The organism is Brevibacillus reuszeri, assembly GCF_002897295.1.
GTDB classification, from domain to species: Bacteria; Bacillota; Bacilli; order Brevibacillales; family Brevibacillaceae; genus Brevibacillus; species Brevibacillus reuszeri_A.
This window is the reverse complement of the sequence record NZ_BEXF01000008.1, coordinates 57,672-288,234: the sequence shown is the minus strand read 5'-3', so window position 1 is coordinate 288,234 and position 230,563 is coordinate 57,672. Positions and strand designations below refer to the sequence as shown.

Genomic DNA, 230,563 nt, shown 5'->3' with positions numbered 1-230,563 from the left:
TCTCCTTGTTCGTAGGTGCCACTATCTGTTGGGGCTGTTCCGCTCGTTTCTCCGTTGCCGTTATACGTTACGGTGTAAGTCGGCACTTGAACTGGCGTCCACTGTGCGTACAGGATGACATTCGCTGTACCCATAGTCAGCGTGGAGCCTGCTGCATAGGCTGTTCCACTTCCGTTTGCTGCGGTATTCCAGCCTGCGAAGGTGTAGCCGTTTTTTACGAGAGAGCCGCTTCCCAGTACCGTTACGGTATCTCCTTGTTCGTAGGTTACGTTATCTGTTGGTGCCGTTCCGCTCGTTGCTCCGTTGCCGTTATACGTTACGGTGTAGGATGGTGGCGGTGTCGTATCACTAACCGTAATTGCCAACGTCTTAGTCGCACCTGCACTAAACATAAAGACCAGGCTCGTTGTTCCAACTGCTTGCGTAGCCAAGTACTCTTTTTTAATCGTTACAACGTTCCCTGATTCACTATAATCTGTTCCTAGCAAAAGAGGCGTACTTCCGTTTTTGATAGAGCTCAAAGTATTCCCGTTCAATGTCATTGTGGTTGGAATATCTTTATAACCTGCTGCTGACGGATATTTATCGAAGGAGGCTGTCGTTGGGGTAATCGTGCTGTTCTGTGGCGTTGTATCATTTATCGTAATTGCCAGCGTCTGCGTCGCACCTGCACTAAACATAAAGACCAGGCTGGTCGTTCCAACTGCTTGCGTAGCCAAGTACTCTTTTTTAATCGTTACAACGTTCCCTGATTCACTATAATCTGTTCCTTGCACAAGAGGCGTACTTCCGTTTTTGATAGAGCTCAAAGTATTCCCGTTCAATGTCATTATTGTTTGAACATCTTTATAATTCACTGATGACTGGTACTTATCGAAAGAAGCTGTCGTTGGGGTAATCGTGCTGTCCTTAGGGGAAGTATCGCTGACTGTAATGGTCAGGGTTTTTTCCGTTCCGCCATCAAAGGCAAACGTCAAAGTTGTTGTTCCAACTGCCAGAGCTGCGAGGTACTCTTTTTTAATCGTTGCCGTGCTTCCTGAGACAGTATAATCGCTCCCCGGAACAAGGGCTGTGTTACCGTTTTTAATCCCACTCAGCACGTTTCCTTTCAAATCCATCGTCGTAGTAATATCTTTATAATTCGCGGCCGACATGTATTTATCAAAGGAAGCAGTAGTCGGAGAAATCGTGCTTACTCCTTTTACATTTGCGATGTTGATATTGTTAATGTTTAAATTGGAAGGTTCTCTATCGTTGGTAAACTTCCATGAAAGCTCCAACGATGCAACAGCATTCACGCTGAAAGAGTTGTTGTTATTCAATAGCGTTCCCACTTGAATTACAGTCGTATTTATTTGAAAGATGGCTCCTGGCTCACTAGAAAAAGTTTTGATTACTTTACTATCAACATCATATAGTTTTACTGATAGATATTCTAAACTTAGACCATCATCATCAAAACCACTTATCCCCAAATCTCTGAAAGTAAACGTCCTACACTTGTCTACCCCCTCTGCCTTAATGGTGAGATGACCAATCATATCAGGCAAATGTGGATCCTCGGACCATATCGCGGTTCTGTCCTGAATAAACCCATTCGATACAAGAAATTTATCATTTAGCTTTTTAAATCCCAATCCCCCGCTGTCATCAGCCCCTAACGCTCCCCCAAAATCATACGTCCCATCAGTTGTTCCGCTCGATACCGCATAGATTCTAGGTGGTACCATGTTTACACATATGACTAACGCTAAAAAAAGCAGGAATGATATCCGGGAGAAAGAATAAACTTTATTCCCTCTCAAACCAGCCGCCCGCTTCCGTTCTAACCTACTCCGATTCCCCCACATGATTCATCTCCCATTCTTTCTTTTGTCTTGGTCTATCACAAAATGGCCAGTATGTATGGTTCTGACCAGTGTCTTTTATTCACTTCGTTCCTTTACACACATAGAAGCTGCGAAATTGGAGAGTACGCAGCTTTTATACATGTAAACGTAAAGCGACTAGCCTCTAGGAGGGAATTCTCCTTGTAAACAAATGATAAAATTCATCGCAAGATAGGGTTGCATGTTGTTATGAGGCTGAGTACCGCCAGCTAAAGACAAAGCAACAGGGGACATATTTACATCTGGGGTGGGGGCATAAAGTGCATTTTGTTTGGGAGGTCTTCCGCTAGTAGGCGTCTCAGCCCAAAAATGGTTATCAGGCTCGTTTAGCCCCCCTGGAGCTTGATAGGCGTTTGGAATGTGGGTATGCGCTGGTATTTGTGAAGTCAATAATGTAACCGTTGCTGAACCAACCTGCTGACCGACAGTTCTCGGTGTCAATCCTGGTCCTGCCCCTTGTCCCATTGGCGCAGACCCCATCAAGTTTGGCAAAGCAAAAGTCGTTTTCCCGTCGCCACCATATTGCAATCCCAAAACGGAGTAGAGCGCCGTATGTTGCGTAATCGACAACAATTGTCCATCGCATAGTGCCCAGCCCTTTGGAGCAAAATTTCCAGCAAATACTCGAATCTCACCTAAATATGCGTCTGCCATTATTTAAACCCCCTTAGTTACGTGTTGGAAAAATGCCTTGCATTGCAATACAAAAGTGCATGGCCAGATAGGGTTGCATATTATTATGGGGTTGACTGCTTCCAGTGGTTCCTATTGCTGCTGAATTCAGCTGAGTCAATGAATTTGCTTGAGCATAGGGTTCAGCGACTTGAGCCCATGTATTACCCGTTGGATTGGTGGCAGAAGCAATTGCTGAGGAAGCATTAACCTGATGGGTGTGCTGAGGAATTTCATTTACAGTAAGCGTGTGATTCGCCTCTCCTGCCGATGTTCCATAAGGGATTGACTTACTTACATGAATCGGTACTTTGCCTCGTAAATCAGGAAGAGCGAATGTCGTCCTTCCGTCTCCTCCGTATGTATTTCCTAGTAATGAATACAATGCCTGGTTTTGATTTATTTGGAGAATTTGTCCATCGCAAAATGCCCAGCCTCTCGGAGCATAATTGCTGATTGGAAACAGACGAAGTTCACCCAAGTATGGTTCTGACATTTGAATCCTCCTCTAGCAAAATTAATAAACATGATTCGCAACTAACTCTATGGTTGCTGCGGGTATACTCCGTACAGCGAAATAATAAAAGAGATTGTCAATGACGGCATCATATTATCGTGCGGCTGATTCCCGCCTACTGAAGTTACACTCTGGGCATTCATGGGGACGAGGGAACCGCTTGTCCCATCCGAATAATTCTTCAAGGTCGATGTAGACCAAACGGCATTCTCCGGGGAAGTTAGCGTTCCTCCTTCCTTGGACGCATTGGCTATGTGAGTATGTGCTGGCAGATTCGTACTCATTAATGTCACGCTTTCTACACCAGCCATACTGCCATAAGGAATTGTCGAGCTGCGGTGAACCGGGATTCTCCCTCTCAAATCCGGCAGACCAAATGTTGTCTGACCGTCTCCACCATATGTCGTTCCTAGTAGCATAAACAGCACTTCATTTTCCGAAATACTCAAGAGCTGACCATTACATAAAGCCCAGCCCACTGGAGCATAATTGCCTCCAAACATCCGAATTTCTCCTACATAAGCTTCACTCATTATTATCACCTCAGCTAGATTACGTTCTTGTACATATAAGAGACCCGGCAACTTTTACATCGTAGCATGCAGACCTTTCCACGGAGTCTCAACTTTGTCTCAATTTTCATTCTAAGAGACTGAGTCTCTCACTCTTCCATTCCATTTCCATATGAAGACCATTTTCTCCAATCGCTTGAAATCCGAGTCTCTCATATAGATACCTTGCCTCGTTTGTGATCAACACATGAAGCCTGATGGTCTTGGCAAGCTGTTCCGCCTGGCTCTGCAATTGACGAATAATCCTGGAGCCAATTCCATGTCCACGGGAAGAAGGAAGCAATGCCAGATCAACCAGGATGATCTTGTCATCTCTATGAGCCAATAGCATGTGACCGATAGGTTCTTCATCGACAATGATAAGCTGATAGTTCGCATCTGGATATTGGAGCTGATACGATTTTTGCTGCATCTCAAACTGCATCCGCAAAAAAGCTTCCTGCTGAGTCACCTCCCACCCCCATGCCGCTACCTCTTCTTGACGAGTACTGGCGTATACCTGGAAACGAAAATTCTCCTGTTCTGTGGTGGCCACTACCGTTCGCAACGATTGTTCAATCGACATTTAGCTTAAATGCACCGCCTTTAGTTCTACAGATTGCTCTGCAAGTTTGGTACTGGATTTGACAAAAAATAAAAATTCTACGACGTTTTTCGATTTCCTATGCAGATTTTTATTAATTTTTTGAAAACTAACTTTACTCTTTTTTCATAAACAAATCCTAAAAAGGCCACCTTTTCAAGTGACCTTCAAACATCCAGACTGATTATTCCTTATTGTCCCCTACAATCAGTAATATCTTTTTCGAATCACAGCGTATAGAAAGGGATATTTCACCTTGGAAAAATGGTTTGCTACGATCGAGTTGGTAACTTAAAAGGAGGTAGAGCAGCTGAACCATCGAAGACTAGGGGCAAGCGGCTTGGCTGTAAGTGAGATCGCTTTTGGAAACTGGATTACCCATGGTGCACAAGTGGATAATAACACAGCCTACTCTTGCGTTCATGCTGCACTAGATGCGGGGATTACCACTTTTGACACCGCAGATGTATACTCGGAGACCAGAGCGGAATCCGTACTTGGTCAGGCATTGAAAGACCAGGTTGACAATCGTATACATTTGGATAGCTTCCTGTTCAACATTTGGATACACACCATGCTTTGCATTAAAAACCGATGATGAGATCATGAAAAGAAGCTCTGAGATGACGCGGAAACATGATGAACCGCTCGGCACCCAAAGCCCCGACAGAAATAGCAGGCTGTGTCATTTTTAATTTCTCTGCAGCGCGGTTAAAATGCAGTTCTTCTGCCACTGCAATAAAGTATTGCAATTTTCGAATATCCATTCGCATTTTGCTTTTCTTTACTCGTTCTTTTTATCTACGATGGGGTCTCTCCTGCCTCCAGCTGTGCAATTTTCCACTGTATCCCTTCGTACATCAAGTTTTTCGTGTGGATTAAAAATCTCATATCCGGATTCACAATCGAACGCAGCTCCCAAAATCGCCTGACACGATTCGTTCCAGATATGCGAGCCACCCCAATAAACAGACGAAGCAGCTCTGGAGTGACAGAGGTCTGCAGCATATTTGCAAACTCGGCTACGTAAATCATCAATAACCTCTTGTACTGCTGGGCTATCTGGAGACTCCCGGTTTTGAATGGCCACACTCAGTTGTTCAAAGGATTCCATCATTTTTTTGGTCCATTTTTCCGGATCAATCAAATACTGATTGACCACTTTTATAAAAAGGCCCATACTCTCACGAAATTCCTGGTGAAACTCAGTGCTATTTAACAGCTCCTCCAGTTCAGTCCACGCAGCCGATTGGCCCGAGGTCAGCTTCCCTTCTTTCGGCAAAACACCGATCACGCTTTGTACCAAGGATTCATGCCAATCAGGAGGAAATTGATCGATGAACATGGACTCTTGAATTTTATCTAAAATGAACTTTTTCCGTTCCTCCGTATTGATATGGACAGACTCGACAAGCTCGCGGATATGACGCAGAGATTCTTCTCCATGGTCACCTTCTTTGGCTCGTTGCAAAATGGAGATCATATTGGAAATCATGCGCTGCTGCGTGCTCAAAGCCTCAATCTGCCAATCAAGCGCAGTTGAAACAGGGATTTCTCCCGAGATGATCTTGCGAATATCCTCGATGCCAAAGCTCAAATAGCGGAGAGTCAGGATCAGTTCTAGTCGCCATATTTCTTCTGTTGTATAAAGGCGATGACCCCCTTCAGTGTGGGTTACGGGCTTGACCAGACCAATTTGATCATAGTATCGTACCGTCTTTACCGTAGTCCCGGTGATTTTCGCAACTTCACCGATTGAATATGTGCCACTTTGAACAGGTACATCTGCCATACCCCACAGCCCCTCTCCCAGATTCGTACATCAGCTAGTCCACACTTCTTATTCATAAGAAAACCTCTATCGAGGCCTCCTCAAAGAGGAGCGACCGCGTTTAGCGGAAAGTTTTACCGTAGTTATGCCGGATGCGTACGCTGAGGTACCTTGTCATGCGCTCCGGAATTCATAAGCGTCATACGCTTATAAATTCCTATACGTTAAAAAGAAAAGAGAATCCTTATATGAGAAGAATTCCCTTTTCAGACATTATACTATCGGCAGGATTGAAAGATATGCTGATTATTTTGTTTACTTGTCGATCCCTCGTCCTCCAATGCAATATTCTTTTTGGGGTTCTGCTCCGGGCAAATACAGCATGCCTCGATCTGCCTCGGAACAAAACGCTGTGTGCATATTGCTTCCCCCCTTATCTCTCGAATCTTCTTCATGTTGACGGCGTCGTCTCTTTGCCTCTCGTCCCACTTGCAAACACGGAGACACCTTCAAGGAATACCTCATGAACGCTTTGCAGTGCAGTGATATTGTCCAGTGGATTTCCTTTGACCACCAGCAAATCCGCGAGATAACCTGCTTGTAACGTACCCATCCTGTGGCCTAGACCCAGCACTTCAGCCGCATTTTGGGTTCCGGCTTGAATCGCTTTGATTGGTTCCATTCCCAGCTCCACCATGAGCGCAATTTCGTCTGCTACTGGTGTGATCGGCAAGCCATCCAATACGATATCTGTACCTGTAGCGATTTTTACTCCGGTCTCCATCAATTTGGCGAAGTTTTCTCTGTACGCCTTTTCCGACTCCATGAAGAACGCGCCTTGCTCCTTGAGGTGCTCGTGAACGGCACTTTCCGTTTTGGGAGCATGCTCCAATGCTTTTCTGCAGTAGTCAGCTATTTGGAAAAACGTAATCATCGTCGGTACCCAAACGAGTCCCTTTTCCGCCATTTGTTTTGCCTGTTTCACGGTCATGAATGTCGCGTGCTCAATCGTATCGAACCCGGCATCAATCGCCATTTGAATTGCTGGCTGCAAGGAAGCGTGAACACAGCATGGTTTTCCCAAGCGATGCGTTTCATCCACAGCAGTATCCAGCTCTTCCTGCGTAAACTCGGGGGTAGCTGTCCGATCACTGGTCATCAGCTTGATCCAGTCTGCTCCAGCCTTTATCTGCTCACGTATCGCTGTTCTCACTTCCCAAGGTCCATTCGCTTCACGCATTCCCCCTTTTAACGGCCATCCATGCCCGCCCGTCATAATAATTCCTTGGTTTACATCAAAAAGGCGAGGAGACACGATATATTTCTTTTTTCGAGCTGTTTTTAACGTTCGACAAAGTCCATCTGGCCCTGCGACATCTCGAATAGTGGTTACGCCAAGTGACAGCGCTTCTTTCAAATTATTCGCTGCCAGTAGCGCGATCATCCCATCGTTATACTGTGCCACATCAGGCTTGTTCCACCAATATCCGATATGCACGTGCAAATCGATCAAGCCAGGCAAAATGGTACAACCGTCGTAGCGAATCACGTCTGCTTGTGGAAATTTGCTTCGCGTTTCCTCCTGTGTACCGACGAATACAAGCTCACCCTCGTCGTCCACAGCGACTGCTGCTCGGTCAATGACTTGTTCTCCATCTCCGATAATCACACGATCCGCAAGGTATAATTTCATATGTTCTAAGCTCCTTTGTCGATTGATTCGTACAGGCTTCTATCCTATCCCTCCTACCTCAACCAGCTTGCGCACAGCCTCTTGTTCACCGATTATAGGACCTCCTCTTAGGGGAGATTCAACTGAATTTTCAAACAAATAGAGTGGTTTAAAATCGTTGTAACCATCCTGTCATCCATCCGTAAAACTAGATTGAATCAGCATCCTTACCAAATCCTTCAAGGGAAGTGAATTTGTGAAAATCACACTTATGGATGTGATGACAGAAGATCATATTCATCGCTGGGTTAGTCCCCCTGCGCACCAGCTGACAGTTGGGCTGGTTAGCAAATCAGAAAAATTGATTTGGACACGGGATCAGATGACGGAAGAAGTTCATTCCCATTCACTCTATGAAATCGGTTCTATTACCAAAACGATGACCGGTCTTTTGCTTGCGATCGGGGAGCAGAAGGGGCTTTGGAACCGTGCTGATCCACTTTCTAGCCACATTCCCGAGTGGACTTCAAGCCCGTTCGCGCAGCAAACAACGCTTCTGCAGCTCGTAACCCATACAGCGGGACTACCGGCCATCCCTAATAATCTGCGAGAAACGATTGTCGATAAGCGAAATCCGTACGCCAATTATACGGAGAAGCTTTTAATAGATGCTGTATTGTCAGAGAGCCCTAAAACGAAAAAAAGCCATCGCTACTCCAATTATGGCTTTGGAATACTAGGCTGGCTTCTTTCCAGACACTTGGGAAAAAGCTTGCATGACGCACTGTATGATGAGATTTTCCTGCCTCTCGGGATGACCTCTTCTGGTGTTGGCGCAAACCTCCGTGAGCCCAGTGCCACTCTCCCGGTATACAGCGCCGCAGGTAAACCGATGCCTCTTTGGGATTTCCACGACACTTTCGCAGGTGCAGGGGCTGTACGCTCCTCCCTCTCCGACATGCTAACCTATGTTGAAGCGCATTTGTCCACGACCGATCATCCACTATCGTCAGCGCTCGAAGAAACCCGCAAGGAGCAGCATGCCATTTTTCCTGGCAGGGGCATTGGAATCGGCTATAGCTGGATGTTTTATCAGGAAAAGGACGGCTCCACCACCCACTGGCACAATGGCGGAACATACGGCTCGAGCAGCTTTATGACCTTTAATCGAGAAAAGGGAATCGGCATTGTGATTCTTTCCAATTATGGTATCGATGTCTGGAGTCAGCTGCCACTCATCGGAATGCGAAAGATGAATGTGGATAAATTGGCCCGTATTTTGACCACCAAGTTTTTTGAAGAGCGCTCATAAGGATGCGAGGTCATATCAGCCAAAAAAAGGAAGGAAGAGTCGTTATCCGCTCTCCCTTCCTTCTTTACTCTATAGCGACATTGGCTTATCTGGTAACTGCTTTGGCTTCGGGCTTCCTGACCAGGAAAAATTCGTCCACATGCGCAGCAGACGTTCAACTGGTCCATAACGAAACTGCTTGAGATACAACGGGCTGACAAAGAGCTGAATCACGTAAATGACTAGTGCCAAACCACAGCCAGCTAAAACACCAAGCTTTCCGAACAGGCCCAATCCATAGCCATAAAAGATCGTCGTACAAATGACGGTTTGTAGCAGATAATTCGTCAATGACAGCTTCCCGACGGCCTGGAATCTCAGAAGCCACGCCGATGATTCACTTTTTGAGAACAGCCATACAAACGCGAATAGATAACCGATCGCAAGTATGACTCCACCTGATATATCACCAACACCACTCCACCAATAGCCTGGGGCGAGAACCTTTACCGATTTGAGTAAAAGGCCAATCGGCAGAAAGATCAGCATTTTTCTAAAGTACGATGCACGCTCTTCGTCTGGCTTTTCAAACCAGCGGGATTTTGCTGCATACATGCCAAATAAGAACATCGGTACAGTCATGATAGGAGCCAGCAGCAATATGACTGCCATCACATAGTCAGGTAATCCCAGCGGATCTTCCGTTTTTCGATGAAGGCTAATTTCGTCATACGTTCCAGTACCGTACACCGTCATTGTTTTTTGAACATAAGCCTCCATACGCGCTTGATCTGCTACCGCTTCCGGATTGTTCTTCTCCTCCGGAACCAGACCCAGTAAGCTGATCACAAAGAGTACGACTACTCCCCACACCAGTAATGTCTTCGGTTTACGGTTCATGAACAACAATAGAAAGAAGCCCATCATTCCGTAAAAAGCAAGGATGTCGCCTTCCCATAAAAATTCCGAATGGATGATACCAAGTACAATCAACAAAAGAAACCGACGGGCAAAAAAGCGTTTGGTTCCAAGTCCCTTTGCTTCTAAGCTTTCTTTCATCTTTATCATGCTAAAGCCAAACATGAACGTGAAAATCGGCATAAAGCTGCCCTCGATCACGATTTTTACTAACTGGTATGTGATCGAATCAAATGGAGGAATCGCATATAACTGTATTTGCTCTTTCCCCCATATCCCGTATTGAAAGATCAGCATATTCGCCATCAAAATTCCTAGCAGACTGAAGCCCCGCAAGCCATCAATAATGTGAATGCGGCTTTGTTTTATGTCCATCATGATCACCTCGGCTTGATTGTAGCAAGGCAAGCTAAAGTGACTCTAAAAGTCTCCTTACCGTTTTCTAAACGCTTCCTCCACTTGTTTAGCTAGAATTAAGGAAGATTATGTACAATACAACTAAGAAGAATGCCAGGTATACGGAGTGATAAACATGCAAGACGCCAAAATCTTACTGATCGACGATGAAAAGTCAATTTTACAAATGCTTGAAATGACGCTGCGAAAAGAAGGATTTCAGCGTATCTATACGGCAACAACGGCTCAAGAGGGACTTCATTTGCTCGAAGTGCATGGCGCGGACATTATTTTGCTGGACGTGATGCTGCCAGATAAAACCGGATACGAAGTGTGCCCGAAAATTCGTGAGCTGTCAGATGCACACATCATCTTTGTGACAGCCAGAACCTCTGATTTTGATGTTCTTACTGGCTTTGCTACAGGTGGAGACGATTATGTCTCCAAACCGTTTAACCCATTGGAGGTAGTAGCGAGAATCAAAGCAAGACTGCGCAGAGGGACAGCGCTTCCTATCTATAAAGGAAATGACGATCCTACGCTGTACGACTTTGGGCATTTTCTCGTAAATGAAAGTGCAGGCGAGCTGATCGTGAATGGAGAGTCCGTTTCTTGTCCTGCCCAAGTGTTTCAATTGCTGCTCTATTTGTGCAAGCATCCCAATATCGTTTTTTCCAAATCACAGCTTTATGATGCTGTTTGGGGCATGGACGGGTTCGGAGACGATAGTACCGTCATGGTGCATGTTCGCAAAATTCGCGAGCGCATCGAAACCGATCCGAGTGACCCCAAAAGCTTGGTGACGATCCGTGGTCTCGGATATAAGCTCGTGAAGGAGAAAGGATTATGAGCCGTCTCCGCAGCAGGATAGCCTTTCATTTTAGCTTTCAGTTTTTGTCTTTATGGGTGTTTGTGGTCATCGCTTTTCTTGTAGGTACCCTCGTTCTCATACGATTCTTGGTCAATCAGGATCTACAAAGAACGTTTCCCATCGGAGCCATTGAAAACATTGCAACGGAAACCAGCTTTACCGAAAATGTCGCGAAGCTTCCCGAGCGCTGGACCAATCAGCTGAGGGAAGCCGGATGCTGGGTGCAAATCGTGGATGAGGATGGGAAGGTCATCTATTCCTTCAATGTACCTCCTAACCGCTTGAAGGACTCGTACGGCTCAACTGAGCTTTTGCAAATTCAGGATACGGGCCGCTACGAAGCATTCCGGGTCTTTACATACCTGGATTCGACCGAGGCACAGCCTCATTTTTTTATGCTTGGTGTAGAAGATCCAGGGGCTGACCAGCTGCGTGAATGGATTGGAGCCTTCGGAGAAAACGGGCTTGTTCGTCCGGCTTCCCTGTCACAGCTGGAAGCCATGCTCAAGGATTCAAGACAATACATTGAAATCGTAAATCCTGCAGACCACGTTGTTCAGACGATTGGAGCAGCTCAGCCCCGCGAGCAATATCGTCCGCTAGAGCTTGTATCTATACGGTTGGAGCCGGCAAGGCATGATTCGAAAATGGCTGCTTACACAGAAAGTACAACCGGCAACGTATGGATTTTACATGATGTCAATGAAAGACCCGCTGTCCCCAATCAGCCGATCCTGCAAGAGGTTATTCTCTTTTTAACGTACCTCGCTGCTGGCATGCTGCTTATAACACTTGTATTCGCTACCTGGCACGGCTATCGTTACGGGCAGCCTTTGCTGCTTTTGACCGATTGGTTCGAGCGGATGGGAAAAGGACATTATCACGAGCCGTTGCCAGAAAAGGACAGGAAAAAGGTATTTCGGAAAAATGGCAAGCTCCGAATGAGGTATCGTTTATACAAAGAGGTTATTAACGGCTTTTATGATATGGCTGCGAAGCTGGAGGAATCGGATAGAGAACGGGTTCGTTTGGAAAAGACGCGGGAAGAGTGGATGACAGGCATTTCCCATGATCTCCGAACCCCTCTCGCTACCATTCAAGGGTACGGGCATTTGCTGGAGAGTGGTCATTTCAGCTTTACAAAAAGTGAGCTTTCGGAAATGGGAGCAATGATTCGGAGCAAGGGCGATTATATGCTGGAGCTGCTGCATGACTTCTCTTTAAGCTTTCAATTGAAGAATAACAGCATCCCGTTTGAAGAGACCATCGAGCTAAATGAGTTCGTCCGTCGAACCGTGCTTCGCTATGTAAACGATGCCACCATCCAGCATGTCGATTTTGCTTTCGAAGAGCATAATAGCAAGCTGCCTGTAAAAGCGAATTCAAAATGGTTCGGGCGAATGCTCGACAATCTGATTATGAATGCAGTCAAGCATAATCCTCCTGGCACGCATATTATTTTGCGCACAGGTATGGCGGGAGATTCCGCCTGGATCACTGTTGCAGACAACGGAATCGGCATGGATGAGGAAACGAAGCGAAAATTGTTCGAGCGCTACTATCGTGGTACGAATACGGACGAAAAAACGGATGGGGCAGGACTTGGCATGAGTATTGCCAAAGCGATTGTCGATGCTCATCAAGGCACAATCCAGGTCGAATCAGATACGGGCAAAGGCACAAAAATTTTACTTTCATTTCCAACCGAACGAGTTAAAATATGAGAAAAACATCCATTGGAAGAGGGGGACAGTCATGAGCTATACGAGTCCAAATTGGAACACTTCCGTACTGATCACGATTGATACGCAAAACGATTTTTCTTTGCCTAATGCCCCAGCTGAAATTGTGGGTACTTCTCAGGTATTGCCCAACATGGTTCGCGTACTGGAAGCCTATCGCCAAAAAGGTTTGCCCATTATCCACGTCATCCGCTTGTATAAAGAAGATGGTTCGAACGTGGATATATGCCGCCGGGAAGCGATTGAAAATGGAGCGAAAATCGCTGCTCCCCACACAGACGGCGCAGAGCTGGTGAGTGAGATCCGCTCGCTCGGCTATACTTCATTAGATGCGGTCAAGCTGCTGAATGGAGAGTTTCAAACAGTTGGTGAGAACGAATGGGTGATGTACAAGCCGCGTTGGGGTGCATTCTATCAAACGGATTTGGAAGCTTTCCTGCGCAAACGAGAAATTGACACCATCGTGTTTACAGGCTGCAACTTTCCGAATTGTCCGCGCACTTCCATGTATGAAGCAAGTGAGCGTGATTTTCGAGTCGTCATGGTGGCAGATTCGATGTCACAGGTTTACGAAAAAGGGATCCAGGAAATGAACAATATCGGGGTGCATGTTTGTAGTCTGGAAGAAGTGCTGAATACCATTAAATAGAGAGTAAAAAAACCAAGCGTGCTTTCGGGAATCCGTCCCGTCCCTGGTTCGCTTGGTTTTTTATACTTTTTAACTACGCTACTCCTCACGCTTCAACTGAAAATAGCGCTCTTACCAGCAAATCAATTCACGGCTTTTGGCGTCGACCATACGTACCTCTAGCCCCGTTTCCTTGTGAACCACTTTATAGCATAAGCGATATCGCCGCTTTTTTGTCTTGGCGGCATAGTCGATTTCCCATTCCAATCTCAGCTTAATCCCTGCTAAATACAGCTGACGCGCCTCTGCTACCCCTATACTCGGAGTCACATCCAGGTCTTTGAGTTGGTCCTCCGTGACGGTAAGTCCACTCACTTGATCAGGCTGACCTGTGGTTTTATTGATGACGATCACGATTCTCTCCATATAAAGGAGAACCCCGTCTTTATGAACATGAAAGGCGAACACCTCCGAGTCCAGGTCCCGTTCCTCGTCTTGTTTCAGTAGTAAAAATGGCTCCATGCCCGGGCAAGCACGCTTTAAAAACTGCAAGGCGAGCTCGAGGCATTCTTCGCGAGATAAGCGCAAATCACCTTTGGTCTCCTCGAACCTGATGAACGAAATCAATCTTCCCGTATCGGGATCGATAAAGGCTTTGATTGATTCCTCAGAGCGATTCAGAAAAAACGACTCCAGCGACAGGTCCCTTTCCACCTGTGGCTTCCAGTCCTTTCTCCGCCAGACAATGCCTTGCCTGCCATCCATAACTATCTCCCGAATGATTTCATATTTCTTTGAATCGATAACTATCAGATCGTGAATAGGGTCCAGTGCTGTCTGCTCATCAAGCTCGCCTGCAGACTGCATCGGCACAGGAATCCATTCGTCACTTTCTTCTTCCAACCTATTAAAATCTTCACTAGTAGACTCCAGTCTTTCTTCGTCCGCATCAAAGCAGGAAAGAAACCGTGATGGCTGATAGACTAGCCGCAGCTTGTCCTTTGGTACATTTTGTCCCTCTGCCCGAACGAGGCTCATATACAAGCGAAAGTCAATCAAGTCTGCAATTCGTTTGAACAGCTTTTCTTTTGAGACGATTCTTTGCGGTATTTCCGGACTTTTTTGCCTGCCACTGTATTGGAATTCGATGACGGTACCGCTCCAGCTAACATGGACTCGAAACCCGGTAGCTGGTAGAGGCAGCCCCAAAACCTGTTGTCCATACACGAACGATATGCCTTGCTTCGTTTGCTTGCTCCTGATCGGAACGAATTGCTCCATTGCCATGGGGTAATGATCCAAAACGAACTTCTCAGCCTGCGCTCGCAGCTCGTCTTCAGAGCAGCTCACTTTTTCCTCCGTTCTGTCGGCTGTTTCAATTGTAAACTCCAGCAAGTCTCCTTTTTTACTCAATTCGACGGAGATTCCATGATCTGTTCCTGGCTCAGTCCAAACGAACAGTGCTCTCCCTCCTTCTCGCGAGTGCTCCTGGTAATCATCAATCAACAGCTCGTATTGCTTGGGAATCATAACGAGTGACTCTGCACGCAGCTTCAAATCGGTCTGCAGACGTTGCAGCGCGGCTTCCATATCGGCTTCGGATTTTCCCGCCCTTTGTACCACATCTGTCTCAAAATGCTTGCGCAATGCTTTCAACCCCTTGTGCAAAATGCTTTTTACTGTACCAACGGGCAGGTTCAGCAGAACAGCGATGTCTTCAATCGTCATATCTTGAAAATATTTGTACTGGATGATCTGTCTCTGCTTTAGCTCCAATTCTCGTATCGCATCCAACAAATCTATGCGCTCATCTGCCGCAAACGCAGTGGCAGGAAGCTGTGCTACAGCTTGATTACCATCCAAAACGGTGCGTTTTCGCCGTTGCAGCACGACAAGTGCACAATTGATCACAATGCGTGTCAGCCACGTCACGAAATAGGACGGCTGCTTTAGACGAGGCAAACTGACCAGTGCCTTGTATATCGCTTCATGGACGACATCCTCCGCGTCAGCATCATTTCGGACATAATATTGCGCCATTCTGTACAACCGCTCCCGATGTTGTTCAATCAACTCTTGAAATGCTTCTGTACTGCCGGCTTGTGCCGCTTTTACCAGCTGAACTACATTCATATCGTTCCCTGCCTTTCAACAGTTAGATCGTCCAACCAGCGATTTGGTTTTCATCATTTGAAAAATATAAAGAAAAAGAACCTAGCCACCAAAAAATGCGGACAGGTTCTTCAATGTAAGCAGACATCTCATTTAACTCGAATACAAAGAGCAGTAAGTACGGTCAAATCGCCCAGCCAGCAAATCTTCTTTGCGAATAAAAAACTGCAGCACCCCTGCATCCCACCAGCAAAATCCAACCTCGTCATCCGACTCAATTTCCAGAAGCATGAGTGTATCCTGAATCTCTTGCTTGGCTTTGTTCTCATCTCCTGCAAAATGCTCGGTGATTTGTTGAAGTGCCTTTTCCATTTTGTAGTCATATGACTTGCCAGTCAAAAGCATCAATGCAGCAGCGTACTCGCTGTCATCGTGCTGACCCGTTGGATAGCCGAACAACGTGGCAACATCATCATGATCGCCCATGCCTGTGAGCACAAAGCGAAAATCTTCATACTCCTCAAAGCTATACGAATCAGTCTCAATCTGGTCATAGTCGACATACGCATAATTCGGCGGTTCAAGCGATGCCCTGGCCTCAAGCTGATAGCCGCAAAATTGCTCTTCCAAGGCAGTCTCTTCCGGAGACAGGCGACGATGCGCAGACGCAAGCTGATCCTTTGGCACATACAATACCCGATGCTCGATATCTTTTGCTGGTTCATCGATTCCTACAAAGAAATACAGCATACCGTCAGCAGGAAGCAGCGTGGATTCATCGTACTTCACCACTTCTTGCAAATGGAGTTGAAGTAAAAAAGTCATGGGTGTGCCATCTTCGGTCAATGGCCATTCGATCTCGGGTGGCAGGTCAGGATCTCCGCCAATTCGGGAAACACAAGGAGATTCATAGTTTTCAAGCGTAGCTTTTACACACCTGATTCCTTGACGAGTATGCTCGATCAAGTATTCCGCTGCATGAGTCACCTGATGCTCACGTATCCATTGCTCCAGTTTTCTACGATTCCGTTCATTCAAGCTCACTTTTATCCTCCTGGCTACATTCTGATAGAACTATTTTAAACGATCCTACCAGATGCTTCCATCATCCCTTTTACCTACCCGCCTCCTCTTAGGCAAGCTCATTCGCGAAACGACAGCCTATCTATATACTTTTCTCATACGGTCGGCGATCGCCTCTACCAAATCGGTCGTCATCTGTGGAACATGGGTTTTTAATATCGAGTTAATCATCGGCGCTTTTAAGCCCTTCGCTGTAATATCGAGGAAGCCCGTCATTCTCGTTCGCTGTTCTCCTAGAGCTGTGGCCTTAAAGTAACCCTCTCCAGTAAAATTATCATTGATTCCAGTGAGGGTAAATCTTACTTCCGTCGGCTCGTTCCATTTCGTAATATCCACTTGAAGACTTATCTTTTTTTTCATGATCCCGATGTCCCCGAGAAAGGTCCAGGTCACTCGGCGATCATTGATAATCTCATGACTTATGTAACCAGGCACTAGCGGAATCCAGTTCTCCAGCACACTGACAAAATCCCAAACAGCTCCGATAGGCAGCTCCAGATCAATCTCATGTATTCCTTGAGGCATTTGTGCTCATTCCTTTCCTGCTGTTCTTTGGCTATCCTGTTATATGTATTGTGGCTTGCTGCGATATATTTCGGGAAAATCGAGCTGGCAAAAACAGAAAGCCAGTGGGCACCGATCTAGCTGCGGCGCCACTGGCTTTTTCACATGCCTCTGTATATGTGTGCAGATTTATTTAGGCTCAAGAGTAAGCACATGTCCGTTCTCAGTCGATTCTGTCAAAGAGGTCCTATGATACGTCCCCTCCACCCAAGCCGGAAACTGATCGTCGTACCAAGGGCTTTTGACATGTCCTGACTGACCTGGTCCGACAATGTGATACGCCTTTGTCAAATCACTGGTATCAACGACGAATCGCCACGAAGCTCCATGATTGATGACACCGGACTTCACATTGTATCCTGCTGCTTGTACCGTTACCGAGCTTCCTCCTGCGGGAATCGGTGCCGCCCAGTTAAAGAGATAGTTCAGTCCCGTGACGCTGGACAACGGGTGAACAAATGAGGCCTGATGGGCATCTCCCCACTTCCACCCCTGACTATTCGTTCCCGACGCCGTCTCGATTTCCGTGATCGTATTCTTCAACGAAGCATGGAGTACCTTGGAGAGTCCGCCTTTTTCCTCCATCCATGGCCCCGGCTTGCCTGCATGTGCTCTGCGGATCAGATCGTCGATGACTTGCCCTCTTCCTCTAAACAGGCTTCGCATGGTTTCCGGTATTTGCTCTTGAAACAATACGGTTCCCACCTGCTGCATCCATCGGTTAAAAACGAGAGGCGCAGCCAATTCTTTGTCATCGACGAAATTCCAGCCCGCAAGTAGCATGAGGACTTCCTTTTCCTTGTCCGTAAGCGTTTCTTTTTTCACCTGCTCCAAAAAGATTGGCACAAACTCTTGGGCTTGCAGATTCACTTGATCCATTTGCAGCTTTTTCATGTCCTCGACGGTCAGCTTTTCTTTTTCCGAGAGCACTTGCTGTATTCTCATCTGACGATACGGCTGTGCCCAAATATTGCTGATGTGATAAGGATAGCTATCATCCGTAACTTTGTAATTCGCGCTGGAGATAAAGCCCTGCTTCGGGTTCACGGTCTTCGGCAGCTGATCGTACGGAATATATCCTGTCCATTCGTATTCGTCAGTCCACCCGGGAACTGGAACGAGTGCGTCGCCATTTTTGCGAATCGGAATTTTTCCGTTTGCCTTGTAGGCAATCGTTCCATCCTGTGCGGCGAAGACAAAGTTTTGCGTAGGCGTGTGGAAGTCTTCCAGCGCTTTTTCAAATTCGGTCCAATTATTTGCTCGATTCATATTCAGAACGGCTTCCAGCTCCTTGGACGGCTCAAGCGCTGTCCATTTAAGCGAGAAAACGGTGTCCTTGCCGCTCTCCTCCGCGAACTCCGAAATGATCGGTCCGTGCCTCGTAATGGTGACCTTGTACGGTATTGTTTCCTTGCCCTTTACCCGTATCGGCTCGTCGATAATCTGTGCATCTTCCCATTTGTCCATATACAAAAACTGATTCGGCTCGTTCGGATTCCTCTTTTCGATATACAAATCCTGCACATCCGGTCCTGTATTCGTCACACCCCAGGCGATCGACTCGTTATGCCCCAAAATAACGCCCGGGATTCCCGCAAAGATAACACCACTTACGTTTACAGAGGGGCCACGCAAATGCGTCTGGTACCAAATAGCTGGAGTAGCCAGAGACAGATGCGGATCATCTGCCAGAAGCGGCTTGCCTGACGTGCTTTTTTCTCCGCTCACGACCCAGTTATTGCTTCCGTTGAATTCTGGGGGGATGACCGCTTTTGCAAAGCTTTTTTCGATGTCTACCTTTCCTTCTCCTAGCGATGCAATGATGGGAGGACCTGCATTTTCATCTGAGGGGAACAGATCGTATGCTTTCTCTTTTGAGAATTGATTCAGGAGATAGTAGCGAAATGCTTGCCCTTCCCAATGTCCACCCAAATCGTACGCCATGTATTTGCCGATCGTGAGGGAATCGAGCGGTGTCCATTCTTTTGGCTCATAACCGAGCAGCGTAAACTCGACAGGCAAAGCTCCCTTTTCTTTGGCTTCTGATATGTAGGAATTCACACCCTCTGCGTACCATTGCAAGGTATCCTTGGCTTCCTGTGAGTAAACCTCATGCGAGAGCTTGGCTGCCCTGCGCAAACCGAGCGTCCGGAAATATTTGTCGCGATCTACCGCCTTCTCGCCAATAACCTCACTAAGCTCCCCCGATGCTTGTCTTCTACTCAAATCCATTTGAAAAAGACGATCCTGTGCCGTGACGTACCCTTGTGCCAAAAATAGATCATGATCGTTGTTCGCGCTGATATGGGGGACTCCACGCTCGTCTCTCGTCACGGTTACTTTCTCCTGAAGTCCTGGCACCTGGATAGCTCCGTCGATTTGCGGCAATGATTTGGCGATGTATGCGTTTGCGATTCCAAATAAGATTGCACCAACCGCGAGCAGCGCAATTACGACGACTGCAATAACTTTGACTGCCTTTTTTCCTCTGCTCACTCTTTGCCTTTTCAGAGCAGCTTCCATCTTTTGAATCCCCCCGTATCGTTTCGGTTTTTGATATATCATAATATTTCCAAGTGAGTTAATGAATGACTGTTCAGTAGATTTTCATCATACCATAAAGGTAGCTTGAATCGTCAAAGTGCTCTCGACTTCAGTCTGAAATAACACCAGCTTGATTGATTATGCAACCAAATAACCTTTTTGGCTCTTTCACTCAATATAGAAGAAAGTAATGAAACTAGAAACCGATCCTGTCTCTCAAACGTATCTCTAATAATATACAAAAACTGACAATGAAATCGAGGTGCAAGCAAACATGGAATCACTCTTAATCGTCCCCTATCGTCCCGAGCTCGCAGCCGCAGTCGCTGACATGTGGAATGCCAGCCGTGATGGGTGGGGAGGCGGAAACTCGATTACGACAGCCGAACAAATCCGTCAGGAAGAAGCAAGCTCAGATGCCCTCGCAGTATACCTGGCGATGGATGGAGATATTGTAACAGGCTACTGCAGCCTGGGAGAATATAGGGAGGACACAGGCGCTCTCTACATTCCACTGCTCAATGTCCGCCCTGACTATCAAGGGAAAAAAGTAGGACGCATGCTGCTTGCACGTGCACTCGAACAGACGATTCAGCTCGGCTGGCCGCGTCTTGATCTCTATACATGGGCTGGGAACACGAAAGCCGTTCCTCTCTATAAAAAGTTTGGATTTTTCTGGGAGGATCGGGATGATTCCACGCATCTGATGAACATGATTCCTACTGTTCTGTCTACAGAGGCAATCGCCCACTATTTTGAAGAGCTTGACTGGTATCATGACTCTACGAGAGAGATTGTCGTAGAGCCTGACGGACGAAAAGAAAACGGCTTTGATTACTTTACCTACTCCTGGGCAAAAGGAGAAACGAACCTGCGCGTTGAGTTTGAACGCCGCGGACGGGGCCTTCGCCTCATAGAGACCGATGATTACCTGCTGTCTGCTGAGATCGAAAAGCTAGAACTGGTGTTTGGCCGGGAATACCAGATTCAGTACCGGATTATCAACAAATCAGGCAAGCCACTGCATGTATCGCTGCAGGGCGAGTCGAACGAAACAATCCGCTTTGACTATGAACATGAGCTGGAGGTTACGGGGGAAACGACGCTATCTGCCAGATTCTTTGTGGATGAGATCACAGAGGAGCAAAGTGTTTGGCGCACTCATCCTCGCGTGAGCACCCACATCCTGATCAATGGCAAGAAAGCCTTGTTCCAAGTAGGTATTCTTCCTAAATTTCCTGCAAACCTCACATTGCACGTACCTGGCAGCTCTTACCCTGGACAGAGAGCAACGTTTTATTTAGATGTAGAAAACAGCTTTGCAGAAGACGCAGAATTTGCATTTGAGCTGCCCACCCGTTCGTTCCTAGAGCTCCATGAGCAGCACTTCACGCTGAAGCTGAAGGGAAAGGAACGTACCTCCCTGCTATTAACCGCTGATTTGCACGAGCACGGCTTCTATGAAGCAAACGTACAAGTGAAGGCGACTCTGTCCGATGGCAGCTCTGTCTCTTTTACCAAGCAAATTGGCGCCGCCTTTACCGGACTGGGCGCATTGCTTTCAGGAGAAACCGAACAAGACTGGCAGGTTCATCACGGTCGCCACACGCTCTACCTGAACAAGGATGATAACGAAATAACGATTGTCAATGGATCAGGTGGGGAGCCAACCTATCTGACGTATCCAAAGCTCGGCAAACCGTACTCCAGTGAATTTTCCAAAAAGCGCGCCGAGCAGGTTGAATTTATTATGGAAAAGGGAGCAATCGGTATTTGCGTCACTTATCGATCTGGTGCATACCCTCAAATAGCCCTGATCGGAAAAACACTCCTGTTCGCAGATGGAACGATAGAGCACGACATAACCGTGGAAAATATTTCGGCTGATCCATTGGCTTCTGAGCTCTGGCTTAGCCAAGGCATTGCTCATCCCTTTTCCCGCCCAATCCTGCCGTACCAAGGCCGTTATGTCGAAATACCGTCCTCCTATGGTAGCGATATGGAATACTGGGATGGTGAGCTCCTTAGCGAAAACTGGTTATTTTCAAGAGATCAAGAGGCATCCTGGGGGATGTGCTGGCCAGAAGAGTACCGTATTGATTTTCAAGGCTGGACGATGGCTCTGGAATCCAATATCGGCATGCTGGAGCCGCATGGCAAAAAAGTATTTGGCCCCATCTATGCCATACATGGCAGCTATAGCGACTGGCGCGAGTTCCGTGCCTTTGCCCGAAAAGAAGCACTGCCACAAGACCTGACTCTCACTCCTCATCTGGAACTAGCTGCAAATGACCACAATCCGTTCGTCAGCAGCGAAAATATTGACGTGCAAGTAAAAGATTACAAACAGCTGTATTTAGATGGAGAATTGACCGCCTCCTTGGAAAGCGTATCTGCTTCTGAACAAACTCGCAGCTTTACGGAGGAAGAGGAAGCAACTGAATCTAGCTTCACTTTCGAAGCTTCTCGGAAAGCTCATGAGCTCGTGCAGGTAAAAGGGCGTTTTGCTACGCACGAGACCCATTTGCACAGCTCTCTTTTTCCGACCGGACACGGCAAGATTGTGCTGGAGCAGGCTCTGGAACAAGGACAGCGGGTCTTTATCGCTGATAACGGTCCACTGCGGATCAAAGCAGCTCCGGATTTTTACCCGACGCTTTACTCGCTTACAAGCAATGGTCAGGAATGGCTAGCCAGCTCCTTCCCCGAACGGCAGCCTAAATCGTGGTGGAATCCATGGACAGGCGGAATTAGCAATTCTGTTTCTGAGCTGAGTGCATTTTCGTTAGTGAAGGAAGAGCACACCGCATCATTCGCCCAGCTGGTAGACAGCAAGCAAAACGTATGGCAGGGCATCAAGCTTAGCTACCATGTGAAAAAACAGGAAAAGTACCGTGGTCTGACATGCCACCAGTATTACTTGCTGCTGCCGGGGGTACCTGTACTTTGTCACACTACCGAGATCAAGCAAAATACCGGAACCTACTTTGCTGACAAGAGTTTGTCGACTACTATCTTTTTACAAGCAGAGGATACAGCTGACACCGTTTGGTTGAAAACGGTGGGTGCAAACGGTGAGGAACTAAGCTACAAGCTGGCACAGGGCGAGCTATCCGTGAACGAAGCTTCGGATTATCTGATCGGCTCTGCTTCTCGCATGGATCAGATGAAAATCGTGACTGACTTAGATACAGCTGAGCTGGAAACTTACTGCAACAAGGAAGTGGCTCTCGTATCGGTCAATCGCGAGCTCAATCTACCAAATAATAGAACTACTTTTACTCCGCCCCTCTTTTTCGTGTTTGCGGACAAGCAGATTCCATCTGACTCCTTGTCCGACTTACGTTCGATCCGCTTTGCCAACCAAGGGAGGATTTAGGATGAAAATCATTGATGCCCATATGCATTTGTCCCACATCGAAGAGTTCAAGCGGACAGCGGCAGAAGATTCTTTTGTCGATTACTCATTAGAGGGTATTTTGCAGGAATATGCGGATAATGGTGTGGTGCTCGGTATCGGTATGGGCCTGACAGAGACGCAAAAGTATGGCTTTCCTGACGCCGAGGCTGTCACTCCAATGGGGCTCGACCTGACCGATGACCTGCCGCCGCAGCTCGTCTATTGCCTGGGAATCAATCCGTTCAAGCTGGACCAGGCTGCGCTGCAGCGACTGGAGAACGACCTGCAAAAGCCAAACGTTGTGGGCCTGAAAATCTATCTTGGCTACTATCCGTTTTATGCGTATGACAGCGTCTATGATCCGGTTTATGCGCTTGCTGCCACCTATCAGGTGCCTGTAGTCTTCCACACCGGAGATACGTATTCCGAACGAGGGTTGTTAAAGTACTCCCATCCTCTCGCGCTGGACGAGGTGGCGGTGAAGCATCGTGATGTGAATTTCATGATGGCTCATTTTGGCGATCCGTGGGTACTGGATGGGGCCGAGGTCGTTTACAAAAACCGCAACATGTTTGCTGATCTCTCCGGCTTGATGGTAGGTGATGCTGCCAATTGCCAACGACTGAAGGAATCACCGCTCTTTTTCTCTCACCTGCGGCACGCGATCGCCTATTGTGATCACTATGATAAATTTTTGTTTGGCACCGACTGGCCGCTAGCTCCGGTCAAGTCGTATATTGAGTTCGTACAAGAGCTGATTCCAGTAGCGTTTCATGAAGACGTCTTTTACCAAACGGCGTTAAAGGTTTTTCCAAAAATTAAACCGCTGGTCGAGTAGACTCAAGGCTTGCAAAAACAACAAAACCCATACATCTCCCTTTCATCACACGGGGGTGTATGGGTTTTCACTTGCAGGAAAGCTTCTAAGCTGTTTCTTATCTCGCTTTCCTAAATGGGTATACGAAATCTGATCAACAAACACAATCTCTTTAGGCATTTGATAGCGGGCAACCTGAGGGCGCAGCCAGTCTCGCAACTCCGCTTCTGTTAACGCAGCATGATGAATAAGCTGGACGACTGCTTTCAGCCTTTGTCCAAACATTTCATCAGGAACCCCGAAAACGGCTACGTCTTCTACAAACGGGTGCTGGATCAAGACTTGCTCCAGCTCAATCGGATACACATTTTCACCCGCAGAAACAACCATGTCATCGACTCTACCACATAAAAAATAATAGCCTTGCTTGTCTCGGTACCCTAAGTCTCCAGTCTCGATCCACGACCGACTTTGATTGCGCATGGACCATTTATTTTTCACGCAAAACTCGCCAATCTCACCGACACTGCACCTGTTCTTTTGATCATTGAGCACATGTAAATGGGTGCCCTTTATTTTTCTTCCCAGCGTTTTTGCAGTGTAGTGTAAATCCTCTGGGGTAGCTATAATATTCAGACCAGCTTCCGAAGTACCATACAGATTGTATAATACAGCTCCTAATTTGCTACGCACATGCGCTACCAGCTTTGGATTGAGCTCGGCACCCCCTGATGCGATACAAGCCAGTGATTGCAAGCTATCGGCATCGTGATTCAGCATCTTATGTATCATCAGTGGTACGACTGTTATGACCTCAACCCTATGCTTTTTGATGAGGTCACATGCCTTTTTCGCGTCAAACCCGGATGTGATCACAATTTTCTTCCCTAATGCAATGAACAAAAGCAAAAAGGCGATCCCATATCCGTGATAAATGGGCGTTGCAAGATAGGCAGTCTGATATCGCTGCAGCTGGAGCCTGTTAAGCAAAGCTAAAAACGGAGGCAAATAATTGAATAAGGACGGCTTATGTGCGACTTTCTTTGCTCTTCCTGTTGTTCCGCCTGTCAGGAGGTTAATCTGGCTTGCATACGTTCTTGTACGCGGTTCTGGAATGAACGTAGCATCCATTCGATTGACGGCGGGCAGCTGATCATGATAGCTCAGAAGCGTAGCTTTCTCATACGATGCTTGCCGGGTCAGTACAGTCAGCTCCACATCATGCACAAGCAGGTCGAAATCATGAGCTTCCGCAATCTGCTTGAGCTGCTTCCCGCTCATTTCGGTATTCAGTAAAAAAATGTCTGCACCCGTGTATGAGGCTGCAAAAATGGTTTTTATCAAAGAAGCATGGTTTTTGCACAAAATACCTACTCTCTTGCCGCTTGCAAGTCCATAGGCTTGTTTCAGCATAGCAGAGAGCTGCTCCGATTGGGATAACAGCTCGTGATAGGTAATGGTCTCCAGATCATCTGCCAAAGCTATTTTATGGCCATGCATCCTTTCGGCGACCTTTAGGAGCATCATCACGTTTATTCCATACTGATAGATGGCAGTGAGGAGCCTAAACAATCCAATGGGAGAAAGCAGCTTCAGCTTGTATAGAACATGAAATAAACAAAAAATTTGCAACGTTCACTTCCTCCTGTTTCGTAGCCTTCCTGCCATGACCCATTCCCATACTCCCCTGCCTAATACAGAGGCTAGCTGTCCAAAAATCAGCCACCACGGCCTCATCTTTTTCTGTTTGGTGTACATCGATTTGGCGATCATCACAGCTACGTGCTCTGCGCTCATGGCAGGCATGTTTTTGTAAGCTTCTGTAGGCAAAATCATTGGCGTTTTCACGAGGGGAAGATAGATGGACGTCGTCGTAATCTCCATCGCATTTAATTCAGGTGCAGCTGATCGGAACCATGTATCAAAAGCGGACTTGGATGCCTGATACGCAACCCAAAACGGGATCGGAACCAAAGAAGTGTTGACCGTAGAGACGTTGATGATATGTCCTTTCTTTTGCTTCAGCTGCGGAATGATCGCCAATAGCAATTTGACAGGGGCAAAATAATTGATAGCCATGGTTCGTGTAAAATCGTGATATCGATCCAGGGAATCCATAATAGAACGCCTGATTGAAATGCCAGCGTTACTGACCACGATATCAATCCCGTCAGGCTGTTGCAGCAGAAATGCTAGAAACCCATCCATCTCAGACGAATCTCTTAAGTCTGCCCGAAAGATACTGACTTTGGCAGCCCTCGTCTCAAGCTCCCTTTTCATCTCTTGCAGCTTTTCCTCTCTTCTCGCCACAAGGACCAGGTGTACATGGAAATCAGCCAGAAGCTTGGCTACCTGCTCGCCTATTCCTGAGCTTGCGCCAGTGATCACAATCGTTTTGCCATACACGGACTTTGCCAGCTTTTCTTTGTCCAAGCGCGTAGGAACAAACAGCAGGCTTTCCAACAGCGTATAGTTATACATTCATCTAATCCTTTATCGTTGTTTGTCATCAAACAAGAGCCTTATTTCTCGATAGCGCGATCGCGAAGGCTTACGCTTGTGCGCACTTTGCTACCTTGCGCAAAACGTTAAAAAAGAGATAGTTCATACCTTTTGAACGATAGGTAGTCTGATTGAAGCTGCCTATCACATGGACATCCAAATTCGGCAAGTAAAGCATGAAGCTGCCGCTCGCACCGAGATGCCCCCACCCAATATACTTTTTGGTATAAGGGAGAAAACGAATCCGCATCAATCCGTACCCATAGTCCATCCCCATCCACATTTTGTTCCATTGGTGCATCGTATCGAGAGTCTCTTTTTGAAGGATCTGATTGCCAGTCAGTGCTTTCATGAAGCGCAGCTGATCTTCTAATGTGCTTACCGTTTGCCCGCCAGAGTAAAAGCTGCTGAAGCTGCGATAGTCCTCCACGTTAATTTTCAGCTTATCTATATATAGATAAGCTACCGGATACTCACTTTTCATGGCTGGCTTCGAGTACTGGGATAAGTAAGAGTGATTCATTTTCAATGGGGTAAAAATATAGTCGTGGAGCACTTGATGATAGGGCTTGGATGTTATTCGTTCAATAATGAGCCCCAGAAGATTATACCCTGTATCTGAATAGTGAACCTTTTTTCCGGGTGCAAATCGAGGCTTCAGGTGCTTCTTGGACCAGTCTATCGTTTCCTGCGGCGTCCAAAAACGGTCGTGATTTTCCAGTATCTCATCCAGCATGGCTTTCCCCTGCTCTGGCTTATCTTCGAAATAATCGGCTATGCCGGATGTATTGCTGACCAAATGCCTGAGCTGTATATCGGGTGCGTAGTCTCTTCCTTTGAAAAGGTGGAGATCTTTTAGCAGCTCGGCGGGCAAATATTTGGCGATAGGATCTTCAAAGCTTGCCTGCCCCTCTTCGACCAGTCGTGACAGGATGACAGCAGTAAAGGTCTTGCCTACACTGGCCGTATGATAGGGCTGCATCGGATTGGCTGGAACCCCATCTGTACTTCCCGCAGCCATTCGCCAATGGATATCCAGCTTCTCCGAATGGATTAACAAATAAGCGTTATGCAGGCTTCCATCACAAGCCACTTTTTCTTTCAGCTTTGCTTCAATTTCCAATCTTACATTTTCTTTGCTCAATCTCATCTCCCCCCACAATAGGGTACTTCTTAATCCCACCATAAATACCACGTGTCATGCTTCATTAAATAATCCGCATAGTGCCCCAACGAAGAATATCCTTCCAATACGTACTGACAAAAAATGAAGTGCTCCTTCGCCAGCTGTAATGCCTCTTCTTCTGTCGCAGGCCGTCTTCCTGCTTGGACAATCCACGTATCATCTGTTACAGCGAGAATCGTGATCTCATACTTCTCCTGAAAGTGCTTGATCATTACCGACTGGTATACTGGTAATGGACATTCATTGAAGCCCCCCATCGGAACCCACAGTGGTGCTTCGTATCCAGCTTGTAGAGGTAAACTCAGGACAAGCAGATCGTCAGCATCTTCCAGATGTTCTTGCACCCAGCTCGCATTTAATAGAAAGGGCTCATGCTCACCTTCACAAAGCTGCTCATTGAGAAGCTCACTTTCTTCCCACAGAAGTGAATATGCCTGGTAAATACCTTCAAAGTCCTTCCCTTCCAAATTTCTGTGTTCGGATGGGATTTCTGTATACTCTAGCTGTGACGCTACGATTTGCCGCATTACTTCCTCTACACTCAGCTCATGAACCTCTGCCAGCTGTTGATGAACATAGGCAGATAGAGATCCCGCTTCGTCCGAGGCCTCCTCCAGCATTTCTGCCAAATTATCGCTAGGCAGGACTAAAATGCTGTGCATCCCTTCCTTTTTGACAGGTAGCGATACGTTTTCCACAGATACGACTTCCATTTCACATTCCGTATAATACTGGGACAGCTCTTCTATCATCGTTCTCCCTCTTTCCATTCGACTGCAAAAAATAAGAAGCCTCCCTTATTTATTCGCGGGAAGCTTCTCGTTGCCTTTGTATGCTAGGACATTTTCACCAAGCTGTAATTTTTCTTGCCTTTGCGGATGATGATAAAGCGGCCGCCAATCGCGAGGTCAGCTGATACTTCCAGCTCAAGGTCGCTAACGCGCTCACCATTCATGGAAATCGCGCCTTTGGTAATATCCTCACGCGCCTGACGCTTGGATGGCTCAATTCCTAATTCCACGAGCCAGTCAACGATGTTTTTCGATTCCTTCGTCGCTTCGTAGGTCGGCATTTCTTTGAAGCCTTGCTCGATCTCATCAGCAGTCAGCGATTTAATATCTCCGCTGAACAATGCCGCGGTAATGCGCTTCGCTTGATCGAGCAATTCTTGCCCGTGAACGAATCTCGTCATTTCCTCAGCCAGCATTTTTTGTGCTTCACGCTTATGCGGCTCTGTCTGTACCTTTTCAGCCAGCTCATCAATTTGCTCTTTGGAGAGGAACGTAAAGTATTTCAAGTATTTCACAACATCGCGGTCATCTGTGTTCGCCCAGAATTGGTAGAATTCGAATGGCGTTGTTTTATTCGGATCGAGCCAGATTGCGCCACCCGCGGTTTTCCCGAATTTCGTGCCGTCGGATTTGAGCATGAGCGGGATCGTGAGACCGAATGCTTTTGATTCTGGCCCTTCTTTTTTACGAATCAGGTCAAGACCGCTCGTAATATTCCCCCATTGGTCCGAACCGCCGATTTGCAATTGTACGTCTTCATTTTTGTACAGATGCAGGTAGTCAAGCGACTGCAGGATTTGGTACGAGAACTCTGTAAAGGAAATACCCGTTTCGAGACGGCTCGATACGATATCCTTTGCCAGCATGGTATTGATGCTAAAGTTTTTCCCGTAATCGCGTAAAAATTCGATAACGTTGATTTTATGTGTCCAATCGTAATTGTTGACCAAACGAATTTGGTTATCCCCATCCGTTACGAACAGCTTTTTCATTTGTGCTGTCAAGGCATCCACGTTTTCCTGTACTTGCTCCAATGTTTGCAGCGAACGCTCTGTTTGACGACCGCTTGGGTCCCCAATCGTACCTGTTGCCCCGCCAATCAAGATAACCGGACGATGTCCAGCAAGCTGGAAGCGTTTCAGTACCATGAACGGGATCAAGTGACCAATATGCATACTGTCACCGGTCGGGTCTACACCACAGTAGAGCGAGATCGATTTTTGTTCGGTTAGCTCCCGGAGGCCTTCCGCATCGGTTTGTTGATTGATGGCGTCACGCCATTGCAGCTCATCGATAATGTTCACAGTCATGCCACTCCCTTAGATTCATCCAATTCTTTTCGCTTGTATTAGCCGTTAAAAACAAAAAATCGCCCCTTGTCTAATTGTAGACATAGGGACGATTGAATAACCGTGTTACCACCCAGATTGCACCAATGGACGTGCATGCCACATGCCATTGTTGCCACTCACGGCGAGTTATCGTTCGCCAAGCCGCTCGGCATTACCCGAGATACTCCAGAGTGTAATTCGCTCGCTTAGTGTGTACCAAGGTTCCATCAACCCCCGGCTTTCTAGAACAGGGACCAAGCTGCTACTGGGCTCTTTCAACGTATATGCATATAAGATTACAGACAGTATAGTGAATTACTTGTTCAGTGTCAACTGCACCAGCAAAAGGATGCTCATACGCCCATGCCCATTTAATTCTCCGTGCAAAGGTTTGATAAATTTACCATAATGAAGATAGTTTTGACTTGGACGTTGTTTTTTATTCCCCTTGCTATAAAAAATCTGTAACCCTCTGTAACGAAATCACGTTTTCCCGTACTTATGTTGTGGGAGGTGTAAAAATGGAGAATATTGAGCATTTGTATGAAGAGTATGCTCAAACTGTTTATAAATATTTATTCAGCATATCGCAAAATGCAGACTTATCTGAAGAGCTTACACAGGAAACATTCTACCAGGCCATGAAAACTATTCATCATTTCCGGGGCGACTGTAAGATTTCTGTGTGGCTATGCCAGATCGCCAAACACGCATGGTACAGAGAAATCAACAAGAAAAACAAAACGCAATCCGTCTCCATAGATGAGCTCAATATTTCGATACGCTCCGGAAGAAATCTGGAGTCCGATGTTTTGCAAAATGAAGAAAAGCTTGCTCTATTTCGAATGCTGCATCGATTAGACGAGAAGACAAAAGAAGTGATGTATCTACGTCTCTCTGGTGATTTGAGCTTTAACGAAATCGGCGACATATTGGGTCAAAGTGAGACCTGGGCACGCGTTACCTTTTATCGCGGCAAACAAAAAATGATGAAAGGAAGATCAGAATGGAGCAGCGATTAAATTGCAAAATCGTACAAGATTTACTCCCCAACTATATCGAAGGCCTGACAAGCGACATAACGAACCAGGCGATAAAAGAGCATCTTTCTACTTGTGATGATTGCAGGATAATACTGGACACGATGACAAAGGCGACGAAAGAAATCAAAGCAGTCCCCCACAAGCAAATTAACTTTCTGAAAAAGATAAAACGCCGCCAATGGATGATTGCCATATACAGCGTGTTTCTTTCTGTCATCATTTTACTCGGTGCTTATTTCCTTTTTGGCAGTAGAGACTTTCCGGTTCCAAGCAGTAATGTGACGATCAGTGATGTATATCAAATGAGCGACGGCACCATTCATTACAGCATTTCTGCTAAGGTGCAAAACTATGTAAGCACCGTAACCTCGTACAATAATGGAGACACCGAAATAAACCGGATTTATGAGAACCGCAGACTCACTTCAGATGAAAATGGAAGCTTAGTCTCGTTGCCAGAAAGATGGTCACCTGTGAAGCATGCAAACACGAGTAACGTTACAACCGGTATTTATTACGAAGGAACCGGTAAAAGCGACAGGATTATTATTTGGGAAAAAGGTATGAGTATTCCGAAGGCAACGGACGATCAAGAAGCTAAGTATAAAGAGTATTTGGAGAAGAAAAACAAGTAAAGTTTTTAATCGAAGTGGATTCGATTATGGGATTGGCTGTCGAGTTACGTTACTCGACAGCTTGGACATCCTACTGGAATATGAACGCAGCTTTTATCACAGCAGACAAGTTCACTATTGTTGAAGCGAGCGTAAACTGTTTTCCATGACCTCTTTAAATAACGGTGAAACAATTGACTTCCACCATAATGCAAACCAAAGATCCGTTTTTGGCTCATCAATGGATACATAGATCAGCAGCTTAGGATTATCACTGGGAGCAAACCCGATAAAGGTAGCGATATATTTACCTTCAATGACATTTCCTTGCGCATCGTATTTCGGTGCTACACCTGACTTTCCTGCAACGGAGTATTCGTCCATTTTAAACGTTTTATTTGATCCGACCGCCATGGTCACACTTGATTCCAAAATCTCCTGAACCTTTCTGGCTGTTTCTTCCGATATGACTTGACGGACAATATAATGATTTCTGGTATCTGTATCCGCCTGCTTATACAAATGCGGCTTCATCAACTCACCGCCATTGGCAATTGCCCCCATCGCCGCTACCTGCTGCATAGCAGTTGCAGAAGCACCCTGTCCTAATGCAGCTGCGGCCACATCATACGGATTCTCCATAGGTGGAATCGTTCCCGCATCTTCATCCTCAAGCTCGATCCCTGTCTTGTTCCCAAAACCAAACCGATTCAAATATTCCTGGAGCAAATCCTTTTTTAATTGTTCATTGCCAAGCTTGGCGTATGCTACGTTAGAGGATCGAAGCATTCCCTCCAAGTATGTAATTTTCCCCCAGCCAATGCCATTATTGTGGTCTTTTATCAAACTACCTGGTGAAACCTCATACGTGCCTGAATCAAAGATTTCCCTTGAATCAAACTTCCCCTCCTGTATCGCCGCCGCCAGAGTCACGATTGGAAACGTAGTTACTGGATCAGGTAACGCTTGAATAGCATAAGCTTGTTCTTTGGCTAACTCTTTTGACGTACGATTCGCCATAGCCAAAATTTCACCGGTATGTGGATCTGTTACAATTACCGCCATCCTTTCAGGGCTAAAGGCTTCATTGGTCTTGTTTAAAGCTACTTCCACATACGCTTGAATTTGCGGATCGATCGTTGTAACCTTATCATTTTTTTCATTCGTTCCCGCGGCAGTTGTGTTCGGACTCTCTGGCGCATTACTCGTTTGAGCGCTCTGTACGGATGGTGTTTGTGGTGAGATGACCACCTGGTAGGCGATCAACAAAATGGCCATAGAAGCAGCCATTCCTCCAATCACGTTGCGAAACCATTTACGCCTATTTATCCGTGTGAGCAGCTCCTTTTCCTGACGAATATGCCCCGCTATTTCCCGCTGCTTGTCCTCCTCCATCCGCAGCGACGGGAAAGATTGAATGAGCGTAGTTATTTCTTTTTCCTCAGAAGATGACATCATGCAGTTTGACCTCCCTGCCGCTTTTGGACATTTGTTTTTGCATTTCCTTTATCGCTCGATGGAGTGTCGTGCTTACCTTTGCTTCGCTCCATCCCAATATTTCCGCCGTTTCTTCAGTAGATATTCCTTCTATCAAACGCAGGATGAGAACCTCACGATACGTTCTTTTGAGCTGATTCATGGCTTGGTAAACCTCTTGCAATTGTTCTTTTAGCACCAAAGCCCTCTCCGGCGTACGCTCCTTGGAAATGAGAAATCCCAGCACCTTCTCAGGAAACCAGTCCATCATTTTTTGCTTGCGCATAGAATCAATCGCAGCATGACGCGCTATGGTCAGAAGCCATGTCTTGGGCTGTGCTCGGCCTTCGTATCCTGATAAAGCGTATAGTGCCTTCGTAAATACTTCCTGGACTAAATCCTCCACATCTCTTCGTCCGGTAAAATAGGCGAGGTAATTGTAAACATCATTGCCGTATTGCTGAAACCATCGCTCTATTCGATCATCTGAATCCATTGGTACGCTCCTTTTTTTGAGTTTGTATCTTATTAGACGCAAAAATAAAAATTGCTTACAGTTTTGTTCCAAAAAAAGAAATAACTGTCCCTCGTTGAGCATTTAGCTCTGGGGACAGCTACCTGTAGCGACGAATCTCTCTTTTCGTTTTCCTATCCAGCTTATCCTGCAAATTCGGATGATGAATAAATTAGTGATTAATCAATCACAAAATCTTAGAGTAATTTGTTCCTTGCAATGTCCGAATCGTATTCGTTATCCCCTCTTCAAAGGAGGTCGCACGCACCTTCCCAACTCTCTTCTCATATTTGGCTCTGCTCAAAATCAGTGGCTCTTCTGTTAGATAAAGCATCTCCACTACCTCCTTCATCACTGGGACAGCCAAACCGAGCAACGACAGTCCCGCCCTCCCTAGCGGAATAACCGGCTTAGCGCTTCCGCTTGCCTTTTGAGCGATTCGCACGATCTCCCTGCCTGAAATCTGTCCAGCACCTGGAATGTTCCAGTTCTCTCCCCAGGTATCCGTTTTGGACGCCAGCTCCGCAATCATAAAGGCTGCATCTGGCAAGTACACATACTCCCGCGGGACTCGCATCGTACCGATGAAAAATGCCATCTTGCCTGCCGCAATGGCTTCAAGAGTGGAGCCCAGATAGGAAGCCTCGTTTGCAGTGGGACCGTAATAATCAGGCAAGCGGACGATCATTACCTTTGCCCGGCTCCATCTGCTGTCAAACAGCATCTGCTCAAAAGCAAGCCTTACCTTTCCTTTTTTCGTATGCGGCTGCTTCGGATGCTCCTCGGTTACCCGATCCATTTGTCTTTTTCCATATGGATATATGCCATCGACCGCAACGACCTTTACCCCCAGCTGATCAGCTGCCTCCATCACTGATTCACCTAGTGGGATCAGCTTAGTTGCCATCTCATGGTACGGCACATTTGCGCAGTGGAACAGGACATCCGCTCCCTGTGCAGCCATGACGATATCGTTTGGTCGAAAAGCGTCCCCTGTAGCAACCGTCAGATTTTGCGGATTTCCGAGACTTGCTTTGAGCTGCTCCAGCTTCTGAATGGATCTTCCGAAAGCCACCGTGTGAATCCCTCTTTTGACCAATTCTTCCGTAATTGCAGCACCCGTACCACCAGTTGCTCCTACAACAATAGCCTTTTCCAATGAAATCACCTCATCAATTTTTGTGATTGATCAATCACTAATCAAGATTTTCGATTGTTAGTAATTGATCAATCACTAACTTAAGGATAATGTATCACTGTGTTAGTGATCAGTCAATCACAACTTTTCAAAAAACAATGCCCTTATCTCTCCTTCAATTCGGGCATGTTTAGCGCTATTGAAATGTTGCACAGCATCCCTCTAGCCAAAAACAGCATCGTCCGTTCCTCTGGATTCGGAATACTCGCTGCACGAAAAGCGTCGATAACCATTCGGCGAACTTCACCAAAGCCGTTGCGCATCGCTTCCCGGATCGAATCTTCCTGAATGGTCTGCGCCTGCATCTGGAGCAGTATCTCATTTTGATAGGCGTTCAAAATATCATCGTAGGCCTGAATCAAGTCAGTCTCCAGTTGTTCTGGTGCCGCAGACTCCACGACTTTACGGAAGGAATCGATCACTCGCGTCCAGGATACCTCCAGTGCTGCCAGCAGTAATGCTTCCTTGGTCGAGAAAAAACGAAAGATATACGGCTGCGATATTTTGGCCCGTGTCGCAACCTGTGCCGTCGTTGCGCGGTAGTAGCCAATCTCTGCAAACACCTCAATCGCCGCTGAAATAATTTCCGACTTGCGATTTACTGATGTCGCCTCGGACTTAGTCATCGGGTTGCCGCCTCCCTTTTTGTTAGTGATTCATCAATTAATTTTCATATTATATACCAGAACAGGATGCAAGACAATACGGCACCGAGCCTAGCGATATATGTATACCAAAAAACGCAGCTCTGCTTCGCTGCGTTTTACAGCCATCCTATAAAGACCGGGCAAGGCGAAAGCCAAGGTCATCAATCCGAAACGTCGGGTGACTGCGGCGACGGCACGTAGCTCCACAGCCCCGAGCCTCTTCTGCCCAGCTTCCGCCACGGAAAACGCGGTAGGTGCCATATACTTTTTCATCGTATAGATCCCAGCACCACTCCCAAACGTTTCCTAGCATATCGTATAGTCCCCACGCATTCGGAAGCTTGTTACCTGGTTCATGTACGATGCCCTCAGAGTTCCCCTGATGCCAGGCTATTTCATCTAGCTCACCGTATCGATATCCCGTTGTCCCTGCCTTGCATGCATACTGCCATTCGGCTTCAGTAGGAAGACGATAACCATCCGCACGCCAGTCACAGACGATACTCTCACCGTTATCACATGTCGTGTAACATTCCTGTAGGCCAGCCTTCTGAGAGAGCAAATTACAAAAAAAGATCGCATCATCCCAGGAGACTTCCACAACCGGAGCCTGAGGGCAAACAGCAAGTCCTACCGACTTTTGCAAAACAGAGGAATAGAGCTCATTGGTGACAGGAATGGGCGCAAGCAAAAATGACTTCACTTCAGCCCCCCACGTCGTCTTTATTCGATCGTCCCGCATGATCACTTCACCTGCAGGAATGTGCACCATCGGATACTCAACAAAACCATGTCGTGCACTTGCCACCTCTGTTCCCCCATTCCCACTTCTACGGCAACATGCCTAGCATATCTATCGCTTGCTCTTTAGTCGGCAAGAATAAGATATCTTTTCCGTTATTCGATTCGTAGATGAAGTCTTTTAAGCTTTTACTCGTGTACACGGAAAAATCTCCAATGATCGCTATCTTTACATGATAGTTGATGAACTTTTGCAGGATTTCCCCGGCGAGGCGTGTTTTCAAATCGAAAAAGCTTTCGGTAATCAAGGATTTGTCTAAAATAATTCGATTGCAGCCTGTTTCATACTGCACAGTTGCTATAAGATCCAGTGCAGATTGAACATCACTAATAACGATTTCGGTACTGCTCACGATTGCAACGCTTTCTCCAGCTGTGTCTACCTTTTTGAACTCCATCTTCTCACTCCTATTCTTCTCGCTTAAACTCAGGTTTTGATGAACCTGTTGACATACTCCTCACAAATCACTCGATTATCCTCGCCATTTATGGGTGCAATGTTTGCCACTCGAAAAAAGCTCAGACCGATTACCATCGCGAGCAGTCCATATGCAGCGTTTGACGAATCCTCTACTGACATTTGACCTGTTCTGCTGCCGTAATCAAATATTTTAGCGATGCCCTGAAGATCCGCCGTATAGCTTTTGGATGCTACCTCCTGCAAATTGCGATCCAGCGCGGCTTTCGAAAAGAACTGTACAAAAAGCCTTCCTTGATCTTCATAGGGGATAAACATATTCTCAATACCATCCAGCTGTGAAACGTTGATCTTCCTATCGCTATCATCGCTTTTGGCCGGCAGTATGTGCTTCAAAACAACGTCCATCATTTCTCTGGCCGTCATCGTGTTTGCAATCTCTGCTCCTATCTTTTGACCATAGTAGGCGAGGAACGATTTGAAAGCTTCGATCGTCAAGTTATCCTTGTTTTTAAAGTAATAAGTGACCACTCCTTTGGAGCAGCCCGCATACTCGGCGACTTTATCCAGCGTCATGCCATCCATTCCATGAGCACTGATACACGTCAACGTGGCGTTGATAACCTCTGCTCGGCGCACTGGTTCCATTCCCAGTTTGGGCATACTTTCACCTTGTTCTCATTTTATTTATACTGTACAGTCGGAATAAATAAAGTGTACCTAAGCACAGCTCGTTTTGTCAAATCAGATCGAACCAAAAAAACGGCTTCTCTGCCGCTTCTTTGGTTTGTTATTGGTCTTGCTTTAGTTCGTATACAAGCTCTTCATCAGCTCGCGATTTTTTTGTTTGAACAAGTCGTTGTGTGAGGAGACCATCCCGTACGCATTGGCATCGGGCGCTACGTATTGCTTCGCTTTGTTCACAGCATTCGCTGCATCCTGGAACGCCCCCGCAATCAGATGGAGCTTGCCTTCGTGATGCAGGATATCGCCAGCTGCATACATTCCTGGTACCGATGTTTCACTCATCGGAGAGCCTGCAATCCAGTAGTCATCCTTTAATTCAATCTGTATATCGCTGTTTGCCAGCAATTCTTTATCGCGCTCATACCCGTAGCTGATGATCACCTCATCTACAGCCAGCTCAAACATGCTATCGTCTTCAACTCGTTTCAGCACGACCGTTTCAATGCTCTCATGATTTGCCGCTGCAACGAGCTTTTCAATCGATGTGTTCAGCAAGCACTCGACAGAGCTATTCCCCAGACGAGAAATTTCGGCTTCATGGCCTTTCAGGGTATCCTTCCGATAGGTCAAATACACTTGCTTCGCGATCGGTGCCAGCTCATTCGCCCAGTCAATCGCAGCATTGCCGCCACCTGAGATCAATACCGTTTTGTCTTTAAAGCGTGCGAGCGATTTTACGGTGTAATGCAAATTCGTCACCTCGAATCGTTCCGCACCCTCAATATCCAGCTTAATCGGTTTCAGGATTCCTCCCCCAACCGCCAGAATCACGGTCTTGGAGTAATGCTTCTGATTCGAGGCTGTGTGTATCACGAAGTGGCCTTCTTCATTTTTTGAAATGGACGTGACCTTTTCCCCCAGTACAACCTCTGGCTGAAATGTCAAAGCTTGAGCAGTCATTTGCTCGATCAGCTGCGACGCCGGAACAGGTGTTAAGCCCCCTACATCCCAGATCATCTTCTCTGGATATACATGCACCTTACCACCAAGATATGGCTGAAACTCAATAATTTTTGTTTTCATTTCTCGCAAACCGCTATAAAAAGCAGAAAATAATCCTGCTGGACCTCCGCCGATAATCGTTACTTCAAACAGTTCTTTTTCTTGCATCTTACAATCGCCTCACTTGTTTTTTGGATGTTGATTACTCATTTTGCCTACTGGTTCAGGTGCTTCTGCACACTTTCTAAAAACTTGATTCGACTATATGCTGGACCGCCTTCCATGAGCGGATCAACGACGTTGACATAGACGTGATTCTGTTTGAAAGCATTCAGATTTTGGATAACCGGATTCTTTTTGAGTTCATCGTAGGCTGTTTGCGCCTCCTGAGTTTCACTCGTTGAGAATTGCACAAATAAATAGTCCGGATTCATATCTGCCAGCTTTTCGATCGAGATCGCTTCTTGTGTTTTCGCGATGCTGACCGGCCCTGGAACCTCCAAACCGATCTCGTCGTACAAGACCGGGTTAAAGTATACATCCCGCGGGTAGACGTATACTTGTGACCCGCGAATCCGAACAGCAGCCACTGTTTTACCTTGGAGCTTTTCTTTTAACGAAGCTTTCACTGCTTTTGTATCTGTTTGATATTGAGAGAGAATCTTTTCTGCCTCTGCTTGCTTTCCTGTTAGTTCAGCCATGAGCTTCAGGTTCGATTCCCAGTTTGTCGCAATGTGTGAAACCAAGATTGTCGGAGCAATTTTTTCCATTTTCTCTACTGCTTCTTTTGGGAACTTGGTTGAACCCAAAATAACGTCTGGATTCAGCTCCAATATTTTCTCAAAGTTCGGTTGCGACTTTTCGCCAATCGATTCCGACTTCCCTGTTACCGGAGCGAACATCTCTGGAAACTTCCCGCCGATCGTGATCGCTCCAGTTGGATTTACATTCAGTACAAGCGCATCCTCCATCGCTTCCATCGCACCTGTGATCACAATTTTTTCTACCTTTTGTGGAACGGTATACGGTTTTCCGAGATATTCAATCGTTCTTGTTTCGCCCATCCCTGTATTGTCCGCTTTTGGTTGTGCCGATTGCTGGTTATTGCTTGCGGTGGAATCAGCTTCATTCTGTTTGCCGCCACCTCCACACGCAGCCAAAGCAAGCGTGAATAATGCGATTAAGCAAGCTAGCATAATTTTTTTTGGCATGTTCTTTCTGAACTCCTTTTCCCTGATCCATCTCGATTTTATGACAAGCATGTGGCTCACTTTTGTCTCTCCTGTTGCAACTACTAGCCTAAATAGCCCCTAAATGCTCACGTAAGGTGGCACCCGTATATTCGCTTCTAAACAAGCCTTTTTTCACTAACTGTGGAAGCAGCTTATCATAAAAAATATCCATAGATTTCTCTGAGCCGCCAGGAAGCGCGATAAAGCCGTCGATCGCTCCAGCCTCATATCGCTCGATGATATCGCCTAACACGTCTTGAACCGTCCCCACCGAAACCCAGTGAGCAGATCCGACAACCTCTGGTCTGGCCAGCACCTCTTCCAAGGTCGGCTGATACTTGCTGATATGTCGGCGCAGCAATTCGGCATGGGTGCGGCTACGGACTGGTAAATTCGGATCGGGAAGCATTTCCGCTGTAATTGGCTGATCCAGAGCCAAGCTGCTGGCATCAAGACCAAGTACGGATTTTAGCGATGCAAGCCTGCGCTCCAGCCCTAAATGTGCATGTGCTCTCTTATGTAATTCAAGCGCTTCCTCACGAGTCTCTCCCAGGAAAAAATACAATCCAGGCAGAACCTTGATGCTGTCAGGATTACGCCCATGTTCCTCGGCCCTTCTTCGCAGAGCACTTCGCAGCTCCACACCTGATTCCAAATCTGGCATCGCCGCAAAAATAGCATCCGCTACGGAAGCGGCAAAATTCCGTCCCGTATCCGACGCGCCTGCTTGAAAGAAAGGAATGTCCCCTGATGGATGGGAAGGCAGAGTAAGCGGTCCTTTGACATGGAAAAACTCTCCCAAGTGATTGATGGCGGAAACCTTATCCCGATCCGTAAACATCCCAGACTGGCGGTCAATGACAATCGCTTCATTCGGAAAGCTGTTCCAGAGGCTCTGTACGACCTGGGTAAATTCCGCCGCTTTCGCATATCTTTCTTGTGGTGAAGGCATAGGTCCATCACCGAAATTTTCTGCCCCTTCGATAGACGTTACGATATTCCAGCCAGCACGTCCGTTACTAATCCAATGCAAGGTTTGGAGTTGTCTGGCAACGACATAGGGAGGATTAAACGTTGTTGAAATGGTCGTAACCAGCCCGATCCGCTCCGTCTCGCGAGCAATCGCTGTGAACATCAATGTCGGGTCAGGGCTGCCGAAGCTGGCCCCATCCCCTATCATCTGTGGGCTTACATATAGGTAATCCGCTCTGAAAAGAAAATCGAGCTTTGCCTTCTCCGCCCTTTTGGCCAATGCGATGTAGTAGTCTATCGCTCCCATTTTTTCTACATCGCTATCCGGACGCCGCCAATCTTCCCCCTTCATCCAGGTGGCTGACAGCGAAAATCCAATGCACAGTTGTCTATTTCCAGTCATACATACCCTACCTTTCCTAGACACTGCTCCCAGATCGGCAAAAGCGTTATCACGCTGAGGCTTACCCAACATCTCACTTTCGGTCTTGCCGGCAATGATCGGTCGAATTGCCCTCCAATTTTGCTTTCCTATCCAAGAGCATACTAGAAATGATTATCATTATCAATAAAAAATGTAGCAAAGGATGCCACAAATGGAAATACACAAATCTCGAATGCCATATGTATCATTATCTAAGAATGATCGGCCTGGTTTGCATAAGCGGAGGGGGATATACCAAACTTCCTTTTGAATACTCTGCTGAAATAAAGGGCGTTGGGATATCCTACGCTGACTGCTACATCGCCGACCGGATAATTACCTGCCCTCAGTAATTCCTGCGCTCTTTCCATGCGATAATGGATGACATAATCAATCGGGCGAAATCCCGTGTATTTGTGAAAGAAGTAAGAGAAGCTCTTGGTCGTCATACCGTGCTGCTCGGCTAAATCGTCGAGTGTAAACGGGTGCATATAATGACCGTGAATGTAGGCTACAGCTTCCTCAATTACCCTTTTACTTGGCGAATGATCATTTTCCCGATGGCTGCACCCGATGATAACCTGATGCAGGATGCGGAAAAACAATTCCTTCACGCGCAGCTTCCCGATCCAGTCCCGAGGTTGAGCATTCTGCTGAAGCATGGTCAAAAGTGACAGTAATCGCGGATTCGCACCCGGCTCCAGCTTGAAATGAGCGTCGCATTCCCGTCCACTATTTTCATGAGCAGGCTTGTCCCATTTATAAAAGAGGGCAAAGTATTCATACGCTGATGCACTAATCACCTGCGCGTCCAGCAGCATATCTGGAGCCGCATGAAAAACGGAGCCTGGCTGCAAAACGTAGACCGTTCCGTTCACATGCATTCTCGCTTCCCCGCGAATGATAAAAAGAAATCCATACCTTTCCGTCTTAAATTCACGCAGCGTACTTTTGGGCTGAATGACTAAACGATAAACGTCTTCTATTTCAAAGGAACCGTTCGCATAATTCTCTGCTAGTTTATCCAAATCGATCATGGTACTGCACCTGCTCTCTACCAACTATGAGATGGCTTTTTTACAGTAGTATTTTATCATGAGGCCTAGATGATGACTTACATCCAGGTGCAACGCCAAAAAAGCCCAAGCAATTTCACCTGGACTCAACTTTTCTATGGCTATCAATATATTTCATAGAGGAGCTCGCTGTCCATTTCAAGCGTTTCGGCAAAAACGACGTAAATGAACAGGTGACCAGCCGGGGTATCGCCTGCATCGTACCCCAAGCAAAATGAACCGTCTTTTTCAAATACAAGCTCGGATAAAACCAGCTCGGTCACATCTTCGTCAGGATGTGCACTAGCAATCTGTTCCAGCGCTCGTTCGCTCAGCTCATCAAAACGCTGCCATGCGTTTTTAATTACGGGTGACAGCCTTTTCATCTCATCTTCGGTAGAGGCAGCTGTTCTCACAAAAAGCTCTCTCCCTTTAAAAACTAGCGTGGAGGCATAGGTAGAAAGCGCGACATCATATGTAAAAGTCCCGGTCTCCTCAAGCGTATGAGGTGGCCAAGTAATGAGGTTATTGGAGTGATCCAGTGTTTCCAGCTTTGGATTCTGACTTGTATCCAGCTTAGCGATTTTATTTTCTGAGCAATACAGCTCGGCTAAATGCGCATTGTGGCTGAGATCCAATTCTCTGATGTGATTATGGAAGCATCTCAAGCTTTCCAAGGCGGGATTTGCTGTGACATCCAAATGGGTAAGATGATTGTGATTGCAGCGGATTTCCGTCAATAGCGAGCAGTTCTTTATGTTCAAACTGATTAAATAATTGTTTGCACATTCCAAATAAGTCAGCTGTTTATTTTGATCCAAATGTAAGTCAAACAAGGAATTGTAGCCGCAGTTCAGCTCTCTTAGATGCGGATTCTGATCTACCGGCAGTTCCGAAATGATATTCCAATAGCAGTCGAGCTTGGCGAGCATGGTGTTCTGACTGACGTCCAGCTTACGAATCCGGTTAAAGCCGCAATCAACGATTTCCAGCTTCCCATTGTTTGACAAATCCAAGGAATGAATTTCGTTTTTGTTGCAGTTAAGCTCCTTCAGCAGCGGGTTGCGACTGACCTCTAGCTGGGTCAGCTCATTGTATCGGCAAGACAGCTTTTCCAACTTTGGATGATTACTCGTGTGCAGAAACGTCAATTTGTTTCCGGCGCAGTCCAGCACCTTCAAATGTATATTTTGACTCATATCGAGCTCGGTCAAGCTGTTGAACGAGCAATCCAGCTCTTCAAGCGAAACGAAATGCTCAATCCCTTTCAAACTGGAAAATCGCTGGTTGGCAAGCTGCAGTGATGTGATGCGATCCACGTCACTTGTCTGAATCTGATCACGATTTTCGCAATAAGTCTCCAATATGTAAGCTTGGAAGCGTTCATCGATGAAATCTTGTGTGATATTCACGGAGCTCCTCCTTTTGGGTACTAAAACGTATTTATACAGGCATTTAACTGCTGACGCTCCCGAATCCTTGCGACGCTTCCAAGCCTGGTAACGCTCCATGATAACTGGCTCAATAATCTGATAATTTTCGATCGAATCTTTTACATGATAAATTGTCGGCAAGCCTGCCTTTAATGACGTTAACGATGCATACCTCTTTTGTCACCGTAATGACCAAATGCCGATAATCCTTAAAAGTCTTTCTCTGCTTGGTCAATACCGTCTCTATCTTGTCCACTCTGTCACCTCGCCGCCCTTTTTGGGAATACTGTCCATAGTAGGAAGCTACTTGCATATTTCTTCAAGCTTAATTATAGGTCTCACTGCTGAAAAGGACAGGGGTCTTTTTACCTGCTTTCATAGGCGATTTGGAAACATCTTACTCTCGTAAATAAATAGTAGAATGCGTATTTATTAAGTACCTGTTTCCGAGTATGATAATAGAAAAAAAGAAAGAGGCTTGCATATGGATTCGACATTCTCATCGAGAAAAACATCGAGAACAAAAACCATCGTCATCAATGCACTTTTTATCGCTTTTACCCTCGCAGCCACCATGTTCATCAACATCAGGCTGCCGATCATGGGGAACGGGGGTCTCATCCATCTGGGTAACGTGCCTCTGTTTATCGCAGCTTTTGTTTATGGCAGAAAAACGGGAGCCATCGCAGGCGCTTTTGGAATGGCCCTCTTCGACCTTCTCTCAGGGTGGACAGCATGGGCACCGTTTACGTTTGTCATCGTAGGCGCAATGGGTTATGTAGCTGGGCTCATCGCGGAAAAGATGCCTGGAAAAAGCGTACTCGCTTACTCACTGGCAATTGTAGTTGCACTTATTATTAAAATCGTTGGCTATTATTTTGTCGAAGTTATTCTCTACAGCAACTGGATTCAGCCATTCGGCTCCATTCCAGGAAACTTTCTTCAGGTCGTCGTAGCGGGGATTATTGTATTGCCGCTTGCAGGGCGGTTGAAGAAGATCGTTGGGCAGTTGTAGGGGCACTGTTCCTTAGATAAAAATGAAAAAATCGCTCAGGGGACGATTCGTTCTCCTGGGCGATTTTTTTCTGTTGGGGTTATTAGAAGCCATGAAGGATACATGAGTGATGAAGAATGTGGTATACCCCCAAAATTACAGCAAGTGATTCCACTCCCGTTTACCATATAAAATCCTAACAATCGTAACTAACATGTTGTTTTCAGAAACCATGTAAAAAACAATATATTTTTCCACAACAAGCTTCCTAATTTTTTGATTGGCTAGTCGCTCATCACTGACAATTGCATATCGAAATGGTAATTGCTCCAGCTCTCCAATAGCTTCCGCCAGCTTTGCCATCAGATTTTTAGCCACTGTCGGCTCTTTTAATTCATGTGCAATATAGTCAGCAATTCCAAGTAAATCTGCCTCTGCTGGTTCAGTAATCACGATGCTGTACTTCTTCACTCTGAGAGTCTCTTCTGAATTCCATTTATGACTTCATGAAAGGACTTTACTTTATTTTCTTTAGCTGCATCAATACCCTCATCAAGAAGCTTGTAAAGCTCAAATTTACCTATGAGTCTTTCATATGTTTCAATACTCATTACCGCCAAATCACCTTTGCCATTTTTTGTGATGTAAACAGGCTCTGAATATTTGTGGCAAAAATCAGAAATTTCATTGTAGTTATTTCTCAAGTCCGAACTAGGTCTAATCGTAGGCATAAAAATCGCCTCCCCGAATGATATATCGTTATTATATCATAATAACGATATATCATTCAAGTTCTAGCGAAGAACTGCGCAGCTTTCGCTTAGCGACTATACGCCCCATCCCAGACAACTCGGCGATAGCCCTGCGGGTCTGTATCACCCTCAGTGTTGATGAGAAGAACCTGAGAGGTATGGTCCAGTCCCAGCGCTTCCCTGATTCCAGACAGCTGCTCGTCTTCCATAATCGCCCGCAGCATCCCGGCCGTCACTGCTCCAGACTCTCCAGACACGACTCGCGCATCATCCCCTAGCGGATTGCCGAGAAGTCGCATCCCGTCTGCCGCTACATAATCCGGGCAGGAGATAAACATGTCGCTGTACTTCCAAAGAAGCTCCCACGCCATCGGGTTGGGCTCACCGCACGCCAGTCCAGCCATAATCGTGTCCATTGCACCTGTAACGACACGCGGCTTGCCGTCCCCTGCCAGTGCGGAACGATAAAGGCAATCGGCTTTTCGATTCCTTGAGATCCTGCTTCGCTTGGATATAAGGTGTCATTGTTTTTAATGAAAAAGTACATTTATAATGGATAGGATTCTTGATTATGTAGTACCGAGGAGCTATAGCATGCCAGATGTAATCTTTTACCGAGACGATGCTTTGCCTTTCCTTGAAGCAAAATATTGCACAAGAAGTGATCTCACATACCAGAAGCATTTTCATGAGGAATATTCAATCGGCTTGATTGATGAAGGAGAAACGAGTGCCTGGTGTGACGGAACGATGTATCAGGTAGAAGCGGGTAAAGTAATCAGTTTCCCACCGCATATGCTGCACGCTTGTCATCCGATGTCTCTCACCAGTTGGAGATACAAGATGTTGTTCATTAAGCAGGATTGGCTGAAGCAGCTTGGGCCGAGAGAGCTCGAACAGCTTCGCATCCCGTTTTTGCTAGAAGGAGAGAAGAATCAATATTGTCAGCGACTCATCAATCAGGTAATGGACTCTCTCTCCTTAGGAGAAGAACCATTGGTATTGGAATCCGCGGTCGTTGAATTGATTCATGCTCTCGTCAACTCGGATTCAGACGATTTGGAGCATTCAGCCCGCAATAGTCATGAGCAAAAGTACATCGGACGAATTTTAGAGTATTTACATGCTCACTATACCGAAAGAGTCATGCTTGAGGAGTTGGAAAAGGCGGTGGGAATTAGCAGATTCCATCTCATCCGTCTGTTCAAGAAAGGTACTCATGTGCCTCCTCATGCTTACCAGAACCTGCTACGGATCAATCACGCCAAGGCCGAGCTTGCAAAAAGCCGTCCGATTGCGGATATTGCCGCGGAAACGGGTTTCTATGACCAGAGCCATTTTTCAAGAGCATTCACCAAAATTGTTGGGGTTACGCCTCAGCGATATGCTTCATCATCGCGATAGAATAGAGCAATAAATTACAATACACTCCCCCCGTTCACTTGTATACTCATGGACAATGAAGGAGGGGGAGATTTCTTATGAACCATGAACAAGATTGGGAGCAAAGATTGACTGATACCCTAAAATCGGTGGCTAGACGCCCAGACATCAAGTCATATGTGGAGAAAACTCCTTGGCTGAATAGCCTGTTGCAGCGCGCTGCCGGACAGTACGTGGCAGGTAAAGACCGTCAAGACGGGCATAAGGTAGCACGCAGGCTTGCCGAAGAGGGATACAGAACTTCGCTAGAATTTATAGGTGAAAACACATCAGATGTGAAGATGTGTCAGGCTGCTGCAGAAGAAATGAAATCACTTATTCGCGAGTTGGGTGAATTCGGTAACCGTGTTTCATTCGACCTGTCACATATCGGTTTGTCAGTAGAGACAGATCTTGCTTACCGTAACTTCATGAAGCTGGCCGAAGAAGCACAGTCAGCTAACGTAGAGTTGTTTATTAGCATGGAGGAGTCCGCCAAAACAGATCGAATTTTGGACGTGTATCGTCAGGCCGTTTCCCACTATCCGAATATCGGCATAACCCTGCAGGCGCATTTAAACCGCACACCGCTGGATTTGGCTGCCTTAGGTGATTCGCCTCGCCGCATTCGGATCGTCAAAGGGGCTTATCAAGAACCAGCGGAGTATGCCATGTCCCGATCGGCAGCACTGGACGAGCGTTATCTGTCGCTGGTCCAAGACGCAATCCATCGAGGTCATCGCGTATCAATCGCGACACATGATGAGCGTATTATCAACGAGGCAATCCATCTCGGGTTGCTCGATTCCGGGAACGCCGAGTTCGAAATGCTTTACGGCATCCGTCCGGAGCTTAGCGCAAAGCTGCAATCCGCTGGCTATCCGGTTCGTATCTACGTAACCTATGGGCATGAATGGTTTTTATACCTGTGCCATCGGATCGCCGAATATCCTCCGAATCTGTATGGGGCCGTTGTGGCCATGGCAAGTGATGAGGCTGTCGAACCTTATCAAGCGTATGTGAGAACAACCTAGGATAAAACAGGAAATCGCTCCGTCCACACCTTTGCGACTGAGCGATTTTTTATAATTGATGGCTTGCAATGGCTACATTCTGGCCAGTTCAATAAAAAAAGTAAAATGACCATTTTGATGGTTTAACCCGATACGCCCCCCATGCAGCTCGACGATGTTTCTGGCAATGGACAGTCCCATGCCCGCACCGGGAGGCCCCTGCTTTTCGTTTCTGGAGGGATCAGCCTTATAAAACCGCTCGAATAGTAGCATTTCCTGCTCTTCTGATATCGGATTACTCCAATTTTCAACCGCAAAATGAATATGCTGCTCATCGGCTGTCAGTCGTACTTTGATTTCACCAGGCTTTATTGAAAACTTAAGCGCGTTTATGAGCAGATTATCGATAGCACGTACCATTTTTTCCGCATCGACATAACCATAAATCGGCGTCTGATCCCGAATGGTACGAACCGTAAGCGCATTTTCCTGGGCAATCGGCTCGAATTCATTGATGATCTGCTCCAACAAAGCGTTCCAATCCAATTTCGTAAAAGAAAGATTCGCCGCCCCGCTTGTTAATCGCGTGTATTCAAACAAGTCGTCGATCAGCTTCTTCAGCTGTTGCGATTTGTTGTAGGCATTATGAATATAGCGCTTATGTTCTTCGAGATTCTGGTAATTATCATTCTTCAACAAGTTCAAATAGCCAATGATGCTCGTTAAAGGCGTACGTAGATCATGAGAAACATTCGTTATCAGTTCCATTTTCGAATTTTCGATTTTGCGTTCCCGATTTATTTTTTCCTGTAATTGCTCAGCCATATAATTGATGCTTTTGGCGACTTCTCCAAGCTCATCCTCGTTGGACACTGGCAGCCGATAATCCAGATTCCCGCCCGCTATGGTTAATAGCCCCTCGGCAAGCGTGCGTAAATAACGAACGATATGTCGTGTCAGTAGGAAAAAGAAGAATAAAAACGTGACGATCATAAAAATCAAGTCTCCAACCGTTCCCAAAAATCTGGGATCGAGGGAGAAATAAGCAAGAATCCAGGATAAAGCCGCCATATAGAAAAAGCTTAGAAGAGCGGCCCAAAACATTCGGACACGGATATTCTTTCTCCCTGTTAGCATAGAGAGGAACCTTTTGTACGACTGCTTATTCAACTTTATACCCCACTCCCCATACCGTTTTGATATACCTGGGCTCTCGCGGGTTGTCTTCAATTTTTTCCCGTATGTTGCGGATATGAACCATGATGGTGTTATCGGATAAATATTTGTCCTCTTTCCACACGCTTTGGTAGATCCTTTCCACATTGAACACCTGCCCGCGATGGCTAGCCAGCAGCTCCAGAATCGAAAACTCTAGTGGAGTGAGCGATACTTCTTTCCTGCTCACTGTCACAACATGGCGTCGTTTATCTATGATCAGATCGTTGATTTCAATGATCCCACTGTCGGACGTGGACTTTCCGTAGCTCTCTTCGGCCAGCTTCTGCCTGCGTAGCTGCGCCTTCACCCTGGCGATCAGCTCCAGCGGATTAAACGGCTTGGAAACATAATCGTCAGCTCCCGTCGTCAGCCCGGTTATTTTATCGATATCCTCGCCTTTTGCGGAAAGCATAATGATCGGAATGTTAGACGTTTCACGGATTTTAAAACACGCTTTAATCCCGTCGAGATTCGGCATCATCACATCCAGAATGATCAGATCGATTCCTTCGCGGTTCAAAATTTGCAAGGCTTGCAAGCCGTCCTCCGCCTCAAATATAGTAAACCCTTCATTCCGCAAAAAAATATGAACCACATCGCGAATTTCCGGATCATCATCAACGACAAGCACTTTGTGAGTCAAGCTCTATCACTCCCTTGCAAGTTTTGCTTCGGCCAGCCATCGAAGACATGGTAGGACGAGCATCTGGAAAATAATGACTTACCCCTAATGCAAAGCTACCACAAATTATGAATAGTGTCTCTGCCTGCTTCGCCGTTACCGTTTGCGACAGACGTATACAAATGCCGGCGGAATATTCAATGGTACGTAATGAATCTCCTCGATCTCGAACAGGCCGCTTAGCTGTTTTTTCATCTGCTGTGAGTATTGGAAGGCGATGAATAATCCGCCCGGTCTCAGTGAGATTACGATTTGCTCCATGAGCCGATCACGTAGCTGCTGTGGGAAATTGAAAAACGGCAGTCCGCTCAAAATGCAGTCTAGATGATCCATTCCTTCGTTTTGAAGTGCATCCTGTAGGTAACACGCATCAGGGTAACAGGTATAGTCATGGAATCGTTCTGCTAATTTGTTGCGCAGCAGAGTATCCTTTTCAAAAAGCAGCACCTTTGCATTTTCAGTGTTGGTAGCTTTGATATATTTAGTAATGGCACCCGTGCCTGCCCCCAGCTCTGCAATATGCCGGGCCTGATTCCACTTCACAGGCTCGAGCATTTTCTTGGCCAAAAAGATTGAGCTCGGTGTAAGGCTGCCGATTTGTTTAGGTGCACATGAAAATTTGTATAGAAACAATAGCTTTTCTAGGATATTTTCTAGCATAAGTTTCCCTCCCCCAGATGGTATCCTTATGCTAAGAAATATTTCTTCGGAACGAGCAAAGGAATTTCTGAAGTATTTCTGAAGATGAGCTGGCGGCGGGGGCAATCATTAAAAACAGGCAATTAAGCGAAGCTCAACTGGGTGTTATTCGATCTTCATCCAACAAAAAACGGCATCTCTGCCGTTTTTGTCGTTGCTTCATAAGAATGAAATTTTAAGTACGGCGCATATATGCACGTACTGTGAGTGGCGCGAAGACAGCCACAATAACTGCAGCACTTACAAGAGAAATAATAAACTCGAAGCCTATCATGCCGCTATTCGTCAGTTCACGGACGGCGCTGACCAAATGGGAGATCGGGTTGATATTTACAAACCACTGGAGCCAATTCGGCATTGTTTCCACTGGTACGAATGCATTGGAGAGAAAGGTGAGCGGAAACAGTACGATCATGGAAATTCCTTGTACGCTTGAGGCGGTACGAGCAATGACACCGAAAAAGGCAAAAATCCAGCTAACTGCCCACGAGCAGGTAATGACAAGCAGCGCGGCGATCGCGACGAATCCCAGGCCGCCAGCAGGATGATAGCCCATGATATATCCCATCACAAAGGTGAGCACGGTAGCAATGGTATATCGCACTGTGTCTGCGAGGAGGGCTCCGGCCAATGGCGCGATGCGGGCGATCGGTAGCGATTTGAACCGGTCGAACACGCCTTTATCCATGTCCTCACGGAGCTGGACGCCCGTGACGATAGAAGTGCCGATGACAGTCTGCACGAGGATACCAGGAATGATGATCGGCAAGTAGCTTTCTACATTTCCTGAAATAGCGCCGCCAAATATATACGTAAACATCAACGTAAACAGAATAGGCTGAAGCGTGACATCAAACAATTGCTCGGGAGTGCGCCGGATCTTCAGCAATCCCCGGTAGGCCATCGTCAGCGAGTTGCGAAGCGTTTGACCGAAACCCGCATGATTTTTTAATGGACGGTCAAATTCTCGTCCCAAGGATGTGCTTTTCATACTCTGGCTTCCTCCATTCTGTTCGCTTGTTCGGAAGATTGCGGCACATTCTCGGTTGCATCGTTCCCCGTGATCGTTAAGAATACTTCATCCAAGGTCGGCTTCTGCACACTGATCTCGGCGAGCTTAATTCCCCGGGTGCGCAAAGCGATTAGCAAATCCGTTACCTGATCGGCGTTTGCCATTGGTGCCGTGATCTTGCCGGCTTCTGCAGTTATACTGGAACGAACATCGAGCACCTTCTCCACGATTTCCCTAGCATCCGCGATATCCTGAGTATGATGGACGCGCAAATGTAGCGCTGAAGTCCCGACGGATGCTTTCAATTCATCCACCGTACCCTCTGCAACGACACGGCCCCGATCGATCACCGCGATCCGGTCTGCCAATTGGTCTGCTTCATCGAGGTATTGTGTGGTGAGCAGCACGGTCGACCCTGTCACCACCAAGCGACGAATCGTATCCCACATCTGCGAACGCGTTCGCGGGTCCAGCCCAGTCGTCGGTTCGTCGAGGAAAATGAGCGGTGGCTGCGCGATGAGACTAGCTGCCAAATCCAGCCGGCGGCGCATACCTCCAGAGAACTGCTTCAGCGGACGCTTCGCGGCTTCAGTCAAACCGAATTCCTCCAGCAAATCCGTTGCCTTGCGCCGTGCCTCAGAGCGACTCAGTCCGAGCAGTCGGGAGAAAATAATCAGGTTCTCCGTAGCGCTAAGCGACTCATCCACCGAGGCATATTGCCCCGTCACTCCAATCAACTGCCGTACGATATGCGACTCCTTCACCACATCATGCCCGAAAATGCGTGCCTCCCCGGCATCTGGTCGGAGCAGTGTCGCTAACATGCTAATTGTCGTTGTTTTCCCCGCTCCATTGGGTCCGAGAACGCCGTAAATCGAACCGGCGCGTACGTTCAAATCCACACCGTCTACAGCACGATTGCTCCCGAATGTTTTTACAAGCCCACGGGCTTCTACTGCCCATTCATTGCTATGCCCATTGTTCATTCTGGCCTCTCCTTACTCACTGTTTATTTGATATGGATACAATAACTTGCGGATTTAAACTGAATGTAAACTGGCTGATATTTTTCCATTTTAGGGCTTTTTGGTTGGTACTAACACCTACATGAGAAGGGGGAGGGAATCAGTCTGGAGGCGGATGAACGTCGGTCGGCATTTCGAATGCTGCAACCAAATGAGTTAACTTTCGTTAGCAGACAGTATCAAAGGCGTGACGTATGTTAGAGGTGCCCGTTGTAAAAACTTTCTTATCCGTTGATGGAACGCCGTGTGCGATGAAAGTCGCCCGCACGGTGTAGGCTCGAACGAAACCCTTGTTAAAAGAAAAGGGATAAGTCGAGAATAGCGAACCACCAGCAACTGCTAGCATTATAAGTGGAGGTGACTTGAATATCATTACTATTCGTTTTGATAAAGCTTTATCCGCCGAAACACTTGCTAAGCAAAAAGTGGTAAAATCGTTTGGATATGCGGATGAAGAATGGAGCGGTGTTTCTGTGCAATTCATAATGTGGGATAATTCTAATCCCAGCAACCCACTGCTCTTCATTAAAACCGATTTTTCAGGTGAGTTTCCTGAAGGAAGGTTTGTTACCTTTATTGATGGAGCAATAAAGGATATTCACGGAAATGTGATTACTCGAACTACACCGTAAAAAGCTATATCCATCGACGGCCCTCGGGATTCCCGGGGGTTATTTTTAGCGTAGGGAGTACGGCGTTGAAGACTCTCTCCTTGTTTGACATATCGCGAGGGAATTGGAAATAATTGCACAAAAGGTGAAATGTTAACTTTTTGTAACTGTTTTTAAGTTTCTGATGAATTAACATTTTCTTATTGAAGATGAAATTCTCTTATAAGACTAGGGGTACAACTTATGAGAAAACGAACTGGGTATATCAGTGTGGCAATACTACTTGTTGTTCTCATGATTTTTTACTCTATTTATCAGTCTCCCATTCAAGTAGTAAAAACAGCAATCCAAAGCGTTAAAAACGGTTCTAATATAAATCTAAATCTTAGGCCTGAGGATGTTGCGAAGATCAACTCATTTTTCTCATCTGTAAATGACAATCGACTTGGTAAACTTGAGGTAACATATAATGAAGTAGGAATTTCAAATAACCAGACTCAAGTAATCGCAGACTTTCAAGTAGTTGTATACAAGGAGGATAATTCAGTAAATAAAATTTTCGGTGGAAATCTTCTGTTTTCCCTACATAAAAGCTCGCTCCTCCACTGGAAAATCGAACATGTTGATATCGGTCAGAACATAGAGGAAGTGAAGTCATAGCTAAAGCCATCGTTATCATTAGCTTACTGGGAATCGTTATTTCAATAATAACAGAAGTCAATCTAAGACTTTATTTTCAAACATCTATGTTCATGAAAAAAAGACCGTTTCAAAAGAAAAATACTTTCGAAAAGGTCTTTTTGTTAGTTTGAGCATAATAGGATTGTATCGAGTCGCTTACTGCCAATTATTTCAAGTAATCACAAGGTTTTCTCCCGTCTTTTTGTCTTCTATAGAATACTCTCGTTTCTCGCCAGTTCAATCGCTTCTTCCCGGTTGCTGACACCGAGCTTCGAGTAAAGAGTGGAACAGTAATTCCGTATCGTTCCCTCCGATAAATATAGTTTGGTGGCAATCGATTTGTAACGAAGCCCATCCGATAAAAGCTGTAAAATTTCCCTTTCTCGTTTCGTCAATCCATACGGATCATTCGGGCTGTACTTCTCTAACTGCTCACGTTGGCGCTTCATCGATTCGAATAAGCGTGTGGCGATCGACTGATCAAGCCACGTTCCCCCGCTATAGATGAGCTTCATCGCTTCCATCATCTCTTTTGGACGAGTAGACTTCAGCATATATCCTTCCGCCCCATGCTCCAGTGCTGTTGCTGCCTGTACCGAATCCTCAAACGTTGTCATGATCACAATCTTCATGTTCGGCCAGCGTTCTTTCATTTGAAGGAAGGTCGCAAGTCCGTTCATCCCTTGCATGTGCACGTCCATTAACACGATATCCGGCTGGTGTCGCTCACATTGTTCTAATGCCTCTTGCCCATCACTAGCTGTACCAACAACAATAAAATTGTCCTGCTGGTTTAAGATTTGCTGTAAGCTGTCGGCAATCATCACCTGATCGTCAACAATAAGTAGGCGAATACTTCCCTGTCCAGCTTCTACCTGTATGGGAACATTACAAATGACAACGGTTCCTTGCCCTGATTGTGAATGAACGGACAGCGTACCTAGCAGTTGCTCAAGCCGTTCCTTCATTCCCTTTAGTCCTAAACCGAATTCGATGGATTCTATTCCGTTGCCATTATCTTCGATTTGTAAACGGAGTTGCTGACTTTCGAAATACAGATCAACAGATATCACACTTGCTTGGCCGTGACGAACCGCATTTGTGAGCGATTCTTGCAAGCAACGATATAGACAAAAGCTCATTTTTTGCATAACGAGCGTCTCACTGCCGATCACACGGAAGTTGACCGTTACACCTGTTGACTTCATAAATTCTTCTGTCAGTTCCAATAGTACCTCACTTAACGATTGGTTCAACCGCGCATCAGAGAGCTGATGAAAATGCTTTCTGATATCATCCAAGCTGTCTTGTGCTATTGAGACAAGTTTGTCGACTCGTTCGATTTGTGAATCAGGAACCGAGGATCGGAGTGATTCAACGCCCACAATCAGCGAGGTTAGCGAATGCCCAATTGTGTCATGCAACTCATGTGACAGCCGATTACGTTCCTCGATCAGTGTAAGCTCCTCGATTTGCTTAATATGCTGCTCCAATAATTGCTTCTGTTCTTGAATGATGCGGCCTTGCTTATGCGACTCAATCAATATGCTAAAAGCCATACCGATCGCAAAACCAAAGCTGCAACTAAACATGAATTCGTACGGAAGACGATTGGTAATCAACCCGTTCAAAGCCGGAAAAATAATCCCACTAGAGATTCCCGTCCACATATATGTTCTGCGACTGCTGGCCACACCAATAATGATCACCAATAAAACGAAAGACCAAGTCAATGCAGGCGCTACATAGGCCACAAATAGATAAAAACAGCCTGTCATTAAGACTTCGACTGCCAGATACCAATTTTCTTTTCGATATTGAACAATCAATGGAATGGCATAAACCAAAAAGGCAATAAGGATGATGACTCCGAACGGAACGTCTATCATTGCTGGATACATAACATCCGCTATGACGATGATCCCTAGCCAAATCGTTCGTAAGGCAAAAATCACCCAATTGTACCAAAACCATTTTTTTATCATGAATAACATTTGTCTTGTACTCCTGCTCATTTGAATGGTAAGGAAATTCCCGAATGTTTCTGACTCATCATGCCTCACCAATTCCCGATTCGTCAAGCAGAAATGCGTCATGTCATACAGCCTCTATGACATTCTATCATGTCGCAAATATGATGGGTTGGCATGATGTCATCTAAAGATAAAACGGTTTTGTCACTATGTGATTTTACAGCCCTGAAAATAAGGTGGATGTGTGAGACAACACATTTCAACTTACAGGAGCGATGAGAAATGAAACCATTCCACATGCAAAAAGGAGCGTCCCTTACGTTATCTGCCTTATTGATAGGAACGCTGATACTTCCTACTTACGGTTGTGCGGAGGCAGGTGTGGACCAGACAATCACGCAACAAAAGGAAACGGATCATGCCAAAATAAAAGAAGCGATTGATAAAGCTGCGGCCAGCGAAAACATTCCAGGTGTCCTCTTTGCAGTAAAGAAGGGAAATGATTTCTGGTCGTATGCTTCCGGCGAAGCGAATATAGAAAGTAAGAAACCGATGGAAGCCGACTATTCATTTCGAATCGGGAGTATAACGAAATCGTTCGTCGGTGTAGTGACCCTGCAGCTAGCTGAGGAAAAGAAGCTAAGCCTCGATGACTCGTTGGAAAAATGGCTCCCAGGTGTCGTCCAAGGAAACGGATATGATGGTAACAAAATTACGATTCGTCAGTTATTAAATCATTCGAGTGGAGTGGCAGACTACTTAGATAGTGAACTCAAGGAAAGTATAATTCAGAACTCCACTCAAACGTTTACAGCAGAACAACTCATTTCTCGCGCAATAAAGCACACACCGACCACGGGTGGCTATTCGAATACGAATACAGTGCTGATGAAACTCGTTATCCAAAAGGTCACAGGAGAAACGGTTGCCGAACAAATCAGAAAACGAGTGATTGAGCCGCTTCAACTAACAGAAACGTTTTTCCCGGAAAACTCTCAATCCATTCCGAAAAACAGTCCGAATGGATACTTTAACAATGCCGGTACATTAATGGATATAACTGACCTTAACCCTTCGTTTGCAGACGCAGCAGGGGCTATGATCTCGACTACGAAAGATTTAACAACGTTCTTTAGCTCTTTATTGGGCGGAAAATTGTTAACACCTGAGATGCAGAAAGAAATGTTAACCACTGTTTCTAATCCACACGGGAAATTCGGACTCGGTATTCAGGAAGTAACATTGCCGGATGGCACTACCATATGGGGTCATCAAGGCGGCATTCCTGGATTCACCAACTTCGCAGGTGGAACAAAAGACGGCGAGCACGTGATCGCGATGAGTATCAATGCATTAGGAGATACTGTTTCTCATATGGAGAACATCCAGATGACTGAATTCTCGGGACAAGCCAAGCAACCATCCACCCCGGATCAAGCAGCTCAAAAACAGGGGGAAGAAATGAAGGACTTCATTGATCAGAAAGCAAAAGTCGAAGGAGTCCCTGGAATAATTGCTGCTGGGTTAAGAGACGGAGAATACTGGTCTTATGCAGCGGGTGTAGCCAACCTCGATCATAAAAATCCGATGGAGCCAGACTTTACTTTCCGTATTGGCAGTGTCACAAAGGCGTTTGTTGCTACCCTTGTCTTACAGTTGGCTCAGGAGAAAAAGCTGAATCTGGATGACTCTGTAGAAAAATGGCTCCCAGGTGTGGTAAAGGGCAATGGGTATGACGGCAACAAAATCACGATTCGTCAGTTATTGAACCAAACGAGCGGGATTGCAAGCTATACGAGTACAGACATGCGGTACGCTACCTCATTCCCTCAATATACCGTTAATGACCTTGTACGTATGGGACTGGCTAAGCCGCCAGTATTTCAACCAGGGGCAGGCTTTGACTATTCGAATACAAATACCGTACTGGCTGGTCTTGTTATTCAAAAGGTGACAGGAGAAACGTACGATGTGCAGATGAAGAAACGAATCCTCGACCCGCTTCAGATGACAAATACATCCTTTAGTGGTAGTAATCCAAAAATCCCTGGCCAGCATGCCACAGGCTATAGCATGAACCGGGCAGGGAAACTGTTTGATTTCACAGAGTATAATCCTTCATTCGCGAATGCTGCGGGGGAAATGATTTCGACAGGGAAAGATTTGACCACCTTTTTTAGTGCGCTTTTGAGTGGGAAATTATTAAATGACGAGATGATGAAGCAAATGACAACAGGTGTGGAATCGCCTTTTGGCAAATATGGACTGGGAATCTATGAGGTGACACTGCCGAACGGAAAGACCTATTGGGCTCATGGAGGCGGCATTCATGGGTTTGAAACGTTAGCGGGTGGTACCTTAGGCGGGAAGGATATTTTGGTGACGAACATCAATGCGGTCGGTCCAGAACCTGTCATCGCTAATCAAGCCATGTTCGAAAAGGAATTTAGCCGTTGAGTTAAACAGGAAAATGATAGAAGGCTCATACCTTAATTTGGAGGTTATCCTCAATCAAAATTAAGGAGTGACATTAATGGGCGCTGGCTTTTTTGATGACTTTTCTTTAATTTTGGTTCTCTTCGTCCTGTTAGTAATTGTTACTTGCAGTTGTGATTAATTTGTCTATGTTTATGGGCGGCTTTATAAGCTGCCCTTTTTACATAATTGCCCTTTAAACTTGTCGCTAATTTGGATAAGCCTTATTTAATTGAATTTGCGCACCAATTAACACATTTGCGTTTACCATAGGCTCGTATCAGTTGCCAAGCTTCCCCCATTTGCATTCTCTATACCATGCAGTGATAAGCGAGGTGATTCATATTCGAGAGCTGACGTAGTAGTGATTCAATTTTGACGTATCAGAGTCGCTGACGTACGGAGGCGAATTATATGCACCGTTCGCATCATTGGAAGTTCCGAACCCAACAACCAATTTTTAATGGTCGATTGACATGTAGGTCGTCACAAAAACATCAAATATAGTAGTTCTGAGCGTATAAAAGGAGGTGCCGGAAATGGCGGCACAAAAAGGTATTACAACTACGGCGAGAAGAGTGTCCTTAGCAATGCAAAGAAAGAATCGTAGAAAAGCAGTTCAATTAATCAACAGAATTGTTGTAGTCAAAACGATATTTGATACATTTATCGGCTGTCTACTCAGTGTCGGACCAAATGGTTTTCGCGTTCGGGTCTACACTGGTAGCAATGAGACGTTCACCATCATTACCATTCCGATAAATTTCGTTATAAACCTCTTTCCTTTCCCTTGCAATTGCCGCTGCTAGGTTCAAAGCCCCAGCCCAACGGGGCTTATACATATTCCCTTTCTTTTTTCGATCCCCTATATTCAACTTGAGCATTGTATTAATCACATCTCCCTTCTCTACATGGTATTATTTGGATGAGGTGATTTTCTTGAAGCATGTTATCGGTATAATAGCTGTTTACTTGAATCCACTGCTATCCATTTGGTTTTTTGTGAATTTAATCTCGATTATTAAGAAAGTGGTCAAAGAGGAAAAGTATACATTCAACCTTTTAGTAGGCTCTATGATTCTCGCATGGTTAGTTTTTTCATTCACTTTCCTTATCATGACATCTTAGGCTCTTTACATCATTTAGCTTGTGTTATGGCAACCATCCTCTAAAAATCGCGAAAGCCCTTGATTTCTCAAGGGTTTCAAAGTCTTTCATATAACGGATCATAATAGGATTGTATTGACTCAAAAAAGGATTCATCTCCTATATGATGAAGTCCACATTCATCCCATCCATTGTTTTTCTGCTGCCAGCATAAGCTCATATATTTTACGTGTCGTATTTACATTCCTGATCGTCATCTGCTTATACAATTTCGTACCAACCAACTTTGTCATGCTGCCTTTCGTCACGTTTATTTTGTCAATCGCCCATAGAATCGCACCTGGAGCATACTTCACCGTTTCGATCTCCGGTTTGAAGGTCAGCTGATCGAGAATGGATTCGTCATTGATATCTTCCCATAAAAAAAGGACGTCGCTCCTCATTTTATCATCGTTTGTCCATGATTCGGGAAGTGAGGACATTACTTTCTTCATGTCTTCTAAACTAAGCACCAGGACCTTGATATGCAATCCGAAGGTATTCAGAATAGCTTTTTCAAGAATTTGCGCTATATCATTTTTGGAGTGTTCGGTGGTTGTAAAAATAATATTTCCCGAATTGATATAAGTTACAACGTTTTTCATTCCAGCTTGCTCGAATGATTTTTTAAGTATTTTCATATCTACTTTGTTTTTTCCGCCGACATTGATCCCGCGGAGCAGAGCAGTATAGACCATAATTACCTCCTGGATTGGTATAATTTCAGAAGGAAGTTATTTATCCTTGAGTATCAATGTTAACAGAAAATACCTGCAAAACATATCAATCTAGAAAAAATGTCAGTACTGTCCCAGTATAGTCAGGTGCACAATGAGGCGATGGTAGAACAATGCGAAGTGCTATCTGGAATTTTTGCCAAACTTGGAAGCGTTAGCAATGTACCAAAAGAAATAGACCGCCCTAGCAAAGGTCTGCGGTCTACTGTGCCGGGAGTCGTGTTACAGTACGGCTCCGTCTTTACAACTACCAATATAGGACATGACAAAACGCAGCCTGTATTTCGGCTGCGTTGTACGTTTATCTATGGTGAAGCATAGCGGGATCGAACCGCTGACCTCTACACTGCCAGTGAAAATAATTCAGAAATTGAATCCGAGTCAATCTTTAAAACCCTTGATTTTCAATAGTTTTTCTCGTTCGTATCCGAGTGAGTTTTTGGGATAGAAAAACCCCCAAATTACTTTGGAGGCGTGCAGTGATATGAGGTTCTTGGTGTGTGTTTATTATGTGCTAATGCTGATATTTGTATCCATCGTATTCTATGGTTTTTCTCATCAACAATTAGCCAATTCCTTGCTAAGACGTGGTAATTTTGATGAACTGCAGGATGGGGGGGACCCCCTGCACATACGAACATGCAAATACTTATTTTGTAAAAAATAGGAATATGATACTATGTGAAAAAGGATGGAGTTAGCTATGAAATTCGGAATGAAGAAGCCAAGTTAAAGAGAAGGATTTCTGCTAGGACTAGCCTTAAACAGCAGATTTTTCATCGTACTAGGATGAAAATGCCTCGTGGGGGGATGGTTTAGGAACCCAAAAAAGTACGCATACAACAAGGTGTACCAGCGAACAACGTTTGATATTTTCTCGCTAATTAAGAAGTTGTTCAAATAAACAGCTCCTTTCGTAATGAAATAAATATGTAAGAGTGTATAATATGAAAACGTAGTAGGTGAATATAAGTGAGTAAAGTAATTGATAAACTTGAAGAAATAGATATTGGCGAAGTAGGAATAAAAATATATTCCACCAAAGAACAAAGTCAAAAAACTTCCTTAAATAGTGAACTAATAGTCCCTCTTGCATCAGTATCAAAAGTAGTTATAGCATTTTGTGTAGCAAAATGGGTAGATGAAGAATTCATTAAATGGGATGACTTAGTTGAAGAAGTCTCATTTGATCCAAAAGAAGATAGCAACGAACTATATCCTCATCTTCAAAAAAGAAATTCGCTTCCTTTAAGGGAGGCGGTTGAAGTAATGATTGCTTGTCACGATAGCTGTGTTGCTAAATGTGTTGTAAACTTTTGTGGTGGATGGGAAAAGTTAAACAAGTCCATCCAATCTTATTATCCGACAATAAATGTTACAGAAAACCCAAGAGATATTGAAAACAAGGCCCAGCTAAACCAAATGCTTGAACTAATGATACATATCTTCCAAGGGTATAAAACACAACCTCTTCTTTGGACACCAATCATAAATGGACTGGTTAGACAAAAGGGAGATATAAAACAAATTCCAACACACCATCTAAACCATATGACAGGTGGCTTAAAAAATATTGTTGTTGATATCGGAATAATCGGTGATTTCAATGAAAATCCTTATATTTTTGCATTAGGCGCTATTAATTTACCTGATAGATTTAACAATCAGGATGCTGACAACAAGATTATTGAAGCTATGAATTTGCTTTATGCTGAATATTTAAGACAGTAAGCATCTATAGGAGCGTTAACGGAATAAAGGACCACAGCTGTTCCCTCAATGGAATGGCTGTTCCTTTATACGACACTCAGAAATTTTTGAGCAGTCCTCAATATGTTGTTTCGCGCCCTGAACGTAGTCCATGTTGTATATCATCCTAACTTCAACCGTAACGCATGTTCGTTTTTTGTGCAAAAAAATGAACGTGCCGGGTATATCTGACACGTCATGAATTACTGTATCTGTAGTTTTTCGGTTGCTCGGTCAAGTAACGTAAAGACTTACCAGGGATCGACATGAACGAACACCTACGGTAAGAGAAAATCCACAAAAACGTGACCCTTCACGAGCTGCGTCACAGTTATGCACCATACCTGCTTTTCAAAGATTACTCTCTGAAAGAGATCCAGGAGCTACTTGGCAACTCGAATATCCGGATCACAGGAGAACTGTATACACACTTCCTTTCGGAAATGAACAAAAGAGCTGCAGTCGCGGTCAGTGGGTTGAAGAAAGGTGTAAAATAATCCGTCCCCAATTCGTCCCCAACTGACCTAAAAGGTCATATCCTCTGGTTGGCTGCCATCCCCTAAAATGACGAAAACCCCTGATTTCTCAAGGGTTTTAATGTCTATCATATGGTGGAGCATAGCGGAATCGAACCGCTGACCTCTACACTGCCAGTGTAGCGCTCTCCAACCGTGGGTGCAGTACTTCGTTAGGTCTTGTGTTATTACTGTATGTGTTTAATTTTTGAATACTTATAACAAATTAGAGATAACATTTACTATTTGTTCAGCTCGGTAGGTCGCTAATGCTGGATTCGAAGCATATGCAGCAAAGTTGTGGATTAAAAAGTCACTAATTCGCCCTACTAGAGCAGCAGCTGCAATTGTTCCAGCTTGACCGATACTTGCCATAACTGTGCCTTCCAAATAACCACCAACGGCCTGAGCGGTTGTGAGTGGCATTCTTCTCATAATAGCTACAGCAGCTCTCAACGAAATCCATGCAATACGTGCTCTTTGTTGTATTTGTACACCTGAAACATCACTATAGAAAGCCGGTCGTTGTCTAGTTTCATTCTCCATTTGGACAAAAATCTGGTACAAAGCGTTGTGCGCCTCTTCTTCTGTCGGTCTTTTTCCAGGTCCTTTACCAGGTCCTTTGCCACGTTGTGATGGATGATATTGATATGGAAAGGGATCATACCCATAAGGTTGATAATACGGGGTTTGAGGGGAATACCAACTATAATAAGATGAAGAAGGGTAAGGGTATCCTATATATCTTGACCTATAATCTTGCACTTGATCGTCAATTCTGTAAAACTCGTCGCTGAACGACTCTTCGTGGTTCATCCAGAAGTCCTCCTCCAATGTTATCTGCTTTCCATAAAGTACAGTGTTAAACTATGCACATAACTAGGAGGCGGCGCTTGCCCGCAAAAGAAATGGGTGTTTGTCTAATTTCGCGTTCCCCTGAGTATAAGAGCCACAACGATAATTAGAGGATACAAAGCTGCTCAACCACGAAAAGGGTACAATCTACACCCATATTTCTCCGTTTTTCAAAAAATGAGTTAATCACTCCCATACAAAAGCATTTGGGTGCCATCCATAATCTATTGTAATCTCTTGACCTGCCTGAATATTTTCTAATGCCTGAAACACGATGCACATGTCATCTATCCTTGTATAATAAGTAGCATTTGGATGATAGGAATGGTTATATAAGGAGCCGCACCCCAATGCAATCGCTGTCTCATTACTTCCCCAGCTAAAGCTGTAATTGATTAAGACGGTATTGAAAATGTACGGTATTTCATTCTGTGGAATCACGATAACCGGAGATCGCTCAATGATTGTGCCTTGTTTTATATTCTTTGCGGCAATTACTCCCCTGCCCTTTCCTTCAATGTATTCTATCCTGAGCATGCAGCACTCTCCTCGATATTTTAAATGCTACATATCATATTCATTTGATGTTGGGATTGTTTTTTCATGTAACCAGGAAAAGGAAGTTGATATCGTATCCATTTATCAAAATAAAAAAACACAGCCTGCTAATAGGCTGCGTTGATTGTTATTATATGGTGGAGCATAGCGGGATCGAACCGCTGACCTCTACACTGCCAGTGTAGCGCTCTCCCAGCTGAGCTAATGCCCCATATTGTCCTTCCAGCGTTTACCGCCTCAGTGAATTAAGTATAGCATAACGCCCTATTACACTGCAAGAAAAAATACCTAAAAACCCCCCCGTTCCCAGCAAAAAAGCCAACCGACACAATCACCGGTTGGCTCCTTCTTTTAACCCATGCAAGCTTGTCTAGCTTCCCTACTTCACAGTCACCACGATCGGTGTTTTCTTGCCGCCGTAGGACACGTAAATCGTCGCCTTACCCGCTCCTGTCGCCTTGATCACTCCGTCCTTCACATCCGCAACGAGCAGACGTGAGGTGGTCCAGAGAGCCGGCTTGGTGACATTCGCTTCGGAGCCGTCCATGTAGGTAGCAATCGCGCTCACCTGCTTGACTTCCCCTTTGCTCATCACGAGCTGGACAACATCGGTTTTCAAGTATTTCAATGTATCGACATCTACAGGGATGGATACGGTCTTGTCATTGTATTTCGCAGTGACAGTGGATTTCCCGTAGGCACGTCCGGTAATTTGTCCTTTGGATACGTCTGCTACCTTGTAGTTGCTCGTTTTCCAATCAGCCATACCTGTTACATTCATCGTACGTCCGTCGGAGAAGGTCGCGGTCAGCACTACATTCACAGTACTTCCTGTCTTGGTAGAAACAAAGCGTCGGTCTGCCTCCAGCTTGGTTACAATGCCGACTTCAACCGGAATGCTGATGGATTTTCCGCCGTATTTGGCTGTAATTGTCGCACGTCCGGCGGTGAGTGCCTTCACTGTACCATTCGTCACATCAGCAACCTTGAGGTTAGTTGAGGTCCACTCCGCATCCTTGGTTACATTGCTTGTAGCGTTAGCGGCGTCTGTTGCCGTGAGCTTGATATCTGCTGTCTCACCTACGTTTAAGATCAGCATTTTTGGATCTACAGACAGGGTTGATGCTTGGTCGACCTCTACTGCGATCGTGACGGTTTTGCCGTCGAAGCTAGCGGTAATGGTCGTTTTCCCTGATCCAACCGCTGTAATATTTCCTTGGTTCACTTCAGCGACAGCAGCAGAAGCTGTAGTCCAGGTCGCATCCGCACTTACTTCTTTGGTCGTATTATTTGCATAGGTAGCAGTCAGTTTTACTTTTTCGGTCTCATCCTTGGTCATGACGAGCTTTTTCTTGTCTACCGTCAAGGACTGCATCACGCCAACCGATACCGGGATGGAGATCGTGCGTGTGCCGTAGGTAGCTGTTACGGTTGCTGCACCAGTGGAAACCCCTGTGATCAGTCCTTGACGAACAGTCGCGACTGCAGGAGCGCTAGAAGTCCAAACGACTTTTTGCGTCACATTTTCACTTGGCGTATTTGCATCTGGATACGTAGCTGTTACCGTTACTTGCTTCACATCGCCGATTTGCAGTGCGACCTTGGTTACGTCTGCTGTCAGGCTTTGAGGAACGTCTACGTCCACGATGAGTGTCGCGGTTTTTCCACCGTATTTAGCTGACAGCGTAGCAGTACCAGCCTTGTAGGCCGAGATTTTGTTACCACCAGCAAACACGATGTCTGCATTGTCCGAGGACCACTCCAGCTTGTCCGTGATGATCTCGGTTGTTCCATTTGCATATGTTGCTTTTACCGTCACACCGTTTGCATCGCCAATCGTTTTGGTCTCTCCGCTTTTCATCGTCAGGTAAGCAGGTACGATATCCAGCGCACGTGGCACTTCTACGTCAACATGCACTTGAACCGATTTGTTTCCGTACTTGGCTGTGATGACAGCCTCACCAGAAGCTACGGCGAAAATCTTGCCGTTGCTGTAATACGCGACACTTTCACGATCCGAGGACCATTCTGCCTTGTCGTTTACTATGGTTGGCGTTCCACCGTTCGCATACGTAGCTTTCAGTTCAACTTCTTGATCCTTGCCCACTTTCAGGAACATGTTTTGTGGGGTTACTTCGAGCTTTTGTGTTGTATCTACATCTACTTTGATCGTAGCCGTTTTTGTTCCGTATTTTGCTGTAATCGTAGCTGTACCCGCTCCGTACGCGGTGATCTTCCCTTTGAGTGCATCTGCGACCGCCGGGTTGTCTGAGGACCATTCTGCTTTTGCTGCTACATCTTTATCCTCGGTGCCATCCGGGAAAATGGCACGCAGCGTGATGATTTCACTTTTCAGCTGCTCATTGCCTAGAAGCAAAGACACCTGAGTTTTGCTAGGCTCGAGTCTGTGGGCAATCTCGACGCTGACCGGAATGCTCGTTGTCTTGCTGCCGAACTTTGCCGTTACCGTAGCCGTACCGGAGCTGAGTCCCGTAACTTTACCGTTAATGACTGCTGCGACAGCCGTATTGTCAACCGTCCAGTCTGCTTTGGTAGTAACCTCTTCCGGGTCTCCTTCACTGTAAATCGCAGTCAGCTTAACGTCCTTTGAATCGCCGATACGAACATTCAAATTCTGTTGATCCAAAGTCAGTGCTTTCACTTTTTTCGTAACAGTGACACTTACAACGACGGACTTACTCATATATTCTGCCGTCACGACAGTTGTCCCTACTTTTTTCGCCGTAATTTGTCCTGCATACACCGAAGCAATCTCCGGGTTTTGACTGGACCAATTTGTCTTGACTCCAACGTCTTCCGTTTTCCCGCTCACATAAATAGCTGTTGCGGTCAATAGAGCGGAATCTCCATTCTCCAAGGTCACTTCATTCTTGGAAAGAACTAGGCGGCTGATTTCCTCGGCAGCCAATCCTTTCCCTGCGTTTCCGGTTCCTACGAATAGTAGGACGGCCAGAAACAAGAGCATCGTTTTTTTCCAGAACATTGCTAGCCTCCCTCGCAAGTATGTAATTTGCTGTTTTTCGAAACCATTCCACCCTTACTATATCGGCTACTCAGGGAATTAATTTACTAGTTTTTTATGTCAGGTGTGTGTCAAGCCCTGTAACTACGCGGATTTTCAATCGTCTATATAGGTAGCATGACGTAAACGATTCTGGAAAAATGCTTTGAACAAGGGAGAAGACAAAATTGAGTCAAACACATAAACTATCGAAAAAAAGCATACTACGAAGATTACTTGTTTGCCTTGCTCTCGTCATCGCAATCGGGCTCTCGTGGTCAGGCTACTGCTGGTATCAGATCGAGCAAACCTTGCAAAAGGCCGTTCCAGCGCATGCTGACGTCGGCATTGTGCTGGGGGCAGCTGTCTGGGGAGAAAAGCCAAGTCCAAGTCTAAAAGAGCGTTTGAATCAGGCACTCATACTCTATCAAGAAGGGTATGTACCCTATCTATTGGTATCGGGCGGTTTAGGCGAAGGCAAAAAAATAACAGAAGCAGCTGTCATGCGAGACTACTTAATCGAGCATGGCGTCCCAGCAGACAAAATCCTGCTAGAGTCGCAGTCTACCAGTACATACGAAAACCTGCTGTATAGCCAGCAGGTCATGGAAGCTCACCATATGCGTGATGCACTCGTCATCAGCCACGACTACCATCTCGCTCGCGCAGTAGTCATGGCCGATTCTTTAGGAATATCTGTTTCGCCAGTTGGAGTTCGGTCCAAGGTCTTGTTTGGACCCTACCATCGATCACGCGAGGTACTGGCACTCACTCACTGGGAATTCTCTCGCTTTTTATCAACTACTCTCCACACGGTGATTCTTGCGTAGAATCTCATATACCTCAACGAAATGGCGGATGCGCTCCATAATGCGTGCCGCCTTTGTTCGTTCGATACGGTTGCCATTAGAGATGGACAGATGCTCCTCCAGCTCTTCCAGCGAGTAGTTGGAGGTGAACAGCGTCGGTAGATGATTGTTCGCACGCTGGTTTAAAATCACGCCCAAAATCTCGTCGCGTACCCATGGCGTCAGGTTTTCCGCACCGATATCATCGAGGATGAGGACAGGAACCTCCTTGAGCAGCTCCAGCTTTCCTACATACGATTGATCGGAAATCGAGTCCTTCATCTCGCGAATAAAATCAGGAACATAAACCAACAGCGAGGCAATATGGCTCAAGGAAAGCTGATGCGCAATCGCTCCCATCAGATAGCTTTTGCCGACACCAAATGGACCGTGGAGATACAAGCCCTTGACCCGCTCGCCTGCCTCCACCTGATTGCAAAACTGAATTGCTGCCGCAACAGCTGCCCGATTGCCCATATCGTGCTCCAGCTTGTCAAAGCTCGCAGTCATCGTTTCTTCCGATGCATAATAGCTGCGCATCAAGCGTCTGCGCTTCAGATCCTCTTCATGCGACAATTGCTTTTTACAGGGAGCAATGGCGCTCACAATCGTACTATTGACGCGATCGAGCTGTGTCCGGTGTCCTTTTACCAGATTGGGGCAATTCTCAAGCCCTGGGCAGCGCTCGCACCAGTATTGCTCCTTTACCGCCGTATATACATTGGAGAGAGAGCGCAAATAGTCATCTCGGCTCATCTCCGGATGCTCCTGTGCAAATGCCTGCAAGTAAGCACTGGAACGAAACATCTTATCCAGCTGCTCATCAGGCGACAAAATTTGGCGTGGTGTCCGTTTGCTTAGCTCTTTCATAAAATCACCGATGGATTCCATCTAGCACTCACCCTCCCTTCTGTTTTTTGCGTAACATTTCTAGCATCTTGCTCAGCTCAGGATCATCCGATATGAGTTTACCTTTTGAAGATTCATTCGTGCTATTCGCGCTGCTCTCTTGCGCCAATTGCCACTCAACTGACGCCGGCAGCTTGTCTTGCAGAACAGCCCGTCCATTCCTGCGCGCAGGAGCAGATTCCCTCTTGCTGCCTTTTGCTTTTTCCTGCGTCTGTGCGCGCTGATCAGCCCGATCCAGGATTTGCTTCACAGCCTCATCCACCGTAGCGATTCGTTTTGCTTTCCAGCTATCGCGAATCGTCTCCATATACGCTTTCGGCAATTCCATCTGCATGCTGGCAAGCGTGTGCAGGATCAGAGCATTCACGACCTCAGGCTGCAGCCCGTCCGCAAATACGAGCGTTTCTGCGCGATCCAGAAACACCTTGCTGACTCTACCACCCACTATCCGTTCCAACAAGCCAAGCGGAGACAGCAGTCGGCATGCTCGGACAAAGGCTTCACTGCCTGGCTCAGGCAATTTGCCTGGCCCCCACTCATCCTCACTAGCTGCTGTGGCGGCAGGGGTATTGCGATAGAGCTTGTCCTCTGTGTAGCGCTGCATCAACCGCTTGCGCAGCACTTCCCCATCCAGACTTCGATCTGCCTTGTACAACGTCCAGTCGCGCAGCTCCTGTCCCATCCCCCAGCTGTCAAGCTGATAGAAATGGCACAGCTGATACAATAGCTCCATGCTGCTGCCATCCAGTACCTTGGCAGAATCGGCATTGTCCGGCAAATAAAGGCGCAGGGAGGATACGCTCAACGGATGGTTCACCTGTGCCTCGTAGTTCGATTGGAGAGCTGCTTGTGGGAAGCTCGTCTCCATTTCTGTCAAAAACCGTTCACGCTCAGAGCCCTTCTTCACTTCTAATTCAGACGGCTTCAAGGATTGGAAAACTTCATGAAAATCTTTCGTGACATTTTCGACAATGGAATATTCCTGCTCCAGCTGATTCCCGACCACGTCAGCGTATAGCTGCCGCAACTGCTGGAAGCGAATATTCTCGATCTTATTTAGCAGCATCAACGATAGCACATAATCAGCAAAAAACTCACTCGGAGTAAGCGGCGGCTTCACCAAATATTCGTAGTAGTAATCGCGCTGCTGATTTTCGCGGCGGCGTACCTCTAAAAGTCCCATCGCCTCCAATCGTTCACGCGCATCCAAAAGACGATCCAACGACAGGGAGGTGGTGAGCATCAGGCTGCGATGAGTTCCTTCCGTTGACGCGGCACTGATTTCCTGTACACCATGGACGAGCAGCTGATAGAGCGAATACGACTCGACGCCGATGATCGGCAAATACAGCTGTGTAACAAAGCCCGTTTCGGCAAAGCTGATCGGCCTCACTATTCGCACCACATAACGATCCTTTGGCAACAATTCGTTCCATACTAAACGACGCATCGGCTCTTTCCTTCCTGACAAATCTCGATTCTCTTATTATAGCATGAGCACTCTACAATCGCTTTCGAATTCAATTGAAAAGCCAAAGAAGCTCCTGCGAATGGTTCGCGAGAGCAAGGCAGGCACAAATATGGATATGGACAACCAGTGAGCCACTCCTTACTCCTTAGGCGGAAAGAGCGAATGGCTGTTGCGAGCTTGAGCCAAAAGCTCCTCTAGCTCCTTCATGAATACATTAATATCCTTGAACTGACGATAAACAGAGGCAAATCGAACATAAGCTACTTCATCTACATGGTACAAACGCTCCATGACCTTTTCCCCGACATCGTTGCTCGGGATCTCCGCTTGTCCGCAGCTGCGCAGCTCTTTTTCGATATCGTTCACGACATGCTCCAACACTTCCAGCGGAACAGGCCGCTTTTCACATGCGCGAACCAAGCCCCGCAAAATCTTGTCCCGATTGAACTCTTCGCGGGTGCCATCTTTTTTCACGATTAATAGAGGCGTCTCCTCTACCATTTCAAATGTAGTGAAACGACGTTCACATTCTTCACACTCGCGCCGACGACGAATGGATTTATTATTATTGAAGGGACGCGAATCTAGTACTCTAGTCCCATTATACTCGCAGAATGGACAACGCATATTTAAATCAACTCCAATGCCTACGATACTTGTCTACAGTGTCCCTCATCTTCCCTTCATAAGTCAAGTCAATCCTTGTACCTATTTAAAGCATAAGTCGAATGGAGTACAATATGGGTACTGTTGGAGGGATTGGAATGCGTTTAGTATCTTTAAGACATGTCCAGCCAGGTATGAAGCTGGGCCGCACCGTCTTCACAGAAGACGGCAAAGTATTGCTAGGAGTCGGGATGCTCCTCACTGAGCGCCTGATTGGGGGACTGGAGCGTTCTGGCATTGATTCCGTCTACATCGATGATCCCCGTACGGCAGATATCGTGGTCGAAGAGGTCATCCGTCCGCAAACCAGACAAGTCGCTGTGGAAGCAATCGAAAAGACAATCAAGCAGATCACCAACTCAAACAAATTGGCTCGGAAAATTTCGTTAAAAGAAATGGGCCTTCACTTTCAACGTGCCTTCAGCTCCATTCTAGACGACCTGATGCTAAACAAGCAAATGGTTGGGCATCTGACAACGATCTCTACGCACTCGCCATCGTTGTATCATCACTCTGTCAACGTAGCTGTACTGGCAACTGCAGTAGGTATGTCAATGGGCTACAATCGGACACAGCTGATGCAGCTCGGTATTGGCGCCATGCTGCATGACATCGGGAAAGTCAGTTTACCAGAAGAACTGGTTCAAAAGAAAGAGCGTTGGACAGAAGAAGAGCGGGAAATCGCAAAACAGCATACCACGCTCGGCTTTAATTTGCTACGAAAGCAGCATGACATCTCGCTCCTGTCTGCTCATGTCTGTTTGCAGCACCACGAGCGGCTAAATGGCAGTGGCTATCCCCAAGGTCTCTCGGGTAAACAAATTCATGAGTACGCGCAGATCGTAGGTATTTGCGACATATATGATTCCCTGACGTCCCCACGCCCGTGGAGAAAGCGCTACATGCCACAGGACGCGCTCGAATATTTACTCGGTTCAGGCGGTCATTTGTTCGAGCACACGCTGGTCAATGCATTTATTAAGCATATCGCCATTTTCCCAATCGGAAGCAGCGTCGTCCTGAACACAGGAGAAATCGGAGTCGTTTACAAAGTTGATCCCGACTATTCCCATCGACCAACCGTACGGATTTTGAAGGATGGTAGAGGCAACGACGTTCACACTCCGTTCGACTTGAATTTAAAAGAAAATATTAAGCTGTTTATTGTCGGCTTTGAAGATGACGAATTATTTAGTCTAGGCGGTATGGATGAGTTTACTCCGTCCTGATCGCAAAAAAAATCCCCCATTGCGCTTTTGCAAGGGGGATTTTTCGTGCTGCTACGATTATATTAGTTTACACCAGCAGCTGCAGCTTCTTTTTGAGTGGATTGATTGTGCATCTCGGATACGTGACGCACCAGATCAACTACGCGGCAGGAATAGCCCCACTCGTTATCGTACCAAGCAATTACTTTCACTTGGTTCGTACCCATCACCATTGTAGACAGTGCATCAATGATGGAGGAATTGTCATTGCCGATAAAGTCGCTCGATACGAGTGGCTCTTCGCAGAATTCAATGTAGCCCTTCATGCTGCCTTCACTTGCTTCACGCAGTACACGATTCACTTCTTCTACAGTTACTGGCTTCTTGGTGTTTACAACCAGGTCCACAACAGAAACGTTAGGAGTAGGTACACGCAGCGAGAAGCCATTGAGCTTGCCGTTCAGCTCAGGCAATACTTTCCCTACCGCACGAGCTGCACCAGTCGTAGTCGGGATGATGGATTCGCCAGCTGCACGAGCACGACGCAGGTCTTTATGTGGATTGTCGATGTTTACTTGGTCATTTGTGAGCGAGTGAATCGTTGTCATCAAGCCTTGCTCGATTCCGAATGCATCGTTCAACACTTTTGCCACTGGAGCGAGGCAGTTGGTTGTGCAGGAAGCATTGGATACGATGTGATGATTAGCATGCTCATAGATGCCTTCGTTTACACCCATAACGATCGTTGCATCTTCTTCTTTCGCAGGTGCAGTGATGACCACTTTTTTCGCACCGCTTTGCAAATGCTTGCCAGCACCTTCGCGATCTTTGAATTTACCTGTTGCTTCCACAACGATTTCTACGCCAAGCTCTCCCCAAGGAAGCTTGAGCGGATCACGATCAGATAATACTAGAGTAGGTTTGCCATCTACGATGATCTTGTTGTCTTGTACTTCCACTTTATTCTGCAGGCGTCCATGAATCGTGTCGTACTTCAACAAATGGGCAAGCGTTTCCGCTGGATAGCTGGCGTTGATTGCAACGATTTCAATGTTGGGGTCTTGAACAGCGCGGCGGAATACCATGCGTCCAATACGGCCGAAACCATTAATAGCTATTTTGATTGTCATATAGAAACCCCTTTCGCAATTAAGTTACGCTTATCTGTTATCTTCATTATAATAAGTATGACACAATTATCAATGTGTTTTACTGAAAAATAAATATTTGGACGATTTACCCCTGCTATTTTACTCATTGTGTTTTCCTTTAGGTTGTCCATCATCGGACAAAAGCCGCTCTCTTGGAAGTAGAGAAGCGGCTTTTAGTGTAATTGAAAGTCATAAATATTTTTGTAACGATCATGATAATAAAGGACGCGTTGTACGTACAAGCGTGTCTCTCCGAACGGAATATCCTCAATCGTATCCCTTCTGCCATTCCATTGCTCTGCCTGAAGCCAGCCGCTTACTTTTCCGGGGCCAGCGTTGTACGCAGCAATGACCTTGGTAATATCGCCCTCGTAGCGTGCAAGCAAAAAATTCAAGTACCACGTGCCAATCTCGATATTCATGACCGGATCATACAAGTATTGATTATCCTTTGGGCGCAGGTTAGCCTGCCCCACGATCCATTCAGCCGTATCTGGCATGATTTGCATCAAGCCTACTGCTCCCTTTTTCGAGACACGATCTGTTTTAAACCCACTCTCTGAACGGATCACTGCCAAAATCAGGTGAGGATCTACCTGAAATTTTTGAGATGCCCGTACAATTTCATTTTGAAATTTGATCGGATACATCCACTTCCAGATTAAGGGCGTATTGAGCAGCAAAAAAACACTCATTAAAACAAGCAAAATAACCGCTGCTCTGTGGCGTGATTTCATGATCTATGCTCCGAACGAATTACTGTCAACAATTCCTCTACCTGGCGCTGCGTTTCTTCACGAGACTGGGAATTATCAATCAAAAAGTCAGCTTCGAGCTTTTTTTGATCAATCGGAAATTGCGCCCGCAGCCGTTTCTTTGCCTGCTCCTCATCCAGTTCATCCCGTTCCATCATTCGCGCTAGCTGCATGTCACTTGGCGCATAGACAACAACAATTTTCTCCACTAAATACTGCAGCTTGCTCTCGTATAAAAGTGGAATGTCCATGAACACGATCTGTGCTCCATTCGCTTCCGCCGCTTCCGCTTCTTGCCTCATGACACGCCGCACCTCGGGATGGACAATGGCATTCAGTTTTTGACGCTCGGCCTCGTCTGAAAATACGACTTCGCCCAGTTTTTTACGATCAAGCTGTCCGTCTTCCAGCAAAATATCTCGGCCAAAGTGGCGAACAATCGCTTCGTATGCAGGCTTTCCCGGCTCTACAACCTCGCGAGCAATCTGGTCTGCATCGATTACTGGGATGCCACGTTCTCTGAGCATCGCTGTCACTGTGCTTTTTCCTGTAGCAATTCCGCCCGTTAATCCTAATATCATGTTCATCCTCCTCTCCCGATAGCACTTGATTACTTTTTCTGGCAAAGGGGGCAAATATGTGTCCCTCTACCGCCTACGACAAAGCGGATTATCTCTGTCCCACAATTGACACAAGGCTCATCTTTTCTGCCGTACACCAAAAGTGATTGCTGAAACATGCCCATCTCGCCTTGTCCGTTCACATAAGACTTGATGGAGCTTCCCCCCTGCTCAACTGCTTCAGAGAGCGTCGCCACAATACTTTCGTGCAGGCGAATGACTTGTTTGCCGTTCAGCTTGCCAGCAGGACGCTCAGGATGAATCCCCGCTTTAAAGAGAGACTCGTCCACATAAATATTCCCCAGCCCGACAATACATTCCTGGTTCAAAAGAAGTGGTTTAATTTTTGTTGGACGCCCTTTTAACAGCTGCTTTAAAACATCAGCTGTAAAGCTATCCTCAAGGGGCTCCACGCCAAGCTTTGCGAGCGGTCCCGTGCTCGTCTCCATCCCCCGCGGGTACAAATCCATCGTGCCAAACTGGCGAACATCGCGATAGCGCAGCTCGGTCTTGTCGGTAAAATGAAAAATAACGTGGGTATGCTTTTCGATCGGCTCATCGTGCTGATACAAGCCATAGCGCCCTTCCATTCGCAAATGGGAGATGAGTACATCCTGATCGAGATAAAATTGAATGAACTTCGCACGACGTGTAATATCCTGGATGGTTTGTCCAGCAAGCTGTGCCTTGAATGCCTCCACATCATCCGGCGTGCGAATGATGCGGGGCAAAAGGACACTGACTCGCTCGATTGTTTTCCCCAGTACCAGCCCTCTTAGTGTCCGAACGACGGTTTCCACCTCAGGCAATTCTGGCATGCGGCCTCCTCCTCTCGCTGTCTGAATCTATCTATTTTCGTGCAGGCTTATTTCGCCTCATACCAGCTACGTCCATAATTGACGTCCACCTTGAGTGGCACATTCAGCGCAAGAGCGCTCTCCATAACTTCCGGCACCAGCTTTTGCATGATCTCCAGCTCATTTTCCGGAACCTCGAAGACCAATTCATCGTGTACCTGCAACAGCATGCGGCTTGCCAGTCCTTTTTCAACCAGCGCCTCCTGCATGCGAATCATCGCCAGCTTGATAACATCTGCTGCGGTACCTTGAATCGGCGTGTTCATGGCTGTACGCTCGGCAAAGGAACGGAGGTTGAAATTGCTGCTGCGAATATCTGGCAGGTAGCGTCTGCGATTCAGCAACGTCGTCACATAGCCGTCCTGCTTGGCCTCTTTCACGATTTCTTCCATCCACTGCTTCACGCCAGCAAATACGTCAAAGTAACGCTCGATGAAGTCTCCCGCTTCCTTTCGCGTAATGTTCAGGTTCTGCGACAATCCGTAGTCACTGATTCCGTACACGATTCCAAAGTTAACCGCCTTTGCCTGGCGACGCATCAAGGAAGTCACATCACCCTCGCTGACGCCAAACACATCCATCGCTGTGCGCGTGTGAATATCCATGCCCTTGCGGAAGGCATCAATCAAATTCTCGTCACCAGAAATGTGCGCCAAAATACGCAGCTCGATCTGGGAGTAGTCAGCTGCAAGCATGTACCAGCCATCCTCTGACGGGATAAACGCCTCGCGAATCTTTCTGCCTTCCTCCATTCGAATCGGGATGTTTTGCAGGTTAGGATCTGTACTGGACAACCGTCCCGTAGCTGTTGTCGCTTGATTGTAGAGCGTATGCACCTTGCTTGTCTTCGTGTGAATCTCTTTGGTCAAGCCTTCAATATAAGTCGAACGCAGCTTGCCGAGCTGACGGAATGTAAGAATGGCATCGATGATCGGATGATACGGCGCCAGCTTTTCCAAAACGTCCGCACTTGTGGATGGACCCGTCTTTGTTTTTTTCAATACAGGCAGTGCGAGCCGGTCAAATAAGATCTCGCCCAATTGCTTCGGTGAATTGATGTTAAAAGGCTCTCCGCCTGCCAGCTCATAAATTTGCGTGGTCAACCCCGCCAGCTTCTTATCCAGCTCCTCGCCCATCTGCTCCAGACGCTCTCGATTGACCTTGACGCCCTGTTTCTCCATGAGAGCGAGTACCATACTAAGTGGTGCCTCCAAATCGTTTAGAAGCGCACCCATCTCATTTTCTGCGAGCTGCTCGCGAAGGACAGGCACACTTTGCCAAACAGCAGCAGCTTTATGCGCCACATGCTCACTCAGTACGTCTGTTTCTGGCACGAGTCGTTTTGCACCCTTGCCGTATACGTCTTCATCTGGTCGCACTCTGACACTCGTGTACTGGCTTGCGATGCTGTCCAGCGTATGATTGCTTTCTGTTGCATTCAAAAGGTATGACGCAAGATAAACATCGAAGCTGATACCGCCAACAGGCAGCTCATGCCAAGCCAGCCCAACCGTGTCACGCTTGCCGTCAAATACCCATTTTTCCTTGGATGCATCGGCAAGCCATGTACCGAGTGCCTTCCACTCCTTGGCCACATCCCACGGCACGTACAGAGTCGTCCCTTCCGCTGCGATGCCAAAGCCAAGAATTGGCGCATGGTGATAATTTTCTCCATCCATCTCGACGTAAACAGCCATCGGGGAGGTCAGCTTTTCCGTATATTTTTCTGCTGTTTCTTCGGTGACGATTTCAAAAGCAAACGGCTTTGCCTCACCTGCCTGTCCATTCTCATCCATGGCTTGCTCCACTTTGATTTTGGAGAGCAGTGATTTGAATTCCATTTTCTTGAAAAAATCACTGAGCAATAAGCCATCGTAGCCTGCGTAACCAGTCTCTTGTACATCGAGCTCGACAGGAGCCTCTCGCAAAATAGTCGCCAATGCTTTGCTCATGTTTGCCTTGTCGACATTTTCACGCAGGTTCTCTTGCAGCTTTTTCCCAGAGACACGATCTACGTTCGCCAAGACCTCTTCAACTGAACCGTATTCATGCAAAAGCTTCAGGGCTGTTTTCTCCCCGACTCCCGGCACACCTGGAATATTGTCAGAGGAATCGCCCATCAAACCTTTTAAATCGATAATTTGCAGCGGCTTCAAGCCGTATTTTTCATGAATTTCTTCGGGGGTGTACAGCTCAATTTCGCTTACTCCCTTGCGCGTCAACGCAACAGAAACATGGTCCGAAACGAGCTGGAGCATGTCCTTGTCACCTGTGATGACAGTCGTCTTCCATTGCTTTTGGTCTGCTTCCTTCGTCAGCGTGCCAATAATATCGTCCGCCTCGTAGCCTTCCAGCTCAAAGCGTTTAATCGAAAAGGCGTCCAAAAGCTCCCGAATCAGCGGAAACTGTTCAGAAAGCTCAGGTGGGGTTTTGCTGCGCCCTCCTTTGTACTCGGCATACTCGGTATGGCGAAATACGACTTTCCCTGCATCAAACGCAACCATGATATGCGTAGGCTTCATTTCCTCCAGCACTTTTAAAAGCATGGTAGTAAAACCCAGCACGGCGTTGGTATGCAATCCCGCTGAAGTGGACAGCAAAGGAAGCGCATAAAACGCCCGGTTGGCAACGCTGTTTCCATCAATTAATACAAAATGACTCAAGGAATCCGACCCCTCTCGTTACAAAACTACTATATTTAATCGTAACATAGGGGAATCATGTAAGCCAAGTCCGTGAATAGGTGGGTAAAGAATGGATCGCTTGAACAGACTAAGAAAAAATTGGACAAGGAGGGCGATCATATGTATTGGAGGAAATTACTTGCGTTAGCAGCCGTTCTTCTATTTGTGTCTACCAGTCACACCAGTGCAGCTACAATCTCTTCTCAGCAGGAAACCCCACCGAAAAAAGTGGTTGCTTTTGTCATCGACGATTTCGGCAACAATATGTCTGGCACTGCAGAAATTTTGGCGCTGCCTGTACCGCTCACCGTCGCTGTCATGCCGTTTTTGCCAAGCACCAAGCAGGATGCCGAGCTCGCCCATCAAAAGGGGCATGACGTTTTCGTACACATGCCCATGGAGCCAGTAAAGGGGAAGCGCTCATGGCTTGGTCCAGGTGCGATTACGACCGACCTCTCTGATGAGGAAATACGCAGTCGGGTCCAAAAGGCAATCGATGATGTCCCACACGCCATCGGGATGAACAATCATATGGGCTCAAAGGTAACCGCTGACGAGCGGATCATGCGCATCATCATGAGTGTGGTCAAAGAGCGCGGGTTGATATACTTGGACAGCCGCACCACTGATAAGAGCGTTGCTTCCAAAATTGCCACAGAGATGGGCGTACCCCACACCGAAAACCAAATCTTTCTCGACGATGTATATTCGGTCCCACACATTACCCAGCAAATGGAAAAAATATGCAAACGAATTGGTACACATCCGATCTGTGTGGCGATAGGACATGTCGGTCCTCCGGGCAAGAAAACAGCCTCCGTTCTGCGGCAGTATATCCCGCGCATTCAGAAGGAGGCCGAATTCGTCACGATCTCAAAATTAGTTAACCAATCCGTTCGCTAGATTTTGCCACCAGCTTTCTTCAGCAACTGCCTCCATTTTCAGATTCCCCGTCAAGATAACGTATTCGCTCACGGCTTCCGTAATGGCCTGGGCGATTTTTTCTTGTCCTTTCGGGTCCGTCAAAAGCTGCCGGTCTGCCGCATTGCTTATAAAGCCCATCTCCACAATGACTGAGGGACAGTAGTTATGCCGCAGCACGTAATACGTCTTGCCCTTTACTGGCTTGTCTTTGCTTCCCGCCAGACGGTTCAACGAGCTCTGCAAAAGATCAGCAAGCATGTAGCCCTGCTCATTGCTTTGATACAGGATGACTGGACCACGTCGCCCTGAATCGGAGGACCAGTTTACATGCAGGCTGAGCATCACCTGCGGAACCATTTCCTTGGCGAGATTTTTGCGTTGGGCGAGATCACGAAGATGCCTGGAGCGGCTGTGCAGCCACCGATTATCGTCACTAAGGGCAATGTCTTCTTCCCGATTCAGGGCTACACTGTAGCCAACATCTGTCAATTGCTGATACAAGCGCTTGGCAACCTGCAGATTAATGTCCTTTTCGTAGAGGTTGCCAAAAGATGTGCCGGAATCTACACCTCCATGGCCAACGTCAATTAAAATGTGAATCGGAGTAAGCGGTATTGCCTGACTCTTACTAGGAAAACAAACGAAAACGAGTATAAGCATGGCAATGAGGTAAGTTGTGTATAGGTATCTCATGCCTGTAGGATTTCCTGTTTGAAAAAAAACCTTTCAATCAGCTGGTTACGCATAACATTGTGAATTTTTCACCTGAACGGTACAATAGAGTCCATCGTGAATTATCAGCACAAGAAGGTGTACACATGGAAAAGTCATTGGAAAAACCGTTGTTTCCTCCGTATCTGGCATTGCTCATCGGTGTGATTGCGATATCGACATCCGCTATTTTTGTAAAGCTATCGAATGCACCAGCGCCGATTATCGCAACGTATCGTCTTGTTTTCTCGGTAGTGCTGACATTGCCGTTCCTATTTTGGAATCGCGGGGCACTCGGTGAAATCGTAAAAATGCCAAAAAAAGTGTGGCTACTCTGTCTATTGTCAGGTGCCTTTTTAGCCAGTCACTTCCTGCTGTGGTTTGAGTCACTCAACTACACATCAGTAGCCAGCTCAACCGTTCTGGTTACCCTGCAGCCATTATTTGCGTTTATTGGAGGCTATTTCTTTTTTGGGGAAAAGGTTCGCTTGTTGGCTCTGACAGGGGGTCTACTTGCCATCGTAGGGAGCTTTGTCATTGGGTGGGGTGATTTTCAGGTAGGTGGGATGGCCTTGCTGGGTGATGCTCTGGCCCTGATGGGTGCTGCCACGGTGACCGGTTATTGGCTGGTCGGGCAATACGTCCGTCAGCATATGTCATCGTTTGCGTACACACTCGTTGTCTATTCTGCCACAAGCTTGATCCTCGTTGCATACGATCTTGTTTTGGGCTACCCGTTAATTGGGTATCCTGCTTCTGACTGGGGTTGGTTCTTCTGTCTCGCTCTTTTTCCAACCTTGCTCGGTCACTCGATATTCAACTGGATTATCAAGTGGCTAAACACCACTACGATTTCTATGGGAATTCTGGGAGAACCGATTGGAACAGCGATTCTGGCGTACTTTATCCTCGGGGAAGTCGTCACAATACCGCAATGGATTGGTGGTCTCATCATTATCGCAGGGATTTATTTGTTCATTCGATACAATCAAACCCCCAAAGGAGTGAACACTGTTGAATCAGAATCAGCAGCCGCCTCGCCGGAAAAGCTTGCGTGAGTTCATAAAGGGATTGAACGTCTGGGCTAAAATTGGCTGGACGATTTTGCTAGGCTATATTGCAGGAAGAATTATTTACTTCTTTATTAAGCTAATCTCCTCGTAGCACTTCGGATCGGACAACCTATATACAGAAAAAACAGCAGCCAGATTTAGGCTGCTGTTTTTTGCGTTTGTGGTGCATCCGGTTTTTTCGGCTTTTTATGCAGGAAATAAAGCAGTGGAATCGAGATGACGATCGGTATTGCAGAAATCAGGAACGTGTCCCCGATTCCTTGAACCATCGCTTCTTTCGCCATCATTCCAAACAAGATTGCACTCGCTCCACCAGATGCGCTGGCAGCATCGACACCTACCTGTGTATACATGCCAGAGATGCCACTAATAAATTGTGTGGCCATGTCAGTGTTCAAATTGTCGGAGATTGACGCCAGATGAAAGGTTTGGCGCGCTTGCATGATAACGGTCAAAATCGCAATCGCAAACGAGCTCAACACTTGCCGCAATACGTTGGAGAGCGGAGAGGCATCCCCTACACTCGTACGTGGAACTGCGTTCATCCCAACTGTAGACAGTGTCATCATGCAGAGACCGATTCCGATTCCACGGATCGTCAAAATCATGTTCATCCAAGAATGCATGCTGTCGGCTGCCAGATTGTGCAGCTCGAATGTGGTAATGCTCATGATCGATAAACCGACGAGCCCAATTGGACCTATTCCATATTTATCCATCAACTTACCACTGATCGGCATCATGATCGCCATCGCAATCGACTGTGGCATCAATAAGATACCGGACTCCATCGCTGTCATGCCCTGAATGTTCTGCAAGAAGATCGGCATCAGGAAGATCCCGCCCATCATCCCCATCATGACAAACCCAGATGTCAAAATACTAATCGAAAATACTGGGATCCTCAGCAGACGCAGATCTAAAAGCGGCGATTCCTTGCCGAGCTCTACCCAAACGAAAAGCGCTAAACTCATAATCGCAACGAAAAACAAACTCACGATGAAAAAGGATGTCCATCCCTCTGCTTGCCCTTTACTAAACGCAAGGAGGAGAGTACCAAACCCGACGATCGCCAAAATGGCTCCGAGGAAGTCAAACTTCAGCTCCGGCTTTTTCGGCGTTTCCTTGAGCAGCACCATACTCATGATGACGGCAAAAATTCCAAATGGCACCCCTACCAGAAACAAAAATTGCCAGCTTAAAAATTCAATGAGGTACCCACCCAAGGTTGGGCCAAGAGCGGGAGCCGTCATCGAGGCAATCCCGAAAATCCCGAGTGCCATCCCGATCTTTTCACGTGGTACGATCATGTAGATCATGGACATTCCGATCGGCATGATCATTCCTCCGCTTACCCCCTGGATGACACGAAACGCGATGAGCGAGGTGTCGCTCCAGGCAAGTGCGCAAAGGACAGATGACGCTGTAAAAAACGCTAGTGATAAGACAAATATCTTTTTGGCTCCAAACTTGGCTGACAAGGAACCGCTCATCGGGATCATGACCGCGTTTGCCAGCATATATCCGGTCAGCACCCATTGCATCGTCTCGGTAGAAGAACCGAAGATACTGACCATCGTTGGTAAGGCGACGTTAATTAGACTGTTGTTCAGAATCGCAACGAAGGTTCCCGAGAGGATAGCGAGAAGAGACAACCACATTCCGCCGTTTCCGCCTTTTTCCTCTCGCTGTGCCACCGCTTCCGCCATGTCATCACCCCCGTTAGTTTGCGATCACCTTGCTGCCCTCAGACAATTTGTCCGTTGGGTTTAGCACTATTTGATCGTTGTCTTTCACACCAGCTGTGACTGTAGTCCAATCACCACTAGCACCATCGACAGTTACTTCCACTTCATGTACAACATCTTGATCAATCATATAGATGAAATGCTTGCCGTCTTTTTCAAGAACAGCCGTTGTCGGTACTTTGGTTCCTTGTTCTGCCTGACCTTGCAGTACGACCTCTGCAATCATACCCGCACGCAGCAGTCCATCCGGATTTGCTACTTTTACTTTGATCGGGAACGAAGTGCTGTTCGTGTCAGAAATCGGGGAAACGAATTCAACGGTTCCTGTCATTACTTTACCGCCAAGGCTGCCTACCTTCACATCGACAGTAGAGCCAACCTTTACATTGTTGATCTGATCTTGGGAAACACTTGCTTCCACTTTGACTTCATTCATATCAACGACAACAAGAAGTGGCGCACCTGCTCCAGCCATCTCCCCTGGATTTATGTTTTTCTTCGCTACGATACCAGTGATTGGCGAATGAACGACAGTGTTGTCATAGCCGTTTTTGGCCATCTCCAGGCTGGAGTTCAGACGGCTTACCTCAGCTTGCAGGGCTGCAACCGTATCAGAGGTTGGACCGGCTTTTGCCAGATCGTACTGAGCCTTGGATTGCTCTACCGCAGAACGGGCTTTTTCCAAATCAAGCGAGGATTTTTCCAATTCTGCTGCCGATAATGCCCCAGAGTCAAACAAAGCCTTCATCCGATTGTAGTTGTTCTCGGATACCTTCAGGGTAGCTTCTGCCTGTTGCAGGCCACTGGAAAGCTGCTGGAGCTGTTCTGTACGTGCTCCTGCCTTGGTATCACGAAGCTTTGCCTGTGCCCCTGCAATTGCAGCCTGTGCCTGATTAATTTGCTGTTGGTAGTCGGTAGCCTCCAGCGTAACAAGAACGTCACCCTTCTTTACTACAGAGCCTTCTTTTACGCTGACGTTTGCTACTTTGCCGGAAACTTTGGAAACGACTGAAACCTCTTCAGACGGAACAATTTTACCGCCTGCAATCATGCCTGAGGCATTCGAAGTCACCTTCCATGCTTTCACAACCGGGAGCGATTCTGATGTGGAAGATGCCGAAGACGAATCACTACAGCCAGCGGCAATAACCGAAACCGCCGCCAATACTACAGCGATTGTTTTCCATTGTGCTGCTTTTTTCATGCCTCATTACAACTCCTTCACGTGCACTTTGATCTCGGCGTTCAAACCGGCCGCCAAATGAAGACCTGCTGTGTCATCAATGGCGATTTTAATCGGGATACGCTGGGTTACTTTGGTAAAGTTACCGCTTGTGTTGGTGGCTGGCATCAAAGAGAAGGTAGAGTTTGTTGCTTTACCAATCTCCATTAAATGTCCGCTCAGTTTTTTGCCTGGGTATGCGTCCAGCGTGAAATCCACTTTTTGGCCTAGTTTCAAGCGCTCGATCTCTGTCTCTTCCAGATTGGCGGAGATGTACAGTTTGCTTTCATCAATGACGAGAGCAACCGATTGTCCCATCGAGACAACCTCTCCCTCTTTTGCCTGGGTCTTTATGACGGTACCTGTGATCGGAGAACGCAACACGCTGTTTTCCAACAGGTTGCCTGCAACATTTGCTGTGTCCTGCTGCCCAACAATTTGATCAGCTACTACGGCATCGCCTTCTTTTACCGCGAGTCCGGTCAGTTTGCCTGTCATTTTGGGCATGACCCGATAAATGTCTCCAGCAATCCGGGCGTCCTGCGTGGTCACATAGTGTGCACCTTGATACCAGTAGTAGTAACCGATGCCTCCGCCCCCTACCACGAGCAGGAGCAAAATGACATACAATACCAGTTTTCGCTTCATGGTTTCTCCTCAACTTTCTGTCTCTTCTAATTTCGCAATCAACGTTTCCAATGAGTGAATAATGCCATCCAGATCCTTCTCAGAAAATCCGTGGAAGCTGCGTTTATAAAACTCCCCTGAAAAAAGATCCACCTTTTCAAACAGTTCTACTATTTTTTCAGTCTTTCGAATCCAGACTACTCGACGATCCTTTTCGTCACGCACCCGCTCGACCAGTTGCTCTCTCTCCAGGCGATCAATAATACCAGAAACTGTACTATACGAAAGATCAACGGCTTTGCTTATCTGCCCGATCGTACGGGGCTCGCATTGAATCTGCCGAATGACCACCAGCTGCGGGACCGTCAGGCCGTATTTGCACAGTTCCTTAGTAGCCATTGTGCCAAACGTCTTATTCAAACGCTTTAGCAAGTCCCGGATATGCAATGGTTTGTTCATGATACACTCCTTTCCTACCTAATATTTCGTACGCGAAATTTTATCACACGAAACACTATACGACTTTTTTGGGTCTGTGGCAACTATTTCTTTACATTAAATTTTAACTAGGTAACAAAATCATTCGCAAAAAAACCAACAACGCCCATACTCAAGGCATTGTTGGCTCTGTCAGGATTGGCGGGCTTGCCGGCCCCTCTTCCGGAGTACTTTGGTGGACGCTCGGTACATGTCTTGGCTCATACTCAATCTCTGGAAAGGAATGAACCGAAACATACATGCTTCCATTAGAAGAACCGGCTCGGATCATAATCGGATAGGCATACTTGTTCTGAAAAACAAAGTCAGGACCATACCAGCTCACAGTTGCGTCCCTTCCCGGGCGTACATATGCGACATCTCTGCTATGGGAGTAACGCTGCACGATATGCAGTCCAGCCTTGTCCACCGCATTGAACAACGTCGAAGAAACCTGGCATATGCCTCCCCCAATTCCTTCTGACAGCTCTCCTCTGACGATGACAGGTGCTTGCAGGTAGCCCTTTTCCTTCGTTCGCTTTCCGACTACCTTATTAAAAGAAAAAATCTCGCCAGGCAGCACAACGTAATTGTTTATTGCTTTAGAAGCCAGCATGATGTTATGAGAGCGGTTTTTGTTTCGCGAATTGTAATAGGTGGTATACTGCCCGATTGTTTTCTTTCGCACCTGACTAATAAGTGCTTGGTCTACCTTTGGATAAATCTCCTGGAACGGAATTTGTACCATACTCGCCCCGTTACCGTAATAGTACTCATAAAATTGCTGAATAAATTTCCCCTCATGGAGCTTGCGTCCCTTTTTTTTCAGGCACGATCCCTCCGCTGTTATTTATCGTAGCATTAACTGGCTCCTGGTATGCCAGCTTCGCCAAGGCTTCCATCATCGTTTGCAATCGATTTACATCCACGAGGGAAACACCGCCTATGGGCAGTGTGTAGTCAGCCCGATCTACCATGGCAACCGTCCTGTCTTCCATTTGCACCTGTAAAAAACTCATAGGATCTAGGGGATTGGTAATTAGCAGCAAGGCCAGTGAAAAAGCAAAACCCATCCGACTGCTCACCTCCTTCTTGTAGTATGAACAGACGAACGGGTTTCATGCGATAGGCAAAGGATTACGCCATACGATCAAGTCTACTCATGATTGCCTGTGCAACCGCTTTGAGCCGAGGCTGATCCGTTACCTCTGCATAGACATTATTCAATTGCTCCCGCAGCTCCTTTGCCGCAGCCAGTAAAGCCGTTGCCTCTTGCATTTTTTGCCGGTATCTGGCCTTGATATCCGTTAATTCTGCTTCGTACGCCTCATCGGTGCCTTGCTCAATTGCGCGCTCATACATATCAATAACCTCGTCTGTCTCCTTGCTTGGGAAGTACTCATGAGGCGCTGTACTGTCGAAAATAGCAAGACCTTTCTCCGGAATGATGACCATATCCAAGCTGTGGGGATCGAGCCCGCAATGATATACCTCAGCGTCAAAGCCACGCTTTTCTGCTTCCGTGACGAGCTTTTTCAGCATGGTTGATTTTCCTGAGCCAGGACGTCCTTTGATAAAATACCGCTTCTGCATTTGGTCGGTCAGCTTCATGATGTGATCCACCGGGCCATCAGGAGTAGCCGCACCTAAATACATACGACGCACCTTGGACTTTTTCTCCAGATTCTCCTCTCCGAAAAATAGCGTGAGGACTTCTTCGGTTACTCTATTCGCTTTTTCTCGATCGAGGTGGGCGATATAAGGCGCCTCCCACTCATCATGAATACGCAATGCTTCACCATACGCTGCGTAAGCTTCCTCGCTTTTGCGGAAAATCTCTTCATACCAGGCTGCAATTTGCTCTTTGTACCGTGCCAAATGATCGACACCTACAGAGGTCTGCAAATTTACATTGATCTCGGTGACTCCAGGTGCGGATGGCCGCCAGATTCGCGGATAGCTGCCATCTACGATCGCTGCCTTCCATTCGGGAAAAATGACGCCATCATACTGACCTTTCATAAAGGGCGAATGTATCCACTCTATTTCATTTGTTTTTCTACTCATTTCCTTGCCGATTGTTTCAATCAGGTCCGATGTGATTCCTTCGACGACTCCTGACAAAATATAGACACGATCCAGTCCTTCCAGTACGGAATCGTAAAACGTCTTGTATCCTCTCGCGGTGTTTCCTGCCGCAAATATATGGCGCTCTTTTTTAGCCATGTCATTCCCTCCAGTACTTCGTCTGCCATATTGAACGGTTTATTGTATGCAGGGAAGTGGAAAATGGGCATTTGATGAGCATACCATTCGCACAGCGCCAAAAAGTCGTTGCAAGCATGGGCTCACAACGACTTTATTCATTTCTTACTTATTTAAATCAGTCATTTTGCCAGTCGACATGTAGATGATCCACTCGCAAATATTGGTGACATGGTCGGCAATGCGCTCCAGGTACTGCGCAACCAACAAGAGATGCGTACCTTGGGAGATCGCCGTTCCGTTTTTAGTCATGACCTCGATTAGATCACGGAAGATCGTCGAGAACAGTTTGTCAACAATATCGTCGCGTGCAGCAATTTCTTCTGCCGCTTCTTTGTTGCGAGCGATATACGCATTCAAGCAATCTCTGACCATCGCTTTCACGTGATCAGCCATTAACGGAATGTCGATCAATGGCTTTACGTAAGGCTCAGCCATCAAACGGCGGGTCGTCTTGGCGATCGAAACAGCGTGATCTCCCATTCTCTCCAAGTCCGTAACCAGCTTCAGCATCGTACCAAGCAGGCGCAAATCGCTTCCAACCGGCTGCTGAAGGGCTATCAAGCGAAAGCATTCGCTTTGAATTTCCTGCTCCAAATCGTTGATAACAGGATCACTTGTAATTACCTGTTCTGCCAGCATCATATCTCGTTCTACCAAGCTTTTAATGGACTTGTGAATGGCTTCTTCAACCAACGTCCCCATCGTCAAGAGCTTCCGGTGTAGAACATCCAGTTGCTCTTCAAAAGCATGCCGCGTCATTTCCCTTGTCCCCCTTCAATTGTCTGTCACGACAAATAGTACAAGGGGATTATATTGTACAGGTAAAGGTACTATGATCTTTGTGTAAATATTTTAGGTATACGGGATGGTAACCGTAAATGTGGTTCCTTTTCCTTCGATACTGTCGACACGAATATGCCCGTGTAGGTTATCGACAAGGTGCTTGACGATAGCCAGACCAAGTCCTGTACCGCCCGAGTCTCTGCTCCGCGCTTTATCTACCCGGTAGAACCGCTCGAAAATACGCGTCAGGTCTTTTTCCGGAATGCCAATTCCCGTATCGATCACCTGAATTTTCACGATCTGGTCTTCTTTTTCTGTGCGGATCGTAATCGCTCCGCCTTCTGGTGTATAGGCAATCGCATTGGTCAACAGATTCAAAATAATTTGCTGCAAGCAATCACGATCGGTCATCAGATAAATCTCGGGCTGTGGGAGGGGCAATGTAATCGTCAGTTCCTTGCGCTGCGCCTGATCATTCATGATCGCGACCGCGGAGGAAATCATGTCCTGCAAATGAATTCTGCTTACCTGCAGAGGAATCCGTTTTTGCTCAATCTTGGACAAATCCAAAATGTCGCGGATCATCCGGTAAAGCCGCTCGCTCTCATCCGAGATGATCTGCAGGAAGTTACGGCATGTCTCCTCATCCTGCATAGCCCCTTCGAGCAGTGTCTCAGTAAAGCCCTTGATCGAGGTAATTGGGGTGCGCAGCTCATGTGAAACGTTGGCAACAAAATCACTGCGCATCTTTTCCAAACGCCGAATTTCGGTAATATCGTGCAGGACCACGACTACCCCTCTCGCCTCACCCTTGAAATTGATATACGGAGCGAAATTGACGTCCAGAACGCGTTCCTGCGGGTAGTAGATGTGCACTTCTTGACGGAACTTTTCACTTTTATCCAGACAGCGGTCAATATACTGACTGAGGCCAAAGCTTTTTCCTGCCTCGATGTGCAGCTTGCCTACAATTTCGTGTCCCGGTGTACCGAGGAGCTTCTCTACAGCTGGGTTGACGAGCATAATTCGGCGCTGCTCTGAGATGAAAATCACACCGCTGGTCATATTGGTCAAAACTCCAGATAGTCGCTGCTGGTTCTCTGAAATCTCGTACATCTGCTGCTCCAGGCTCGAAGCCATAAAGTTGATGGCGCCAGCCAGCTGCCCAATCTCATCCTTTGCTTTAATCCGCACCCGACTCTCATACTGTCTCTGTGTGATATTGCGAGCTACGCGCGTAATTTCCTCGATTGGCCGAATGATGGAAAAAGAAATGCGGGATACGACAATCGAACCAACCACCAGCGTAACCAACAGCCCTGTTAAAAGGCTGTACCACATGTTGTGAATCGTGTCTGTGATGTCTTTCATGGACATGGCCGATCGCACTGCACCGACGATTTTTGATCCCTGCTCAACCGGCACGGCGACATACATCATGTCATATCGGAGTGTCTCGCTATAGCGACGTGAGATGCCCGTTTGGCCCTTCAATGCTGCCATAAACTCCGGCCTGTTAAAATGATTCTCCATCTCGTCTGCATGAGAGCTATTATCGAAGAGCACCTGGCCTTTTTCATCGATGACCGTGAGCCGAACATCCTCGGTTGGCGCTACCTGCTTGACACGATCCGCCAAGGTAGCCTGATTGGAAAAGACGCTTGGAAAACGGACGGCCTGCGCAACGAGCTTGGACTCACGGGATAACAGCTCATGCAGGGACTGGAGATAGGAATTTTCCAGTACCTTGGCAAAATACATGCCCATTAGCAAAAGGACCAACGATATTAATCCAAGTATGGTCAGCGTGAGTTTTATTCGAAAGCGAGTCAAGGTAGTGCCTCCAGTTATCCTTCCAGTTTGTATCCTAATCCGCGTACGGTTTTAATATAGCGAGGATTTTTCGTGTCGTCCTCGAGCTTTTCGCGCAGATGACTGACATGGACGTCGACGATACGAGAATCACCAATAAAGTCGTAATTCCATACAGCATTGAGGAGCTGGTCGCGCGTCAATACACGTCCGTGATGACTTGCCAAATAATGCAGGAGTTCAAATTCCTTCGGGGTCAGCTCGACCTTTGCATCCTTGCAGAACACTTCATATTTTTCTGGATAGATTCGAATCTCGCCAAACTGCAAAACAACGTCCTCAGGAGCTGTAGCTGCCTCTGGCGTCGCTTGAAAACGGCGCAGGATGGCTTTGACGCGGGCAATAACTTCTCGCGGACTAAAAGGTTTTGTCAAATAGTCATCAGCCCCGAGCTCGAGGCCCAGAATCTTGTCCAGCTCGTCGTCCTTCGCTGTCAGCATCAGGATCGGTGTGTTGATTCTCTCTTGTCGAAGCGTCTTGCAAACGTCCATCCCGTCCATTTTTGGAAGCATGAGGTCCAAAATAATGAAATCGGGCTGCTCGCTTTTCACCATATCTAATGCCTGTCTGCCGTCAAAAGCGGTGACTACCTGAAAGCCTGACTTCTCCAGATTAAATTGCAACAGTTTTACAATGGAGACTTCGTCATCCACTACCAAAACCTTAATCATCGGTTCGTTTCCCCCTAGCAATGCTATGCTGCAAATTGTTTTTTACACAGACCTGTCCTCTTTTGTTTCTTCTCTCTACAATCTCAGTCTGCCAATGCTGAAACCGGAAGACAAGTAATTTTTTTGTAAAGGTGATTGGGGCTAGTCCGTAAAGGGCAGGATTGTGCTTCGATGTGAGGTAGTATTCCTCGGATTGGGCTGGGGAATTAAACAAAGCGTTGTCGTTGCTTTTGGTTGAGGCGAGGAAAGAGGAGAAAACGCTAGCTTCTTGGGATACTAGCTGGTAGTATCCGTGCCCGGCTCCAAGGAAAAAACGAAACCGCGTCCAAAGTGGTTGTTTCAAGAGGTCTCTCAGAGGTGGACGCTTAAAAACGTGTTTCGTTTTTTCCTCTACGCCTCGGTAGGTATCCCAAAGAGCTTTCGCTTATTTCTCCTCTTTCCTCATCAGCAGCTATGTTTTTTGGTCCGAAATCGGCTTGTAAAGATTCCCTTTAAAAAGCTTTTGATTGCCACCCCAAAGGACGCTTCTATGTTTTGAAAGCGAACTACTCGATTCCCTAATCCCAGAAAAGCTTCTCAGTCCTACAAGTCAAAACCTTCACCTGTGTTCAACAAGCTTTGTCATTCAAGGCTCGCATGTCTCTACAGCTCGCTGAGGAAACAGGAGAAAAAAGCGAAGGTCTTTGGGACTCCTACAAAGCTGGAGGGGAAAAAGGGAAACACGCCCTTAAGCGTCCACCCTGAACCCTCTTCCTGCGGAGGCGACTTTGGACGCGGTTTCCCTTTTTCCCCGTAAGCGGACAGTACCCACTCCCCGCTAGAGGCCCAAGTACCTGGAGCGTTTTCTCCTGTTTCCTCCCCTCCACTGAAGCCACGACCACCCACCAGCAACAAAAAAAGACGCCTTTCGAGAAGAAAGACGTCTTCGTTCATTCAGAAAGCTATTTCAAAACCGCCATGACATTGCGTACAGAATCAGCAGACTTATCCAGAGCTGCTTTTTCGTCTGCAGTCAGCTCAAGCTCGATTACTCGCTCGATACCATTTGCACCGAGCAAAGTTGGTACACCAAGGTAGATGTCGTTGTAGCCATACTCGCCCTGCAAGAGAGCAATGGAAGGCAGGATACGCTTCTTGTCCTTGATGATCGCTTCTGCCATTTGGACCAGCGAAGCCGCTGGCGCATAGTAAGCAGAACCGTTACCCAGCAGGTTGACGATTTCTCCCCCGCCCTTGCGCGTGCGCTCTACGATTTGCTCAAGCCGATCTTTTGGGATCAATGTTTCCAGTGGAATACCGCCAGCATACGAGTAGCGAACCAATGGAACCATGTCATCACCGTGACCACCGAGTACAAAGCCCGTTACGTCTTCTACAGACACGTTCAGCTCCATCGCAACGAAGGTACGGAAGCGCGCTGTATCGAGTACACCGGATTGGCCGATTACGCGCTCTTTCGGGAAGCCGGACGTTTTGAAAAAGGTGTAAGTCATCGCATCGACTGGATTAGACAGTACGAGCACGATGGAGTTTGGCGCATAAGTCTTCACTTGCTCAGCAACAGACTTCATGATGCTAGCGTTTGTATTCACCAGGTCATCGCGGGACATGCCAGGCTTACGAGCGATACCAGCCGTGATGATGACGAGATCAGCACCATGGATATCTTCATAGCTAGCAGTACCCGTGATATTGGAATCAAATCCCAATACCGGCGAGGATTCCATCATGTCCAATGCTTTCCCTTTAGTTGGATTCTCAAGTTGAGGAATGTCAACCAGCACGACATCACCCAGTTCTTTTTGACCAAGAATGAATGCAGTCGTTGCTCCAGTAAAACCACTACCAATAACAGCGATTTTTTTGCGTTGGAATGCCATGATTATTCCCCTCCGAATGGTAAATTGTGAAAACTGATGCTTGAAACTATCTTACATGTTTTTGATCAAAGCGTCAGCAAACTCGGAGCATTTCAGTTCGGAAGCACCATCCATCAAACGAGCGAAATCGTAAGTTACTGTTTTCGCGGAGATAGTTTTTTCCATGGAATTGATGATCAAATCAGCTGCTTCGTTCCAGCCCAGGTGACGCAGCATCATTTCTCCGGACAGGATCACGGAGGATGGGTTTACTTTGTCGAGTCCAGCGTATTTAGGAGCTGTACCATGAGTTGCTTCAAAGATCGCATGGCCAGTCAGGTAGTTGATGTTTGCACCTGGAGCGATACCGATACCGCCTACTTGTGCAGCCAGAGCGTCAGATACGTAGTCACCGTTCAGGTTGAGGGTTGCTACTACATCGTACTCAGCTGGACGAGTCAGGATTTGTTGCAGGAACGCGTCAGCAATCACGTCTTTTACGATGATTTTGCCAGCTGCTTCTGCTTCTTTTTGTGCTTTGTCAGCGTCTCCGCCTTCAGCTTTGATGCGATCGTATTGTGCCCAAGTGAACACTTTGTCGCCGTATTCTGCTTCAGCCAGTGCATAACCCCAGCTTTTGAAAGCACCCTCAGTGAACTTCATGATGTTACCTTTGTGTACGAGGGTAACGGATTTGCGCTTGTTGTCGATCGCGTAGTTGATCGCTGCGCGAACCAGACGCTCTGTACCGTCTTTGGAAACAGGCTTGATACCGATACCAGAAGTTTCTGGGAAGCGGATTTTCTTCACGCCCATTTCTTTTTGCAGGAACTCGATTACTTTTTTCACTTCTGGAGTACCTTCAGCCCACTCTACGCCAGCGTAGATGTCTTCAGTGTTCTCGCGGAAGATTACCATATCAGTCAATTCAGGATGTTTAACTGGGGATGGTACGCCGTCGAAGTATTGAACAGGACGTACGCAAGCATACAGATCCAGCTCTTGACGCAGTGCTACGTTGATAGAGCGAATTCCGCCACCTACTGGAGTAGTCAGAGGACCTTTGATTGCGATCAGGTACTCACGAACTGCAGTCAGGGTATCTTCTGGCAGCCACTCGTTGTATTGGTTGAACGCTTTTTCACCAGCGAATACTTCAAACCAAGCGATTTTCTTTTCGCCGTTGTATGCTTTTTCTACAGCTGCATCCAAAACGCGAACAGATGCGTTCCAGATATCAGGGCCAGTACCGTCACCCTCAATAAAAGGAATGATCGGGTTGTTTGGAACTACGAGTTTGCCGTTATCCACTTGGATTTTTTCGCCGGCAGTTGGGTTTGTCAGGTTTTTAAACACAAGAATCCCTCCAGTGTTGAAGTTAATAGTTGATTTGGAATATTTCCAGACGTAGGAGAACTACCACTGCTCGTGGTAGTTCTCAAGCTTGCGCTTAAGCGGTGAACAGCATGGCTGAACACCTGCCCTCCACGCTCGAAAATAGCAAGTTTTAGCGGCGGTCGATTGGCACGTAGTGCTGACCTACCGGACCAGTGTAATCCGCACGAGGACGGATCAGGCGGTTATTTTCATACTGTTCCATGATGTGAGCCGTCCAACCGGACATACGGCTGATAGCAAAGATCGGTGTGAACAGATCCGTTTCCAGTCCCAGAGAAATGTAAACAGATGCGGAGTAGAAATCTACGTTTGGTTTCAGACCTTTTTCGCCAGTTACCATGTCGTCGATTTTTACAGACATCTCGTACAGCTCAGGACGACCTACTTGTGCGGTCAACGCTTTGGACATTTGTTTCAACCATTTCGCACGTGGATCGCCATCTTTGTAGACGCGGTGTCCGAAGCCCATGATTTTGTCCTTGTTGTCCAGCTTGCCTCTTACATAAGATTCTACATTGGCCAAGCTGCCGATTTCAGTCAGCATTTTCGCTACTGCTTCATTCGCACCACCATGCAGAGGTCCTTTGAGCGTGCCGATTGCAGAAACAACACCGGAATAAATATCGGTCAGAGTCGCAACGGTTACACGAGCAGCAAACGTAGATGCATTGAACTCATGGTCAGCATGCAGGATCAAAGCAACATCAAAAGCTTTAACAGCTGTTTCAGTTGGCTCTTCGCCTGTCAGCATGTAAAGGAAGTTTTGTGCGATAGTGAAATCAGCACGCGGAGCAACTGGGTCCAAGCCTTTGCGCATACGAGCATATGCCGCGATCAGGGTAGGAGTTTGTGCCATCAAGCGGATGGATTTCCGATAGTTGGCTTCAGGTGTCATTTCTTGCGCTTCTGTGTCGTAGAGCGCTAGCGAAGAGACAGCTGTGCGCAACGCTGCCATTGGATGTACGCCTTGTGGGTAGTTGCGGAGGCCATCCAGCACCTCTTTTGCCACTACAGCCTGTTCACCCAATTGTTTTTTCAAAGCGTCCAGCTGATCACGCTTCGGTAACGCTCCATGCCAGAGTAAGTATACAACCTCTTCAAAGGTCGCATGTTCTGCGAGTTCATCGACGTTGATCCCGCCATAGCAAAGAACACCATCGACGATAGAACAGATAGATGATTGAGCTGCAACCACGCCTTCTAGTCCACGAGTAGCTGTCATAGAACTCCCTCTCCTTTTCCACTCAAGTAGTATTGCTTATCCAGTCTGTGCTTGTCATGATGACGGATAAGCTCCCTAATCTAAAGCTATATGAAATTAATAAGCAGCGGTTTCTTTCATCCACCACTCTTGTCAGGGAATGTATCCACGCAAATCCACGCATAATCACTCAACCGATCATGCAAAGGGGAGAGGCGAGAGAAAAGAATCCACTTCAAGTCGACCCAATTATAAAAGATTATTGCCATTTTGTGAATAAGATTGGCGAAAAAATGTTTCAAAGGGTGAAACCCGGTTTTGTTTTTTCGCTAGCTTGCTCTGCCTATCCAGCATATTGCATAATAGTACCAACAGCTTTTGTCCGCTCGCTTGCGGCAGAAAGGAGACACTTTTGAATCAGGAAAACTGGGTAGAGCGCCTGTTTCAAATCATCCGTTTATTATGGGTTTGCTTGGTGATTTATGTAGGAATATGGATTTTCCAGTTCGCAACACCATTACTGTACCCATTTCTAATTGCTTTAGTCATTGCGCTCATCATCAACAGACCGGTTACATTCATTACCAAAAAGTTTAAAATTCCGAGGTGGTTGTCCGTTACCATCGCCCTCCTGCTCCTGATGCTTCTCGCAGTCGGGGTGGTCACACTCGTCGTTACGGAAACGGTTGTAGAGATTGGCGAGCTGGCAAAAAGGCTTCCCGGCTTTGCGTCAGAGCTGTCCGAATACTTGCAGCGCACCATTTCCCAAGAATTTCTTATGGGTGTCTACAATCAAATTCAATGGATGTACTCGCAGCTCGATCCCGACTTCCAGCTAAAGGTCAATAATACAATCGGAAGCGGCATTACATCGATCACCCATGCTGGTCAGGATTTGGTTGTCAAGTTTCTTAATGGATTGAAAAATCTGCTAGTCTCCTTGCCGAACATGGCGACGGTATCTGTGATTTCTTTGATGGGAGCCTTCTTTATTTCCAAAGACTTCTACCTGTGGGAATCACGCTTTCGCAGATTGCTGCCAAACGGCGTGAACAATCGTCTGGATCAAATCTTCCGCGATCTGCGCGGCGCTCTGGTCGGGTTCATCAAAGCCCAGCTGACACTGATCTCCCTGACCGCTGCCATCGTGATCATTGGCCTGTTGATCATGCGTGTCGAGTACGCCATTACCATCGGGCTGCTCACTGGTCTGGTTGATTTGCTCCCTTATCTAGGTACCGGTACTGTGTTTATTCCGTGGATTGTGTATCTCTTTTTCAAAGGAAACTACAGCATGGTCATCGGCTTGTCTATTCTGTATGCGGTCGTATTAATTTTCCGCCAGATCATCGAGCCAAAGGTTGTCGCTGAAAGCGTTGGCCTCGATCCGCTCTTGACGCTGGTCGCACTGTTCGTCGGCCTGCAATTGTTCGGTTTCCTCGGCCTGATTATCGGTCCGGTTTCACTCGTCTTGATCAACGCTTTAGTAAAAGCTAATGTATTTACCGATGTGTGGAAATACGTTAGAGGGAAGCCGCTATAGTAAAAAGAAAAAAGAACCGCTCTGCGGACCACATTTTTCGAGGTCTAGCAAAGCGGTTCTATTCTTTAACGTATAGGAATTTATAAGCGTGACGCTTATAAATTCCGGAGCGCATGAACACTTTCCGCTAAACGCGGTCGCTCCTCCTTGAGGAGGCCTCGATAGAGGTTTTCTTACCTGCGGAAAAAAAGCTGTATTCGTCCTGATGAAATGAGAGACCACAGCCAACGTTTTAATAAATGGCGCAAAATCATGCGCGTATACGGGATCAAAAAAATCAAGCCGATCACATCAGAGAAGAAGCCTGGGAGCAGCAGCAAAATACCACCAATCAAAACCAAAGCCCCATCAATCAAAGTTTCGGTAGGCATCTGACCGCGAGCCAGCTGGAACTGGACCATCCGAAAAACCTGGACTCCTTGCTGCTTCGCCATCCATGCCCCGAACAGACCCGTCAAAATGACCAGGAAGACCGTATTCCAGCCGCCAATCCATGACCCTACTGTAATTAACCCCCACAGCTCCAGCCCAAAAACGACAACAAAAAGGACAACGAGGATACGCAGCATCCTATTCCTCCCCTTTATGCATGGTAGCCAGCCATTCATACACGTCAGGCTCGGATCGAGGCAGCCTGATCGGCTTTAAATCGCTGTTGGTGAACGCATGCATCGTCTCCCCTGACACCAGCAGCTCCTGATCTGCCACCCGGATAATCTCGTAGCAAAACGTCAGACGAACAGGACTGATGAGACCTACCCATGTCCGAATATCTACCTCATCGTCGTAGCGAGCCGGTTTTTTGTAGGTAATTCTCGCATCCATGACAGGAAGCAATATCCCTTTTTCCTCCAGCTCCCGATACGTAAGACCCGCATGGCGAATGAATTCAGTCCGTCCGACTTCAAACCAGTTCAAGTAATTCGCGTGGTAGACTACACCCATCTGATCGGTCTCCTGATAGCGAGCCCGCACGCGATGAGAATATATGGTTGGACGCAAGTGCTTGTCTCCCCTTTCTCTATATGACTATTGTACCACAGACAAACAATGATTTTTAAAGAGCAAAAAACGGAGAGGAACTGTCAGCAGTCCCCTCCGCTTTTCGATCAATTCTGTGTGTACGCTGCCACCCACTTAACGAATTGGGCAAGCTCCGCCTTCGCAAGATTCGGCTGTGGACAGGTCAGCTTCTCCACCTGTTTCGTATTGCTGCAAAATAGCCGGATCAAATGGCTTCATGGTTTGTTTCAAAGCCTCATATTGTTCCTTGGTGCATTCCTCATATGGTGCCAGCTGGTAGTTTCCTCCATCCAGCTGCAAGAAAGACACCCCTACAAAATTATCCCAGTTGTCATAAACGATGTCTTCTACTTCTTTCCATTCCTCTTTGCGAACGGTAATCGTGTTGGAGGAGTTATGCTCCGTATATTCTTTTTGGAAACGGAAATACGTATCGAATTGGCGTTTTGCGCTTACTTCATTTTTCGTTTCCTCTGCACCTGAAGCTACTGGGAAGTCAATAACCAGCGTCCGTGCATTCGCCATGCGCTCATCGTAGGTGTCACCCGGTGTACCTACCTCTGGGTTCACTGTCCAGCCAAGAGCTTGTACCGCTTTCGCAAGTGGATCTTCAGCGTTGATACGGATACGACGAATATAGTATGGGGAATGAGACCAGTGCAATCCGCTAGACACACCGCCAGCTACCTGTGACAGCGTACCTTCTGGCTTCACAGTGGTAACGAGAAGCGGTGAATTGACACGCAGCTCGTATGCATAACGGTTTGCCTCATCGCGCGCTGCATTGCCCAATTGACGAAGCAGCTCCAGCTCTTGCTCTTCCGTATAGCCAAGGGATGCAAGTGCGTCTTTTACCCCTGTCAGTGAGGTTCCAAGCAATCTGTCACGCTGTTGAACCGTATCCCAGTGTGGCAGCTCCAATGTAACCAACGTCATCCGCAGACCCGCACGAGCCGATTTGCGTTGCGCTTCCAACAGTCCCTCGAGATCCATATATTTCGAGCCATCTGCATTCGTTTTGACGAACTCTACCAGGTTTACAGTAGTGAGGTTGCAGACTCCATACGAATCAAGCAAAATCTCCGCACAAGGATTCAGGCCTTCTGCATTCGGACGGCGACGATTCGCTTCCTCCAGATTAATAAAGCCAGGCTCACCCTCAAGCTGCATCAATGTAAAGACGAGATTGAGGAACTCTTTGGATGGCTGTTTTGTAAAGGCGATCGAGTTGTTGGACATACGGCGATGGTCGAGTCCGAAGCGACCGTCCCCAACGTTTTGAATGCTGTCAAACCATACTGGCTTATGCTCGCCCAAAAGCTCTCCTACGCGGCGGTGATGAGCCAGCTGATCCTCTGTCCAGAACCCGTTGATTCCGTATTTGGCCATCATGCACTCGTAATCGTCATGGTCAAACAGGAAGATTTCAGCAGTACGGCGTACGCCACCAACCACTACGTTTGCGCCGATCAGGTTGCCGATGTCGAGGATATGTACCGGACGAATTTTGCCGTATCCTTTCTCATCGCTTTCGATTGGAGCCAAATGCTGATCAATTTCGTTTTTCAATACTTTATCAATACCTTCAAACATTTCACGAAGCGGCTCATGACCACTCGCGGTTCCACCAAAGCGCTTCAGACGCTCGCCTTTTGGTCTAACACTGTTATAGGAAATTTTTACGGTATGAATATGCTCGTAAGCTGTATCAGTCAAGATTTGCAGATAGAGGCGAAGCGACTCTACCCAGCCTTCCTTGCTGTCACCTACGTAGATTTTGGCAAAGCCATTCTCCAGCACGTTCAGCTCAGAACGCTCCAGACGCTGATGCTTTGGCAGTGGCTTGTACTCGGAGGACAAGAGAGACACGTTCGTGCGGATTGGACCCAGTCCTGCCGCCATTTCTTTCGTGCACTTGAAGCCAACCCCTGTACCTACGAGCAACAGGTAAAACAAATCTCCCAAATCATCCCACGATTTGATGTTCAAAAAGGAGCAATTGAAATTCGCCAGCGGATACAGATCTGCTACGCCATTTTCTGCGCCACCAACCCAAAGTGTGCGTCCAGACAAGAATTGGCGGAGATTAAACATGTTGTCAAACAATCCCTCTGCCTCTTTTTCCATCAGGCGCAAGTCTGCATACAGACCAATCTTGTTCAAATGCTGATAAGCCAGCTTAATATTGTAATCCACCGAGCGGCGGCATGTTTCTTTCCACGTTTCCCGTCTTCCTTTTTCCGGAATAAAGCGAGAATAAGTACGGTAATAAACGAACTGTCCCAAAGGACTCATATGCGCTGGAAAATCAGCGTATTGATCTAGAAATTCATCCCGCAGAAATTGGGTGCGGATAACGGTATCAGTGGCCAGCATATCGGTTCCTCCTTCAAATCTTTCCTCTCTAGTTAACTATCTTTATCTAAAAAACTCAATAGTTTTACCTATATGTTGTGCGAAATAATTTTCGACAACACTATATATAGTGTTATTCACAAAAAAACACTTGACACATAATCCCGAACATTATGTACCTACTCCTACACCCAAAGTCTTACTCTATTCGCGGGTATGAGCTATTGCCTCTGGCACGATTCGCCTTTTCTACCGATACTTTCCTCGCAGGAAATGTCGAACGTTCAGGTACTAATCTGTCCAGAAACCGCTTATGAAATTTCGCTCATACACGAATGAAGACGATATTCGTTTGAGAACGTACCGACCGATTTTAACAGATTCCCGCGCGCATTGCATCACCTAAAAGCCACCGTTTCCTGGGAATGATTGGGATAGGCAGCCGAGTGAAATCCCCTTCAAACCCACGCCAAAAAAGGGTGACACTTGGTCACCCTACCCTTAGGCTTTTTAGCTAAATTGAATCTTTGTACCTAGAGAATTCTGGCATGTCCAGAATAAATATGTCCACGTTCGGAATCGACCGTCACGATTTGACCGTCTTTTAACAGCTCGGTCGCAAACGGTACTCCCACAATGACAGGAACACCCACATTCAGTCCGACAATCGCTGCATGAGAGGTAAGTCCCCCCTCTTCGCAAATGACCGCCCCAGCCTTCTTGAAAGCCTCAATCATATCAGAGTCGGTTCCAATCGTGACCAGGATGCAGCCTTCTTCCACTTTTGCTAAAGCTTCTTCAGCTGAACGAGCCGAAACAACCTTGCCTGTTACGACTTTTCTACCGATTCCTTGACCTTTGGCTACGACATCGCCAATGACATGGATCTTCATCAAATTAGTCGTACCTACTTCACGCACTGGTACTCCTGCAGTGATGACAACCAAATCTCCGTGACGAACAAACCCTGCGTCCAGCGCTTCCTGAACAGACATCTCCAGCATTTCATCCGTTGTATTTGCCAAGACGCCAAGAACCGGATACACACCGTTGACTAAGGCCAGCCTGCGAATAACATCCGCATGAGGGGTAACTGCGACGATCGGCGCCTTTGGACGGAATTTGGAAACCATGCGTGCAGTATGTCCACTTTCCGTAGCAGTAATAATCGCGGCCGCATCCAGATCGAGAGCCGCATTGGAAACAGCCTGACTGATTGCATCCGTAATCGTAATTTGCTTGAGCTGTGCCTGAGCGTACAAAATTTCGCGATAGTTCAGCTCTTGCTCTGCACGTACGGCAATACGGTGCATCGTTTCAACTGATTCTACTGGATACTTGCCCGCAGCCGTTTCACCAGAGAGCATGATAGCATCAGTGCCGTCAAAGATCGCGTTTGCCACGTCGCTTGCTTCTGCACGAGTCGGTCTTGGGTTACGCTGCATGGAATCGAGCATTTGTGTCGCTGTAATCACAGGCTTTGCCAGCTCATTACATTTTTTAATCAGCTTCTTCTGGACGAGCGGTACTTCCTCCGCAGGAATTTCCACTCCCAAGTCTCCACGCGCTACCATGATTCCATCTGTCACAACCAGGATTTCGTCTACGTTTTCGACGCCTTCCTGGTTTTCGATTTTCGCGATAATATCAATTCGAACATTGTGGCGTTCGAGGATTTGGCGAATCTCCAAAATGTCACTCGCTTTTCTCACAAAAGAAGCCGCGATGAAATCGACGTTTTGCGCAATACCGAACTCGATATCCTGCGCGTCCTTCTCAGTAATCCCTGGCAAATTAATTTTTACACCAGGAACGTTGACCCCTTTTTTGCTTTTCAGCGTACCACCGTTTTTGATCAGGCAAACGATGTCATTTCCACGAACTTCTTCGACAGTCAGACCGATCAAACCGTCATCAATCAAAATGGTATCGCCTGCTTTGACATCATGAGGCAGTTCATCATACGTAATGGAGACGCGCTCAGCTGTCCCGGCGATTTCCTCTGTCGTGAGTGTAATCGTATTGCCCTCGACCAGATCTACAGCATCAACAGCCAATGTTCCTGTACGAATCTCAGGCCCTTTTGTATCCAGGAGAATCGCAACCGGTTTCCCTGCTTCTTCTGATGCTTTGCGGATATTTACGATACGTGCAGCATGTTCTTCATGAGAACCGTGTGAAAAGTTCAGTCGGGCTACATCCATCCCTGCATGAATCAGCTTTTTGAGCGTATCAACTGATTCACTTGCCGGACCAATGGTACATACGATTTTTGCTTTCCTTAACATAGGATAATGCCTCCTCTGAACTCTTAGAAACCCTCGAGTTGAGGGCTTCGTGGTGAAATATCAATGCGACAGGCTATATTGAAAGTGTGCGAGCCAGCTGATAGATGGACAAATCAAGCTGATGCTTCTGTGCCAGTGCTTCCTTGAAATCTACGTCTACGATGACGTTGTTCTTGATGCCTACCATGCGATCCTTTTTGCCTTCGAGCAGAAGATCTACCGCAGCAGCACCCATGCGGCTTGCCAGCATTCGATCCATTGCGGTAGGAGAGCCGCCGCGCTGGATATGACCAAGTACAGTCACTCTCGTCTCCCAGCCTGTTGCTTTGGTGATAGCTTCTGCATAGGAAGACGCACTGCCGCATCCTTCTGCAACAATAATGATAGAATGCTTTTTCCCGCGTCGTTGGCCAGCGTGCAGACGCTCTAAAATATCGTTCATATCCTGCGCTTCTTCCGGGATGATAATGGACTCCGCTCCGGCTGCCAAGCCTGCCCAAAGCGCCAGATCCCCAGCATCTCGTCCCATTACCTCAATAATGTATGTGCGCTCATGCGAGGTAGCTGTATCGCGGATTTTATCGATCGCATCAACGATCGTGTTTAATGCGGTATCAAAGCCAATCGTAAAATCGGTGCATGGAATATCATTGTCGATCGTTCCTGGCACCCCAACTGTCGGGAAGCCTTTTTCCGTCAGTTTCTGTGCGCCTCGGAACGAGCCGTCTCCACCAATTACGATCAAGCCCTCGATCCCGAATTCGCGCAGCTGCTCGACTGCCTTTTGTTGCCCGGCCTCAGTCTTGAATTCCTGGCTGCGGGCTGAATAGAGAATGGTTCCACCCCGTTGAATAATATCCCCTACGGAACCCAGCGACATTTCCTGGATATCTCCGTTCATCAAACCTTCATAGCCATGGTACACGCCATACATTTGTACCCCGTGGTAAGCGGCCCGACGAACTGCCGCCCGAACAGCAGCATTCATCCCAGGAGAATCCCCACCGCTGGTCAAAACTGCGAGCTTTTGCATGGAATCCACCTCTCCAATCGTATCGTCTTTAGCATCTCTTGAAACGGAAACAGTATGTACTATTTTCACTATAAAACATGCTGTATCACTGTGTTTCGGATATCTGTTATACCAACTACAGATATGTGCCATACTTTTTGAAAGATCAGATAAATCCTTCACTCGACTACGATTGTAGCAGATTTCCCTTGCAGAAAAAAGCCAAAAAACGCCCCCTGATTTTACAGGGTGGCGTATTTGCCGATGTTTTTAAATTTCTCGTAACGATCCTGTATCAATTCATCAGGGGTTAAATGACCAAGCTGTTCTAGTTGCTCAGCAATGACTTTCTTCACTGCGCTCGCCTGAGCAATCAGATCGCGATGAGCCCCACCGAAAGGCTCAGGAATGACTCCATCAATAACACCAAGCTCGAACAAGTCAGGAGCCGTGATTTTCATCGACTCTGCTGCACGCATACCTAGGCTGGCATCTCTCCAGAGGATCGCTGCCGCACTTTCCGGCGCAATTACAGAGTACCAGGAATTCTCCAGCATGAGGATTCGGTTGCCTACGCTAATCGCAAGCGCACCGCCACTACCGCCTTCCCCAATAACAATACAAATAATCGGCACGCGAAAGGTAGCCATTTCCCGCAAGTTACGGGCAATCGCTTCACTCTGGCCACGTTCTTCGGCGGATTTGCCTGGATAAGCGCCTTTTGTATTAATAAAGCAGATGATCGGCCGACCAAATTTATCAGCCTGCTGCATAATGCGAAGAGCTTTCCGATAGCCTTCTGGGTGAGCCATACCAAAATTACGCTTAATATTGTCTTTGGTGTCTTTCCCCGTTTGGTGACCAACGACGGTAACCGGACGTCCATCGAACTTGGCAATCCCGCCTACGATAGAGTGGTCATCACCGAACAGGCGATCTCCGTGCACTTCGATAAAATCAGTAAAAAGAAGTTGTATATAGTCCAGTGTTGTTGGTCGTTCCGGATGACGCGCCAGCTGCACGCGCTGCCACGGGGTCAGGTTTCCATAAATTTGCTGCGCCAAATCTTTCGCTTTTTGCTCCAGACGTTGTACTTCATCAGAGAAATCAATGCCTTTTTCCTCTGTGAAGCGACGCAATTCCTTAATCTTGTCTTGCAGTTCTACTAATGGCTTTTCAAAGGGGAGCTCTCCTGCCATGCTTCCACTCCTTCCCGTGACGTGTGCATCTCTACCAGCTTGGACAGCGTTGTACGCATATCTTTACGGTGTACCACCATGTCCAGTTGCCCGTTTTTCAGCAAGAATTCGGCTGTTTGAAAGTCTTTTGGCAACTCCTGGCGGATCGTTTGCTCAATGACGCGACGTCCGGCAAAGCCAATCATAGCTCCCGGTTCTGCGATATTATAATCTCCGAGCGAAGAAAAACTAGCCGAAACGCCACCATATGTAGGATTGGTCATAACCGAGATAAACAACAGTCGTTCCCGATCCAAACGAGACAATGCCGCGCTTGTTTTCGCCATTTGCATCAGACTCAGTATGCCTTCCTGCATACGTGCTCCGCCAGATGCGGAAAACAGAATAAATGGCAAACGGCGGTCGATCGCTTGCTCAATTGCACGGGTGATTTTTTCCCCGACAACAGAGCCCATGCTGGCCATGCGAAACCTTGAGTCCATTACACCGATAACAATTCGATTGCCACCCAGGATCCCTTCTCCTGTAATAACGGCCTCGTTCAAATCGGTTTTAGCCTTGTCCTGCTCTATTTTTTCCAGATATCCTGGGAAGTCGAGCGGATTCGCTGTAATTAAATTCGTGTCAAACTCCTCAGTCAGTACGCCCTCATCCAAAAGAGTTTGCAAGCGTTCTGGAGCAGACATGGCATAATGATACTGGCAGCCTTTGCAGACGCGCAGATTCTTCTCCAAATCCTTGGAGTAGTGAATCGTCCCACAATGTGGGCATTTATTCATCAATCCCTCAGGGACTTCCTTTTCTTTTGTTCCCGCTTCCTTCGCCATATCTGCGGAAGCAGGGACGCGTGCCAGTGTCTCTGAAGGGACGGTAGCAAACTTACGCTTTTTCCCAAAAAGATCTTTAAGCACAGGTACACCCACCTTTCTCATCAGTGAAGGATCGATCCAAGTATATCCCGGACCTCGTTTAGTTCACCCTCAGGCACGAGAATCTCGTATTGCTTCGAGACCTTTGCCTCGCGAACCTTTACCAAAAATCCTTCATCTGTCAAACGTTGCTGTATCCGTTCTGCGATTCTAGCACTAGGAGCGATGTAGATGACAGTCCACATGCGAAAAGCTTCCCCCATTCATCGTCCAATACAGGTCTGCATCATCATATCACAGCGCCTGCGCCCCTCGCAAATAGGGAAATCAGAGCTTGCTATTCTCCAAATGGTGCCTCATTCTTTCAACGGCCACGTTGACATTTCCTTCTCGAATTGCCTCCATGATTTGACGATGCTCCATTACTGCCGTGCGTGCTCTGCCTTCTCGTGACAACGATTCAATCCTTATACTGTTGCTGTACTCAACCAAGGGGGTCCAAATGCGATGCAGGATCGAATTGCGGCTGGAGCGACAGATGACACGATGAAACTGGTAGTCTTCCTCTGTTGGCACCTCGCCACGCTCTACCCGTTCCTCAGCAATTGCCAAAATGCGTTCCATTTCCTCAAAATGCTTGTCAGTCGCCCGTCTACAGGCAAGCCGAACCGCATCCAGCTCCAGCATCCGGCGCATCTCGATCAAGTCCTTCTTCGTTTTAGCATCTCGCAAAATGAAAAAGCCGAGTATATCAATCAAGCGATTGTGCCTGTAATGCTTGAGAAATGTGCCTTCCCCGCGTCGGGTTTCGATCAGTCCGAGCAGCTCTAGCGCCCGGAGTGCTTCGCGTACGGAGGAACGACCCGCCCCCAGCTTCTCCGACAATTCTCGCTCGGAGGGAAGCTTGTCACCTGGCCGCAAGTTTTGCTCCTGAATAATCTCGTGAATTTGCAGGAGAATTCCTTCGTATACCTTTCGATCTTGGGTAGAGTCGAGCACCATGATCCTCCTCATTACTACCTAGTGTGAAGTGAAGCACCCCCCGAGGACGACATCTGCCTTTTTCGCCTTCGGAGGGTACGACTACACGCTCATCCTACACTTCTTGATAGGAAATGGCAGCCAATCTGTTTGTTTTCGCTTTTACTTCTTCTGGATCGATTGTGATGCGAGCTACTCCTGAATCCATTGCTGCTTTCGCAACAGCAGCGGCTACATTCGGTGCTACACGCGCGTCGAATGGCGCAGGGATTACTTTATCAGAGGAAAGCTCTTCTGGAGTAATCAGATCAGCGATCGCGTAAACAGCTGCGAGCTTCATCGCTTCGTTGATTTCGGTTGCACGTGTATCAAGCGCTCCGCGGAAGATTCCAGGGAAAGCCAATACGTTGTTTACTTGGTTCGGGAAGTCGGAACGACCTGTACCCACTACGGCTGCCCCTGCAGCTTTTGCTTCCTCAGGCATAATTTCCGGTGTAGGGTTTGCCATAGCAAAAATGATAGCATCGCGGTTCATGGTGCGAACCATCTCTTGTGTAACAGCGCCAGCAACGGATACGCCGATGAATACGTCTGCACCCTTCATCGCATCAGCCAGATCACCTTGCAGCTTGCTGCGGTTTGTGATCTTTGCCATTTCTTCCTTCACTGGATTCATACCGAATTCGCGGCCTTCGTACACAATTCCTTTTGTATCACACATGATCACTTCTTTTACGCCCATGGAAATCAAAAGTTTCATGATCGCGATTCCTGCAGCACCTGCACCGTTTGCTACCACGCGAATGTCTTCCAGCTTTTTGTCAACTACGCGAAGTGCGTTGATCAGACCTGCTGCTGTTACGATCGCAGTACCATGCTGGTCATCGTGGAAAATAGGAATATTCGTTTCGCGCTTCAGGCGCTCTTCTACTTCAAAGCACGCTGGAGCAGCGATATCTTCCAGGTTTACGCCACCAAAGGTAGGCTCCAGAAGCTTCACTGTTTCCACGATTTTATCTACGTCTGTTGTATTCAAGCAGATTGGGAATGCGTCCACACCTGCAAAGGATTTAAACAGAACTGCTTTTCCTTCCATAACCGGCATTGCTGCTTCCGGACCGATGTTGCCAAGACCAAGCACAGCCGTTCCATCGCTGACTACAGCTACCAGGTTACCTTTCATCGTATAATCGTAAACTTTAGACTTGTCGTCAAAAATCTCTTTGCACGGCTCTGCAACCCCAGGAGAATATGCAAGACTTAAATCGTAAGCATTGCGAACTGGTACCTTGGTCACTGCCTCCAGTTTCCCCTGATGTTTGCTATGAAGCGCGAGGGCTTCCTCTCTCAGATTGGACATCATAACCACTCCATTTCACGTTTATCTGTTCTATGATTGCTTAGAGCCCATGTATTCAAAAAGAAAAACACTGAACCCACCTAAGTGGTCTGACCACTTTTTAAGTTATGAGTTCAATATATAGCAAAACCCATTCTCCTGTAAACCTGCCGAAAACGGCGAAAAAGGGAGGACATTCCTCATCCTCCCCAATTTATGGGCAATTCTTTCAAAATTACGCTGTCATGTCCCACAATATCTCGCGCTAGCTCCAAAAATGACTCGTCCACCTCTACCGAACTGTCTTTTGGCAGGCGAATTGTCTGTCTTTTTCCCTCGTAATATAAAATAACGGGAATCGTTCCTTTTTTTTCGACAAATAAACGTTTGAGCTGCTGCAGAGTCGAATCCTGCTCCTGCGCCGGACTAATTTTGACAAAAAGAACGTTCTCGACAGTTGGCTGCGGCAGTGCTTCAGCATCCCAAAAGCGTGAGGACAACAGCTTCACGGTGTCATCCTGATGATCGATCCGCGCTTCGGCAACCACCATTCTCTCCCGTCCCAAAACTTGTGCGTACTTGGCATACACCTGCGGAAAGACGACAATCTCGACTTGGGCTGTTTTGTCCTCGATCGTGATGAAAGCCATCGGGTCGCCTTTTTTCGTTTGAATTCTACGCTCATCTGTCACCATTCCGAATACTTTTACCGTTTTGTCGCGCGACAGCTCTCCCAAGGCAGAGATCGCCGTTACCTCCGGACGATTCGCCACGTGTGCAAATTGATCAAGTGGATGACCTGAAATATACACACCGAGAAGCTCACGCTCTTCTTTCAGCTGTTGAGGATGGGAGAGAGGTGGCACTTCTGGATATTCAGATGGAACGCGTACGGGGGCTGCCCCCTCTTGTCCTGCGAACAGATCGAGCTGATTGGCGTTTCGCTCAATTCGTTTGCTGTTTGCTTTTCCAACCGCTTCGTCCAAAAGCAGGAGCAGCTGGCTGCGGTGGCCAGGCAAACTGTCCAAGGCGCCACAAAGCGTCAGCGATTCGACGACACGTCTATTCACCAGACGCGCATCAACCCTCGCACAAAAATCAAACACATCGCGGTACGGACTTTCCTCTCGCTCAGACACGATGGATTCAATCGCCCCGTAGCCTACGTTTTTGACAGCAGCAAGTCCAAAACGGATGGCATTTTGTTCTACGGTAAACATAGCCTCGCTCTTGTTGACGTCAGGTCCCAGCACCGTAAGACGCAGTCTGCGGGCTTCCTCGGTGTATTCAGCAATCCGCGTTTGGCTGCCGATCGACAGGGACAGGAGCGCCGCCATAAAGGCGAGTGGGTGATTTGCCTTTAAATACGCCATCTGATAGGCGATGATCGCATAAGCGACGGAATGGGCCTTGTTGAAGCCGTAATCAGCAAAGCGTACGATGAGATCGTATACCTGATTGCCCAGCTCTGCCCCATGACCTTGGCGCACGCAGCCTTCTACAAACTTCTCCCGCTGCTCAGCCAGCAGCTCTCTTTTCTTTTTCCCGACCGCACGCCGCAAAATATCTGCTTCACCCAAGCTAAATCCCGCAAGCGTGGAGGAAATTTGCATGATTTGCTCCTGATAAATCATGAAGCCGTGCGTATCTTTGAGAATTGGCTCCAGAATCGGGTGAGCGAATTTCACCTCGCTCTGGCCGTGCTTGGCTGCGATGTATTGCGGAATAATCTCCATAGGTCCCGGGCGGTACAGGGCCAGCACTGCGATAATATCGTCCAGTGTCGTCGGCTTTAAATCACGCAGCACATGGCGCATCCCGGATGATTCCAGCTGAAACACCCCCGTCGTTTCGCCACGAGTAAGCATTTGAAAGGTGTGTGCATCATCAGTCGGTATGCTTTCCAGGTCCAAATCCGTTCCCTGCTCACTCAGATGGCGCAAGGTCTCCTGAATAATCGTCAGGTTGCGCAGCCCGAGAAAGTCCATTTTCAGAAGACCGACCTCTTCCAAAATCTCCATTGGATACTGGGTAAGGGCAAGACCTTCATTTCCTGTCTGCAAAGGAACGTACTGCGTCAGTGGCTCGCGTGAGATGACCACCCCAGCAGCATGTGTAGACGCGTGTCGCGGCAGCCCTTCTACCCCTTTGGCAGTTTCGATCAGCTTGGCTGCCTGCTTGTTTTCCGCACAAAGCTTGCCAATATCGGGATTTTGCTGCATCGCCCGATCAATCGTCATTCCTGGAGACTGTGGAATCATTTTGGCGACACGGTCGATCAGACCCAAGGAAAGTCCCAAAGCCCGTCCTACATCGCGCACCGCTGCTCTCGCTGCCATCGTTCCGAAGGTGATAATTTGCGCCACACGGTCATGCCCGTACTTACGTGCCACATACTGGATCACCTCGTCACGACGCTCTACGGAAAAATCAATATCGATATCGGGCATGGTGACCCGTTCAGGATTGAGAAACCGCTCAAAAAGCAAGTGATAGCGTATTGGATCAACGTTTGTGATCCGAAGCACATAGGCTACCAGGCTGCCTGCCGCCGAGCCTCTTCCCGGACCTGTCGGAATACTGTGCTCATGTGCGTATCGCATGAAATCCCAAACAATCAAAAAGTAATCTGTAAAGCCGGTTCCTGTAATGATAGACAGCTCGTGATCGAGCCTTTTTTGCACTTGTGGAGTAATCTCTCCATACCGCTCGATGCAGCCTTTTTCACAGAGCTCGCGCAAAAACGTCGTCGAATCCTGCTTGGCTGCCAAGGGGAATTCTGGCAAAATGTGAGCCCCAAGCGACAACTCCAGCTGACACCGCTCTGCGATTGCCAGTGTGTTTGTGAGTGCTTCCGGAGCGTAGGCAAACAGCTCTGCCATCTCCTCTGCCGTTTTCAAGTAATATTGATCGGTTTCATAGCGAAATCGATTTTCTTCATCAACTGTTTTTCCTTCCCCGATGGCAAGTAAAATATCGTGCTGCTGATGCTCTTCTTTATATAAGTAATGGACATTATTAGTGACAACGAGTGGGATGCCTGTCTCTTCGCCGAGCTTTGCCAGACGCGTATTCAGCCTGCGCTCGATCTCCAGACCGTGATCCTGCAGCTCCAAATAAAAGTGGTCAGGTCCAAATACGGATTGGTACCACAATGCCTTCTCCCTGGCTTCCTCTGCTTCACCCGCAAGCAAGTGTCTTGCTACCTCCCCCTCGCGACAAGCACTGAGAGCGATCAGCCCATCAGTGTGACGGGCAAGCACTTCTTTATTCAGGCGCGGGATGATGTAGCTTCCATCTGTATTAGCTATCGTCGCCAGCTTCAACAAATTTTTGTAGCCTTGCTCGTTTTCAGCCAGCACAACCAAATGACTAGGGGCGGGTGCATTGCGAACACGATCCTGCAGGTTGCCTTCGATCAGGTACAGCTCCATACCGATAATCGGCTTGATCCCTTTTTCCAGGCATGCTTTATAAAATGGCACTGCGCCATACAAATTGACGTGATCGGTAATCGCCAGCGCTGGCATTCCCAGCTTAGCTGCTCGCTCCACCAGTGGTTCAATACGAGCCGCTCCATCTAACAAGCTATATTCTGTATGAACATGCAAATGAACAAAGGAGGTCATCATGTTCTTCCTCTCTGTTATCGCTTACGAATCGTTATTTTCACTCTCTCCTCTCTATTATAGCGGAAAGTACAACAAGTAGGGGAAAATAAGAACGAATGTTCCTTGGATCATTTGACCATTCTCCCCCTCATTTGGTAGGATAATACGAGATTGCTAGAGAGGATGAATCCGTATATGTGGTCAGCTATTTATATGACCGGCGTTCTCGCTTCACTGGTTGCCAGCGTCTATTTCAGCATGCATGCCCGCAGACGGGGTATCCATCCGTTGGAATCCCGTATGACTCTTGGGAAAATGAACGTCGCTTTGGGTATCTTGGTTAGCTTGTTTGGCCTCAATCAATTCACATTCGAGACGTTGGATACAATCCGCATCGTTGTCGCGCTGATCATGCTGGTTGTAGGCGTCATCAATCTATTTTTGGGAACCCGCAATTATTTTCGTTACCGCACAGCTTGGCAGGCAGAGCTGAAAAAAGAAAAGCTGACCTAATGTAAGGGAATGAAGATAAATAAAATGGCGTGCGAACAGTTTTTGTTCCGACACGCCATTTTTTACTTTCTTGTTTTTTGTAGCTGCAAGATGAAATCAGGCTTCATATCCTTTATAATACGAAGCATACACGAGTTTGAGGGGGTGTATCGATTGGTAACGATTTCTGGTTTGCCAGATACTGCAGCGTCTCATGCAAAGCCTAGGATTTAGAGAGGCGATACTTTGCATGAGGTGGAGATTGACCCTAACAATCGCCTAAATGAGCATATCTCATTTCTATTTCTGTAGGCTTTGCACCTTATTTCTTTTTTTACTCAAGAATAAGGAGCTGGCAGAAGTGAAATATGTAAAAGCAACCGCTATTTTGCCTGAAACACTGATCGCTGAAATTCAAAAGTATGTACAAGGCGAAGCCATTTATATACCAAAACCAGAGGCAACGTATCAAAAATGGGGTACACGATCTGGAGGAAGAAAGCTACTTGATGACAGAAATCGCAAAATCAAGCATTTGTTTCAAAATGGCAGCACCATCGCCCAATTGGCCGAGGACTACTTCCTCTCCGTTGAAACGATTAAAAAAATCGTTTACGCCAAATAATTTCGTCACACAAAAGCAGCACAGATAATCTGAAATCACAGATTGTCCGTGCTGTTTTTTGTATAGTTCTTTATGCCTTTAATTGATCCCAGCCCTAAAAAAACCGCCGATGGACGCCAACAGCTCGCTGAGGAAAAAGGAGAAAAAAGCGAGAGCTCTTTGGGACTTCTCCCAGGCGCAATGGAAAAAGCGAAACACGCCTTTAAGCGTCCACCTCTGAACATCCCCACTGAACCCGCTACTTTGGACGCGGTTTCGCTTTTGAAATGGAGCCGGACAGTATAACTCCGACGCTAAGTCCCAAGAAGCTGGAGCGTTTTCTCCTTTTTCCTCCCACCACACCAGCCCTCCGTCGGAGGTCTTTTCCCTCCCCCAGTATGCCGAGTTTGTTTCCTACTCATCCTCTACATTTCCTTCCCATCCGGTCTCAACTACAATAAGGGTAGGAAAAAACAGAGGTGATCATCATGGAACCGTTTATCAAAAGTCACGAATACAACTTCATCAAAGCGCAAGTACAAGCCGTAATCAACGGGCATGCCAATAGCAGCGATCGTTCCGTACTCAATGCATTAAAAGATATGGCAAAAGAAAAAGTATTTCAGCTGTTTCCAGACCTGACCGAGGAACAAAAGCAGCTTCTCGAGCCCATCCATCATATCGAAGACCGGACTCAGTCGAAAAAACTGCTTGCGGAGCTATCCCCATACGTCATCCCGTTTCGAGTCGTAACCGAGCAAGCGTTGAAAAAGCTGTTTCCAAAGGTGAAGAAGCTAAAAGCTCCCAAGGCTGACGAGATCAATTGGAAGGAGCTTTCGTACCTGGGCTGGTTTGATGAAGGCTCTTCCAGAAAGTACATCGTCACTCATTTGGACAACAAGCTCGTCGGCGTACACGGGACCTTTACCAGCATAAATCAGAAGGGCGTTTGTGCAATATGCAACGACTTTGCCGACCTGGGGATGTTTGTCGCAGACATCAAAGCCTCCGGTGACGGAGCGTATCTAAAAAAAGGCAACTATATATGCGAGGATAGCCAGCAGTGCAATCGCAATATTACAGACCTAGACAAACTGCATGATTTTGTCCGCACCATGCAGATTCAAAAATAATCAAAAAACGGCGTACGAACTGTTTTTGGTTCGAACGCCGTTTCTGTTTTACACCTGACGAATAAGCCTCGTGTAAAATTGGCAGGCTTCTACAATCTGGGTTACTTCGCAGCTTTCATTGGTCATATGCGCGAGCTTGTAATCTCCTGGTCCAAAGCCGATGGTCGGGATCCCCATACTAACAGGGGTGACTGCATTTGTTCCGAAATCCCAATAATCGTACTCATGCGAATCACTGCCAAAGGTCTGGGCATACGCTTCCTTACACGCACGAGTAAGCTCATGCTCCTCATCGATTTTCCAAGGCAGGTGGAACGGCTCATAGACAACATCGACGCCTGTCCAGCTCTTGCGGCGAAGTGTCCCGATTTCCCAGGTGGCTTCTTTTCCTTGGATGATCCGGTCCATTTCATTTTGGATCGTCTCCTCGGTTTCGCCCAATACCATTCTCCGATCCAGGTACACTTCACATTCCGACGGAACAGCATTCAGCGAAGCACTGACACTCGATATTCTCGACATCACAAGAGTTCCTCTTGGCCCTTCTTTTCTCATCAGCTCGGCATTCGTCTTCTCTACTCGCTGGATGATTTCAGCCATTTCATAGATGGCATTTTTCCCTTTCTCTGGTGCTGAGCCATGGGCAGAGACACCTTTTGTCTTAATTAAAATTTGCGCCTTGCCTTTATGTCCCAACGTTATTTTGTTATTGGACGGCTCGCAAATCACCATGTAGTCTGGTCTGAAGTCGCGCTCATGGAACAAATGCTTCAGATTTTCCCCGTCGCAATATTCCTCATCCACCGTGCACGATACATAGATCGTTTTCCCCTCACTGTAGCCGGTTTGTTTTGCGAGAATACCCGCATAGATGGAGGCTGCGATCGCCGATTTCATGTCTACAGAGCCTCTGCCATAAAGCCTGCCATTTACAATCTCCGCGCTAAATGGCGGAACCTCCCACGCGTCTGGGTCATTGACCTCTACCGTATCCATATGGGAATCAAACATGATCACCTTTTCACCGTTGCCGATTCTCCCGACGACATTGCCAATCGTGTCAATAAACACTTCATCATATCCGAGCTCAAGCATCTTTTTCTCAATCACAGCAGCGATTTCTTTTTCTTGATCGGAGTAGCTCTGGATTCTGATCAGCTCCTGGGCAAAGGAAATCAGATCCTTTTCTGTCTCTTGCATCATCGCTTCCAAGCTTTTTAGCTGTTCCATCGTTTCTCTCTCCTTTTTCTATTTGTAAGCAGGGTATTGTCCTTCCCATACGATCTTTTGATATTGCTGCGGATCTGTGTCTCCCTCCGTGCTGATCACCAGTATCCGAGAGCTGGTATCTAGGGAAAGCTCACGGCAAAGCTGCGGATTATCCGTTAGCTTGCGCAAATAGTAGAGCAGGCCAAGAGTTACTGCTCCCGATTCTCCTGAAATGACGCGAGGATCACTCTTCAGCGGATTGCCATATACTCTCATCCCGAGCGCAGAGATCGCATCGGGGCACGAAAATGCACCCGTTGCGTATTGACGAAGCAAGCGAAAAGCTCTCGTGTTTGGTTCCCCGCACGCCAGTCCCGCCATGATCGTTTTCATCTCGCCACCTACTACTTCTCTTCCGCCATCCTCAGTAGTAAATGACCGATAGTAGCAGTCTGCCTGATCCGGCTCTACAACCAGGATGGCGGGTGGATTGTCTCGGTACACATGGACCAGATACCCTGCAATTGCGGCTGCGAAAGAACCGACTCCGGCCTGGAGGAAAACATGGGTCGGGGGCTTGGCACCGTCCTCCAGCAATTGCTCCTCGATTTCTTTAGCCATAGACGCATATCCTTGCATAATCCATAACGGAATATCGTCATAGCCTTCCCATGCTGTATCCTGTACCATGACCCAACCGTTTTTTTCTGCGAGGGCCGCACACATTCTGACGGTTTCATCGTAATTGACCTCGGTAATGTCTGCTTGAGCGCCCTCGCTTCGAATCGCCGTCAGACGCTGTATAGACGAGCCTTTGGGCATATAGATGACGGACCGCTGCCCAAGCTCTCTAGCTGCCCAGGCAATCCCGCGTCCGTGATTCCCATCTGTCGCTGAAATAAACGTGATTTCACCCAGTCTCTCTTTTACACGAGGGGATTGTAATGCTTCGAAAGACAAGTCCTCCACCTTCTCGCCCAGCTGCTGAGCCACGTACTTTCCGACAGCGTAGATGCCCCCCATCACCTTAAAGGCATTCAGGCCAAACCGATATGATTCATCTTTTACGCGAATATCGGCAACCTGTAGATGCTCGGCCAAATACCCTAGCTGGTGCAAGGGGGTTCTTGTATAAGCGCGGTGGGTTTGCTGAAAGGCATGGACACTTCGGATCTGACTTTTGGCAAAGATAGATAGCTCTTCTTCGTTATACTCGATCGAATGAAACTTGTTTTTTGCCCACTTCACATCGCTTACCACTTGCGATTGCATGGCTATTCCTCCTTTGCTCGCCTTTCTTACGTCTCCTGCTTTTCATAAGCACAGACCATGCCAATGCTTTTCCTGTGGAGAAATAATCCCACTCTACCCCTAACTCCACTTGTAACCGTGTCGGAATTCGACATCCAATCGGTCTTTTTATGCGATGCAATGGAAAAATAAAAGTCAGCCATTCGAGTATCAAAATGATACGAAATGACTGACGTCAGATGAATGAATATAGGTCACATACGGTTTAAACCCAAAAAGTATCAAACTGATACCAAGTCTCATTTTGACACTTTACTATTTTCGTTTCGCTACCAGCTTTCGCCTCTGCTGCCAGCTGTTTGTTATAGCCTTGCAGGGGGCACTGCCCTATAATGGTCTTTGTGTGACATTCTATTACCTTAGACAACCTGAGCGTAGTGCTGACGGTTGTCCTTTTTTACATATTGGGCTTTTTTATCTTGCCCACATCGTCTCAGGGTTCAGCTCGTAGATGCCATCTTCTCTGTACATATAATGGTTCATGATAAATTCTCGCCTGATCGTTGCGTAATCATCATGAAATTGCTTAATGTATTCATTGATTTCTTTTTCGGGATACTTCCGCCCTTTTTCCAGCCCACGTACCATGTATTCGAAAACAACCAGCTTTTTCTTGCGTTGTGCCGGGATTTGCTTCAGCTTGCCGTCCGGTGTAATAAAGCTGCGAATGACTTGCATCTTCTCCAGCTCCATCTGTGTCTTCCTCTCCTCTACATCTGCACCATCTACAAGCAAATCCTCACCAGTGGACTCTTTTGCTTTTTCCATGACCTGGATAATGGCCCCTGATTGCCGTTTCAGGTTAGCTTCGTGTAAATAAAAGTAAATGGTGTTTTTATCTCTTCGCTCATAAACGACGCCTGCTTCACGCAGCTTAGCCATATGGTGTGTAATCGTTGGCGGTGTCACTCCAAGCTTGCCTGCCAGTGCCTGTCCGTGCAAGGGGCCATTTGTCAAAATCGCCAGGATTCGCACCCGCGTCGGATCTCCCAATGCTTTATAAAACGTAACAAGTTGATCTAATTGCAACACGTCTACCCCCTTATTATCACAAGCAAACTAATTAGATGTTCTTCTAATAAGATCGTAGCTGACATTGCTCTTCCTGTCAATTTTTTGGTGAACATAAAGGGTAAGACCGGAACCCTTTTTGCCGCAAGGAGTTCCGGTCTTCTATATCATTAGATATCAGCTTTTCAAAAAGACTTTCCCTTTGGTTTTTTTAGCACATTCGACAGCATGAATAGCTTTTTCTACGTCTAACAAGTCGTAAACAGAATCCACCATCATCAAACTCAATCTTTTATCATTTATCAACGTTATCAAATTACTAAACGTTTCTTGCCATTTATCAGTTGATACTCGTGCATTCCAATTCCGTAAATGAAACATATTCGCATTTACTTTTGCCTTATTTATGATTTCTGTCCAGTTAACTTGTTTTTCTGATAAAAGGCCAATGGTTAAAAAGTTCCCATTTGGGTGTACACAAAAAGCTAAATTGGTTCCAGCTGAACCTCCAACAGAATCAATAGCAGCATCGGCACCCATCCCATTAGTTAATTCCATAACGGTTTCATATAGTGGATCTTTGGATGTATCAATTACATACGAAGCACCCAAATTAAGTAATTCCTCTGTGTATCGGTTATTTCTAGTAACCGCAATCAATCGAAAGCCAAAAATTCTCGAAAACTGAGCCAAAACATGCCCAATAGAAGAACCACACGCATTGACCAATAAAACATCGTTCAAATTTAATTTTAAAACTTCTGTACAAATTACCAAAGCCGTAATTGGATTTATATACATCTGCGCAGCTGTAAAATCATCAATAGTATCAGGTATTGGAACTGCAAATTCAACAGATGTCCTAACAAACTCCTGCCATGTACCTTCCCCGCGCAAAGGCAAAACACGTTTACCAATAAGATTTGGAGGAACGAGACGTCCTACATCTTCTACAATACCTACCCCTTCATATCCGGGGATATTGGGTAAAGAAATACGATGAGAATAAGACCCTCTTATCGGTATTAAGTCAGAAGGGTTTATCGGGCGTGCTAGCATTCGAACAAGGACTTCAGTATCTTTCAATGGTTCGATTTTTGTATATTCAATCTTTAATACGTCTTTAGGGCTACCAAACTCATGGAATTTAACACACTTCGCTACTAACACAATAAGTCTCCTTCATTTAAACCCCGATTACTATGATTATACCATCATTTACCCATTCAACTTATATACATGTGATTCTGCGCGTCCATTTTTGACGAAAAAAAGCCAGCCAGCCGAAGAAGGATTCTCTTCACTGGATGACCTATTCTTCGTTACATTTCGTTACACTACCGCTCAATAATTTGTGCAGTGACCATAGCCTGCCCAACCAGCTGCTCGCCGTGGTAGACCGAAACCTCTACTTTTCCAAAGCGACGGCTGATGTCCAAAAGGCGCGGCTGCACCTCGATATGGCTCTCCATCTGAACCGGCTTCAAGAAATATACCGTAATGTTTTCCGGCACCATGTCACCACGCCGATGCAGACGCAACAAATTACAGGCTGCTTCTACCATGACAGTAGTCATAATCCCGCTCGCAATCGTACCGAGATGGTTGGTCATCTGTGGACTTACATCCCCGAGGTACACGACCTCGTCAGCTTGGCGCTCTTCACGGAAATGCGACATGATCAGGTTCGGAAAGGTTTCGCTCATTTGCGGCTGCTTCGCGGTAAACTGCAGCGCTTTTAGTACGTCGTTGCGGCTCAGGACGCCGACCAGCTTGCGGTGATTATCCACGACCGGCAACAGCTCGATGCCTTCCCACACCATCGTATGAGCCGAGGAGGCTACGGACACACGCGGTGAGGTCGTAATCGGGTTTTTGGTCATTACTTTATCGATTGTCGCTGTTTCCTCGTGACCGATAATATCCTTGGAGGTGACGATTCCGATTAGGCGCATCTGCTCGTCGACTACAGGAAATCTCGTATCTTGATACAGCTCTGTATATTGATGCCACTTGGCAACGGAGTCGGAGGTTAGCAGCACAGGTGTTTCTGCCAGCGGCTTTAGCACGTCTTCTACCATGACGATTTCTTTTTTAATCAATCGATCGTAAATGGCTCTATTGATCATGGAAGCGACTGTAAATGAATCATAGCTGGATGAAATAATAGGGAGTGCGAGTCGATCTGCCAGCTGCTTGATCTCTTCGCTCGTGTCAAATCCTCCAGTAATGAGTACAGCGGCTCCCTGCTGCAATGCAATCTTGTGAGCCTGATAACGGTTCCCTACAATCAATAGACTGCCAGCATCGATATAGCGCATCATCGCTTCCAGCTGCATGGCGCCTATGACAAATTTATTTAATGTTTTGTGCAGCCCTTCTCGTCCACCTAATACGTGGCCGTCAACGATATTGACGACCTCTGCAAACGTAAGCCGCTCTATGTTTTCTTTCTGCTTCTTCTCGATCCTCACTGTTCCGACACGTTCGATCGTACTGACGTATCCTTGTGTTTCCGCTTCCTTGATCGCACGGTATGCCGTACCCTCACTTACGTCCAGGTCTTTGGCGATCTGCCGCACGGAAATCTTCGAACCGATCGGAAGGCGATCAATATGTTGCAAGATTTGTTCATGCTTGGTTGCCATCTTGCCCTTCCCCCTTCCTCTTGTTTCAGCCGTTCCTTATACTCCTGCTCCTTCGACCAATATACCCGAAGGAGAGACAAAAAAAAAGGGTAGCTTTTTCAAGCTACCTAATCAGAAAGTATATCATTAAGGGGGTTTTCATCGTGCTTTTATCTTACCCCTGGAATATTACAGGAATATTACAGACGGTTTACAGTTTCTTTTCAGTTTCACTAATTTAACCAGTTTGCGAGTAAACCTTGGACGAGTCCGATAATCCCGCCAAGAATAAAGCCAAGTACCGTAATCATGCGGAACTCTTTTCCTGAAATCCCTACTACCATTTCTTCAATTCTTTCAATTGGAAATCCTTCTACTTGCCGTGTAACAATATCGCGAACTGCGAGGCGCTTAAAAATACGTTCTACATTTTGCTGCAAAGAATCTACCATCCATCTTGCTACGCGCGGGATCAATTCATTTGTTACACTCTCCTGGAATGGAGCAGTCAAGCTGGACATCGGCTTGTCCACGATTTTGATGCTTCCCTCTTCCAGCCTTGCAAACAGCGCATTTGCCCATTCATCTACCTGCTCACGCCCAAGCCAGGCAACTACCTCTCCTACATTTTTATCGAGTAGCTTGTCTGCTTCGACCTGTAAAAATTGCTGGATTCGCCCAGCGAGCTCTGGGCGCTGGAGAATTTCATCCAAATGGGGAAGCAGCTTGCCCAAAATCTTGTCATCGCCAAGGAACATGCCGACCAGGCCACCGAACATTCCGCCTCCTCCACCTAGCATACCTCGAACCATGTTCTGCAGGGTCTGATGTCCTTCTGGAGAATGCAGATACTCGCGAAAACGAGTCAAAAGCAGCTGGCTCACCGTACTGAGTGTATCCTCAAGACGCTTTGGCGCATTTTCTGGAAGCAGCTCTCGCAGCGACTTTTGTTCATTTTGATAGAGCGCCTGGTCTACGAAGGCTTGCCAATACAGCTGAACAGGAGTGCGAATCCGGTCGCTCCATCCACCTTCTTCATTAAAGGACTCTGGCAAAGCCTTGACCAAAACCTGACGCAGCGTCCGCTCGTCCGACATCCAGTCATGAGCGATGCTGGTCATCCAGCCTGCCAATGTGTTTTCTAGCCCAGTCTGGGTAAGAGCACGCCTGATGCCTTCTGTTGTCAGCAAATGCTCTTCCACTAATTTGCCCATTTGTATTGCGATGTCGTCGCGCCTACTAGGAATCAATCCAGGCGTAAAAGGAACCCGCCAATTCCCGATGTACCAAGGCTTGAGCGGTCGAAAAAGCATTCGAATCGCGAGCTCATTCGTAACTCCTCCAATCACGGAGCCTACTCCAATATTCACTAATATTATCCAAACGTTCATAACTACTAACAACCTCTCTTCTGTGCATGGCACCAAACCATTTGGCTACTCATACCATAGACTAACTTCATGCCTGATGGGAAGGGGATAATCATGTCTTACGTTCCAACCATCGTTGTTGCATACGAGCCAAAGTCGGAAGTAGACCTTTACCTGCCCCAGGCGCAAATGCGCAAATTAAAGCTGCAAGCCTCTACACTCGATATCCAATTTGGAAGTAAAACGGTTTGCGCCCGCGTTGGCAGCATGGAACGAAGTGGTAATACCCTGATTCGTCCATCTTTGGCTCAATCTTTGCATTTGCCTACGGGAGTCCCTTTGCTCCTGCGCTACTCTTCAGACCAGCAGAAGCTAGTTTTCGGTCCCTATGTCGGAATTCTAGTATCTACCTACAATACCCAATATCCACAGTCTCCCTTCGGCCCACTCACTCCTTTTTTCAACGAAGTGGCTGACATCAACCGAAAACGTGGTGGAATTATCTGTGCTTTCCGGCTACAGGATGTCAATTGGGATGCCGGAATTGTTCGTGGCTTAGTGCGAAAGGGCGGCGCCTGGAGACAAAGAGTACTACCGCTCCCTCAATGCATATACAACCGACTCGTGTCCCGTCAGCGGGAACGAAGCGAGCAAATGAGTGCTTGGGTACAAAGATGCAAAGACGCGAACATTCCATTTTTTAACGAACGATTCCTGAACAAATGGCACGTGCACGCTGCACTCGAAAATCAGGAGGCAGCAGCGCCCCATCTCCCCAGCATGGTCCGTTACCAAGACCAGGAGGATTTACGGCAAATGCTCTCCGGGTACCGCACAATCTATGCGAAGCCGGCAAACGGCAGTATGGGGCGAGGAATTATTCGGCTGCGCAGAACAACAGAAGGCTACTCACTTGCCAGACCCGGTGGAATGAATCAATCATTTTCCAGTATACAAGGGCTGCATCATTACCTGTCAAAACGAACAAAAGGAAAACCTTACTTATTGCAGCAAGGTTTACCGTTAATCGGCATCAACGGTCGGCCGACAGATTTTCGCGTTTTGGTACAAAAAAACCGCAGTGGTGAATGGTCTGTAACCTCAATGGTAGCCCGTCTGGGACAAAATCGCATCGTCTCCAATATTTCCCGCGGCGGGTCCATGCTCACGCCAATCCAGGCTTTGCGTGTATGCGGTCCCTGGGCCAGCGGAGTCAAACCATCTCCTCAAACGCTGCGGGAGGTTGCACTGAAGCTCTCAGTGCTTTTGGAAGAAGGTCTTCCTGGCCATTATGCAGAGTTTGGCGTTGACCTCGGTGTAGACGTGCACGGTCAAGTATGGCTTTTGGAGGTAAACAGCAAGCCTTCGAAAACAGCGAACACGATACCTCTGCCGGAAGGTGTGGATGAACCCCCCAGGCGTGCACGTCCCTCAGTCGTTCGCATGCTTGAATATGCATCTTATATTAGCGGTTATCCCCGTGCCTCCAAAGCAAAATCTGGCACAAAGAAAAAAACAAGCGGCAAGAACTATAGGCGAAGGTGACCTACATGACAGCAAACAAGAGAAGCTTGGGCATCATGACTCGTTGCCAAGGCTCCCACTTTGTAGACAAAGGGTATTACAGAAAGCTGACGCAATACGGACGCAAGCATGGCATCCGCGTCTTTGTGTTTTCACCGCGTCAAGTTGACTTCTCCACCAGAATGGTCAAAGGCTTTGAATTCCGCAATGGCGCTTGGCAATCCAATGTTTTTCCGATGCCGACCTTGATCTACGACCGCTGTTTTGTCGGCCCATCTTACCGCCACTATAAACCATTTGTGGAGAAGTTGCAAAACGATCGCAACATTACATTTTTGGGGCATGGCCTGTCCGGCAAATGGCAGGTTCATCAGATACTGTTGAAGTCTTCTTTGCTTGCCCCTCATTTACCTCCGACGGACCTCCTCACCTTTTCTGCCTTGGATGGCACTCTAAATAAATACGGCGCCGCCATCATCAAGCCCATGGCTGGCACACATGGCATTGGTGTTGTGCGAATCAAAGAAATACGCAGTGGTTACGTCGCATCTGGTCGCAATCGCGAGAATCAGCCTTTTCGCAGGCTTATTCGAGAAAAAGAGAAGCTCAAAGCATTCGTCGCATCCTTTACCGCTGGGCGCAAATTTTTAGTGCAGCCGTATCTGGAACTGCATACCCCGGATGGCACCCCGTTTGATGTCCGGGTTCTCGTACAAAAAAACGGCGAAGGAAACTGGGAGACGACAGGGAGAGCGGTCCGTTTAGGAGACAAACGAAGCATTACCTCCAATTTGCACGGGGGCGGCAAGGCCGTAGCTCTTGCATCCTTTCTAAGCAAGCACTTCCCACCTGCTATGTGTACCCGGATCGACCAGGTCATTCATCGACTGACGGATGAGTTGCCGCGTTTTCTGGAGCAGAATCATGGGCGCTTAGTCGAGCTTGGAATCGATGTCGGAATTGATACAACGGGAAACGTCTGGATTATTGAAGTAAACAGCCGGCCGGGTCGAACCGTCTTTCGCATGATTGACGATCCGACTGCACAGCTTCATTCGATTACCCAGCCTGTTCGATATGCCAACTATCTCATGAAAGAGCGTGTAGGAGGTTACTAAGCATGGAAACGACTAGAGTGCGGCTCCGCTTTCTTTCTCACCCAAGCATATGCGGGATCATCCTGCCGAACAATCTCTTCCAAAAGCTACAGCTTCGACATCGGCAAAAAATAACAATCATGCTGGGGAAAAAGGAAGTCGTCGCAACTGCACTGCAGGATAAACGAAATCCTGAAAGCAATATCGTTAAGATGACCACTCTGCTTCAAAACGAGCTTAGCATCCCGCATGGCGGACTGATCAATCTCAAGCAAGAGGGAAATTCACTGCGGATCGGTCCCGCGATCGGGATTGTCACCACGGGAATTCGCCGAGATCCGAAGCAGCCAATCGGCCCGCGTACATCATTTTTTCACAAGCTTTTGCAGGCGCAGGAAGGAAAAGGAGTCTTTTACTTCATCTTTTCTCCCCATGACGTGGACTGGCGAAACAATCAGGTGAGTGCGTGGTTTTTACGCAAAAGCAAGAAAGGCGGCTATCTCTGGAGAAAAATGATGACGGCTATGCCAGACGTCATTTATGATCGGATTCCTTCACGTTCCGCTGAAAAGCATGAAGCTGTGCAAGAATTTAAATACAAGCTGGCCAGCTATCCTGACACCCCTATGTTTAACCAAGGCTTTTTTAACAAGTGGGGCGTCCACCAGCTGTTGTACCCGAATCCAGAGGTGAACGAGCATATCCCGGAAACGTATACTTCTCCTTCCCTAGTGACAGTCCGCAATCTGCTACGTAAATATCCGATTGTGTATTTGAAGCCGAAAAACGGCAGTCTGGGCTATGGCATCGTCAAAGTCGTGAAGAATAACGGCGGAGGCTATGACGTCTCCTATCACAATGGAAGCGGAAATGTAAAACGGCATTTCGGCAAGCTGTCCAGCTTGTATCAGCATGTTTTCCGCAGTAGACGTGTTGGCTCTTATTTGGCTCAGCAAGGCATCCCTTTGATGACGTTCCACGGACGTCCCTTTGATTTCCGTGTACATCTCCATAAAAACCAGCAAAACGAATGGGTTGTTTCCTGCACGGCAGCAAAAGTAGCCGGCTCAGGAAGTGTCACGACACACGTTCGTACTGGCGGTACGGTCATCCCCGGCGATGAGCTGCTGCATCACCTGTTTGGCAAACAAAAAGCGCTAATGACACAGCGCATATCAGAAGCCTCGATTCGCCTCGCTACAGCCATTGAGCTGGCAAAAGGCATTGACCTTGGAGAACTCGGACTGGATATGGGCATCGACACGCATGGTCACGTCTGGATGTTTGAGGCCAACTCCAAGCCGGGACGCTCGATTTTCAAGCACGCTAGGCTCAAGCAGGCCGATCAGGAATCCCGCAAGCTGTTAGTCGATTACAGCTGCTATCTTGCCAACTTCTAAAAACGAAACGCGATATGTATCAGCACCGTTTTTCAGGAAGGAGGAACACCCATGCTAAAGCAGCGTTCCGGGTGGCTGACGATCCTCCCAAGCGGCAGATGGTTCATTCAGCTACCACGGCAAACTCTGGCGAAACGCATACCAAAACCTCTCGTTGCCAGTCTTGGTCCGTTCTCTCATCAAAAACGGCTGCATACTGGCCTGCCCAGTCAGCAACCTGGCCGCATACGCACCCGGATTAACTGGAAGATGGTAAACAACTCCCTGAGGCTCGGTCCATTAATCGGAATCTTGACTGTGGGTGACGGCCCTGCATTTTTGGGAAATCGCGAAAACTTCAAGGATATCTCACAGTCAGGGACAAAATGGGGAGCGCTCGTGTACGTCTTTACCCCGCAAGGCATCAACTGGGAAAAAAAGAAGGTTCGCGGCTATTTGTACAATGCGCGGCAAAATCTGTGGCAGGAAGTGATTCTGCCGTTCCCCCATGTGGTGTACAATCGCATCCCCACCCGAAAAGCGGAGCAGCGCCCTGAAGTGCGCAAAACGCTTGCCCAGATCAAAGAAATGCCCAATGTCACCTTGTTCAACAGCTGTTTTTTTGATAAACAGGAGCTCTTCTCGATGCTGGAAGACAGCTCTACCGTAAAGGAATTTATGCCCGACACCAAAAAATTGGATACCCTGCCGCGCTTTCGCAGCTTCTGTTCAGAGCACCGCTTTGTCTACTTGAAGCCGGTTCGCGGAAAGGCTGGAGAAGGAATCATGCGCATTGAATTTAAAAATGATGCCTGGCGCCTCCAGAGATTGAAGGAACAAAAAGCAGTCACACGCCGCTTTGCCAATCTCGATCAAGTCTGGAAGCATGTCAAAGGCCATACAAGGCAGCAACAGTACATCATGCAGCAAGGAATCAAGCGGGCACGCTACCGCGGAAAGCCTTTTGATGTTCGGGTCCTCGTACAGAAAAACGGAGATGGCGAATGGAGCGTGACCGGCGTCGGCATCCGGCGTGCTGGGTCTCAAAGCATTACCACTCATGTTCCTCGTGGCGGTTCGATCCATTCCTTGTCATCCGTTCTACATGCTGTCTTCAAATCCGATCCAGAAAAAATGGAGTCGATGATTCATCAAACCGCTCTAAAGATCGCCGAGGTGCTCAATGTAAAGATTGAGAATTTGGCAGAAATGTCTATGGATCTGGGGCTGACTGATGAAGGGAAGCTGTGGTTTTTCGAAGCGAATGCAAAGCCCGAGAAATTCGACGAACCCTCTATTCGCCGCTTATCTCTATCCAATCTGATCCACTACGCTCAGTACGTATCTCGTCTGCAAAATGGGCGAGGGGTCCAAGCGGGGTAACTAGTTATGAAGCTGAAATATGTAATCTTGCCGCCGCAAGCTTTGGCTGAATCTCAAACCACGCTGGTTCGGTTTGCCCGTCAGGAGGGAGATCGGCGAATAACCAAGCACGCTATCGAATGGTTGACCCGCCTGACTCCCAAAATGCTATCCAAAAATGATACCAGCGTCGCTCTCGCCATGAACGGAAAACGGGTTGTCGGTTTGTTTGCTGTTTCCAGATGTGGTCTAGGGCACTCGTTTCTTGTCGTCGATAAAAGATACCGCAATCGCGGCATCGGAAAAGCGCTGACTGCGCACGTTTGCCAATGCTTGCCTAAGCTGTATGTGCGCGTAGCCCTCGACAACGAGGCGAGCCTCACTCTGTTTCGAGGAATGGGATTCGAGCCGGTCAAAGCAAGTATCGGGCCTACAGGAAAACCAACCTTGTGGCTTGCCTACGGTCTTTGGAGCCCTAGTGATTTACAGGAACATGCCGGATAGAGGGCCGGCATGTTCTTTTGTTTTCTTTTAAATTTGAATTCTCTTGTTTTGCCTACTCATGCATTACCTGGCCTTTCTTGGAAATCATACAAGTCAGGAGGTGGTCTTAGTCATGACCTACAACAATAACAACATCATGCAATCCCAACAACCAACAGTTTCCGGAGCAATGGGCTCTGCTGGAGCTATGTTCCAACCTGGCTTTGCCGGTACGAATGTACAAGAGGTACAGCATTGGAATCACGGTGGACAAGTACAGTCTTTAGGAACTGCTGCTCCTACATACGGTATGTCTTTTGGTGGCGGCATCGGCGGCGCACAATCCATTTTCTCACCTGGCTTTGCCGGAACAAACGTGCAAGAAGTGCGTCAGCTAAACTCTGGCTATCCGGCACAACAGCAACAAGGCGGCTACAGCCAAAACCAACCTCTTGGTTACATGCAAAATCAATACAGCGGCTATATCCAAGCTCAGCCGACTTACCAGCAAGCAAACTACGGAGCACAAGCAGGCTCCATCTTCTCTCCAGGCTTTGCGGGTACAAACGTACAAGAGGTGCAAGCACGTAACCATAGCGGTTATAACAACTACATCGGACAAGCTGGCTATTCCAATCAAGCAGGCAATACATCTGGCGGCAGCATTTTCTCCCCTGGCTTTGCAGGAACGAATGTCCAGGAAGTGCGCCAATTGAACCAAGGCGGCTTTGCTCCTACCCCTGTAATGAGCAGCGGATACAATACACAAGCTCAGCAACCACAACAGTATCAAAACCAGCTCGGGATGGGTGCACAATCCATGTTCTCTCCTGGTTTTGCGGGTACAAATACACAAGAAGTACGCCAGCTGAATGCTCCTGGCCAAATGGTGCAGCAAACAGGCTCCATCTTCCCAGGAACCTTCTAAAAAAGCCAAAAAGCGTGACCGTCTGCAAAATGACGGTCACGCTTTTTTATGGTGTTTGCTCATTTTTTGCTGTTTGTATGGCTTCGAATAATTGATGCAGGCAGTGCAAACTTTCCTGGTCAACCGTAAAAGAAATACCGTCAAACCAATAGGCGTCTTGCTGCACACAAGTCCATTCTCCAGCCTCACGGACGGCTTGCGTGGTTACGCATGCTTCTGTCTGATCCAATTGCGCTCGAACTGCGACATGGCGTTCCAAAATCGGGCGAAAACGCTCCAGCACGACTGCTTGTGCCGCGTCCTGTTTGGCTAGCCGATACAGCGCAAGCTCTATTTGCAGCCAGCAGGTCACGTAAAAATGAAACTCCAAAAAGAGTGTATGCAATGCCTGGCGCAGCTCGCGATCATCTTTGGTTGTCAGACTGCGCTCCCATGCTACATGGACCTCGCTCTTTTTCTCCTGAATCAAATCGTAATGGCTTACAGCGCCCCGGTAAAACTTGCGCACCACGTTGTACAGCATATCTGGCGTGCGCTGAGGCAGCCCATTGTGCCGGTTTGACACTTCCCGCATTTCCTCATTCGCCTCGTTTCCTGCACTCGTTTTTTCTATTGTACAACAATCAGGCGATGCGCTGTTTGCCAAAAGCCACTACTCCTTGCCGTTTTTCCAATATTCATAGGCGTGGATGGCCTGTCCCATAAAAGAGGAATATCCTTCTAGTGCCTTTGTTACCAGCTCGAGCTGACGATTCATTTCGCCTCGTCCTTCTTCATAGAAGGTGATAAAGTCTCCTTCATGACTCTCTTTGGTCTCAACGGCAACCACAAGCTTTTTGTCGATGCTTTGAGCGTACTTCATCTGATTTTCAACCAAACCAATGATCCCTTCAGCATGATCCCTGAATGCCATGAGTGTCGTATGATCCATCTGCTCCATCATCCAATGGGCAAACGGCTTGTCGGGCTGACCAGGAGTCGGAGTCTTGTCTAGCCAAGCAGCCAAGTCGACGCTTGCTTCCAGGTTTGTTTCATGCTTTGTCGCTTCCACAAACGCTTCGATATTTCCCATCCATTGACGGAGCACTGCTTCCTTTTTTTCACGCCAGACAGGCATGACATATGGCTCGATGTCGAGATGCACGCCGTGGAATTGCTCAGCTGAGGAGACCTCCTGGTTATAGGCTTTGACCCAGTTTACCAGCTTCAGGATTTTTCCTCTGCTCTCCGTCAAGGCCCAAATCGGATGCCCTCCCATTGCGTGAACTTCGATTCCAGCTGCTTTTGCCCCTCTCACAAAGTCTCGGTACATCGATATCGGCTGCTGCATGTCGATTCGCACATAAAGAAGATTCACATCATTTTCTTTTGCGAACGCAAGTATCTCATCCTTTTCCGTTCGGATCGTCTCCGCCCGCCATATGTACGTGCCCTTGTAGTGGTCACGATCGACCGGTGGCATATCCGCAGCTGCCTCCTTCCAATATCGGTAATCATGGATCGCAATCCCGCTGTAGGAAGGATGCTCCTCCAGATGCTCTGGCAAAAGCGCCAGCTGACGATTCATTTCTGTGACGCCTTCTTCTGCGAAGGAAACGTGGTCATTCATGTCTTTTTTTAAATTGACGGCTACAAGCACTCTTCGTCCCAGCTCATCCGCTTCGTGCATTTCCTGCTCGATCAAGGACAAGATGCCGTTTGAACCATTCAATGTATCGCGATACGCCATGATGCAAATCGTGTCAAATTGATCAATCATCCATTTGGATAGCGGCATGTCCGGATTGTCTGGAGTAGAAATGTCGTCCAGCCAAAAGGCAAGTGCGACGCTCGACGTTAGGCCCGTCTCGTCACGAACAGCTTCGGTGAAGGCTTCTACATTGGCTTGCCATTCCCGGATGACACGGTCTCTCTCCGTTTCCCACTGTGGAAGCAAATACGGCTCGATATCCAATTGAATTCCGCGAATCCGCTCCTTTGGCTCACTTTCCAGATTGTACTTTTTGACCCAGCCTACAATGTTCATCATCCGTTTCTGGTTGCTGGCAAAAGCCCACGCCGGGTGGCCAGCAACTGCATGGACCTCAATTCCTTGTGCAGTCGCTTCCCGAATAAAGGAACGGTAATAGTCGCTTGGCTTGTTCATATCAATTCGCAGGTAAATCAGATTGATTTCGTTTTGCTCGCAAAATTCAAGCACCTGCTGTTTATCCTGTCCAATGATTTCAGATTGCCAGATCCACGTGGCCTTGCTCTTCTTTTCCGCCGGGGAAAACCCGAACAGAAAGCCGAGCGATAGGCAGAGGACACTTAGGTAGATGCGCGCGGCTTTCATTCGTCACAGTTGCTCCTCTCGTTGGGTCACATGCTTCCAGCTCTCGTAATCATGGATAGCGCTTCCTGCAAACGCAGGATTCCCTGCTAATTCCTCCTGCAATATGACCAGCTGCTGCTTCATTTCTTGGGTACCTTCTTCGTGAAAGCTGACATTACCGCCCTCGGAGGATTCCAAAATATTGACGCCCACAATGACTGACGCCTTCTTTTCACTATTGGCAGCTGCTACTGTCTTTTCAACAATATCGACAATGCCGTTATGTCCCATGGCGTGATTGCGATAGGCCATCAATGTGATGCTGTCCAGTCTTTGGAGCATCCAGTTGCTGACCTTTTCCGAGTCACCTGGAACGGTCACGGTATCAATCCAGAAGGGGAGATCCGCACTTACCTGAAGCTTGCTATCCTCTTTGGTTTCCGCAATGAGATAGTCGACGTTTTTCAGCCATTGGTTCACAACCTTTTCCTGATCCTTTTTCCAATCTGGCAGCAAATACGGTTCGATGTCGACGTGAATCCCCGAAAATTGCTCGTCCACCTTTGCCATTTGGTTGTAGGCCTTGACCCAAGAAACCAGATCGCCAATGCTCTGGCGGTTGGCGGTATAGGCCCAATTAGGGTCGCCTCCAAGCGCTTCTACCTTGATATTTGCCTCGTTCGCTTTTTTAATGAAGGCTCGGTATGCCTGTGGCGAGACGCGTGTCGGCTCAATATGCAGATAGATCAGATTGATTTGATTGTCCTGGGCAAAGGAGACGATCTCCTCCGTTTGCGAAGAGATCAGCTTGGCATTCCAAATCCATGTAGCCGTCGTAAAGGAAGGGCGTTGGTTCGAATTCAAAAGCAGCATGGCGATCGAGGCTGTCAGGAATAATAACAGCCCGATCCAGAGCCATGAGTATCGTTTAATGACGCGCATCCGCCACTACCAGAGTCCCTTCGATCCTTGCCGCGCCGCCAACAGCCCGTAACTTGTTGCCCTTTTTTGCATCCCCGACAGAAGTAAACGGAGGAATCCTTGTAAAATCATCGACCGTTGTATCTGTTACCTCTACATGTGGTCCAATCTGGCAGCCTTCCCCGATCTGGGTATTCCCGCGCAATACGGTACCGGGGTAAATGACGGTATCCCGTCCAATTACCACATCGGCATCAATATATGTCGTCGCCGGGTCCATCATCGTTACGCCGTTTCGCATATGGCGCTCATTGATCCGTTTGCGCAAGAGCAGCTCCAGATGGGCAAGCTGCACCCGATCGTTGACGCCTGTACCCTCTGTAGGATCATCTGTCGCATACGCGCTGATGAGATTGCCTTGTTCTTGCAGCAGAGAGAGTACATCTGGCAAATAGTACTCCCCTTGCGCATTATCGTTCGTGACCTGTGGCAAAGTCTGGAACAGCTTTTGGTTATCAAAGCAAAAGATTCCTGTACTAATTTCACGAACCTTTCTTTGACCGAGCGTGGCATCTTTTTCTTCTACGATTCTTCTGACATCGCCGTTTTCATCACGAATGATCCTGCCGTAGCCAGTAGGGTCATCCACAATCGAGGTCAACACCGTTGCAGCAGCCTGCTTGCTTTGATGATGCTCGAGTAATTGGCGCAATGTTTCTGCTTTTACGAGTGGGGTGTCACCGTTTATAACGATTGTGATCCCTTCTTGATCTGCGAGAACATGATTTGCCATCCACACCGCATGCCCTGTACCCAGCTGCTCATGCTGATACGCATACTGGACGCGATTTCCCAGCTGTTCCTTAACGGCCTCTGCCCCGTGACCAATCACCACGACAAGATTATGTAAGGACAGGTCTTCCAAGAGCAGGGTCACATGCTCAATCATTGGCTTACCGCACACCGGGTGCATCACCTTGTACAAACTAGATTTCATCCGTGTTCCTTTTCCAGCTGCCAAAACGATTGCATGAATGTTCATCCTGTTGCCTCCGTCCTGCCCTGTTGTACCTGATTTTCAAGGTAGGGCTTCAATTCATATGTCAATGTGCTTATCATCATATCTACATCTATGTCTTTCCTCTGCACGCCCAGCTGATAGGCCTGAAGCATAATCTCCAGTAAAATCTCCTGATTCAACGTCCGATTCGAGGTGCTCATTTCATCGTGCCTCCTTTTTATGTGTACTCGTTACTTATGGACGTGCGTTTTTACTCAACTGTTACACTTTTTGCCAAATTACGAGGGCGATCCACATCATGTCCCAATGCTACAGACGTGTAATAAGCGATCAACTGGAGCGGAATGACGCTCAAAACCGGCGTTAACAGGGCATCAGTTACAGGAATCAGGCACACCTCATCTACTGAACGGTGCAATTCCATATTGTTGGCAAGAGCGATGCCGAGAACGACAGCGCCTCTCGCTTTCACTTCTGTAATGTTGCTGACCATTTTCTCGTACAGGTCGTCTTGGGTAGAAAGCGCGATAACACGCGTGCCCTCTTCGATTAAAGCGAGTGTCCCGTGCTTCAGCTCTCCGGCCGCATACGCCTCTGAATGAATGTAGGAGATTTCTTTCAGCTTCAGAGAGCCTTCCATGGAAACGGCGTAGTCCAAACCACGTCCCAGGAAGAACAACTGGCTTTCTTCTTTGATCGTTTCTGCGTACTGACGAATCTCGTCTGCGTGCGCGAGAATGGCTTCTACCTGATCAGGGAGCTTTTGCAGGGAAGAAATAATTGCCGCTCTCGCTTGCTGATCGATCGTCTCTTTTCCTTGGGCCAGGTACAAGCCTAGCAGGTAGAAGGCGATTAGCTGTGACGTATAGGCTTTGGTAGAAGCGACCGCGATTTCCGGTCCGGCATTTGTCGTGATCACATCATCCGCTTCGCGCGCAATCGAGCTACCGACTACGTTCGTGATGGCGACCACAGCGGAACCATTCCGTTTTGCTTCACGAAGTGCAGCGAGTGTATCCGCCGTTTCTCCTGACTGGCTGACAACAATCGTGAGTGTATTTTTTTGGAACAACGGTTTGCGATAACGAAACTCTGATGCGACATCGACCTCTACCGGAATATGAGCCAGTCTTTCTATTACCTGCTTGCCGATTACTCCGGCGTGATAGGCTGTACCGCACGCGACAATGTAGATTTTTTCAATCTTTTGCACGGCTTCTGTGGTCAGCTGCAGGGTAGGGAAAATGACCTTTTGCTCCACTTCATCGATACGACCAGTCATCGTATTGCGCAAAGCGCGTGGCTGCTCGTGAATCTCTTTGAGCATGTAGTGCGCATAGCCGTCTTTTTCCGCCTGTTCCTTGTCCCACTCAATTCGCACGAGATCACGCTCAATCGGCTCATTCGTATTCAGACTCATCACACTGACCGAATCTTTGGTCAATACCGCCAGATCATAGTCCTCCAGAACGTATACATCACGTGTATGCTCCAAAACGGCTGGGATATCAGAGCCGATGAAGTTTTCACCAGCTCCTACCCCAATGATTAACGGGCTCGCCACACGGACAGCAATCAGCTTATCTGGCTCATGCTCCGACATGACGCCCAGCGCAAAAGCTCCGCGAATCTTCGTTGCTACCTTTTGTACAGTGGAGACCAGATTCCCATCATAATTTTCCGAGAGCAGGTGCACGATTACCTCTGTATCTGTCTCAGAAGTGAACACGATACCTCGCTCTTTCAATTCTTCCTTTAGCTCCAGATAGTTTTCGATAATCCCGTTGTGCACAATGGAAAATTTGCCTGTTTGATCAAAATGGGGATGGGAGTTTTCATCAGATGGCCGTCCATGGGTGGCCCATCGTGTATGACCGATCCCGATTGATCCTTGCAAACGTGATTTACTTGTCTGCTCCTCGAGTACATCGATCCGCCCCTTTGCCTTGCTGATCGTGATATTTGAACCGTCGCAGATGGCGATACCCGCTGAATCGTAGCCACGGTATTCCAGCTTTTTCAATCCGTTGATTAAGATCGGCTGTGCCTCTCTATAGCCGATATATCCCATGATTCCGCACATATATTTCTTCCTCCCTCTTTCACGCTTTCCATGCACTGCTCGCGTTTGTTTTACGCGAGCATGCTAACGATTTCTTTTTCCTGACGAATCGCTACGGATGTACCGATCCGGTACACATTCGGATTGGTAATTCCGTCGAACGCATTGCGCGTGTCGATGATCGAGACACCTAAATCAGCCAGCTCCTGGTAGTTGAAGGAACGGTGATTTGTAATTAGCACCATGCAATCGTATGTTTTAAACACTTCGTAATCGTTGGCAATCGAATGGACGACCTCGCCCTTTTTATTCAAAAAGCTTTGCGCGTGCGGATCGTAATAGTCCACAGTCGCTCCGTTTTTCGTAAACAGCTCGTAAATCTCCAATCCCGGCGATTCCCGCAGATCATCAATATCCGGCTTGTACGCCATTCCCAAAATCAGAATCCGGGAGCTGTTAATCGCTTTGGCATTGATATTCAATACCTGACCGGTTTTGTTCAGCACATAGTCCGGCATGTTATCGTTGATAGATTGGGCAATTTCAATAAATTGGCTGTGGAACTTAAAGCCCTTTGCTTTCCACGACAGATACATCGGATCGAGCGGTATGCAATGCCCACCGATCCCAGGTCCCGGATAAAACGGCATGAACCCGAAAGGCTTGGTCGATGCGGCCTTGATTACTTCCCAAACATTGATGCCCATTCTGTCACACATCATCGCCATTTCATTCATAAAGGCGATATTGACACTGCGAAACGTGTTTTCCAGCAGCTTCGACATTTCTGCTACCTTTGGCGTGGAGACCGGAACGACTGTTTTTACAAGATTGCCGTACAGAAGCTTACCTAGCTCTATGCAGCGCTCAGTCGTGCCGCCAATAATTTTGGGGGTATTGTAGGTGGAATACATCCGATTCCCTGGATCGACTCGCTCTGGTGAGTAGCAGAGGAAAAAGTCTACACCCGCACGATAGCCGAGGTTCTCAAACTCCCTTTGGATCAATTCCTCGGTGGTTCCCGGATACGTCGTGCTCTCCAGCGTGATCAAGAGTCCGTTTTTCATGTATTTTTTAAGCTGGTCTACTACATTCGTGATATAGGAAGTATCCGGGTCCTGATTCGGGCTGAGCGGAGTCGGAACGCAGATGCTGATCGCATCCAGCTCCTCAATCACGCTATAATCTGTTGTTGGATGAAAGCGATTGGTTTCGAGGCATTCCTGCAGCGTTTCATCAGAAATATCCTGGACGTATGAAATGCCCGCTTTCAAGCTCTCGATTTTGCCGCTATGCAGGTCAACCCCGATGACGGTATAGCCGCTTTTGATTGTTTCTACCGCAAGCGGCAACCCCACATATCCCAAACCAATAACGCCGACTTTTGCAGTCTTTTCTTGAATTTTTTGAAGCAGCTCCTCGTATCTACCCATCCTCGCTTCTCTCCCTTTCTCTTTATGAAATTAACCGTCTCACTCTAGCTTCTAGTTCAATAGGTGAGAAAGGCTTGGTAATATAATCAGCGGCCCCTAGCGCAAACGACTTTTGCACATCTTCCTCCAGTCGTTTGTCTGTGAGCACCACAATTTTGCTCATTGTTGAAGCTTCGTGATGTTTGATTTTCTCCATGAGCTGATAACCATTGAGTATTGGCAAATTCAGATCGGTAATGACGAGGTCCGGGGTCCATTCGCGATATTTCTCCATCCCGTCATTGGCTACTGTCACCATGTAGCCTTTTCGCTCCAAATAGATGCGCAAAAACTCATTTACGTGCTCATCGTGATTTACAAGCAGAATGCGCGCTTGCTCTTCGGCGTCGGCACTATTTCGCTGATCGTAAATTTTGATCTCGCCATAGCCTTCCAGATCCTTGATCTCCTGCATCATCCGCATAAACAATTGACCAGACGATGCAGAGCTTTCCGGAAAGCTCGCGATGAGCAAACTACCGGACAACAGCTGACTCTCTTGCAAATAATCCTTTACCCGCAGAGCGAAAAAATGAGTATCGGCAAGATTATGCTGTTCGACCATAATGCCTAACAGGTTTTTGGTCTTGTCATAGGCAAAATGGACTTCTCCTGAATCGGTCTCTTTTGGAGAAAAATCTCTTTTGATTGCCTCCAATGATTCCTTGGAGAGGTTCTTGCAAGCGACAAGAATAACCCCACATGCCGACTGACTGGCCTCCATGTTCGTGAGAAGCTGGTAAAAAACCGGTACGAGATTACTCATCCTCTTGCCTCCAAACTCGAAATGTTTTTGTTCTCCGCCTTCCAGCTTTTTCGGGTCATCGTCCCCCACGAATTATTGTTGCGCAAATACTCGATGTGACCGAGGAATCTCCAGATGACACCGATCTGCCGGTAACCGAAGAACATTAAAATGGTATAGAAAAGCATTTTAACGATGTCCTTGAAGCGTGGATAACGTCGGAATGCGATTTCTTCAAGCAATAGGGAACCAATTCCCAAAAGTACGCCGTACAACAAATTGAGCAGGCCGTAAATCAGCAGTACATGGGCATTCGTCATGTCAAGCAGCGTATAGCCGATGAGAGCGAGCAGCCCTGTGATTCGGAAATACGGATTGAGTGTCTCGAACAAAATGTTGAATGGCAGCGTGAGCATCCCGAATACCTTGTACTTTGGACGAAGTACCATGTTTTTGCCGTACTCAATCATATTTTTCAGATTACCCCGGCCCCAACGGCGTCGCTGACTGCCCAAAATTCGGAACGAGTCAGGAGCCTGCGTCCAGCAAACCGCATCCGGGCAAAAGGCAACACGATACGGCAGATTGTTTTCCAGCATGTATTTGTGCAGCTTGATGATGATGTTCATGTCCTCACCAGGGTAGCCTTCGCGGTATCCGCCGACTTTAACTACATAATCTTTGCGGAATACACCGAATGCGCCGGATACGATAATCAAGCCATTAATCGCACTCCACCCGATTCTCCCCCCAAGGAACGCCTTGAGGTATTCAACAGACTGCATCATTGGCAAAAACTTGTCAGGTAATCTGATATCACTGACCACACCGTCTTCAATTTTGCAGCCATTGGCGATCCGGATATCGCCGCCAATCGCGACAGTCTCTTCTGGATTTTCCATATACACCTTAGCAATTCGAATCAGCGCATCTTTTTCCAAAAGGGAATCTGCATCAATCGAAGCAATCAACGGGTAGTGAGACAGATTAATTCCGGCGTTGAGTGAGTCTGCCTTTCCGCCATTGCCTTTGTCGATCAGATACAGATTTGGAAAAGCCGGGTTGTGATAAATCCCTCTGATCTTTGATGTTTGCAGCACCGGCTGCATCGGCATATGCTCGGAAGAAGTCAGCTGGAACTCCTCAATCAGTACCTGCAGTGTATCGTCCTTTGAACCATCATTGACGACGATCACTTCGTACTTCGGGTAATTAAGTGAGAGCAGCGAGCGTACATTCTCGATAATCGTCAGCTCTTCATTGTAGGCTGGTACCAGAATCGAGATCGGCGGCACATGCCGCGAGCCCGACAGCGACTGGAACCTCGAGTAGACCGAGCTTTTCAAAATGCCCATGATGCTTTTAAAAGAAAACATCATGATGATGAAATACAGCGAGTTAATCGCAATCACGTAATAGACAGCGAAAACTCCGTAGTATAGTAAAAATTCTCTCATGACAGCCTCCCTTCCACTTATCTCTCCAGCGCGGCAACAGTGGAAATCGTTTTTCGATAGGATTTGTGATAGAGGTGCAGCTTTTGGTTATACTGCAGCTGCTTTTCTACATCCTGCGTTGCTGCTGCCTGTTGCTTGCCTTTTTCCAATTCTTCCTGGATCACTTGATGAGCCATCTGCAGCTTATTGCCCATCCTCTCTTCACGCAAAATCTCACATAAAGCAGCAAAACCGTCGACTTCAAGCGCAGTCAAGCTGTAGGCACTGTGATGACGTACCCACCAGCTGGAATCACCTACAGCCGATTTCAGCATCGGGATGTATTCCACGAGTCCCAACTCACCCACGGCTCTGGCCATCATGGCACGAATTTCCCAATCATTGTGATTCATGAACGCTTTTACGCGCTGGTCGGTCAAATATCGCACATCCTGGCAAACCAGCTTCACTGCTTTGATGCGGATGTCTTTGTCCTCAGATTCGATGAGCTTGGTAAAGGGCTGACTCGATGCCAGGCTGGCTCTGGGACTGAGCCAAGAAGCCAATTAGCCCGATTTTGACCAAGTCTGTGTTTTCCTCCCGTAAAAAGGAGGCGAACAACGGCTCTGTATCGATTTGCGAATCGCTCAAAATATCAACGATAAGCTCGTGGAAGTTTTTCTTGTATCTGACCAAAAACAGAACCAATTCGCGAAGATCGCCTGTATCCCGTGCGCATCTGGCAATCGAGCGAGCGATTATAAAGATGCTCGGATCGTAGCTGCTCTTTTCAAGCAGCTGGAGCAGATCAGGGAGTGCCTCTTTGGAACGCATCATTCCCAAATTGTAAGCTGCGTCCACCCGTGTCCACTTCCACGCTCCCTTCAGCCGTTTGCGGTCTAGTTCGACCAAGCCCAAATCCTCGCAGAGCCAAATGAGCTTTTGTCGATGAATACCTGTAAAGAGTTCCATCAGCTCAAACAGCTTTTTTTGCATGATTTGCTTTTCGCTCTTTGTTACTTCGCCGTGAGGCACTTTGAGACGCTTTTCCTCCTCACCGTGCGCTTGCAAATAAACGAAGTAGTCGCGGTATTTTTCCTGACAAAGTCGGGCTTTTTTATCTGCGCTGCTATTTCTTATTTTTAGCGCGAACAACACGGCGAGCCCAACGATCATCACTGCGCAAAGCGCGTACAGAAAAAGAACGGCGGTCGTGAGTGGTGTTTCCACATTTGTCACTCTCCTCTCCCCTTATGGCTGACTATCTGTAGCGGTCGATGTCTCGATCTCGCTGAATGCTTTTTGCAAAATGGAGTAGCTTTGTTTTTTCCGTTCGTGATAGCCCACCTGCTCCCACGTCGGCCATGTGTACACCGGCAGCTTGGAGACAGGATAGAGAGCATCACCTTGTGTATTTCCGATTGTGGATTGTCCTTTTTCATCGACGATCCATGGCAATAGGCGAATTCCCTTTGTCGTTTCCGTAAGAAAGGCCTTTGGTTCCTCTCGGTAGCTCATGACTTGCAAGGAGCTCGGATCAGTAAAACCGAGAAGCATCCACGGAATGCGCAGCTCCACAATCTTGCCTTTTACCTGCCAGGACGCCAAGGAGTTGTAGGCGGGGTCATTCGCGTCTGTCGTTCCGCGAATCAGATTTCCTACAACGACCTCCTCCATCGGGTGGTACTGCTTGCTGTCCGGCGGCTCCATTTCCAGACCGACAGCGAGCTTCCATGGCGAAAACACTCCAGAATCATCCTTCATTTCCGATTCCTTCAGCTTTATCATTCCATACCTTTTTCCGTATAGACGGGTGTGGAAATCATAGTTGGAAGCAATGCGGATGTCGCTCTCTTTTCCAAGCTGAATCAGTGTCTCCAAGCCTTCATCGAGCTTGGTGCTTGCCAGCGGCGGTCCATGCTTGTTTCCGCCCGGAGTAGTGTCGACTCCGATGTAGAGCTTTTCTGACTCTGGGTGAAATTCTTTCTGCAACTGGGCCATGATGTACACGTAGCCCTCATCGTGCGTCATCCAAAGCTCGTCGACACCCGGGATTTTGACGTCGAGACGCTTTTTGTCTTCTGGCGCGAGCTTATCCCAGTCTGCTCTGTCTCCATCAATCGAAAGCACGTCTTCTTTATTCGGGTGCATCCCCAAAATGCCAAACAAGGATTCGTTTGTGAGGACGTTGAGCCAGAACGAACGGCGATCCTCCGGAAGCTCAAATCGCATCGTATTCCACGTCTTTTTGAACCATTCATCCTGCCACACAAACACGATGCCACCGGCGTAGCCTTCCTCGTGGATCTCTTTCATCAGTGCTGCGTCGATTTCGCCTTGTTCAGCTTCCGTATGACCACCCTGATTGCGCCCCAGATTTCCCAGATGCGCTGTCCCGACTGATGCGGGAACACCGAATTCAGTTACCATAATCGGCATGTTTTTGTGGTGAGCTTTCAGCAGGCGCAAGTACCCTTTGTACGTGTCAATCTGTCCCGCGTCATTCTTTACTTTTTGCAGGTTCGTATCGTAGCGGAACAAATCAGGGTAATACGGGTACACGTGGTATGAAGCAAAATATCCTGCGTCCCATTTTGTCGGCTCAATATGAGTCGGATCTACGCTAACCAAGTCTTCGTGAAACATCGGCTCACCTGGATGAGAGAGCGGGTCGGTCGTTACCCAGTTGGTAAAGGTCATCGGATGCTGCCAGCCCTGCTTGCTCTCTTCCTGTGCCACAGTGTCTACCACTTCAGCCAACCAGCTTTCAAACGGACTCGCTTTGGATGTCGCTTGAAAATGTGCTCCCTGGTAAGGCTTCGTTTGCTTGTGCAGCTGATTTGTTTTTTGCACCATGACAGGGTCCCACTCCGTCCCTGTATGCCAGCCGATGAGATATGGACCGGCATTTGCCCGGTATTTTCCGCTTGCCTTTCCCGGTTTTTCCGGCAGCGTGATATCACCATAGACAGCACCTACCGCATCTCGAATTTCCTGATGAAACTGCTCACGAATCTCCGGCAAATACGCGTCCTTCTTTTCGATAAGCAGCTCTTCCGGACTCCAGATTCCTTGCATCAAATAAAGCGGATCACCAGCTTTCTTTTTGTTGTAGTCAACCAATGCCTCGTAAAATGCCGGGGGATGAATCGTATAAACACGAATCACATTTGCCCCCATCTCGTCGATCATCGCAAACCAGCGGGTGTAATCCTCTTTGGTAATAGGCAGCTCACCTGGGTAATGGCCTGGCAAGGACGCTCCCAGATTCACTCCTTTTGCAAAGAAAGGCTGCCACTTCTGATTTTGATAGATTTCGATATGGTCACCACTTGTACGAAATTTCAATTGAACACCAGTCGTCGTTTCCATGCTTTCTACACGGTCGGCATCCCAATACCACCATAGGGCGCTGATGCCTAAAACCATTAGAAGGGAGAGGCTAATCCATCCTGCACGGCTTTTCTTTTTTCGTTCCAATTCCCGTCAACCTCCGTTTGCGTTGCCACGAGCTATTGAACTTTTGGACGAATAGGCTGGTTACTCGCCCAAACGTCATAGTCATTGTAAACATAGGGAGCAAAGGGTTCCCATAGACGAAAATCACTATTGTGACTTTGTCCGTTTTGTCATGAAAATGTAAAGGAAGGTGGGATTAGCCTCTAATGACCTACGTTTTTTGGCGCGAAGTCCTGCAACCTGCCCTGCCATCTGTCCCAGCTTTTTTCGTCACTAGGTACATTTGCTCGAGCTCGTTTTTTCCTTTCTGGCTGTAAAAATGGGAGGTTGCTACTATTTGGAAAACTTTTTATTTTGCCGATATCGGTCAAAATTTACGAAAATGAAATATTGGGGGGAGGTACGACGGTTAACACAAAAAAGCATTCCAATCGCATTACTGCCATTGGAATGTCTTTTCAGCGCACATTTAGCTACCTATGTTATAAAAACTGACAGTCTCTGCTCCGATCAGTCGATTAGATACTAAAGTCTACTTCCAAGAGCATGCGTAATGTTCAACAGACTGTTATTATGCTAGATATGTATGATTTGAATAGTGTAAAATGCTTTACGTTAACTAAGCCAGTCTGTTTAAACGCGAAGAGAGGAAAAGGTGAAACACTGTGAAAGCGAATCGGATGGAAGCGTTCAGCGATGGCGTACTCGCGATTATCATTACAATCATGGTGCTGGAATTTAAAGTGCCTGAAGGCCATGACTGGTATGCGCTGATTGCGCTAGGCCCAAAAATTTTAAGCTACATCTTCAGTTTTGTTTATATCGGCATTTACTGGAATAATCATCATCATCTACTGCACATGGTTCGAACGATGAACGGGCGTTTGATGTGGCTCAATTTGCTGCTTCTTTTCTGGTTATCACTCGTACCGTTCACAACAGCTTGGATGGGTGAAAGCTCTTTTGCTGCCACACCAACAGCGCTGTACGGTATTATTTTACTGCTCGCGGCGTTCTCGTACTGGCTGCTTCAGCGCGCGATTATTAGCCAGCATCCTGCCGATTCCTCATTTGTTCTGGCGATGGGCAGAAACTTGAAGGGGAAATTATCTCCCGTGCTCTACTTGATCGCTGCTTTGACCGCATATGTGAGTCCTTGGATATCCGGCTTCTTTTTCCTGCTTGTTGCAGTGCTCTGGTTCTTACCGGATAAGCGAATCGAGCATGCCCTGCGAGGCACGTAGTTGAAAAAGGACACCCCCAACAGTCTGCACGAGACTTTTGGAGGTGTCCTTTTTCACTAATCGATTATATCTGTTTGCTTACCTTACAGGGTTTTCATTCCTGGCTTCCAGTTCGCTGGGCACAGACCACCTGCTTGGAGTGCTTGCAGAATACGGGACGTTTCTTCTACGCTACGACCTACATTCATGTCTGTTACAACCTGGTAGCGCAGGATACCTTCTGGATCGATGATGAACAGACCGCGGTGAGCTGCACCTGCTTCTTCATCGAGAATTCCGTATGCACGAGCAACATCCTTGTTATAGTCACTAGCCAGCGGGAAGTTTACGTCGCCAATACCGTTTTGGTCGCGAGGTGTTTTGATCCATGCACGGTGCGTGTGCACGCTGTCTGTAGACACACCAAGAACTTCGCAATCGAGGTCATGGAACTCTTCTACATTGTCACTGAAGGAGGTTACTTCTGTTGGGCATACAAATGTGAAGTCAAATGGCCAGAAGAACAGGATCAGCCATTTGCCTTTATAGTCAGCCAGAGATACACGCTCTTCCAGCGTCTCCAGGTTTTTGGTAGAAAGCATATTGAAATCCGGTGCAGGTTTTCCTACTTGCAGTTGAACCATTTGCTGTGTTGTCATAGTTGTCCTCTCCCTTTCTGTTACTAAATTATTGAGCTGCTGTTTCTTCCAAAGCTGCCAGCGCCTTTTTGATTCGGTTTGGATTAAAGCCCAGAATTTGCTTTTCTCCAATCACCGTCAGTGGAACCGACATAACTCCCAAGCGGCTTAGCTCTTGGCCGTACTCTTCTTTCTCATCGATGTTGCGCTCTTCGAAAGCGATGTTTTGCTCAGTCAAATATGTCTTCAATTGCTTGCAAAAGCTGCAGTTAGTGCTGGAATATACGATTGCTTGTGCCATGTGAATTTCTCTCCTTTAAATGATCAGCTTATTTGTATTGTGGAACAATTTTGGAGCGCTTGTTGATGTATCTGTCTACAGCCATGGCTGCAATCGCTCCATCTGCGGCTGCTACGACAGCCTGCTTCACTGGTGTTTTGCGTACTTCTCCAGCTCCAAACACGCCTGGAACAGAAGATTGCATGAATTCATCCAATATCATAAAGCCTTCATCGTCTAAGGGAACCTGTCCGTCGAGGAAATCTGTGCCCGGCTTGCTGCCAGACAGGAATACGAACACGCCGTCTACTGAAAGCACTTCTTCATTACCTTCCGCTGTGCGGAGGCGAAGTCCTTCAACAGAGCTGTTACCGATGATTTCAAGTGGGCGGGTACGGAATTTAATCTCTGTATTTGGCAGCTCGGGAGTACCTTCTACACCTTGCAGCTCAGCGCGCGGAACCAGGAAGGTAATCTTATCTGTGAATTTGGTCAAAGCGTGTGCTTCTTCCAATGCTTCCTCTGTATCACCGATGACAGCAACGTGCTTGCCTTCATAAAAAGCCCCATCACATGTAGCGCATGTGCTCACTCCGCGTCCCAATAGCTCCTCTTCACCTGGGAGCATGCGGTTGCGTCCTTTGGCACCGGTCGCAACAATCACTGCTTTTGCTTCAAAAGTGCCATGTGCGGTAAATACGGCTTTCTCTTCATCCTCCACATCAACTGCCGAAATCGTGGTCTGGATAAATTCAGCGCCGAAGCTCTCCGCTTGTCTGCGCATTTTATCCAGCAGCTCTTTTCCGGTCATCTCGCCTTCCACGCCAGGGTAGTTGGCAATTTTATGAGTCAAGGCAAGAGCACCTGTACCTGGCGCTTTATCAATCACGAGCGTCTTCAAATTTCCCCGTGCTGTATAGATGGCAGCGGATGCACCTGCTGGGCCTCCACCGATAATGATCACATCATACATGCTGGCTCCCCCTTTCCAATTATCAATTTATAATTATTATCAACTAGGAACACTTCTCATTTTACAAGATACAAGATAAAAGTCAATATCTTTTTATAATGATTTTAAATAACAATTGTTATGTAAAACATCTTTGACATTTCATCACGCGTGACGTACGCTAATAATGTAAAACATCTTTTACATATTGAGGTATTGCCATGGAAAATAAGATCCGTCAACTGCGCAAACAACTCGGCATCTCGCAAGATGATTTAGCCAAGGCCTGCCACGTTTCTCGCCAGACGATCAACGCAATTGAAAACAACAAGTACGACCCCAGCCTAAAGCTCGCCTTTTTGCTGGCACACAAGCTGGCTGTATCTGTAGACGAGCTATTTCACTTTGAGGAGGAAGTATAGATGAAAAGAACAACCCGTCAATGGGGTGCTGCGATTTTTGGAGCTGCCGCTGCAATCATCGTCGGATTTACCATCTACAAATGGATCGCGGGAGATACGGTCGGCTTCAATGAGATTATATCCTGCGCCATTGTCCTCACCTCCCTGCTCTCCGCTATTACGTGGGGAAGCCGTGAAGAAGGAGATGGTCCCGCTCAGGATGATGAGCTCGGCCAACACATCACCCACAAAAGCGCTAAAATCAGCTATTTTGTCATCCTGGTCCTTCTCTTGCTCGCGCTTGTTGCAGACAAATGGATATTTGGCAGAGAAAATATGACACTGCTTTTGGTATTTGCCCTCTCCATGATTGTGCTGCCACTGACGGAATGGATCGTGTCCAAACAATATCGCTGAGCCACAGCTTCCCATACATGCCTTTTTGCATACCAAAAGAGCCAGGCTTACGAGGACCTGGCTCCCAAAAAAACTACTTTTCGTATAAAAGATCAAACAACCGAACCATATTCCCAAACTTACCGGATGCTGCCAGCGCCTCACGCTCCGAAATTATTTGCTTGTGCTCCTTGGAGTTGATTACGGTACCGGAGCTTTGCAGCAGGCTGGTAACTGGTTTCTTTTGCGTGATCAATAAAGGAATTTGCTTGAGCATCGCGAGAATCGACTGTTTCAGCTTCTCGTATTGCCCCGGGTGCGACATCCCCAGTGCATAATGCTCCTCCAGGACAGCGTCCATGAATCGAAAGTCATACACTTTCAGCGAATTCAACGATTTAATACATACTTCGATAACAGGGTGCTTCTCCTGAAACAAGAGCATATTCCTTTTTTCCTCCTGCGCTCTGTCAGCAGTAATCGGATGTTCCTGATGATAGCGGCTTAACGTCGGATCAACTACAAATTGTGCCCCAGAGCGGTAGAGCCTATAAGCGAATTCCGTATCCTCCAATCCCCAGCCTTGAAAAGTCTCATCATAGCCGCCAATTTTATCGATCACTTTCTTTTTAAATGAGAGATTGGAACCAAAACACGCTAGCCAGATGAGACGACTATTTTCGTAACGTCCCTCCAGTTGCTCCAGAAGATTGTAGGAATATGGTTCCGGTACGGAAAAGGTTCGCAGACGCGAGCTGCTCTTCACATCTTTTTCATCCAGAAGCTGCACGGGCTTTTTCAATTTTTTCAGGTACTCAGCCAGCTTTATGTCCTGCAAATTCAGCTTCAGCCTTTTTTCCATCCGATTTCGAACAGCTGAGCTATTTTCTGCCAACGAGCAAATCTCATTTAGTTGTGTGGCATTGAAGCCTGGGAATAGATACGAATACGCCTTGTTTTTGTTCTTCCCAATGACCACGACCGAATCCTTCTTCTGATGATGCCGATAATGCTTTTTGACGTAATCCGGCTCCACGAGCATTTCCGCATCCAGTAAAATGATAATACTCCCTTGTGCCATGGCTAGCCCTACATTTCGCGTACGCGACAGTCCCAAGTTCTTTTTGTTGCGAACGTAGCGAAACGGATATTTGGGTCGATAATCCTTCAATTGAGCCGTATTGTCAGTAGATGCGTCATCTATAAAAATGACCTCCATCTTGGATAGGTCAAATGCCTGGTTTTCCAGTGCTTGCAGGGTAAGCAAATTGTAAGGGTGACGATTATGGGACGGGATGATGACACTAACTTCAATCGCCATTACTAAGGGCCTCCTTTCACAAAGCATCCCGACTTTCCCTCGCTTGCTTTTATAAACGAATCAGTAGGTCAAACAATTTGGCCATATGAACAAATCCTGAAGTGACCAGCATATTCCGCTCATGCCAAATCCGTTTTTTCCAGACCTCATTCACTTCCAGCCCTGTCCCTTTAAGCAGTGCCGTAATTGGCTTATTCTGTGCTTTTAACAAAGGAATTTGCTTTAGGAGTAGCATCAGAAGGTTCAATATTTGATCAAATTTGCCAGCATGCTGTCTCGTCATCGATTCCTGTTCGCGTAGAACGTTATGCATAAACGTATAGTCCCAAATGTTGATGCGCGTCAGGGACAACAAATAAATATCCAGGCATTGGTGTTTTTGCTGAAAGTAAATCAAATTACGATTCCCTTCCTCTTTTATACCGCTGCCAACGGGATGCTCCTGATGATAGGCATTGATATTCTGATCAACATCGAATGACATACCGGATCGGTAAAGCCGAAACCCATATTCAAAGTCCTCCAGGCCATGCCCATCAAAGTTTTCATCGAAGCCCCCTACCGCCAGAACCCTTGCCTTGCTGACCGAGTGGAAGCCGTTGCAGGCAATCCACGGCAAACGAAAGTCTTTTTGAAGCAGTTTGATCACGTTTTGGTAATATTGCATGGGCGCTGAGAATCGCCTGATTTTGGAGATCGAATGAAAATCCTCGGGAAACAGCAGCTGAACCGGCTCTTTGATCTCCTGCAAGCGACTTGCGAGCTCTTCGGTCTTGATGCTCTTCGGGTGAATTCCCTCTCTGAGCCGTTTTCTAACGATGGAGGCTTGCTCCACAATCGCAGCAAATGCTTTGCGCTGGCTGTCGTCAAAATCGGGAAAAAGAAAGGAATAAATTTTATTCAGATGCTTTCCCGTAATGACGAGAGGCTCGTTGTTCAAGTGTCTCTGATAGTGACTCTGAACAAAATTTCGATCCACGATGATTTCTGCATCCAGAAAAATAAGCAGCTTTCCTTTCGCCGCTTGAATGCCGATATTTCTTGTTTTCGACCGCCCCTCGTTGTGCTTGTTGCGAATGTATTGAAATGAATACGGCGGACGATAGTTTCCGAGCAAGGGAGTATCGTCGGACGATGCATCGTCAATTAAAACTACTTCCATTTTCGCAAGATCAAAAGTTTGATTTTCCAAAGAATTCAGCGTAAGCAGGTTAAGCGGATAGCGATTGTAGGAGGGAAGGATAATGCTCACTTCAATACTCAATTTTCTTTCCACCTTTGTCCATCTTCAAAATAACAGCTACTGTATTCATATGATCAGCACCAATCCTGCGAAACTGGCAGCAGCGGACTTAGGCTATTCATGGGATAAATTGACCGTTGCATACACATGATGCCGCGAATATATTACAGCAAAAAATCAATGGAAACACATGGAGTGAGGCAATCGAGATGGCTAATTTCCTGCATTCGCATCCTTATTTACTAGAAGCGATGGATCACTACTACGGCAGCACTGTGAAGAAGGCTGAGCAGAACAAAAAATGGAAAATACTGCTAGCAACATACTTGCGGTACCCTCATGTAGGAGGCGTCTCGAATTATATGACCACGCTAAAGGAAGGGCTTCAGCGATTGGGTCATCATGTGGAGATTGCCAGCCCGAATCAAATTGATATAAAGAGAGACCTCAAAAGAAACGTAGATGATGAGATTCGTAGAAGTACAGAGCAATTTTGTTTAAAGCGGTATGGTCAACTAAGTCCTATGATCGTAGAAGAGGTAAGTAAGCTCGGGGTTTTTGAAGCCATGATTCAAAGGATGGATCTGCGCAAATATGACATCCTGCACACCCATGACAGACGTGCAGCCCTTATCCTGGGAAAAGTCAATCAAAGCTTACAAAAGCCGCTCTTCTATACCCCTCATCAGCTCGGCGTCCATCGAATGAACGAGCTTCGCAAGGATTCCGTAGAGTACGCTTTTTTTCAAAGACTTGATTTGGCTGCACTTGAATACGCGAGGAAGGTCATACTCGTCTGTGATATGTTCCGCGCTCCTTTTACCGAAATCGGAGCCGATCCCAGTCGATTCGTAACCGTTCATACGGGTGTTTCCTTTCAACCAATAGCCCCAACAAGCCGCGATGGCAAGGTCATCATCACGTGCATTACAAGACTCGAGCCTCATAAAGGAGTGACGTATTTGCTGGACGCGCTCTCCTTGATTCCAAGCGATTTGCAAAATGTCGAGGTGCGGGTCGTAGGCGACGGTGCGCAAAAAGCAGAGCTGATAAAAAAAGCCCGGGCCCTCAAGCTGTCCAATGTCAGCTTTTTAGGTGCCAGATCAGATATTGCTGAGCTGCTTAGCCAATCGGATATTTTCGTCCATCCGGCTATAGAGGATACGTTTCCCCTCTCTATCATCGAAGCCATGTTTGCGAGTCAAGCCATCATCAGTACAACGGTCGGCGGAATTCCTGAACTAATCCGCAATAAAGTAACGGGAGTTTTGCTTGAGCCTGCTAATGCCCGACAACTAGCAGGCGCTTGCAGGGCTTTGATTCTGGACCGTACAGTGCGACAAAAGCTGGGTGCCAACGCCAAAGCATATGCCAACAAGTTTTTGACAGCAGACCACATGGTGAAAAAGATAGAAAGTGTTTATCGAACCTATATATAAAGAAAGTATCAATCCCCTCCTGTGCAGGCTGTAGCTCTGCTGACGAGGGGATTGTTGGTTGATCGCTTTTTTCATTTTTCTTACCGGTGAACCAACAGGTCAAACAGCTTGATCAGATGGTGATATCCGGATGCTTCCACACCTCTACGTTCATCCCAGACTGCCTTTTCTGCATTCTCCTCTATCCCTGCTGCTTGTAACAGATTCGCAATTGGCTGCTTCTGTGCTTTCAGGATCGGGATTTGCTTTAGCATTCCTGTTATCGCCTTTTGAAAAGAATGGAACCTGCCTGGATTGCTTTCCGTTATCGCCTGGTGCTCCCGCATAATGTGGTCCATAAATGTATAATCCGTAATGCCAATGCGTCCAAGTGAAAGCAAATACACATCTAGGCAGGGATGCTTTTGTTGAAATAAGATCAAATTCTTGGTGCCGTCCTGCTCCCAAAACGAATCAATCGGATGCTCCTGATGGTACACGTATATATTTTCATCATACGAAAATTTCACACCCGTTTGGAAAAGGCGAAAACCGTATTCATAATCCTCCAGACCATGCCCCATAAAGCTCTCATCAAACCCACCAATTGACTCAACAAGTTTTTTGCGAACGGAATGGTTCATTGTCGTACAGGAAATCCAGGGCAATCGGAAATCATCACGAAAAGCATCAATAATTTTTTTCTCATACTTTTTTGGGGTGGAAAAGAGCTTAATGTTGGAAAAGGAGTGACAGTCTTTTTGTGTCAGCAGTTGAATCGGTTGCATTGTCTGGCGAACCATCTCCGCTAGCTGATCTTTTTTCAGCCTATGCGGATGAGCAATCTGTTCAAATCGGGTCTTGACTATAGAAGAGTTTTTGGCAATCGCATAAAAGGAATCGAACTGCGACTGATTAAAATCGGCAAATAAATAGGAGTATACTTTATTTACATTTTTGCCTGTAATGACATATGATTCTTTCTTGTTTGTCTGATGCCTCTGATAATGACTGTTCACAAAATCGGGATCGACTATGACCTCTGCATCCAAAAAGATGAGGATTTCTCCTTGGGCTTCCTGTATCCCGATATTTCTCGTTTTGGAACGGCCTGCATTTATTGTGTTGCGAATATAGCGAAATGGGTAGGGAGGTCGATAGTGCTCAAGTACATGTGTACCGTCTGTCGAAGCATCATCGATGAGGATGACTTCCATTTTGGCGAAATCAAAGGTTTGGTTTTCCAATGAATACAGCGTCAGCAAATTCAGCGGGTAACGGTTATACGAGGGAAGGATGACGGTTACTTCCGTGCTCACACTAGTTCTCCTCCTCTTCACGTTGCATTGGCGTCCCTGACTTTTTCTTGAGCGAGGCAGCAGGTACTCCAGCTACGACATCATGTGGATGTACATGACGAAGTACAACAGCTCCCAGACCTAAAACAGCCTGCTCACCAATCGACAAGCCTTCTTTGAGGACCACACCAGGAGCGATCCAGCAATTGCTGCCGATATTGTTGCTGCCACTGACATGCGTTTGATGAGTGATCATAGCGTTTTTGCCAACCACGACATTGTGCGAGATGTGAGACAGGTTCCCGATTTTGACATGCTCCGAAATGACTGTATTCGCAAGTACGCCTCGCGCAATACATGTATTGCAGCCGATCTCAACATGGTCTTCAATCACTACACTGCCGATGTGCATGAATTTAAAGAGATCGCCATTCTCATCCCGCTCATACCCGAATCCATCTCCGCCGATGACAACACCACTATGAATGACGCAATTCGAGCCGACGGTTATGTGATCATAAATCGTTACATTGCTGTGTATTTGCGTATTGTCGCCGATTTTCACATGATCCCCCAGAACAACATGATGCCCGATATACACATTGTGACCAAGCGTGCAGCCTTCTCCAATCACAGCGGTCGGAGAAATTCCGGTTCGTGTATTTTTCGGGCAAAATGCGTACATGACGGAGGCAAATGTGTTTCGTGGATTTTTAACCGGAATAAACAAAATCGGGGTATCCTTTGGACATAAGGCGTCCTGCGAACAGATCACCACCGATGCCTTTATAGAGGACCAGTCCAGCGTTTGCGCATTCATCCATGACAACGTATTCGGCTTCGTTTCATAAATGGAAGAAAAGCCGGTCAGCATCATGTCAAATCCCGGCTCCTGTCCAAGTGTTACATCCGCAATCCACTGTTTCTCATACAAAAACTGAAGCAATTTCCGTAGCGAAAAGGTAATCTCCATGCGCATACATCCCTTTCGATGACGAATGAACCACTAGGGCAAATCCGGAGCGGGAGAAGCAATGCCCAGTATGTTACGAGCTTCTGCTGGCGTAGCGATGTCCCTGCCCAAATCAAACGCGTAAGCTGCCAATCGCTCTACCAATTGCGCATTGCTCTTGGCTAATTCTCCGTAGCGCGCATACACGTTGTCCTCGAAGCCTGTGCGAACATGCCCTCCTAGCTGCATCCCTAGCAAATTCATTGGCAATTGTCCTTTCCCTACTGCTGCAACGGACCACGCACTGCCAGCTGGAATACTCTCTACCACATGAAGCAAATTTTTTGCGGTAGCGGGAATACCACCATCCACACCTAACACAAATTGAAACAAAAACGGTTGCTTGAGCAGACCTTCCTTGGAAATTTTCAGGGCTTGATTAATCATCCCGAAATCAAAAATTTCAATTTCTGGCTTTACCCCGTGCTCATTCATTTTGCCGGCCAGCTTGCGGACAAATGCGGGAGAATTGATCATCACATTGTCTTTCCGATTCATGGACCCCGGCGTATAGGATGCCAATTCCGGCTTGCATACGAGCGGATTCCACCTGTCCTCTTCTGATCCCGCCTGGCCCCAGCCAGTGGTCGTCAGGTTGATGATGATATCGCATTGCTGGCGTATCCTGGACACAATTTCTTGATAGACCTCTACACGCTGACTCGGAGTTCCATTGTCTTCGCGCGCGTGAATATGAGCGATGGAAGCGCCGGCATTCCAGCAGTCAAGAACAGCCTGCGTAATCTCCTTTGGTGTAATCGGAAGATTTGGATTGTTCTTCCGTGTGGTGACCCCTCCCGTTACCGCGGCAGTGATGATCATTTTTTCCATTTCGTCAAGCTCCCTTGTTTATTTAGCCTGTAAATACTCGCCTGTTTGCGCCAGACCAGCTCGCAAATCAAAGCGAGGCTGCCATCCGAGTATGTCGATCGCTCTGGCGTTATTTAACAGGCTATTTTGAATGTCTCCCTCGCGCTGAGCCTGGTATACAGGAGATATGTCTACCGCTTGCAGCTGTCCCATCAGATGGACGAGCTGATTAATGCTCGTTTTTTGGTTCGTGCCGATATTGACGATTTCATTATGTCCAGCCTGCAGGGAAAGCAGGTTGGCTCTGGCAACGTCTTTGACATAAACAAAATCACGCGTTTGCTCGCCGCTCCCGTAGATCACTGGCGTTTCCCCGTCAATGATCTTGCGAAAAAAGGTCGCAATCACGCCTCCCTCTCCTGTAGCTGCCTGTCGTGGTCCATACACATTCGCATAGCGCAGGATCGTAAATGCAACTCCATAGAAGGATTGAAAAAACTGAATGTACATTTCAGACATGTATTTGGAAAGTCCGTAAAAGGACAGGGGCTGGATGGGAAACGATTCTGTAATACTGCTGTCTGCTGTTTCACCGTATACGGCACAAGAGGAGGAAAAAACGATTTTTCGGACCTTGAACTTCTGACAGCATTGAAGGATGCGAATCGTACCCAAAATGTTATGCTCGGCATCCTTCACCGGATTTTGGATTGATTTGGTCACATCAATCTGGGCTGCCAGATGCATTACAAAATCGGGCCTTTCTTTCGCAAATATTTTTTCGATCTGGGGAGAAGTAATGTTCATTTTATATAGCTTGATGGTAGGGGGGATATATTCTTTTCGTCCCGTCAGGAAGTTGTCGATCACAACGACCTCATATCCCTCTCCAAGCAGCAGCTCTACAATGTGGGAACCGATAAACCCGGCTCCTCCTGTAACGAGAACCTTCACAATACATCACTCACCTGTTTTCCCGTCACTTCCATACCCTCCTAATAATTTCAAAGGCTTCCGCATACTCCACTCCAACGGTCATTCCTCTGACGCGTGCCAGATACTGAACTCCTTCATACGAGCGCGGATGCGGAAAGGTGCGCATTTCGACGTCATAATGACGGAGGGCTTCAAGCTTGTCGTTTATCGTATCGGAAATATCCACAAAATAAGTTGGCTTAAACAGCTTATCCTGGGTATTCTGTGTCCACTCGCTAGACGATACCGTTTCAAAGCATAAAATTTCGATCGGCTTCTTCCCTGGCAACGGTCGTGCTGCAGTCATCACCGCTTGAAACGTGACCTGATGATCTTGGTTCAAATCGCCGTAATGATGGGTGAAGATGATATCGGGCGTATACATGTCCAGCAGTTTCTCGATCTCTTTGGTAATTTCATGCAGAGGAACCGTATTCAGCTTCAAATTCGGAAATTGCATGAAAATTACTTTGCCCACACCCAAATGACTGTTAGCTAGTGATGTGAACTTTTGTATATGATGTTCCTCTTCTTTTCTGCCCTTCGCGACAATCACCGTCACGATTTCAAAACCATCGTTGATCAGCTTCTTGATCGTCCCTCCCGATCCTAGTATTTCGTCATCCGGATGGGAAGCAATTACTAACGCCCTTTTCGTCATCGCTGCACCTCTTTTCCATCAAAAGGCATGTTTTTTACTTACGGATTAATTTTATGAAAGCGGCAGAAGCGTTGAAACGGACAAGCGCGGAAATAGAGAAAGCCCCCTTTTGCAAGGAGGCCCTACACTATGTCTTCTGTATGACTGCTTCACGGTTACAACTGCTCAAACTGAATTGCTTGCTCCCATTTGGCATACATTTCAGGCTCCCTTTTCTTGGCACATTCAAAAAAGGCTGTTAGTAAACCCATAATCTTTAATCGTGTAAACATCTCAATAGGGTACGGCTGGTTATCATATTTATTAAAGACGTTCGCAAGGTCAATGACTTTTAGTACCTCTTGCTCCGTAACAATGAAGTGTTTCATTCGGTGATTTACTTTTGTAAAACCTGCGCGGTCCATTTCTTTTAGAATGACTAGGATTTGATGAGAGATCGATTCGGATATACTGCCTTTTTCTCGCAGGTATGTGCTTAAATCCGGCCCCTTCAAGAATTCCATGATGTTATAGTTCGAGCCTGTCTCAAAAAGCTTTGGGGCAAGCGATTGTGGTTGTAAGGCCATCAAGGCTTTGGCTTCGTTCTGTGCATCTCGCGGGTTTGCATATATTTTTACACATTGATCATCGTTTAGTTGAAATACCGCACCCTGGTAGCCCTTGCCAATCAGCTTGTAGGCAGTCGGATTCTTCACTTCTACTTGTTTTCCGTCATTGCCCTTACTAACAGCTATCAATTTATAGTCGTCCAATGAAACATTCCCCCTAACCCCTATCTCTTTTGATAAGGTCTGAGGAATACATTATTCACGGAAGGAAAGGGTTGTACCTGATCTACCAAAAGTCAACTAACATCACAAAATACCCTTAGATGAGTTTGCTCTAGGTACGTGCGCATTCTTTTTTTTCATGCCTGCGTATACTGATGAGAAGCCAGCTTTGAGGAATTGGTCAGAAACAGTCGGAGAGAAGGAGGGGTAAATCAATTAAATGAGAGTCAAATACAATATTGATGAATCGGTTCTTGCCTCCATACTGAATCAAGAGTATGAAATTCACGTGAAAGATATAACGTTTATACCGCACGGCACCTCAGCGTATTCCTATAAAGTAATCGATCACACTGGTTCATGCTACTTTCTTAAATTATTTGATACCACCGATGAACACCAAAAACGATCTGCCCAACTACTCGATTCCTATTTACCCATGACTTGGGAAATGCACCCCTTGGGGATAATGAAAAATCTCACATACCCGATCAAAACGAAAAATGGCCATTATCATACAGGCTTCAAGGAAATCGTCCTGATTTTATGTAATTTTGTTGAGGGCAAAACTTTAAAGGAATCTTCTTCCTCAAAAGAAACCTTGGATAAAATAGCAAAGGTGGTTGCTACTCTGCACAAAGCAACCCCCGATATAAAGAATCATCGAGCGCTACAAGAACAATTCCATAACGGCGCTCAACTGGGCTTGAAGCAGTGTCTTACAGCGCTTGAATCAAAAACAATAATTCATAATCCTTATACAGAAGCGTTAAAGAAGCTGGTTTTACCCAAAAAAGAAGCCATTTCGCGTCTTTCAGATGTTCTTATGGAGCTGAGTTCTTCCGTAGCGTGCATTCAAACAGAAAGAGTGTACTGCCATGGAGATCTTTGGGCTGGCAATATAATCATCAATCAGGATGAGCTATTTTTAATAGATTGGGAGCATTCTCTTCTCGCACCTGCCGAATGTGATCTGACCTACTTTATAGGGGACGGAAAAAACTTTGCCTTTTTCTTCAATCAGTACGAAAATTACTTTGGTAAAAAAGTCATCCTGTATACGGATTTACTGCGTTATTACTTACACCGGAGAATGCTTACCCATCTCACCCACTTAATGCGGAACATTCTTTACAAAAATAAGAAGGAAGCGGACAACCAATTCGACATCGATACGATTGCTCGTTATTACATTGATAAACTTGATCAAATTGAAACGGTGGTCAAGAAGGTCAAAAGTGATTTAGCGGACCATATTGTCTAGCGGTATATATTCCCCATGAAAAAGCCCCACTACTCCGTATTATTTTACGATTGAAAATATTGCTCAACTCGTTGACTAATCAGGTAATTCAAGATAAAGTACGCCTATCACTTGAACGCACAAAAGCAAGAAAGCGAGAAAGCGTCACATTGGAAATGACAAGATAATCGGCGCCATCAACGCCGTAGTTGCCATGTACAAAAAATCCCCTTCGCCAATTAAGGGGATTAGTCTGATTTTACGCAAGGAGTTGCCAGCATGAACAAGCCATTAACCTTTGCCAAAAGCCTTTGGGTGTTGCTCGCCGTCTTTGGCATCTTGTTTCCCGCACTGTTCTGGGGAAAAGTAGAACCACATATGCCGCTTTTGGGAGCGACCATCGCGGCGGCCACACTACTGCGCCTGTTTGGTGTCCCGTGGAAGCAGCTGGAGGAGGGGCTAATCAAAGGCATACAAACAGCCATAGCCCCCATGCTGATTCTTTCTCTCATCGGTATCCTGATCGGGGTCTGGATGATGAGCGGCACAGTCCCGATGATTTTGCAGCTCGGGATTTCCATTATTTCACCTGAATATTTCACCATCAGTGCCCTTTTTCTGACCATTATCGTCTCTACTGTTACAGGGAGCTCCTTCACGACGATCAGCACAGTCGGTGTCGCCCTGATGGGGGTATCCACTGCGCTCGGTCTCGATCCGTTGATGACCGCCGGTGCCATCATCAGCGGTGCCTGCTTCGGGGATAAAATGTCTCCGCTCTCGGATACAACCAATTTTGCTGCGGCAATATCGGGAGTTCCTTTGATGACGCACGTGAAATTCATGATGCACACTTCGATCCCTGCTGTATTACTGACAGCTCTTTTCTTTGGTTTTCAGGGACAAGCAGTAAATGTCAATCTGGACGCTATCCGAGACATTCAGCTAGCACTCACGCAAAACTTTTCACTTGGGGTAATCACGCTGCTGCCAGCACTGGTCGTCCTGATCTGCTCCGCACTGCGTAAGCCGATTCTGCCTACCCTCGTTTTCGGGATTCTTAGCGGGATTGCTACAGCTGCCTTCACGCAGGGCGTTTATTCTCCAGTACAATGGATGAATGTCATGCAAAACGGCTTCGTCAGTACGATAACCAACGAAGCCGTCACAGCGATTGTGAATCGCGGAGGTTTATTGTCTATGACCTGGTCGCTTGCCCTCATTCTCATCGCACTGTCGCTTGGAGGCATCCTTCAGTACAGTGGTGTGTTCCATGCTCTCTTTGATGGATTCATCAAACGCATGAAGCACGATGCGGGTATGGTTGGATTAGCTGGCTCCTCTTCTATCCTCGTCAACGTTCTGACTGGCGAGCAGTATTTGTCAATTTTACTTCCCGGCCAGATGTTTCGCGAGGCATTCGCGGCACGCGGCATCGAGGGAAGACGCCTGTCACGCACCTTGGAGGATTGCGGCACATTGGTCAATCCGCTCATTCCGTGGGGCGTTAGCGGTGCCTTTTTACCAGTACCCTGCACGTCGCAACACTAGATTACTTGCCGTACGTCATCTACTTATGGATTTCTCCGCTTTTGACCATGCTCTTCGCTTGGCGAGCACAAAAGGTTAGCCAATCGCATACACGGTAGTACAGTTTTTGCCCCGACGCTTGGAGCGGTACAACGCCTCATCAGCTGCCCGCTTCAGGCCGTCGGCTGTTTTTTCATCCTCTGGATAGCGCGCAATCCCGACGCTCACCGCTACGGGAATACAGCAATTTTCATACACCAACGGACGCACACGCAAATACTCCCTGATCGCCCGTACCTTTTCCTCTGCTTCCTCCATCGTAGCTCCAGGCGAGAGAAGCATGAATTCATCACCCGCATAACGATAAACCCTATCCTCTGTGCCAGCGACTGCTTTCATCGCCTCCGCTATGTGCCTGATCATCGCATCTCCCACATGATGACCGTATTGATCATTCAAGGCCTTGAGACTATCTGAATCGAGCATGATCAAAGCTACAGAAGACTCCTCGTCGCTAAGCAAATTCTCCAAATCGCGGTGAAAAGCACGATAATTGGCGATGCCCGTCAGCTCGTCCTGAAACGACATCTGGTACATGCGTTCATATAGTCGTGCCGTTTCTATTGCACTCGCTACCTGAAATCCGATGATTTTCAGCAGCTCCTCATGCTCTTTTTTATAGGCGAATTCACGATAGGATTGGGCAGAAATAACCCCCTTCATCTGATTGCCCAGCATGAGCGGCACAAAGATGCATGTATTCGTATCGATTTCTGGACTGCCCCATCGAATCATCTCAGGCTCACTCGGCTCATCCTTCATCGTTCGGATATGTATGGTTTGGCGTGTATCAATGACTTTAGAAATTAGTCCTTGCCCATACGGTATGGTAAGAGGTCCATAATTGATTCCGCTGTCAATGCTGATTGGTACCCTGATCTCACAGTCACCCTCGTCAAAAAAGGCAATGAAAAAAGCATCAGCGCGCATGACTCGCGATACCAGCTCAAAGGCTTTCCACAAAATCTGGCTCTCTTCATACGTCTTGGCAAAAATATGACTCAAATCATGCAAAATCTTCATGTGCTCGGACATCCAAAGCATCTCGGTTACTTTGTTATGTAGCTGGCCGAGTTGTTTCAGCAGCTCTTGGTGCAGTTCCCCATCCTGCTCTGCCAACAGTTCGTTAACCTCACGTGATACCGCTTCCAACTCTTCGTGATTTACTAGCTCAATACGGCTAAGCCATTGACCATAACGCTTCAATAGCTGCCTTCCATACGCTTCTTTTCCTGCAAAGTCTTCCTGCATGTACAACCCTCCAGCCATTGGATAGGCTTACGATTTCTTCTCCACATATCGCTCCACTGCTGCACGAATCGCCTGTAAGACCGCCCCCTGTCCAGGAGCCAGAAAACGTTCTTGTATGGTATGTGTAATCTCTTGTAATCCGTCTACAACTGTCTTTCCTACGATTAATTGGACCAAAAACTCACTGGTTTTGTCCATGACAAATGTAAAACTGGCATCACAGATTTCATCCTTGTCCACATCGATGATGAGAACACAGCCTACCATGGTTGAAACCTCGTACAGAGGGGTCCCTTTTGGAATCTGGGCAAATCCTGCTGTCAGAACTGTATTTTTCGCTGTCTCGTTACCCATCTGCTTGTCCTCCCGCACGCACCACTTTTTCCGAGTTTTGCAAAAACTCCCTGTATTAGTCATGAGACAAGAAAACGGCTACTCCTGAACGCGGAAATAGCCTAATCCGTTCTGACGTGCTTATCAAAACCAATTTTACCCTATTTGAGCTGTTCTTTCCATCCCCTCATTGCGTCTAATGTGCTGAAATCTCCTTTTATACAAATAAAGTAGAAAAATGCCGCGTATGAGAACATCTAAGAAGATAGCGAGCCATACTCCAAAGAGGCCCATATCCAGTTGAAAGCCAAACAGATAGACGCCTACCATCCGCACCAGCCACATGCCCACAGCCGTGGCGTACATCGGAGCCTTGGTGTCACCTGCCCCCTGCAATCCACCTCGCAGAATCAAAAGCAAGGCGAGCGGTGGTTGATAGAGAGCCATATAAGTAAGAGCAATGACCACATAATCGATGATCTCCACGTCTTGGGTAAATATAGTCGCGATCCAAGGAGCGCACACATACAAAGCCAAACCAAAGATAGACATCAGCCCAAGCCCCAGCCACATGCAAATCATGCCAAAGGAATATGCATCCCGTGACCGTTTTGCTCCTAGATACTGTCCAACCAGTACCGTAGCTGCTACTTCAAACCCGGCACCTGCCAAAATCATCAGCGACTCCAGATTCGATGCAATCATGTGGGCAGCGTATGCTTTTGTTCCCATTTGAATAATCGCGCCGTAATAGAGCAGGACACCAAAGCGCATAATCATTTTTTCAGCTAAAACAGGCATGGACCGCCAAGCCAAATCCTGTGCCGGCTTGCCCAGTATCTCTCGCCAGGAAAACCCTCCCCAAATCTGGTCTGAGGACTTGTGGACCGCGATAAATAGTGCGATTGCACCAATCACCCGAACCAATGCCGTGGCCCAGGCTGCACCCGCCACGCCCCATCCTGCAAAAGTGCCCACGCCAAAAATGAAGACATAATCCAATCCCACATGTACGATGTTGATCCACAAACTGACCTTCATCGGGGTGCGTGTATCTCCATTTGAGCGCAAAATACTCCCCAAGGTAACCATCAGAGATAAAAAGAGAGCAGAACCACCAACGATGCGAAAATAAGTTACTGCCTCTTCCAGCACATCAGGCTCTGCACCCATGATTCGCAAAATGGGGGCAGCAAAGAAGATGGCTGCCAGTCCAAACAGGATTCCGATTGCCGAGGAAAGGACAATTGCTTGTCTGGCATAGACAGCAGCCTCCTGTTCCCGTCCCGCTCCTATGCTTTGTGTAATATAGGAGGAAGCCGAAACGCCAACTGCCATAAATATTGCCATGGCGACCAGCACCATCGCATTTGCCACGCCAACAGCAGCGATCGCTGTTGCACCTAGACTGGACACGAAAAACAGATCGACAAAGCCAACTAACGTATGTAAAATCTGTTCGAGCATCGCCGGCATTGCCAGCGACAAGATCAGACCGATTTTTTGCTTTCTGGAGAGCTGTTCGTCTGCTAAAACCAATGAAGCCATGTTGTCCACACCTTTTGCCTGTAAATCATCATGTTGCCAATCATACTGCAAAAGGGTAGGTTGATCTAGCATTTTTTACTGGCTAAAACAAAAGATATGGTTCTCTTCCCCCTGTCAGTTGCAAGACAGTTTTTGGAGGGAGATTCGCCATACCCTAATTATTTGTCCTATGTGGATGACCCATCGATAGCCTCTCTCACCCGGTTGTCCGCACGAATCAGACGCTCCTTTGCATCCGTGGCAAGAAGACCAGTCTTTTGCATGACAATCGCTACACGTACATCTCCCGCCGCATGTTGCAGGAGCTGCTCTGCTTCCTCGTAGGTAACTCCCGTTGCCTCGATGACAATACGCTTGGCCCGCTCTCTCAGCTTCCAATTCGTCGCTTGTACATTCACCATCAAATTGCCGTATACCTTGCCCAGGTGGACCATACTGGCTGTCGTCAGCATATTCAGTACCATTTTAGTTGCACTGCCAGCCTTGAGACGTGTGGAGCCCGTCACGACCTCCGGACCCACCAGTATATTGATGGATACGTCTGCTGCCTGGCTGATGTCTGGATCAGGATTACAGGACACAGAAATCGTCCGTGCGCCAATCGCCTTTGCTTCTTTCAGCGCCCCGATTACATAAGGGGTTCTCCCGCTTGCCGCGATCCCTACAACTGCATCTTCCTTTTTAATGCCATGAAGCCGTATATCCTCATGTCCCATTTGCTCTGAATCTTCGGCTCCCTCAATGGCGTTCAGCAATGCTTTGGCCCCGCCAGCAATAATTCCCTGCACCATTTGTGGATCGGTGCCAAATGTAGGGGGACACTCTGCCGCATCGAGAACACCTAGCCGTCCGCTTGTTCCGGCACCAAAATAAAACAGCCTTCCCCCTTTTGCCAGAGCATGCCCGATCAGCTCTACTGCCTTGGCGACCTCAGGCAGAACCTGCTGTACAGCAAATGCCACCTTGTGATCCTCCTGATTCATCAGTGTCACGATCTCGATAGCCGACATCTGATCCAACCGTTCACTTGCTGTATTCCGTCTTTCTGTATGGAGCTGGTGCAAGTTCTCGCCCACTGGCTCACCCCTTTTCCCATTCGGTTACACTCGTTTGCAGTTGTTTTTTGATCTTCTCATCCAGGCTATGCCCGCTACGTGCCATCGCTGCCACTAAAGAACCGATTACCGGCGAGACAGACGGAACTACCGTTGCAAATGACGCTTTTTGCTTCAGCTGCTGACAGAGCATCGTATTTGCCGTCAGTAAACCACCTGCCAGGACGACAGGTAACCGTTCATTCGTTTTAGCAAAACAAGTGGTAGCCAGCTCGATCAATGAATCTGCTGCCTCGCTGATCAATCGAAGGGCAATCGCATCTCCTGATTGGGCGGCACGCTCGACAAGCTCACTCGTCTGTGCCAACCCCATACGTGGATTACTTGCGTTATAAATTAAGCTGATCAGCTCATTCGGCTGCCCTGCTCCGTAGTGGGTGAGAAACAATTCGGTCAGCAAAGTCTGCTCGCCTCGCCCGTCATAAGCACGCAAGACAGCTACTGCCGCCCTTTTCCCCAAATCAAAGCCACTCCCTTCATCTCCTACCAAATACCCCCAGCCACCGACGCGATGACGCTCGCCTTGCTCTGTAAGCGCATACGCAATCGAGCCGGTGCCGCAAATAAGGACGATGCCTGGACTGCCCCACGTCCCCGCGTAAAGAGCCGCAATCGCGTCGTTGTCGATAAACAGGCGCTCCTGCCATGGGTCATGAAAAGCAGATTGAATCAGCGCTTTGGTCGGCTGATGATCAGCACCCCCGAGGCCAATGTAAAGTCCCGCTACCTCTTCTGCTTTTGCACCAGCCTGTTCCATCACTTGCTCGATGCAGGCTCTCAGTGTACGCTCTACCTCATTCCATGGACGAGACAACGGATTTGAGCCCTCACCAACCGCTATTGCCTGCACTTGCCCTGTCCCGTCACAAATCGCTGCTTTTGTTTTCGTACCGCCACCATCTATCCCGATGAACCACTTGTTTTCATTACTTGACCGCACCCGCTGTCAACCCTTCCATGAACTGCCTTGACGCCATCAAAAACACACCGATCATCGGCAAAGCAGACAATGTAAGCCCGGCAAACAATAGGCTCCAATCTGTTTCGTATTCACCAAACAAGACCATCATACCTACCGGAATCGTTTTGAGCGCATCACTTTGGATAAAAATGAGTGGGAAGAAAAAATCATTCCAGGCATGGATGAAATTAATGATGACAACCGTTGCCAACGCAGGGCGGATTAACGGCAAAAGCACACGCCAAAATACCTGAAAATGGTTGCAGCCGTCGATTCGTGCTGCCTCCTCCAGCTCCACGGGCAGCGTACGGAAAAATCCTGTCAGGATAAATACGGAAATGGGAATCCCGCTAGCTGTATAGATCAGGATCAACGACCACAGTGAGTTGAGCAGGCCAAGGTTTTTCATCAATATGAACAAAGGGACAAGACCCAGCTTGATCGGAATCATCAGACCCAGCAGGAAAAAGAAGTACAGTACCCCCGTCCATTTATACGAGAATCTCGCCAAATAAAAGGCAGCCATCGCAGAGAAAACGGTAATCAGCAAAACAGACATCACGCTGACAAATATGCTGTTCATCAAAAAATCGGCAAAGGGGACGACTTCCCACAGCTTTCTGTACGTGTCCAGATTAAAAGCCGTTGGCAGAAGCGACAGAGGATTTTCGAAAATCTGCATATTCGTTTTGAAGGAGGAAGCAATCATAAGCACAATCGGATAAAGGGATATCAGCATGAAGAGATAGGCCAAAACGTACTGAGCCGACCGGCTACCCACGCTCGTTCTCACATCATGTCCCTCCTTTCTAAGGCTTTTGCCAAATCCAAGATTAATGCTGCACTTCACGCTTGCGCATCAAATAAAGCGAGAGCGCAGATACTGACGCCACGATAAAGAAGAGAACAACGGCAAGCGCAGAGCCAAGACCGACTGATACATCACCTGCACCTCCAGCGCTGCTGAATGCCAAGCGATAAAAGTAAACGGCCAGTGTATCTGTCGAACGAAATGGTTCGCCCATCGAGCCTTGCATCGCGTATACCAGCTCAAACGCTTCAAAGGCCTGAATAAACGTAAAGATCGTCATGATCGTAATGGATGGCATACAAAGCGGCAAAATGATCTTCCACAATAAGCTGATTCCTCTAGCGCCATCCAGTCTGGCTGCTTCAATCAGCTCTTCCGGAATGGATTGCAGACCCGCCAGAAAAATCAGCATCGCAAACCCAATACCAAACCAGCAGTTAATGAGGATAATCGCAAGCAGTGCTGTATCGGGATCTCCGAGCCATGGCTTCGCCCACTCCTCAAGCCCGATCTTGGTCAACAGCGTATTCAGCGCACCATAATTGGGATTCAATATCAATTTCCATAAAAACCCAATTACAATGACAGAGAGAAGCCTTGGCATAAAGTAAGCGATCTTCAAAAAGCTGGAGCCGCGAATTTTTCTGTAAATGAGAAAAGCCAATCCAAAGGCAATCCCGTTTTGCACAATCATTTCTACAATAAAATAGTAAACATTGTGGCCAAATGCATTCCAAAACATCTCGTTAAACGGCTCTACGGTAAACAATGTCACGAAGTTTTTCAGTCCGACGAATACTCCACGCTTGATTCCATCCCAGTCGTACAAGCTGTATAAAAACGCCGAAATGATCGGATAGACGACAAACAGCCCATATACGATAAGTGCGGGAATAGGAAATAGGTGAATCAGCCAGCGTGCTCGGCCTTTTGGTCGGATGGTTGGTCTTTCAAAAGTACTGATGACGCCCACCCCCCTCTTTGCATAGGTTCTTTTTAGGATGACGGGAGCGAATCGATTGATCCACTCCCGCAGCCCATTCCTACTTTACCTATTTTTTGAATGGCGGGTACCAGGTGGCAGCGGACTTTTGCACTTCATCCACTACTTGCTCCGGGCTCATTTTGCCTAAATACATTCCTTGCAGCGCATTTTCCAACGTCTGCTTCGTTGTCGGCTTGCCTTCTGCAAAATGAACAACCATCAAATACGGTGTGGAGCTAGACTGAGAAAGCTCTGCCATTTTATTCACGAGTGGATCATCAGTCGTCACACCCGGTACTGCACTGATTCGTTTGAATTGATTAGCGAACAGCTCTCCAAATTTTTTGGTTGCCATAAATTCCATGAATTTCATCGCTTCCTGCTTGTGCTTCGACTTGCTGTTGACCGCATACGAGCCATCTACCCATGTCGTAATGACAGCTTTGCCATCATCTGTCGGCATTGGGAAAAAATCGAGCTGCAGGTCAGGATTTAGCTTTTTGATTCCTTCCAGCTCAAAGCTTCCGTTGATGAACATCGCAGCCTTGCCAGTAGCAAACAACGTTCTCATATCATTCAATTCCAGACCCACATAATTTTCCGGGAAATAAGGGATGAGTTCTTGCATGCGTTGCACGCTTCCTAAAAACTCTGGGCTTTTGAGGTCGGTTTCCCCTTTTTGCAGCTTATCAAGATAGTCACTGTTGTAGCTGGCAGGGGCGATTACGCCATGGCTCAGGGACAACAGCCAGCCTTCCTTCGCACCAAAGGAAATCGGAACGATTCCTTTTTCCTTCAAAGCCTTTGAGGTTGCGATCAGCTCATCCCAGCTTTTTGGCTCCTTCAATCCATTTTCCTCAAATATTTTTTTGTTGTAGTAAAATTGTGTGGAGTTTAGAGAAAGCGGCACTCCATACACCTTGCCATCCTTGCCTGTCGCTGCTGCGAGAACATCCTTTGGAAAGCTGGAGATGCCAGCAACACCGTCTAGCGGCTCCAAATAGCCTGCTTCCGCTAAAGAAACGCCTGGTGCATATGGACGAAGCTGCAATATGTCTGGGCCGCTATCACTTTGAAGCGCTGTATTCAAAATCGTATTGTACTCAGTTGCTTTGAACGGCTTGAACTCGATCTTGATGTTTGGATTGTCGGCTTCAAATGCTTTAATGATTTGCTTGTAGCCTTCTGTGTCTTCTACACGCCAGCTATGCATCGACAATGTTACCTGCTGGCCTCCCCCTTGACCGCCGCTTGCATTGCCAGCCGGCTCCCCTCCCGGCTTTGCTGGCTCTGTCCCGCCGCCACCACTACATCCGGCAAGTGCCATAGCCGCTGCCAGCACGACTGAAGCTGCTGCATGAAAACGAAATTGCTTCATCTTAAACCCTCCCCCTTATTCTTTGCGCCTTGCTCTATTCAGTCAGACTCTTGTGTAGCTGAGTCGTGACAGCGTCATGTAATAGCGGTCGCAATTGCCTAAGCTGATGGTTACGTCCCAGATGAACGACATTCGTCAAAAAGATGACCGCCAAATCCTGCACCGGATCGATCCACATGCTCGTTCCTGTAAAGCCTGTATGTCCATAGCTGGATGGATGGAAGCCGTTGCCACAGCTGAGAAGCGTCTGGGAACAATTCAGCTCCCAACCGTATCCCCTGCTTCCAGATGCCTGCACCGTGTGCCAGTGAATCGCTTGCTCTCTCCATTCATCAGAGATAAGTGGCGGGGTGCCGTACAGCCAGCTCATTGCGTAACGGCATAGGTCATCCGCAGTCGAAAACAGCCCTGCATGACCAGCTACCCCTCCCATCACATACGCTTTTTCATCGTGTACCTCGCCTGCTATATATTTTCCTGTTAGCGAGCAATATTCTGTATACGCAATATTCCTAAAAACGTAAGTATTCGGACAATATCGAGTGTGATTCATCCCGAGCGGCTCGTATACATGATTCGTCACATAGGCGTCGAGCTTTTGTTTTGTTACACGCTCGATCAAAAGCCCCAGCCAGATCATCCCTAAATCACTGTATACAACCTGTGTGCCGGGGGCATGAAGCAACTTTTGCCGAAAAAGAAGCTCTGGCAAAACGATCTGGCTGTCTCGCCTCCGCTCCTCCAGATCAGCTGGCAGCCCAGATGTATGTGTAAGCAGCTGAGCAATCGTAATCGAAGCTTTATCGGCTGGACAATCAGGGAAGTACATGCCAATCCGATCATCCGGAGCGAGAACTCCCTCTTGGAACAAAAGCAGGAGAGCAGGAAGCGTCGTCGTCACCTTGGTCAATGAAGCCAGATCATACAGCGTTTCAGGTGTGACTAGCTGATCCCCCGTCACGCTCGTCTTGCCTACATCGCAGGCATACCAGACACGTCGATCATGAATGACGCGCAAGGCAGCACCCGGCAACAAGCCATCGTCTACCCATTTTTGCAAAAGCAGCTTCACTTCGTTCATGCTCCCCCTCCTTTTGTTCAGCTCGATGAGCGTTTCGTTCTGCTTACAGCCAGTCTCGTCTTTTCCAAAAGCGGAATTACTTCTTCCTGCTTGCGGCTGACCATCGTGATGAACAAAATATCGATCACATTCAACTGGGCAATCCGAGATGCCATCGCTCCGCTTCGGATGCTTTTTTCTACCGAGCTGGTAAAGAGGCGTATATGAGCCAAATCCGCGACTGGTGATGGACCGAATTTGGTCAACGTAATGATCGTTGCTCCCTGCTGCCTTGCTTCCGTCAAAGACTGGATGATATCCTCGGTTTGCCCGGAGTAGGAGATGCCAATCACCACATCTTTGTCCGTCAAATTGACGGCAGAGGTCAGCTGTGCGTGAAAATCAGAGTACGCTTCACACCACAAATTAATCCGGGAAAACTTTTGCCTGATATCGTCTGCGATGACTGCAGACGCACCTACGCCGTACACATCAATTTTGCGTGCCCGAGACAGAGCATCTACTGCCTTTTTTACTTCCTCATTTGACAGGACGGACAATGTATCCTGAATGGATTGGACATTGTTCCAGCTGACTGCCTGCATGATGGATTCGACCGAGCCCTCCATCATGATTTCCTGATAACTACCTGTAGCAGCTGTCTGCTTCGTCAAATCGCCAGCAATCCGCAGCTTCAACTCCTGGTAGCCTTTCATATTCAAAGAACGGGCCAAACGGATGATCGTTGCTTCGGATACCCCACTCAACTCCGCCAGCTTTTGTACGGATAGCTTCACCACATCCTCTGGATGGGCAAGAATGAACTGAGCGACTTTACGCTCTGATGGTTTCAATTCGTCCAAAATGGCTTGCAGACTAACAAGACCTCCATTTAACATGTGTGACACCGCTTTCTTCCCCCAAATCTTACCTTCATTTTATGAAGCTTTATTTCTTTCGTCAATTGTTATCTAATAAACAATATTTCAAAAGAGGAAAGATATACACTACTCGCATGATTCTTTCTATTTTTTCCAAATCAATTCCCCCTTGACTTTGCCGTCACGTGAACGTTTACGCTTGGAGCCATCAACCATTCAAGGAGGAATATTGCTTTGAAACGTACTGTGATAAAAGGGTGCTGGATTCTCACCATGCGTACTGGAGAAAAGCCGTTTGTAGGCGATATTTTGATCGAGGGACAACGGATTGAAAGACTTGCGCCCTTTATCGAGGAGGAAGTCGACGAGGTGCTGGATGGGAAAGGAATGCTTGCTATGCCTGGACTCATCAATGCGCACAACCATGCCAGCATGTCACTTTTGCGCGCTTTTTCCGATGATCTGAAGCTGATGGACTGGCTAGACAAAAAAATGCTCCCCGCGGAAGCACGCATGACCAAGGAAGACATCTATTGGGGCACGATGCTCGGAACAGCCGAAATGATCGCATCGGGCACCACTGCCTTTGCCGATATGTACGTTCATATGGATGCAGTTGCCCAAGCTGTAGTGGACAGCGGAATGCGCGCCTCCTTGACTCGCGGCCTCGTCTTTTTGGAGGATGATGGAGGTCGCCGCATGACAGAAGCACTCGATTTGATCGATAACTACTCAGGCGCTGGCGATGGACGAATTACGACGATGCTGGGTCCGCACGCACCTTATACATGCCCGCCCGAGCCTTTGGCCGAGGTCGTCCGGCTAGCGCGGCATCGACGCATCCCTGTCCATATTCACCTCGCAGAAACCCGCGAAGAAATCGGGAAAATCAAGGAAAAATACAACCAGACCCCAACTGAATACTTGAATGAAGTCGGACTGTTTCAAGACAATCACGTCCTGCTCGCACATGCAGTTCATCTGACGAACAGTGACATCAAGCTGCTGCGCGGGATGAGAGGTGGCGTCTCCCATAACCCTGTCAGCAACCTCAAGCTTGCCTGCGGAATTGCACCAGTGACAGAAATGATCGCAAACGGCATAACGGTTGGGCTTGGTACCGACGGAGCAGGCAGTGCCACAACCCTCGATATGTTTGCCGAAATAAAAGCAGCAACCTGGCTGCAAAAGCTGGAGCACTTCGATCCAACGGTACTGCCTGCCGAGCAAGCGCTGCGGATGGCGACGATTGAAAGTGCCAAGCTGCTCGGTATTGACCATGAGGTGGGAACTCTCGAGGAAGGAAAAAGAGCCGATTTGATCCTGCTTGATCTAAACAAGCCGCATTTGCAGCCGATTCACGATCTACACTCTCTCGTTGCGTACAGTGCCACGGGAGCTGATGTCGATACGACGATCGTAAACGGACAAATGTTAATGCGTCATCGTCAGCTGTTAACCATGTCATGGGACGAGGTGCGTACACAGTCAACAAAACGGGCAGCTCGTTTGGTAGAGGGGCTGTAGCCTCTAATCCTGGCGTTGACGGAATTGACTGGGACAGTGACCCGTTCGCCTTTTAAAGACTCGCTCAAAGGTGCCCAGGCTGCCAAACCCTGCCTCAAATGCAATTGCCGTAATATCCAGCTTCGTTTTCTGAAGGAGCTGGATTGCTTTGTTTACGCGTAAATTAGCGATGTATTGTGCAGGGGTTTGGCCCAGCTGTGCACGGAATAGCCGAATCAAATGATATTTACTGAGTCCGGCAGCATCTGCGACCATATCCAGCTGTATGTTCTCCGAAGATTTCTCATAAAGAAAATCGACAGCTCGGCGAAGCCCCGGATGAGAAATGAGCAAGCTTCGATCCTCATGCTTGTTGTCATGTGTCCCATCCTGCAAGGTCAAAAGCAGGCGAGCCAGCTCAAGCTCTGTCTCTTGCTGCTCCAGCTCAGAAAGCGGCCGTGCCATGGTTTGCAGCACAGAATGCTCCGCCAATCGACGAAACATATCTGTCGCCCCCTCTGCCCACGGAACAAATTCGATGGAGGAAGCCGGTTTCCCAAGTCTCTCCTCCTCTACTCCCCGCAAAAATGACTCTTTGAAAAAAAGCAGCATCATGCGGCTCGCCTCCTCTCCGGCATAATGCCGATGACGATAGCCAGGAGAGAGCACGAGACGCTGATCGCCTGTTACCTTTCTGATCTCCCCGTTGCATTCCATACGGGGCGATCCATTTAGCGGAATGCTTATTTGATAAAATCCTTGATGATCATGCAATTCGTCTGCTGAATGGGCTGCCACCTGATAAATAAGGATGGCGCACTGCTCCATCTCCAGCCTAAGTAATTTGGATACATCCTCCATAGCTTTTATCCTCTCCACGCCTCTTGTCAGATTCCGCAATTATTGGCGGAATAGAAGCGCAATAATCGCCGAGACCATCTCCAATTTGTTCGCAATAATAGGTTCATTACCTTTTAGATAGCGGGGTTTCCATCAAGATGAACTGGTCCTTGTTACGCAGCCGCAATTTCGTATTGTTTCTCGTCCGGGAATCGCTCTCTCTTTCCGGCACCATCTTTCTCAACATCTCGCTTGCTCTCTACATTCTGGCCCTGACAGGCTCAGCAACCAAGTTTGCATCGGTCCTATCTCTGGGCATCATTCCACATCTGTTATTCGGGCCGCTCGCTGGAATAGCCGTCGATCGGATGAACAAACGCACGCTGATACTTCTCTTGGAGTCCGGGAGAGCCATATGTCTTCTCGCTATGTTTATTTTTGCTCAGCTTGGCCCCATCCAGGTAGAGGTGATTTACGTTTGTGTGATGTTGTTTTCTGCCTGCGATGTGTTTGCAGCGCCCGCCTACGTGACGCTCCTGCCTGCCATTGTTAAAAAAGATGAGTTGAACGATGCCAATGCTTTGGATACAACCATTGTAGAAAGCGTTCGGGTACTCGCTCCTTTTATAGGAACGGTGGTCTACAGCCAATTCGGAATCAGCATGGTCTTTCTCGTCCATGCTGCTCTCTGTCTTTTGTCAGTGGCGGCTACTTTCCTGATTGTACTGCCGCCGCAAATAAAAAAGGACTCTGCTACCACCATTTTACATGATCTGAAAACGGGGTTGCAGTCCTTTACGAGGGACACGCGAATATTCTCACTGGTAGCGAATGGAATGCTGACACATGTGTTTCTGTTTCCGTTTGTACTTCTCGGCTTTCCGTTCCTGATCAAGCAGGTATTTATCGGCAGCGATCTTGATTTCGGGATGGTCGAGAGCTTGCAGACAGCCGGCTCCCTGTGCAGCATCGTAGGGGTCGTGTTTTTGCAAAAAAGGTATACGCTACCCGTCAATATCGGGATCGGCATTCTCGGCTTGATCCTGTTTGTTTGTCCGTTGCTTTTGCTGGTCCACCCTGAATTTATTCAGACGCTTTCACACCACCCGTCACTTGTTGTCGGCTTTTTCGGGGCAGTCAGCTTTCTGCTATTTTTTGCCTTCGGTACATACGGGGTATTTTTTCGGACCTTTTACCAGCAGACCATCGACCCAATCATGCTGGGGCGCTTTGTTTCTGTCATGGCCATGCTGTTCGCCATCAGTCGGTTCGCCGGTTTTCACCTGTATGGAAAGCTGTTTGATTCGTATCCGCTTCTTTATCCGATCGTGATCCTGGGAGTCGGAATGGTACTGAAGCTGCTGATGCACATCCCCTTTTTGCAGGAAGAAAAGAAACGAAAAGCACGGGCCCTCTGAATGCTCGATTGGTCGCTTTCTCAAAGATTGATCCAACAAAATCCCACAGCAAGGCATATCGCAAACGCACTCCATTGCAAATAAGGAATGAGCAGGGAAGAGGCAATCTTGTTATGAGGACGGCTAGCCCGAATGAGCACCCATGTCGAATACGTCACGAATACCATATCCAAGGTGGCTAAAAAAAGCTGCTGAAATCCGAACAGTAACAGGGGAAATAGTTGATTGAAAAACCAATTTATTCCAAACAGTAGCAATAACTCCTGATTCATTTGCCCAGCTCGAACAAGCAAGACAACGGAGAAAGCGATCAACAGGTGCAAAAGGAACCAAATGACCGCAAGAAGAGAAGTAGACGGTGTTCCATCGGGCTTGGTCAAAGACTCGTACCAAGCCCCACCACCTGGAAACGCAAAGCCTGCCAGTGAGTAAAATGCTACCACTACCAGAAATAACAGTCCATCGCGCAGGATTATCATCAACCATTCCGCTCCTTTGCCTAGTATCTCTTTACTAGTCTATGAGCGATCCTAGCAATTTCATGCCGTTTTCACAGATTTGCTTACTCAACTTACTCGCTAATGCCAAAATACTGCCGCCTCAGCTCGTTAAATCTCTCGCTGTCTATTTGCTCTTTTGACATTTTGCCATCTACCCATTGCGTAAAGGAGGTATCCGTTAGGGTGATCGTTCCTGAGTTCGTAAAACGGGTGAGCAGCGGCGTCTTGTTAAAGGGCGACTCGGCGTGATTCGCGATAATCTCCTGAATCTCATCGAACTCGGATACGTCCGTCACTGGCTTTTTGGGATCAAATGCATATCCGATTCTCCAGTCCGTATCCTTGTATGCGAGCTTCATTTCCAGAACATAGTCTCCATACTCGCTTGGCATTTGCTTGATCCGGAATTGTCCATTACGAGAGGAGATAATCTCTCCCGTCAAAGGAACAGGCTGCAGGGGCAAATTCCCTCCAAAGCCGGTATCAATCACATAGGTTTGTCCCTGATGCGTCAGAAGAATCGTGACATGTGTTCTCCCGATAGTCAGAAATTGTTGAGCTGCGGGTTTATAAACAACTCCGCGTGTCAGGGCTGCTTGAAAGCCGTTTTCGATCAGGAAAAAGTAGAAGAGCGAATTTAATTCATAGCAAAGGCCGCCTTCTTTTTTCACTAGCATTTTCTCTCGCAGATAGTCTTTCGTAATCCTGCTCGTATTCTTTCCGATTATGCAGCCATTTTCAAAAGGAAGGCTTGTTGCTGTTTTTTCAAGCACCATTCCCAGTGATTCAAAGGAAATAGGCTCATCTTCAGATAACCCGATTCTTTTTCGAAATAATGCGCTAATTTCACTCATGATTCATTCCTCCCAGGAAAAGCTGAATGAAGAAAAGAGATAGCACCCACGCTATCTCTTTCTTGCAAAAAAACAACTAGTCTTACGGAAGTCGCAGAGACTCCCCTGGCTTCAGTGCTTTTCCGCGAATATCTTTTTCTGCCAGCTCAGCTACAAACGCATCTCCATCCTGCTTGATTGGAGGGAAGGTATCGTAGTGAATCGGAACCACAAAATCGGCTTCTACCCACTCTGCTGCCTTGACCGCATCCTCTGGCCCCATCGTGAATACATCCCCGATCGGCAAAAACGCGAGGTCGATATCGTGGCTGTCACCAATCAGCTTCATATCCCCGAACAACCCCGTATCCCCAGCGTGGTAGACGGTCTTGCCACCGATTTCAATAATAAATCCGCCTGGCATCCCCATGTAGACGATTTGCTGCTCGTCATCGAGGACGACTGCGGAGCTATGGAAGGCTTGTGTCATTTTTACTTTCCCGAACGGAAGTGTCGTCGCTCCTCCAAGGTTCAGTGCGAAGGTCTTGGCGCCTTTCCATCCAAGATATGTAGCCAGCTCATGCGTTGCAATAATGGTTGCGTCGTTCGCTTTTGCCAGTTCAACCGCGTCCAGAATATGGTCCATATGCCCGTGTGTTAACAGGATGTACTGCACAGAAATGTCTTCCAGCCTGGTTGCTGCCAGCGGATTGCCTGAAATAAACGGGTCAATCATGATTGAGTGCCCTTCGGTAGTCAATTGTACGGAGGCATGACCGTGAAATTTAATATCCAACATGGTATCCCCTGCCTTCTTGGTAATCTTTTCATTACTCTATCATGTTACCACGAAGAGAATGCGGAATAAAACAGGATAGGGGAAAAAGGCCGCCTAGTGCAAGGCAGCCTGAGGGACAACTACTTGCTTACTTTTTCCAGTGATGATGCTTCGATTAATGATTGTTGTGCTCAGTTACTGCAATAATTTGAGAATCACGGATGATAGTACGGCAATTATTTTCATTTTCACGCAAAATAATGGTGGTCGATTTTACCTCAACAAGCTTGCCAAAAAAGGTCCCGTTTCTTGTTTCGACCCTTACATTTCTTCCTTCGAATTTCTTCACCTGGTCTTTGAATGCCATGGTTAATCCCTCCTTCTCATGCATCCTATGTACATTTGGCATAGCCCTACTAGAGCAAATGCACAGTTGGAATGAAAATGTACTTGTACCCGTAACCATTTGTCCCTCTGCCTAGCCTTGAAACCATATAGTTTCGCGTGATTCATGCCAAGCGGGCAAATGGGAATTCGTACATCTGCTGATGAGGATTGTCGGTGCTCAGGCGAGATTTGTCGCTGGGTGCCGCATAGAAGAAAAACTTCTCCATCCGCAGACGAACACTGCAGGTTTTTGTCGCACGATTCCTACAGGAAAAGTCCGCTGCACACAGAAACGGTAATACAAGGACAATCGGAAATACATGCCAGGAGGGATACTCATGGGAAATGTTATTGAATTGGTTGCAAGAGAGCGGACGTACAGTGGCAGGGAGGTCGCTGATTTACTCGGGATCGGCGCAAGCACACTCCGCAAATGGAGCATGCTTTTGGAAAGCCACGGCTACTGGTTTTTGCGCGACAATCAAAATCGTCGGGAATACAGACAAATCGATATTAACGCACTCCAACGATTTTACCGCCTGACAAAGGACCAGCTCGTTCCACAGGAAGAAGCAGCCCAAATGATCGTCACACATAATTCGTCTGAGCCCGCACCTCGTAGCGAAGCTGCCGTAGCTCTGGCCCCGGCTCCAGTGCTCCACCCACAAGTGAAGGATGAATCTATTGCCCAGCTGGACCAAAAATTGCACATCCTAGCTAGTCATGTTAAGCAGCAGGATGCTGCCCATCAGGAGCTGCTGGCCCGTGTGGAAAAGCAGGAGGCGTACATCCGCAGCAGCCTGAAGGAGCGCGATCGCCGTCTGACCAAAGCGATGAGCGACATCATGGATGCCAAAGCGCAGCTGGCAAAAATGAAGGATGCCGAGCGGAAGACAACGATTTGGCAAAAGCTGTTTCGGATTCAGTAATCGTGCCTGTTCATATGACCATTTTTTGAAACAACCTCTATACAGAGCTCATCTGCGAGGCGGGAAAAGTACGATGCGATCCTCTTCTAGCTCAATCCGCAATTTCCCGTCCGCTCCGATCGCCTGAAGATACTCCTCTGGAATTTGCAGTCGCCCTGCCTGATCAAGCACAGCGCATTCATCATGGGTGTCTTCCTCCGCCGCCTCTCCGTCAGGAAGCACGGCCTGTTCTGCAACTGCGCCTTTTCGCCGCACGATCTCACTTGACGTTTTTCCGTCACGGATAGCTACTACTCGATCTACCTTTCGCGCCAGCTCCAAATCATGTGTCACGATGACAACCGTGAGCCCGAACGAACGGTTGAGCTCCTGAAAAAGGTCAAGAATCATTGCAGCTGTCCGGGTATCGACACTACCTGTCGGCTCATCAGCTAATAGCAGCTTCGGCTCATTAGCAAGTGCAATCGCAATGGCTACTCGCTGCTGCTCGCCTCCGGACAGCTCACTGAGCCTGTTGTTTTTTCGGTGACTCAATCCAACCAAATCCAATAATTCCTTTGCTCGCTCTCGTTTTCGCTTGCCCCGCAAAAGCATCGGCAGCTCCACATTTTGCTGGGCGGTGAGATAGGGAATCAGGTTACGGGCGTTGTTCTGCCAGACAAAGCCTACTGTCTCGAGACGATACTTGACCAGCTCTGCGTTCGTCAGCCGAAAGAGGTCCGCTCCCGCTACGAACAGCTTGCCTGCGGACGGACGGTCCAATCCTCCCAGCATGTTTAAGAGCGTCGATTTGCCGCTTCCGCTGTTCCCAATAATCCCCATCAGTTCTCCGTTCTCTACCTTTAAGTCAAGTCCTTGCAGCGCAACCACTTCCAGATCGGCTGCTTTATAGATTTTGACCAAATTTTCACATACAATCATCCGCTTAATCCTCCCCCAGCTTCACGGCTTGATGGATCTGCAAGCGAGACAACAGGATGCCCACGACCCCGATTCCAATCATCAATGTGATCGCAGTAAACGTATAAATGATCTGTTCATCTTGCGGGTTAGACACCACTGAAAAGGGCGGTACCTGTTTATCCGCCTGAAGATACAAACCTAGTGCAGGAAGGAATAGCATGTTTGCCAGTTTCCCCGCCATCATACCAATGGCAAACGCAATACCAAACGTCAGTAACTGCTCCCATGCTAGAACGCGTACAAGCTGCCCAAATGGCATTCCCATGGCACGAAAAACACCATATTGCAATTTGCGCGCTCCAAGCGTAAGCACCCAGTACATGATGTACCCGATAAACGTAATCAGCATGGACAAGAGGAAGCCAAGCGTCAAAGCACCGTTCAAGCCTAAGTAATAGGCACTGTTTTTTACCTTGATCAATTGCTGCCCCGCATTATCCAGCTGACTCAGTCTGATATTTGCCTGAGAGATTCCTTCATAGAGGTCCTCGGTGGATGCCTCGGGGTTCATATCGAGCCAGACTTGATACGGCTCCAGTCGCATTTTATCTTGTACGAACGGAAGATTGGCCACTACCAGATACCGCTCTTCTTTTCCATTGCTGTATGTTCCTTTTTTCGGCACCGGATTCCAGCCCGGCCAATAATCTACGATGGCATACACGATCGCTTCTGCCGGGCGCGCATCCTTCCAACCGACTACAATCGTTTGTCCCTCAATCACATTCAGCTTGTCTGCAAGAGTTCGTGAAACGATAACTGCTTGAGGCTCTTGGGCTAAAAGATTCAAATATTCATAGAAATGATGCGGAAACAATGCTGGCTTCCACCATGCGACCTGCCCGAAATCTTGTGGATTGATGCCCATCAGTGACACTCCCATAGCCGAGCGATCGCCAAAAGACGCCTCCGCCAACTCATTCACATAAACCTTGGCTGCATGCTTCACCCCTGGCAGCTGTGAGTAAGCTGCAAAATCTTGTTCCTCGTACGTTATAGGCACTGCCTCTGGCTCGTTGCTATTCATAGCTTCCCCTTCTGGTCCATTCATCGGATTTCGATGAATCATAACGGCAGGCTTATCGCTATTCCAGTCTACTTTCAAGCGAATATCTGCACCTGTGTCGTAGCGTATGCGCTCTTCTGCATTCTGATTGATCGTACGTGCCATACTCGCACTGAACATTCCTACGGCTACGGTGATGGTGACAAACAGCATGAGAAACTGATAGTGCCGGGAAGCTCGCCCGACCTGCACCAAGGTAGTATGCAGAGAAAGAGGAAAAAAGTGACGCCCCGCCCACAATACAAGCCTCAGAATCCACGGGTAGACTCGAAGACAAAATAGGCCAAACCCCAAAGCAAAGAGAACAGGCACAAAAAAGAGCAAGAAATCAACAGACATCACTGGAGTGTTCTCGCTTGACCCGGCTACAAAATCAAGCGTCTTTTGATAGGAATACCAGCCGTACCAAGAGATCAAAAGCAGTAAGACATCCAGAAACAGGCGATGCCAGATGATTTGCCCAGTCATCCGCGCTACCTCTTGCTTGTGCGATACAATGTTTTTTCTCGTCGCCATAAAAACAGATACCAGATTCAAAGCGACACACAAGACGACCGTCCAGCCAGCATAAACGAATACTTCCTCGTTCAGGGTAACATCCAGCCCCGTCCGATCGACGAACTGGAGAAAGCCATTGGAAATGCCAAGCAATTTGCTAAGCAGTACCCCCACAAACGGACCGATCGCAAGTGCGCATAGTCCAAGGATGACGATCTCCATGAAAAAAATAAAAAACACCTTGAAACGACTAGCTCCCCTGCTGCTCAATACAGCAATTTCTGTACGCTGACGCTCCACAATCAATCCCGACACCATCACCAGATACAGCCCTAACATGACAAAGATAGGGACGTAGAGTGACCAGAGAATCATCCGAAATTGTTTGCTCTGCTCATCATATTTGCTGACGATGCTGCTGGCAGGAAATTGAACTCTGAACTCATTTTTCTTCAATCCGTACTGAAGCAGCTGATCTTCGACGTCAGAGGTAGTCGAGATCAGCCGGTCTTTATCCAAGGCGCGAAACGATTGATAGTGAAAGGCAGTGTAAAGCTGGATCGAGCTCACCAGATTTTGTTCCTGCAAAAGCAATTTGCGAAACAGCTGCTCATTGATCACAAAGCCCTTCGTGTATTCGCCAGTAGAAGCGAACCAGTACGGATCGTTTCCCTCTTTTTCTTTAAAAACCCCGACTGGCTTGATAAACATTTTGAAAGTAGCCTCTTTGTCGGATGTTAGCTCGTATGTACTTCCCAGTATCATCCGCCGATCCTTCAAAGCTTTTTCTGTCACTAGCGCTTCGTACACGCCATCTACAGGAACTGCTTCAGGCAGTCGCCCATCGACAAGGGTCATATGCTTTTCCAGCTCGCTTAGCATATACAGCGGCGTGCTTTCAGGAAGTGTGGCTCGCTCCTTTTTTTGGTCTGCCAAAATTGCCTGGAACGGAACTGTCCGCAAGACTGTCGTATGTTCATATACAGGCACCTGAAGCGGCTCTATTACTTTATTCTGAAGATAGCTTTCCATCTGTTGAAGAAGTGTGGAGCTATCCTGTGCCAGCTTATTTAGATTGATCGAAACTAGCAGCCCGCCTGGAAAATGCTTGCTATCCTTTTGGTATTGCTCCAGGTCCTTGGTCAACATACGCTGCTGTACGCCTGTCGTGAAGGCGGGTATGCTCGAAGCCAGTCCAACCGCGACTATCAGCCCCATCAGCAGGCTGCCGACGAGCCAGCGGTTGTTCAGCATTTTCCGCAGGATCATTTGCAACATTGCCACGCCTTGTCCCCCTATTCCAAAATGACCAACTGACCTGCTTTCAGTCCACTGCGAATTTCGACCTGCGTCTGATTGATGATTCCGACTTCCACATCGATTTCTTTTTTGCTCTTGCCCTCCAGCACCCGGACGTATTGCCTTCCGGAAAAGTCATGAAGTGCTCGCTTCGGTATGATCAACGCCTGATCCTTTTTGTCGACGATCACCTCGATCGAAACGCTAGTGCCAGTCTCAATGTCCTCGGCGAGATTCTTCGGGGAGATGAGGAGGCTTCGTTCGTACAATCGAGTCAAATCCTCTGGCAAATTGTCCGGAACGCTGAGCGGTGTCTGCACGACTGTTCCTTCCCCTTTCGCTCCATTACTCCAAGCAAGTGTCACTTTCATTCCTTCCAGTACGTCCTTGATCGCTTCTTTCTCCGGAGCCGTATACAAAATAAACAGCTTCTTGGGATCTCCGACTGTTACCAAGGTTTGATGCGCATCCACTTCATCCCCCACCTGCTCATTGCTAACGAAGATGACAATCCCGTCAAGCGGTGATATCAGCTTGGTTTCCGTCAACCGTTTTTGAAGATTTCCGAGCTCCATCTGTTTTTGCTTGAGATTTAGCTTGGCGCGCTCCACTGCATACTCCTTGCGCTTCGGGTCCTGCAATTTGGCTAGCTCTAACAAGGACTTGTCCCACTCGATTTGGGCAAGCTTGGTCTCGCTCGCTTTGGCGTTCATCTCTGCTTTGCGTACATCCAGCTTGGCTACCTCCACTTCGTAGTGGTTATCCTGTCCCGCTTCCAGTAGTTCCAGCTTTGCCTTTTCTACCTCATAGCGTGCTGATTCGATATCTCTTTCCAGCTCACTTGCGTCCAGTTCGGCCAGCACCTGCCCCTTTTTCACCAGATCACCACTTTGAACAGAAAACGATTTTAGCCTGAAGCCCTTCGTCTCTGGAAAAGAAAGCTCCCGCTTGTCTACAGTCGTGAATGTGCTGCTTCCCTTCACGCTTTTTACGATAGTTCCCTGCTCCACTTCGGCTACTTCGTATTGAATCGGAGCGGGCTCTACTAAAGGCGGTGCCAAGACTGCCTCCTCTTTCGGAAAAATCGAACAGCCCGCAAGCATTGCCGACAATAAAACAGTGGCATATGCTTTCCCTTTATGTCTGAGGATGCACTTTGCCCAAGATGAAGCCGTCCTCCAGTTCACATACATCATCTGCTACCTCCAATACACTCGGATCATGGGTTGTCATGATAATACTCATGCCCTCTTCTTCTACGAGACGGCGAAACACATGGCTAATATGCATGCCCATTTTGCTGTCCAACTCAGCAGTCGGCTCGTCCGCTAGCAGCAAGAGTGGCTTGCCCGCGACTGCTCGAGCGATTGCACAGCGCTGCTGCTCCCCTCCCGACATTTCAAAAGGACGGTGATGGGCCCGCTTGGACAATCCGACCAAATCCAACGAGTCACGGATGCGATCTTTCCATTCCATGGCGGGGATGCCAGACAGCCGTAATCCAAACTCGACATTTTCGGCTGCAGACATGAGCGGAAACAAGCCAAATGACTGGAAAATAAATCCCATATTCTTCTGCCTGATCCTGGTTCGTTCCCGATCAGACAGCTGTCCGATTTCCTTTCCCTGAAAATACACACTTCCCGCTGTTGGTCGATCAAGACCTCCCAGCAGGTTCAGTAGCGTAGTTTTTCCTGACCCTGACCTGCCTTTTAAGACGAGCAAGCGGCCTTTTTCTACTTGTATCGTTACCCCCTGAAGCGCACGTACGGCTGCAGCTCCTCTTCCAAAAACACGTTCTACCGCTCTCGCCTCTGAGATGAAAGCCAAAATGACACCCCCAATTATATGTCTGAAAAGTATGAGTATTAATAATAGTACACGAAGCCCCATCCATTTTTTAATAAAATTGGAATAAATTAATATAAACAAAAATAAAAAACCTCCTGTTCGAAAAGAAACAGGAGGTTCGTTCATGTGTCTTGATTAGTCTAGCCTTCCATTACGATCTTTCTTGCAGCGTTAACGAACATCTTCACGCCCACTTCCAAAGCATCCTCATCAATCGTAAAGCGTGGGTGGTGGTGTGGATAAGTAATGCCTTTTTCCTTATTTCCAGCAGCTACGTAAAAGAAGCAGCCTGGAGCTTTTTGCTGGAATGCAGAGAAGTCTTCGCCGCCCATGGTTGGTCGCATATGCTCGACCCACTCAGCTCCCAGCGATTCAACCACGACGTCTTCCATCAGCTGAGTGACTTCTGCGTCATTGATTACAGGGCGGTAGCCAAATTCATACTTGAACTCGTAGCTTCCTCCATGTGCGTCGGTAATCCCTTTGATGACACGCTCCATGATAGCAGGAACCGACTCGCGCAAATTCTTGTCAAAGCTGCGGACTGTTCCGCACAGCTTCACTGCACCTGGGATAACATTGTGTGTCGTACCCCCGATGATTTGCGTAACGGAGAGAACCAGGTTGTCCAGTGGATCGGCATAGCGGGAAACAACATGCTGAAGGTTTGTTACGACCTGCGCTGCAATCGCGATACTGTCGATCGTTTCATGCGGTAGGGCAGCATGTCCACCCTTTCCAAGCACCGTAATCCAAAACGTGTCTGGTGCTGCCATCATCGGTCCCGGGCAAATTCCTACTGTTCCGAATTCCATTGTGGACCACAGATGTGTACCGATCACCATGTCTACGCCATCCATAACTCCCGCTTGCACCATTTCCTCAGCGCCGCCTGGATATACTTCTTCCGCATGCTGGAACAAAAAGCGCACTTCGCCTTTAATCTGATCCTTCATACCGGACAAAATTTTAGCTGTGCCAAGCAGCATGGATGTATGTCCATCGTGACCACACGCATGCATCACGCCAGGGTTTTTGGAAATAAATTCGAACGTGTTTTCCTCCGTAATCGGCAAGGCGTCCATGTCGGCGCGCATCGCCAAGACTTTACCTGGTTCGGAGCCAATCAGACGAGCCATTACGCTATTTTTTGTCGGTCTTGAAATTTCCAAATTGCCAAAAGAACTGAGCGTCTCATATACAAACTGAGCCGTTTTCTCTTCGTGGAAGGAAAGCTCCGGATTTTCGTGCAAATAGCGTCTCCAAGCAACGACCTGTTCCTTCATTGCTTCTACTGTCTGATTCAAAGCTGCTGCTGTTGTCATCCTAGTTCCTCCTCGTCCGGGACTTTCCCATGCACCCGGAGTTCTCTATCTTTCGTAGTCGCTTATTGCTCGCTTGCCAAGGACAATACGGTACGGTACAGGACTTTCGCTCCGTTTGCACAATCTTCTTTACTGGTGTACTCCGCCGGATTGTGACTGATGCCGTCCTTGGAGCGGGCAAAAATCATCCCCACCGGACATAGATCCAAGAGCTGCATGCCGTCGTGTCCAGCACCGCTCGGAAGAGTCATTGTCTCCAGTCCTTCTGCTGCACACGCTTCACGGATTGCAGTCTGAATCATTTCGGAGCATGCGACTGGCGGAACATCTTGCAGTAGTTCGACTGTCAGTCCAACATTGCGTCTGGCACAAATGGCTTCCGCTTCACGCATGATGCTTTGTTCCACTTCATCGCGAATCGCTTTGTCAATATCGCGCAAATCAAGCGAAAACTCGACTCGGCCAGGGATGATGTTCACACCGCCAGGAAAAACCTGCATTTTGCCGACCGTACCGACACTGATTGGTTTCTTCGCTGCTTCTCGCTCAATGCACAGCATCACTTCCGCAGCTGCCGCCAATGGATCGCGGCGCATATTCATCGGCGTCGCACCCGCATGGCCTGCTTCGCCCTCCAGCACAAACTTCACCCAGAGGGGACCTGCGATGCCGCTCACGACCCCAACGGATAAGCCGTTTGTTTCCAGTACTTTTCCTTGCTCAATGTGGAGCTCGACATAGGCTTTCACAGAATCAGGAGTGCGTGCCGCTCCATTGATTTTTTCTGGATCAAGACCGCTTTTTCTCATCGCTTCGGCAATGGAAATACCTTGCGCATCCAGTGGATGCAGCTCATCTGAAGTGAGTGTTCCGGCAATTCCGCGGCTGCCGATCATGCCAAAGCCAAAGCGCGTACCTTCTTCATCTGTAAAAGCCAATACCTCAATCGGATGCTGCGTCTCTACACCTTGTTCATTCATCGCTTGCAGAATCTCTACGCCTGCCAGCACGCCAAGCGGTCCGTCAAAGTTGCCTCCACTTGGCACCGAGTCTATATGGGAGCCAATAAGCACAACAGGAGCTTCCGGATTTTTCCCTTCCTTGCGTCCAATCAGATTTCCTACCTCATCCTCACGCACAGAAAGACCTGCTTCTTTCATGAAGCCTGCGATCAGATCCTTGGCTGCTCGCTCTTCGGGGCTAAACGATAGCCTCGTAATCCCGCCTGCTTCCACGGTACCGATCTTACCAAGCTGCATCAATCTGTCCCATAGTCGTTCTGAATTGATCATGGCTTATCATCTCCTGTATTTAGGTCATGCATATCGGCTGATTTACGGTTATGACCTTAATTGTATAATAGTCTGTCTATTTTGTCACTCTGGCGAGACTGGCTTTTGGGGAGGAGAGGAAAATGGAGAAAAGGCTACAGGTTCTTGGGTCACCTGCTGGGGGTATCCACTGAACGGTTCCATTGCAAAAGGGAACACTGCGTCCAAAAGTGGCGGTTTCAGGGAGTGCTTGCAGAGTTGGACGCAAAGACGTGTTTCCTTTTTCCATTTCACCTCGGTTGGTGCCCCAAAGACCTTCGCTTTTCTCCATTTTCCTCTCACGAGCCGGTTCTCTTTTTCGTTCCTAGCATTTTGTGGGTCGCTCAGGGGGATTGTGGTACAGAGACAAAAGGTCCGACCTGATTGATCGGACCCTTTAACTTTTTTCTATTTCCAGCCCCATTTTTGGAAGACTTGGTGGGCCTGTTCTGTTTTTAGATACTCGACAAATTGCTGGGCGGTTTTCTTGTTGTCCGTTGTTTTGGCGATGGCGATTGGGGTTCCGCGGTACAGCTTTTCTGCTTCTGGTAACTGGATCAGATCGGTCTCTTCCGTTAGTCGGTAATGCCAGGATTCGTATGTAATCCACGCATCTAGTTGGTTGTTGTTTTTCCACAGTTCAATAGCTTCTGCACTGCTCTTGACCGAAATCGCTATGTTATGCTGGATGCCTGGAATGAGTCCCTGCCGTCCAGCGAGATCCTCCCACAAACCGAGCTGTCCCGCACCGTTCACATCAATGATTTTGACCCCTGGTTTGGTAAGGTCTTTGATTCCCTCGACTTTTTTCGGATTTCCTTTTCGTACGAGAATTCCAGCTGCTCGCGGGTACAAGCTCGTTCTCGACTTTTCGTCAATAAGCTCTGGGTATTTGCTTACCATTTCCTGAAGCATATACTCAGAGCCGCCAAAGACGACGTCAGCATCTACCTTTGCCTGATTGATCCACTTCGCTTCTGGCCCGGCTGTCACTTCTACTTTCAGCTTTGTTTCTTTCGTAAAACGTTCTGCCAGTTCCTTCATTGGCCCCAGTGGACCTCCAGGACCGTAGACATGAATGACCTCTTCTTTCGGTGCCACATTTGTGCTAGCTGTTACCGTATTTGGCTGCGAGGTGTGGGCAGATCCTAATGCCGTGGTAAAGAGAATGATCGCAAGCGCCGTTACTGCTACAAACGTCCTTTTCATGTGTTCCTCCTTGGAATTCGTCTTGTCACACTAGGTAACGAGCCCAAGTGGAAAATGGTTTGATTCACAGTGTAATACGATACACCTTGCGCGGTCTCCCACGCGGATTCGGACTCTCCTCGGCGACTACCTCGGCAATTCCTTTTGACTCCAGCTCCATTAATATGCGTCTCGCGCTTCTTGGCAGGATTTGCATGTGTTGGGCGAGCTCGTGGGCGTTGATCATGGGTGTTCCGCGTTTTTTTAGGATGGAATCGAGCTTGGACAAGGTGGCGACGCTTAGTGAGGTCTGGCGGCTTACCTCTTGCAGCTGCTGGGAGGAATAACGGTAGGCGATTTGCTCGTCACGCCCAAGTGGTCCTACGACGCTTTTATCGTCGAAGAATACCATCCAGTTGCCGGTTCCACGTTCTTTGGCGTGCAGTAGAGCGGTTCCTCCGTGGATTTCTGCTTCATACGCCGTTTTGCCAATGCCGATTCCGCAGGTGACCAGGTCCGCGCGTATGCCAAACATTCCTTCGAGATCGGGAATGGTTTTGTAATCATGCGTCACTTCCTGCAATCTGCCTCTGGTGGTGAAAATGACATAGCGTCCGGGTCCTGCCGTTTTTAGCGAGCCTTGGAGATACTTGGTATAACGCAGCAGCTTTTCCATGGTTTTGATCTCAGCATTTTGCCATTCATCTGTAGAAAATGTCCCCCCTGCCAGCTCCCGGAACGGATCGATCTCCATCATTTGTACGGCAATCTGCGAGTCCTTGAAGTGCAGCATTTCATTGGTTCGCAGCAGCATGTGAAGTACGGAGAGCACGCCTGCTCTTGTCGGCAGTACCCGATAGGACGGGACTCCGCGTCTTTTCAGCTCCAAATCTGCGGTTCGCAAGCAAGTCACGGCGGCTTTGGTTTTTTTCTCACGCCAGAGACTCTCGTGATAGTCGGCGAGCTCAGTAGCAGAAATCGCCCCCTCGTAATGCCTTAACCAGCTGTATCCATCCGCGATTCCAGCCTCTTGCAAAAAATGCTCCAGCTCATCTGCGGAAAATGTATCAAAGCTCACCTCGTTCACCTGAATCCCGATCTCGTGGGACAGGTGGAGCAAGGTTCGATACAAGCTCGCCCCAATGTGCGGTACGTAAGCCATGGGAACCTGAACCCTTCCGGTCGCCTTTGCCAGTGCATACGGCACCTTTCCGGAGAACAGCCACATATCTACCTCATCTACGTGCGGCAAAAGCAAATCGACAATCTCCTCTTCTTTCCAATACACGATGGGCAAGCATTCAATTTCAGGAAAATCGGGCAATACAGATTGAATGATTTCCAGCGAATCATCCGCGCCCATTACGCCTAGTCGTAGTTTCAATACACGTCACTCTTTCGCGCGGTTATTTCCTTAAAGAATAGCAAAAATGTCCGGATTCCAACAGCTTGCCTGCCGCATCCTTCCATGAAGATAAGAGCATCCTTGCTGTATACTTGATTCTAACCGGAACGAACAGGCCAGCAGCCAAAGGAGATCCATTCGTAATGAAATCTGACCGAATAAAATTCCCGACAGGATTTTGGGCGGGATTACGACAAATAGGCATTGACCCATACGAGGTAGCTCGCAAAGCACAGCTGCCGCTCACCATCATTACAGAACCAGTGACAGTGACCACTGCCCAGTATTTCAGAATCTGGCAAGCCTACTCCGAGCTCGTAGGAGAAACTGCCAGTGGAATCATCAAGCTTGCAACCGCCTTTGAAACGGTACATTATCCACCCGCTGTCTTAGCGACCTATCATGCTCGCAGCTATCGCGACGCCCTGAATCGAATGGCTCGCTACAAGCAGCTTTGTCCTCCAGAAAGCTTGCGCATAACCGAGGAGAACGAGCAATGTACAATCGAATTGGAATGGATGGACAGCGAACACCTCATACCACCATTGCTGGTTGGAATCACACTCGCCTTTCTAATCGAGCTTGGACGACGAGGCACGGGTCAGCCTATAACTGCACGATCCGTGGAATTTTCGCACGCGATGGGTGACGGTGCTGCCCTTGAAGCCTACTTCGGGTGCCCTGTCCAGATTGGTGCTGCCGTTAACCGTATGACACTGCATCGAAAAGATCTGGACCTGCCTTTTCTCTCGTATAACAAAGAGCTGCTAGAAATTCTGACTCCTGTATTAGAACGTTCATTGGACGAGCAACAGAAACGTTCAACTGCCGAAATGGTCAAGTGGATCTTGAAGCGAAGTCTGTCCGGTGGCCCCCTTGATATTCAAGCCGTGGCAAGCGAGCTGTCCATGAGCGATCGTACGTTGCAGCGCCGCCTTACTGAAGAACGCACAACCTTCAAGCAACTGTTGACACAAGCTCGGCATGAGCAAGCGCGAGAATACTTAGTCGACCCCGAGCTCGATATAAAAGAAGTGGCTTTCTTAGTTGGATATGAAGATCAGAACTCGTTTTACCGCGCCTTTCGCCTTTGGGAAGGTGATACTCCTGCCCATTGGCGCTCGGAATACCTAAGAACTCACCCGTCATCATAGACGCTCGTCCTAACCGATCCTAGCAAGGCTAGCATTTTTGGCGGGTTAAGCAAGAATTTTGGCGTTGTACGCTAGTTACCGAACGATCCAGACAAAGTAAGATAATCTCTATTCGGAGCACGAGCTTCTAATTTAGCACGCCATGAATGACAACAAAGGAGACGAGTGTTATGGATATGGGATTACAAAACAAAACAGCTTTGGTAACGGGATCAACCAGAGGTATAGGGAAAGCGATTGCTACCGAGCTTGCCAGAGAAGGTGTCCACGTCCTCGTAAATGGACGGAACTCTGAAGAGGTAGAACGAACTGTACGTGAATTGAAGGCGGAATTCCCTGCTACTTCTCCTCAGAATGCGACAGCTGATATTATTGATAGACAGCAAAGAGAAGCTTTATTTGAGAAATATCCGCACGTCGATATTCTCGTTAATAGCATGGGCATCTATGAAATCATGTCCTATGAGGACGTTGACGATGAGGTATGGGAAAAATATTTCCGAACAAATGTCCTTGCCGCCAATGGATTGTGCAAATTTTATTTACCCCAAATGCTGGATAAAAATTTTGGGCGAATCATCTTTATCGCAAGTGAAGAAGCGATTATGCCTTCCGGGCAAATGCCGCAGTATTGCATGACCAAAACGATGCTGTTATCTCTGTCAAAAAGCTTGTCCAAACGAACAATCGGAACGGAAGTCACATCCAATACCATTCTTCCTGGACCAACGCTATCCGAAAATGTACATCAAATCATTGATAGTCTGTTTCCTGATGATATGCCATTTTCGGAAAAAGAGAAAAAATTTATGGCAGCTAACCTGCCTCAATCCGAAATTCAGCGGTTTATCAAGCCATTTGAAATTGGCAGGCTGGCGGCATTCATCTGCAGTCCTTATGCATCCGCATTTAAAGGCTCTCCAATCCGTATGGACGGCGGCATGGTGCCTACCATTTTTTAAATAAAAGGTATTTCGACTCCCCCTTGCTTTTTTGTCCGACACTCGGTAAAATGTTTGCTCAAAGGGTATCATTTTATGGCAATGAGGAAGAAGAGTAGTCATTTTACGAAACTCCAGAGAGCTGATGGTTGGTGCAAATCAGTGTTTGCGGAAATGATGAATGGGCTTCCGAGCTCCAAACCGAACCCGCGCAGGTTAGCGGCAGTAGGCTTTGGCGTGTACGTCCACACGTTACAACGGACACCGTATGATATGTACGGATCAAAGAGATTTTACCAATGGGATAATTCCCTCGCGTAAAATAACAAGGGTGGCACCACGGTTCATTCGTCCCTGTCCAGGGCGGATGGACCTTTTTGTATTTTCCGAAAAACTTTATTTGATTGTATTGAAAGGAGCAACAAACCAATGAAAACGATCTTTTCCGGTATTCAACCCAGCGGTATTTTGACTCTGGGCAACTATCTGGGCGCAATGAAGCACTTCGTTCCGCTCCAGGATGAATTCAACTGCTTCTACTGCATAGTCGATCAGCATGCGATCACCGTGCCACAAGAACCTGCCGTTCTGCGCGAGAACATTCGTCGCCTCGCTGCCCTGTACCTGGCTGTCGGCCTCGATCCGAACAAGGTTACGCTGTTCATCCAATCTGAGGTTCCTGCACACGCCAAGCTCGGCTGGATCATGCTGTGTACCTCGTATTTGGGCGAGCTAGAGCGCATGACCCAGTTCAAAGACAAATCGGACGGACGCGGCGAATCCATCCCGGGTGGACTGCTTGCTTACCCACCACTGATGGCAGCAGACATTCTTCTGTACGGAACCGACTTTGTTCCGGTCGGAGAGGATCAGAAGCAGCATCTTGAGCTGACTCGTGACCTGGCTACTCGCTTCAATAACCGTTATGGTGAAATTTTCACCATTCCAGAGGTTCGTCTGCCAGAAACAGGTGCACGGATCATGTCTCTTGCTGAAGGCACTAAAAAAATGAGCAAGTCCGATCCGAATCAAGGTGCATTCATCTCCATGCTGGATGATGCAGACACCATCACGAAAAAAATCAAACGGGCACAAACCGATTCCGACAGCACGGTTCGTTATGACAAGGTTGAAAAGCCTGCCGTCTCTAACCTGATGACAATCTACTCCCTGTGCTCTGGCAAAACAATCGAGGAAGTCGAAGCTATGTACGAGGGCAAAGGCTACGGCGCATTTAAAACCGAGCTGGCTGAGGTTGTCGTCGAGACGCTTCGTCCGATCCAAGAGCGCTATGAACAGCTATTTGGCTCCTCCGAGCTGGATGATATCTTGAGCGCTGGTGCGGAAAAAGCAAATCAAGCTGCAAATCAAATGCTGCATAAAGTTGAAAAAGCGATGGGTATGGCACGCTTATAAACTGCAAATGAAAACGGGCCGGGAATTAGCTCCCAGCCCGTTTTTCATTTGCGTTGGCGATTCCTTTATTTCATCGTTTCCGAAACCTGTGTCAGTCGTTCTGCATCAGCAGCCTTTTTCGTTACAAGGCTAACTGCCACCATCACGAAAATGTTAACGACGAGAGCAAAGACGCCATTGTTCAAATCTTGAATCCATTGTGGCATGCCTGCAAACAGCATCGCCATCGTCGTCTTCGTGAAGGTCATGTACACCACGATCCCTACACCGAAGAAAATGCCGAGAAATGCGCCTTGCTTCGTGACGAAATTGCGCTTCATCAGGCTGCAATACAAAGCGGGTGCCAGCTGTGTAACCAGGCTGAAGGAAGTGAGATAAAGCGTAGCCAATGTGTTATTTTCACCAAGAGCCATCAATGTACATACCAGAGACAGCGCAATCACAAAGATTTTTGCTACCATGGCCGAGTTCTTTCCTTCTGCCTTCGGGAACATGTAACCGTATACATTCTTCGTTAGCATCGTCGCTGCCGACATGAGCATCATCGAACCAGGTACGAGTGTGGCAAGCAAGCCCGTTGCTCCAATGACCCCAACAAACCATGGATCAAAGCTCTTCATGGACAGCTTCAGCAGTGCATAGTCGCCATCTGCCCCCTGCAAGCCAGGTACTTGTACAATCGCCGTAAAGCCGACAAAGTAAACAAACAAAATCATAATCGCGTAAAGCGGAAGCAGGATCGCATTCGTGCGGAACGAGCGCGCATTTTTTGCCGCAAAAATCGTAGGTGCATTGTGTGGCCACATAAAGTAACCGAACGCACTGATCGCTACTGTAGAAATAAACCAGGATAGACTCATTCCTTTTTCAGGCAATACTAGGAAGCCTTCCTTGGCTACATTCACGGCTTCAAACATGTGCTGGAAGCTGCCGTGATAATGCAGTGGCAAATAGACGCCGAGGAACAGGATGACAAAGAAAATCAGGATGTCCTTGACGATCGAAGTCCAGGCAGAGCCGTGAATACCGGAAATCATTACGTATACGACCAAGGCAATCATCCCGAACCAAATCGCAACCGTCGGAGAGATCGCTCCGTAAGAGGTAGCGGACACCAGAATCCCCATCGACTTAAACAAGAGAACGATGTAAGGAACGAGAGCCACAACACCGACGATAGTGATGAATACACCTAAAATTGGACTATTGTATTTGGAGGCAAAAAACTCAGACTGAGAGACGAGATTATGCTTCTTCGCATAGCGCCAAACAGGAGGCAGCAGCCAGTAGGATGTAATCGCACCCAAGGTCGTGAAGGCGATCAGGTAAAAGCCGACAGCCCCTTTGGAGTACGCCAGACCACTCGTTCCTAGCAAAGTGAAGATCGAGTACGTCTCACCCGCGAGCAGCAGGAAGACAAACATACTACCGAAGCCCCGGCCGCCAATTGCCCACTGCTCCATATCCATATCTTTTCCTCTTCGGGCCATGATGCCCAAAAACAGACTGAGCAAAAGTACGCCGAAAATGATGATCATTGCACTATTCATTCGGTTTCCTCCTCTTGCTTGTTAATCGGATCTAATTTGAAAATAATGCCCATGATGGCCGATGACATGATGGTCCAGAAAAAGAACCAGAACAGCAAGAAGGGAAGTCCAAACACATATGGTTCCACCCTGTTGACGAATCCCGTTCCTATCAGGATCGCCAAGAAAGGGATGATGCCGAGCAGATAGTATACTTTCATCGATAAAGCCCCCTTTTCATAGCTGTAAACAGGTTTTCTGGCCGGGAGCCCGTAGCTAGCTTGGCTTGTGGTCTTTTTGTAAAACGCCCGGCCAGTCCCCTATTTCAAAAGGTGTACGCTGTTTCTACCTATACCTGTCTATATTTTTCGATCAATAGCTGCAATGTTTCCAGCATTACATTTGCCCCTGCCTCGATATCATCCCACGAGGTATACTCGTCAGGATGGTGGCTCACTCCGTCCTTGCTCGGGACAAAAATCATGCCGACATCGGCCAAGGCTGTCATAGAGTTGGCGTCGTGGTTCGCTCCGCTAAACATATACTGGTACGATCTGTCTTGCTTTTGGCAAGCTTCGTCGATACATGCTTGAATCGAGGCTGGCAACGACATCGGCTGCTTTTCGACTGCTACAGAAATGCTTGCATCGATATTGTCATGTGCCCACGTGCGAATCTGTTCCTCGATGCCTTTCATCTCGGCCCAGCTGCTGCCGCGAATCTCGATCATCAGGTCGGCTTGTCCTGGAACAACATTGGCCAAATTCGGTGAGATCGATATTTCACCAACTGTTGCGACGATATCACTGTTGGCTGCAACAGCGAGGCGATTTACTTCCTGGATCAGACGCGAAGCATCCAGTAGCGCGTCCTGGCGCAGATGCATCGGTGTGGTGCCCGAGTGGCTGGCACGTCCTGCCACCTGAACCGCTAATCTCAGGATTCCCGCAATTGCTGTCACGATGCCGATCTGCTTTTGATTCGTCTCCAAAAGCGCCCCCTGCTCGATGTGAAGCTCCAGATAGCAATGATAATCGTCTTTGCTTCGCTTGGATGCTTGTACGTCTTCCCATGTAAAATCAAGCTGGCGAAGCTTGTTTTCGAAATCTTCAGACCTCTCCACTAAGCCCGCTATTGCCCGGCTGCCAAATGTACCGCCAAGCAAATTTGCTTCTTCACCGACAAAGGCGGTAAGCTCCAACGGAACCTCTGGCAAAACACCAGCTTCTTTCATCGTTTCCAGACATTCCAGACCGACAATGACGCCTAAGGCTCCATCGTACAAGCCGCCGTTTGGTACCGTATCGAGGTGGGAGCCAAATGCAATCGCGGGCTTATCAGCCTCTCCCCATCTCCCTGTCACATTGCCCAAACGATCCTGGCTTACTGTCAAAGAAAGAGCTTTCATTTTTTCCTGCAGCCAGTCCAGTGCCTGCTTTTCCTCCGGCGAGTACGCCAGGCGGGTATAGCCTTTATGCCCTGCGTTGGCTACCGCTCCCACTTCGAGCAGATTTTTTTTCAAGCGCTCCAAATTGATTCTTGTTGTCTTCATCTGTCTTCATTCCTTCGCAGTCTGGCGATTGATTCGCTCCAGCCATTCGCTGACATCGCCAGCCTTTGGCAAAAGAAGCGCCTCTTCCACCATCTGACTGGATGTTCGCTCATCCCACTGGGCGAGCATACTGGCGAACTTTTCTCTCAGCTCACGAGCTGGAAACGGCTGATCAAACCCACCGGAAGCCGCGTCTACATAAGAGCTGATCTCCGCTCCCGTGCGCGTCATAATCGTGACTCTCGCCGCACGCTTGGCTGGCAATAAAGCTGTCATCGCCTCATCCTCTGTTACCTTGATCCGCTTCGCCAGCTCCCGCACTGATGCATCGTGAAACAGCTCCCCGGAGAAGCAATCATAGAGCGAGTGCCCATGAACCAGTGCTGACAGCAAAAACGGAATCGAAAACTTGGCTGCAAGCGCATTGTCCGGATCTGGATTGTCCAATCTCGCTGCAAGACCGTACGTTTCTACGTGAAGAGACTCGATCTGAGCAGCATCCAGCTTATGCTCGTTCAAGAGCGGAAGCAGAGCATCGATTGCTGAATGAGAAAAGCGGCAGGACGGATACAGCTTAAAATAGTTTTTGCTAAGCAGTGGCGGTGCCCATAGGTCTTGGTGAAACAGCTCGTAATTGATTCCTTTGGACAAGATGCTCCCCCAGAGATGATCGACTACATGTGTGCTGCTCGCAAAGCCTGCAGACTGGAACGTCCATGCCTGTAGAGCAAGGAAGCTGCCTACTCCTGTATACAGGTTGCGGACAGTCATGCCTGTCACTGCCGCTTCCCAAGAGGTTGCGATCGGGAGGGAGGCAGCCAGCAATGCGGCCTCCGTGATCTCTTTTTTCCCTTTCTTTTGCAAAAGCCCAGTGGCAACAGCGCCACCGACGATTCCCCATGTTCCGTGCGGGTGCATGTCGTCATTCATATTGCTCGCATAAGCCAGCCGGGACGCTACCTCGTACCCGATCACAAAGGCACGGATCATTTCTGCCCCGGATGCCTTTTGCGTAAGCGCCGTGATCAGAGCAGGAGCCAGCATATGCGCTGCTGGATGGCCTTTGGCGAACTGGTTTCCTTCGTCCAGCTCGTTGCTTACTATTGCCGTACCGTACAACATCGCTGCCTGTTCTTTGGTGGCATACAAGCCTGTTCCGAGAAGTGGAATCGTGTTTACCTCATCTTGTCTAGCGACGCCTGCCTCCAGGAGATAAGCTTTTAATTCAGGTGTTTGAAAGCCAAAGCTCGCTGCAAACAGCGTATCTGCGATCATCCATGTTGCTCGCTCAAGCGTATCAACCGGAATATCTGCCAGCTGCTTGTCGAGCAGCACATCTAGCAGGTCTGTAAATCGCGTGATGCTCAAAGCTTGCGCCCCCCAACAGCCGCTCCTTTGTATGCAGAGCCAGGGACAAAGGAACCGAAGCCTGGTTCTACTGTCACCTCTTCGCCGTCATATACAGTCGTTCCGCGTACAATGGTGGAAATGATTTTGCCTTTCACTTCCTGGCCGTGGAACGGCGACATTTTGGAATACGAACGGAATTTGGTTTCATCCACTACCCATGTCTGTTCAGGGTCAATCACAGCGAAATCTGCATCATAGCCTACCGCAATTTTTCCCTTGCCCGGGATTTGGAATACTTCTGCCGGGTGCTGCGCCATCACTTTGGCGAATTGCACCGGAGTCATTTTGCCTTTTGCTACTGTACTGTCAAACATGAGCGGCGTCATGATTTCTACTCCTGGCATGCCTGAGGATGCTTTGAAAATGTTGTCATTTCCAGGATTTTTATGTTCTGGTCCCCACGGTGCATGGTCGGAGGAAATCAGCTCGATATTTCCTGCTTCGAGATGCTTCCACAAGCCAGCTACCTCATCCGGCTGTCTCAGCGGCGGATTGTTTTTCGCTTTTGGACCGAATTTGTCGAGTGCATCCACGTCCAGCAGCAAATATGGATAGCAGGTCTCGCTTGTTACTTGGACGCCTTGGGCCTTGAACGCATTGATCAAATCAATCGTGCGCGGATGGCTGACATGGACGATATGCAGCTTAACCCCTGTCCAGTAGGCCAATTCCATCAGCTTGAGTACTGCACTCGTTTCTGTTACAGGCGGTCGAGTCTCATTGTGTGCTTTTGGATAGACCTTGTTCTCGCGCTTGTACTGATCGATCATGTCTACGATAATTTCGTCATTTTCGGAGTGGAAGGCAGCGCGAAGACCAGTTTCCTTGATCAGCTCCATCGCTTTGAGAATCTCTGGATCGGGAATTCTCGGAAAACGATAGGCGTCGGTTTCAAAGGTAGACATTTTGAAAGCGACCGCTCCCGCTTCTGCCAAAGGAACGATTTGATCGGTTCCACCGGTCTTGGCAATCGTTCCCCACAAGCACATATCAACAACAGCTTCTTCTTCCAGCTGTTTTACCTTTTTTTCAAAGATTTCTACATTCGCAATCGGATTTGGCAGGTCGTAGGGCATGTCCAGAAAAGTCGTGATGCCTCCTGCTGCCGCTGACATGCTTGTTGGAATGATACCTTCGTTCGGGTTGCTAAAGCAGTGAACGTGAACGTCAATCGTTCCTGGAAATACGTAAGCGTTTGCGAAATCCAGAACCTTTTCACCTTCGAGCTTTGCATCTGCCGGTTGGATGGTCGCAATCTTGCCATCCTTTACCCCGATTTGTCCCTGTACTACCTCATCTTCCGCAACAATTTTTCCACGCACAACCAAATCGTATTTTTCCATCCTACTCTCCCACCTATCTTTACAGATAGCGCTGAATCGCCTGGGCTGCAGCTTTGAGATGGGCAACCAGTTCTCCTTCGTCCTTTTCCAGCATCCGCTCTCGCGGTCCTGCGATACTCAAAGATGCAATAACTTGTTGATTCGAGTCGAGGATTGGCACCCCGTAGGAGACTACCCCTTCATCGATCTCTCCATCTGAAAAGGCATAGCCTTTTTCGCGGATGGTAACCAAATCTTCTTTTAAGGCCGCCTTGTCCGTGATGGTGAACTCTGTATGCTTGCGAACATATCCCCCGGCAAACAAGCCGTCTACTACCTCTTCGCCTAAAAAAGCGAGCAGTGCCTTCGACGATGCTCCCCCATATAATGGAACGATCTGTCCTTGCTCCGAAGAAACCTTGATCGGTTGATGGGAGGACACGGTTTCGAGACAAACAGCCTGCAGATTGGAGTGGACCAGCAAAATCGTAGTTTCCTCCGTGTCCTTGGTCAGCTGTCTCATAACGGGTTGAGCGATAGCGGTTATATTGATGTCCAGTCGGACGATTTTGGCGAGCTTTAAAAGACGGTAACCGAGGCTGTAATAGCCGTTAGCTGATTCCATGACATAGCCTTTTTCTTTGAGCAGTCGCAGGTGACGATAGACAGAGCTTTGGGGTTGACCCAGCTTTTCTGCAATCTGTGGAACGTTCAACGCTCTTGTGTCGAAATCGAATAAATCCAAAATGTCTAATGTTTTCTCAGCGCTCATCTGTTTCTTGTTCCTTCTTTCGTTAGTGATATCCCTCCTAACAGATTAGCATACGATGGCTTCTCGTTCCATTATCAATATTTGATAATTGATTATCATTTATTAAATTTTATGTTTTTACTATAGCGCAGGTCGACGGAAAAACACAACTCATTTTTTTCATTTGCCAGAAAAATAAATCGGGAGGGTGGGCGCAGAAGCGTCATTTTAAAGCGTGTTCGGCGGGGCTGCTGGGAATGGGAACGGAAATAACAAAAAAACCGCCAGCTTTCGCTTTGGCGGTTTCGTTTATTGATCTTTTTAATCCTCTGGCACTTTCATACTGCGTGCGATATATAGGACAGGTGTAGATGCTGCGGACACGACGAATTTGATCAAATACGTAGTTAGCAGGATTTGCCACCATACCTCCATCGGGTAGACGCCTAAAAAGGCGATCGTACAGAAGGTGAAGGAATCTAGCAATTGGCTGAATAAGGTGCTTCCGTTGTTGCGAATCCATAGCTGGTTTGGCTTTGGACATTTTTTCTTTAGCCAAGAGTAGATTTTAACGTCGACAAATTGGCTGAGCAGGTATGCACATAGGCTGCCCAGAGCGAGTCTCGGCATCAAGCCAAACAGCATTTCCATCGGCTTCTGTGCGATGTCTGTCTCGACAGGATCGAAGAGTAAAACAAGCTGCATGATGATCGTCGTGGCGATCAGTGTGAAAAAGCCGAACCAAACTGCTTTTTTAGCTGCCTTTTCCCCGTATTTCTCGTTGAGCAGGTCGCTGACCAAATAAATAGACGCGTAAATGGTATTGCCCAGCGTCATGACGAGTCCGAACATTTCAATGGTTTTGACCACCTGAATGTTGGCGAGCACGGTGGCCATTCCGATCCATGCGTAGAGTCCCATTCTACCAAACAGGCGATAACAAAGCAGAAAGAGTCCAAAGTTGACGATCGCAAATACGACGCCCAAGGTGAGATTAAACATAGTAGTAGTGCCTCCTAGTTTTGATAACGCGGGAAGTTTTCGAACCGCGGCCCTTTTGGGCATTTCATCATTTTACTTTTTTTCGTCTCGTTTCGCAATTGAAATACTTTGGCGGGCTGTATTCCGAACATGCAAAAAGGCCTGTCTCAGCAACGCCAGACAGGCACATTCAAGCGAGGACTTCCCCGCTCATTTATTCTTCGCATACAGCCAATTGTAGTAGCTCGCATGCTTCATTTCGTCGGTCATGATTTCAAAGACAGGATCGCGGAATTGCACGGGGATGTATTTGTAAATCACTCTGTATTTTTCGAATGCTTTCAGCTCGCCCATGAGCGCTTTTTCGATTCCCTCCAAATAGCTGGCGGGCTTTTGAAATGGTTCTTCCTGGCCAGAGATGCTGGGGCGTTGACCGGTTAGCTGTGTGTAGACTTGACGAAACAAGCTGCGGTGCTTGCGCTCATCGTCCCGTATGCTCGTGATGACTTGTTTTTCTTGTTCCGTAGGCGCGACACTGATTAAGTATTCATAAAAAAGCTCAACGTGGCGCTCATCTTCAATCGCTTCTTGTATGAGTTTCAGAACTGTCTGCATCCGTTCCTCATATTGGTCCTGCGGGACAGGGACATGAGGCTCATATGAGGCGTAAGAGTAAGGTCCATACCAATAACCGTTCATGGTCATGCTCCTTTCCTTCACGTTCTTATCAAGATATTCGCCTACTTCCTTTTATGTTCGTGCTCAGCTGGATTAGCCCCTTTTTCCCTGTTACTCTTTTGTTCCTGCCATGTCATTTATCTGTAACCCTCTCATTTGCCCTATCGTACATAATGAATGTGCAGGGACATCAACGCACGACACATCACGATCAAACATCAAGAAAAAGGGGAATCCATCATGAAGCACTGGAACAAAATCGTAACAGGTACGGTACTCACATCTGTTCTTTTCACTGGACAAGCATTGGCAGCAACAAACACAAGCAGTAGCCAGGCTCCAAAAGGCATGCAGCTGCTTTCGCAAAAAAGCGCTGACGTCACTGGTGACAATAAGGCAGATACTGTCTATCTGTATGGAAAAAAGGCAGACAAGAACAGTCCGTACGTCTCCGAACTGACTATCAAGGTAACGGATGGCAGCACGAAAAAAACGATGACGATTGACGTAAAGGACGGCGGGTATGAGCCAAAGCTTTCCCTCCAAGACTTTACTTATGATAAGGCAAAAGAAATTATGGTGACGGCTGACACCGGCGGAAGCGGCGGATATCAGGCCAATCACATTTACACCATCAAGGGGCAAAAGGCACAGCAGCTAAGCCTGCCTGGACTCGACAAAGACAAAGAAGGTGTCGTCGGTGGCGGATTTGTCCAGCTGAAGCCGATCGACCTGAACAAAAATGGAATTTACGTACTGGAGGGTACCGAGCGTCTGACAGGTGATTACAACGCGGACGTGCGCGGCTACCTCAAATCCAAGTGGAAATGGAACAAGACCAAATGGGAGCTGATGAGTGCTCATTTTGAACCAACTGTTCGCCAGCTCGACGTGTATAACGGCTCCTTTAAAAGCAGCGATTCTGCCTATGCCTTCCTCGCTCCAAAAGCATGGAATGGCAACATCCTGGTAGATGAGCTGACCGGAGCCAAGGCTGCTGATTACATGCCAGAGGCTAAACACGTTACCCGCTTCCTTTTCAACAGCAAAAAAGCAGAGGATCAAGCAACTGTCGTAGAGATTTTCGCTTTTGACAAAAAGGACTGGAAAAAGCTCAACAACCCGGCTGAACCACCAATCGGCTATGAAATTGCTCAAAATACAGTGACAAATACGGTATATGTAGCTTCTCTCCCGCAAGACAGCGTGTTTGATCCGGGAACAGACCTCGGTAAAAAGTTCAAATCCGTTGCCCTGTCTTTGAACGAAGTAAAACAAGCATTTGTTCTGGTTAAACGCTAATTTCAACAAGACTTAAATACGCGAACACCCCTTGCAAGCCAACAAGCGCGAGGGGTGTTCGTTTGTTTTCTATTTGTCTCGTGAAAATCTTTTGAGCTTCTCTGCCTTTTCCGCTTCATCCAGGTATTCAAAAAATCCAATCCGGTTTCCCCATGGGTCGGCAAATGTTCCCCATTTCACGGGTACCTCTTCGCGCTGATAAATCTCAAAATGCGCAATCTGCAAGCTCGCGGCGAGTCTTTCCCTTTCAGCTTCGATATCCATCACTGCAAAGCGCATCGGTCCGCTCCCTTCCGCAGCAACCCCTTCTGCAACCTGCAGCCAGCATCCGGGAATGATCTCCCATTCGGCAAAGCCTTCATGCGGGATAAAATCAGGCTCACGCTTGAGCAGTACCTCGTACCAGGCCTGTCCTTTTGTAAAATCCGCAACGCGTATTTGAATCGTCATCTCGTGAATCATCGAAAATCCTCCCCTACCCACTTTCTTCTTTCCACTGTAGCATAGATGGGAGTTGTGAAAAATTTGTAAAACAAAATGACACTCGCTTCAACCAAATGCCGCTGAATTCACTCTAATGGTATAGAAAGCAAAAAAGGTGGTCATGAAAGGTGTAACCTAATTTTATCCAGGATGTCGAACGTGCGATCTCAGGTGAAAAAGAAGCGTTTGTTCGTCTGATGATGGGCATGGAACAGACACTATATAGGGTGTCGCGCTCCATTTTAAAGACAGAACATGAATGTCTCGACGCCGTTCAGGAAGCCGTATTAAATGCCTTTCATTCCATACATACCTTGCGTGAGCCTCGATTTTTCAAGACCTGGCTCATCCGGATCGTGACAAATATCTGTTATCGAATCGCTCGACTGGCAACAGACACTGCGTAAATCTTGCCAGTCTTTTGATATGCCCTTATATCTTTTTCCTGCGAATGAATCTCTGATCGATGAAAAAGGAGATGAGCAAGGACAGAGCACCGAGCAAAACCGGTATGCCAAACGCTTCAAAAGAGAAAGATCTGCCTTCTAGCCTCAGGTGGTCGGTGGCGCGATATTCGAGTCGCTTGGCAGCAAATTTCGCCGTCCCTATATCCTCCTGCTTGGCCAAATCCTCAAACGCGGGATCCATTGCAAATCGATCCGCCGCTTCGCGGTGCAAGTAGAGCAGTTTCGCGCTGTTACCGCTGGCGTTCCATTCGTTGATGTCTTTGACGGCTGCAGATTCGGCTTCGGCACCAACGACAATCATCTTTGCCAGTTTCGGCACGCTTTTTATCTGATAACGCGCGACCAAGTTCAGGCCGTGCTTCGTTACGATCGGTTCGTTCGAGCTGGAAACGGTTAACGTCGTCGTCGTGCCGGAAGCAGCGTACGTGTCGAATGCAGCGGACAAATCTAGTTCATCGACACCGTTATATAGCAGAACGCCCGCCTTTACTTTGTTCCATTGATAAGCGTTGTTCAGTATGAACGTTATGTCGCCGAGCCCGGCAGTGAAGGGTTTCATTTGCGGGTTTTTCACGTAATCGTAGGATGGATAGTTCATCTCTACCGCCACTTTCTTCGCCGCATCCTCGCCAAGCTGCTGGGAGATGAGGTATAGCGTAGCGTCGATTCCCGATGTCAGACCCGCAGATGAAACAATATTGCCTTGCGGGACGAAGCGTCGATCTTTCACCCACTGGACTTCCGGATACTGTTTCATGAGCCGGTCAATATCGCCCCAGTGCGTCGCAGCCGATTTGCCGTTCAGCAAGCCAGTATCGGCCAGGTTTTCTGCCCCATTACAAATGGAGAGCAATGTCGTCTGGGCGCTCGCGTTTTTCCGAATCCATTCACGGACAGGCGCATATTTTTTCTCGTCCAGAATCGGCATAAACGGAATGACGATAATGTCCGGGCTTTTACCGAGCATCGCATCCATTTCGTAAAACGAATAATGCGGAACGACATCGAGTCCCCCGGTTAGTGATTTGATTTCACGATCGGGGGCAACGCCGTATACATTGTAAGCTTCCGTCATAGCAAACATCTCGTACGGAACGAGAAAATCGAATACTTCCGTCGATTCATTCGCCAGCAGCACAGCCACTGTTGGTTTGTTTGCGTCGTATTTCGGTACCTGCACATTCGCCAATGCAGGAGCGGCTTTATCGTAAACCGACATTACGTCATTCATTGTATTGACGAACCCGATTGTGCCTGCGCCTCCTACTACGACAACAAAAACGATGAGATAAATGCTGATCCGCAATACAGTCTTCACATGCTTACTCTCCTTCAAGATAAAATTCTTCCCCATAAAATGTAACAAACCAATCCCAACTTATCGTCAGTCCCTAGCCCGATAGCAGCATTCGCCTATTGCTGGAGCGACCACTGGCCTCAAGACTCTATCTTTTTTTTCATATGACTCGATAGGGCTATCAAAGCTCTCCTAGCCTGAAGAGATTATTGATCCGCAAAAAATTGTTGCCAAATGTAACCTTCTCTTTTCGTGAAAAAGCATTGACGGATCTTTTTGATAATGATAATCTTTATCATCATTGTGCATGGAACATGCTTTTGACTGTCTCCCTCACTACTATACTTTTGTACGTTCTGGAGGAATCATCATGAGAATAAAATGGTTGGTTTTTGCAAGTATTTTGCTCCTCTCGTTCTCTCTGGCAGCATGCGGAACATCTGGAACACAATCAGGCTCAGCTCCAACCGGCAACAGCGACACAGCTCCTCCGTCTACTGACAAGGCATCCACTGATCTTACTGCTACCACTCGTACATACAAGACTGCCTTCGGAGAAACACAAATTCCCGTCTCTGTGCAAAGAGTCGTGACGCTGCAATATGCCAGCCAGATGCTGTCCGTTGGCGTAAAGCCGATCGGAGCAGCAAGTCACTTGCTCGAAAACACAGGTCCCGCGTTTCAAGGCATTGAGGATGTCGGAACATTGGAAGCGATCAATTATGAAAAAATCTTGTCCCTGCAGCCTGATCTAATCATCACTGCCGATATTGATAAGGACGTTTACGATAAGCTGAGCAAGATCGCTCCGACTGTTGATCTTCCATGGATGGATTACGACATGTACGGTCATGTGAAAGCGATTGGCGACATCTTGAACAAGCAGCAGGAAGCCGCCGCCTGGCAAGCTGAATTTGATAAAAATTGACGACAGCAAAAGAACAGATTCTCGGAAAAATTGGCGAAGGTAAAACTGTTGCCATTTATCGTATCGATCCAAAGGAGTTTTACGTATACGGGGCGCGAAACATGGGCTTTACGATTTATAAAGCGCTAGGACTGACACCACCGCCAGCGATTCAAAAGGAGCTCGATAAAGACCCGAACTTCTGGGCAGCACCGATTTCTATGGAGCTACTGCCGGACTATGCTGCAGATTATGTATTCGTTAGTCTACTCCCAGGCGAGGAAGCCGCTGGCCGATACAATGAGATCAAGTCTAGTGCTATCTGGAAGAACCTCCCTGCAGTGAAAAATAACCATGTATACGAGATCAACATGGACATGTGGCTCGGCTATACCCCTCATGACATCGAGCTGCAATTGCAGGATGCTGTGGAACTGCTGACACAAGCGCAATAGACCAAAAATCCCCCGACCATTGTTGGTCAAGACCCCAATATGTAGTCGTATGTCTTCTTTTTTTAAATCATACGGATAATTTCTAAACTTCTGTCCCTTTTTCACCATAAAAAATACACCCCTTAGAATTCATCGGATAAACCAGGGGCTTAATCCAATGTCTATTCTAAGGGGTGCACTTCACATACGGTGAGGGGATTTTTCTTTACGTGAATATCGGTAGCATCAAGTTAAGTAAAAACAGTCCTGCGATCACGTACAACAGCGCTGGTACTTCCCGTCGTTTTCCGAGCGCCAGCTTCAACAACGGATACGCCACAAAACCAAAGGCAATTCCATCCACAATACTGTACGACAACGGAATGATCGCGATGATCAAAAAGGCTGGGAACCCTTCTGAGAAGTCCTTCAGATTGATGTTTTGCACGTTTTGCAGCATGAGAGCCCCGATGATAATCAGTACAGGTGCCACTGCGCCGTCCGGAATCATTTTGACGACTGGAATAAGACCAAGCGACAAAAGAAGCAGCGTTCCCGTTACAAGTGTCGTCAGTCCCGTACGTCCACCTGCTGTAATACCAGCTGCGGTCTCAACTGTGGAAACGGTTGGACTTGTGCCCATAATTCCCGAGATAGCTGCTGACAGGGCATTTGCTTGCAGGGAGCGGCGAAATTTTTGCGGCTGACCAAACATGGCAGTATGCCCATGAATCAACCCGATGTTTTCAAACACGATCACCATGGCAAGTGAAAAAGTGGCAATCCAAAACGGCAATGTCCAAATCCCGGAAAAAGACATTCCAGCAAATACATGACTGTATTCCGCAAAAGAAAACGAGCTGCCAGCTCCCGGCTCAACAATCCCGAGCAGAATGCCAAGACCGGTCCCTGCTGCTATCCCGATCAAAAAGTTGCCTGGCACACCGCGAACAAACAAGATCAGCGTCAAAACGAGTGTGACCAGCGTCACGATGACATGCGGGCTTGATAAATCACCCAAGGCCACAAAGGTCGAAGGGTTGGTTACGATCAGACCACCCTTTTGCAACCCGATAAACGTCAAAAACAACCCAATCCCCACTGTGATCGCTTCTTTCAGCGAGGAAGGAATCGCATTGGACAAGACTGTCGCAGCTCGGGTAAAGGCGATGACCGTAAAAATCAGTCCTGAAACAAAAACAGCTGCCAGGGCCTCTTGCCAGCTAAGACCCATCGAATGGCAAAGCGTGTACGTAAACAACGCATTGATTCCCATACCGGGGACTAAAATAATGGGAGCATTCGCCCAAAAAGCCATGAGAAGTGAGCCAATGAATGCAGTCAAAACGGTAGCAAGAATGCCTGCTTCCATCGGAATACCTGCATCCTGTAATATCGAAGCGTTTACGGCAACAATGTAGACAATGGTGACAAAGCCGATGAAGCCAGCGATGATTTCCCGTTGAAACGTCGTGTCGCAAGCGCGCAGGTGAAATATCTTATCCAGCCACGTACGCACGTATATTCCCTTCTTTCCTTATGCATGTTTCATGAATTCCTGTGAAAATTATGCTATCATAGCCAGATCAATATGAAAAATATCCAGTTAATCTGTCTTTCATATGTTTTTCATATGGATTGTAAAAGGAAGGTAGGAAGCCTACATGGATATTCGCCAGCTGCGGTACTTTATTGCTATCGCTGAGGAAGGCCAAATTACAAGTGCCGCCAAACGTTTAAATATTGCCCAGCCCCCTTTGAGCCAGCAGCTCAAGCAGATGGAGGACGAATTGGGCGTTATTCTCATGGAGCGCTCTGGAAAACGCATGGAGCTCACCGAAGCAGGACACACTCTGTACCGCCAAGCACTGAATATCGTTCATCAGATGGAGGAAGCTCTCTCAGAAGTAAAAGAAACAGGCGAAGGGCTTCGCGGGACCTTGTCCATCGGCGTAAGTGCTTTGTCCGCCTACCGACTCCCCGAACAGATTCGCCTGTTTGAACAAAAATACCCATTGATTACGTACAAAGTGTGGAAAGGTGACACACAGTTACTCAATCAATGGCTGGAGAGGCGAACAATCGAGGTCGCTATCGTCCGCTTGCCTCATTCCTTGAACAACTGCATGATGATTCCACTGGAGGAAGAGCCATTCGTTCTGATCGTACCCGCCAGCTCGCCCTATGCTTCTCACGAGCGGATACATATGAGTGAAATTGCCCAGCTCCCTCTGATCATGCCCAGTACTCCTGGTCTTGGCATATACGATCTGATCGTCAAAGAGTTTTCACGTCTCGGCGTAGAGCCTCATGTCATCTGCGAATGTCCCGATATTTCGCTGATTGTCAGCATGGTAGCAGCCTCCGTCGGCTCATCCATCGTTCCACATTCCGCCTGGGAAAGACATAAAAGTGAACAAATTCGCGGGATCGCGCTGGAAGGAACCTCGATCTACTCCTCTGCAGCTGTCGTCTGGCAATCTGGACGTCATCTCTCCAAAGCGGCCAAACGCTTTATCGAGACGTTTTCATAAACAGACGGTTGGTCACAGCTGTTTCCAGATCACTCTCTGTTCGATTTCATGCCCTCCACATGGAATAATTTCGGAAATCACGCGGGACTATAAACTATTATCATCGTTGAATGTCCTAACATCTTGGAGGAATGAAATGACGTTTCTTATTTCATTAGTGATTGTACTCATTATCGTATTGTTCGGCGTTTTTTCTCCTGACCTTTTCGCAAAAGCAGCAACCCAAGTGCTACACATGACTACGACAAATTTTGGCTGGTTCTACTTGATCGTCACCTTTGGCTTTTTGCTTTTCTGTATTTTTCTGGCGTTTAGCAGATATGGCCAGATCCCTTTAGGTGAAGACGATGACGAGCCAGAATATTCCCTTCCTACCTGGTTTGCGATGCTGTTTAGTGCCGGGATGGGGATTGGTCTTGTCTTTTGGGGTGTAGCAGAGCCTGTTTCCCACTACTTCTCTCCACCGGCAGGAGTAACTGGGCAAACAACAGAAGCCGCTCAAACCGCCCTGCGCTACGCTTTTTTTCATTGGGGTCTCCATCCATGGGGCATTTATGCCGTCATCGCACTATGCCTTGCTTATTTTCAATTTCGCAAAGGATCAAAAGGCTTGATTTCCTCTACTTTTGCTCCCTTGCTGGGAGAGCGGACGAATGGGCCTATTGGCAAAGCAATCGATATTCTAGCGGTCATTGCCACTGCTTTTGGCGTAGCTACCTCTCTCGGTCTTGGAACACTTCAGATTAACGGAGGCTTGTCCCATCTGTTTGGACTTCCCTCCAATGCCATCGTGCAAATCGTCATTATTGCGATCATCACTGTGCTTTTCCTTTTATCCGCTACGACGGGGCTTGATAAGGGGATCAAGTTTCTCAGCAATACGAATCTTGTTCTTGCTATGGGTCTTTTATTTCTTACCTTAGTTTTAGGCCCAACCTCGTTTTTATTTGACACATTCACTAGCACACTGGGTAGCTATTTGAATAATCTCATCTCGATGAGCTTGCGGCTTACTCCTTTTACACAAGGCAATTGGGTAGCCAACTGGACATTGTTCTACTGGTCTTGGTGGATTGCTTGGGCCCCATTTGTCGGCATGTTTATCGCACGCGTCTCCAAAGGTCGAACAATCAAGGAATTCGTCATTTGCGTGATGCTCGTCCCCAGTTTACTAAGCTTTATCTGGTTCTCAGTCTTTGGGGGGACAGCTCTTCATTTGGAGATTTTTGATCAGGCTCCCATTGGAAAAGCTGTACAAAGTGACATTTCAACTGCATTATTTCTCGCACTGGAACAATTGCCAATGGGATTCATCCTCGCTGTCGTGGCTACTCTGTTGATTATCACGTTCTTTATCACTTCAGCAGACTCAGCCATTTTTGTGCTCGGCATGCTCTCCTCCGATGGAAATTTGGACCCGTCCAATCGTGTGAAAATAACGTGGGGCATCCTCCAGTCAACCATCGCCGTTGTCCTGCTCTTAAGTGGTGGGTTAGAAGGCTTGCAAACGGCATCTATCGTTGCCGCGCTCCCCTTTGCCGTCATTATGGTATTGATGTGCTACTCACTGTTACGAGCGCTGAGTGAAGAAGATCGGTTGGCGAAAAAGAAGCGAAAGGACCAGCAAAGAAAGCTGGAGCGGCTGCTAAAAGAGCTATAAGCGGAATCCTTAGAGCGAAACGAAAAGACCTTGGGCGAAGTGAATTCAGCTTCATTCAAGGTCTTTTTATATGGTATTATATGTAAAAAACTGAAAGGACTTGGTAGCATGCAACGTCTCATCTATGTGGAGGTAGAACCAAAAATATTTGGTCAGCTGGCTGTAGTCGTGTTCCTTTTTGTTACCTCTTTTTTTATCTGGATAACCTTTGAAAATCAACATCGCATTTTTACAGATGATTTCTATTCGGAAAAAGCAATGTTATCTGGTGTCATGTACAAAGTGGAAGAGGAAACGAAGGTCACTGGAAGCGATGTGGAATATTATAGCTTTGTTACTTCAGAAAAAAAGCTGGATCGTGTACAAATGGACGAAGAGAACCAGTTTACACTTACTCACTTGAAACAGGAAATCCACTCACTCGCAGGAAAAGAAAGCAGGCTAGTCTTCTCATTCATGATCCTGCTCTATATCATGCTATGCTGGTTGATTTTACGCAAACACTCACTGGAAAATGCTCTGCATGCGCTCGCCTTTGTCGCATGTAGCTATTATCTCTTATCTATTTGGCAGACATGGCTGGAAATTAGACAAACAACAGAAAACGTCACCTATTACATAGCCAAACTGTAAGAGGACGTATGATCCACTGCGGTTCAATACGCCCTCATCCTTATATTTCCAGCCTATTTAACCTCGGATCGAACCTCTATCCCGTTTCGCTTGAACAAAGCTGCTGTCAAACCGACCCCAGGCACCTTTTTCCCGGAAAAACTGCCATCGTACACAAATGAGCTTCCACAGGACGGACTGTTTTCCTTTAGAATCGCAGAGGTTGCCCCGACTGTTTTTGCCAGCTTCAGTGCCTGCTGCGCTCCTGCGAGGAACTCATCCGTCACATCATTACCTGTTTGATCAACAATGCGTGCACGCCCATCCAGAACATCAAAGCCATCGCCCCCAATAATTTCGGCAGGTGGCCGTGGAGTTGGCAATCCTCCAAGCTGCTCTGGGCATACTGGAATGACCTTTCCCTCTCGCAAAAGCTGTTCCAGGTCTTCATCCAGACACGATTTTTGATCATAACGACACTCACAACCGATCAAACAGGCACTGATCATCTTCATGGAAAATCCTCCACTTCCGTTTCCGGTATCTACAGCTTACGCAGCTTCACGCTCTGCACCATATGATCCTGACCCTTATCCAAAATCAGCTGGGCGCGAACTCTTGTCGGCAAAATGTTACTGCGCAAATTCGCTCCATTGATCTCATTCCAGATGCCAGTCGCAACCTCTGTCGCTTCTTCATCAGACAAGCTGGCATATCGGCGGAAATAGGAAGAGGGATTGGAGAACGCGGTCTGGCGCAGCAGCTTGAAGCGCTCTACATACCATTGCAAAATATCTTTTTCATCCGCATGAACATAGATAGTAAAATCAAAGAAATCCGATACAATAACTTCGGAAATGCGCGGCTCGTTATCATCACCACGTGGCGGCTGAAGAACGTTCAAGCCCTCAACAATCAAAATATCAGGCTGACGTACTGTTTGCCATTCATCTGGCACAATGTCATAAACCAGATGGGAGTAGACGGGTGCAGATACTTCTGGCAGACCTGATTTTACATCTGCTAAAAAGGTGATGAATCTGCGTAAATCATAGCTCTCGGGGAAACCTTTGCGCTTCATGATTCCCCGCTCCTCCAGCACACGGTTTGGATAGAGGAATCCGTCAGTTGTGACCAAATCCACCTTGGGATGATTCGGCCACCTTGAGAGCAGCGTCTGCAAAATCCGGGCTGTTGTGCTTTTCCCAACTGCTACACTACCTGCAATCCCGATAATAAACGGTACCTTGCCATCCTGATTGCCGAGAAACGTATGCGTAGCCTGATACAGCTCCTGGGTACCACCCACATACAGATTGAGCAAACGCGACAAAGGAAGGTAAATCTCCGCCACTTCAGTCATCGAAACATTTTCATTCAACCCTTGTAAACAAGCAAGCTCTTCATCCGATATGGTCAACGGCGTGGAAGCCCGCAGTGCTCTCCACTGCTCGCGATTGAACGTCACGTAAGGTGATGCCATGGGAACGTACATCCTTTCCATCATGAAAGTGCTTTCTTACTATCATCACAAAGTTAGTTTACACCAGCAGACCTTTCTTGGGAACAAGAGGCTTATCCCATAGCAGTTAGAACGGCACTTTCCTCCTCATTCGCGCTTTCGCTTCTTGCCTTGAATACTCTTGTTTTGCTCGAGTATCCACGCCTCTGTAGCTTGATCCCAGCGGTATTGTCTGAGCTTATTTACCCCATTTGCCTTTTGATAAATAATGCTTGCGATCGGCTCTCCTTTTTTAAAAAAGATCGCAGGCATTAGGTCGCCTTTTTCTAGTTCATGTGGTCTTAAAGCTATGATCGCAATATCTTTTAACTGCTTTTCACTCCATCCGTCCATGTCCTTTTTCCCTATTTGCCGATAAATGTCGTACTCATCCCGATTTAATCCGAAGCTAGTTAGTATGTCTGAATGAACCTCATGGAGATCAATTGAGTAACGAATGATCCCAAGCATAGAACTGTTATTCATAGCAAATAGCAGGTTGCTTTTCGTGTACACATAGGTAGGTCCTTTAGCTCGGAGCGGCAACAGCTCTTCCTTAAGCTCCGTTCCTGTGAAGGTGTATGTAATATTTCCCGATGTCGTGAGATCTTCATCCAGCTCGATTTGTTCCGCGTCAAAATTCTCGGGAAAAATGACTACTTGCAGCTTCCCTTTATTCGTCTCCACTTCATAAGCTTCATCTGCACGTAAAAACACATCTGCCAGTTGAGAGGGTGCTGTCTTCTTGATCTCAATGTCATAATAAGACGTCATCACATTGATCGTTTTAGCTAAACGCTCACTAATGACTGGAGCTGGTGTATATTCGATGACCCGATTATCCTCTCCCTCGATATTTTTACCCGTGCCTACGCCTGCCCGAAAATGTTCCAGACTACCGCTCAAAAAGACAACGATCAGCACCACCACAATTATCGGCGCTACTACAAAAGGAAATGGCTTCCGATTGCTTTGCAACCGCTTATGAATCGTTATCCTCATCCGATTCATCTGCGCCGGGTCGTACGGGACAGCGTACTGCTCGTGTTTGGCCAACTTGCGCAATTTTTGCTCTAGGTCCATTTTTCTCCCCCCTTATTCAGCAATGCTTTCAGCTTTTCACGGGCACGATGCAAACGTGTATACACAGCTCCTGATGAAATCTCCAAAATCTCTCCAATCTCTTCAATCGTCAGCTCCTCGTAATAGTGAAGAATAATGATCTGCCGGTGACGAAACGGTAGCCTGGCAATGACTGTTGCCAGACGTCTCCACTCTTCTTTTTTCACGACACCTTCTTCAATCTCGATAAATTCGTGGTCATGTGGCTCAGCCTGATAAAAAATATGGCGAATGGACCAGGATCGCAGGTAACGCTTCGACTCATTTATGGCAATGCGATAAAGCCAGGTCTCGATTTTGCTCTCTCCCCGAAAGCCGGGCAAGCTTTTGTACGCACGCAAAAAAACCTCCTGAGTTACATCCTCCGCAGCAATCTTGTCTTGAACAAACCAACAGCAGAGACGGTATACATCGTACAAATGTTTTTCCATGATGACTTCAAATGAGGCGTCCACAGTCGAATGCAGGATTGATAATGACGGCAGCAATTCTTTTTCTTCCAGCTTCTTCTCCTCCCTTCTCATTGATTAGATACATCACTTCGTTTTTTCTTACAATTATTTCAAAACAAAACTCAATCAGGCACAGAAAAAACGAGCTGACACCCTCTCAGGCATCAGCTCGCTGGCTTACTTTTTTCAATCATTTTCCCAAAAAAGCTTGCAGCATCCATACATGCTTTTGCAGACTTTCACTCATCTCCAAAAACATGTCGCCTGTTGCATCGTCATCTGCCGCTTCTGCTGCCACGATTCCTTCCTTTAGTTCAGCGATCAGCTTGGTAAAATCGCTCACAACGGCCTGAACCATTTGCTCCGCAGATTCGCCACCTGTCGCTTCCTGAATCGAAGACTTCTCCATACAGGCTTTCATTGTGGAAACTGGCTTGCCTCCGACAGCAAGCATGCGCTCTGCCAGCTCATCTACATACTTCGCAGCTTCGTTGTACAGCTCCTCGAACTTGGCGTGCAGCGTAAAAAAGTTGGGACCACTCACATACCAGTGAAAGTGGTGCAGCTTTATATACAGGACAGACCAGCTTGCAACCTGCTTGTTCAGCACTTCGGTCACGGGACGGCTTATCGTTATACTCATTATTCGACGCTCCTTCCTTTCATGGAAATAGAGATTGCGTCTGTAGTGTGCCGCCACGAGCCACAAGCTATTCGGAGTCGTACAGATTAACACAAAAGCGGACCATTTATTCGTTAAGGCTGCAAACTACGGGCACGCTCCTGCAAAAAGACCATAGCGTTACACGCCTGCATAGCTGCCCCAACTGCCAAGCTCCGCTCATCAAGATCAAAGCGCGGATGGTGTACAGGGAAGGTACAGCCCAACTCCTCATTTCGTACACCTAAATGGTAGAAAGCGCCAGGCACATGCTCGGCAAAGAAAGCGAAATCCTCCACCCCGAGACTCGGCAGCTCATTTACTTGAACGTTCTCTGCACCGAGCAGCTCTTCTCCTGTGGCTTTTACCAGATCGACCATAGCATTGTCATTGATCAGAGAGGTGTAGCCTTCTTCAAAAGTAACCTCTGCACGTCCACCCAAGCTTCGGGCTGTCAGGTCGGCGACTTCGCGCACACGCTCTTTGACCAGCGCACGCACTTCTTTGGTCAATGTGCGAATCGTACCAGAAAGCTTTACTTCCTGGGCAATAATATTCGTTGCTGTTCCACCCGCAATGATTCCAAGCGACAATACAGCCGACTGACGAGGGTCTACATTGCGGCTGACAATGGTCTGCAATGCCGTAATGACATGGGCGGCGATAACAATCGCATCTTTCCCGTTGTGTGGATACGCACCATGTCCATTTTCGCCATACACGGTAATATGTACGTCATCTGAAGCTGCATTCATTTGTCCGTATTTTACCCCAATTCGACCTACCTCAAGCTCAGGCGAAACATGCAGACCGAATACCGCTTCCACACGAGGGTTTTCCAGCACGCCTTCCTGAATCATAGGCAGTGCACCACCTACTGTCTCCTCTGCCGGCTGGAAAAACAGCTTCACAGTGCCTGCCAGCTCCTGCTTGTAATCGTTCAAAATACGAGCTGCTCCCAATAGGCAGGTCATGTGGGCATCATGTCCGCATGCATGCATTTTTCCTTCGACCTTGGAGCGGTAGCTGGTGTCGTTTTGCTCAAGAATAGGAAGTGCATCCATGTCTCCGCGCAAGGCAACGGTTGGGCCTGGATTTGCACCCTGGATGAGTCCTACAACCCCTGTTCCTGCTGATTTCGTATAAGGAATCCCCATCTCGTCGAGGTACCGGATAATTTGTTCTTGTGTGCGAAACTCCTCCAAGCCGATCTCCGGATTTTGATGAAAGTCTCTGCGTACCTCCGAGAGCCATGGCAATATTTCCTCGGCACGTCGCTTTACTTTTTCTTTTTGCTCGCTGTTCATACCGTTACACTCTCCTCTATAGTCAACTGGCAGGTCGTAGCATCCAGACTCGCTTCCACACCGAGTGGCAATGCCATGTTGTACGCTCCATGTCCGATTTGCACATTCCAGATGGTTGGCTTTTGATAAGGCACCACAATGTTTTGAAACACATCCCACACAGAGAAGCCTTCGCGTTTTTTCGATTCGCAGTCCGTCCAGGTTCCAATCACAACTCCGGCGCAATCATCAAACAGCCCACCAAGTGCCAATTGTGTCAGCATGCGGTCGATTCTGTACGGCTCCTCATCGATATCCTCCAGAAACAGCAGCTTGCCTCGTGTATCCACTTGAAAAGGCGTCCCCATCAAAGCGGCGACAAGAGCCAAGTTGCCTCCAACAACCGGTCCTTGTGCTTGCCCCTCTACGAGACAAATCATTTCTTCCCCAGGAGGATTTACGATTGCTCCCAATGGCTCAGGGCGTGTCATCGCGCGCAGCAAGTATTGCTTGGACCAATCATCCAAATTGTGTGCAATATCAGACGTAGCCATCGGGCCGTGAAGTGTCGCCAAATTGGCTACCTGACCAAATGCGGTATGTAGGGCGGTAATATCACTGTAGCCGACAAACAGCTTAGGATTTTGCTCAATGCAATCATAATCGAGCAGGCTGAGAATTTGCGGTGCTCCATATCCTCCCCGCATGCTCATGATGCCATCTACTTCATCGTCAGCAAACATCGCATTCAATTCCATTGCCCGCTGCTGGGGAGAGCCTGCTAAATATCCCCCGTAGGTTTCCCTGCACGCTGCGCCTACCTTTACCTTAAATCCGAAAGCTTCCAGTGCCGCAATCGCTTTGTTCAATACTTCCTCTGTTGCAGGACTCGAGGTGGCAACCACCCCGATGGTATCTCCTGCACGCAATGCTTTTCCTTTATTCATCGCTACGATCTCTCCCTTATTCTTTGTAGGCCCATTTGAAATCGATCTTGCTGAGCGGATCAATGCGGACGCCTTTTACCTTATCGCTTTGAACCCAGGCGTTTACATCACTGAAGATGCCTGTGAGCGGCATTTCCTCCATCAAGAGCGTCTCTGCCATCAGTAAAATTTGATTGCGCTTTGCCGGGTCCGCCTCTTTATAAGACTGATTGATCAGCTCTGTATATTTCGGGCTATGCCAGCGAGTAATATTGGAGGAGCTGTACTTTTCAATGAACTTCTGCAAAAAGTTGATCGAATCGTTGTAATCAGCCGTCCAGCTTGAACGTGTAATTTCAAACTTGCCTTGCTCCTGATCGTCCAAATACACCTTTGTTTCCTTGTTAAGCAGCTTTACATCTACACCCAATCCATTTTTCCAGGTTGCCTGGAGTGTTTCTGCGATTGCCTTGTTGCGATCCGAGGTGTTGTACAGGTATGTGATCGTAGGGAGCTTGGTTATTCCCAGCTCTGCCATGCCTTCCGCGAGCAGCTTTTTCGCTTCCTCCTGCTGGTTGTCAGCAAAAAAGCCTTCGGGCTTGAGGCTCGCGGTAATCGGTGTAATCCCCATCAATGGCGTCTGACCTGCCTGGCCGATATTATCAGCAATCTCCTGCCGATTGATCGCGTAAGCAAAGGCCTTGCGTATCTTTACGTTTGTAAATGGCGGGCGCTCTGCGTTGAAGCGAATATAGTAGGAGGTGGCTTTGGGCTTGGTAATCAGCTTGCCTTCCTGCTTTAATGGCACGACGGCATCTACCGGCAGTCCACTTATCGGACCACCTGCCCAATCGAGATCTCCATTTTGGAACATGGACAGCTCGGTATTGGTATCAGAAATCATGGAAAATTCGATACGCGCAAGCTTTACCACATCTTTTTCCCAGTAGGTATCGTTTTTTACGAGGATCAGCTTATTTTTATGCTCCCACGTATCTAGCTTGAACGGTCCGTTACTAACCAATGTTTTTGGATCGTTTGCCCACTTGGGATTGGACAGTACCACATTTTTATTTACCGGAGGGAGAAACGATACCAAGGTCGGGAAAAATGGGGTCGGATGCTCCATCGTCACTTGCAGTGTCTTGTCGTCGATTGCTTTTACGCCGACATCCTCTGCCTTCGCCTTGCCGGACGTGAATGCCTGTGCATTCTTGATGCTATAATAATTGTACGAGGCTGGGGAGCCTGTTTTTGGGTCAAGCGCGTATTTCCACGCAAACTCAAAGTCATGCGCTGTCACAGGGTCACCGTTCGTCCATTTGGCATCACGCAGCGTAAAAGTGTAGGTCAGTTTGTCATCCGACAGCTTCATGTCCTGTGCGAGAGAGTTGATCGCTTCGCCCTTTTCATCTAAACGCGTCAATCCGTCGTAAAGCGCACGAATCACCGCCCCCGAGGTTGCATCCTCGGCAAACGTAGGGTCAAGCGTGGCTGGCTCTTCCGTATTGAGACGCAATGTTTGTGGTTCATCTTTCACTGGCTTTGCCGCTGGTGCTGTGTCTGTTGGCTGTGTTGCAAGTGTGGAGGAATTGGCAGGTGAAGAAGTACTCGTGGTGCTGCTACAAGCAGAGAGCAAGCTTCCAGCTACGAGCAAAGAGCTGACTAGCATGGTGATCGTTTTTTTCATGATCGAAAGCCCCCTTATTCCTGTGCAATTCTATGCTGCAAAATTGGTGCCACACGATAAAACGCATGTGCTTGCCCCGGAACTATTCATCCATGCATACAAAAACAAATAATATTGAAATTTCTTACTCTTTCCCGCTATTCACCAGCGAATAGGAATCATTCACCCGTGAATACCCATTTTCTCACTTTGCGGCTTGCAGAAGGCTGACTTATCCCTAATGCCTCTGCGATCCTCGTTGTTGTTTTATGCTGGTCAAAAGCACGCTGTACTAGCTGTCGTTCGACCTCATCCATAGCATCCTGCATTTGCATCAAGCGATCTACTTTTATGCCATTGTGGGCGCTGCTCTGCTGGTTGTGGATATAACGCGGGATTTGCGCCGGTGTGATGAGAACATCATGCGACGTAACGACCAGCCTCTCAACCACGTTCTCCAGCTCTCGCACATTTCCTGGCCAATCGTAATCTTCAAGAATCCGGTAGCATACGTCACTCAGCTGGCGTTCGAGACAGTATTTCTGCGAAAATACATTGAGAAAGTAATGGATCAAGACGGGAATTTCTTCTCTTCTCTCCCGTAGCGGCGGGATTTCCAATGGCACGACATGAATTCGGTAGTACAAGTCTTCACGGAATCTGCCTTCCTTCACCATTTTGCGCAGATTTTTGTTGGTAGCTGTAATCAGCTTCACGTCGACCTTACGTGAGACCGAGCTCCCTACTGGCGTGATCGTTTTTTCTTGGAGGACTGTCAAGAGCTTCACCTGCAAAGCAAGCGGCATTTCTCCGATCTCGTCTAAAAAAAGTGTTCCCCTGTTTGCCTTTTCAATTAATCCAGCTTTTCCATCCTTATCGGCTCCAGTGAAGGCGCCCTTTTCATATCCGAACAGCTCAGACTCCAGCAGCGTCTCGGGAATTGCGCCACAGTTGATGTGCACAAACGGCTTGTCCTCTCGAGGGCTGCATTCGTGGATATACTTGGCTAGCACGCCTTTTCCAACTCCCGACTCTCCGAGCAAAATCATCGATGAATCGACTTGCGCCAGCTTCTCTGCCATCGCCGCCACCTGTTGCATGGACTGACTGCGATAGATGAGACAGGTATTCCCTTTTTGTCTGCTTCTCTCTTTCGTCATTTCGCTTTGAAAAAGGGTTCCCACGTACTTCACTTCATTTAGCTCCTGCTGTAATTGCTCCTGATCTGTTATGTCAATCGAGGTATTGACGACACCGCTGAAGTTGCCATCCTTGTCCCAAATGGGCGTCCCTTCTACGTACAATCTGCGATTTTGCAGCGTCGTCTGGATCGTCTGCACTTTTTTCTTGTCGCGAATCACGCGCATCGTAATGGTTGGCGCAAAATAGCCCAGACGGTAAAACTCCTCGACTGGCCTACCGATCATCTCCTTTGGATCAATGCCAAAAAACTCGCTGTATCTTTCGGAGCAATAAAGTGTCCTGCCTTCAGCGTCCGTAACGTGAACAATATCATAGATGGAGCCTAATACCGCTTCAAAGTCGATCATAGAGCCCACTCCCGCCTGCTGTAATAGTGTGAAAGCTGGGCGTATACTCAGGCTTTCTTGTATACTCCTTCTCCATTTGTTGTCTGCCTTCCTTCAAAATTCTTCAAGATCGGGTGGGGCGGACTTTTGGTGGTGGATGAGGAAACAGGAGAAAAGGCTCCGGGTTCTTGGAACAGCTGCTGGGGGATTAGCTGTCCGGCTCCATTGCTAAAGCGAAACCGCGTCCAAAGCAGCGATTTCGCTGAGGTTATTTCAAGGTGGACGCTTAAAAGCGTGTTTCGCTTTATCCATTGCGCCTCGGATGCTGTTCCAAAGACCCTCGCATTTTCTCCTGTTTCCTCTCGCCAGCTGTAGTCCTTTTTATTGGCGGGTTTGTGGGAATAGCTACGAAGGATTTTAAGAAGACATAATAAAAAGGCAACCCCGTTCTGTGGAGAAGCCTTATCTTTTAGGCAAAATGAGTGTGAAAGTAGAGCCTTGTGGCGAGCTTTCTCCTAGAATCAGATCGCCTCCCAGCGCCTTGGCGATCATTCTGGAAAAGGATAGGCCTAGTCCGAGGCCCCTCACCTTGTCCTTTTTGTTGCTGCCGCGAAAGAACCGCTCAAACACGAGTGATTGCTCGGCCAGCGGGATACCTTGACCGTCGTCTTTTACATCGAGGCGCATATCCGCGTCGGTTTCGTATAGCACCAGTTTAATCGTTCCCTTTTTCCCGACAGCCTGCTTGGCGTTATTCAACAAGTTAGTAAGCACCTGCAGTACACGGCCTGGATCGATGTTGATGATCGTTTCTTTCTCGGGTAGCTGTGTGATAAGCGTCACGGTGTCTAAATCCTGCGTAATCCTCCATTGCGAGGCAATCTCCCGGATGAGCTTGCTAAGATTTTGCTCCTCTTGCTGTACAGCGATAGCACCGACGGCAAATGAATTGAAATCGAGCAAATCTTCTACCATTTTTTGCAGTCGCTTCGTTTCCTTCAAGCAAATCTGTAAAAATTCTTTTTGCTCGTCACCAGCAACTACTTCGTCATTGATCGCTTGCACCAGCCCACTAATGGCAGTCACAGGTGTCTTGAGCTCGTGAGTAACACCTGCTAAAAGCTCGGTGCGGATGCTCTCCAGCTGCCTGAGCCGGTCTGCCATCTCCTTGAAGGTGTAGACTAATTCGTGGATTTCACGTTCCTTGATCGTTTTATTGATCGTGACATCGTAATTTCCTTCTACGATTCGTCTAGCGGACAGGACAACATCCTGAATCGGGTCAGACAGCTTTCGGGCGTGAAAGTAAATAACCGCCCATCCGAGCAGCCCCAGACTGCCCAGCATAATGACCAAGTATTGAACCTGCTCCCTGCCTACCTTAATATCCGTGTCTGGAAACAGCAGGATGACTTTACCTACCCGGACATCGTTATAATCCAAATCCTTTCTGATGACGTATAGCGTATCACCATTCGGCTGCTTCACCTTGTCCGCAGTATTGGCTTGCTCCAGCATACGTGGAAGAGCCTGCTTCAAGGCTGGATTCACCATCCCCATGCGATTGTAGATGATTTCTCCTTTTTTATTTTGAACGAAAAGAAGGAGATTGCGATCGACGCCCATAAACTTACGCCGATTATCCAGCACCTGATGGAGCTTGTCTCCTACCAGTACATTCCCGTCATCATCGACTACACGATCAGCTACTTCTTCTGCAAACAGTCTCGTCACTTCCAATTGCTTCTCGGTCGCCGCATATTTGATCCAGTAAGCGGATATACCCCCGATTAGGATGAGACCGACACAAAGCGTCAGCAGGTAGCGTGTCGTCCAATACCGCAGGAGTGACACAGGCTCATTATTTTTGATAAACACAGAATTGGTAACCCACCCCTCTTAGCGTCTTGATCTCGCCTTCGGTGGCAGGCCAATTTTCCAACGTCTTTCGGATTCGCTTGATCGCCAAATCTACAGCGCGATCGCTTCCGCCGTAGTCCATCCCCCATACCTGCTCAATTAACTGCTCGCGGGTAAAGGTCTGATTCGGATTTTGTGCCAGAAACAGCAATAGAGACAAATCACGTGGATGAAACAGCAGCTCCAAACCATGCAGCGTCACATTGTGAGACTGGAAGTTTATTTTCAGACTACCAAAAAATCTCGTTTCCTGGTCCTTGATTAATATAGTCGAGCGCCGCAAAACAGCATTTACTCGAGCAACTACTTCCTCCGCTTCAAACGGCTTCGTTATGTAGTCGTCCGCCCCCTGGTTCAGCCCTTTCAGCTTTTGATCGGTCTGGCCCAACGCTGTTATCATAATGACCGGACAGGCGCTTTTTTCCCGAATGTACTGCAAAACCTCCCAGCCGCTTCGCTCAGGAAGCATGACATCGAGTAGGACCAGGTCAGGCTTGCGCTCATCGAAGAGCTGTGTCGCTTCGTCTCCATCCTCTGCCTGCCACACCTGATAATCTGCTTTTTGCAGGTATGCTTTTAACACACGTGAAATAACCAACTCGTCTTCTACTAACAAAATAGTTTTCATCGAATACCTTCCAAATTGAGAGGCATATCATCATTCTCCATTCGCTCTTTCCCTTGCATGGACACCTATTCTACTTGATTTTCTACTATCCTTCTATACTACCAGTTTACCTCTTTCTCTTTGGAAAAAGATTTGCTGATTTTGGAAAATAGGAAAAAAGCCTTGCATTCCCTTTTATGAAAAGGAAGCAAGGCTTTGGAGAACGTTGTTAGATCAAGCTGCCATCGAAGTAGATGTCCTCATCGTCAACTTCGCCTTCGAAATCGTATTTTTTCTTGCCAGTGTCGCTGTCGATGATTTTACCAGTTACATCTGCGTCATCGAATTCATCCCAGATGTCGTTTACGATATCTTCAACCAGGTCTTCGAAATCGGAATCATCCAGATCATCGAAATCGTCTCCATATTCATCGAGGTCGATCTCGATTTCGACTTCAATCTCGTCTTCATCTCCATCGAGCGTGATATCCCACTCGAGATCTTGGAAGTCACCATAGTCTTTATTCAATTGCTTTTCCAAATCATACAAACGATCATCGAAATCGTCATCGTCATTATTTTTCTTTTTATCGAGATCGTCTTCCAAATCAGCAATCTCTTTGTTCAAGCTGTCGATTTTGGATTGCAAGGTTCTGATTTGTGCATCGCGTGCTGCAAGTTCAGCTGCGTGCTGTGAATCTGCCTGATCCTTTACGTTAATGGTATAGGTAGTTCCATCCCACGTGATGTCTTTGTTGAACACGCCTGCCATCATGCGAAGCGGAATGTAGGTAGTACCATTTACAATGAAAGGCTCGACTGTTGTCGGAACGGAAGCACCGTTATACAGCACTTTGATATTGTTGTACTTTGCTTGCAAATTCTTCGTCGCAACAGATGCAGAAGAGCTTGTCGGAAATAATCCTACGGTAAGAACCAACGCAGATGCAATCGCCAGGTACTGTTTTTTAAACATGGAAAGTCCTCCATTCTTCCGGTTGTGTATTTCTATACGTGTCGCTATGTACATATCCTACTTTACCTATTGAACGTGTCGAACGTATGTCAACCTTCGAATTTTTCCTTACCACTTTTTCCCACCCTTACTCAATTGGCCAGGTTTTTCGAATATCGTGTTCAAACTGCCGCAAATGATTGATCCGTTTCTGCGTCTTTTGATAATCTGCCTGCCAGCTTTCACTTTCACGATCGCGGATCAGCTCAGCTTTTTTCTCCAGCTCCCTCACTTCACTCCGCAAGGCAATCACGATATCTAGTAATCCATCCATATCAATTTCACGCATTTCGGATATAAAATGCCACTCAGCTTCTGTTAAGCGATACTGTTTGTTTGCCATTGTTCATCACCCTTACTCCATCTTCATTCATCGCTCACAAGGAGCAAAATCCTATTTTCGTGCGTTTGTTTTCATATGCATGTATCGTGATGCCACTTCATGTATAATAAATAAGGTATCGGTTATTTCAGCTGAACAACCAGAAGTTAGTAAAGGAGACTGCTGTATGTTCTCGATTAGAGAATCCGATTTGCCAGGGATCGGAAGGAAGTACCAAGTTGAAGCAAAAAGCGGGGATAAACTTGTCGTTGTTATTCACGATGATGGTCGCAGAGAAATGTACCATTTTGACAATGACGATGCAGACGAAACCATTTCCATGATTACCCTCGATGATGACGAAGCGAGAAAAATCGCTGCGATCGTCGGCGGATTGACCTATCAGCCAACGGCATTGGAAACGGTCGAGGTCGCATTGGACAAGCTCATTATCGAATGGTACAAAATCCAGAATGGCTCTGCTTCAATTGGCAAAACGATTGGCGAGCTCGATGTCCGTCAAGAAACGGGTGCAACGATTATTGCCGTTATTGAAAAAGACCATCGCCAAACGATCAACCCCGGTCCTGAGTACATCCTCTGTACAGGAGCTACCCTGGTCGTTGCAGGTGAGCGCAAGCAAGTACAAGCGCTAAAAGCCATACTCTGCACTGAGGGTAAATAACAACGCCATCTCATCCGAGTGATTTTGCATAAGAAAACCTCTATCGAGGCTTCCTCATGGAGGAGCGACCGCGTTTAGCGGAAAGTTTCCATGCGCTCCGGAATTCATAAGCGTCACACGCTTATAAGTTCCTATACGTTACGGAAACAAACAAGCTGACAGCCCACAACAGGCTGTCAGTTTTTCATTCAATCACAGACAGCATATTCTCCATCATTTCCTGATTCATCGGTCCTATAAATTTATTTTGAATCACTCCGTTTGAATCGATGATAAAGCTCGTAGGGATCGAAATCGCCTTGTACACATTCGATACCTGCTTATCGACATCCATCAGAATCGGAAACGAAATGCCATACGCCTCTACAAAGCTAGAAACAGCCTCTGGGTTGGTTTCCGTCGGGGTCAGATTGACACCAAGAATAACGACCCCTTTTTCTTTATTTTCCTCATAAAAGCTCTGCATGTCCGGCATCTCCGCTCGGCACGGAGGACACCAGGTTGCCCACAGGTTTACAATCACCTTTTTTCCCCGTAATTCAGAGAGCTTTATCTGCCCTCCACGTAGCGCCTGTAATTCAAAATCAGGGGCCAGATTTCCTTTTTCGATTCCAACTGTTTTGTTCCCCTGTCCAGCCGCCTGCTCGGCATCACCCGGTTGGGCTGGCGCTGTAGGTGCTTTCCCAGTATCCACTATTCCCCAAGCGAGTAATCCTAACAGCACAATAGCTGCAAGTGCATTTTTACGTTTCATCAGTTGATCCTCCGGTTACAGGAGTCTGGAGCCGTGTAGACAAAAATAAAGTGAGAAGCGATAGCAAATAGAAAGTCATTTGCGTCTTCGAAAGCCCAAGAAATAAAGCATTTCTTGCATCTATAAAAAATCGAACATAGACTTGACTGATTCCAAACCAGAGTAAAAGAGTCAACCAGAAAGACATTGTCGTTTGATCCTGCTTGCTGGTAAACAGCCACCAGAGAAATATCGCACTACTGATGACCTGCTGAACATGATACCACCTATCACTATTTTCCAGGAATACGGTAAGCAAATGGTATACGCCGCTTGCAGCCAAAAAGCCTGCTGCACTGGCAAGAACGACCAGATGAACCGGGATAGCTTTTTTCCGTATACTGCGCACAAGATAAATCCCCACTACCACAGCGGCCAGCCAAGCACCGCTCTCTCCCCCTGAGAAATATAGGATAGACGATGGGTTTTCGATTGCTTTGGAAAAGTGAACGAGAATATAGCTTAGCTTCCAGACCAAAAACGCCAGGAAGACAGAATTGCTCAGCATCTCAATGATTGGCGCTCGCTCTACCTTCTCTTTTTTTAGTCGCAACGTAATCGCAAAAAAACCGCAAGCCAGTGAAACGACTGCTGCCAGCATACTCATTTTCAATATAAATGGACCCAGCTGAAAAGCGTCAGACAATTGTGGTTTCCTCCCTGTCTGTTATCCGTTACTCTACTAAAGCATGATGCATCAACGCATGTATTCTCTCACCATATCAGGAAACGGGGGATAAAGAAATGCTTGGCCCTATCTTTGTATTCCCTTTTCACAGGAGATCTGCAGAGGTTGCCTGAGAGCTTCAGTTGTAAAGGAAAAAAGCCCCCGCTTAAATAGCAGGAGCTTTTCGCTTCACTTATTCTTTACGTCTTTTGTCTTTAGGAGCATTGCCGCTTCCTGATCTCTTCGCCAGGTTTCACCTATTTGGGTCCAGTGCAGAAATCGGTCGTCCAAGAGCTCTGATAGAATGGCTCGCTTGTCTTTTTCAGGTAGGTCAAGTGTACGCACTTGTCGTCTCATCTCTCCTAGAAACAGGGTGTACGCTTCGTATTCGGGGCCAATCCATTGTTCTATCTGGCGGCGCAGCTTTTTGGCCAGACCGGGATTGTGGCCGCTGGTAGAAATGGCGATTTGCAGGTCTCCGCGTTCTACGAGAGAGGGGACGGTGAAGGTGCACAGCTCAGGTCGATCTACGATGTTGATCCACTGGTATGGCAGGCAGGCGTCGTGAACGGCGAGATTAACTGCTGAATCATTCGTCGCTGCGATGACAATGACCGCATCCTGTACGTCCGCTGGTTCAAAAGGACGGAGATGAACTACCATTTTCCGGCTTTGCCCCCACGCTGCTATCGTATCCGTAACAGTGGGACTAACTACGATCACGTCATCTGCTCCAGCAGCCAGGAGACTGCCGATTTTGCGCTCGGCAATCTGACCTCCGCCCACAATCAGACAGCGCTTTTGTCGCAGCTGAACCATCATCGGATAGTATGGCATCTAGGGTCCCTCCTGTTCGGATATGCTTGCCGATTCATTCATTTTAGCTGTGCGTAATTGATTCTGCACCGAGAGTCTTTTCAAACCAGTTTATTTTCTCCCGCATTTTCACGACATCCCCGACCAAAATAATCGCCGGATTGGAAATGCGCGGATTTTCTGCGACTCGCTCCTCGATATTTTCCAAGGTACCTGTAACGGTCGTTTGATTCGGGAGCGTTCCCCATGCGATCACGGCCACAGGCGTCTGCGGATCACGACCATGAAGCATAAGCTGTGTGCGAATGAGCGGAAGATTTGCAACACCCATGTAAAAAGCAACTGTATCAATTCCACCCGCAAGCGCGCGCCACTTATCAACCGCAAGCTCCGGTTTATCCTCACGTAAATGTCCCGTAACGACTGCAAAGGATGAGCCATGATCGCGGTGCGTCACGGGAATTCCGGCATAAGCAGAAGCAGCAATGCCTGCTGTTACCCCTGGCACAATCTCAAAGGAGATTCCTCGCTCTGCCAGATGCTCTGCCTCTTCCCCTGCACGTCCAAATACACATGGATCGCCGCCTTTTAACCGTACAACGATGTTTCCTTCCAGCGCTTTTTCGGCCAAAAGCTCGTTGATGGATTCCTGCCTCATCGTATGATGATCAGGCAGCTTGCCACAGTAGATGCGCTCAGCCGTTTTGGGGGCGTACTCCAGCAACGCCGGGTTCGCAAGCCGATCATAAACGACGACGTCTGCTTGCTGCAAGCATTCCATTCCTTTTACCGTAATCAGCTTGGGATCACCAGGGCCAGCACCGACGAGATATACTTTACCCACTTCTCTCATCGGTCACTTACTCCTGCGGATGCAAATGTCGCCATCTCTTTGAGCATGCGAGTAGCTGCCTCGACTATCGGGAAAGCGACTGCCGCTCCGCTTCCCTCACCTAGGCGCAGATGCAGATCAAGCAACGGCTCTTTGCCAAGTGCCTGCAGTACAAAGGCATGACCTGGCTCCTGCGAGCGATGTCCTGCGATCAAATAATCAGATACGCCTGCATCGATTTTCACAGCCAAAAGTGCCGCTACCGTCGCGATAAATCCGTCCAGCAAGACAGGAACTCGTCTGGAGGCTGCACCCAGAATAGAACCTGCCATCGCTCCGATTTCCAGCCCTCCAACCTTGGCCAATACCTCTAACGGCTTGTCAGCATCAGGCTTGTGCAGAGCAAGTGCTTCTCTGACAACCGCCTTTTTACGTTGCCAGCCAGCATCGTCGAGCCCAGTCCCACGTCCGACGATTTCCTGTGGGTCTGCCCCCGTCAAAGCAGCCAAAACGGCGCTGGATGCTGTCGTGTTGCCAATCCCTACCTCACCGACAATCAACACCTTGGCGCCTTCATTAATGATAGCTTCAGCCATTTCGATCCCGACTGCAAGAGAGCGTTCGGCTTCTTCTGTTGACATCGCAGCTTCCCGTAGCATATTTCCAGAGGCTGCACGAATTCGTTTACTGTATACACCAGGCGCCTCTACAGGAGCAAGCACTCCTACGTCCACGATTTTTTGGAGTGCACCAATTTGGCGGGCAAAAACGTTGATGCCGGCACCGCCATGAGCCATGTTCAGGACCATTTGCGCTGTGACTTCTTGCGGATAGGCAGATACGCCCTCCACCGCAACCCCGTGGTCAGCCGCAAAGACAAGAACTCCAGGTGGCGTCACTACCGGAAATGCCTCTCCTGTCATCCCAGCCAGCTCGATTGCCAGCTCCTCTAGGCGTCCTAAGCTGCCAAGCGGCTTGGTCAATTGGTCCACATGCTGTCTTGCCTGCTCTCTGGCCTCGTGGTCCACTGGTTCTATCGTTCTGTGTTGTTTTTCCAAGCTAGCCATCATAAACGCACCTCTTTTTCCTGATAAGCCCTCATCTGCTCTTCGATAACATCCAATCGCACGTGGCTCCGAACGGTATCAGCCAAAAGATCGTAGCCTTGTTCCCGAAGAGCAACGAAGGATGGCCGATCTTCAAGTGGCGATAGTCCTTTTTTCTCCCTGATTGTATTCAGCAAAAGGGTACGGAGCCGATCATTATGAAACAAGCCGTGGAAGTAGGTTCCGATCAGTTGACGCTCTTCCTGACAGTACCCTTCTATCCGCTCCCCCATTTGGATAAACGGCGAATCATTTGTTCCATAAACGGACTGTCCCATGTGAATCTCGTAGCCTTCGACCGTTATGTTCTCTCCGGCAAAAACTGCTTCCCCCCGGGACAAGACGGTTGTTTTCTTTTTTTCCATTGTCGTGATCATCGGGATCAATCCCAGACCATCGAGCTCTTTTAGCGGAGACTCTACTCCCTCTGGATCGTGGATGGACTCACCCAGCATCTGGTACCCGCCGCACAAGCCGACAACATAGCTTCTTCCGCTTTTATGGAGCATCTGGACCTTCGCTGCAAGCCCAGTATCGCGTAAAAATTGCAGGTCCTCCAGCGTATTTTTACTTCCAGGCAGCACGATCAGATCAGGCTCCCCGAGCTCCTCGACTCTCGTAACGAAGCGCATCCGACAATCTGGCTCCACAAAAAACGGATCGACATCCGTAAAATTGGAAATGCGCGGGTAGCGCAGCACAGCGATATCAATCTCTCGCGGTGTCTCTCGCTGTCCATGATATTTATGCAGAATCAGCGAATCCTCCGCGTCGATCCACAAATCGGGAATGAACGGTACCACACCGAGCACTGGCTTGCCTGTATACTCCTCGAACCAGTCCAGACCTGGCTGCAAAAGGGTCACATCTCCGCGGAAACGGTTGATGATCACTCCGATGACACGATCACGATCCGCTGGCTCCAGCAGTTGCAATGTTCCGACGAGGCTGGCAAAAACTCCGCCACGCTCAATGTCCGCTACCAAAATGACAGGGGCATTGGTCAACCGGGCGACGCGCATGTTCACCAGCTCACGGTCATTCAGATTGATTTCAGCCGGACTACCAGCTCCCTCAATCACAATCCGCTCGTATGAGGCTGACAGTCTTTGGTACGCTTCCTCGATAATGCGAAGCCCCTCGTCAAAAAATTCCTGGCGATAGGCAAATGCCTTCATATTTCTATATGGCTCGCCGTTTACCACAATTTGCGATTCAGAGTCGCGGGTTGGTTTGATCAAAATCGGATTCATGTCCGTCGTGGCAAGAATCCCCGCTGCTTCAGCCTGAACACCCTGTGCTCGCCCAATTTCTTTTCCGTCCAAGGTCACGTATGAGTTCAATGCCATGTTTTGCGATTTAAACGGAGCCGTCTTGTAGCCATCCTGGGCAAAAATGCGGCACAACGCTGTCGCGATTGCACTTTTTCCTGCATCCGAGCTCGTGCCCTGAATCATCAGCGGGAGGCTTTTATGCACGCTCCCCCACCTCCACGCAGCGGTTCAGCCACCTTTTTACCAGCTCTGGATTCGAGCCAAAATGCAGATGTGTATATCCTGCGACCAAATTACCTTCGGCGTACCCTTCCGGCTTGGTTCCCCGTAGTCCTTTCGTCTCGTAGGCGTGAGGTAGCTCTGCTTCTGCCCTATAGGTGGAATAGTGGAACTCGTGACCTTTTGCCTGTTCCTCTGTACTGATCAGGAAGTTGCCTTCTTTTCCGCGCACCTCGCGATAGCCAAGTGCTGCCAGCTTCTTTTGCATCGTGACTTGTCCTGGAATCAGGCCTACCATCGGATAACGCTCTCCATCAGTCGTTACAATCGCTTCCGTCAAGAACATGTATCCGCCACACTCGGCAAGTGTCGGCAAACCATTCTTGATGGCTGTGCGCACCGAATTCAGGACCTCTTCGCTTTGTGACAGCTGGGCAGCGAACTCCTCAGGAAATCCGCCTCCGATGTACAGCCCGTCCGCATGAGCAGGCACACCTTCGCCAGCAAGCGGCGAGAAAAAGGCAAGCTTGGCACCGTATGCTTCAAGCAGCTCCAGATTTTCCGGATAGTAAAAATGGAATGCAGGGTCCTTGGCTACCGCAATCGTTACGGCAGCAGTCGCTTCTTTTGGAGCAAACAGCTTCGGCTCCGCCTGCAGCGGTTTTGCTTTGGCAAGCTCCCAGACCAGCTCTAAGTCTACGGACTCCGCAATCAAATCAGCTAGCTTGTCAAAAAGCGGTGTCAGCTCGCCTCGCTCGACAGATGGAACCAGACCGAGATGGCGCTCAGGGATCTCGAGTTCATTTTCCCGCTTCAAATAGCCCACGACAGGGATTCCGCACTCCTGCTCAATTGCTGCCTTGATGATTTTGTAATGTCCGTCGCTGCCGAGCTTGTTTGCGATGACACCAACGATTCTCGCTTGCGGATTAAGCAGCTGAAAGCCTTTGACAATGGCAGCTGCACTACGCGCCATGCTTTGGCAATTGACGACGAGTATAACGGGTGACTCTGTCAAAATGCTGATTTCGGCTGTGCTCCCTTTGTCGCTGGTCGCTTCCTTGCCATCGTACATGCCCATGACACCCTCAATGATGGAAATGTCCGCTCCGGCACTGCCCCGAACGAATATTTCCCGTACGATGTCATGGGAAAGCATAAAGCTGTCCAGATTGCGGGATGCTCTGCCCGTCACTGCCGTATGGTACGTTGGATCGATATAGTCAGGACCGCATTTGAATCCTTGTACGGTATGGCCTTTTCGCTTCAAAGCAGCCATTAGCCCGATGGTGACAGTCGTTTTCCCTGCTCCACTGCCTGTTCCGGCGATAACGATACGGCGGCTGTCAGTCATGAGCGTCCCTCCTCGTGATAAGGCATCAATCCTACAGAAATCGTCGCATTACCCGATTTTTTCTTGGTCAGCACCAGCTCGCTTACTCCTGCATATAGCTTGGCTGCCGGCTCGCTGACTCCGTACGCACCCGTAAATTTAAAGACCGTATCTGACGGGTCGCTGATTTCCACCTGATTCAGCTGCTCAGGAGAATAGTACACAAAAGGCCAGCCGTATTTTTCACAAACGGCAATCAGGCCCTCTTCGTCTTTTTTCAACTCGATCGTTGCCAGTGCCTTGACGCTTTTAATCGAGAATTGCAGCTCATCCAATGTTTCCTTGATAACCGCCTCGATCTCGTCCGCCGAGGTGCCGCGATTGCAGCCCATGCCGAGCACGATGACCTTTGGGCGATACAGGACACCGTTGTTCAAAATCGTCTGTTCCTCTGGAGTGAGCAAGCGGTGCGAAACGACGAGTGCTGCATGTGGCGAAGCGGCCTGGGCTGCCGCAATAGAAGGGTACTCCTTGATCGATGGCGGCATCGGTGCGTCATGCATCCACCAATCACGTTCACCTGATTCGTTCACGACGGCTACTTGCTCTTCATTTACAACGGAAGCACTCACAGGAGTCAGCTTTTCATCGGAATCCCATTCCCAGCCAAAGCGGCGTCCGAACAGATCGACAGGGATTGTTTTTTGCACATCGGATGCAGTCGTAATGATTGCACGTGCCCCCATGATAGCTGCCACCTCATGTGTCAGCTCGTTTGCTCCACCCAAATGACCGGACAGTACGCTGATTACATTTTCTCCCCGGTCATCGATGACGACGACGCCCGGATCTTTCTTTTTATCCTCGAGCAACGGAGCGATCATGCGTACAACCGCTCCGAGGGAAATGATAATAATGAGCCCCTTGTAAACTGGCCAAAGCGCAGGAAACAGCATCCGCACACTGCCACTAAAAAGCTGAATGCCACGCGCTTCCTCATCGCCGCGAGCAAACTTGCTCATGTAGTACAGATCAGTTCCAGGAAATTTTTGATTCAGATCGCGAGCAATTTCTACGCCGTGCTTCGTAATCGCGACGATGGCATACTCTCCCGTTTGCTGAATCGCAGGGATTTCGCCTTCTTTCAGCTCGATGATCATACTTCCTTCACACCTTTTCTGTAGCCGTGTGTGAAGGTTTTGTCATACAGCTTGGAACGGTACTGCTCGCTCTTTTCGTGAATGTCCGGGTCGAGCGCCCAGCCCGCCAAAATCATCGCGTGCTTGCGGATGCCGTTTTTGCCCATGTCTTCGTCCAAGTTTTTCAGCGTAGTACGAACAATCAATTGATCTGGCCAGCTCGCCCGTTGCACGACTGCTACTGGCGTATCCTCGCTCCAGCCTGCTTCAACCAGCTCGCGCACAACCTTTTTGGTCAAGGTCGCACTGAGGTACAAAGCAAGTGTGCAGTGATGCTCAGCTAGTGCACGCAGCTTTTCTCTTTCCGGTACAGGTGTACGTCCTTCGGCACGAGTAAGGATCAGTGTCTGCGTCAGCTCTGGGATCGTCAGCTCGGCACCGACTGCCGCTGCTGCTGCAAATACGGAGCTGACACCTGGAACGATCTCGACCTCGATGCCCTCTGCTTTAAGCAAGGCGATCTGCTCCATGATTGCGCCGTAAACAGACGGGTCACCGGTATGCAAGCGAACTACCGTCTTGCCTTTGCCGATTCGATCTACCATCAGCTCTACCATTTCTTCCAATGCCATGCCGGAGCTGTGCAGCACCTCCGCGTCAGGATTGCAGAGCCCCACCAGGTCTTCGTTTACAAGTGAATCGGTATACAAAATCACATCAGCTTTTTGCAAAAGCTTCAAGCCTTTTACGGTAATCAAATCCGGGTCGCCAGGACCCGCTCCTACTATGTACAGTTTCATTATTTTTTCACCACCATCAGTGTAAGATAGCTAAGCTCTGCGCGCTCCAGCACCCGCATGTCCGTCCAAACCATTTCCTCGGCGGACGTAACCTTCGTCGCCACAGCCGCTTTTTCTGCCAGACCCATTTCTTTTAGCAAGCCGATGATCATCGGCAGAACCTTAGCTACTTTAAGGAAAACGACCGTATCGTGATTCTCAATCGCTTTCCGCATCGCTTCCTTGTCTTCTGTGGCCGGAATGATTCCGATCTGTTCATCCCCATCCGCAAGAGGTAGATTGAAGCGAGATGCCGCTCCCAAGAACGAAGAAACACCTGGGACCGTCACAACAGGTACCTCTGGATGTTCTTCATGCATGACGCGCATCATGTGGATGAAGGTGCTGTAAAACATCGGGTCGCCCTCGGTTACAAACGCGACATCCTTGCCCTCGGATAGACGCTCCCACACGATCTCGACAGTCTTATTCCATTCGCGCTCCAAAATTTCTTTATCCCGCGTCATTGGGAATACCAATCCGAGCATTTCCTTGTCACCTGGCTGCACATACAGCTCCGCGATTTGGTGTGCGTAGCTTTTGCTGCCCATCCGTTTTTTCGGGTACGCGATAACAGGTGATTGCTGCAACAGGCGAAATGCCTTGACGGTAATTAATTCAGGATCGCCAGGACCTACTCCTAGTCCGTACAGTGTTCCGATCTTGCTCACTTGTTGTCTCCTCCTTGTTCTTCCTCCTGCTTGGCCCAGGCGGTGATGATATAGATCGGGTTCAATGCCTCAAACCGCGTCAACGATAAAATTGGTTTACTGCGCGATAGCTGCGCCAGTGTCACTGATGTCTCGAAGCCTTCTGCTGCAAAGGCTTGTGTCGCTTCATACAACGTCTCGATCGTAGCTGCATTGACGACGATTCTTCCACCTGGGCGCAGACGCGTGCAGCAAATGTTCAACAGTTCGCGCAGCTCTCCGCCGCTGCCACCGATAAAGACGGCATCCGGGTCTGGGAATTCATCCAAGCCCTTTGGTGCGCGTGCATTGATGACCGTCAAATCAGTCCGAAACTTTGCCATGTTCTGACGGCAGTTTTCCAGATCATCCGCGTTTTTCTCGACGCCGT

213 protein-coding genes, 1 tRNA gene, 3 pseudogenes and 1 other annotated feature (1 of these 218 running past the window's edge) are annotated in these 230,563 nt (G+C 47.7%); of the genes and pseudogenes, 54 read left to right on the top strand and 163 right to left on the bottom strand.

Annotated elements, in window-relative coordinates:
• The 5 genes from C3B52_RS15570 to C3B52_RS15550 form a co-directional block, all read right to left on the bottom strand.
• On the bottom strand, positions 1 to 1,730 hold a 1,730-nt coding region (locus tag C3B52_RS15570), incomplete at its 3' end, for a X2-like carbohydrate binding domain-containing protein (RefSeq protein ID WP_201264891.1).
• Between the two features lie 276 nt (positions 1,731 to 2,006).
• Positions 2,007 to 2,543, bottom strand: a complete 537-nt coding sequence (locus C3B52_RS15565) for a phage tail protein (RefSeq protein WP_103107233.1) — start codon at positions 2,541 to 2,543, stop codon at positions 2,007 to 2,009.
• A 13-nt stretch (positions 2,544 to 2,556) separates the two neighbouring features.
• A complete protein-coding gene (locus tag C3B52_RS15560) occupies positions 2,557 to 3,057 on the bottom strand; it encodes a phage tail protein (RefSeq protein WP_103107231.1) in 501 nt (166 codons plus the stop codon).
• Positions 3,058 to 3,104: 47 nt separating this feature from the next.
• Positions 3,105 to 3,611, bottom strand: coding sequence for a phage tail protein (locus C3B52_RS15555; RefSeq protein ID WP_103107230.1), 507 nt, complete (start codon positions 3,609 to 3,611; stop codon positions 3,105 to 3,107).
• A gap of 106 nt (positions 3,612 to 3,717) precedes the next feature.
• Positions 3,718 to 4,215, bottom strand: a complete 498-nt coding sequence (locus C3B52_RS15550) for a GNAT family N-acetyltransferase (protein WP_103107229.1) — start codon at positions 4,213 to 4,215, stop codon at positions 3,718 to 3,720.
• Between the two features lie 328 nt (positions 4,216 to 4,543).
• Between C3B52_RS15550 and C3B52_RS15545 the strand changes: the two are divergent.
• Positions 4,544 to 4,747 (top strand): annotated as a pseudogene (locus C3B52_RS15545) (aldo/keto reductase); the annotation flags it as partial.
• 70 nt (positions 4,748 to 4,817) lie between these two features.
• Here C3B52_RS15545 and C3B52_RS38030 read toward each other — a convergent pair.
• From C3B52_RS38030 to C3B52_RS15530, 3 genes are all read right to left on the bottom strand, one after another.
• Positions 4,818 to 5,000, bottom strand: coding sequence for a LysR family transcriptional regulator (locus tag C3B52_RS38030; protein ID WP_103107271.1), 183 nt, complete (start codon positions 4,998 to 5,000; stop codon positions 4,818 to 4,820).
• 17 nt (positions 5,001 to 5,017) lie between these two features.
• Positions 5,018 to 6,025 (bottom strand): MerR family transcriptional regulator, encoded by a 1,008-nt coding sequence (locus C3B52_RS15535; protein WP_103107228.1) that lies wholly within the window; start codon positions 6,023 to 6,025, stop codon positions 5,018 to 5,020.
• Between the two features lie 430 nt (positions 6,026 to 6,455).
• The gene (locus C3B52_RS15530) at positions 6,456 to 7,697 is read right to left on the bottom strand and encodes a metal-dependent hydrolase family protein (protein WP_103107227.1); all 1,242 of its coding nucleotides are present in this window, start codon (positions 7,695 to 7,697) and stop codon (positions 6,456 to 6,458) included.
• A 235-nt stretch (positions 7,698 to 7,932) separates the two neighbouring features.
• On the opposite strand from C3B52_RS15530, the gene C3B52_RS15525 reads away from it, so the two are divergent.
• Positions 7,933 to 8,988, top strand: coding sequence for a serine hydrolase domain-containing protein (locus tag C3B52_RS15525; protein ID WP_103107226.1), 1,056 nt, complete (start codon positions 7,933 to 7,935; stop codon positions 8,986 to 8,988).
• Between the two features lie 69 nt (positions 8,989 to 9,057).
• On the opposite strand, the gene C3B52_RS15520 is transcribed toward C3B52_RS15525, so the two are convergent.
• Positions 9,058 to 10,260: a DUF418 domain-containing protein gene (locus tag C3B52_RS15520; RefSeq protein ID WP_103107269.1), complete on the bottom strand. Its 1,203-nt coding sequence runs from the start codon at positions 10,258 to 10,260 to the stop codon at positions 9,058 to 9,060.
• 157 nt (positions 10,261 to 10,417) lie between these two features.
• On the opposite strand from C3B52_RS15520, the gene C3B52_RS15515 reads away from it, so the two are divergent.
• From C3B52_RS15515 to C3B52_RS15505, 3 genes are read left to right on the top strand one after another with little or no spacing between them, the layout of a single operon-like run.
• Positions 10,418 to 11,131: a response regulator transcription factor gene (locus C3B52_RS15515; RefSeq protein WP_103107225.1), complete on the top strand. Its 714-nt coding sequence runs from the start codon at positions 10,418 to 10,420 to the stop codon at positions 11,129 to 11,131.
• Positions 11,128 to 12,876, top strand: coding sequence for a sensor histidine kinase (locus C3B52_RS15510; RefSeq protein ID WP_103107224.1), 1,749 nt, complete (start codon positions 11,128 to 11,130; stop codon positions 12,874 to 12,876). Before C3B52_RS15515 ends, C3B52_RS15510 begins: the two co-directional genes overlap by 4 nt.
• A 31-nt stretch (positions 12,877 to 12,907) precedes the next feature.
• Positions 12,908 to 13,543 carry a cysteine hydrolase family protein gene (locus C3B52_RS15505; RefSeq protein WP_103107223.1) on the top strand — a complete coding sequence of 212 codons (636 nt, stop codon included), beginning with the start codon at positions 12,908 to 12,910 and terminating at the stop codon, positions 13,541 to 13,543.
• A gap of 111 nt (positions 13,544 to 13,654) precedes the next feature.
• On the opposite strand, the gene C3B52_RS15500 is transcribed toward C3B52_RS15505, so the two are convergent.
• From C3B52_RS15500 to C3B52_RS15485, 4 genes are all read right to left on the bottom strand, one after another.
• The gene (locus C3B52_RS15500) at positions 13,655 to 15,655 is read right to left on the bottom strand and encodes a sigma-70 family RNA polymerase sigma factor (protein ID WP_103107222.1); all 2,001 of its coding nucleotides are present in this window, start codon (positions 15,653 to 15,655) and stop codon (positions 13,655 to 13,657) included.
• A gap of 132 nt (positions 15,656 to 15,787) precedes the next feature.
• Positions 15,788 to 16,678 carry a YwqG family protein gene (locus C3B52_RS15495; protein WP_103107221.1) on the bottom strand — a complete coding sequence of 297 codons (891 nt, stop codon included), beginning with the start codon at positions 16,676 to 16,678 and terminating at the stop codon, positions 15,788 to 15,790.
• Positions 16,679 to 16,795: 117 nt separating this feature from the next.
• Positions 16,796 to 17,242, bottom strand: a complete 447-nt coding sequence (locus C3B52_RS15490; RefSeq protein ID WP_103107219.1) for a CoxG family protein — start codon at positions 17,240 to 17,242, stop codon at positions 16,796 to 16,798.
• Between the two features lie 168 nt (positions 17,243 to 17,410).
• A complete protein-coding gene (locus tag C3B52_RS15485) occupies positions 17,411 to 19,804 on the bottom strand; it encodes a penicillin acylase family protein (protein ID WP_103107217.1) in 2,394 nt (797 codons plus the stop codon).
• Between the two features lie 295 nt (positions 19,805 to 20,099).
• Between C3B52_RS15485 and C3B52_RS15480 the strand changes: the two genes are divergently transcribed.
• Together C3B52_RS15480 and C3B52_RS15475 are read left to right on the top strand one after the other, a co-directional pair.
• Positions 20,100 to 23,204 (top strand): GNAT family N-acetyltransferase, encoded by a 3,105-nt coding sequence (locus C3B52_RS15480; protein WP_103107215.1) that lies wholly within the window; start codon positions 20,100 to 20,102, stop codon positions 23,202 to 23,204.
• Between the two features lies 1 nt (position 23,205).
• Positions 23,206 to 24,063 carry an amidohydrolase family protein gene (locus tag C3B52_RS15475; RefSeq protein ID WP_103107213.1) on the top strand — a complete coding sequence of 286 codons (858 nt, stop codon included), beginning with the start codon at positions 23,206 to 23,208 and terminating at the stop codon, positions 24,061 to 24,063.
• A gap of 45 nt (positions 24,064 to 24,108) precedes the next feature.
• On the opposite strand, the gene C3B52_RS15470 is transcribed toward C3B52_RS15475, so the two are convergent.
• The 5 genes from C3B52_RS15470 to tyrS form a co-directional block, all read right to left on the bottom strand.
• Positions 24,109 to 25,674 (bottom strand): AMP-binding protein, encoded by a 1,566-nt coding sequence (locus C3B52_RS15470; RefSeq protein ID WP_235615727.1) that lies wholly within the window; start codon positions 25,672 to 25,674, stop codon positions 24,109 to 24,111.
• Between the two features lie 3 nt (positions 25,675 to 25,677).
• Positions 25,678 to 26,523, bottom strand: a complete 846-nt coding sequence (locus C3B52_RS15465; RefSeq protein ID WP_103107211.1) for an SDR family NAD(P)-dependent oxidoreductase — start codon at positions 26,521 to 26,523, stop codon at positions 25,678 to 25,680.
• A 70-nt stretch (positions 26,524 to 26,593) separates the two neighbouring features.
• Positions 26,594 to 27,694 carry a serine hydrolase domain-containing protein gene (locus C3B52_RS15460; RefSeq protein ID WP_235615726.1) on the bottom strand — a complete coding sequence of 367 codons (1,101 nt, stop codon included), beginning with the start codon at positions 27,692 to 27,694 and terminating at the stop codon, positions 26,594 to 26,596.
• 23 nt (positions 27,695 to 27,717) lie between these two features.
• Positions 27,718 to 28,482 (bottom strand): DUF4253 domain-containing protein, encoded by a 765-nt coding sequence (locus tag C3B52_RS15455; RefSeq protein WP_103107207.1) that lies wholly within the window; start codon positions 28,480 to 28,482, stop codon positions 27,718 to 27,720.
• Positions 28,483 to 28,565: 83 nt separating this feature from the next.
• Positions 28,566 to 29,831 (bottom strand): tyrosine--tRNA ligase, encoded by a 1,266-nt coding sequence (gene tyrS, locus C3B52_RS15450; RefSeq protein WP_441299878.1) that lies wholly within the window; start codon positions 29,829 to 29,831, stop codon positions 28,566 to 28,568.
• Between the two features lie 542 nt (positions 29,832 to 30,373).
• On the opposite strand from tyrS, the gene C3B52_RS15445 reads away from it, so the two are divergent.
• Entirely contained in the window at positions 30,374 to 30,874 is a 501-nt protein-coding gene (locus C3B52_RS15445) for an RNA polymerase sigma factor (RefSeq protein WP_103107203.1), read from the top strand.
• Positions 30,859 to 31,530, top strand: a complete 672-nt coding sequence (locus C3B52_RS15440) for a zf-HC2 domain-containing protein (protein ID WP_103107201.1) — start codon at positions 30,859 to 30,861, stop codon at positions 31,528 to 31,530. The genes C3B52_RS15445 and C3B52_RS15440 overlap by 16 nt, the downstream gene beginning before the upstream one ends.
• Before the next feature lie 114 nt (positions 31,531 to 31,644).
• Here C3B52_RS15440 and C3B52_RS15435 read toward each other — a convergent pair whose 3' ends face one another.
• The 12 genes from C3B52_RS15435 to C3B52_RS15380 all read right to left on the bottom strand — a co-directional run bounded on the left by C3B52_RS15435 (position 31,645) and on the right by C3B52_RS15380 (position 43,347).
• Positions 31,645 to 32,967 (bottom strand): peptidoglycan D,D-transpeptidase FtsI family protein, encoded by a 1,323-nt coding sequence (locus C3B52_RS15435; protein ID WP_103107199.1) that lies wholly within the window; start codon positions 32,965 to 32,967, stop codon positions 31,645 to 31,647.
• Entirely contained in the window at positions 32,951 to 33,481 is a 531-nt protein-coding gene (locus C3B52_RS15430) for an RNA polymerase sigma factor (protein ID WP_103107197.1), read from the bottom strand. The genes C3B52_RS15435 and C3B52_RS15430 overlap by 17 nt, the downstream gene beginning before the upstream one ends.
• Positions 33,482 to 33,686: 205 nt before the next feature.
• Positions 33,687 to 34,658: an SDR family NAD(P)-dependent oxidoreductase gene (locus C3B52_RS15425; protein ID WP_201264890.1), complete on the bottom strand. Its 972-nt coding sequence runs from the start codon at positions 34,656 to 34,658 to the stop codon at positions 33,687 to 33,689.
• A 143-nt stretch (positions 34,659 to 34,801) separates the two neighbouring features.
• Positions 34,802 to 35,323 carry a TetR/AcrR family transcriptional regulator gene (locus tag C3B52_RS15420; RefSeq protein WP_103107195.1) on the bottom strand — a complete coding sequence of 174 codons (522 nt, stop codon included), beginning with the start codon at positions 35,321 to 35,323 and terminating at the stop codon, positions 34,802 to 34,804.
• Positions 35,324 to 35,471: 148 nt separating this feature from the next.
• A complete protein-coding gene (locus C3B52_RS15415) occupies positions 35,472 to 36,116 on the bottom strand; it encodes a formylglycine-generating enzyme family protein (protein WP_103107263.1) in 645 nt (214 codons plus the stop codon).
• A 58-nt stretch (positions 36,117 to 36,174) separates the two neighbouring features.
• Complete coding sequence (locus C3B52_RS15410) at positions 36,175 to 36,543, bottom strand: DUF4180 domain-containing protein (protein ID WP_103107193.1); 369 nt, start codon at positions 36,541 to 36,543, stop codon at positions 36,175 to 36,177.
• A 29-nt stretch (positions 36,544 to 36,572) separates the two neighbouring features.
• Positions 36,573 to 37,226, bottom strand: coding sequence for a TetR/AcrR family transcriptional regulator (locus tag C3B52_RS15405; RefSeq protein ID WP_103107191.1), 654 nt, complete (start codon positions 37,224 to 37,226; stop codon positions 36,573 to 36,575).
• 141 nt (positions 37,227 to 37,367) lie between these two features.
• Positions 37,368 to 38,420, bottom strand: a complete 1,053-nt coding sequence (locus C3B52_RS15400) for an NAD(P)/FAD-dependent oxidoreductase (RefSeq protein WP_103107189.1) — start codon at positions 38,418 to 38,420, stop codon at positions 37,368 to 37,370.
• Positions 38,421 to 38,467: 47 nt separating this feature from the next.
• Complete coding sequence (locus C3B52_RS15395) at positions 38,468 to 39,463, bottom strand: ABC transporter substrate-binding protein (protein ID WP_103107261.1); 996 nt, start codon at positions 39,461 to 39,463, stop codon at positions 38,468 to 38,470.
• An 88-nt stretch (positions 39,464 to 39,551) separates the two neighbouring features.
• On the bottom strand, positions 39,552 to 40,859 hold the full coding sequence (locus C3B52_RS15390; RefSeq protein ID WP_103107187.1) for an NtaA/DmoA family FMN-dependent monooxygenase: 1,308 nt from the start codon (positions 40,857 to 40,859) through the stop codon (positions 39,552 to 39,554).
• 233 nt (positions 40,860 to 41,092) lie between these two features.
• The gene (locus C3B52_RS15385; RefSeq protein ID WP_103107185.1) at positions 41,093 to 41,917 is read right to left on the bottom strand and encodes an AraC family transcriptional regulator; all 825 of its coding nucleotides are present in this window, start codon (positions 41,915 to 41,917) and stop codon (positions 41,093 to 41,095) included.
• Between the two features lie 143 nt (positions 41,918 to 42,060).
• Complete coding sequence (locus tag C3B52_RS15380) at positions 42,061 to 43,347, bottom strand: hypothetical protein (RefSeq protein ID WP_103107183.1); 1,287 nt, start codon at positions 43,345 to 43,347, stop codon at positions 42,061 to 42,063.
• A 505-nt stretch (positions 43,348 to 43,852) separates the two neighbouring features.
• Here C3B52_RS15380 and C3B52_RS15375 point away from each other — a divergent pair.
• The gene (locus C3B52_RS15375; protein ID WP_103107181.1) at positions 43,853 to 44,383 is read left to right on the top strand and encodes an ECF transporter S component; all 531 of its coding nucleotides are present in this window, start codon (positions 43,853 to 43,855) and stop codon (positions 44,381 to 44,383) included.
• Between the two features lie 135 nt (positions 44,384 to 44,518).
• Here C3B52_RS15375 and C3B52_RS15370 read toward each other — a convergent pair whose 3' ends face one another.
• The 3 genes from C3B52_RS15370 to C3B52_RS15360 all read right to left on the bottom strand — a co-directional run bounded on the left by C3B52_RS15370 (position 44,519) and on the right by C3B52_RS15360 (position 45,530).
• Positions 44,519 to 44,815, bottom strand: coding sequence for a type II toxin-antitoxin system RelE/ParE family toxin (locus tag C3B52_RS15370; protein ID WP_235615725.1), 297 nt, complete (start codon positions 44,813 to 44,815; stop codon positions 44,519 to 44,521).
• A 14-nt stretch (positions 44,816 to 44,829) separates the two neighbouring features.
• A complete protein-coding gene (locus C3B52_RS15365; protein ID WP_103107177.1) occupies positions 44,830 to 45,093 on the bottom strand; it encodes a type II toxin-antitoxin system Phd/YefM family antitoxin in 264 nt (87 codons plus the stop codon).
• An 89-nt stretch (positions 45,094 to 45,182) separates the two neighbouring features.
• Positions 45,183 to 45,530, bottom strand: a complete 348-nt coding sequence (locus tag C3B52_RS15360; RefSeq protein WP_103107175.1) for a hypothetical protein — start codon at positions 45,528 to 45,530, stop codon at positions 45,183 to 45,185.
• Positions 45,531 to 45,708: 178 nt separating this feature from the next.
• On the opposite strand from C3B52_RS15360, the gene C3B52_RS15355 reads away from it, so the two are divergent.
• Together C3B52_RS15355 and C3B52_RS15350 are read left to right on the top strand one after the other, a co-directional pair.
• Positions 45,709 to 46,518, top strand: coding sequence for an AraC family transcriptional regulator (locus tag C3B52_RS15355; RefSeq protein ID WP_103107173.1), 810 nt, complete (start codon positions 45,709 to 45,711; stop codon positions 46,516 to 46,518).
• A 77-nt stretch (positions 46,519 to 46,595) separates the two neighbouring features.
• Positions 46,596 to 47,570, top strand: coding sequence for a proline dehydrogenase family protein (locus tag C3B52_RS15350; RefSeq protein WP_103107171.1), 975 nt, complete (start codon positions 46,596 to 46,598; stop codon positions 47,568 to 47,570).
• Positions 47,571 to 47,642: 72 nt separating this feature from the next.
• Here the strand turns inward: C3B52_RS15350 and C3B52_RS15345 are convergent, their stop codons facing one another.
• The 5 genes from C3B52_RS15345 to C3B52_RS15325 all read right to left on the bottom strand — a co-directional run bounded on the left by C3B52_RS15345 (position 47,643) and on the right by C3B52_RS15325 (position 52,146).
• Complete coding sequence (locus C3B52_RS15345; protein WP_235615724.1) at positions 47,643 to 48,542, bottom strand: HAMP domain-containing sensor histidine kinase; 900 nt, start codon at positions 48,540 to 48,542, stop codon at positions 47,643 to 47,645.
• A 169-nt stretch (positions 48,543 to 48,711) separates the two neighbouring features.
• Positions 48,712 to 49,410, bottom strand: a complete 699-nt coding sequence (locus C3B52_RS15340; RefSeq protein WP_103107167.1) for a response regulator transcription factor — start codon at positions 49,408 to 49,410, stop codon at positions 48,712 to 48,714.
• A gap of 135 nt (positions 49,411 to 49,545) precedes the next feature.
• Entirely contained in the window at positions 49,546 to 50,109 is a 564-nt protein-coding gene (locus tag C3B52_RS15335; RefSeq protein ID WP_103107165.1) for a class I SAM-dependent methyltransferase, read from the bottom strand.
• A 214-nt stretch (positions 50,110 to 50,323) separates the two neighbouring features.
• Complete coding sequence (locus C3B52_RS15330; protein ID WP_103107163.1) at positions 50,324 to 51,139, bottom strand: ABC transporter permease; 816 nt, start codon at positions 51,137 to 51,139, stop codon at positions 50,324 to 50,326.
• The gene (locus C3B52_RS15325) at positions 51,136 to 52,146 is read right to left on the bottom strand and encodes an ATP-binding cassette domain-containing protein (RefSeq protein ID WP_103107161.1); all 1,011 of its coding nucleotides are present in this window, start codon (positions 52,144 to 52,146) and stop codon (positions 51,136 to 51,138) included. The genes C3B52_RS15330 and C3B52_RS15325 overlap by 4 nt, the downstream gene beginning before the upstream one ends.
• A gap of 401 nt (positions 52,147 to 52,547) precedes the next feature.
• Between C3B52_RS15325 and C3B52_RS15320 the strand changes: the two genes are divergently transcribed.
• Together C3B52_RS15320 and C3B52_RS15315 are read left to right on the top strand one after the other, a co-directional pair.
• Positions 52,548 to 52,817, top strand: a complete 270-nt coding sequence (locus tag C3B52_RS15320; protein WP_103107159.1) for a hypothetical protein — start codon at positions 52,548 to 52,550, stop codon at positions 52,815 to 52,817.
• Between the two features lie 222 nt (positions 52,818 to 53,039).
• Complete coding sequence (locus C3B52_RS15315) at positions 53,040 to 53,456, top strand: hypothetical protein (RefSeq protein ID WP_103107157.1); 417 nt, start codon at positions 53,040 to 53,042, stop codon at positions 53,454 to 53,456.
• A gap of 230 nt (positions 53,457 to 53,686) precedes the next feature.
• On the opposite strand, the gene C3B52_RS15310 is transcribed toward C3B52_RS15315, so the two are convergent.
• Positions 53,687 to 55,471: a helix-turn-helix transcriptional regulator gene (locus C3B52_RS15310; RefSeq protein WP_103107155.1), complete on the bottom strand. Its 1,785-nt coding sequence runs from the start codon at positions 55,469 to 55,471 to the stop codon at positions 53,687 to 53,689.
• A 261-nt stretch (positions 55,472 to 55,732) separates the two neighbouring features.
• Here C3B52_RS15310 and C3B52_RS15305 point away from each other — a divergent pair, with 261 nt between their 5' ends.
• From C3B52_RS15305 to C3B52_RS36460, 3 genes are all read left to right on the top strand, one after another.
• A complete protein-coding gene (locus C3B52_RS15305) occupies positions 55,733 to 57,907 on the top strand; it encodes a serine hydrolase domain-containing protein (protein WP_103107153.1) in 2,175 nt (724 codons plus the stop codon).
• A gap of 76 nt (positions 57,908 to 57,983) precedes the next feature.
• Positions 57,984 to 58,067, top strand: a complete 84-nt coding sequence (locus C3B52_RS15300; protein ID WP_103107151.1) for a YjcZ family sporulation protein — start codon at positions 57,984 to 57,986, stop codon at positions 58,065 to 58,067.
• A gap of 397 nt (positions 58,068 to 58,464) precedes the next feature.
• On the top strand, positions 58,465 to 58,734 hold the full coding sequence (locus tag C3B52_RS36460) for a hypothetical protein (protein WP_164684794.1): 270 nt from the start codon (positions 58,465 to 58,467) through the stop codon (positions 58,732 to 58,734).
• A 477-nt stretch (positions 58,735 to 59,211) separates the two neighbouring features.
• On the opposite strand, the gene C3B52_RS15285 is transcribed toward C3B52_RS36460, so the two are convergent.
• Positions 59,212 to 59,769, bottom strand: coding sequence for a DUF1697 domain-containing protein (locus C3B52_RS15285; protein ID WP_103107145.1), 558 nt, complete (start codon positions 59,767 to 59,769; stop codon positions 59,212 to 59,214).
• A 99-nt stretch (positions 59,770 to 59,868) separates the two neighbouring features.
• Between C3B52_RS15285 and C3B52_RS36455 the strand changes: the two genes are divergently transcribed.
• The 3 genes from C3B52_RS36455 to C3B52_RS38200 all read left to right on the top strand — a co-directional run bounded on the left by C3B52_RS36455 (position 59,869) and on the right by C3B52_RS38200 (position 62,054).
• Positions 59,869 to 60,129, top strand: coding sequence for a hypothetical protein (locus C3B52_RS36455; RefSeq protein WP_164684793.1), 261 nt, complete (start codon positions 59,869 to 59,871; stop codon positions 60,127 to 60,129).
• 651 nt (positions 60,130 to 60,780) lie between these two features.
• The gene (locus C3B52_RS15275) at positions 60,781 to 61,539 is read left to right on the top strand and encodes a serine hydrolase (RefSeq protein ID WP_103107143.1); all 759 of its coding nucleotides are present in this window, start codon (positions 60,781 to 60,783) and stop codon (positions 61,537 to 61,539) included.
• 323 nt (positions 61,540 to 61,862) lie between these two features.
• A complete protein-coding gene (locus C3B52_RS38200; protein ID WP_164684792.1) occupies positions 61,863 to 62,054 on the top strand; it encodes a tyrosine-type recombinase/integrase in 192 nt (63 codons plus the stop codon).
• A gap of 234 nt (positions 62,055 to 62,288) precedes the next feature.
• On the opposite strand, the gene C3B52_RS15260 is transcribed toward C3B52_RS38200, so the two are convergent.
• The 4 genes from C3B52_RS15260 to C3B52_RS15245 form a co-directional block, all read right to left on the bottom strand.
• On the bottom strand, positions 62,289 to 62,888 hold the full coding sequence (locus tag C3B52_RS15260; RefSeq protein ID WP_103107139.1) for a hypothetical protein: 600 nt from the start codon (positions 62,886 to 62,888) through the stop codon (positions 62,289 to 62,291).
• A gap of 225 nt (positions 62,889 to 63,113) precedes the next feature.
• Positions 63,114 to 63,464 (bottom strand): SET domain-containing protein, encoded by a 351-nt coding sequence (locus tag C3B52_RS15255; RefSeq protein WP_103107137.1) that lies wholly within the window; start codon positions 63,462 to 63,464, stop codon positions 63,114 to 63,116.
• Positions 63,465 to 63,620: 156 nt separating this feature from the next.
• A tRNA-Ala gene (locus C3B52_RS15250) sits at positions 63,621 to 63,696 on the bottom strand.
• Between the two features lie 168 nt (positions 63,697 to 63,864).
• The gene (locus tag C3B52_RS15245) at positions 63,865 to 66,489 is read right to left on the bottom strand and encodes an Ig-like domain-containing protein (protein ID WP_103107135.1); all 2,625 of its coding nucleotides are present in this window, start codon (positions 66,487 to 66,489) and stop codon (positions 63,865 to 63,867) included.
• Between the two features lie 206 nt (positions 66,490 to 66,695).
• Between C3B52_RS15245 and C3B52_RS15240 the strand changes: the two genes are divergently transcribed.
• Positions 66,696 to 67,337, top strand: coding sequence for a YdcF family protein (locus tag C3B52_RS15240; protein WP_103107133.1), 642 nt, complete (start codon positions 66,696 to 66,698; stop codon positions 67,335 to 67,337).
• On the opposite strand, the gene dnaI is transcribed toward C3B52_RS15240, so the two are convergent.
• From dnaI to nrdR, 3 genes are all read right to left on the bottom strand, one after another.
• Entirely contained in the window at positions 67,305 to 68,246 is a 942-nt protein-coding gene (gene dnaI, locus C3B52_RS15235) for a primosomal protein DnaI (protein WP_103107131.1), read from the bottom strand. The two genes, C3B52_RS15240 and dnaI, sit on opposite strands and share 33 nt — an antisense overlap.
• Positions 68,247 to 68,253: 7 nt before the next feature.
• Positions 68,254 to 69,714 (bottom strand): replication initiation and membrane attachment family protein, encoded by a 1,461-nt coding sequence (locus C3B52_RS15230; protein ID WP_103107129.1) that lies wholly within the window; start codon positions 69,712 to 69,714, stop codon positions 68,254 to 68,256.
• 159 nt (positions 69,715 to 69,873) lie between these two features.
• On the bottom strand, positions 69,874 to 70,362 hold the full coding sequence (gene nrdR, locus C3B52_RS15225; RefSeq protein ID WP_103107127.1) for a transcriptional regulator NrdR: 489 nt from the start codon (positions 70,360 to 70,362) through the stop codon (positions 69,874 to 69,876).
• A 137-nt stretch (positions 70,363 to 70,499) separates the two neighbouring features.
• Between nrdR and C3B52_RS15220 the strand changes: the two genes are divergently transcribed.
• Positions 70,500 to 71,630: an HD-GYP domain-containing protein gene (locus C3B52_RS15220; RefSeq protein WP_103107126.1), complete on the top strand. Its 1,131-nt coding sequence runs from the start codon at positions 70,500 to 70,502 to the stop codon at positions 71,628 to 71,630.
• A 62-nt stretch (positions 71,631 to 71,692) separates the two neighbouring features.
• Here the strand turns inward: C3B52_RS15220 and C3B52_RS15215 are convergent, their stop codons facing one another.
• The 5 genes from C3B52_RS15215 to polA all read right to left on the bottom strand — a co-directional run bounded on the left by C3B52_RS15215 (position 71,693) and on the right by polA (position 77,655).
• The gene (locus tag C3B52_RS15215) at positions 71,693 to 72,739 is read right to left on the bottom strand and encodes a glyceraldehyde-3-phosphate dehydrogenase (RefSeq protein WP_103107124.1); all 1,047 of its coding nucleotides are present in this window, start codon (positions 72,737 to 72,739) and stop codon (positions 71,693 to 71,695) included.
• 194 nt (positions 72,740 to 72,933) lie between these two features.
• Positions 72,934 to 73,497: a lytic transglycosylase domain-containing protein gene (locus C3B52_RS15210; RefSeq protein ID WP_103107122.1), complete on the bottom strand. Its 564-nt coding sequence runs from the start codon at positions 73,495 to 73,497 to the stop codon at positions 72,934 to 72,936.
• The gene (gene coaE, locus C3B52_RS15205; RefSeq protein ID WP_164684791.1) at positions 73,494 to 74,102 is read right to left on the bottom strand and encodes a dephospho-CoA kinase; all 609 of its coding nucleotides are present in this window, start codon (positions 74,100 to 74,102) and stop codon (positions 73,494 to 73,496) included. The genes C3B52_RS15210 and coaE overlap by 4 nt, the downstream gene beginning before the upstream one ends.
• A gap of 23 nt (positions 74,103 to 74,125) precedes the next feature.
• Positions 74,126 to 74,953 carry a DNA-formamidopyrimidine glycosylase gene (mutM, locus tag C3B52_RS15200; RefSeq protein ID WP_103107118.1) on the bottom strand — a complete coding sequence of 276 codons (828 nt, stop codon included), beginning with the start codon at positions 74,951 to 74,953 and terminating at the stop codon, positions 74,126 to 74,128.
• Positions 74,954 to 75,000: 47 nt separating this feature from the next.
• Positions 75,001 to 77,655 (bottom strand): DNA polymerase I, encoded by a 2,655-nt coding sequence (gene polA, locus C3B52_RS15195; protein ID WP_103107116.1) that lies wholly within the window; start codon positions 77,653 to 77,655, stop codon positions 75,001 to 75,003.
• A 141-nt stretch (positions 77,656 to 77,796) separates the two neighbouring features.
• On the opposite strand from polA, the gene C3B52_RS15190 reads away from it, so the two are divergent.
• On the top strand, positions 77,797 to 78,579 hold the full coding sequence (locus C3B52_RS15190; RefSeq protein ID WP_103107114.1) for a divergent polysaccharide deacetylase family protein: 783 nt from the start codon (positions 77,797 to 77,799) through the stop codon (positions 78,577 to 78,579).
• On the opposite strand, the gene C3B52_RS15185 is transcribed toward C3B52_RS15190, so the two are convergent.
• On the bottom strand, positions 78,556 to 79,293 hold the full coding sequence (locus tag C3B52_RS15185) for an N-acetylmuramoyl-L-alanine amidase family protein (protein ID WP_103107112.1): 738 nt from the start codon (positions 79,291 to 79,293) through the stop codon (positions 78,556 to 78,558). The two genes, C3B52_RS15190 and C3B52_RS15185, sit on opposite strands and share 24 nt — an antisense overlap.
• Positions 79,294 to 79,418: 125 nt before the next feature.
• Here C3B52_RS15185 and C3B52_RS15180 point away from each other — a divergent pair, with 125 nt between their 5' ends.
• Positions 79,419 to 80,369 (top strand): DMT family transporter, encoded by a 951-nt coding sequence (locus tag C3B52_RS15180; protein WP_103107110.1) that lies wholly within the window; start codon positions 79,419 to 79,421, stop codon positions 80,367 to 80,369.
• A gap of 152 nt (positions 80,370 to 80,521) precedes the next feature.
• On the opposite strand, the gene C3B52_RS15175 is transcribed toward C3B52_RS15180, so the two are convergent.
• From C3B52_RS15175 to citZ, 12 genes and pseudogenes are all read right to left on the bottom strand, one after another.
• Positions 80,522 to 82,093: a DHA2 family efflux MFS transporter permease subunit gene (locus C3B52_RS15175; protein ID WP_103107108.1), complete on the bottom strand. Its 1,572-nt coding sequence runs from the start codon at positions 82,091 to 82,093 to the stop codon at positions 80,522 to 80,524.
• 13 nt (positions 82,094 to 82,106) lie between these two features.
• Entirely contained in the window at positions 82,107 to 83,336 is a 1,230-nt protein-coding gene (locus tag C3B52_RS15170) for an efflux RND transporter periplasmic adaptor subunit (RefSeq protein WP_103107106.1), read from the bottom strand.
• 6 nt (positions 83,337 to 83,342) lie between these two features.
• A complete protein-coding gene (locus C3B52_RS15165) occupies positions 83,343 to 84,002 on the bottom strand; it encodes an HlyD family efflux transporter periplasmic adaptor subunit (protein ID WP_103107104.1) in 660 nt (219 codons plus the stop codon).
• Positions 84,003 to 84,011: 9 nt separating this feature from the next.
• Positions 84,012 to 84,440 carry a MarR family winged helix-turn-helix transcriptional regulator gene (locus tag C3B52_RS15160; protein ID WP_103107102.1) on the bottom strand — a complete coding sequence of 143 codons (429 nt, stop codon included), beginning with the start codon at positions 84,438 to 84,440 and terminating at the stop codon, positions 84,012 to 84,014.
• A gap of 151 nt (positions 84,441 to 84,591) precedes the next feature.
• Positions 84,592 to 85,531 (bottom strand): annotated as a pseudogene (locus C3B52_RS15155) (VanW family protein).
• Positions 85,532 to 85,595: 64 nt separating this feature from the next.
• Positions 85,596 to 86,684, bottom strand: coding sequence for a hypothetical protein (locus tag C3B52_RS15150; RefSeq protein WP_103107100.1), 1,089 nt, complete (start codon positions 86,682 to 86,684; stop codon positions 85,596 to 85,598).
• Between the two features lie 144 nt (positions 86,685 to 86,828).
• Positions 86,829 to 87,485: a phosphate signaling complex protein PhoU gene (gene phoU, locus C3B52_RS15145; protein ID WP_103107098.1), complete on the bottom strand. Its 657-nt coding sequence runs from the start codon at positions 87,483 to 87,485 to the stop codon at positions 86,829 to 86,831.
• Between the two features lie 93 nt (positions 87,486 to 87,578).
• Positions 87,579 to 89,342 (bottom strand): two-component system histidine kinase PnpS, encoded by a 1,764-nt coding sequence (pnpS, locus tag C3B52_RS15140; protein ID WP_103107096.1) that lies wholly within the window; start codon positions 89,340 to 89,342, stop codon positions 87,579 to 87,581.
• 14 nt (positions 89,343 to 89,356) lie between these two features.
• Positions 89,357 to 90,052 (bottom strand): response regulator transcription factor, encoded by a 696-nt coding sequence (locus C3B52_RS15135; RefSeq protein WP_049737360.1) that lies wholly within the window; start codon positions 90,050 to 90,052, stop codon positions 89,357 to 89,359.
• A 941-nt stretch (positions 90,053 to 90,993) separates the two neighbouring features.
• Positions 90,994 to 91,932, bottom strand: a complete 939-nt coding sequence (mdh, locus tag C3B52_RS15120; RefSeq protein WP_103107090.1) for a malate dehydrogenase — start codon at positions 91,930 to 91,932, stop codon at positions 90,994 to 90,996.
• 51 nt (positions 91,933 to 91,983) lie between these two features.
• Complete coding sequence (gene icd, locus C3B52_RS15115; RefSeq protein WP_103107088.1) at positions 91,984 to 93,267, bottom strand: NADP-dependent isocitrate dehydrogenase; 1,284 nt, start codon at positions 93,265 to 93,267, stop codon at positions 91,984 to 91,986.
• Positions 93,268 to 93,418: 151 nt separating this feature from the next.
• The gene (gene citZ / locus C3B52_RS15110) at positions 93,419 to 94,531 is read right to left on the bottom strand and encodes a citrate synthase (protein WP_103107085.1); all 1,113 of its coding nucleotides are present in this window, start codon (positions 94,529 to 94,531) and stop codon (positions 93,419 to 93,421) included.
• 391 nt (positions 94,532 to 94,922) lie between these two features.
• Here citZ and ytvI point away from each other — a divergent pair, with 391 nt between their 5' ends.
• Positions 94,923 to 96,053: a sporulation integral membrane protein YtvI gene (gene ytvI, locus C3B52_RS15100; RefSeq protein ID WP_103107081.1), complete on the top strand. Its 1,131-nt coding sequence runs from the start codon at positions 94,923 to 94,925 to the stop codon at positions 96,051 to 96,053.
• A gap of 173 nt (positions 96,054 to 96,226) precedes the next feature.
• Here the strand turns inward: ytvI and C3B52_RS15095 are convergent, their stop codons facing one another.
• From C3B52_RS15095 to C3B52_RS15045, 11 genes are all read right to left on the bottom strand, one after another.
• Complete coding sequence (locus C3B52_RS15095) at positions 96,227 to 96,622, bottom strand: FxsA family protein (RefSeq protein ID WP_103107079.1); 396 nt, start codon at positions 96,620 to 96,622, stop codon at positions 96,227 to 96,229.
• Between the two features lies 1 nt (position 96,623).
• Positions 96,624 to 97,055: an acyl-CoA thioesterase gene (locus tag C3B52_RS15090; RefSeq protein ID WP_103107077.1), complete on the bottom strand. Its 432-nt coding sequence runs from the start codon at positions 97,053 to 97,055 to the stop codon at positions 96,624 to 96,626.
• Positions 97,056 to 97,190: 135 nt separating this feature from the next.
• Entirely contained in the window at positions 97,191 to 99,452 is a 2,262-nt protein-coding gene (gene nrdJ / locus C3B52_RS15085) for a ribonucleoside-triphosphate reductase, adenosylcobalamin-dependent (protein ID WP_103107075.1), read from the bottom strand.
• A gap of 512 nt (positions 99,453 to 99,964) precedes the next feature.
• The gene (gene pyk / locus C3B52_RS15080) at positions 99,965 to 101,719 is read right to left on the bottom strand and encodes a pyruvate kinase (RefSeq protein ID WP_103107073.1); all 1,755 of its coding nucleotides are present in this window, start codon (positions 101,717 to 101,719) and stop codon (positions 99,965 to 99,967) included.
• Positions 101,720 to 101,792: 73 nt separating this feature from the next.
• Positions 101,793 to 102,752, bottom strand: a complete 960-nt coding sequence (gene pfkA / locus C3B52_RS15075; protein ID WP_103107071.1) for a 6-phosphofructokinase — start codon at positions 102,750 to 102,752, stop codon at positions 101,793 to 101,795.
• A 221-nt stretch (positions 102,753 to 102,973) separates the two neighbouring features.
• Positions 102,974 to 103,930: an acetyl-CoA carboxylase carboxyltransferase subunit alpha gene (locus tag C3B52_RS15070; protein WP_103107070.1), complete on the bottom strand. Its 957-nt coding sequence runs from the start codon at positions 103,928 to 103,930 to the stop codon at positions 102,974 to 102,976.
• Positions 103,897 to 104,841 carry an acetyl-CoA carboxylase, carboxyltransferase subunit beta gene (gene accD / locus C3B52_RS15065; protein WP_103107068.1) on the bottom strand — a complete coding sequence of 315 codons (945 nt, stop codon included), beginning with the start codon at positions 104,839 to 104,841 and terminating at the stop codon, positions 103,897 to 103,899. The genes C3B52_RS15070 and accD overlap by 34 nt, the downstream gene beginning before the upstream one ends.
• 20 nt (positions 104,842 to 104,861) lie before the next feature.
• Positions 104,862 to 105,044, bottom strand: a complete 183-nt coding sequence (locus C3B52_RS15060; RefSeq protein WP_049737348.1) for a hypothetical protein — start codon at positions 105,042 to 105,044, stop codon at positions 104,862 to 104,864.
• Between the two features lie 82 nt (positions 105,045 to 105,126).
• Complete coding sequence (locus tag C3B52_RS15055; RefSeq protein WP_103107066.1) at positions 105,127 to 105,798, bottom strand: FadR/GntR family transcriptional regulator; 672 nt, start codon at positions 105,796 to 105,798, stop codon at positions 105,127 to 105,129.
• A gap of 97 nt (positions 105,799 to 105,895) precedes the next feature.
• Entirely contained in the window at positions 105,896 to 107,140 is a 1,245-nt protein-coding gene (locus C3B52_RS15050) for an NAD(P)-dependent malic enzyme (protein WP_103107065.1), read from the bottom strand.
• A gap of 179 nt (positions 107,141 to 107,319) precedes the next feature.
• Positions 107,320 to 110,748, bottom strand: a complete 3,429-nt coding sequence (locus C3B52_RS15045; protein WP_103107259.1) for a DNA polymerase III subunit alpha — start codon at positions 110,746 to 110,748, stop codon at positions 107,320 to 107,322.
• Positions 110,749 to 110,925: 177 nt separating this feature from the next.
• Here C3B52_RS15045 and C3B52_RS15040 point away from each other — a divergent pair, with 177 nt between their 5' ends.
• From C3B52_RS15040 to C3B52_RS15025, 3 genes are all read left to right on the top strand, one after another.
• Positions 110,926 to 111,243 carry a YtpI family protein gene (locus C3B52_RS15040; protein ID WP_103107063.1) on the top strand — a complete coding sequence of 106 codons (318 nt, stop codon included), beginning with the start codon at positions 110,926 to 110,928 and terminating at the stop codon, positions 111,241 to 111,243.
• A 340-nt stretch (positions 111,244 to 111,583) separates the two neighbouring features.
• Positions 111,584 to 111,847, top strand: a complete 264-nt coding sequence (locus tag C3B52_RS15035) for a CD3324 family protein (RefSeq protein WP_103107061.1) — start codon at positions 111,584 to 111,586, stop codon at positions 111,845 to 111,847.
• A 467-nt stretch (positions 111,848 to 112,314) separates the two neighbouring features.
• Entirely contained in the window at positions 112,315 to 112,959 is a 645-nt protein-coding gene (locus C3B52_RS15025) for a FusB/FusC family EF-G-binding protein (RefSeq protein WP_103107257.1), read from the top strand.
• 48 nt (positions 112,960 to 113,007) lie between these two features.
• Here C3B52_RS15025 and C3B52_RS15020 read toward each other — a convergent pair whose 3' ends face one another.
• The 6 genes from C3B52_RS15020 to C3B52_RS14995 all read right to left on the bottom strand — a co-directional run bounded on the left by C3B52_RS15020 (position 113,008) and on the right by C3B52_RS14995 (position 120,508).
• Positions 113,008 to 114,189: a YgeY family selenium metabolism-linked hydrolase gene (locus C3B52_RS15020; protein ID WP_103107057.1), complete on the bottom strand. Its 1,182-nt coding sequence runs from the start codon at positions 114,187 to 114,189 to the stop codon at positions 113,008 to 113,010.
• An 18-nt stretch (positions 114,190 to 114,207) separates the two neighbouring features.
• Entirely contained in the window at positions 114,208 to 115,440 is a 1,233-nt protein-coding gene (dpaL, locus tag C3B52_RS15015; RefSeq protein WP_103107055.1) for a diaminopropionate ammonia-lyase, read from the bottom strand.
• A 453-nt stretch (positions 115,441 to 115,893) separates the two neighbouring features.
• Positions 115,894 to 116,508, bottom strand: coding sequence for a DUF2087 domain-containing protein (locus C3B52_RS15010; RefSeq protein WP_103107053.1), 615 nt, complete (start codon positions 116,506 to 116,508; stop codon positions 115,894 to 115,896).
• Between the two features lie 159 nt (positions 116,509 to 116,667).
• Positions 116,668 to 117,660 (bottom strand): zinc-dependent alcohol dehydrogenase family protein, encoded by a 993-nt coding sequence (locus C3B52_RS15005; protein ID WP_103107051.1) that lies wholly within the window; start codon positions 117,658 to 117,660, stop codon positions 116,668 to 116,670.
• Between the two features lie 167 nt (positions 117,661 to 117,827).
• Complete coding sequence (locus C3B52_RS15000; protein ID WP_103107049.1) at positions 117,828 to 119,138, bottom strand: DRTGG domain-containing protein; 1,311 nt, start codon at positions 119,136 to 119,138, stop codon at positions 117,828 to 117,830.
• Positions 119,139 to 119,350: 212 nt separating this feature from the next.
• Positions 119,351 to 120,508: a DUF445 domain-containing protein gene (locus C3B52_RS14995; RefSeq protein ID WP_103107048.1), complete on the bottom strand. Its 1,158-nt coding sequence runs from the start codon at positions 120,506 to 120,508 to the stop codon at positions 119,351 to 119,353.
• A gap of 93 nt (positions 120,509 to 120,601) precedes the next feature.
• Between C3B52_RS14995 and C3B52_RS14990 the strand changes: the two genes are divergently transcribed.
• The 6 genes from C3B52_RS14990 (at position 120,602) to C3B52_RS14965 (ending at position 127,260) form a co-directional block, all read left to right on the top strand.
• Positions 120,602 to 122,032 (top strand): YheC/YheD family endospore coat-associated protein, encoded by a 1,431-nt coding sequence (locus C3B52_RS14990; RefSeq protein WP_103107046.1) that lies wholly within the window; start codon positions 120,602 to 120,604, stop codon positions 122,030 to 122,032.
• Positions 122,033 to 122,037: 5 nt separating this feature from the next.
• Positions 122,038 to 123,129 carry a YheC/YheD family endospore coat-associated protein gene (locus tag C3B52_RS14985; protein ID WP_103107044.1) on the top strand — a complete coding sequence of 364 codons (1,092 nt, stop codon included), beginning with the start codon at positions 122,038 to 122,040 and terminating at the stop codon, positions 123,127 to 123,129.
• A 2-nt stretch (positions 123,130 to 123,131) separates the two neighbouring features.
• Positions 123,132 to 124,508: a YheC/YheD family endospore coat-associated protein gene (locus tag C3B52_RS14980; RefSeq protein ID WP_103107043.1), complete on the top strand. Its 1,377-nt coding sequence runs from the start codon at positions 123,132 to 123,134 to the stop codon at positions 124,506 to 124,508.
• Positions 124,509 to 124,559: 51 nt separating this feature from the next.
• Complete coding sequence (locus tag C3B52_RS14975; protein ID WP_103107041.1) at positions 124,560 to 125,870, top strand: YheC/YheD family endospore coat-associated protein; 1,311 nt, start codon at positions 124,560 to 124,562, stop codon at positions 125,868 to 125,870.
• Positions 125,871 to 125,876: 6 nt separating this feature from the next.
• A complete protein-coding gene (locus C3B52_RS14970) occupies positions 125,877 to 126,353 on the top strand; it encodes a GNAT family N-acetyltransferase (RefSeq protein WP_103107039.1) in 477 nt (158 codons plus the stop codon).
• A gap of 112 nt (positions 126,354 to 126,465) precedes the next feature.
• The gene (locus C3B52_RS14965) at positions 126,466 to 127,260 is read left to right on the top strand and encodes a hypothetical protein (protein ID WP_103107037.1); all 795 of its coding nucleotides are present in this window, start codon (positions 126,466 to 126,468) and stop codon (positions 127,258 to 127,260) included.
• 46 nt (positions 127,261 to 127,306) lie between these two features.
• Here the strand turns inward: C3B52_RS14965 and C3B52_RS14960 are convergent, their stop codons facing one another.
• The 12 genes from C3B52_RS14960 to C3B52_RS14910 all read right to left on the bottom strand — a co-directional run bounded on the left by C3B52_RS14960 (position 127,307) and on the right by C3B52_RS14910 (position 140,711).
• A complete protein-coding gene (locus C3B52_RS14960; protein WP_103107255.1) occupies positions 127,307 to 127,834 on the bottom strand; it encodes a hypothetical protein in 528 nt (175 codons plus the stop codon).
• Between the two features lie 78 nt (positions 127,835 to 127,912).
• The gene (locus C3B52_RS14955) at positions 127,913 to 129,595 is read right to left on the bottom strand and encodes a hypothetical protein (RefSeq protein ID WP_103107035.1); all 1,683 of its coding nucleotides are present in this window, start codon (positions 129,593 to 129,595) and stop codon (positions 127,913 to 127,915) included.
• Positions 129,596 to 129,598: 3 nt separating this feature from the next.
• Positions 129,599 to 130,516, bottom strand: a complete 918-nt coding sequence (locus tag C3B52_RS14950; RefSeq protein WP_103107033.1) for a hypothetical protein — start codon at positions 130,514 to 130,516, stop codon at positions 129,599 to 129,601.
• The gene (glmU, locus tag C3B52_RS14945; protein ID WP_103107031.1) at positions 130,503 to 131,537 is read right to left on the bottom strand and encodes a bifunctional UDP-N-acetylglucosamine diphosphorylase/glucosamine-1-phosphate N-acetyltransferase GlmU; all 1,035 of its coding nucleotides are present in this window, start codon (positions 131,535 to 131,537) and stop codon (positions 130,503 to 130,505) included. Before glmU ends, C3B52_RS14950 begins: the two co-directional genes overlap by 14 nt.
• Positions 131,534 to 131,716 carry a hypothetical protein gene (locus tag C3B52_RS14940; protein WP_103107029.1) on the bottom strand — a complete coding sequence of 61 codons (183 nt, stop codon included), beginning with the start codon at positions 131,714 to 131,716 and terminating at the stop codon, positions 131,534 to 131,536. The genes glmU and C3B52_RS14940 overlap by 4 nt, the downstream gene beginning before the upstream one ends.
• 50 nt (positions 131,717 to 131,766) lie before the next feature.
• The gene (gene glmS / locus C3B52_RS14935; protein WP_103107027.1) at positions 131,767 to 133,599 is read right to left on the bottom strand and encodes a glutamine--fructose-6-phosphate transaminase (isomerizing); all 1,833 of its coding nucleotides are present in this window, start codon (positions 133,597 to 133,599) and stop codon (positions 131,767 to 131,769) included.
• 50 nt (positions 133,600 to 133,649) lie between these two features.
• Positions 133,650 to 135,011, bottom strand: coding sequence for a nucleotide sugar dehydrogenase (locus C3B52_RS14930; RefSeq protein WP_103107025.1), 1,362 nt, complete (start codon positions 135,009 to 135,011; stop codon positions 133,650 to 133,652).
• Between the two features lie 22 nt (positions 135,012 to 135,033).
• Positions 135,034 to 135,816, bottom strand: coding sequence for a response regulator transcription factor (locus C3B52_RS14925; RefSeq protein WP_103107023.1), 783 nt, complete (start codon positions 135,814 to 135,816; stop codon positions 135,034 to 135,036).
• Entirely contained in the window at positions 135,813 to 137,252 is a 1,440-nt protein-coding gene (locus C3B52_RS14920; RefSeq protein ID WP_103107021.1) for a glycosyltransferase family 2 protein, read from the bottom strand. Before C3B52_RS14920 ends, C3B52_RS14925 begins: the two co-directional genes overlap by 4 nt.
• Before the next feature lie 17 nt (positions 137,253 to 137,269).
• Positions 137,270 to 137,671 carry a HEAT repeat domain-containing protein gene (locus C3B52_RS37325; protein WP_235615721.1) on the bottom strand — a complete coding sequence of 134 codons (402 nt, stop codon included), beginning with the start codon at positions 137,669 to 137,671 and terminating at the stop codon, positions 137,270 to 137,272.
• Between the two features lie 55 nt (positions 137,672 to 137,726).
• Positions 137,727 to 138,470, bottom strand: a complete 744-nt coding sequence (locus C3B52_RS37320; RefSeq protein ID WP_235615720.1) for a hypothetical protein — start codon at positions 138,468 to 138,470, stop codon at positions 137,727 to 137,729.
• 12 nt (positions 138,471 to 138,482) lie between these two features.
• Positions 138,483 to 140,711 (bottom strand): hypothetical protein, encoded by a 2,229-nt coding sequence (locus tag C3B52_RS14910; protein WP_103107019.1) that lies wholly within the window; start codon positions 140,709 to 140,711, stop codon positions 138,483 to 138,485.
• A 644-nt stretch (positions 140,712 to 141,355) separates the two neighbouring features.
• Between C3B52_RS14910 and C3B52_RS14905 the strand changes: the two genes are divergently transcribed.
• Positions 141,356 to 141,934, top strand: a complete 579-nt coding sequence (locus C3B52_RS14905) for a TMEM175 family protein (protein ID WP_103107017.1) — start codon at positions 141,356 to 141,358, stop codon at positions 141,932 to 141,934.
• 83 nt (positions 141,935 to 142,017) lie between these two features.
• Here the strand turns inward: C3B52_RS14905 and C3B52_RS14900 are convergent, their stop codons facing one another.
• Genes C3B52_RS14900 through C3B52_RS14890 form a run of 3 tightly spaced genes read right to left on the bottom strand, consistent with a single transcriptional unit; the run spans position 142,018 to position 143,804 of the window.
• Positions 142,018 to 142,572: a peroxiredoxin gene (locus C3B52_RS14900; RefSeq protein ID WP_103107015.1), complete on the bottom strand. Its 555-nt coding sequence runs from the start codon at positions 142,570 to 142,572 to the stop codon at positions 142,018 to 142,020.
• A 28-nt stretch (positions 142,573 to 142,600) separates the two neighbouring features.
• Positions 142,601 to 142,852 carry a glutaredoxin family protein gene (locus tag C3B52_RS14895; protein ID WP_103107013.1) on the bottom strand — a complete coding sequence of 84 codons (252 nt, stop codon included), beginning with the start codon at positions 142,850 to 142,852 and terminating at the stop codon, positions 142,601 to 142,603.
• A gap of 28 nt (positions 142,853 to 142,880) precedes the next feature.
• Positions 142,881 to 143,804, bottom strand: coding sequence for an NAD(P)/FAD-dependent oxidoreductase (locus C3B52_RS14890; protein ID WP_103107011.1), 924 nt, complete (start codon positions 143,802 to 143,804; stop codon positions 142,881 to 142,883).
• Positions 143,805 to 144,004: 200 nt separating this feature from the next.
• Between C3B52_RS14890 and C3B52_RS14885 the strand changes: the two genes are divergently transcribed.
• Together C3B52_RS14885 and C3B52_RS14880 are read left to right on the top strand one after the other, a co-directional pair.
• On the top strand, positions 144,005 to 144,205 hold the full coding sequence (locus C3B52_RS14885; RefSeq protein ID WP_103107009.1) for a helix-turn-helix transcriptional regulator: 201 nt from the start codon (positions 144,005 to 144,007) through the stop codon (positions 144,203 to 144,205).
• Positions 144,206 to 144,601: a hypothetical protein gene (locus C3B52_RS14880; RefSeq protein WP_103107007.1), complete on the top strand. Its 396-nt coding sequence runs from the start codon at positions 144,206 to 144,208 to the stop codon at positions 144,599 to 144,601. It begins immediately after the preceding gene.
• 73 nt (positions 144,602 to 144,674) lie between these two features.
• On the opposite strand, the gene C3B52_RS14875 is transcribed toward C3B52_RS14880, so the two are convergent.
• Both C3B52_RS14875 and C3B52_RS14870 read right to left on the bottom strand, forming a co-directional pair.
• A complete protein-coding gene (locus C3B52_RS14875; RefSeq protein WP_164684790.1) occupies positions 144,675 to 145,901 on the bottom strand; it encodes a glycosyltransferase family 2 protein in 1,227 nt (408 codons plus the stop codon).
• Positions 145,902 to 145,950: 49 nt separating this feature from the next.
• Positions 145,951 to 147,165 carry a glycosyltransferase family 2 protein gene (locus C3B52_RS14870; RefSeq protein ID WP_164684789.1) on the bottom strand — a complete coding sequence of 405 codons (1,215 nt, stop codon included), beginning with the start codon at positions 147,163 to 147,165 and terminating at the stop codon, positions 145,951 to 145,953.
• Positions 147,166 to 147,281: 116 nt separating this feature from the next.
• Between C3B52_RS14870 and C3B52_RS14865 the strand changes: the two genes are divergently transcribed.
• Positions 147,282 to 148,583 (top strand): glycosyltransferase family 4 protein, encoded by a 1,302-nt coding sequence (locus C3B52_RS14865; RefSeq protein ID WP_103107001.1) that lies wholly within the window; start codon positions 147,282 to 147,284, stop codon positions 148,581 to 148,583.
• 80 nt (positions 148,584 to 148,663) lie between these two features.
• Here the strand turns inward: C3B52_RS14865 and C3B52_RS14860 are convergent, their stop codons facing one another.
• From C3B52_RS14860 to C3B52_RS14835, 6 genes are all read right to left on the bottom strand, one after another.
• Positions 148,664 to 149,881, bottom strand: a complete 1,218-nt coding sequence (locus C3B52_RS14860) for a glycosyltransferase family 2 protein (protein WP_164684788.1) — start codon at positions 149,879 to 149,881, stop codon at positions 148,664 to 148,666.
• Position 149,882: 1 nt separating this feature from the next.
• A complete protein-coding gene (locus C3B52_RS14855) occupies positions 149,883 to 150,833 on the bottom strand; it encodes a DapH/DapD/GlmU-related protein (protein ID WP_164684787.1) in 951 nt (316 codons plus the stop codon).
• 33 nt (positions 150,834 to 150,866) lie between these two features.
• Complete coding sequence (locus C3B52_RS14850) at positions 150,867 to 151,703, bottom strand: 3-keto-5-aminohexanoate cleavage protein (RefSeq protein WP_103106995.1); 837 nt, start codon at positions 151,701 to 151,703, stop codon at positions 150,867 to 150,869.
• Positions 151,704 to 151,721: 18 nt separating this feature from the next.
• Positions 151,722 to 152,636, bottom strand: a complete 915-nt coding sequence (locus C3B52_RS14845) for an NAD-dependent epimerase/dehydratase family protein (RefSeq protein ID WP_103106993.1) — start codon at positions 152,634 to 152,636, stop codon at positions 151,722 to 151,724.
• Between the two features lie 25 nt (positions 152,637 to 152,661).
• Positions 152,662 to 153,318, bottom strand: coding sequence for a PIG-L deacetylase family protein (locus tag C3B52_RS14840; protein ID WP_103106991.1), 657 nt, complete (start codon positions 153,316 to 153,318; stop codon positions 152,662 to 152,664).
• A gap of 155 nt (positions 153,319 to 153,473) precedes the next feature.
• A complete protein-coding gene (locus C3B52_RS14835; RefSeq protein ID WP_103106989.1) occupies positions 153,474 to 154,070 on the bottom strand; it encodes a serine/threonine protein kinase in 597 nt (198 codons plus the stop codon).
• A gap of 238 nt (positions 154,071 to 154,308) precedes the next feature.
• Here C3B52_RS14835 and C3B52_RS14830 point away from each other — a divergent pair, with 238 nt between their 5' ends.
• The gene (locus C3B52_RS14830) at positions 154,309 to 155,352 is read left to right on the top strand and encodes a phosphotransferase (RefSeq protein ID WP_103106987.1); all 1,044 of its coding nucleotides are present in this window, start codon (positions 154,309 to 154,311) and stop codon (positions 155,350 to 155,352) included.
• 258 nt (positions 155,353 to 155,610) lie between these two features.
• Positions 155,611 to 156,980, top strand: a pseudogene (gene nhaC / locus C3B52_RS14825) (Na+/H+ antiporter NhaC).
• Here the strand turns inward: nhaC and C3B52_RS14820 are convergent.
• The 10 genes from C3B52_RS14820 to C3B52_RS14775 form a co-directional block, all read right to left on the bottom strand.
• Entirely contained in the window at positions 156,958 to 158,172 is a 1,215-nt protein-coding gene (locus C3B52_RS14820; protein WP_103106985.1) for a sensor domain-containing diguanylate cyclase, read from the bottom strand. The pseudogene nhaC and the gene C3B52_RS14820 overlap by 23 nt on opposite strands.
• 27 nt (positions 158,173 to 158,199) lie before the next feature.
• A complete protein-coding gene (locus C3B52_RS14815; RefSeq protein WP_103106983.1) occupies positions 158,200 to 158,526 on the bottom strand; it encodes a DUF3870 domain-containing protein in 327 nt (108 codons plus the stop codon).
• Positions 158,527 to 158,661: 135 nt separating this feature from the next.
• Positions 158,662 to 160,125 (bottom strand): MATE family efflux transporter, encoded by a 1,464-nt coding sequence (locus C3B52_RS14810; protein ID WP_235615719.1) that lies wholly within the window; start codon positions 160,123 to 160,125, stop codon positions 158,662 to 158,664.
• A 95-nt stretch (positions 160,126 to 160,220) separates the two neighbouring features.
• The gene (gene murQ / locus C3B52_RS14805; RefSeq protein ID WP_103106981.1) at positions 160,221 to 161,129 is read right to left on the bottom strand and encodes an N-acetylmuramic acid 6-phosphate etherase; all 909 of its coding nucleotides are present in this window, start codon (positions 161,127 to 161,129) and stop codon (positions 160,221 to 160,223) included.
• Between the two features lie 4 nt (positions 161,130 to 161,133).
• Positions 161,134 to 162,108: an N-acetylglucosamine kinase gene (locus C3B52_RS14800; protein ID WP_103106979.1), complete on the bottom strand. Its 975-nt coding sequence runs from the start codon at positions 162,106 to 162,108 to the stop codon at positions 161,134 to 161,136.
• The gene (locus C3B52_RS14795) at positions 162,095 to 162,868 is read right to left on the bottom strand and encodes a carbohydrate ABC transporter permease (protein WP_373419729.1); all 774 of its coding nucleotides are present in this window, start codon (positions 162,866 to 162,868) and stop codon (positions 162,095 to 162,097) included. The genes C3B52_RS14800 and C3B52_RS14795 overlap by 14 nt, the downstream gene beginning before the upstream one ends.
• Positions 162,869 to 162,962: 94 nt before the next feature.
• Positions 162,963 to 163,913, bottom strand: a complete 951-nt coding sequence (locus tag C3B52_RS14790) for a carbohydrate ABC transporter permease (protein WP_373419728.1) — start codon at positions 163,911 to 163,913, stop codon at positions 162,963 to 162,965.
• Positions 163,914 to 163,992: 79 nt separating this feature from the next.
• On the bottom strand, positions 163,993 to 165,303 hold the full coding sequence (locus C3B52_RS14785) for an ABC transporter substrate-binding protein (RefSeq protein WP_103106976.1): 1,311 nt from the start codon (positions 165,301 to 165,303) through the stop codon (positions 163,993 to 163,995).
• A 34-nt stretch (positions 165,304 to 165,337) separates the two neighbouring features.
• Positions 165,338 to 166,384 carry a serine hydrolase domain-containing protein gene (locus C3B52_RS14780; RefSeq protein ID WP_103106974.1) on the bottom strand — a complete coding sequence of 349 codons (1,047 nt, stop codon included), beginning with the start codon at positions 166,382 to 166,384 and terminating at the stop codon, positions 165,338 to 165,340.
• Positions 166,385 to 166,401: 17 nt separating this feature from the next.
• Positions 166,402 to 167,262: a MurR/RpiR family transcriptional regulator gene (locus tag C3B52_RS14775; RefSeq protein ID WP_103107249.1), complete on the bottom strand. Its 861-nt coding sequence runs from the start codon at positions 167,260 to 167,262 to the stop codon at positions 166,402 to 166,404.
• 216 nt (positions 167,263 to 167,478) lie between these two features.
• On the opposite strand from C3B52_RS14775, the gene C3B52_RS14770 reads away from it, so the two are divergent.
• Positions 167,479 to 168,771, top strand: a complete 1,293-nt coding sequence (locus tag C3B52_RS14770) for an amidohydrolase (protein WP_103106972.1) — start codon at positions 167,479 to 167,481, stop codon at positions 168,769 to 168,771.
• Positions 168,772 to 168,774: 3 nt separating this feature from the next.
• Here C3B52_RS14770 and C3B52_RS14765 read toward each other — a convergent pair whose 3' ends face one another.
• The gene (locus C3B52_RS14765; RefSeq protein ID WP_103106970.1) at positions 168,775 to 169,611 is read right to left on the bottom strand and encodes an AraC family transcriptional regulator; all 837 of its coding nucleotides are present in this window, start codon (positions 169,609 to 169,611) and stop codon (positions 168,775 to 168,777) included.
• A gap of 137 nt (positions 169,612 to 169,748) precedes the next feature.
• On the opposite strand from C3B52_RS14765, the gene C3B52_RS14760 reads away from it, so the two are divergent.
• Entirely contained in the window at positions 169,749 to 171,008 is a 1,260-nt protein-coding gene (locus C3B52_RS14760; protein ID WP_103106968.1) for an MFS transporter, read from the top strand.
• 20 nt (positions 171,009 to 171,028) lie between these two features.
• Here the strand turns inward: C3B52_RS14760 and C3B52_RS14755 are convergent, their stop codons facing one another.
• The 4 genes from C3B52_RS14755 to C3B52_RS14740 form a co-directional block, all read right to left on the bottom strand.
• On the bottom strand, positions 171,029 to 171,487 hold the full coding sequence (locus tag C3B52_RS14755) for a TspO/MBR family protein (RefSeq protein WP_103106967.1): 459 nt from the start codon (positions 171,485 to 171,487) through the stop codon (positions 171,029 to 171,031).
• A gap of 92 nt (positions 171,488 to 171,579) precedes the next feature.
• Positions 171,580 to 172,362, bottom strand: a complete 783-nt coding sequence (locus C3B52_RS14750) for an arylamine N-acetyltransferase family protein (RefSeq protein ID WP_103106966.1) — start codon at positions 172,360 to 172,362, stop codon at positions 171,580 to 171,582.
• 82 nt (positions 172,363 to 172,444) lie between these two features.
• Positions 172,445 to 173,140, bottom strand: a complete 696-nt coding sequence (locus C3B52_RS14745; protein ID WP_103106965.1) for a metal-dependent hydrolase — start codon at positions 173,138 to 173,140, stop codon at positions 172,445 to 172,447.
• Between the two features lie 154 nt (positions 173,141 to 173,294).
• Positions 173,295 to 173,486, bottom strand: coding sequence for a hypothetical protein (locus tag C3B52_RS14740; protein WP_103106964.1), 192 nt, complete (start codon positions 173,484 to 173,486; stop codon positions 173,295 to 173,297).
• A 358-nt stretch (positions 173,487 to 173,844) separates the two neighbouring features.
• On the opposite strand from C3B52_RS14740, the gene C3B52_RS14735 reads away from it, so the two are divergent.
• Positions 173,845 to 174,435, top strand: a complete 591-nt coding sequence (locus tag C3B52_RS14735; RefSeq protein WP_103106963.1) for a hypothetical protein — start codon at positions 173,845 to 173,847, stop codon at positions 174,433 to 174,435.
• Between the two features lie 48 nt (positions 174,436 to 174,483).
• On the opposite strand, the gene C3B52_RS14730 is transcribed toward C3B52_RS14735, so the two are convergent.
• The 8 genes from C3B52_RS14730 to C3B52_RS14690 form a co-directional block, all read right to left on the bottom strand.
• Complete coding sequence (locus C3B52_RS14730; RefSeq protein ID WP_103106962.1) at positions 174,484 to 175,356, bottom strand: ABC transporter ATP-binding protein; 873 nt, start codon at positions 175,354 to 175,356, stop codon at positions 174,484 to 174,486.
• Between the two features lie 4 nt (positions 175,357 to 175,360).
• Positions 175,361 to 178,240 carry an ABC transporter permease gene (locus C3B52_RS14725; protein WP_235615728.1) on the bottom strand — a complete coding sequence of 960 codons (2,880 nt, stop codon included), beginning with the start codon at positions 178,238 to 178,240 and terminating at the stop codon, positions 175,361 to 175,363.
• A gap of 17 nt (positions 178,241 to 178,257) precedes the next feature.
• Positions 178,258 to 179,322: an efflux RND transporter periplasmic adaptor subunit gene (locus C3B52_RS14720; RefSeq protein WP_235615718.1), complete on the bottom strand. Its 1,065-nt coding sequence runs from the start codon at positions 179,320 to 179,322 to the stop codon at positions 178,258 to 178,260.
• 76 nt (positions 179,323 to 179,398) lie between these two features.
• Positions 179,399 to 180,091, bottom strand: coding sequence for an ABC transporter ATP-binding protein (locus tag C3B52_RS14715; protein ID WP_103106960.1), 693 nt, complete (start codon positions 180,089 to 180,091; stop codon positions 179,399 to 179,401).
• Positions 180,092 to 180,252: 161 nt separating this feature from the next.
• Positions 180,253 to 181,437, bottom strand: a complete 1,185-nt coding sequence (locus tag C3B52_RS14710; RefSeq protein ID WP_103106959.1) for a M20 family metallopeptidase — start codon at positions 181,435 to 181,437, stop codon at positions 180,253 to 180,255.
• A gap of 62 nt (positions 181,438 to 181,499) precedes the next feature.
• Positions 181,500 to 182,729 carry a Zn-dependent hydrolase gene (locus C3B52_RS14705; RefSeq protein ID WP_103106958.1) on the bottom strand — a complete coding sequence of 410 codons (1,230 nt, stop codon included), beginning with the start codon at positions 182,727 to 182,729 and terminating at the stop codon, positions 181,500 to 181,502.
• Positions 182,730 to 183,155: 426 nt separating this feature from the next.
• Entirely contained in the window at positions 183,156 to 183,956 is an 801-nt protein-coding gene (locus C3B52_RS14695) for an extracellular solute-binding protein (RefSeq protein ID WP_103106956.1), read from the bottom strand.
• Positions 183,957 to 184,020: 64 nt separating this feature from the next.
• Positions 184,021 to 185,319: a transcriptional regulator gene (locus C3B52_RS14690; protein ID WP_103106955.1), complete on the bottom strand. Its 1,299-nt coding sequence runs from the start codon at positions 185,317 to 185,319 to the stop codon at positions 184,021 to 184,023.
• Positions 185,320 to 185,483: 164 nt separating this feature from the next.
• Here C3B52_RS14690 and C3B52_RS14685 point away from each other — a divergent pair, with 164 nt between their 5' ends.
• The 3 genes from C3B52_RS14685 (at position 185,484) to trpS (ending at position 188,851) form a co-directional block, all read left to right on the top strand.
• The gene (locus tag C3B52_RS14685) at positions 185,484 to 186,494 is read left to right on the top strand and encodes an AraC family transcriptional regulator (protein WP_103106953.1); all 1,011 of its coding nucleotides are present in this window, start codon (positions 185,484 to 185,486) and stop codon (positions 186,492 to 186,494) included.
• Between the two features lie 170 nt (positions 186,495 to 186,664).
• Complete coding sequence (locus C3B52_RS14680) at positions 186,665 to 187,456, top strand: SDR family NAD(P)-dependent oxidoreductase (RefSeq protein WP_103106951.1); 792 nt, start codon at positions 186,665 to 186,667, stop codon at positions 187,454 to 187,456.
• A gap of 72 nt (positions 187,457 to 187,528) precedes the next feature.
• Positions 187,529 to 187,794, top strand: a binding site (T-box leader).
• Positions 187,795 to 187,864: 70 nt separating this feature from the next.
• Positions 187,865 to 188,851 (top strand): tryptophan--tRNA ligase, encoded by a 987-nt coding sequence (gene trpS, locus C3B52_RS14675; protein ID WP_103106949.1) that lies wholly within the window; start codon positions 187,865 to 187,867, stop codon positions 188,849 to 188,851.
• A 65-nt stretch (positions 188,852 to 188,916) separates the two neighbouring features.
• Here trpS and C3B52_RS14670 read toward each other — a convergent pair whose 3' ends face one another.
• The 8 genes from C3B52_RS14670 to C3B52_RS14635 all read right to left on the bottom strand — a co-directional run bounded on the left by C3B52_RS14670 (position 188,917) and on the right by C3B52_RS14635 (position 197,095).
• A complete protein-coding gene (locus tag C3B52_RS14670; protein WP_103106947.1) occupies positions 188,917 to 190,401 on the bottom strand; it encodes a sodium:solute symporter family protein in 1,485 nt (494 codons plus the stop codon).
• Complete coding sequence (locus C3B52_RS14665; RefSeq protein WP_103106945.1) at positions 190,398 to 190,601, bottom strand: DUF3311 domain-containing protein; 204 nt, start codon at positions 190,599 to 190,601, stop codon at positions 190,398 to 190,400. The genes C3B52_RS14670 and C3B52_RS14665 overlap by 4 nt, the downstream gene beginning before the upstream one ends.
• A 128-nt stretch (positions 190,602 to 190,729) precedes the next feature.
• Positions 190,730 to 191,932 carry a Zn-dependent hydrolase gene (locus C3B52_RS14660; protein ID WP_103106943.1) on the bottom strand — a complete coding sequence of 401 codons (1,203 nt, stop codon included), beginning with the start codon at positions 191,930 to 191,932 and terminating at the stop codon, positions 190,730 to 190,732.
• Between the two features lie 6 nt (positions 191,933 to 191,938).
• A complete protein-coding gene (locus C3B52_RS14655; RefSeq protein WP_164684786.1) occupies positions 191,939 to 193,300 on the bottom strand; it encodes an MmgE/PrpD family protein in 1,362 nt (453 codons plus the stop codon).
• A complete protein-coding gene (locus C3B52_RS14650; RefSeq protein ID WP_103106939.1) occupies positions 193,297 to 194,685 on the bottom strand; it encodes a dihydroorotase in 1,389 nt (462 codons plus the stop codon). The genes C3B52_RS14655 and C3B52_RS14650 overlap by 4 nt, the downstream gene beginning before the upstream one ends.
• A 19-nt stretch (positions 194,686 to 194,704) precedes the next feature.
• On the bottom strand, positions 194,705 to 195,436 hold the full coding sequence (locus C3B52_RS14645) for an IclR family transcriptional regulator (protein ID WP_103106937.1): 732 nt from the start codon (positions 195,434 to 195,436) through the stop codon (positions 194,705 to 194,707).
• A gap of 300 nt (positions 195,437 to 195,736) precedes the next feature.
• The gene (locus C3B52_RS14640; protein ID WP_103106935.1) at positions 195,737 to 196,417 is read right to left on the bottom strand and encodes a queuosine precursor transporter; all 681 of its coding nucleotides are present in this window, start codon (positions 196,415 to 196,417) and stop codon (positions 195,737 to 195,739) included.
• 189 nt (positions 196,418 to 196,606) lie between these two features.
• Entirely contained in the window at positions 196,607 to 197,095 is a 489-nt protein-coding gene (locus tag C3B52_RS14635) for a ferritin family protein (protein ID WP_103106933.1), read from the bottom strand.
• Positions 197,096 to 197,314: 219 nt separating this feature from the next.
• Between C3B52_RS14635 and C3B52_RS14630 the strand changes: the two genes are divergently transcribed.
• Positions 197,315 to 198,376: a hypothetical protein gene (locus tag C3B52_RS14630; protein ID WP_103106931.1), complete on the top strand. Its 1,062-nt coding sequence runs from the start codon at positions 197,315 to 197,317 to the stop codon at positions 198,374 to 198,376.
• A gap of 69 nt (positions 198,377 to 198,445) precedes the next feature.
• Here the strand turns inward: C3B52_RS14630 and C3B52_RS14625 are convergent, their stop codons facing one another.
• Positions 198,446 to 198,838 carry a VOC family protein gene (locus C3B52_RS14625; RefSeq protein ID WP_103106929.1) on the bottom strand — a complete coding sequence of 131 codons (393 nt, stop codon included), beginning with the start codon at positions 198,836 to 198,838 and terminating at the stop codon, positions 198,446 to 198,448.
• A gap of 227 nt (positions 198,839 to 199,065) precedes the next feature.
• Here C3B52_RS14625 and C3B52_RS14620 point away from each other — a divergent pair, with 227 nt between their 5' ends.
• On the top strand, positions 199,066 to 199,266 hold the full coding sequence (locus tag C3B52_RS14620; RefSeq protein ID WP_164684785.1) for a sigma factor: 201 nt from the start codon (positions 199,066 to 199,068) through the stop codon (positions 199,264 to 199,266).
• Positions 199,267 to 199,291: 25 nt separating this feature from the next.
• On the opposite strand, the gene C3B52_RS14615 is transcribed toward C3B52_RS14620, so the two are convergent.
• Positions 199,292 to 200,644 carry a DJ-1/PfpI family protein gene (locus C3B52_RS14615; RefSeq protein WP_103106924.1) on the bottom strand — a complete coding sequence of 451 codons (1,353 nt, stop codon included), beginning with the start codon at positions 200,642 to 200,644 and terminating at the stop codon, positions 199,292 to 199,294.
• A gap of 349 nt (positions 200,645 to 200,993) precedes the next feature.
• Here C3B52_RS14615 and C3B52_RS37795 point away from each other — a divergent pair, with 349 nt between their 5' ends.
• Together C3B52_RS37795 and C3B52_RS37790 are read left to right on the top strand one after the other, a co-directional pair.
• On the top strand, positions 200,994 to 201,551 hold the full coding sequence (locus tag C3B52_RS37795) for an ABC transporter substrate-binding protein (RefSeq protein WP_268811890.1): 558 nt from the start codon (positions 200,994 to 200,996) through the stop codon (positions 201,549 to 201,551).
• Positions 201,548 to 201,985, top strand: coding sequence for an ABC transporter substrate-binding protein (locus C3B52_RS37790; protein ID WP_268811889.1), 438 nt, complete (start codon positions 201,548 to 201,550; stop codon positions 201,983 to 201,985). The genes C3B52_RS37795 and C3B52_RS37790 overlap by 4 nt, the downstream gene beginning before the upstream one ends.
• A gap of 205 nt (positions 201,986 to 202,190) precedes the next feature.
• Here the strand turns inward: C3B52_RS37790 and C3B52_RS14605 are convergent, their stop codons facing one another.
• Positions 202,191 to 203,483: an NCS2 family permease gene (locus C3B52_RS14605; protein WP_103106922.1), complete on the bottom strand. Its 1,293-nt coding sequence runs from the start codon at positions 203,481 to 203,483 to the stop codon at positions 202,191 to 202,193.
• A gap of 145 nt (positions 203,484 to 203,628) precedes the next feature.
• Between C3B52_RS14605 and C3B52_RS14600 the strand changes: the two genes are divergently transcribed.
• The 3 genes from C3B52_RS14600 (at position 203,629) to C3B52_RS14590 (ending at position 206,791) form a co-directional block, all read left to right on the top strand.
• On the top strand, positions 203,629 to 204,498 hold the full coding sequence (locus C3B52_RS14600; RefSeq protein WP_103106920.1) for a LysR family transcriptional regulator: 870 nt from the start codon (positions 203,629 to 203,631) through the stop codon (positions 204,496 to 204,498).
• Between the two features lie 136 nt (positions 204,499 to 204,634).
• Complete coding sequence (locus tag C3B52_RS14595; RefSeq protein ID WP_103106918.1) at positions 204,635 to 206,158, top strand: glycine betaine uptake BCCT transporter; 1,524 nt, start codon at positions 204,635 to 204,637, stop codon at positions 206,156 to 206,158.
• Between the two features lie 108 nt (positions 206,159 to 206,266).
• Positions 206,267 to 206,791, top strand: a complete 525-nt coding sequence (locus C3B52_RS14590) for a hypothetical protein (RefSeq protein WP_103106916.1) — start codon at positions 206,267 to 206,269, stop codon at positions 206,789 to 206,791.
• A gap of 53 nt (positions 206,792 to 206,844) precedes the next feature.
• Here C3B52_RS14590 and C3B52_RS14585 read toward each other — a convergent pair whose 3' ends face one another.
• From C3B52_RS14585 to C3B52_RS14520, 13 genes are all read right to left on the bottom strand, one after another.
• Positions 206,845 to 207,285, bottom strand: a complete 441-nt coding sequence (locus tag C3B52_RS14585) for a DUF523 domain-containing protein (protein WP_103106915.1) — start codon at positions 207,283 to 207,285, stop codon at positions 206,845 to 206,847.
• Between the two features lie 29 nt (positions 207,286 to 207,314).
• Complete coding sequence (coaA, locus tag C3B52_RS14580; RefSeq protein ID WP_235615717.1) at positions 207,315 to 208,253, bottom strand: type I pantothenate kinase; 939 nt, start codon at positions 208,251 to 208,253, stop codon at positions 207,315 to 207,317.
• 126 nt (positions 208,254 to 208,379) lie between these two features.
• Positions 208,380 to 209,354: a hypothetical protein gene (locus C3B52_RS14575; RefSeq protein ID WP_103106911.1), complete on the bottom strand. Its 975-nt coding sequence runs from the start codon at positions 209,352 to 209,354 to the stop codon at positions 208,380 to 208,382.
• Positions 209,345 to 209,917 (bottom strand): sigma-70 family RNA polymerase sigma factor, encoded by a 573-nt coding sequence (locus tag C3B52_RS14570; RefSeq protein ID WP_103106909.1) that lies wholly within the window; start codon positions 209,915 to 209,917, stop codon positions 209,345 to 209,347. The genes C3B52_RS14575 and C3B52_RS14570 overlap by 10 nt, the downstream gene beginning before the upstream one ends.
• 118 nt (positions 209,918 to 210,035) lie before the next feature.
• Positions 210,036 to 210,488, bottom strand: coding sequence for a Dps family protein (locus tag C3B52_RS14565; RefSeq protein ID WP_103106907.1), 453 nt, complete (start codon positions 210,486 to 210,488; stop codon positions 210,036 to 210,038).
• 113 nt (positions 210,489 to 210,601) lie between these two features.
• Positions 210,602 to 211,813, bottom strand: coding sequence for a M20 metallopeptidase family protein (locus tag C3B52_RS14560; RefSeq protein WP_103106905.1), 1,212 nt, complete (start codon positions 211,811 to 211,813; stop codon positions 210,602 to 210,604).
• A complete protein-coding gene (locus tag C3B52_RS14555) occupies positions 211,810 to 212,739 on the bottom strand; it encodes a S66 peptidase family protein (RefSeq protein WP_103106904.1) in 930 nt (309 codons plus the stop codon). Before C3B52_RS14555 ends, C3B52_RS14560 begins: the two co-directional genes overlap by 4 nt.
• Positions 212,740 to 212,755: 16 nt before the next feature.
• Positions 212,756 to 214,408, bottom strand: a complete 1,653-nt coding sequence (locus C3B52_RS14550; protein ID WP_103106902.1) for a peptide ABC transporter substrate-binding protein — start codon at positions 214,406 to 214,408, stop codon at positions 212,756 to 212,758.
• Between the two features lie 158 nt (positions 214,409 to 214,566).
• Positions 214,567 to 215,937: a sigma-54 interaction domain-containing protein gene (locus tag C3B52_RS14545; RefSeq protein WP_103106900.1), complete on the bottom strand. Its 1,371-nt coding sequence runs from the start codon at positions 215,935 to 215,937 to the stop codon at positions 214,567 to 214,569.
• Positions 215,938 to 216,378: 441 nt separating this feature from the next.
• Entirely contained in the window at positions 216,379 to 217,794 is a 1,416-nt protein-coding gene (locus tag C3B52_RS14535; protein WP_103106897.1) for a HAMP domain-containing sensor histidine kinase, read from the bottom strand.
• Positions 217,778 to 218,464 carry a response regulator transcription factor gene (locus C3B52_RS14530; RefSeq protein WP_103106894.1) on the bottom strand — a complete coding sequence of 229 codons (687 nt, stop codon included), beginning with the start codon at positions 218,462 to 218,464 and terminating at the stop codon, positions 217,778 to 217,780. Before C3B52_RS14530 ends, C3B52_RS14535 begins: the two co-directional genes overlap by 17 nt.
• Before the next feature lie 208 nt (positions 218,465 to 218,672).
• Positions 218,673 to 219,419 carry a copper amine oxidase N-terminal domain-containing protein gene (locus C3B52_RS14525; protein WP_103106893.1) on the bottom strand — a complete coding sequence of 249 codons (747 nt, stop codon included), beginning with the start codon at positions 219,417 to 219,419 and terminating at the stop codon, positions 218,673 to 218,675.
• 127 nt (positions 219,420 to 219,546) lie between these two features.
• The gene (locus tag C3B52_RS14520; RefSeq protein ID WP_103106891.1) at positions 219,547 to 219,801 is read right to left on the bottom strand and encodes a hypothetical protein; all 255 of its coding nucleotides are present in this window, start codon (positions 219,799 to 219,801) and stop codon (positions 219,547 to 219,549) included.
• A 166-nt stretch (positions 219,802 to 219,967) separates the two neighbouring features.
• Here C3B52_RS14520 and C3B52_RS14515 point away from each other — a divergent pair, with 166 nt between their 5' ends.
• A complete protein-coding gene (locus C3B52_RS14515; RefSeq protein WP_103106889.1) occupies positions 219,968 to 220,465 on the top strand; it encodes a cation:proton antiporter regulatory subunit in 498 nt (165 codons plus the stop codon).
• Between the two features lie 184 nt (positions 220,466 to 220,649).
• Here the strand turns inward: C3B52_RS14515 and C3B52_RS14510 are convergent, their stop codons facing one another.
• The 11 genes from C3B52_RS14510 to cbiE all read right to left on the bottom strand — a co-directional run.
• Positions 220,650 to 221,219, bottom strand: coding sequence for a peroxiredoxin family protein (locus tag C3B52_RS14510; RefSeq protein WP_103106887.1), 570 nt, complete (start codon positions 221,217 to 221,219; stop codon positions 220,650 to 220,652).
• Complete coding sequence (locus C3B52_RS14505; protein ID WP_103106885.1) at positions 221,209 to 221,904, bottom strand: hypothetical protein; 696 nt, start codon at positions 221,902 to 221,904, stop codon at positions 221,209 to 221,211. Before C3B52_RS14505 ends, C3B52_RS14510 begins: the two co-directional genes overlap by 11 nt.
• A 210-nt stretch (positions 221,905 to 222,114) precedes the next feature.
• On the bottom strand, positions 222,115 to 222,762 hold the full coding sequence (locus C3B52_RS14500; protein WP_103106883.1) for a precorrin-2 dehydrogenase/sirohydrochlorin ferrochelatase family protein: 648 nt from the start codon (positions 222,760 to 222,762) through the stop codon (positions 222,115 to 222,117).
• Between the two features lie 43 nt (positions 222,763 to 222,805).
• Positions 222,806 to 223,594 (bottom strand): uroporphyrinogen-III C-methyltransferase, encoded by a 789-nt coding sequence (gene cobA / locus C3B52_RS14495; RefSeq protein ID WP_103106881.1) that lies wholly within the window; start codon positions 223,592 to 223,594, stop codon positions 222,806 to 222,808.
• Complete coding sequence (gene cobT / locus C3B52_RS14490) at positions 223,591 to 224,643, bottom strand: nicotinate-nucleotide--dimethylbenzimidazole phosphoribosyltransferase (RefSeq protein WP_164684784.1); 1,053 nt, start codon at positions 224,641 to 224,643, stop codon at positions 223,591 to 223,593. Before cobT ends, cobA begins: the two co-directional genes overlap by 4 nt.
• Complete coding sequence (locus tag C3B52_RS14485) at positions 224,640 to 226,157, bottom strand: cobyric acid synthase (protein WP_103106879.1); 1,518 nt, start codon at positions 226,155 to 226,157, stop codon at positions 224,640 to 224,642. Before C3B52_RS14485 ends, cobT begins: the two co-directional genes overlap by 4 nt.
• Positions 226,150 to 227,526 (bottom strand): cobyrinate a,c-diamide synthase, encoded by a 1,377-nt coding sequence (locus C3B52_RS14480; protein WP_103106877.1) that lies wholly within the window; start codon positions 227,524 to 227,526, stop codon positions 226,150 to 226,152. Before C3B52_RS14480 ends, C3B52_RS14485 begins: the two co-directional genes overlap by 8 nt.
• Positions 227,523 to 228,665: a cobalt-precorrin 5A hydrolase gene (locus tag C3B52_RS14475; RefSeq protein ID WP_103106875.1), complete on the bottom strand. Its 1,143-nt coding sequence runs from the start codon at positions 228,663 to 228,665 to the stop codon at positions 227,523 to 227,525. Before C3B52_RS14475 ends, C3B52_RS14480 begins: the two co-directional genes overlap by 4 nt.
• Positions 228,662 to 229,444, bottom strand: coding sequence for a precorrin-4 C(11)-methyltransferase (cobM, locus tag C3B52_RS14470; RefSeq protein WP_103106873.1), 783 nt, complete (start codon positions 229,442 to 229,444; stop codon positions 228,662 to 228,664). The genes C3B52_RS14475 and cobM overlap by 4 nt, the downstream gene beginning before the upstream one ends.
• On the bottom strand, positions 229,444 to 230,154 hold the full coding sequence (cobI, locus tag C3B52_RS14465) for a precorrin-2 C(20)-methyltransferase (protein WP_103106871.1): 711 nt from the start codon (positions 230,152 to 230,154) through the stop codon (positions 229,444 to 229,446). The genes cobM and cobI overlap by 1 nt, the downstream gene beginning before the upstream one ends.
• Positions 230,151 to 230,563, bottom strand: the 3' portion of a protein-coding gene (gene cbiE, locus C3B52_RS14460; protein WP_103106869.1) for a precorrin-6y C5,15-methyltransferase (decarboxylating) subunit CbiE. 817 nt of this gene lie beyond the right edge of the window; only the last 413 of its 1,230 coding nucleotides appear in the window; the start codon falls outside the window, past its right edge — the gene reads right to left on this strand; it ends in the stop codon at positions 230,151 to 230,153. Before cbiE ends, cobI begins: the two co-directional genes overlap by 4 nt.

Bases quoted from the DNA above. Each gene is read 5' to 3' on its own strand.
- C3B52_RS15565 (WP_103107233.1), bottom strand. From the start codon at position 2,543: ATGGCAGACGCATATTTAGGTGAGATTCGAGTATTTGCTGGAAATTTT.
- C3B52_RS15560 (WP_103107231.1), bottom strand. From the start codon at position 3,057: ATGTCAGAACCATACTTGGGTGAACTTCGTCTGTTTCCAATCAGCAAT.
- C3B52_RS15555 (WP_103107230.1), bottom strand. From the start codon at position 3,611: ATGAGTGAAGCTTATGTAGGAGAAATTCGGATGTTTGGAGGCAATTAT.
- C3B52_RS15550 (WP_103107229.1), bottom strand. From the start codon at position 4,215: ATGTCGATTGAACAATCGTTGCGAACGGTAGTGGCCACCACAGAACAG.
- C3B52_RS38030 (WP_103107271.1), bottom strand. From the start codon at position 5,000: ATGGATATTCGAAAATTGCAATACTTTATTGCAGTGGCAGAAGAACTG.
- C3B52_RS15535 (WP_103107228.1), bottom strand. From the start codon at position 6,025: ATGGCAGATGTACCTGTTCAAAGTGGCACATATTCAATCGGTGAAGTT.
- C3B52_RS15530 (WP_103107227.1), bottom strand. From the start codon at position 7,697: ATGAAATTATACCTTGCGGATCGTGTGATTATCGGAGATGGAGAACAA.
- C3B52_RS15520 (WP_103107269.1), bottom strand. From the start codon at position 10,260: ATGGACATAAAACAAAGCCGCATTCACATTATTGATGGCTTGCGGGGC.
- C3B52_RS15515 (WP_103107225.1), top strand. From the start codon at position 10,418: ATGCAAGACGCCAAAATCTTACTGATCGACGATGAAAAGTCAATTTTA.
- C3B52_RS15510 (WP_103107224.1), top strand. From the start codon at position 11,128: ATGAGCCGTCTCCGCAGCAGGATAGCCTTTCATTTTAGCTTTCAGTTT.
- C3B52_RS15505 (WP_103107223.1), top strand. From the start codon at position 12,908: ATGAGCTATACGAGTCCAAATTGGAACACTTCCGTACTGATCACGATT.
- C3B52_RS15500 (WP_103107222.1), bottom strand. From the start codon at position 15,655: ATGAATGTAGTTCAGCTGGTAAAAGCGGCACAAGCCGGCAGTACAGAA.
- C3B52_RS15490 (WP_103107219.1), bottom strand. From the start codon at position 17,242: ATGCCTCAAGGAATACATGAGATTGATCTGGAGCTGCCTATCGGAGCT.
- C3B52_RS15485 (WP_103107217.1), bottom strand. From the start codon at position 19,804: ATGGAAGCTGCTCTGAAAAGGCAAAGAGTGAGCAGAGGAAAAAAGGCA.
- C3B52_RS15480 (WP_103107215.1), top strand. From the start codon at position 20,100: ATGGAATCACTCTTAATCGTCCCCTATCGTCCCGAGCTCGCAGCCGCA.
- C3B52_RS15475 (WP_103107213.1), top strand. From the start codon at position 23,206: ATGAAAATCATTGATGCCCATATGCATTTGTCCCACATCGAAGAGTTC.
- C3B52_RS15465 (WP_103107211.1), bottom strand. From the start codon at position 26,523: ATGTATAACTATACGCTGTTGGAAAGCCTGCTGTTTGTTCCTACGCGC.
- C3B52_RS15460 (WP_235615726.1), bottom strand. From the start codon at position 27,694: ATGAGATTGAGCAAAGAAAATGTAAGATTGGAAATTGAAGCAAAGCTG.
- C3B52_RS15455 (WP_103107207.1), bottom strand. From the start codon at position 28,482: ATGATAGAAGAGCTGTCCCAGTATTATACGGAATGTGAAATGGAAGTC.
- tyrS (WP_441299878.1), bottom strand. From the start codon at position 29,831: ATGACTGTGAACATTATCGATGAGCTGCAATGGCGTGACGCCATCAAT.
- C3B52_RS15445 (WP_103107203.1), top strand. From the start codon at position 30,374: ATGGAGAATATTGAGCATTTGTATGAAGAGTATGCTCAAACTGTTTAT.
- C3B52_RS15440 (WP_103107201.1), top strand. From the start codon at position 30,859: ATGGAGCAGCGATTAAATTGCAAAATCGTACAAGATTTACTCCCCAAC.
- C3B52_RS15435 (WP_103107199.1), bottom strand. From the start codon at position 32,967: ATGATGTCATCTTCTGAGGAAAAAGAAATAACTACGCTCATTCAATCT.
- C3B52_RS15430 (WP_103107197.1), bottom strand. From the start codon at position 33,481: ATGGATTCAGATGATCGAATAGAGCGATGGTTTCAGCAATACGGCAAT.
- C3B52_RS15420 (WP_103107195.1), bottom strand. From the start codon at position 35,323: ATGACTAAGTCCGAGGCGACATCAGTAAATCGCAAGTCGGAAATTATT.
- C3B52_RS15415 (WP_103107263.1), bottom strand. From the start codon at position 36,116: ATGGTGCACATTCCTGCAGGTGAAGTGATCATGCGGGACGATCGAATA.
- C3B52_RS15410 (WP_103107193.1), bottom strand. From the start codon at position 36,543: ATGGAGTTCAAAAAGGTAGACACAGCTGGAGAAAGCGTTGCAATCGTG.
- C3B52_RS15405 (WP_103107191.1), bottom strand. From the start codon at position 37,226: ATGCCCAAACTGGGAATGGAACCAGTGCGCCGAGCAGAGGTTATCAAC.
- C3B52_RS15400 (WP_103107189.1), bottom strand. From the start codon at position 38,420: ATGCAAGAAAAAGAACTGTTTGAAGTAACGATTATCGGCGGAGGTCCA.
- C3B52_RS15395 (WP_103107261.1), bottom strand. From the start codon at position 39,463: ATGCCAAAAAAAATTATGCTAGCTTGCTTAATCGCATTATTCACGCTT.
- C3B52_RS15390 (WP_103107187.1), bottom strand. From the start codon at position 40,859: ATGACTGGAAATAGACAACTGTGCATTGGATTTTCGCTGTCAGCCACC.
- C3B52_RS15385 (WP_103107185.1), bottom strand. From the start codon at position 41,917: ATGATCGATTTGGATAAACTAGCAGAGAATTATGCGAACGGTTCCTTT.
- C3B52_RS15375 (WP_103107181.1), top strand. From the start codon at position 43,853: ATGGATTCGACATTCTCATCGAGAAAAACATCGAGAACAAAAACCATC.
- C3B52_RS15365 (WP_103107177.1), bottom strand. From the start codon at position 45,093: ATGCCTACGATTAGACCTAGTTCGGACTTGAGAAATAACTACAATGAA.
- C3B52_RS15360 (WP_103107175.1), bottom strand. From the start codon at position 45,530: ATGGACACGATTATGGCTGGACTGGCGTGCGGTGAGCCCAACCCGATG.
- C3B52_RS15355 (WP_103107173.1), top strand. From the start codon at position 45,709: ATGCCAGATGTAATCTTTTACCGAGACGATGCTTTGCCTTTCCTTGAA.
- C3B52_RS15350 (WP_103107171.1), top strand. From the start codon at position 46,596: ATGAACCATGAACAAGATTGGGAGCAAAGATTGACTGATACCCTAAAA.
- C3B52_RS15345 (WP_235615724.1), bottom strand. From the start codon at position 48,542: ATGATCGTCACGTTTTTATTCTTCTTTTTCCTACTGACACGACATATC.
- C3B52_RS15335 (WP_103107165.1), bottom strand. From the start codon at position 50,109: ATGCTAGAAAATATCCTAGAAAAGCTATTGTTTCTATACAAATTTTCA.
- C3B52_RS15330 (WP_103107163.1), bottom strand. From the start codon at position 51,139: ATGAAAAGCACATCCTTGGGACGAGAATTTGACCGTCCATTAAAAAAT.
- C3B52_RS15325 (WP_103107161.1), bottom strand. From the start codon at position 52,146: ATGAACAATGGGCATAGCAATGAATGGGCAGTAGAAGCCCGTGGGCTT.
- C3B52_RS15315 (WP_103107157.1), top strand. From the start codon at position 53,040: ATGAGAAAACGAACTGGGTATATCAGTGTGGCAATACTACTTGTTGTT.
- C3B52_RS15310 (WP_103107155.1), bottom strand. From the start codon at position 55,471: ATGTTATTCATGATAAAAAAATGGTTTTGGTACAATTGGGTGATTTTT.
- C3B52_RS15305 (WP_103107153.1), top strand. From the start codon at position 55,733: ATGAAACCATTCCACATGCAAAAAGGAGCGTCCCTTACGTTATCTGCC.
- C3B52_RS15300 (WP_103107151.1), top strand. From the start codon at position 57,984: ATGGGCGCTGGCTTTTTTGATGACTTTTCTTTAATTTTGGTTCTCTTC.
- C3B52_RS36460 (WP_164684794.1), top strand. From the start codon at position 58,465: ATGGCGGCACAAAAAGGTATTACAACTACGGCGAGAAGAGTGTCCTTA.
- C3B52_RS15285 (WP_103107145.1), bottom strand. From the start codon at position 59,769: ATGGTCTATACTGCTCTGCTCCGCGGGATCAATGTCGGCGGAAAAAAC.
- C3B52_RS36455 (WP_164684793.1), top strand. From the start codon at position 59,869: ATGTCAGTACTGTCCCAGTATAGTCAGGTGCACAATGAGGCGATGGTA.
- C3B52_RS15260 (WP_103107139.1), bottom strand. From the start codon at position 62,888: ATGAACCACGAAGAGTCGTTCAGCGACGAGTTTTACAGAATTGACGAT.
- C3B52_RS15255 (WP_103107137.1), bottom strand. From the start codon at position 63,464: ATGCTCAGGATAGAATACATTGAAGGAAAGGGCAGGGGAGTAATTGCC.
- C3B52_RS15245 (WP_103107135.1), bottom strand. From the start codon at position 66,489: ATGTTCTGGAAAAAAACGATGCTCTTGTTTCTGGCCGTCCTACTATTC.
- dnaI (WP_103107131.1), bottom strand. From the start codon at position 68,246: ATGGAATCCATCGGTGATTTTATGAAAGAGCTAAGCAAACGGACACCA.
- C3B52_RS15230 (WP_103107129.1), bottom strand. From the start codon at position 69,714: ATGCGTCGTTTAGTATGGAACGAATTGTTGCCAAAGGATCGTTATGTG.
- nrdR (WP_103107127.1), bottom strand. From the start codon at position 70,362: ATGCGTTGTCCATTCTGCGAGTATAATGGGACTAGAGTACTAGATTCG.
- C3B52_RS15220 (WP_103107126.1), top strand. From the start codon at position 70,500: ATGCGTTTAGTATCTTTAAGACATGTCCAGCCAGGTATGAAGCTGGGC.
- C3B52_RS15215 (WP_103107124.1), bottom strand. From the start codon at position 72,739: ATGACAATCAAAATAGCTATTAATGGTTTCGGCCGTATTGGACGCATG.
- C3B52_RS15210 (WP_103107122.1), bottom strand. From the start codon at position 73,497: ATGAAATCACGCCACAGAGCAGCGGTTATTTTGCTTGTTTTAATGAGT.
- coaE (WP_164684791.1), bottom strand. From the start codon at position 74,102: ATGAACATGATATTAGGATTAACGGGCGGAATTGCTACAGGAAAAAGC.
- mutM (WP_103107118.1), bottom strand. From the start codon at position 74,953: ATGCCAGAATTGCCTGAGGTGGAAACCGTCGTTCGGACACTAAGAGGG.
- C3B52_RS15190 (WP_103107114.1), top strand. From the start codon at position 77,797: ATGTATTGGAGGAAATTACTTGCGTTAGCAGCCGTTCTTCTATTTGTG.
- C3B52_RS15185 (WP_103107112.1), bottom strand. From the start codon at position 79,293: ATGAGATACCTATACACAACTTACCTCATTGCCATGCTTATACTCGTT.
- C3B52_RS15180 (WP_103107110.1), top strand. From the start codon at position 79,419: ATGGAAAAGTCATTGGAAAAACCGTTGTTTCCTCCGTATCTGGCATTG.
- C3B52_RS15175 (WP_103107108.1), bottom strand. From the start codon at position 82,093: ATGGCGGAAGCGGTGGCACAGCGAGAGGAAAAAGGCGGAAACGGCGGA.
- C3B52_RS15170 (WP_103107106.1), bottom strand. From the start codon at position 83,336: ATGAAAAAAGCAGCACAATGGAAAACAATCGCTGTAGTATTGGCGGCG.
- C3B52_RS15165 (WP_103107104.1), bottom strand. From the start codon at position 84,002: ATGAAGCGAAAACTGGTATTGTATGTCATTTTGCTCCTGCTCGTGGTA.
- C3B52_RS15160 (WP_103107102.1), bottom strand. From the start codon at position 84,440: ATGAACAAACCATTGCATATCCGGGACTTGCTAAAGCGTTTGAATAAG.
- C3B52_RS15150 (WP_103107100.1), bottom strand. From the start codon at position 86,684: ATGGCTAAAAAAGAGCGCCATATATTTGCGGCAGGAAACACCGCGAGA.
- phoU (WP_103107098.1), bottom strand. From the start codon at position 87,485: ATGACGCGGCATGCTTTTGAAGAGCAACTGGATGTTCTACACCGGAAG.
- C3B52_RS15135 (WP_049737360.1), bottom strand. From the start codon at position 90,052: ATGATTAAGGTTTTGGTAGTGGATGACGAAGTCTCCATTGTAAAACTG.
- mdh (WP_103107090.1), bottom strand. From the start codon at position 91,932: ATGGCATTCCAACGCAAAAAAATCGCTGTTATTGGTAGTGGTTTTACT.
- citZ (WP_103107085.1), bottom strand. From the start codon at position 94,531: ATGACAGCTACTCGTGGACTAGAAGGCGTGGTTGCAGCTCAATCATCT.
- C3B52_RS15095 (WP_103107079.1), bottom strand. From the start codon at position 96,622: ATGCTGCGTATCCTCGTTGTCCTTTTTGTTGTCGTTTTTGGGCTGGAG.
- nrdJ (WP_103107075.1), bottom strand. From the start codon at position 99,452: ATGCTGGCCACTGATACCGTTATCCGCACCCAATTTCTGCGGGATGAA.
- pyk (WP_103107073.1), bottom strand. From the start codon at position 101,719: ATGTTAAGGAAAGCAAAAATCGTATGTACCATTGGTCCGGCAAGTGAA.
- pfkA (WP_103107071.1), bottom strand. From the start codon at position 102,752: ATGCAAAAGCTCGCAGTTTTGACCAGCGGTGGGGATTCTCCTGGGATG.
- C3B52_RS15070 (WP_103107070.1), bottom strand. From the start codon at position 103,930: ATGGCAGGAGAGCTCCCCTTTGAAAAGCCATTAGTAGAACTGCAAGAC.
- C3B52_RS15060 (WP_049737348.1), bottom strand. From the start codon at position 105,044: ATGTGGACTGTCATCTACATCGCTCCTAGTGCTAGAATCGCAGAACGG.
- C3B52_RS15050 (WP_103107065.1), bottom strand. From the start codon at position 107,140: ATGTCCAATCTGAGAGAGGAAGCCCTCGCGCTTCATAGCAAACATCAG.
- C3B52_RS15045 (WP_103107259.1), bottom strand. From the start codon at position 110,748: ATGACCTCCTTTGTTCATTTGCATGTTCATACAGAATATAGCTTGTTA.
- C3B52_RS15040 (WP_103107063.1), top strand. From the start codon at position 110,926: ATGTGGTCAGCTATTTATATGACCGGCGTTCTCGCTTCACTGGTTGCC.
- C3B52_RS15025 (WP_103107257.1), top strand. From the start codon at position 112,315: ATGGAACCGTTTATCAAAAGTCACGAATACAACTTCATCAAAGCGCAA.
- C3B52_RS15020 (WP_103107057.1), bottom strand. From the start codon at position 114,189: ATGGAACAGCTAAAAAGCTTGGAAGCGATGATGCAAGAGACAGAAAAG.
- dpaL (WP_103107055.1), bottom strand. From the start codon at position 115,440: ATGCAATCGCAAGTGGTAAGCGATGTGAAGTGGGCAAAAAACAAGTTT.
- C3B52_RS15000 (WP_103107049.1), bottom strand. From the start codon at position 119,138: ATGGCAACCAAGCATGAACAAATCTTGCAACATATTGATCGCCTTCCG.
- C3B52_RS14995 (WP_103107048.1), bottom strand. From the start codon at position 120,508: ATGAACGTTTGGATAATATTAGTGAATATTGGAGTAGGCTCCGTGATT.
- C3B52_RS14990 (WP_103107046.1), top strand. From the start codon at position 120,602: ATGTCTTACGTTCCAACCATCGTTGTTGCATACGAGCCAAAGTCGGAA.
- C3B52_RS14985 (WP_103107044.1), top strand. From the start codon at position 122,038: ATGACAGCAAACAAGAGAAGCTTGGGCATCATGACTCGTTGCCAAGGC.
- C3B52_RS14980 (WP_103107043.1), top strand. From the start codon at position 123,132: ATGGAAACGACTAGAGTGCGGCTCCGCTTTCTTTCTCACCCAAGCATA.
- C3B52_RS14975 (WP_103107041.1), top strand. From the start codon at position 124,560: ATGCTAAAGCAGCGTTCCGGGTGGCTGACGATCCTCCCAAGCGGCAGA.
- C3B52_RS14970 (WP_103107039.1), top strand. From the start codon at position 125,877: ATGAAGCTGAAATATGTAATCTTGCCGCCGCAAGCTTTGGCTGAATCT.
- C3B52_RS14965 (WP_103107037.1), top strand. From the start codon at position 126,466: ATGACCTACAACAATAACAACATCATGCAATCCCAACAACCAACAGTT.
- C3B52_RS14960 (WP_103107255.1), bottom strand. From the start codon at position 127,834: ATGCGGGAAGTGTCAAACCGGCACAATGGGCTGCCTCAGCGCACGCCA.
- C3B52_RS14955 (WP_103107035.1), bottom strand. From the start codon at position 129,595: ATGAAAGCCGCGCGCATCTACCTAAGTGTCCTCTGCCTATCGCTCGGC.
- C3B52_RS14950 (WP_103107033.1), bottom strand. From the start codon at position 130,516: ATGCGCGTCATTAAACGATACTCATGGCTCTGGATCGGGCTGTTATTA.
- glmU (WP_103107031.1), bottom strand. From the start codon at position 131,537: ATGAACATTCATGCAATCGTTTTGGCAGCTGGAAAAGGAACACGGATG.
- C3B52_RS14940 (WP_103107029.1), bottom strand. From the start codon at position 131,716: ATGAGCACCTCGAATCGGACGTTGAATCAGGAGATTTTACTGGAGATT.
- glmS (WP_103107027.1), bottom strand. From the start codon at position 133,599: ATGTGCGGAATCATGGGATATATCGGCTATAGAGAGGCACAGCCGATC.
- C3B52_RS14930 (WP_103107025.1), bottom strand. From the start codon at position 135,011: ATGGGTAGATACGAGGAGCTGCTTCAAAAAATTCAAGAAAAGACTGCA.
- C3B52_RS14925 (WP_103107023.1), bottom strand. From the start codon at position 135,816: ATGAGTAATCTCGTACCGGTTTTTTACCAGCTTCTCACGAACATGGAG.
- C3B52_RS14920 (WP_103107021.1), bottom strand. From the start codon at position 137,252: ATGAGAGAATTTTTACTATACTACGGAGTTTTCGCTGTCTATTACGTG.
- C3B52_RS14900 (WP_103107015.1), bottom strand. From the start codon at position 142,572: ATGACAACACAGCAAATGGTTCAACTGCAAGTAGGAAAACCTGCACCG.
- C3B52_RS14895 (WP_103107013.1), bottom strand. From the start codon at position 142,852: ATGGCACAAGCAATCGTATATTCCAGCACTAACTGCAGCTTTTGCAAG.
- C3B52_RS14890 (WP_103107011.1), bottom strand. From the start codon at position 143,804: ATGTATGATGTGATCATTATCGGTGGAGGCCCAGCAGGTGCATCCGCT.
- C3B52_RS14885 (WP_103107009.1), top strand. From the start codon at position 144,005: ATGGAAAATAAGATCCGTCAACTGCGCAAACAACTCGGCATCTCGCAA.
- C3B52_RS14880 (WP_103107007.1), top strand. From the start codon at position 144,206: ATGAAAAGAACAACCCGTCAATGGGGTGCTGCGATTTTTGGAGCTGCC.
- C3B52_RS14875 (WP_164684790.1), bottom strand. From the start codon at position 145,901: ATGGCGATTGAAGTTAGTGTCATCATCCCGTCCCATAATCGTCACCCT.
- C3B52_RS14855 (WP_164684787.1), bottom strand. From the start codon at position 150,833: ATGGAGATTACCTTTTCGCTACGGAAATTGCTTCAGTTTTTGTATGAG.
- C3B52_RS14850 (WP_103106995.1), bottom strand. From the start codon at position 151,703: ATGGAAAAAATGATCATCACTGCCGCGGTAACGGGAGGGGTCACCACA.
- C3B52_RS14840 (WP_103106991.1), bottom strand. From the start codon at position 153,318: ATGACGAAAAGGGCGTTAGTAATTGCTTCCCATCCGGATGACGAAATA.
- C3B52_RS14830 (WP_103106987.1), top strand. From the start codon at position 154,309: ATGAGAGTCAAATACAATATTGATGAATCGGTTCTTGCCTCCATACTG.
- C3B52_RS14820 (WP_103106985.1), bottom strand. From the start codon at position 158,172: ATGCAGGAAGACTTTGCAGGAAAAGAAGCGTATGGAAGGCAGCTATTG.
- C3B52_RS14815 (WP_103106983.1), bottom strand. From the start codon at position 158,526: ATGGGTAACGAGACAGCGAAAAATACAGTTCTGACAGCAGGATTTGCC.
- C3B52_RS14810 (WP_235615719.1), bottom strand. From the start codon at position 160,125: ATGCTAGATCAACCTACCCTTTTGCAGTATGATTGGCAACATGATGAT.
- C3B52_RS14795 (WP_373419729.1), bottom strand. From the start codon at position 162,868: ATGCTGATATCCCTTTATCCGATTGTGCTTATGATTGCTTCCTCCTTC.
- C3B52_RS14785 (WP_103106976.1), bottom strand. From the start codon at position 165,303: ATGAAGCAATTTCGTTTTCATGCAGCAGCTTCAGTCGTGCTGGCAGCG.
- C3B52_RS14780 (WP_103106974.1), bottom strand. From the start codon at position 166,384: ATGAACGAAGTGAAGCTGCTTTTGCAAAAATGGGTAGACGATGGCTTG.
- C3B52_RS14775 (WP_103107249.1), bottom strand. From the start codon at position 167,262: ATGTTAAATGGAGGTCTTGTTAGTCTGCAAGCCATTTTGGACGAATTG.
- C3B52_RS14765 (WP_103106970.1), bottom strand. From the start codon at position 169,611: ATGGAGGATGTATCCAAATTACTTAGGCTGGAGATGGAGCAGTGCGCC.
- C3B52_RS14760 (WP_103106968.1), top strand. From the start codon at position 169,749: ATGAACTGGTCCTTGTTACGCAGCCGCAATTTCGTATTGTTTCTCGTC.
- C3B52_RS14755 (WP_103106967.1), bottom strand. From the start codon at position 171,487: ATGATAATCCTGCGCGATGGACTGTTATTTCTGGTAGTGGTAGCATTT.
- C3B52_RS14750 (WP_103106966.1), bottom strand. From the start codon at position 172,362: ATGAGTGAAATTAGCGCATTATTTCGAAAAAGAATCGGGTTATCTGAA.
- C3B52_RS14745 (WP_103106965.1), bottom strand. From the start codon at position 173,140: ATGTTGGATATTAAATTTCACGGTCATGCCTCCGTACAATTGACTACC.
- C3B52_RS14740 (WP_103106964.1), bottom strand. From the start codon at position 173,486: ATGGCATTCAAAGACCAGGTGAAGAAATTCGAAGGAAGAAATGTAAGG.
- C3B52_RS14735 (WP_103106963.1), top strand. From the start codon at position 173,845: ATGGGAAATGTTATTGAATTGGTTGCAAGAGAGCGGACGTACAGTGGC.
- C3B52_RS14730 (WP_103106962.1), bottom strand. From the start codon at position 175,356: ATGATTGTATGTGAAAATTTGGTCAAAATCTATAAAGCAGCCGATCTG.
- C3B52_RS14725 (WP_235615728.1), bottom strand. From the start codon at position 178,240: ATGTTGCAAATGATCCTGCGGAAAATGCTGAACAACCGCTGGCTCGTC.
- C3B52_RS14710 (WP_103106959.1), bottom strand. From the start codon at position 181,437: ATGACAACAGCAGCAGCTTTGAATCAGACAGTAGAAGCAATGAAGGAA.
- C3B52_RS14705 (WP_103106958.1), bottom strand. From the start codon at position 182,729: ATGATCAATTCAGAACGACTATGGGACAGATTGATGCAGCTTGGTAAG.
- C3B52_RS14695 (WP_103106956.1), bottom strand. From the start codon at position 183,956: ATGAAAAGGACGTTTGTAGCAGTAACGGCGCTTGCGATCATTCTCTTT.
- C3B52_RS14685 (WP_103106953.1), top strand. From the start codon at position 185,484: ATGAAATCTGACCGAATAAAATTCCCGACAGGATTTTGGGCGGGATTA.
- C3B52_RS14680 (WP_103106951.1), top strand. From the start codon at position 186,665: ATGGATATGGGATTACAAAACAAAACAGCTTTGGTAACGGGATCAACC.
- trpS (WP_103106949.1), top strand. From the start codon at position 187,865: ATGAAAACGATCTTTTCCGGTATTCAACCCAGCGGTATTTTGACTCTG.
- C3B52_RS14670 (WP_103106947.1), bottom strand. From the start codon at position 190,401: ATGAATAGTGCAATGATCATCATTTTCGGCGTACTTTTGCTCAGTCTG.
- C3B52_RS14665 (WP_103106945.1), bottom strand. From the start codon at position 190,601: ATGAAAGTATACTATCTGCTCGGCATCATCCCTTTCTTGGCGATCCTG.
- C3B52_RS14660 (WP_103106943.1), bottom strand. From the start codon at position 191,932: ATGAAGACAACAAGAATCAATTTGGAGCGCTTGAAAAAAAATCTGCTC.
- C3B52_RS14650 (WP_103106939.1), bottom strand. From the start codon at position 194,685: ATGGAAAAATACGATTTGGTTGTGCGTGGAAAAATTGTTGCGGAAGAT.
- C3B52_RS14645 (WP_103106937.1), bottom strand. From the start codon at position 195,436: ATGAGCGCTGAGAAAACATTAGACATTTTGGATTTATTCGATTTCGAC.
- C3B52_RS14640 (WP_103106935.1), bottom strand. From the start codon at position 196,417: ATGTTTAATCTCACCTTGGGCGTCGTATTTGCGATCGTCAACTTTGGA.
- C3B52_RS14635 (WP_103106933.1), bottom strand. From the start codon at position 197,095: ATGAACGGTTATTGGTATGGACCTTACTCTTACGCCTCATATGAGCCT.
- C3B52_RS14630 (WP_103106931.1), top strand. From the start codon at position 197,315: ATGAAGCACTGGAACAAAATCGTAACAGGTACGGTACTCACATCTGTT.
- C3B52_RS14625 (WP_103106929.1), bottom strand. From the start codon at position 198,838: ATGATTCACGAGATGACGATTCAAATACGCGTTGCGGATTTTACAAAA.
- C3B52_RS14620 (WP_164684785.1), top strand. From the start codon at position 199,066: ATGGAACAGACACTATATAGGGTGTCGCGCTCCATTTTAAAGACAGAA.
- C3B52_RS37795 (WP_268811890.1), top strand. From the start codon at position 200,994: ATGAGAATAAAATGGTTGGTTTTTGCAAGTATTTTGCTCCTCTCGTTC.
- C3B52_RS14600 (WP_103106920.1), top strand. From the start codon at position 203,629: ATGGATATTCGCCAGCTGCGGTACTTTATTGCTATCGCTGAGGAAGGC.
- C3B52_RS14595 (WP_103106918.1), top strand. From the start codon at position 204,635: ATGACGTTTCTTATTTCATTAGTGATTGTACTCATTATCGTATTGTTC.
- C3B52_RS14590 (WP_103106916.1), top strand. From the start codon at position 206,267: ATGCAACGTCTCATCTATGTGGAGGTAGAACCAAAAATATTTGGTCAG.
- C3B52_RS14585 (WP_103106915.1), bottom strand. From the start codon at position 207,285: ATGAAGATGATCAGTGCCTGTTTGATCGGTTGTGAGTGTCGTTATGAT.
- coaA (WP_235615717.1), bottom strand. From the start codon at position 208,253: ATGGCATCACCTTACGTGACGTTCAATCGCGAGCAGTGGAGAGCACTG.
- C3B52_RS14575 (WP_103106911.1), bottom strand. From the start codon at position 209,354: ATGGACCTAGAGCAAAAATTGCGCAAGTTGGCCAAACACGAGCAGTAC.
- C3B52_RS14570 (WP_103106909.1), bottom strand. From the start codon at position 209,917: ATGAGAAGGGAGGAGAAGAAGCTGGAAGAAAAAGAATTGCTGCCGTCA.
- C3B52_RS14565 (WP_103106907.1), bottom strand. From the start codon at position 210,488: ATGAGTATAACGATAAGCCGTCCCGTGACCGAAGTGCTGAACAAGCAG.
- C3B52_RS14560 (WP_103106905.1), bottom strand. From the start codon at position 211,813: ATGAACAGCGAGCAAAAAGAAAAAGTAAAGCGACGTGCCGAGGAAATA.
- C3B52_RS14555 (WP_103106904.1), bottom strand. From the start codon at position 212,739: ATGAATAAAGGAAAAGCATTGCGTGCAGGAGATACCATCGGGGTGGTT.
- C3B52_RS14550 (WP_103106902.1), bottom strand. From the start codon at position 214,408: ATGAAAAAAACGATCACCATGCTAGTCAGCTCTTTGCTCGTAGCTGGA.
- C3B52_RS14545 (WP_103106900.1), bottom strand. From the start codon at position 215,937: ATGATCGACTTTGAAGCGGTATTAGGCTCCATCTATGATATTGTTCAC.
- C3B52_RS14530 (WP_103106894.1), bottom strand. From the start codon at position 218,464: ATGAAAACTATTTTGTTAGTAGAAGACGAGTTGGTTATTTCACGTGTG.
- C3B52_RS14525 (WP_103106893.1), bottom strand. From the start codon at position 219,419: ATGTTTAAAAAACAGTACCTGGCGATTGCATCTGCGTTGGTTCTTACC.
- C3B52_RS14520 (WP_103106891.1), bottom strand. From the start codon at position 219,801: ATGGCAAACAAACAGTATCGCTTAACAGAAGCTGAGTGGCATTTTATA.
- C3B52_RS14515 (WP_103106889.1), top strand. From the start codon at position 219,968: ATGTTCTCGATTAGAGAATCCGATTTGCCAGGGATCGGAAGGAAGTAC.
- C3B52_RS14510 (WP_103106887.1), bottom strand. From the start codon at position 221,219: ATGAAACGTAAAAATGCACTTGCAGCTATTGTGCTGTTAGGATTACTC.
- C3B52_RS14500 (WP_103106883.1), bottom strand. From the start codon at position 222,762: ATGCCATACTATCCGATGATGGTTCAGCTGCGACAAAAGCGCTGTCTG.
- cobA (WP_103106881.1), bottom strand. From the start codon at position 223,594: ATGAGAGAAGTGGGTAAAGTATATCTCGTCGGTGCTGGCCCTGGTGAT.
- cobT (WP_164684784.1), bottom strand. From the start codon at position 224,643: ATGATGGCTAGCTTGGAAAAACAACACAGAACGATAGAACCAGTGGAC.
- C3B52_RS14480 (WP_103106877.1), bottom strand. From the start codon at position 227,526: ATGACTGACAGCCGCCGTATCGTTATCGCCGGAACAGGCAGTGGAGCA.
- C3B52_RS14475 (WP_103106875.1), bottom strand. From the start codon at position 228,665: ATGATCATCGAGCTGAAAGAAGGCGAAATCCCTGCGATTCAGCAAACG.
- cobM (WP_103106873.1), bottom strand. From the start codon at position 229,444: ATGAAACTGTACATAGTAGGAGCGGGTCCTGGCGACCCGGATTTGATT.